This window comes from Bradyrhizobium sp. AUGA SZCCT0431, from assembly GCF_018131065.1.
Classification (GTDB): domain Bacteria; phylum Pseudomonadota; class Alphaproteobacteria; order Rhizobiales; family Xanthobacteraceae; genus Bradyrhizobium.
In genome coordinates, this window is sequence record NZ_JAFCLR010000001.1 from 57,672 (window position 1) to 286,303 (window position 228,632).

Below are 228,632 nucleotides of genomic sequence, written 5' to 3' on the forward strand. Positions count from 1 at the left end.
GTCGACAAAGACAGCAAGGCGGAATATCGCGAAGTTGCGCTCGGCATATCGATCGACGGCATGCGCGTGGTGACCGGCGGCCTGCAAGCCGGCGAGCGCATCGTGGTCAAGGGACTGCAGCGCGTGCGTCCTGGTGCGCTGGTCGCGCCCGAGGTAGTCGCGATGGGTTTTGCTTCTTCTGCGACCGAGCTGGCGCAGCGCTAGCAATCTGATCCCGGTGCTCTTACGAGGGCACCGGGCAATATCAAACAGCAACAGAAGTGAATCAGTGGGTCGATCACGGTCGGCCGCGCCGGGACCCTTGCGCTTCGCAGCGCCGATATCAGCGAGACAGTGCCATGAACTTTTCCAGATTCTTCATCGATCGACCGATTTTTGCGGGCGTGCTGTCGACCCTGATCTTTGTGGCGGGCCTGCTGTCGCTGCCGGCGTTGCCGATCTCGGAATATCCGGAAGTCGCGCCGCCGACAGTGGTGGTGCGCGCGCAATATCCGGGCGCCAACCCCAAGGTCATCGCCGAGACGGTATCGACGCCGATCGAGGAGCAGATCAACGGGGTCGAAGGCATGCTCTATATGAGCAGCCAGGCCACGACGGACGGATTGATGACGCTCAACGTCACGTTCCGGCTCGGCACCGATCCCGACAAGGCACAGCAACTGGTGCAAAACCGCGTGGCGCAGGCCGAGCCGCGACTGCCAGCCGAGGTCCGCACCCTCGGCATCACCACGATCAAGAGCGCGCCCGACCTCACCATGGTGGTACATTTGCTGTCGCCGAACGGCCGCTACGACATGACCTATTTGCGCAACTATGCCGTGCTCAACGTCAAGGATCGGCTGGCGCGCATCGAAGGTGTCGGCCAGGTACAGTTGTTCGGTTCCGGCGACTATTCGATGCGGGTCTGGCTCGATCCACAGAAGGTCGCCGAGCGCGGGCTGTCGGCTTCCGACGTGGTGCGCGAGATCCGCGCCCAGAACGTGCAGGCCGCCGCCGGCGTGGTCGGCGCGTCGCCAAGCGAAGTCGGGCTCGATCTGCAGCTTTCCATCAACGCGCAGGGACGACTGCAGACCGAGGAGGAGTTCGGCGAAATCATCGTCAAGAACGGCGCCAATGGCGAAGTCACGAGGCTGCGCGACATCGCCCGGATCGAGCTCGGTGCCGCGGACTATTCGCTGCGCTCGCTGCTGGACAACAAGTCCGCGGTCGCGGTGCCGATCTTCCAGTCGCCGGGTTCCAATGCGATCCAGATCTCCGACACCGTCCGCAAGATGATGGTCGAGCTGAAGGCGAACATGCCCGACGGCATGGATTACAGCATCGTCTACGACCCCACGCAGTTCGTTCGCGCCTCGATCGAGGCGGTGGTGCACACGCTGTTGGAAGCCGTTGCCCTCGTGGTGCTGGTGGTCATCCTATTCCTGCAGACCTGGCGTGCGTCGATCATTCCGCTGATCGCGGTGCCGGTTTCCATCATCGGCACCTTTGCCGTCATGCATGTGTTTGGTTTCTCGATCAACGCGCTGACACTGTTCGGGCTGGTGCTGGCGATCGGTATTGTCGTCGATGACGCCATCGTCGTGGTCGAGAACGTCGAGCGCAACATCGAGCAGGGGCTGACGCCAAAGGAAGCGGCGTATCAGGCGATGCAGGAAGTGACCGGACCGATCATCGCGATCGCGCTGGTGCTGATCGCGGTGTTCGTGCCGCTGGCGTTCATTACCGGATTGACCGGCCAGTTCTACAAGCAGTTCGCGCTGACGGTGGCGATCTCGACGGTGATTTCAGCGTTCAATTCGCTGACGCTGTCGCCGGCGCTGGCGGCGGTGCTGCTGAAATCGCACGACGCGCCAAAGGACGCATTGACCCGCGGCATGGACCGCGTGCTTGGCTGGTTCTTTCAACGCTTCAACCGCTTTTTCCACCGCAGTTCGGAGGCCTATGGCAGCGGCGTCAAGCGGGTGATCTCGCGGCGGGCGATCGTGATGGTCGCCTATGTCGCGCTGATCGGCGTCACTTATGGGCTGTTCAAGGCGGTGCCCGGTGGTTTCGTTCCCGGCCAGGACAAGCAGTACCTGGTCGGCTTCGCGCAACTGCCTGACGGCGCGACGCTGGACCGCACCGAAGAGGTGATCCGCCGCATGGGCGATATCGCCTTGAAGCTGCCGGGCGTTGAAAGCGCCGTGGCGTTTCCCGGCCTGTCGATCAACGGTTTTACCAACAGCTCCAATTCGGGAATCGTGTTCGTTACTTTGAAGCCATTTGAAGAGCGGAAGGCCGCCAATCTCAGCGCGGGCGCGATCGCCGGCCAGCTCAACGGCAAGTTTTCCGCGATCCAGGAAGCCTTCATTGCCATGTTCCCGCCGCCGCCGGTGGCGGGATTAGGCACCATCGGCGGCTTCAAGCTGCAGATCGAGGATCGCGCCGGGCTGGGCTATGAGGCGCTCAACGACGCCACCAAAGCGTTCATCGCCAAGGCCGGCGCGGCGCCGCAACTGGCCGGGCTGTTCTCCAGCTATCAGGTCAACGTGCCGCAGCTTTATGCCGATATCGACCGCACCCGGGCGCGGCAGCTCAGCGTGCCCGTCACCAGCGTGTTTGATACCATGCAGATCTATCTCGGCTCGCTCTACGTCAACGACTTCAACAAGTTCGGCCGCACCTATTCGGTGCGGGTGCAGGCGGACGCGAAATTCCGCGCCCGCGCCGACGATGTTGGGCTGTTGAAGGTGCGCTCCGACACCGGCGAGATGGTGCCGTTGTCGGCGCTGCTGAAAATCAAGGAGAGCGCCGGGCCGGAACGCGCCATGCGTTACAACGGCTTCCTCACCGCCGACCTCAATGGCGGTGCGGCGCCCGGGTATTCGACCGGGCAGGCTCAGGCAGCGGTGGAGAAGATCGCGGCAGAGACCTTTCCGAAGGGCATCGCGTTCGAGTGGACCGACCTGACCTATCAGGAAATCATTGCCGGCAACTCGTCGCTGGTGGTGTTTCCGGTGGCGCTATTGCTGGTATTCCTGGTGCTCGCCGCGCAATACGAGAGCCTGACCCTGCCGCTGTCGATCATCATGATCGTGCCGATGGGATTGCTGGCGGCGATGCTTGGCGTCTGGCTGACCAGGGGCGACAACAACGTATTCACGCAGATCGGTTTGATCGTGCTGGTGGGACTGTCGGCCAAGAATGCCATCCTGATCGTGGAGTTCGCGCGCGAGCTGGAGTTCGCCGGACGTACGCCGGTGCAAGCCGCGATCGAAGCCAGCCGCTTGCGGCTGCGGCCGATCCTGATGACTTCGCTGGCCTTCATCATGGGTGTGGTGCCGCTGGTGATCTCCACCGGCGCAGGTTCCGAGATGCGTCATGCCATGGGGGTGGCCGTGTTTTCAGGCATGATCGGCGTCACGGCGTTCGGCATCTTCTTTACGCCGATGTTCTACGTGCTGCTGCGCGCCTTGGCTGGCAACCGGCCGCTGACGCAACATGGCGAGGCATCGGTGGGGAATATCGCGCGTCATCCGGCCGAGTGAGACGGCGAATGTGCGGCCGTTACGGCGTTCGCACTGTGGGCGGTGGGGACGACCGTTGAACTCGTCATGGCCGGGCTTGACCCGGCCATCCTCGACTTTGGTGCGTCGACTACTGATAAGACGTGGATGCCCCGGGCATAGGCGAGCCGAAGCGACGCCGTCCTTCGGACGGCTACGCCCGGGCATGACGGTGGCTACGGCAACGTGTAGGCCGTCTTGACCGTCGTATAAAACTCCGCCGCGTAGCGGCCCTGTTCGCGGGCGCCGAAGCTGGAGCCTTTTCGGCCACCGAACGGCACGTGGTAATCGACGCCGGCGATCGGCAGATTGACCATCACCATGCCGGCTTCGGAATTGCGCTTGTAGTCGCTGGCGTATTTCAGGCTGGTGGTGCAGATGCCGGATGACAGGCCGAAGTCGGTGTCGTTCGCGGTCGCCAGCGCTTCGGCATAATCCTTGACCCTGATGACCGCGGCCACCGGCCCAAAAATTTCCTCGCGCGCGATCCGCATGGTGTTGCTCACGTCAGTGAACAAGGCCGGCTGCAGATAGAAGCCGGGCGCATCGCGGTTGAGACGCTCGCCACCGAATGCGAGTTTTGCACCCTCATCCTTGCCGATCGAGATATATTTGAGATCCTGATCAAGCTGGCTCTGATCGACGACGGGGCCGATATCGGTACCGGCCTTGACGGCATCGTCAATCTTCAGGCCGCGCATCCGCTCGGTCAGGGCCTCGACGAATTTGTCGTGGATCCCGGCGGTGACGATCAGGCGCGAAGCGGCGGTGCAGCGCTGGCCGGTGGAAAAGAACGCGCTATTGGCGGCGCATTCCACGGCGACCTTCAGGTCCGCGTCGTCGAGAACGACCAGCGGATTCTTGCCGCCCATCTCCAATTGAAACTTCTTCATCGGCCGCGAGGCGATGCAGGCCGCCGCGACTTTCTGACCGGTGGAAACGGACCCCGTGAAACTGATCGCCGCTACATCAGGATGCTCCAGCAGGACCGCACCGACTTCGGAGCCGCGCCCGAGCACGAGGTTGAGCACGCCCTTGGGCAGGCCCGCGCGGTGCAGGATATCGACCAGCGCCCACGACGAGCCCGGCACGAGGTCGGCGGGCTTGATCACCACGGTGTTGCCATAGGCCAGCGCCGGCGCGATCTTCCAGGCCGGTATCGCGATCGGGAAATTCCACGGCGTGATCAGGCCGACGACACCGAGCGCTTCGCGCGTGATCTCGATGTCGATGCCGGGGCGCACCGAGGCGAGTTTCTCGCCGGCCATCCGCAGGCATTCGCCGGCAAAGAACGCAAAGATCTGCCCGGCGCGCGCGACTTCGCCGACGCCTTCCGGCAGCGTCTTGCCTTCCTCGCGCGACAGCAGCCGGCCCAGTTCATCCTTGCGCGCGAGGATCTCGTCCGACGCCTTCTTCAGGATGTCGTAGCGCACTTGCGGCGTCGATCGCGACCAGGCCGGGAATGCGGCCTTTGCAGCTGATATCGCGGCCTCGGCCTGCGCGCGCGTGCCGCGCACCGCCTGGCCGACAATGTCCTTGGTATCGGACGGGTTGACGTTGGGCGCGCGGGCGCCATCGGACAGCCATTCGCCGTCGATCAGATTGTTGAACATCAGCATGATGTGGACTCACTGTTGGAGAAAAAAGCGTTGGTGCCAGCCGGCGGCATATTACCGCCCGTTGGCCTTGCGCCAAGCCGCAAAATCCTTCGGCGTCTGCTCGTCGGTTGCCGGATAGAGGCCCAGGATCGATCGTCCCTTGCGCACTTCCTCGGTAACAAAATCCTCGAACGCTGTCATCTCGACCGCCTCGTCGGCGATTTCGTCGGCGAGATGCGCGGGGATCACGATCACGCCGTCGCTGTCGCCGAGAATGACGTCGCCGGGGAACACCGGCGCGTCGCCGCAGCCGATCGGCACGTTAATCTCGATCGCCTGGTGCAGCGTCAGATTGGTCGGCGCGCTCGGCCGCTGGTGGTAGGCGGGAAAGCCGAGGGCTGCGATTTCAGCCGAATCGCGAAAGCCGCCGTCGGTGATGACGCCGGCCGCGCCGCGCTTCATCAGCCGCGTCACCAGGATCGCGCCAGCCGAAGCCGCGCGCGCATCCTTGCGGCTGTCCATCACAAGTACCGCGCCGGGCGGGCAGTCCTCGATTGCCTTGCGCTGCGGATGGGCACGGTCGCGGAACACCTCGATCTTGTTGAGGTCCTCGCGCGCCGGCATGTAGCGCAGCGTGAAGGCTTCGCCGACCAGCACCGGCTGATTTGGCCCGAGCGGATGCACATCCTGGATCATCTGGATACGGAAGCCGCGCTTGAACAGCGCGGTGGCGACGGTGGCGGTGGAGACGGTTTTGAGTTTGTTGCGGGTGGCGTCGCTCAGTTTTGTCATGGTCTTTCCCTGTTCGTCATTCCGGGGCGATGTGCAGCATCGAACCTCAGGTGCGCAATTGCGCACCGGGGAAACTCGAGGTTCCGGGTTCGCTTCGCGCCCCGGAACGACAACTTTAATCACACCGCCCCATGCGCTTCCACGTAAAGCGCGTACACGGAGTGGCAGCTCGTCATATAGAGCCGGTTGTTCTTCGGGCCGCCGAAACAGAGGTTGGCGCAACGCTCCGGCAGCCGGATGAAGGCGAGCGGCTTGCCGGCGGAGTTGAACACCATCACGCCATCGAGGTCTTCGGACTTGCCCTTCAGCTGGAACACTCTTCGGCCGCCGATTTCGGTCGGTTCGCCCTGCAGCGCGCCATTGCTGCCCCAGCCGCACCACAGATTGCCGTCGCGATCGACCCGGAAGCCGTCGAGCGCGCCCTGGTCGGCGGCGTCGATCAGCTTGGTCCGGCTGCCAATCGAGCCGTCGGCGTTGACGTCATAGGCCCAGATGCTGCGGTTGGGGGTGCCCTTCCACTCGACGACATAGAGCTTCTTTTCGTCGGGCGAGAACGCCAGGCCGTTCGGATTGACGATGTCGGTGATGACGGCTGATATCTTGCCGTCCTTGTCGATGCGGTAGACATTGGTGGTGGCCTGCTCGGGCTTTTCCTTGTTGCCCTCCCACTCGCCATTGATGCCGAACAAGGGATCGGTGAACCAGATGCTCTCGTCGGACTTCACCACGACGTCGTTCGGCGCGTTCAGCCGCTTGCCTTCGAACTTGTCGGCCAGCACCGTGATCTTGCCGTCCTTCTCGGTGCGGGTGACACGGCGGGTCACCGAGTGCTCGCAGGTGACGAGACGGCCCTGGCGGTCGCGCGTGTTGCCGTTGGCATAGTTGGCGGGGCTCCGGAACACGCTGGTCTGGTTGGTCTTCTCGTCGAACTTCATGATCCGGTTGTTCGGGATGTCGGAGTACAGGAGATAGCCGCCCTCCGGGAAATAGGCCGGGCCTTCGGCCCAACGCATCCCGGTAGCGACCTGTTCGATCGTAGAAGAATAGATCCGGTATTTTGCAAAGCTCGGATCGAGGATTTGCACCGACGGATCGGGATAGCGCTGGTTCATCGTGAACGGGAATGATTGCGCACCTGCGGCACGCGAGAGAAGCGTGGTGGCCGCGGTGGCGCCGGCTGCGGCGAGGATGTTGCGTCGTGTGATGCTCATGGGTGGTCCTCCTCCAGATGTTTTTTGTTTGGTAACGTCTCTCTCCTGTCATTCCGGGGCGTGCAAAGCACGAACCCGGAATCTCGAGGTTCCGGGTCTGGTCCTTCAGACCATCCCGGAACGACGACTCAATCAATAAATCGACGGCTCCCCTACCGGCTTGCCAAAGCCAGTCTCCAGAAAATCGAAATCGCAGCCTTCGTTGGCCTGCTTGATGTGCTTGGTGAACATCCAGCCATAGCCCCGCTCGAACCGGCGCTCAGGCGCCTTCCATTCCGCGCGGCGCTTTGCCAGCTCCGCCTCCGGCACATCGAGGTTGATGGTGCGGGCGTTGACGTCGAGCGTGATGCGATCGCCGTTCTTCACCAGCGCCAGCGGGCCGCCGATATAGGATTCCGGCGAGACATGCAGGATGCACGCGCCGTAGCTGGTGCCGCTCATGCGCGCATCCGACAGCCGCACCATGTCGCGCACGCCCTGCTTCACCAGCTTGGTCGGGATCGGCAACATGCCCCATTCCGGCATGCCCGGACCGCCCTGCGGCCCAGCGTTGCGCAGGATCAGGACGTGATCCGCGGTCACATCGAGATTGGGATCGTCGATCGCTTTCTTCATCGAGGGGTAATCGTCGAACACCAGCGCCGGTCCCGTGTGCTTGAGAAAGCGCGGCTCGCAGGCCGACGGCTTGATGACGCAGCCATCGGGCGCGAGGTTGCCCTTCAGCACCGCGAGCGCGCCTTCGGCATAGATCGGGTCATTCACGGTGCGGATGACGTCGTCATTATAAACTTCGGCGCGCGCGATGTTCTCGCCGAGCGTCTGGCCGGTCACGGTCATGACGTCGAGGTGCAGATGCTCCCTGATGCGGCTCATCAGGCCCGGCAAGCCGCCGGCATAGAAGAAATCCTCCATCAGATATTTGTCGCCGCTCGGGCGCACATTGGCAATCACGGGCACCTTACGGCTGGCGATCTCGAAATCGTCGAGCCCGATGTCCTGGCCGGCGCGGCGGGCCTGCGCGATTAGATGGATGATCGCATTGGTCGAGCAGCCCATCGCCATCGCCACCGTGATCGCGTTCTCGAAAGCCTTGCGGGTCTGGATCTTGTTCGGCGTCAGATCCTCCCACACCATCTCGACGATGCGGCGGCCGCATTCCGAGGCCATGCGGATGTGGCCGGCGTCGGCCGCGGGAATCGAGGAAGCGCCCGGCAAGGTCATGCCGATCGACTCGGCGATCGCGGTCATGGTCGAGGCGGTGCCCATGGTCATGCAGGTGCCGTAGCTGCGGGCAATGCCGGCCTCGACATCGACCCAATCCTTGTCGGAGATTTTCCCGGCGCGCCGCTCGTCCCAGAATTTCCAGGCGTCCGAGCCCGAGCCCAGCGTCTTGCCCTTCCAGTTGCCGCGCAGCATCGGCCCGGCCGGAAGATAGATCGTCGGCAGGCCCATGCTGGTGGCGCCAAGCAAGAGACCTGGCGTGGTCTTGTCGCAGCCGCCCATCAGTACGACGCCATCGACGGGATGGCCGCGCAATAATTCCTCCGCATCCATCGCCAGCATGTTGCGATAGAGCATCGTGGTCGGCTTCAGGAACGATTCCGACAGCGACAGCGCCGGCAGCTCCATCGGAAAGCCGCCCGCCATCAGGATGCCGCGCTTGACGTCGTCGACGCGGGACTTGAAATGCATGTGGCAGGGCTGCGCGTCCGACCAGGTGTTGAGGATCGCAATGACGGGACGGCCCTTCCACTCCTCCGGCGCGTAACCCATCTGCATCGCGCGCGAGCGATGACCGAAGGCGCGAAGATCGTCGGGCGCGAACCAGCGCGCGCTGCGAAGCTGGTCGGGGGTCTTGTTTTTGCTGCTCATGATTGAGTACCCCATTTCTGGACGGTGTTGCGCTCGATGGTGCGGAAGATCAGGTTTTCCACGATCAAGCCAATGATGATCACCGTCAACAGGCCGGCGAAGACAGCAGGTATGTCAAGCAGATTGCGGTTTTCGAAGATGAACCAGCCGAGCCCGCCCTGCCCGGATGAGACGCCGAACACGAGTTCAGCGGCGATCAGCGTACGCCAGGCGAACGCCCAGCCGATCTTCAGGCCGGTCAGGATCGAGCCGAACGCCGCCGGAATCAGGATGCGCGCCACATAAGGCAGCCCGCGCAGGCCGTAATTGCGGCCGACCATCCGCAGCGTGTTCGACACGCTCTTGAAGCCGGAATGGGTGTTGAGCGCGACCGGCCACAGCACCGAATGGATCAGCACGAAGACGAGGCTGCCATTGCCGAGCCCGAACCAGATCAGCGCCAACGGCAGCAGCGCAATCGCCGGCAACGGGTTGAACATCGCGGTCACGGTTTCGAGGAAATCCGTACCGATGCGGGTGGAGATCGCCAGAATGGTGAAGATGGCGGCGAGAATGATGCCGGCGCTGTACCCCATGAACAGCACCTTCAGCGAAGCCCAGGCGCGGAGCGGAATGGTACCGTCACGCACCTTCTCGAACATGGTCACGATGGTGTCATGAAAGGTCGGGAACAGCAGCGGATTGTCGAGGTAAGTGCCGTAGACTTCCCACACCACCGCGAGGAAGAGAATGATCACGGCTTTGCGAACGAAGCCGTCGTTCCACAGCAGTTCCGGCACCGAAAGCTTACGCTCGACCTCTACCGACGCGGCTGCGGCGGAGGTGTCGCGCATCAAAATTTTCGCTTCGCCCATCGCGCGCTCAATCCTTTTGTTTGAGCATGATCTCCGCGCAAACGCGTTCCGCGTTTGTCGCGAGGGAAAACCGGCACCCACTTTTCCGGATCATGCTCTAATGTACCGCGGCGGCTTCGTTGTCCGCGTTCGAGAACAGCAGATCGTGAATCTGCTTCTCGAGCCGAGCGGCGCTGCCGTCTTCGCTGGAGACCTGATCGACGTCGATAATTTCGGCCTTGACCCGTCCGGGATGCGGCGACAGCAGCAGGATGCGGTTGCCGATCTTGATTGCTTCGGCAATCGAATGGGTGACGAACAGCACCGTGAATTTGGTTTCCGACCAGAGCTGCAGCAATTCGTCCTGGCAGGTGCGCCGCGTCAGAGCGTCCAACGCGGCGAAAGGCTCGTCCATCAAGAGGATATCCGGCTCCATCGCCATACCGCGCGCGATCGCAACGCGCTGCTTCATGCCGCCCGAGAGCGTATGCGGATAGGAATCGACGACGCGGGTGAGGCTGACCTTCTCGATGTAGGCGCGGGCGCGGACCTCGGCCTCCTTGCGCGGCAGCCGCCGCGTCATCAGAAGCGGGAACATGACGTTTTCCAGCACGGTCTTCCAGGGCAGCAGCTGGTCGAACTCCTGGAAGATCATCATCCGATCGGCGCCGGGCTCCGTGATCTCCCGGCCCGAGATCCGCATCTTGCCTTCGCTCGGCGTCATGTAGCCACCGACCGCCTTCAAAAGCGTCGACTTGCCGCAACCGGAGGGACCGAGCAGCACGAAACGATCGGAACGATCGACCGTAAAACTGACCCGCTCGGTCGCGGTCACCACCGCGCTCGAAGTCTTGTAGCGCAGCGTTACGTCGCTGACGTCGAGAAGCGCCGTCATCGCGTCAATTGCCCTTCAGATCATGCGCCATCGGCAGGTAATACTCGGTCCACGCCTTGGGCTGGGTCTTCAGCGTGCCGACCTTGAACAGATGGTTGGCGAATTTCATGGTGCCCTGCGGCTGCAGGTTCCACTCCATCATGCCGGGCTCCTTGAGCCAGGCCAGCAGATCCTCGACGCTGGTCTTGTCGCCGGTGACTTCCTTGTAGATTTCGACGGCTGCCTTGGTATCGCTGCGGATCAGGTCCTGCGCTTCCTTGGTGGCGTCGCGCACCGCCTGGACGATCTTCGGATTGGCGTCGGCGAATTTGGTGGTCGTGAAGAACTGCGCCTGGCTCAGCGGCCCGCCCATCACGTCGGGCGACGACAGCACCACATGTGCGCCGGCCACGTTCTTCAGTTCGAGGAACGTAAACGGCGGGATCGCAAAATGGTTGCGAACCTCGTGCTGGGCGTTGGTCATCGCCACATAGGCGTCGGGATGACCGAGCTGTACGGTGTTGGGATCGAGCTTCGACCATTGATCGGCGCCAAACAGCTCGGCGGCTGCGATCTGCAGCACGATGGCCTGTGTCGAGACCTTGACGGTCGGCACCGCGATCTTGTCGTTGGGACCGATATCCCTGAGCGACTTGATATGGGCGTCGCGGCTGATCAGCGTCATCGGCTGCGCCGACGTCGCGACGATGCCCTTGACGCCGCCGCGGGTACGATCCCACAGCAACAGCAGATTGCCGGTGCCGGTGTTGAGGATATCGACGCCGCCGGCAAGCAACGCGTCGGTCTGCGCGCCGCCGCCGCTCAGATTGATCCATTTGGTTGACACGCCGGGCACGCCGAGCGCCGTGGCGTGCTTTTCGATCAGCTTCTGCTTTTCCATGATGTGCGACGGCATGTAGAAAATGCCGGGCTGCCGCGACAGCGCGATCTCGCTCTTCTGTTGCGACAGCGCGGGCGAGCCCGACAGCGCCATTCCGAGTGCCGCGATTGCGCCTGCAGCGGCGCGCCACATCATGTTCTTCATCGTTGGTTTCCTCCGGCGGTCTCTACGCATTGACGCCCTTGGGGGAGATGCACTAATGTATTAGTGTATTTGAGGCAAGCACCTTCTGAAAGGACCGTTGTTCCGATGGGTCCAACGCCAATCGCCGCCCGCCGCGCCGCGCCGCGCTCCCCCGAGCGGCTCGACCGTGACCGGCAGGCTGCACCCCAGGTGTTCGAGCGTCTGCGCGGCATGATCATTTCGCTGGAGCTGCCGCCGGGATCGCCGCTGTCGCGGGCCGCTTTGGCCGGGCAGTTCGGAATCAGTTCGACGCCGATCCGCGACGCCCTGATGCGGCTCGAAGAGGAAGGCCTGGTCGACGTGTTCCCGCAATATGCGACCGTGGTCAGCCGGGTCGATGTGCGATTGGCCCAGCAGGCGCATTTCTTGCGGCAGGCGGTCGAGCTGGAGATCGTGCGCGGGCTGGCGATCAGCCATGACGAAGCCTTCGTCGCCGAGCTGAATGGAACAATCGTGCGCCAACAGCAATTCACCAAGGCCGGCGAGTTCGAGAAATTCATGGCCGCCGACAATGAATTCCACGCCCAGCTCTACACGGCGGCCGACAAGCAGGACATCTGGACGCTGGTGCGCAGCCGCAGTGGCCATATCGACCGGCTGCGTCGGCTGCATCTGCCCTCCCCCGGCAAGGCGCAGGACATCGTGCGGCACCACAGGCTGATCGCCAAAGCGATCGACGCCGGCGATCCGGACGGGGCGCAGAAGCATCTGCGCACCCATCTGTCGGGAACGCTCAGCGAACTCGCCCAGATCAGGGCGCGGTATCCGGAATATCTGAGCGACTGAACGCCGCAGATTAACCCGCGCCATCAGGACGAATCGGTTCCGTTGCGGCGGCAATTGCGCGCTGTCTACCCGACAACAGGCTGATATGCGGTTTTTGGCAGGAACATCTGCAGCGGGGAAACCGTTGCAGGAGAACAAGGTTTCAGCGAAAATCGCAACCTGCCGTTGACCTGATTCCAGCGGGCGCCCGGAGAACCTTCTTTTGGCAAGAGTATTGATTGTAGACGACGATACCGCGGTTCAGGCCACGGTCCGCCTATTGCTCGAGCGCGCAGGCCATAGCGTGGTCACCGCCGGTGACGGCCGTAAGGGGCTTGCGCTGTTCGAAAAGGAAGATTTCGATCTGCTGTTTCTCGACATCTTCATGCCGGGAATGGACGGGTTCGAGACCATGCGGCTGGCTCACCAGCTGCGACCACTGATCCCGATCGTCGTGATCTCGGGACGGCCGATATCTTCGGAAGAAGGCGCCGCCCCCGACTTCCTGACCATGGCGACCAAGCTTGGCGCCGTCTCCAGTCTGCAGAAACCGTTCAAACCGGCGGCCCTGCTGGCGACGGTCGCGAGCTGCCTGGAGGCCGCCAAACGCCTGTCGTCAAGTTCATCCCATGCCCCCGGCGGAGTTGCTTCCTGCCCGTAATGCGAAATAGCATTGCCGGGTTCGCCCAGCCACTTGCCGGGGATGAACGGGAGGGCGAACGAATCCAAAAATGACGCTCACAACCAGGCTTGCCATCGCCATGATTGCGTTGGTCGCGCTCGCGGTTTCCGCGGTCGGCTGGCTGAGTTATCGCAACCTGGAACAGGCGCTGCTGCTGCGGGCCCGCGACCGCATCGAGACGCATTCGCGGCAGGTGGCGACCGACCTCGAATATCACACAGCCAGCGCGACCGGAGATGTCGCGAGCTTTCGTTCGGCGGCGGCGTTGCATGGATTGGTCCGCGCCCGAAGGGCGGGCGGCATCGATCCGGTGGATGGCGTCTCCGAAAAGACGTGGCGCGATCGGATAGCGACCCGCTTTGCGGCGGAGCTCGAAGCCAAGCCCACCTATGCGATGTTGCGGATCTTCAGCTTTGATGACGACGGCCGTGAGGTTGTCCGCGTCGACCGTATGGGAGCAAACGACACGGTTCGGATCGTTCCCGAAGAGGGACTGCAGAAGCGAAGCAACCGAACCTATTTCACGGAAACGCTCGCGCTCGGGCCCGGACAAATCTACGTTTCGCCGCTCGATCTTGGGCGCCGCGACGGACTGATCGAGGAGAGGCACAGGCCGACAATTCGGATCGCGACGCCGGTCTTCGCCGATGACGGCAAGCTGTTCGGCATCTTCATGATCAACGTCGATATGCGGCGGGCATTCGACCGCGTGCGGTCGTCGGTGTTGCCGGGCGAGACGATTTTCGTCGTCAACCGGCACGGCGACTATCTCATTCATCCCGATCGTTCACGCGAGTTCGGCACGCTGCTCGGTACGCCCAACGACTGGAAGGCCGACTTTCCGCAACTGGCGTCGCAGGCGGGGGCATCCCAGGGCATCGCCGATATCGTCCCGGATCATGCTGCCCGCTCGGGCGGAATAGCTCTTGCCCCTGCCCTTCTGGCTGGTACCGAATGGGTTGGCGTGATCGAAACCACCCCCAACGCCGTGATCATGGCGCCGGCCGCCAGCATCAGAAATACCTCCCTTCTGGTCGGAACGATCGCCGTGCTGTGCGCGGCAGTGCTGGCCCTGCTGATCGCGAGGTCGCTGACCCGGCCGATCATTCGCCTGACCGCCGCCGTGCAGGGCGCCGCCCGGAACGGGAAAATCGCCATTCCGGTTGACGCTCGCGGCGAGACCGGCGTGCTGGCGCGCGCATTCGCTGAAGTGATCGAGGAGGTCAACGAGAAGACCTCAGCACTGCAGCAGGAGGTTCAGGAGCATCGCCGCACCATCGCGGCGCGCGACCATCACGCCGAGCGCGAACGCCTGTTCAGCGCGGCGGTCGAATCATCCAACGACGCGATCATCACGACGTCGCTCGACGGCACGATCACCGGCTGGAACTCGGCTGCGGAACGTCTGTACGGATACAGTGCGGCGGAAGCGGCAGGCAAGAACATCGCGATCCTGATGCCCGCCGGCCGGCTGGCCGAGGCGCAGGACATCCTGCGCCGGATCGGCTGGGGCGAAAGCATCGAGCACAACGAAACCACGCGTCTTCGCAAGGACGGCACGCCGATCGAGGTTTCGCTCAGCATTTCGCCGATCAAGGCGCCCTCGGGCGCGACCATCGGCATATCGAAGGTTGCCCGCGACATTACCGACAGCAACAGGACCCGGCTGGCGCTGCGCCAGCAGGCCGAGGAGCTTCGCCGCGTCTTCGAGACTTCGCAGGACCTGATCATGGTGATGGATTCAGCGGGATCCGTGGTCCAGATCAGCCCGAGTTGCGCCGTCATCCTGGGCTATTCGCCCGGCGAGATGATCGGCCGCAGTGGAGAAGACTTCATCCATCCCGATCATCTCGAGAACTCGCGCCAGGAAATGCGCGCCCTGCGGCGCGGGCAACGCCCGACGATTGCGGACACGCGTTGCTTCCACAAGAGCGGACGCGAAGTGTGGCTGTCCTGGCTCGGGGTCTGGTCCGAACCGGTGAAACGGTTCTTCTTTGTCGGCCGCGACATGACCGAGACCCGCCGGGCGCAGGAAACCTTGCGTGAAAGCGCACAGCTGGCCCGCGGGATCATCAACACGGCGCTCGATGCCTTTGTCCAGATGGATGATCAGGGCACGATCGCGGACTGGAATTCGCAAGCCGAGAATATCTTCGGCTGGACACGGGATGAAGCGGTCGGAGCCAAACTCAGCGAACTGATCATTCCATACGTCCATCGCGACGCGCACGCGGCCGGCCTGGAACGGTTCCTGCGCACCGGTGATGGGGTGATCCTCGGCCGCCGTCTCGAGATCGACGCGATGCGCCGCGACGGCAAGGAGATCAAGGTCGAACTGAGCGTCACCGCGCTGAAGCGTCGCAACGGCTTCGTGTTCAACGGTTTCATACGCGACCTCACCGACAAGATCGCCACCGAGGACCGCATCCGGCAGTCCGAGAAGATGGAAGCCGTCGGCCAGCTCACCGGCGGCATCGCGCATGATTTCAACAATATCCTGACCGTCATCACCGGGACGATCGAAATCCTGGCCGACGCCGTCAAGGACGAGCCGCAACTCGCGGCCATCACGCGGATGATTGACGAAGCCGCGTCGCGCGGCGCCGACCTCACCCAGCATCTATTGGCGTTCGCCCGCAAGCAGCCGCTCGAGCCTCAGGAAACCGACGTCAATACGCTGATCATCGACACCGCCAAACTGCTGCAGCGTACGCTCGGCGAGCATGTCGAGATCGAATCGGTATTTGAAGACGAATCCTGCCCGGCGATCGTCGATCCCAATCAACTGGCCACCGCCATCCTCAATCTCGCCCTCAACGCCCGCGATGCGATGCCTGACGGAGGCAAGCTGATCATCGAAACCGGCATGGTCGTACTCGATGAGCATTACGCCAGGACGCACAATGACGTCCGGCCGGGCCGCTACGCGATGATCGCGGTCAGCGATACCGGAACCGGCATTCCGGCTGGTATCCTCGACAAGGTGTTCAATCCGTTCTTCACCTCGAAGGGGCCGGGCAAGGGAACCGGCCTCGGGCTCAGCATGGTCTACGGCTTCGTCAAGCAATCCGCCGGCCACATCATGATCTACAGCGAGGAAGGCCACGGCACGACGATCAAGATGTACCTGCCGCCGGCCTCAGGCACGTCGCTTGCGGCCGGGCCGAGCCACGGGCCGACGGTCGAGGGCGGCAATGAGACGATCCTGGTGGTCGAAGACGATGCGCTGGTGCGCAATTACGTGCTGACGCAACTGCATTCGCTCGGCTACGTCACGCTGGATGCGGCAAACGCGACGGAGGCACTCGCGATCGTCAACGCCGGCCACCCGTTCGACCTGCTGTTCACCGACGTGATCATGCCCGGCCTCAACGGGCGCCAGCTCGCCAACGAGATGCTGAAGATCAAACCCGGGCTGAAAGTGCTGTTCACGTCAGGCTATACCGAAAACGCGATCATCCACCACGGCCGGCTCGACGAGGGTGTGCTGCTGCTGGCCAAGCCCTATCGCAAATCGGATATGGCCATCATGATCCGCAAGGCCCTCGGCGACTAGAGCCTTTTCCGTTCCGATTAAATCGGAACGGGGTTCTAGATTCTAGATTTGACGCGTTTTCTTGACGCGAACCGGTGTCCACTTCGCTGGAAAACGCTCTAGCGGCCTACAGCTGCCGCGCATTCTCGCGAAAGCTGCGCCGTCGCCGTCCACTCACGCCTGACGCGAAGTGGTCATCACGATTCGGACCAGGTCGGCGGCGTTGCGTGCCCCGAGCTTCTTCATGATGTTGGCGCGGTGATCCTCGATGGTCCGCGGGCTGATCCCAAGGTGTCTGCCCGCTTCCTTGTTGGACGCGCCGGCGGTGAACTGTTCGAGCACCTCGCGTTCGCGGCGGGTGAGCGGTTCGCGTCCGGGAAAATGCAGCGTCGCGATCCGGGACGCGGAGTTGTTTTCCGCCTGCCGGCGCGCATAGGCCTCGATCGCCTCGTCGAGCCGTGCGACGATCTCGCTGCCACGGAACGGCTTTTCAATGAAGTCCAGCGCGCCGCTCTTGATGGCGTTGACGGCCATCGAGATGTCGCCTTGCCCGGAGATCATGAAGATCGGCGCAGGATAGTCCTCGCCGTGCAGTTCCTTCAGGATGTCGAGGCCCGATTTGCCGGGGATATGCACGTCGAGCAGGATGCAGGACGGCGTCCGGGTTCTTGCAACGGCCAGCAATGCGGCGCCGTCGGCAAAACAGATGACCTGATAACCGCCCGCCGACAGCACCATGGAAAGCGTGTCGCGAACGGCGGGGTCGTCATCGACTACAAAGATCTCCCCGCGGGAGTGGGCTTTCTCAGCCATGTTTCATCTTCCATGCATGGTGAAACGTGACGCGCACTCGATATCGGTACTCAACTCCATACCGCATCAAAACGCCCCCGTATTTGTACGGGACGTTGGCTTAACGCACAAGTAGCAACGCGCCCCTAAAAAGTAGCCTGAGGAGTGCAGCTATGCAGAACCCCCGAGGCGGCGGCATCGCGATCGAACCTGACGACCGAAATAACGCGTACCGCTCGGTGGTATCGGATGTCATATCCCTGATCGAGCATGTCCAGGCGTGCCTGAGGCTGATCGAACAGGAGATCGCCCGCGAAACCGCGTCCGGCAGCCAAGACATCTCCACCTATTTCGTTGTGCTGGATGATGTGACGCCGCCCTATGTCAGGGCGACCGTGGCGTTGAAGGCCTGTGACGCCAATCTTGCCATCGCCCTCCACTCGCTGCTAGACCCCATGACACCCTCCAATACACCGGAGCAGGGCGCCAGCGATCATGCCTGGAGTCCGCCGGCGCTTTCGGTTCTCAGCGCGTAAGCGAATGGCGGCGCCGTGCGGCAGCAGCCCGCCCAATACGGCCATCTGAAAATTGGGGACATCGAACCGGCCAGCCTGTGCCGGCGGGTCCTCGCCGTTTGCCGCCATCCTGGCCCGGACGTTGCCCCGGCTTTTCGGCAATGGGCGATTTCACCGCCTGACCGGCGGTTCGGTGCGAAAGCTAGACGCTCAGGACATCATCTCATCGGACTTCGACGTCGCGCCCGGTCGCTTCTTGGCGTGCTTGCCCCTCAGGAAATGAATATCCATGTCCGTGCCGTTGACGCGCACCAGTTCGCAGCGGCGATAGGCGAGCCCGGTCGACGACAGCAGCAGAAAGAACTCCTTGAGGTTGAGGCCTTGAATGGAGCCCTCCACGGTCAACGTGGCGTCGGTATCGGAGATCGAGTTGAGTTGGCAATCCCGGCGCCAGGTTCCGTCAATCGCCATGATGCAGACGTCGTAACCCCGGCTGAACGTGACGCGCTCGGCTGCCTTGCTCTCTTCCGCCATTCCTCAACGCCCCGCCATTGCCGCGATTTTCGGCATCGCTGCCGTTGCCGCACGCGCTGCGTTCGGCCGATAGAGCCCACGCTTGTCCGGAAATGGCTTGAAGACATCGGTCAAGCCTACCACCGTCTCCGCCGCTCCCAGCACCAGGAAGCCGTCCGCTTCCATCGACTTGGCAAGACGGCCGAAGATGTTGATCTTGGTGTCCTGGTCGAAATAGATCAGAACGTTGCGGCAGAAGATGACGTCGAACATCCCGAGCTGCGAGAAATCGTGCAGCAGATTGAGTTGCCGGTGCTGCACCATGGCGCGGATGTCGGCATTGATCTGCCAGAGCTCGCCGTTCTGCTTGAAATATTTGACCAGCATCTGGATCGGCAGGCCGCGCTGGACCTCGAACTGGCTGTAGATGCCGGCCTTGGATTTCTCGAGCACTTCCTGGGAAAGATCGGTCGCGATGATTTCGATCCGCCATCCGGCAAGTGCTGCGCTCATTTCCTTCAGCGACATGGCCAGCGAATACGGCTCCTGACCGGTCGAACCGGCGGCGCACCAGATCCGGATGCTCTTGCGGGCCGCACGTGCCTTCAGCACCTCGGGCACGATCGAATCGCGGAAATGATCGAACGGCACCTTGTCGCGGAAAAAGAAGGTCTCGTTGGTGGTCATGGCTTCGACCACCTGGGCGACAATCGTCGACGCGCCGCCCTTCATTTTCTGCACGAGTTCGCTGATGCCGGCGAGGCCGCATTTACGCGACAGCGGGAGCAGGCGGCTTTCGATCAGGTACTGCTTGTCTGCGGACAGGTCGAGACCGGAATGGTCCTTCAGGAGCTTACGCAGATACTCATAGTCTGGCGGGGTCACGGGTGGCCTCTCAAGGGCAAGCGGATAAGATTTAAACCGGAGTCGGTTCTGAAAGCTCGACCAAGCCGACTTCCTGGAACTTCGCGGCGACGATATCCTTGTCGAACGGCTTCATGATGTATTCGTTGGCGCCGGCATCCAGCGCACGCGAGATATGGTCGATGCCGTTTTCGGTGGTGCAGAACACCACCTTGGGCACATCGCCGCCGGGCAATCGGCGCAGATGGCCGAGGAATTCATAACCGTCCATCACGGGCATGTTCCAGTCGAGCAGGACGGCATTCGGCATCGCGAGTTTGCAGACCTCGAGCGCCTTCTCGCCGTCCTCAGCCTCGGTGATTTCAAAGCCCATCTCTTCCAGGATGCGGCGCGCGATTTTACGCACGACACCGGAATCGTCGACGACAAGACATGTTTTCATTTTTCGACCTCCTTATGCCGATCGTTCTATGCTGCGAGTGTGGTAGGGGCGATTTCGAGGACGCGATCGACATCGAGGACGACCATGAGCTGGCCGTCGAGGCGGTGGACGCCGCCGGCGAGCTTGGCCATGCGGGGATCGAGGTTGACGGGGTTTTCCTCGCGGCTGTCGTCGGGCAGCCGGAGCACCTCGCCGATCTGGTCGATCAGCAGGCCGTAAGATTCGCCGCGCAGGTCGACGCCAACCGCCATCGGCGGCTTGCCGTCATCGTTCCGGGGCAGCCCGAGCCGGGCTCGCATGTCGACGACCGTGACGATGCGGCCGCGCAGGTTGAGCACGCCGGCGATCTCGGCCGAGGACAGGGGAACGCGGGTCAGCCGCTCCGGCATGAACACGTCCTGGACGCGGGAGATCGGCAGGCCGAACAACTGCCCGCCGATCACGGCGGTGACGTATTCGACCACGGTGCCCTCGATGGTGTCGGTCTTGGTTGTCATGATGTCTTGCCTTTACCTATGCCGCTTGCCTTTAGCCTCATGCCGCGCGCCGGGTCTCGCCGGCGGTCTGTTCCTTCAGCGCCGCGATCAGGCCGGGACGGTCGAACTTGGCGACGTAATCGTGGAAGCCGGCCTGCCGGCCGCGCTCGATCGCCGCCGGAGAGACCATCGAGGACAGCGCGATGATCGGCATCGCGCTTAAGTGCTGGTCGGCCCGGATCGTCTCGGCAAACTCGAACCCGTTCATGTCGGGCATCTCGATGTCGGTCAGCACCACGTCGAAGATTTGGCCCGAGCGCAGCGCGGTGAGGCCTTCCTGCGCATTGGGGGCGACCCGCACCCGGTAGCCGGCGGCTTTGAGCACCGGCGCCAGCATGTTGCGGAAGAAGGCTGAGTCGTCGACCAAGAGCACCGATTGCGCGGATACCGAGGGGCGCATCTCCTTGCGGGAGAACCAGTCGGCAAACGCCATCGGCAGGAAGTGGCCGACGTCGATCACTTCGGTGGCCTGGCCCTTGATCACGGCCGACCCCAGAATGCCCTCACTGGAACCGGCGACCTCGATGTGCAGCCGCTCCTCGACGATGTCGATGATCTCGTCGACCACCAGCCCCATCGAGCGGCCGTCGTCGGCGAACACCAGGATCGGCTGGGCGCCCGAGGTCTGGACGTTGACCCCGTTCATCTGCACCAGCGGCATCAGCTGCTCGCGGTACTGCACCATGTAGCGGCCGTTGGAGAGTTCGATCTTGTCGGTGGCGATCTCCTCCAGCCGGGTGACGAGGCCGAGCGGCACCGCCTTGGGCTGGGTCGAGCCGGCGCGGAACACCAGCAGCGAGGTCAGCTGTTCGCCGGTGTTGGCATGGGCCGCCGCGTTCTCGTCCGCCATCCCCTGGGCGGAGGAGCCGGCGGCGCCGAGCGCTTTGGCAAAGCCGTTGGGGTCGATGATCATGATCACGGCGCCATCGCCCAGGATGGTGTTGCCGGAGAACATGTCGATGTGACGCAGCTTGGTGGACATCGGCTTGACCACGATCTCTTCGGTGTGGAACACGCCGTCGACCACGATGCCGAACGTCTGGCTGCCCACTTGCGTGACCACGATAAAGCCGTTCTCGGGGTCGGAGGAGGAGCCGTCGTCGATCTTGAGGAGCTTCTTCAGGTGCATCAGCGGCAGCAGCTTGTTGCGCAGCCGCAGCACCGCGGTGTCCTTGATGCGCTCGATGCGGTGTTCGGAGTTGGCGCGGGCGCGGACCAGCTCGACAACCGACAATTGGGGTATAGCAAAGCGGTCACCGCCGGCTTCCACGATCAGGGCCGAGACGATGGCGAGCGTCAGCGGGATCTTGATGGTGACGCTTGAGCCCTCGCCGGCCACCGACTTGATGTCGATGGTGCCGCCGATCTGGTCGATATTGGTGCGCACCACGTCCATGCCGACGCCGCGGCCGGAGACCGAGGTGACGGTGGCGGCGGTGGAGAAGCCCGGCGCGAAGATGAACTTGTGGATCTGGGCTTCGGTCATCTTCTCCAGTTCAGCCTCGGAGACGAGCCCGTTCTGCAGTGCCTTGGCCTTGATCCGCTCGGTGTTCAGCCCGCGGCCATTGTCGGCGATGCAGATGATGATGTGGCCGCCCTCGTGATAGGCCGACAATCGGATGGTGCCCTGCTCGGGCTTGCCGGAGGCGGCCCGCTCGGCCGGGGTCTCCAGGCCATGATCGGCGGAGTTGCGCACCATATGGGTGAGCGGGTCCTTGATCAGGTCGAGCACCTGGCGGTCGAGTTCGGTGTCGGCGCCGTGCATCTCCAGTTCAATCTGCTTGCCGAGTTCGCCGGAGAGGTCGCGGACGATCCTTGGCAGCTTCTGCCAGGCATTGCCGATCGGCTGCATCCGCGTCTTCATGACGCCTTCCTGCAGTTCGGCGGTGACGTTGGAGAGGCGCTGCAGCGGCACCTTGAACTCGGTGTCCTCGTTGCGGCGGGAGATCTCCAACAGCTGGTTGCGGGTCAGCACCAGCTCGGAGACCATGGTCATCAGGTGTTCCAGCGTGTCCACGTTGACGCGGATCGACTGGTTGGCGATCTTGTCGGCTTCCTGGACGTCGGCAACATCGGAAGCGGCGGCCGCCTTGCGGACCGGTTTTGCCTTGGGCTCCGCTTTGGCTTCAACCTTGGATTCCTTGGCAACTTCCGGCGCCGGCGCTACTGCCTTGGGAGCGGCTGCGGGCGCGGGTGCGACTTCGATTTCGGTCTCGCGGAAGGCGCGCTCGAGTTCGTCGAGCGAGACTTCGCCGGGACGCAGCGGCCGTTCCAGCACCTGATCCACCAGCGTGCCGTGAGCCACTTGCGCCTCCTTGGGAGCTTGGGGCTGAACCGGGGGTGAGGCGATCACGGGGGCGGGTTCGGCAACGGCTTCCGCCGGCGCATCGTGCGCCCCGCCTTCCGCCAACAGATGCAGCTTCTCGATCAGGTCCTCGTCGCTGCCTTCCGGCTCGTTCTCGGTGGCTTCGAGACCTGCGAGGATTTCCTTGATGCGATCGATCGAGGACAGGATCAGCGTGACGGCGCCGGCGGTGACCGGCATGCCGTCGCGGAATTTGCCCATCAGGGTCTCGCCGGCATGGGCCAGCGCTTCCAGCCTCGGCAGGCCGAGGAAGCCGCAGGTGCCCTTGATCGTGTGCACCAGGCGAAAGATGTTATCCAGAATCTTCGCGTTGTTCGGGTCCTGCTCGAACCGCACCAACTGATTGTCGACCGTATCCAGGCTCTCGCTGGTCTCTGTCAGGAATTCCCGCAAAAGATCATCCATCAGAGCGCGCCCTTCAACTATCGATGTAACGGTCGTCTGTTAGGCATAGCCTTTCTGATTTCACGACCACGTTAATTTCACTGTCCGTGTAAATACGGATAACCCAAATAAATTGTCGTAAAATGCTGCGCAGACAGCGCGATTGCACCGGCAAAACGCCGTTGGCTGGCGCCTTGAAAATCCGCCGGCGGTTAGCCACGGAATCCGGCTGATGATTTCATGGACGAGGAGCCGCTTGGCCGGCGTAGACCGGGAAAGCCGCGGCATTATCATTTCTGGTAAACAGACTCCTACCAATGCTGCAGCTGGTTCGATCACGACAGCAATGTCGGCTTTGCGTCCAAGCTGCGCCCTCTCGATCAGTTCTGCGATGGTTCTCGGATATGAGGCGAACCAGCATCCCCGACGGGGTCCAATCGACCCGGCAATGGCAGCGTAGACATCATCGCGATCGCGACCTGAAATTGCCGCATCCGAAAGCGCTATCTTGACTCGGCGGCGCCCGCATAGCGCGCTCGCGCTTCGGAGAGGCATTCGTCAATCACTGTCAGCAACGCCGCCGGCGTAAACGGCTTGCGCAGGCAGCGCGCCGCACCGAGTTCGAGCGCCATTCGCAGAAAGTCCGGCGCCGGCGATTCAAGATTTGCAAAAGCGTATCCCGACATCGCGACCAGCGGAATCGCCGGCGCGCGCTCGTGGAATATCCGGATCGATTCGAAACCGCGCATATGCGGCATGAAGATATCGACGATCATCAGGTCGAAGCTGGCGTCTTCGAGAGCGCGAAGCCCGGCTTCGCCGCCATTGGCTATCGTCACTTCGAAACCGTGACGCTCCAGATAGATTTCAATGGCCATGCAGACCATTGGATCGTCATCCACAACGAGTACCCGTGTCATTTCAGCCCCCCGAAGCAAGATATCTGCGCTCCTCAGTCGCAATACGTGTGCAACCGCCGCCCTTTTCTGGTTCGACGCAAAGTTGTTACGTCTTGCTGGCAGCTCAGCCCGTAGCGATCCTCTCTTTCGAAATATCTGATGCCGTTCCGCCTTGCTGTTCCGACGGCGCGGTTGTGACGGCGGCAAGGGTTGCGGCGTATCTTCGGTGCGGCTCGGCTTCCGACAGACATTCGTCGATCACGCTGAGCAACGTCGCCGGCCGGAAGGGTTTGTGCAGGCACCTGGTCGCACCGAGGCTGAGAGCCATTTTTAGGCAAGCAACATTGTCCGTTTCCGGGCCGGAGAACGCGTAACCGGAAATTGCGATCAACGGTACCGTCGGGGCGCGCTCGTGAAATATCCTGATCGACTCGAAACCGCGTATGTTCGGCATGAAAATATCGACGATCATCAGGTCGAACGTTGCGCTATCGAGCGCCGCGAGGCCGTTGGGCCCGCCGTCCGCGATCGCGACCCTGAAACCGCACTGCTTGAGCCAGGCGCGTATCGCAAGGCGGGTAAGAAGGTCGTCATCGACAACCAGAATACGAACCATGACGGCTCCTCCGCCGTTTCGGACGCGCTGCAAGAGACACAAAACGACAAGCCCCGCCCGACAGGACACGCCTGGCCCGGCACCCCAACAGCGCATCAAGGCATTCCCGAGCAGTTTTGCCTTGCGAATCAGCGCACTATTCGCAATTCCGTCGCAAATCGGCGAGTCTGTCTGCCCTCCACAGTGTATAGGCGAGTTCCACAACCCTTGAGCAAGCTCGGGGCCAATATCCGCCACGCCGCGGCATAGCTGATGCGAGACCGTTCAAGCTCCCGCCTTCGGCAGGATTGTAAGTGCGGGCGCAGCCCGCCTAATCGCCTGTTACAGGCTCTGCTCGCAGCAGAGTTCCAGTCCCCGGCTGTAAGTTGAGACCGTCGAACCGGCCGGGGGGGGCCAAGGCGGCGCGCCTCGGCCGCAGGGTCTACTGCTCCACAGCGGGTCGTTTCAACCGTGGTCAGCCTTTCCGAAGGTCAGCCGTTGGAGGTCGCAATGGTCGGCCGCGACAGCCTTGTCGGCGTCCGTGGCCTTCGATGCCGGGCCGGCACCGACCGACGCCACGGCCTCCATTCTCAGGGCCGAGCGCTCCGGGCGGCCACAGGCGGAGTGGCGCCAACGGATCCAAGGCAGCGGCCGAGTGCGGCTATTTGCCGATATTTCCCGCCGGCGATTCATGGCAAGATGAACGGGCATTTTTGATGGCGCATATTGCATATTTTTGGTGCCTGGCACCCTGAGACCGGCTTTGACCGTAAGGCAGGAGACTGCTTTGGATTCAGCCCCTCGTTCCCCGAATGGATTTTTGTCCTCGCTGACTGCGGACGATTTTGAACTGATCCGCCCGCATTTGCGCTCCGCCGACCTCACCCAGGATCTGGTGCTGGTGGAAGTCGACGAGACGCTCAAGCGCGCCTACCTGCCGCACCGAGGCGTGATCTCGCTCGTGGTCAAGCTCGCGCGGGGCGAGCACGTTCAGATCGCGATGGTCGGCCGCGACAGCATCTTCGGCGCATTCTCCGCCCTTGGCGATCCGATCGCGCTGAACAGCGCGCTGGTGCTGGTCCCCGGTGTGGCCTCGACGATCGACCTCGATCAGCTTCGGGCGGCTGCCGACCAGAGCGCGACGCTCCGCGCTTTGCTGGCCCGGCACGGATTGGCGGTCTACGCGCAAATCCAGCAGACTGCGGGCTGCAACGCCTCGCACACGGTAGAGTCCCGGCTGGCGCGCTGCCTGTTGCATACCCGCGACCTGTCCGGCAGCGACAAGCTCGTGCTGACCCAGGAAGCGATGGCGCAGATGATCGGCGCGCGCCGCAACAGCGTATCGCTGGTGGCCAACACGCTGCAGCAGGCGAATTTCATCCATTACAGCCGCGGGCATATCGAGATCACCAATCTGGACGGCCTGATCAGGACCTCCTGCGAGTGCTACGCGACGGTCAAGACCCAGTACGACCGCCTGCTGCATCCGCGCATCCATTGCGCGGCAGCGTGACCCTCGGCCGCTGTCCATGGGCGGGCGGGTGCCCGAACCCATTGATAGGCGCGGCCCGGCGATGAGCGTGAAGATTGCGCGCCGCGATCCGGCCAGCCGGGAACTCACCGTATAATTACGGCCATGCCTGGCATTTGCCCGGGATTTATTCGGCCGGGAGTTAACGGGCTGTTCAATGACCCCTGATACTTGTCACGGTGCTGACGGGTGCAGGTTCGGGAAAGAGCATCGAGACGATTTCGAATGCCACGCGAGTTCACCCGTGTTCGGCGGTTTGCTAGCTGCGCGGAGTAAAGACATGGCTTTTGATTTGTCGATGCCGATCCTGGTGGTCGATGACTACAGCACCATGATCCGCATCATCCGCAACCTCCTCAAGCAGCTCGGATTCGAGAACGTCGACGATGCCAGCGACGGCTCGGCGGCGCTCGCCAAGATGCAGGGCAAGCGATACGGCCTCGTGATCTCCGACTGGAACATGGAGCCGATGACGGGCTATGACCTGCTGAAGGAAGTCCGCGCGAGCCCGGAATTCTCAAACACGCCCTTCATCATGATAACAGCGGAATCGAAGACGGAGAACGTCATCGCCGCGAAGAAGGCCGGCGTCAGCAACTACATCGTCAAGCCGTTCAACGCGGCGACGCTGAAGACCAAGATGGAGGCCGTGTTCCCCAGCGCGGCCGAATAGCATCGTGCCCGGGCGCGCCGCGTCACGCTGAAGGCCGCCATCCATCGCCGCCTCGCCTTCTATCCTCGCGGCCATCAGACGCAAAGCGGGATCGGCGAACGCCGAGGCGGCATGCGACCTGTCTCGCGGTGTCCGGAGGGGACGGCCCCGCGCGCCGCACACGCGGCTTGCCGTACTACTACGGTTTACGATTTTCACAGACGGATAACGTTGAATCGCGATATTCGCGTGGACCAAGGAGCACCCTCATGTTCACGTTCGAAACGAGCGATCAGAAAGAAGTGCGGCGTTTCCGTATCGCCCAGTTCAACGGCAGAACCGCAACCTTCCGCTCGGCCGGCTCGGCCGTCACCGGCCACGTTCGATCGATCGTGGAAAACAAGTCGAGTGTTCCGGCGGCCTGGGTGATCACCATCATCCCGGAAGAGCCAAAACCGGTCATCGCGACCCGGCCTGCGCCCCGCATGCGCTCATTCGCGGAAGACCTCTGCTGAGCGCAACCTGGCGTGATCTTCTCGGAAAACCGGCTCCGCTGGCCCGGATCACGCTCTGGTCCGGCCTCGTCGGCTCTGTCGCCATTACAATCGGCCTTCGTGAACCTGCAGCATTGCGGCGCTGTCACTGCAGGCGCAGTGCGCTTCGCCTTCATTCTGAGCAAATGAAATAATCAGGCTGGCTGCAACAACGCCTTGCGGACGAGATCCGCGGTGTTGCGGGCGCCGAGCTTGCGCATGGCTTCGGCGCGATGGCTCTCGAACGTCCTCGGGCTGATGTTCATCCGCAAGGCGCCTTGCTTGTTGGAGCAGCCTTCACTGATCAGGCTCAGCACCTCGCGCTCGCGCTTGGTCAGCGGCTTCTGACCGGACTCCGAGGCGAACATCACCCCCGGCGTGCGACCGCCATCCTTGGTGCGGCCGGCCTGGCTCTCCCGCCCCTGCTTGCGATCGGATTCGGACGCAAAGGCGGGATGCTTGTCCGACATCTGCTTCACCACGACGCAGACGCGTTCGAGCTGTTGAACCGCGTTGTCCACGACCTGTTGCAGGTAAATGCGATTGCCGGGCGCCTCGGAGAACTGGTGGCTGTGCTGCTTGATCTCGTTCATGTAGAGCAGCAGCGCCGTCAGCGGCCCGTTCAACTGGCGAGCGATCGACGCTTCCGCTTCTTCCGTTGCGCGAGCACGCGCGACGGATAACTGGACGATTTCAAGATTGCTCTCGAGAGGCGTGACGGTTTCCATCCACTTCGGAAAGTGCGAGTCACCGGCTCGATGGTCTTGCTGCGACATATAACTAATTTATCGATTCGATTGCCGCCGGTGGTTAATTTTTTAACCAGTAAGAATACGGGGAACTGGCAAGCGGACCGGAAACTGGAGCAACGTGAAGGGTTATGGCCTTCAATTGAGGAAGTATGATGCCGCCAGATCAGGACTCCGTAGTTTTACGGCTCGTAGAAATGCGTTGGCCTCGCACCTGATCCCTCATAATTTCGCCTTATGACTATTTGTTTCTCTGATGCGTTCAATTTGATTCTTTATGGTCCATCCGGCGGACTATTTAAACCAGGCAGCCACGCGGCAACACAACAAGCCGCCTGTGATGGACCGGCTCACCGGCAATTCTAGGCGCGGCTTCGATGAAATAGTCGACCGGTTTCCGTTAAGCGGCGGATCGGACGTAACCTCGACGCGAGTCAGCTGCGCGGGAGCCTCAGGAACTTTTCGAGGAAGCGTCCCGAGGCAACGAGCCTGAACCACCAATATGCTATCCGCCGCGTTGTCATGCGCCGTCGTTAACGCCCGTGCCGGCGCCCGCGTGTGAATTGCTTCACAAAGAGCCGTAGAAACACTGTGATCGCAGGCGACCACGGCTTCACCGATTTGCGAGGTGCAGGTCCCGGTGGCCGCGCGATGACCGACGCGCGACATCAACAGTAACGAAATCAAGGAAAGGCAGACGGCGATGTCGACATCGCCGCGCACGACAAGGCGATGCGGGCGCGCGCCAACCGTCCAAACAACAGCCGTTCAAATAAGAATGACGGCGGATCAGCCGAGCCGGCTGATCTGCTCCTCGGTCACGACGCGCTCGACGTTCTCGGTCTTGCTCTTGATGCGGTAGCGCGGGCGGCCGTCGGCCTCGATCGGCAGGCAGGTGACGATGGTGTAGATGCTGCGTTCCTTGACGGTGGCGCGGCCCTGCGGCCCCTGCAGCTGGTGGTGCACGTCGTCATTGATTGCGTAATTGTGGGCCATCGCCTGTCTTCCCGTTGGAAAAAAGGCTTGTAGTCTCAACGGCCTCGCAAGGCAACCCGCCATTGGCGGGGAACCGGCGCGCCGGTACGCATAGCGCAGTCTTCGGGGCCCGTCAGGCCGCCAAAAGCGCCTTTCGCCGCCCTACCCGGGCGATCGACTCCCTAATCACGGAACCCGCCAGGGCCCCCTCGTGCAGGCCCTGTTCAATGGACTGGGCGATTCCGGCCATTTCCCGCTCCTGATCGAACAAATTGTTGCCGATACAGAGCATGTCGATACCGGCCCTCAGCGATTGAAGGCTGGCTTGCCTGGTCCCCAACGCCTTCTGCAGACCCTGCATTTGCATGTCATCGGTGATCAGGAGCGTATCGGGAAGCCGCCGGCGCAACCGGGCAAGGCCCGCGGCAGACAGGGTCATCGGATTTTCGCGGTCCCATTGCCGCACGATGGCGTGGCTGACCAGCACGGCATCGCCGAACATTTTTGGCGCCAGCGAATAGAACAGCTCTTCCTGCTCGGTGCGCAAACTGTCGGAAATGTCCATGAACTCCTGATGCGAGTCCACCACCGCGCCGCCGATGCCGGGGAAATGCTTCAGACAAAGCCCGATGCCCGCCTCGCGCGCGACCTCGCTCACCAGCAGCGCATTGGCCTCCACCTCGTCGATATCGGCGGAGTAGGAACGCTTGATTTTGCCGATGTTCGGATTGTCGGGATTGTAATCGACGTCGATGACGGGCGCGAAGTCGTAGTGAACGCCGAGGCGGCGCATTTCGGCAAAACTGGCGGCAAGTACTTCCCGCTTCTCGCTCAAAGCGAGATGGTTGAATTCCTTGGCGCTCGGCAGCGGCTTGAACCCCTTGCTGTCCTTTAGCCGCCGAACCAGCCCGCCCTCCTGGTCGATGAACACCATCGGGTGCGACGGCAGGCGCGAAATCTCTTCGCAGAGACGCTGCACCTGCTCCGGCGATTCGATGTTGTTGTCGTATTTTTGCGTCTGGCAGGAATAGTCGAACAGGATCACGCCGCCCAAGCCGTAATTGCCCGCAAATTCCCGCAGCCATGCCGGGATGGTTTTGCCGAAGAAGCCGAGAATAAAGAGTTCGCCGACGGGCATTGCAGGGGGCATTGCAGACAGTCCATACACCGTTCCAGTGAAACGCATCGTAACAGATGCACATCGCAACAGGCACAGATTCGCGATCCCGCGGCACGATGCGCCCGAGGTTATTCGTAACGTTCGCACCTCTCGAAAGAGAGGGCGCAGGGAATGCCGGATGCGCGCTGCACCCGCGGTCTCGTGTGCGATTGTGCAATAGAAAGCTGCACACGAGCATACAGGGCAGCGGAGAGCATCCGACATTCCCTGCGCAATGGCTTTACGGCTTACTTCGTGCTCTCCTCGGTCGGGCCGAGCTCGTTGTCACCGTCGCTTCGCGGGTGTTGCCACCTACGAAACTTGACGCCAGCATCGGGGCGTCGGGACCACACGACTTCACCGTACGCTTCAGCCACGCTCGTCAGGCGTAACTGTTGCGTCCACCGCGACCCGTCCCTCGTTGTGACGATGGCCAACGCCCCTCTGAGTGGGACGGGATGCCGATAGATGTGTCACTGATTTGTCTTCTGGAAAAGCGAAATATTTTTTATTTCGGGGCTTGACAAGACTTCCGAAAATCCGAAGTGATTTGCCCGACGGGTCAGAATGACGCAGCTGCGGAGACCTTCTTAAGCAAGAATCCGCTCAAGCCGTTGTTTCCGGCTCCGCCAATCGGGCATCAGCGTTTCCAGTAACTCATAAAAGGCTGGGCCATGGTGCGGATGAATCAGATGAATAAGTTCATGGGTGATGACGTAGTCGATGCAGGCGGTCGGTGCGCGAATAAGGTCGGGATTGAGTGATATCCTGCCGTTGCGGCTCCAGCTTCCCCAGCGACGCGGCATGGACCGGAATATCGGTGCTGGTGGTTCGCATCCCATCTTTACAAAGCGCGCCGAAATGATCGTGAAACGGTCTGCGATCCGTACCCTTCCCTTCTCGCGGTACCAGTTCTGCACGAGCCGCTTTACCGCGCGCGCGTCGCGATGCTCGGGTGACCCGACGTGAAGAAGCCCGCCCTTGAGCTTTACTTCCTCCCCGGCACGTTTGTGCAATTTCAGCCGGTACTGGCGGCCGAGATAAAGGTGAGTTTCTCCGCCGACATAGCGACGTTCCGGCGCGCGCGGCCGGAACTGCTCAAAATGCAGCATCTGGCGAATGAGCCAGCGCGCGCGCTTTCGCAAGCGCCGCTCGACTTCCGCCTGCGGCGTGGCCTCAGGGCAAAGTACCCGTATCGCGCCATCCGGAAAAACGGTGATCGCCATGGTCGCGCGAGTAGAGAACCGTGCTGTGTAATCGAACCTGTGGTCTGAATAAGCTATTGTTCCCTGCATAGGATCAATCCGGCATTCGGGTGCGGGCGATACTCAAGATGCGGTCAATGATTTCATCCATAAGATCGGGCGTGAGTGGATGCCCCTTCCCGTCCCGCATGACATCGAAAAGATAATCGTCCAGGTCGTTGCGCATTTCATTTTGGATATCGTCGCGCTGCGCCCAGTTCACCACGCGACGCCGCGCGATGATATCGAGCATCGCTTCGGTGGCTTCCGCGGCGTCCGCTCGGACGTCGCTTCCCGACGTATTGACAGACGCTAAATGCTTCTCGATTGCATGATAGAAAGCGACAGCCGTGTCATTGCCGCGCAGATGTTGGGGCACGTCATCATGTCGGGGACGAACTACTTGCTCCCTTGCTTCGCGGACGATATTGAGGAACTCCAACTGGGAAATCCGCTGCGCCCGGTGATCGTCAATGGCTTTCTGGATCAACGCGGAAATCTTCTCAAAATAGACGGGGTCTTCCTCCATGCGCTCGGTAATGGTGCGCTGGGTGAGGCTTGCGATCATATCGGCCTTAGATGCGGGCGTGGCCTGCTCGCCGACGGCCTCCTCGAACGCTTTCTCGTCAAAGATATTGACAGGGGCCGTGAGCGTGATGACTTCATTGGCGTGAATATGCTGGTCGAGGAGCTTGCGCACCCGCTCTTCGTACAGCTTAAAATCGATATCTTCCTGATAGCGCTTGCGCACCGCGGTGCGGAGCTTTTGGAACCGGCGCAAATCCTCCTTGTAAGATGCAATCGCGGACTCATTCCGCGGATCGTTGATCCAGTCCGCCGTTGAGAGCGCAATCGCGAGCGTGCGCGCAAACTGCGCCAGCCGCTCGTAGAAGTCTTCGCGGCGTTCCTCATCGCCCAGATGCCGCTCGAAGCCTTCTTCGTCGAGCTTGTTGGGGAGTTCCTTAAACAGGTCCCAAACCTGGTGCTGGCGCTGAGGAAGCTTTTCGATTTCCTCCAAGTTCTGGGTAACGACACCCTGAACATCTTCGGCCTCAAACTCAGCAAAGGCGGAATAGGTCTTGAGTGCCGGGTCCAGCTCGCCGAGGACACCCGCATAATCGATGATGTAGCCATAGTCCTTCTTGTCCTCGACGCGATTTACGCGCGCAATCGCCTGCAAGAGGCCGTGGGCCTTGAGCGGCTTGTCGAGATAGAGAACAGTGTTCTTGGGCGCATCAAAGCCCGTCAGCAGCTTATCGACGACGATGAGGATTTCAGGTTCTTCTCGGTCCTTAAAAGAGGCCACGATCGAGCGGTTATAGGTTTTCTCGTCGCCGTACCGCTCCATCATCTTTTTCCAGAAGCGCACGACCTCCTCGCGGGACTCATCGCCCACCTCGTCGTAACCTTCGCGGTCGTCGGGTGCCGAGACAATCACTTCCGAGGTGACCATGCCAATTTGGTCGAGTGCCCTCTTGTAGAGGAGCGCCGCTCGCTTGGACCGAGTAGCAAGCTGAGCCTTGAAACCTGTCCCCTTCCAATTCTTCGCGTAATGTTCAGCAACGTCATAGGCAACGCAGTAGATCGTCGGCTCGGTCTGGCCGATTTCACTGTACCGAGTGAACTTGCGCTTGAGGTCGGCACGCTGATCGGGGGTAAGGTCGCGGCTGACCCGCTCGAACCAAACATCGATGCCGTTCCGGTTGACATCCTGCTCGACGTGCCGCCCCTCGTACAGCAGCGGCACAACGGCGCCGTCCTTGACCGCTTGGTCAATGGCATAGATATCGATCAACCCGCCGAACTTGGCAGCAGTGCTCTTTTCCTTCTTCATCAGTGGCGTGCCGGTGAAGCCGAGGTAGCAGGCGCTCGGAAACATCCGCTTCATGCGGGTGTGCATTTCTCCGTATTGCCCGCGATGGCTTTCGTCGATGAGCAAGAACACATCACTCGACGGGTCTCGGTAGTCCCGAACATTCAGGGCGGTATCGAACTTGTTGATAACGGTCGCGATAATCGATGCGCGATCCTGCGAGACGAGTTTCAGCAGATGCCGGCCAGACGATGCGTTTTCCGGTTCTGCGCCGCAGGCGGCGAAGGTTGCCTTGAGCTGCTCGTCAAGGTCGATGCGGTCGGTGACGAGCACAATGCGGGGATTGACAATTTCCGGGTCGAGCGCGAGAGCCCTTGCCAGCATGACCATGGTGAGCGACTTGCCGGAGCCTTGCGTGTGCCAGATGACACCGCCCTGGCGGCGACCTTCGACGTCCCTCTGCTTGACCTTGGCAAGGATGTTCTTAACCGCGAAGAATTGCTGATAGCGGGCAACCTTCTTGATGCCGAGATCGAAGAGCGTGAAACGCCGCGCGAGATCCAAGAGGCGGTCGGGGCGGCAGAGCGCGTAAAGCACCCGGTCCTGCTCGGTGACTTCGCGCCCGTCCCCCATCATGCGCTCGAACGGAGCCTGCTCTTCCTCAAAGCCGTCGCCAAAGGTGCTTTTCGCCTCCACCGCGGTCAGCGGCGTGGTCAGCAAGGGCCCGATATCAGCATCGGCGAATTCCCGCTCCCGCCAGAGCGCCCAGAATTTGCGCGAGGTGCCGACCGTGCCATAGCGAACCTTGTTCCGGTTGGTCGCAAGCAGCAGCTGAACGGAACGGAACAGATGCGGGATTTCGTCGGGGCCTTGGTTACGGAGGTTTTGGGAAATAGCCTCGTCAAAATCCTCGTTCGGCCCCTTGCATTCGATGACGCAGAACGGAATGCCGTTGACGAACAGCACGATGTCTGGCCGCCGAGTCTTGGCTGAGCCGGAACGCTCGACATCGAACTCCTTGCAGACATGAAAGCTGTTGTTCGCGGGATTGGCCCAGTCGATGTATTTCAGGGACCGCCCGCGCGTGTCGCCCTCGATCGGTTGATCAAGCGACGTGCCAAGTTGCAAGAGATCGGTTGTCAGTTCGTTCAACCGCATGATGCCGAGCGGTTCACGGCTGCGCAGCCGCTCAATCGCGGTTTGGATGTTGGCTTCCGAGAACGGATACTGCTTTCCACGGTACTCGATGGCATTGAGGCGCATGAGCTGGGCGCGAAGAATGTCCTCCAGCAACACACTGGAAAGCTTGCCGCGCCGCTCCCGATCAACCTCCGCCTTGGACAGCATCACCCATTTGGGCGCCATGGTCTGCAACAGATGCAACGCGGGAATCTGCGAAAGGTGCTTCTCTCCGTCCCTGAATTGATGCCGCTTGTTCATTGTGCGGCCTCCTCGGTGACCCGGGCCGCCATCGCATCAACGTCGCCGTCACGCACAGGCGCACGCCACTCGCCAGTCAAAAGCTTTTGCATGAGGCCACGCTTTTGACGTTGGAGCGCAGCAAGGACCTCGCGTGACGCTTCTAGGTCTCGGTTGAACGTGCGCAGAATCGCCGCTATCTGCTCCTGTGCTGCAACTAGCGGCGCCCGCACGCGGATCGCGCTGAATTCCTCACGATCGAGTAGGCGGCGCTTGCCTTCCTTATTGTTTTGAGACGAGCGCGCCTGCAATTGAAATCGGACATAATGTGATTTGAGCAAGCCATCGATATAACTTGGATCGAATCCTTGTCGCAAATGCAGCACGCGATAGGCTGGACTAACAATGCCGGGAGATGCTCTGGTGTATCGCCCGATCGCGCCATAGTACGCAGACATGGGATCGTAGACAAAATCACCGGGCTCCAACAGCAAGTAAGAGGACAACTCTTTACTTGCGACGGAGCGGTTGAAGTGCTCATTCTGAGGTCGGATTGCATACTTTCCTACGGTGATGACGTCGCTCGCGCACAGACCCGGGTTTTTATCAAACACCTCTTCAAATATATCGCTAAAAGAGTAATCCAACCAATCTTCGGTCCCTTCACTCTTCGCCCCGGGCATCGATCCCAGATATAACAACTGAGACGCAGCTAACGCTCGCTTCTCTTTTAAAGCAATTAGCCGCTGGATTTTCTCAATCGAAGAATCCCATAAATCGAATAGTGCGACAATATCATCTTGCCAACTGAGTTCAGGCGGCATCGGAACATTAAACGAAGCAATGTCTTCAAAAATGAGCCCGGGTTGAGCGCCGACCTTAGTGTGTTGATAGACTTCAAATCGACCCAAAGGAGAGTGCAAAAATTGTAGGATGTAGCGCGGATTCGCCTGGGCAGGATTAATCGCGAGCCGAGCGTTCGTTTGGCTAATGTTTGCACCATCGAGCCAATGCGGTATTTGAGCAGCGACGCCGACCTCAGCCCCCTTAATCGTAATTACGAGATCGCCTGTTCGTAGACGACCTCGCTCGCAATGGCTGTCGATCTCCGGAGTGATGCGACGCATCTGATCCAGTGGTCGCCAACCGCGCGAAAAGTCTCCTCCACGCACTAAAGGAACCCCTTCGTCGGAATGTTCGCCGGGCTGTACCACGCCATAGGTGATTGGACGACTTGGTTCGATTAGAGCTCCAAGCGTGGAGTATCGCCAACCATCAGCGAGGGGCGGCAGTTGTCTCATCGTCGACCCCGCAGAAGTCTTCCGAATTGATTTGCTAGGCATTGACGCCGAGCTCTTTGAGGTAATGCGTCATTTTGATTTTTATCTCGACGAGTTCAGACTCAAGACTCTCGATCTCCGCCTGCACCGCTTTTATGTCGACTTCATTTTCGGCTTCGAAGCAGTCGATGTAGCGCGGAAGATTCAGGGTGAAGCCGTTTTGCGCTATTTCACTTGATAGAACAGGTCTTGAGTATCTCTCGATCTCCTTTCGAGTTTTGAAGGTACCGACGATTGTAGAGATCTGTTCTTCGAGTAGGAGATTCTGCGTCTTCGCTGGCTGGAAATCTCTGCTTGCATCGATGAACAGGACGTCCTTCCTACTCTCCAAAGCTCCTCCCGATTCGCGCCTGCGATCAAAAACCAGAACAGCGACGGGAATAGAAGTGGATTGAAACAGGTTTCCCGGTAGACCTACCACCGCATCAAGCAAGTTTTCTTCAATTACCTTTTGACGGATTTTTCCTTCGGCACCTCCCCGGAACAGAACGCCATGCGGGACAACGACGGCAACGCGCCCTGCTTTTTGCCGAGCCGTCTCAATCATATGCGTAATGAAGGCCCAGTCGCCTGCATTCTTCGGCGGAATGCCGCGGTGAAAGCGCTTGTACTTGTCGCTGGCGGCATTCTCGGCGCCCCACTTATCGAGCGAGAACGGCGGATTGGCGATCACGACATCGAAGGCAAGGAGCTTGTCGTCTTCGATGAGCTTTGGATTATTGAGCGTGTCGCCCCACTCCAGCTTTGCGCCGTCGATGTCGTGCAGGAACATGTTCATCTTGGCGAGCGCATGCGTGCCGCCGTTCACTTCCTGCCCATAAAGCATGACGTTCTTTGAGCCAACTTCTTGCGCGGCCTCGATCAACAATGAGCCCGAGCCGCAAGCCGGGTCGGCGATCTTTTCGCCTTCCTGAGGCGCAACAAGCTTTGTCAGTACGCGGGAAACCTGTCGTGGAGTATAGAACTCCCCAGCCTTCTTTCCCGCGTCGGAAGCAAAACGCTCGATCAGATAAATGTAAGCATCACCGATAATGTCGCCCTTGGCCAGCCGCTTTGGACGAAGGTCCAAGTCCTTGAAGTCGCCAAGCAGGTTACGCAGGCGGCGATTGCGGTCCTTGGTTTCACCAAGCTTGTTTGCAGAGTTGAAGCTGATGTTGCGGAACACGCCGTCGAGCTTCGTCTTGTTGGCCTCTTCAATCGCATCCAATGCGATATCTATTAGCTCGCCGAGATTGTCGGCGTCTTTGCTGTCCCACACTTCCTGAAAGCTTGCGCTCTTCGGCAGCACGAACCGTTCGCGCTCCATGCGGCGCAGCAGGCGTGCCTCGTCGCCGCCGTAACGGGCTTTGGTATCGTCATAGTGCTCACGCCATGTGTCTGAAATCGCTTTCCAGAACAGCGTAACCAGCACGTAATCCTTGTATTCGGAGGCGTCGATCAGGCCCCGGAACGTGTCACACGCCGCCCAAGCCTTCCGGAACACATCGTCCTTCGTCGTCTTTGGGCCAGCATCGTTTTCGTTGGTCATGTCGTTCCTCTCGTCACTATCTCTGGGGCGTTGCGTTATCGGCGCGGCCGGTGGCCAGGAAATGGAGTTCTTCGAGTCGCAAAGCGTTAAGTCGCTCCGCAATATCGGCCTGCCTGCGAACCAACCGACCCAACTCCACAAGCTGATGTTGATCGGACAAGCTTGGAAGAGGGACTTGAACCTCCTCGATTGCAGACCTGCGAAGATTCGGAATGGTCGAGCCCGTCGCCTTCTGACGGAGGACCCCTTGGGTTGCGGGAAGGTTCAGAAAGAACACCAGGTATTCGGCACTGATGCGGGTGGGATCAGGTCGCAGAATAAACAGCGACCCCGCAGCAACCATCGGAGCAGGGACCTGGGGGACGACCGCCGCCCGATAGCTCAAACCTCGCGTTTGAAGAATTAGCTCGCCCGCGCCGAGGATATCGGGTGGCCCCTTGCCGGGCACCTCGCTGATTCGGACCATGCCATCCAGGCTAAGCGTCCCGTTCGATCCGACATCCTTGCCTTGCACAACGCGGTAATGCCCGCCGGGCTCGTGCACGATCCGCTCCCGGAAAGGTGAGCCAATTCTGATACTTACAAGATCAGACAAACGATGCATGTAATGCAGTAATCCCTTTCATGCAAAATTTATTGCATGATTGGTTTGGTTGTGCAAGTTGTAATCGCCGGAAAGTCTTTACTGCAATATATATTATACGGAGTTTACTATGGTAGGCATTTTGTCGTTCGAACAGGCGCTCAAGAAAATCGGAGATGCGAAGCGCAAGCATCTGTTGCTGGGCAACGGCTTCAGCATTGCGTTGAGACCCGACATTTTCACGTATGGGTCTCTCTACGAGAATGCCGATTTCAGCAAAGCCCCGCACGTGACGAAACTCTTCGACGCCCTCAAAACTCAGGACTTCGAGGTCGTCATCAAGCACCTTCAGGACGCTGCAACCGTTGTGGAAGTCTATAGGCCGAGCGCCGTCAACCTCGCGCGAAGCCTAAGAAATGATGCGGCAGCGATTAAGGACGCCCTCGTGACGGCCATTGCCAAACGGCATCCGGATCGGCCGTATGACGTAAAGCCGGAGCAATACGCCGCCTGCCGCACGTTCCTCTCCCGGTTCGGACACATATTCACGCTGAACTACGATGTGCTGCTCTATTGGGCACTGATGCAGAGCGAGGTTGATAACCTTCAAATCAATCATGATGACGGATTTAGACACCCGGAAGACGACCCGGACCAGCCTTGGGTTTCATGGCAACAGGGAAATTCGGCAACTGTCTGTTATCTACATGGCGCTCTACATCTGTTCGACGCTGGTTCTGAAATTACGAAATACACTTGGTCGAAAACAGATAAGCCTATAGTTGAGCAAATTCGGTCCGCGCTTGCCGTAGAGAAATACCCGCTCTTCGTTGCCGAAGGCACTAGCGCGAGCAAAAAAGCTCGCATCCTGCACAGCGGTTATCTTCATAAGGCGCATCGCAGCTTCGAAGCCTGCTGCGGTGCTGCTGGCAACGCCATCGTAATCTACGGTCATTCACTTGCGGATAATGATGATCATGTGTTGCGCACCATTGTTAAGGGAAATGCTCGCTACCTGCTCGTTAGCCTCTATGGAGATCCGAACTCATCTACGAACAGGGTCATCGTCGATAAGGCTGAGAAACTTGTTCTGCAGCGAGGGCCTGCCAAGGGGCGGCGCCAACCTCTCACCGTGATTTATTATGATGCATCGTCGGCCAAGGTGTGGGGGTAGAGGCTGACCGGATTACGCCCAATGGCGTCGTGCAGTACAATCGGTCAATAATCCTCGGAACAGCGGCCGATTTCGCTTCGGTGGCAAATCGACAGGGAGAGCCTAGATAGGCTGCATGAAAAGCATAGGATTCCTGTCGTTCGGGCACTGGACGCCCTCTTCGCAGTCGCAGACCCGCTCGGCGGCGGACACGCTGCTGCAATCCATCGATTTGGCCATCGCGGCTGAGGAATTGGGCGCCGACGGCGCCTATTTTCGCGTTCATCACTTCGCCCGCCAACTCGCCTCGCCTTTCCCGTTGCTGGCAGCGGTCGGCGCGAAAACCAGCCGCATCGAGATCGGCACGGCGGTTATCGACATGCGCTATGAGAACCCGCTCTACATGGTCGAAGACGCCGGCGCGGCCGATCTCATCTCGGGCGGGCGCCTGCAACTTGGAATTAGCCGAGGATCGCCCGAGCAGGTCATCGATGGATGGCGGTATTTCGGCTATCAACCGGCCGAAGGCGAGACAGATGCCGACATGGGCCGGCGCCATGCCAAGGTCTTTCTCGACGTGCTGGGCGGTCATGGCTTCGCGCAGCCCAATCCACGTCCGATGTTTCCAAATCCGCCGGGGTTGCTGCGTCTTGAACCGCATTCCGCCGGATTGCGGGATCGCATCTGGTGGGGAGCCGGCTCGAACGCCACGGCAATATGGGCAGCGAAGCTGGGCATGAACCTGCAGAGTTCGACGCTCAAGAACGACGAGACCGGCGAGGCTTTCCACATCCAGCAGGCTGCCCAGATCAGGGCCTACCGCTCGGCGTGGAAGGAGGCAGGCCATGCGCGCGAGCCACGGGTGTCCGTCAGCCGCAGCATCATCGCCATCATGGATGATCGTGATCGCGCTTACTTCGGCCGCGGTGGAGACGATGATGACCAGATCGGCTTTATCTCTCCAGAGACCCAGGCGATCTTCGGCCGCAGCTATGCGGCCGAGCCGGACGTCCTGATTGAGCAGCTCAGGAAGGACGAGGCCATCAATGAGGCCGACACGTTACTGCTAACCGTCCCTAACCAGCTCGGCGTTGCCTACAATGCCCATGTCATTGAAGCGATTCTGACACACGTGGCTCCCGCCCTCGGCTGGCGCTAAGGGCTCTTGGTTTCCATGGCTGGCATCCGCTTCGCGCCAGGATCGAGCGACCTCCAGAAGAAGCGGTACCCCAAAAGAGGCAACCAGGTCATGGTTCCATCCGCTCCGCGATATGTGATACGCAAAAACCGCCGAGCGTTGTGTTACAATTCCATTTGTTGGCGTATCCCACTCGAAAGGAGGCCGAGTTGAGCGTTGCCTTCACCAAGGAAGACAGTGCCGAAACCGCATCGGAGACGCTGCTCCCCGACCGCCCGATCTCGCCTCATCCGAACCTGGTTACGGAAGCGGGATTGAAGGCGCTCGAATTTCAACTGCAACAGGCTCGCGAGGCGTACGAGACGGCGCAGAAGATCGAAGATGTGAATGAGCGGCGGCGGCAAGCGGCGACCCCCTTGCGGGATGCGCGCTACTTTGCGGCGAGAGTTCGGACGGCTCAGCTAATCACCCCTCCTGCGTCCACTGATACCGTTGCTTTCGGGAGTACGGTGACCTTCAAGCGCGAGGATGGGCGCGTGCAGAAGTATCATATCGTGGGAGAGGACGAAGCGGACCCGAAGGCCGGTTCCATTTCCTTCGTGTCCCCGGTGGCAAGGTCCCTGATGGGTAAAGCTGTCGGCGATGTCGTCGGCGTATCCGGTCACGAGCTCGAGATCATTGCGATCTCTTGAACTCCATCGCACAAGACGCAGCCGATGCGTGGACGCAGCGTCTTGCGAGCCCATGGTCGACCGCGACGGTGAGGCTGCGCAGGACGTCCCGTCGCAGCGCGAGGGCGCTCGCCGCAGCAAGTCGGCGGAATTCGACTCCTTCACGGCAAATTGACGGCCGCTTCCCGATAAGCGCCGGAATCGCGCGCGTAAAAACGTCCTTCGGCGGCAACGTGACGATGGCTCGGTATGGTGACAAGTTCCACGCGCTGGTGGCGGCATCGTCGATCGATAGGCCTGATGATTTTTCCCGCTCTGCTGCTCGCGCTGGCGGGCGGGTCGGTTGCGGATATTGGTATGGATGCCAAAATTCAGCACATCGTCACAACCTATCTGGCGCCGGAGACCGTGGGGAAGCCGGGCGGTCTCGCTGTGGCCGTCTACGCTGAGGGGCATACCGAGTTTTTCAACTACGGCGTCGCCGACGAATCGACAAGGCAGCCGATCACTTCAGATACGTTGTTCAACGTAGCGTCAGTGCGAAAACCGTTTGAAGCAATCCTGGTCGCGCTGGGTACGCTTCGCGGCGAACTCCGTCTCGATGACCCCGTGAGCAGGTATGTCCCCGAGCTGCGCGGCGACTACATCCAAAGCGTGACGATCGGTGAACTGGCAACGCATACGTCCGGACTCTTGCTGCCGACCGATCACCCGCCATGGCCGAACGATTCGTTTACGCTGCCGCAGTTCTTCAAGGCGCTCAACGCATGGACGACGCAATCAGGCGAGCAGCCGGGCAAGCAGCGCATCTACACACATGCTGGGTATGTGCTGCTACAGCTCGCGCTCGAACGTCGCTACGGTCGACCTATCGGTGAACTTATCGAGGCGCGTATCCTGAAACCGCTCGGCATGAACCAGACATTCCTCCCCGAGCGCGGGCCAGACCACCGCGCCATGATGGCTCCGGAGCTGATGAAACGTGTCGTGCAGGGCTACTCCGATACGGGCATGGCGATTGGTCCACCTGGAGATCAGCAGAGTTACTACGATTTCCCGGGAACTGGTCAGATGTTCACCTCGGCGCGCGACCTGGCCACCTTTCTGGCTGCCTTTATCGATGGCGAGGCGATCGATCCGCAGTTGCGGCAAGCATTGCAGATAACGCAGCGTGAGACATTTCACGTGACCGAGAAGTTCGGACAGGCGATGGCCTGGGAAAACATTCGCCTGGACGACGTGGTCGTCGTCGACAAGCCGGGCGGCCTCAATAACGCGACAGCCTATGTCGGCCTCGTGCCGGCACACAAGACCGGCATCGTCCTGCTCGCGAACCGCGGCGAGTTTCCGCATGAGATCGCCCGCTACCACGTGCTGCCGGAGTTGGCGCGAGAATGAGAAGAACAGCGACGATTCGTCGGTGGTGATCATAAGTCGCCGGGCCTGTCGCGCGTCCGGCCGCTTTTCAATCCTGCAATAGAAGCCATATCGATTTTTGACCTTCTTTTCGAAACGGCGGCGTACTATCCGTCAACGGGGTTCGTTCGAGCCCGAGAAAAAAAGGGGGAGCTTCTCCATGGCGGATCCGCAGAAACAAGAGCCGGCCCGAAACGAGCCGGTCGCACTGCCGACCTGGCCCGACGAAGTGTACCGCGTCCTCAAGGAGGCTGACGTGCGCCAGGTCGGAATGGTGCCGGATGCAGGCCACAGCCGCCTCATCCGCGCATTCGAGGCGGATCCTCACGCCCGCGTCATCACCCTGACCACCGAAGAGGAAGGAATCGCCATGCTGGCCGGCGCCTGGCTCGGCGGCGAACGGGGCGTCCTGCTGCTGCAATCCAGCGGGGTCGGCAACTGCATCAACATGCTGTCGCTGCCGATGATCTGCCGCATGCCGCTCCTGATGCTGGTGACGATGCGCGGCGAATGGGGTGAGTTCAACCCGTGGCAGGTCCCGATGGGCCAGGGCACCAGGGCCGCCCTCGAAGCCATGGGCGTGATCGTGACCCGGGCCGATGAGCCGCATCTGGTCGCTTCGACGGTTTCCGGCGCGGCCAACCTTGCCTTCAACACCTGGCGGCCCGCCGCCGTCCTGATCGGACAGCGCGTGCTCGGTGCCAAGAACTTCAAGGAGCTTGCCCGCAAATGAACGTTCCCAACGAACTGCTGCATCGCCGCGACGTCGTCAATGAATTGCTGCGCGATCGCAGCGATCTCCTGGTCGTTGCCGGGCTCGGCGCCCCCAACTGGGATATCTCGGCCGCGGGCGACAGCCCGAACAACTTCCCGCTCTGGGGCGCAATGGGCGCGGCCGCCATGATGGGCTTTGGTCTTGCCATCGCGCAGCCCAAGCGCCGGGTGCTCGTCATCACCGGCGACGGCGAAATGTTGATGAGCCTCGGCGCGCTTGCCACGATCGCCGTCCAGAACCCTCCTAACCTCACTATCGCCGTGCTCGACAACGAGCGCTTCGGCGAGACCGGAATGCAGAAGACGCACACCGCAGGCGGCGTCGACCTCGCCGGGATCGCCACCGCCGCCGGCTTCAGGACATCGCGCATCGTCCGAACCATGGCCGAGGTCACCGAGATCCGCGATCTCGCACACCATGGCAACGGGCCCGTGTTCGCACAGGTCAAGATCAATCCCGAAGCGCTTTACTTCGTGCTGCCGCCGGCCGACGGCGGCATCCTCACCACCCGCTTCAGGCAATCCGTGCTGGGCGAGAGCTCGCTCTATAATTGACGCAAGGAGCGAACGAGGCCCGCCAGCTTGCCACCCTCGATCAGGACATCGCGGCGATCAGATCGTCGGCGCGGGTCACCATCGCGACGTTCTGGATCGCGTAGTTCACCGCGGCAATGTGCCATTCGGCGTTCATCGTCGAGCAGCAATCCTCCGGCACGATCATGTAGAAGCCTTTGTCCGCGCCGGTGCGGGCGGTATGTTCGATCGACATATTGGTCCAGGCGCCGGTGACGATGACGAAATCGCGCCCGGCCGCCTTCAGCATGGTCTCCAGCCTCGTGCCCTCCCAGGCGCTCATCCGCATCTTCTCCACCACCTGGTCACCGGCGTGCGGCTCCAGCCCCGGCACCGGCGCAGCGCCCCATGTGCCGCGCACCAGTGCTTTTGCGTCGATCAACCCTTCGAACAGCGGCGCATTCGCGGTCACGCCGGGCGCGCCCGGCTCGACCACGAACCAGACGTGAATCACCATGACGCCGCGCGCACGCGCGGCCTCCGCGAGCCGCTTGGCGTTGGCGATGGCGTTCTGCTCGCGGCAATGCGCCGGTGAACCGGACGACTCAAAGGCGCCACCGTCCATCACGACGTCGTTTTGCATGTCCTGAATGATCAGCGCGCAGCGCGTCGGATCGACCGCATAGCCGGGCTCGGCGAGCTGGGCTGCGGACCGATTGACAGTCGCCACCGGCGCCGGTGCCGGCCGGGCTGCGGCCGGCGCGTTCTGGGTGGCGCGCATATAGGGCTCGTTGCGCGGTCCGACCTTCACCGGCACCGCATAGACCGAATGCGTCGCCGTGATGTAGAGCGTACGCCAATCCGGTCCGCCCCAGGTCAGATTGCTGACCAGTTCGGGAACGCGCAGCTTGCCGATCAATCTGCCGTCCGGCGCATAGACCCAGATTCCGCCCGGCGCCGACACCCAGACATTGCCGAGCGCGTCGCATTTCATGCCATCAGGCACGCCGGGCTCGGTCGCCGAGACGATGTTGGAGGCGAACACCCGGCCGTTGCGGAGACCGCCGTCGACATCGACGTCGAACACGCGGATCAGGTGCTTGACGGTATCGTTGACGTAGAGCCGCTGCTCATCCGGCGAAAAGCACAGCCCGTTCGGCTGATCGAACAGATAGCGGTCGACCAGCAATTGCGGCTCGCCGCCGCGGGGCGGCACACGATAGACGCCCTGGAAGCCGAGCTGACGCGGCCGTTCGACGCCGTAGACTGGCATCCGGCCGTACCACGGATCGGAAAAATAGATCGCGCCGTCGGACTTGACGCAGACGTCGTTCGGCGAATTGAGCTCCAGCCCGTCGAAATGCGACGCCAATATCTCGCGCCGGCCGTCAGGGCGTTCGCGCACCAGCGTGGAGGTGGCGTGCTCGCAGACGATCAGGTTCAGCCCGGCATCATAGGTCATGCCGTTGCATTTGTTGGATGGACGCATCGCGTCGCGAACGCCCTGCCCGTCGAGACGGCGGCGCACGTCGCCCGGCATGTCGGAGAACAGCAAGTCATGCGTCTTCGGGTGCCAGACCGGACCTTCCGTGAACTGGAATCCGGTGCCGGCCTGCCGCACCGGCGCCCACAGGTCGATCAGTTCGGCAAAGGACGGCCGCAGCGCGATATGCGTGGTCATCGCATGTCTCCGAAACCGCCGCTCACGCCGCGAACCAATTGCGTGCCGGCAGCGATTGCACGGTCGGTCCCGGCACCGCCATGTCGAGGCGCGCCACGACCTGGCCGTGCTCGATCCTGGCAGGCTTGTCATGCACCGGGAGCAGGAAGCGCGAGCCGGAAAGCAGTCGCTTGATCGCGGCCTTCTCCTCACGCTTGGTGTTGCCGTGATTGCCTGTCGTGCGCGGCTCGTTGTGATGCAGCTCGTGGAAAGGATTCACAATCTGGTCGTTGAAATCGTAGATCACGTCGCCGCATATGGTGGCGCGGCCCTCGGCGGTCTCGACATGGATGTTCATCGAGCCCTCGGTGTGGGCGCCCGCCGCATCGATGGTGACGCCGGGGCAGACCTCGATCGGGCCGGACAGTTCGAGATCCTCGAGACGCAACGCATGGCGGGTGTGCAGCCGGTCGATCAGATGCTTGATGTCAGGCGCCGGATATTGCGGATGCATCAGGCCCGAGACCGAATACTCCAGTTCGCGCCGATTCAGCAGGACCGTCGTATTCATCGGGAACAGCTCGTCCTTGCCGGCATGATCGATGTGGAGATGGGTGTGCATGACGTAGCGCACGTCGCCCATCCTCACGCCATGCCTGGCGAGCTGGTTCTCGATCATGTTCTCATGATGCTGCAGCCCGCGCATGCCGAGGCTTTCCATGATCTGGTTGTGCCGATAGCCGGTATCGACCACCATCGGCCACGGCCCTCCGAGGATCAGGAAGCCGTATGTGTATACCCGCCTGGTGCGCCCACAATCACGTCCCAGCACGAGAAAGCTGGATTCCAGCTCGATGTCGCCGTAGTCCAGGATCTTGATTTCGAGCGCCATGTGATTGTTTCCCCTCGTTGGATCGTGTTGTTCTCTAAGATCAGGCCAGCCCGTAAATCCCGGCGGCGGTGTCGTGAAAGATCGCCTGCCGGTCCGCGACGGATAGCGTCTGCGTCGCCGTGCGATAGGCATCGAACAACGCCTCGTAGCGGGTCCAGAGCTTTTCGATCGGAAAGTTCGAGCCGAACATGCAGCGTCCGGCGCCGAACAGCCGCACGGTCTCATTGACCACGAAACCGATATGCGCCGGGTCGTTGCGATGCAGGAACGTGCCGAGGCCGGACAGCTTCGCCACGACGTTGGGCCGCTGCGCCAGCAGCGCCATGCCGGCGCGCCAGCTCTCAAGGCCGGCCGGCGACAAATCCTCCAGCATGCCGGCATGCTGCAAAACGAAACTGACGCCGGCGCAGGCATCGGCAAGTTCGGCCGCACCAGCCATTTGCGGCGCGAACACCTGCAGATCGAAGGCCCAGCCATATTCGCTCAATCGCGCGATGTTGCGCCGGAGCGTCGGATCGCGTGCCAGGTCCGGAGCCGATGCGAAGCGGTATTGCGGATTGTCGTGCCAGTGCAGCTGCATCCTGACGCCGCGCACCAGCGGGAACGCCGCCAATTGCTCCAGTTGCGACCGCACATCTTCCGCGGTGAAATCCGCATAGGCGACGATGGCGTGCGGCCAGCCGGTTTCCCGCGCGGCGTCGCTGACATAGCGGACCTCATCGAGGAAGCGCGCCGGTGCCCAGTTCGCCTGCACGTAAACCGATCGCGTGATGCCGGCGGCGGAAACATCCGCCAGATATTCCGCGATGGTGTAGTCGCGGCGGATCGGCTCATAGGGCCCGAAGATCCGCGGCTGCATCGGCCCGAGCAGCCAGGGCAGATCCTGCTGCCGCCAGATGTGATGATGCGCATCGACGCAGCCGGACGCAGGCTGACTCATCGGGCGGCCCTCCGTCGTGAGAGATCGAGAACATGCCGGCACAGCCGCTCCGTCGTCGCGCCGTTGGCGACGCTGTCGAGCATCGGCAGCACCGCGCGCAGCGCGGCGGTCTCCGGGCGATAATCGGCCGCGGCGGCAAGCGGCGTCAGCCAGTCGATCCGCCAGGCGCGCGCGGCGAGATGGCCGACCGCGCGGATCATCTGGGCCGGGTCGCCGCGCTCGAGCCCGTCGGACAGCACCAGCACCAGCGCGCCGCGGGCATAGCCGGCGAAGCGCGGCACCGCGAGGAAGGCGGCCAGCGCGTCGCCGATCCGGGTGCCGCCGTCCCAGTCGGCCACGAGGTCGGCGGCGACGGCGAGCGCCTGCTCGCGGTTCTTCAGCCGCAGCGCGCGGGTCAGCCGCGTCAGCCGCGTGCCGAACGTGAACACCTCGACGCGCGGCGCTGCGTTGACCAGCGCATGGGCGAAGCGCAGATGTGCGTCGGAGCGCGCCTTCATCGAGCCCGACACGTCGATCAGCAGCAGGATGGCGCGCGGCCGCAATTGGCGTTCGCGGCGGCGCAGCCGGACGATCTCGCCATCGGTCCGGATGGCGTCCCGCAGCGAGCGCTGCAGGTCGAAGCCGCCGCCGCGCTTTGCGGAGCGCATCCGATAGCCGCGGCGGCGCGGCAGCCGGGCCGGCAGCTGCCGGCTGAAACGGGCCAGCTGCTGGCTCTCGTCGTCCGGCCGCAGCGCGCGCCGCGACAGCGCCTCGCTGGAGGTCGCCGCCTGCCCGGTTTCGTTGACGTTGTCCGATAGCGGCGCGTCATATCCGGCGCCATCGTCCTGAACTTCCAGTTCCTCGTCGCTTTCGGCGACCTGATCGGACAGCACACCGGCAAGGCCGAGAAAATGCATATCGAACAGCATGTCGAAATCGGGTTGTCGCTCGAACGGCGGCGCCAGCGTGGCGACGCCGGCGCGGCGGATGTCCTCGATATCGCGCGGGCCGAGCAGTTCGATCGCGCGCAGAAAGGCCAGGCCCTGTTCCGGCGCTACCCGAAAGCCGTTGCGGCGCAGCAGCGCAATGAAATCCAGCAGCGGCCGGGCCGCGCGCGGCAGAGCTGATACCGTCATGCCGCGATCTCCGCGATGATGGCGTCGAGCCGCGGCGCGATGAAGGCGAGATCCTCTTCGTCCTTCAGCGCCACGCCGATCGCGCGCCGGAACGCGTCCGGCCACGGCGCGCCGGTTTTCGCCAGCAGCGTCGACGCTTCCGCCCAGTCGATCGCTTCGGCGACCCCGGGCGGCTTGGTCAGCGGCTCCTGCCGCAACCGCCCGACCGCCGTCACGATCGCGCGCGCGGTGGCCTCGGCGACGGCGGACGAGCGCATCATGATGATCCGCGCCTCGCGCTCCGGATCCGGATAGGCGATGTAGTGATAGACGCAGCGCCGCCGCAGCGCCTCATGCAGATCGCGGGTACGGTTCGAAGTCAGGATCACCACCGGGCGTTCATGCGCGCGCAGCGTGCCGCGCTCCGGGATCGAGATCGAGAAATCCGACAGGAATTCGAGCAGGAACGCCTCGAACTCAGGATCGGAGCGGTCGATTTCGTCGATCAGCAGCACGGTCGATTCCGGCCGGCGCAACGCCGCCAGCATCGGCCGCTCGATCAGGAAATCGTCACGATAGATGTCGATCGGCTCGTCGCCGGCCTGGCGGATCGCCAGCATCTGGCGCGGGTAGTTCCACTCATACAGCGCGGCGGCGGAATCGATACCCTCGTAGCATTGCAACCGGATCAGCTGCCGCCCCATGATTCCGGCGATCGCCTTGGCGGCCTCGGTCTTGCCGACACCTGGCGCGCCTTCCAGCAGCAGCGGCTTGCCGAGCGCGAGCGCGAGGTAGCCGGCCGTGGCAAAGCCGTCATCGGCGAGGTAATAGGCCGCGCGCAGCGCCTCGGCCAGTTTCTGCGGCCGATCGATCCCACCAACACTTCCGCGCACCGCCATCCCGATGCCCCCTATGCGCGCCGGACTTGCGGCCGCGCGCCGCCCTGCGCCTTCAATGCGCGCAGGATCTTTTCCGGCGTGATCGGCAGTGTATCGATCCGCACACCGATGGCGTTGAAGATCGCGTTGGCGACCGCCGGCAGCACCGGATTGGCGCACATCTCGCCGGGTCCCTTGGCGCCGAACGGACCGTCCGGCGCCGGACGCTCCAGCACCGTGATGTCGTGCGGCGCGATGTCGCCGGGGCCGGGCATCAGATATTCGTTGTAGTCGCGGCCGCCATGTTCGGGGCTTGGATAATACGGCTCCGGCGTCTCGTAGAGCGCGTGGCTCATGCCCATCCAGGCGCCGCCGACCAGTTGCTGCTCGACCATTTTCGGATTGAGCGCGCGGCCGAGTTCATAGGCGCTGGTCAGCTTGTTGACCTTGACGTCACCGGTTTCGTCGCAGACCTCCAGATCGACCACGAGACAAGCATGGGCATAGGCAGTGACCGGCGACATCTCCCCGGTCTCCGGATTGACCGTCGAAAGCGGGATCAGAAAGATGCCGCGGCCGGAGATCGTCTTGCCCTGCTTGAACTGCGCCGCCTGCGACGCCGCCTTGACGGTAATCGATTTCGACGCCGCGCCGCGGACGTGGATGTTGCCCTTGCCGTCGGTGACCAGATCGTCGGCATTGACCTCGAGCTCCTCGGCGGCCGCCTCGAGCAGCACGCCGCGCGCCTCCTTTGCCGCGACGATCACCGCATTGCCGACGCGATGCGTGCCGCGCGAGGCGAACGAGCCCATGTCGTGCGGACCGGTGTCGCTGTCGGCGGTGTCGACATAGACGTCCTCGATCGGCACGCCCAGCGTCTCTGCCGCGATCTGCCGGCTGACCTGCTTCATGCCCTGCCCGAGATCGATCGCCGACAGCGCCACGGTGAACTTGCCGTCCGGATTGGCATGCACCAGCGCCTGACTGGGATCGCCGCCGAGATTCATGCCGATCGGGTAGTTGATGGACGCCATTCCGCGCCCCTGATGCCGTGCCATCTCAGCGCCTCCGTGTGAACACCGACGAGAACCGCGCCGCGCCGTGCTGGGGTGGCGCCGGCGCATTCGGAGCCGGCGGCGCCGGAGCCGGCAACGGCGCGGCATCGGCTGGCTGCGACGGATAATTCGGCAGCGCGGCCGCCGGCTGATGCGCCGGCGGCGGCTGATAGACCGGCACGGCGGGCCGAGGCTGATGGGCCGGCAGCGGTGCCGCGCCCGGCGTCAGCTGTGGCGGCGCCTGCCGTGTCTCCGGCCGGCCGATCCGGCCGCTCTCATCGGTCACCGTGGGCGGTATAGCCGCGCGCGGGCCGCCGCCACCGCTCAGCGACGAAGCGCGCCGCGCCGTCTCGCTCAAAGGCCAGTTCACCTTCTGCGCCACGACCTGCACGCATTCGATCAGCGCGGTGTTGTGGGCGACGCGCCCATGCGCCTTCATGTCGCCGTCGCGATAGGCGTTGAGGATGCGGAACTCCATCGGGTCGATACCGACCAGATGCGCCAGCTTGTCCATCTGCACCTCGATCGAGAAGTCCACCCCGGTGACGCCGAAGCCGCGCATCGCGGTGGCCGGCACGCGGTTGGTGAAGACGCAATAGGCGTCGCCGCGCACATTCGGGATCGTGTAGGGCCCCGGCATGTGCGCGACGCATTTGACCACGCCATAGCTGGTCAACCGCGTGTAGGCGCCGGCATCGAAATAGGAGGTGATCTGCCGCGCGACGATACGGCCGTCGCGCATCACGCCGTCCTTGATGACGTGCCGCTCGGCGCCGCGTGGCGAGGCGAACTGCATCTCCTCCTCGCGCCCCAGCACATAGCGGACCGGACGCCCGGTGAGGATCGCGCCGAGCACCGCCAGCGGCTCGGTCAGCGAGTCCACCTTGCCGCCAAAGCCGCCACCGACGGTGCCGCCGATGAAATGCAGCCGGTTGGATTCCAGCGCAAGGATCTTGGCGGTGGTGCCGAGCGAGAAGAACAGGCCCTGCGCGCAGGAATGCACGACGTATCGGTTGTTGGTTTCGGGCGCGGCGATGGTGCCGTTGGTCTCGGTCGAGGCGTGCTCGATCGGCGACATCTGGTAACGCTCCTCGATCACGTGATCGGCGGTGCGGAACGCCGCCTCGACATCGCCGAAGCGCAGCTTCTGATGGTCGTATTTGTCGTGATACTCGAAATAGTTTCCCGGATAGGTCTCGTTGACGACGACCGCGCCCGGCTTCAGCGCCTCCTGCACGTCGAACACCGTGGGCAGCGGATCGTAGCTGACCCGAACCAGCTTGACCGCGGCCAGGGCTTCCGCCTCGCTGTCGGCAATGATCGCGACGATCGGCTCGCCCTTGTAGCGCACCTTGTCGACGGCCAGCGTCGGCTCGTCGTCCTTGCCGAAATCGATCAGGCTGAGCAGCGTGTTCTTGTTGAGCGGAACGTCCTGTCCCCGGATCACGCGTTTCACGCCGGGCGCGCGCTCCGCGGCTGTCACGTCGATGCTCCGGATCCGGGCGTGATGGTGCGGCGAGCGCACGACCTTCAGATGCAGCAGGCCGTCAAAGCCGTGATCGTCGAAGAAGCGGGTGCGGCCGGTGACATGGCCCAGCATGTCCTGGCGCTGCTCGCCCTTGCCGATCACGTTGAGATTGTCGTCGCGCTCGTCGGCGAACAGATCCTTGCGAAACTCCAGCATCGGGACCTCCTCAGGCGCGGCGGACGCCGCGCTGGTGCGCGGCGGCCAGGATGGCGTTGATGATCGGCTCGTAGCCGGTGCAGCGGCAGACATTGCCGGCGATCGCCTCGACCACCTCGACACGTGTCGGATTCGGATTGCGGTCGAGCAGCGCCTTCGCCGCCATCAGCATGCCGGGCGTGCAGAAACCGCACTGCGCGGCGAAATGCTCCATGAAGGCGGCCTGCAGCGGATGCAGGGTCGGCCCATCCGCGAGCCCGCTCGCGGTTTCGATCGATCGCCCCTCGCAGGTCACGCTGAGCGTGAGGCAGCCGAGCCGCGGCTCGCCATCGACCAGCACGGTGCAGACGCCGCAAGTGCCCTGGCCGCAACCGAACTTCGGGGCGAAATCGCCAAGCCCGCGCCTGATGGTGCCGAGCAGCGTTTCCGCGGGCTCGACGAACACCGCGCGATCCGAGCCGTTGAGACGAAACTGTACAGGCATCCGGGCCATTCTGCGTTCCTTCAGGATGTCTCGCCGGCAAGCAGCCGGCCGAGATGCACAGGCAATACTTCGCGGCGATACCATTCCGAGGCGATCGCATCGGTCGCGGGCTGCGTGCCCTCGAGCGCCGCGGTCTTCGCTGCAGCAATGGTGGCGGCGTCCAGGCTGCGGCCTTCCAGCACACGCTCGACCGCCTTGGCGCGCAGCGGCGTCGGCCCCATCGCGCCGTAGGCGATCCGCGCGCCGCTGATCCGTCCGCCGTTCTGCGGCAGATGCGCTGCGATCGACAGCACCGAGACGCCCTTGGGCCGCACGCGGGCGACTTTGACGAAGCGAAACGCATCAGCGCCGGCCGGGCGGCTGAAGCCGACCGAAGCGACCAGTCCCACTCCTCCCCGCGCCCGGTTCGCCAGCATCTCCTCGAGCGGCATCACCCGCGCGCCGCCAAAACCGGCATGCAGCGTGACGACGGCGTCGAGCGCCAGCAGCGCGGTGGTGAAATCGCCATAGGGCGTCGCGGCGAACAGATTGCCGCCGATGGTCGCCGTGGTCCGCACCGCGGGGCCACCAATGCCGCGCGCCGCCGCGTGCAGATAGGACAGGTCCCGGCTGGCCAGCACCATCGCCATGGTGACGCCGGCGCCGAGTTCGACCCGTGCACCGCCGGTGTTCATCGCCAGCAGCGCCGGATCGACCGCGCGCAGCAACGTGCCTTCCGTCATCACGCCTTCGTTGATATCGCGCACCAGCAGCGTGCCGCCGCCGAGCAATTGCGCGCCGCGGTCGCTGGCCAGGATACCAGCGGCTTCCTGCAATCCCTGCACGATGCGCACATTGACGGGCATGGCGTTTCCTAACCTGCGAGTTCGGGCAACTGGCGGACCGCCGCGATGCCATTTGAATAGACGTCGTTGGCCACGAGGTCGGCGAGCTCCGTCTCGCGCCCGGCCGGCGTGGTGAACCGGCCTTCCCATTGCCAGAAGCTCCGATTGCCGTCGGTGACCGGCAGCAGCCGGACATGGGCGACGTAGTTGAACAGCGGAATCGGCGTCTCCAGCAGGCAGTAGCTGAAGGTCATTTCCAGATCCGACAGGGCCAGCAGTTGCTCGCGCAATTCGGCGCCGTCCTGCATCGTGAAGCGGCGGATGCAGCCGATCTTGTCGGACGGATAGCCGCGCTCGATGGTGCTCTTGGCGACGATCGGATGCCAGGACTCATGGCCGTTGAAGTCGCGCAGCACCGCCCACAGCCGCTCCACCGGGGCGTCGATGATGGTGCTGCGAACCACCCGCGGCATGACTCAGGCTCCGAAGGCGCGGTTGAGCGCGTCAAAGCCGGTCTGGAACACATTGCCGCCGACGCCGCCGACCAGGTCTGCTTCCAGCTCCGGTGCGCAGTCGAAATCGGCGCTCCATTCGATGAAGGTGCGGTCCTGATCGGTGACGGGGGTCAGCCGCAGCGTAGCGACGTAGTTGGTCAGCGGCATCGGCGAATCCAGGATCGAATAGGTGCAGACCATGTCGAAGTCCGACAGGCCGAGCAGCTTTTCGCGCAGCCGGTCGCCATTGCGCAGCGCGAACGCACGAACGCAACCGACCTTGTCGGCCGGCTCGCCGTTCTCGATCCGGCTCTCCGCGATACCGGGATGCCAATTCGGCAGGCCGTTGAAGTCGCGCACGCGCGCCCAGACCTTGGTGGCCGGCGCGTTGATGACACTGGATACGTAGACGCGGGCCATCGACTACTCCTTGCCCTTACCTTTGCCGCCGCGACCGGACGGCCTGGGCTCGTCGGGTCCAGCGCCTGCGGGGACCGATCCGTCGTCCTTTGGCCTGGGCGGCTGGGCTTCCTTGCCAACACGCTGCATGTCGCTGGCCTCGCGCATCAGCCCGCCCATCTTGGCGAGGCTGCCGCCCTCGATCCCGATTTCCTTCAGCACCTGATCGATCAGCGGCGCCTGCACCCGGTAGCGCAGCGCCGATTCGATCACCTCGTCGGTCGGCGTGCGCGAACTGCCGCCGCCATTGCCGGCCATGCCGCCGAGCCCGTCGACATGCAGGATGCGGATGCCCTCGATCTTCTCCATCGGCTTGACGCTTTCGCGAACGATGCCCTCGATCCGATCCAGCAGCCGGCGCCGGAACAGGCCGTAGCGCGCCTCGTCGGTGAGCGCATTCTCGGCCTCGTAGAGCAGCTTCTGCGCTTCCGCGTCGACCGCGGCGCGGATCGCATCGGCCTCGGCCCCAATTCGCTTCTCATCGGCGTTCTTTCTCGCCAGCATGACTTCGACCGCGGTACGCCGCTTGGCGTTCTCGCTTTCGCGCACCGTCTTGACGATCTCCTCGGCCTCCACCGCCTTGGCCTTGGCCATCTCCGCCTTCACCTGGGCGGCGGATTCCAGCAGCGACTTCTCGAAAATCGCAATCGCCTTGTCCATCACCGCGCTCTCGACCTCACGTTCGCGATCGACCTCGAGCTTGCGCAGGTCGCGATCGCGGCCAACACGGGCCTCGTCGAGACCACGCTCGGAGGCGATGCGCGCACGTTCGATCTCCTCGCGCGCCGCGATTTCGGATTCCTGCAGCGCCTGGTTGCGCGCGATATCGAGTTGTTCGAGCGCCTTGCGGCGTTCCAGCCGAGCCACCTCCAATTCGCGCTCGCGCGTGATGTCGACCTTCTCGACCTCCTGGCGCGCATTGATCTCGGCTGCGCGCACGGCACGGTCGGAATCAACCCGCTCGATCTTCCGCGCAGAGGTCGCGATGACGCGCTCCTCTTCGGCGATCTCGACGGTCTTCTTTTGATCGATCTGCAGCACCTCGCGGCTCTTCGACGCCGCGATCCGCCCCTTGTCGATCGCAAGCTCGGCCTCGATGCGGCTGACCTCGACCGCATCGCGCTTCTTGATTTCGGCGGTCTCGATCGCCTTGGCGCGATCGATATCGAGGCTGCGGATTTCGAAATCGGACGCGATCCGCGAGGCGGCAACCGCTTGTTCCTGTGCGATGCGGGCGGTCTCGGTCGCTTCGCGCGCGGCGATCTCGGCGCCTTCCAGCGTCTGCGTCCGCGCGATCTCCTGCGAACGGGTTTCCTGCTCGGCGAGAATGCGACGCGCCGCGATTTCCTTCTCGTTGGCGATCCGGGCCGCCTCGACCGCATGGAGCGCGGCGATCTCGGCTTCGTCGATCGCCTGGTTCCGAGTGATGGTCAGCGCGCGGACCCGCTCCTCCTGGACGATGCGGGCGGACTCCACCAACTCCTTCGCCGCGATGGTCTCCTGCTGGACGGTACGATCGCGGACGATCTCGCGCGCCAGCCGCTTTTCCTCCGCGGCGAGGCGACTGGCGATGATCGCGCTGTTGCGGGCGATTTCAGCGGTTTCGGTGGCGAGCCGCGCGGCGATGTCCGCCTCCTCGATCGACCGCCGCTTCGCGATGTCGAGGCTGGAAATCCGCTGCTCGTTGGCGATCCGGTCGGTGCTGACCGACGCTTCCTGCGCAATCCGGGCGCGCTCGGTGGATTCGCGCGCGGCGATTTCAGCGGCCTGCAGCGCCCGCAACTGCTCGATCTCGCGTTCGCGGATCTCGCGGTCGGCGGTGATGCGGGCCTCCTTGATCAGCTGTTCGTTGGCGATCCGCGCCTTCTCCACCGTCTCGCGCGCGGCGATCTCGGCCTGGTCGACGGTCTGGCTGCGCTCGATCTCGCGCTGGCGGACGTCGCGCTCGGATGCGATCCTTGCCTCGCTGATGGCGCGCTCATTGCCGATCCGCGACTTCTCGATTTCCTCGCGCGCGTTGATCTGGGCCTGCTCGGCCTCGGTGTCGCGCATCGCACGTTCGCGGGCGATTTCGGCGCGCTGCACGGCGCGGCGCACCTCGACGTCGCGCTGCTGCTCAAGGCGCGCCAGTTCGCTCTCGCGCTCGATCTCGAGCGACTGCTTCTCCGCCTCGAGATTGCGCGAGCGGATCCGGATCATCGAATCCTGCTCGATGTCGTTGCGCGCCTTGCGCCGGCCCTCGATCTGCTCGATCAGATGGGTCAGGCCCTCGGCATCGAAGCGGTTCGAGGCGTTGAAATATTGCAGGTCGGTCTGGTCGAGATTGGTCAGCGCAACCGATTCCAGTTCGAGCCCGTTCTTGGCCAGCGCCTCGGCGGCGGCCTCCTTGACCTTGGCGAGATAGACCCCGCGCTGCTCGTGCATGTCCTCCATCGTCATCTCGGAGGCGACCGAGCGGATCGCCGAGACGAACTTGCCGGACAACAGTTCGTGCAGCGTCTCCGGCTGCATGGTGCGCCGGCCGAGCGTCGAGGCCGCGAGCGACACCGCTTCGGCGGTGGCGCGGACGCGGACGTAGAAATCGGCGTCGATGTCGACCCGCATCCGGTCGCGGGTGATGATGGCGTCGTCCTGGCCGCGATGCACCCGCATCTGCAGCACGTTCATGTTCACCGGCGTGATGTCATGGATGAACGGCAGCACGAAGGCGCCGGAATCGATCACCACTTTCTCGCCGGCAAGACCGGTACGGACGAACGCCGCCTCCTTCGACGAGCGCCGATAGAGCCAGTTCACCAGATAGACGACGATCGCGATCACGACGATCGCGACGATCAGCCAGAGAATGAGCGCTCCGATCAGCTGGCCTGACATATCTGTTCTCCCTTCACAAAGTGCTGTCGCATGGTCCGTTCAGCTGCGGCTGATGGCCTTGAATTTCCGGGTCTGCTCGCGGATCGCGACTTCGACCGGCAACCGCTCCATCGAGGAGGCGCCGTAGAAGCCGTGGCAATGCCGCGAGCTCTTGATGACGAATTCGGCGTCCGCGGGTTCTGCCACCGGACCGCCATGCACGAGAATGATCGCATCAGGTTTCACCGCGAGCGCCGCCGCCGCCCAGGCGTCCAGCATGGCCGGAACATCCTCCAGCTTCAGTGCGGTCCGCGCGCCGATCGCGCCGCCGGCGGTCAACCCGAAATGGCAGACGATGATGTCGGCCCCCGCGCCCGCCATCGCCGCGGCATCGTCGGCCGAGAACACATAGGGCGTCGTCAACAGGCCCTTGGCTCCGGCCAGCGCGATCATTTCGACCTCGAGCGCGTAGGACATGCCGGTTTCCTCCAGCCCGATACGGAAGCTGCCGTCGATCAGCCCGACCGTCGGAAAGTTCTGTACGCCGGAAAAGCCCGCGGCTTTTACCTCGTCGAGAAAGCGGTCCATGCTGCGGAATGGATCGGTGGCGCAGACGCCGGCCAGCACCGGCGTCTTCTTGACGACCGGCAGCACCTCGGCGGCCATCTCCATCACGATCGCATTGGCGTCGCCGTACGGCATCAGGCCGGACAGCGAGCCGCGCCCGGCCATCCGGAAGCGGCCGGAATTGTAAATCACGATCAGGTCGATGCCGCCGGCTTCCTCGCATTTGGCTGATAGCCCGGTGCCGGCGCCGCCGCCGACGATGGGCTCGCCGCGCGCGATCATGTCGTGAAACCTGGAGAGAAGAGCCTGCCGATCGATCGCTGCCATGCTGTGATCCCCTACCGGCCCGCGGCGCGTGCGCGCGGCCGTGCGCCTTGCAGCGCGCGAAAATGCTGCGCCAGCGCCGCCGCAAACGCCGGGCTGTTGATATGATGCGGGACGCGGACGAGTTGGCGCGACGCCGTCTGCCGCACGCTCGCCTCCAGCGCGCCGAACAGCGCCTCGCGCGCGGCGGTGTCGAAGAACGGCTTGCCCGCCTCGTCGAGGGCCGAAACCCCACCCTCCGGCAGCAGGAAGCGCACCGGGCCTTCCATCAGATTGAGCCGTTCGCCGATCCAGCGGCCCATCGCGGCATTTTCGTCGGGCTGTGTCCGCATCAGGGTGACCTGCGGATTATGCTGATGAAGCAACCGGGTCCGGTAGCGCTCGGGGACGCTGTCGGGCGCGCCGAAATTGACCATGTCGAGCGCGCCGACCGAACCGACATAAGGAATTCGGGTGCGAATGATGGCGCCGAACCGGTCCTCGGTCGCCGGAAACACGCCGCCGAACAACAGGTCGGCGATTTCGGTGGTCGAGACGTCGATCACCGCCGGCACAAGGCCGCCATCGACCAGCTTTTCCATCGACTGGCCGCCGATGCCGGTGGCGTGGAACACCAGGCATTCGTAGTCGTCGCCGATCAGTTTCGTGACCTGCTGCACGCAGGGTGTGGTGACGCCGAACATCGTGAGGCCGACCAGCGGGCGGTCGTCACCGGCGTGGCGGCGCGGCGGCGGCGCCTTGCTCGCCTCCAGCCGCGCCCTCGCCATCCCGGCCATCGCCTGCGCGCCGTTCGCCAGCACCTGTCGCGAAATCGCATTCAGGCCCTGCACGTCGGTGACGGAATACATCATCATGATATCGGAGGGCCCGACATAGGCCCGCGTGTTGCCGGACGCGACGGTGGAGATCATCAGCTTCGGCACGCCGACCGGCAGCGCCCGCATCGCCGGCGTCGCCAACGCCGTAGCGCCGGAGCCGCCGGCGGAAATCAGGCCGAGCAGCCTGACGCCGTCGCTGCCGGACTTGCCCTTCACCCAGGTCTCGAAAGCCTCCGCCATTGCCGCCACCGCCGCGCCGCGGTCGGCATTGAACACTCCGGCGGAACCGCGCGGGTGATGCAGTGCGATTTCCAGCGGCGGCACGTCCGCGCCGGAGATCCGGCCCGTGGTCGACAGATCGATCAACTTCACCGGCAGGCCCGCCGCCTTGATGATGTCGGCGATGAAGCGCAGCTCCTCGCCCTTGGTATCGAGCGTACCGGCCACGGCGACGAACGGCTCGTTGAGACCACCTATGCTGCGCCCGACCTTGCGGTCGGATGCGGCGGTCGCGGCGACGACGGGCATGCGCGTCAGGGTGTGCGCGGACGCCTCGATCCGCGCCGCCGCAACATCAGCGCTCCAGCGGGTCGGCAGCACCGGGTTCGACAGATAGACCCTGATCGGCGCATCGGTGCGCGTCGGCGCCGGCGCGCGGCGGCCGCCGGGTGCGCTCGCGGCCGCAGGCGCTGGTTCGATCTCCTCATGGCCGTGACGGCCGACGCCGAGCAGGCGCTGCTGCAGGTCGCGATCGGCTGCCAGCCGCGCCGCCTCGATGACGCGGTTGACCCGGCCGTTGACCATGATGGCGACCGTTTCGGAGATCTCGGTTGCCACGCCGATGTTCTGCTCGATGACGAGGATGGCGACGTCGCCTTCCTCGCTCAGGCGCACCAGCATGTCCTCGACCTGAGCGACGATGACAGGTGCGAGGCCTTCGGTCGGCTCGTCCATGATCAGGAGCCGCGGATTGAGCAGCAACGCCCGCGAAATCGCCAGCATCTGCTGCTCGCCGCCGGAGAGCTGCGAACCGGCGTTGTTCTTGCGTTCGGCAAGCCGCGGAAAGGTGTCGTAGACCCGCTCCCGCGTCCAGCCGCCGCGCGGCCCGCGCTGCGCCAGCCGCAGATGCTCGTCGACACTCAGCGACCGCCACAGCCGCCGGCCCTGCGGCACGTAGCCGATGCCGAGCCGGGCGATGTCGGTGGTGGAACGGCCGACCAGTTCCTCGCCGAACGCACTGATCGAGCCGCTCGAGACCGGAACCAGGCCCATGATCGCCTTGCACAGCGAGGTCTTGCCCATGCCGTTGCGGCCGACCAGGCTGAGCACACCATCCTGCAAAGTCAGATCGACGCCCTGCAGCGCGTGCGAGCGGCCGTAATACAGGTTCAGCCCGCTGACCTGGAGCGCCGGCAGCGTGCCACGCAACTGCTGACGGCGGTCAGTGGTGGGCATGACCGCCTCCGAGATAAAGCTCCTGAACTTCCGGATCGGATTCGATCTCGTCGGACCGGCCTTCCTTGAAGATCCGGCCGTTGTGCATCATCGTCACGCTTTCGGCGACACGCAGCGCGACATCCATGTCGTGTTCGATGATGATGAAACCGATATGCGCCGGCAGCGAGGTCAAGATCGTCACCAGATCGGCGCGCTCGGTCGGCGACAGCCCTGCCGCAGGTTCGTCGAACAGCACAAAGCGCGGCGCGCCTGATAGCGCCAGCGCAACTTCAAGCTGGCGTTGCTGGCCATAGGCCAGCTCGCCGACCAAGCGGTCCTTATCGCCGGTCAGGTGCACAGCCTCGACCAGTATTTCCGCTGCTTGCACGAGTGCATCGTCGGGGCGGGGCCGGACCAGCGAGAAACGGTTTCGCGAAACACCGCAGCAGGCCAGATAGATATTGTCCATCACGCTCAGCCCGGTGAAGAGCGAGGAGATCTGGTAGGTGCGGCGCAAGCCCCGGCGGATGCGCTCATGGGGCGGGAAGACCGTCACATCCTCGCCAAAAAACCGGACCAGGCCCGCTGTGGGCAGAAAATCCCCGGTGATGCAGTTGAACAGCGTGGTCTTGCCCGCGCCATTCGAGCCGAGAACGGCCCGCCTTTCGCCCGGTTTCACCGAAAGCGTCACGTCCGAGATTGCGGCCAGCGCGCCGAACATCTTGGTGATGCCGCGCAGTTCCAGCGCATTGCCGGAGCTGGCATTGCCAGCCCCGGGCAAATTCATCCGGGAAGATACGACGGGCGCGTTCATGCCCCGCCTCCCGTCGTTTCGGCCTTGGGCGCCGCAACCCGCGCGCGCCAGCGATCCCACAGGCCCAGCACACCATCCGGTGAGAACAGCACGATCGCCAAGAAGCCGATCCCGATGATCAGCTTGAAGCGATCCGCCGAGAACCCGAAAAAACCGAGAATGTCGGTCGAGAACACTTGCAGCAACACGTAGATGAAAGCGCCGATAAACGGTCCGAGCGGACGGCGCATCCCGCCGACGACCGCGACCACGAGCACATCGATCGCGGAAGAAATACCGATCGTGCCCGGCGCGATCTGCGCATTCTGCCAGACCAGAAGAATGCCGCCCGTGGAGGCGAAAACGCTCGCCAGGGCGTAGGCCGCCACGCGATGGGCGGTCACGTTGAAACCCAGTGCCGCCATGCGGCGCGGGTTGTCGCGCACGCCCTGAAGGGCGAGCCCGAAGGGAGAGCGCGCGAGATAGACGACTGCGCCGTAACAAAGAGCGGCGCAGGCGAGGGTGAGGTAGTAGAATGGCAGGGGATCGCGCCAGTTCACGCCGAAAAGCCGCGGCGGCAACACGAGGTTGAACCCGGAATAGCCGTTGAAGACCGAGTAGTTCTGTCGTGTGAAATAGAAAAAGGCCGCCGCGATCGCGAGTGTGATCATGATCGTGTAGATGCCATCCGTGCGAACGGCGAGCGCGCCGCATATCGTCGCGAAAAGGGCCGCGATCAGGAAGGCGGCCGGAAGCACGATCCACCAGGAAAGGCCGAGACTGACATTGGCCGCGCCGGACGGCCCAAGGATGGCGACCATGTAGCCGGCCAATCCCGCAATCGACATTTGCAGCAGGCTCACCATTCCGCCATAGCCGGCGAGGAACATCAGGCTGAGTCCGATCATGCCCAGAATGAAAGTCCAGCCCATGATCTGGAACAGCCAGAAATTGTTGGCCACGATCGGCAGCAACAGCAGGATCAACCCGAAGATCCACCAGGGGGCGGGAATGCGCTCGGACCACATCCGCTGGTCGACGGGGCTGGCGAAGCGAGCGGCTTGATCGGAAACCGACATGTCCTATCGCCTCGTTCCCAGAAGGCCCTGCGGCCGAAACGCCAGCACCGCCGCCATGATGAGGAAGGTGAGAACGATCGAATAGGTCGGCGCGTAGACAAACCCCATCTGCTCGGCCACCCCGATGATCAGCGCGCCCAAAGCCGCGCCGACGATCGACCCCATGCCTCCGACGATCACCACCACGAGGCTCGCCAGCAGGAAACGCGTGTCCTCGCCTGGCGACAGCGACTGGAACGTGGCACCGATGATCCCCGCAATACCGGCAAGCCCGGCACCGAAGCCGAACACCGCCAGAAACACCATGTGGATGCGCACGCCGGACGCGGCCAGCATCTCGCGGTCGTCCACGCCCGCACGGATCAGCATGCCAAGCGCGGTGCGGTTCAAAACGAGCCACATCGCGATGCCGATCACGATGGCCGCGACCAGGATCCAGACGCGCACGGACGGGTAGCGCAGCCAGGTGACCACGCCGGTCGCGTCGTTGATGTTGCTCACGAGGGGCAGTTCCATCGGCCCCTGCAGGAATTGCGGAGCGAGGATCGAATACGATTGTCCGCCCCACCACCAGAGCATGAGGTCGGCAAACACGATCGAAAGCCCGATGCTGACCAGCGTCTGGCGGAGCTCTTCGCCTTCCATTTTCGAGAAGATGAAGAACTGCATCAAGAGCCCGATCAGGGCCACGACGATGAACACAATCGGAAATGCCAGCAGCCACGAACCCGAGGCGGTCGCGACCTCGTAGCCAACATATCCGCCGATCAGGAACAATGAGCCATGCGCGAGATTGACGACGCGCATCAGGCCGAAAATCAGCGTGAAGCCGGCTGCTACGAGGAAATAGAGCGCGCCGAGCGTGATGCCGCCCAAAAGGGCATTCAGGAAGATTTGCTTGCGGCCCCAAACCGCCACCAGTTCGGGGGGCCAGGGGGCGAACACAAGACACAGGAACGCTGCGGCCAAGAGGAAAAAAATCAGGCTCCAGAGCGGATAGCGCTTGATGAAATTGTCCATCTCAGAACGGCCCAACAGCTTCCCGTGGCGGACTTCGCCACCGTTGGAATGAAGGCTAGATGGAAGTTGCCGGCCTGTCCTTTCCCGAACGTCTTTTCTCTAGCCCGAACGTCTCTTCTTTGGAGTGCAGCACCTCTTTTCAGTGTGTGAGACCCGCAACGCTGCGCCGGTAGGCGCTCGGCGGCACGACGCCATTGGCGATGAAGAACCGCGAGAAGCTCGCCGGGGTCGCAAAGCCGAGATCAAGCCCGATTTCGGAAACCGTTTCCGTGCCCCCGGCCAATCGATCGATCGCGCGCTCCATGCGCAGCGCGTTGAGGAAGATCGTAGGGGGCAGACCCATCTGCTCGCGAAACAGCTTGAAGAAATGCGGGCGCGAAAGCCCGGCGTTCCGCGAAATCTGTGCAAGGTCGACGGGTTCGCCGAGCCTCTCGCTCAGCAGGCTGATCGCGCGCCGCAGGCGGAAATCCCGCAGTCCCGAGCAATGGGCCGCCGGCCTGTCAGCCGCGCTCGTCCACTGCCAGGTTTGATCGAAGGCCGCCTGAGTGAGGGCACTGAGCCGGTCTTCGAAAGAGCCATCGCAGCCGCCATGGTCGGCGAGAAGCCGTGCGGTTTCCAGGACGAGCCGGGTGATGTGGTCGCTCATTTCGACGGTTGAGCGGCCGAAGCGCAGGATTTCGAAGGCCGTGTGGCTCGCCTCAACAAACCAGCCCGGGCGGATGTAAAGAACGAGCGTCAGCGTTGATTCCCGGCGGTCAATCGGCGCGAAATAATGCGGTTGCCATGGGCTGATTGCCGTTGCGCTGAGGGGTGTGAGCGGCAGGGCCTTGCCATCAACAACCACGCTGGCGACCGGTCCGCTGACGTGAAAGATCAGGTGCCCCTCGCGATGGGCATGCGGCACCATCGGCCGATCCAGCTCATAGAGGCAAGCGCGCCCGAACGCACCATGTGCGACCGCGTGAGCAATACTCATCGGTTTCCTCCCCGCCCATCTTTGTGCGCGGTTATGGAAGAATGTATAAGGAGATCGCGTTGTGACAACAGGCAAATTGCCCCGGCCGCCACCCGTACAGGCCGTCTGCCTCGCGCAGGGTGCTGCTGGTTCGTGCTCACCAGGCGGCCTCGAGAATGCGGCGGCAGTCGCCTGGGGTCAGCCGTCGGGGATTGGCAAGGGCTCCGGGGTCGTTCGCTGCCATTTCCGCAAAGCGGTCGAACTGAGCCGGATTGATGCCCATCTCCCGCAAGGAGGTCGGCAGGCCGATGGCGCGGGCGAAAGCTCCGATTGCGGTGCTGAAGTGCGGCTCCCGCGTTGTTCTGGCGAAGGTTTCGGCCATGGTGGCGTATCGATCGCCGACGGCTTCGGTGTTGAAGTCGGCCATGGCCGCCATCAATGGCACATGGAGATCGCCCTGCAGAACGCCGGGTCCAAGTTCAGCCTTGATCGGATGCGCGAGCGCATCGACCCCGCCAACTGCTTTTTCCAGCGCGAGCCCGGCCGTCAATGCCGCGGCCATCAATTCGCGCTGCGCTTCCCGGTGACCGGGCGAAGCAAGCGCCACGGGTAGCCACCGGGTGAGCCGCTTTGTGGCCTCCAGCGCAAGCGCGTCTGCCGGCGGATGGTAGACGGGGCTGGCATAGGCTTCGATGGCATGGACCAGCACCTCCATGGCCGCGGCGGCGAGGCGGCGTGAGGACGCTCCCTCAAGCACCGTCGGATCGGCGATCACCCGGTCGGGGCGCGGGCAGGTGACCGGCTGGCCCTGCCCCAGGCGCACCCGCCGCGCTAATCCGAAATCGCAAAGGCCGGCAGGAACCGCGATCAGCGTGAGGCGTTCGCCGCGCCGCAATGCATGTTCCGCAGCGAGCCGCGCCTGCCCGATGGCGGCAGATCCACCCACGGCGATGAGCGTGCCTGTCCGGATGTCGCTCATGGCGCTCAGAATCCTGAGGGTTGCTTCTCCATGAGGGCTGGCACGATCGGTCCGCGCCAGGCTGATCGCCGTCTGGCCGAGTGACTCCCGCACGCGCGTGCAAACGGCCGCGCTTCCCGGCTCGTTGTCAACGAGTACCAGCGCCCGAGCGAGCGGCCCCACCTCCTCGGGAAGCGCATCCTCGATCGCAGCTTCTGCGAAATGGGTGCGCGTGAGATAGTCGATGAGAGTCATCGAAAGACGCTCCCGGCGTTTCCGCCGCATGGAGTCCGCAATGGCGGAATTCCCGAAGGAAGCGGTGGCCGGCTGAGAACGCCGGCCACCGAAGATGACATCAGGGGCAGGCGCGCTCAGCCGCCCGCGCGCAGCTTGGCGCAGTCAACCGCGTCGCGCGCAGGTAGCCCCAGGGCCTTGAACTGAGCCGTCGTCATGCCGAGCGTCTGGTTCACGTTCTCGGTCTTGGCCACCATCTTGCTGGTCAGGTTGCCGTCCGGTCCGTCGACCACTTCGTTGACGAAGACCGTTCCGGTCGCCTGCCGGTTTTCGTTCAGCGTGATCTTGCCGATCGGGCTGTCGAGCTGAAGCTTGTTGAGCGCTTCCTTGAACTTTGCTTGCCCGTTCGACAGATCGCCCCCGGCCGCTTCGAGCCCTTTGATGGCGGCCTGCGTGGCGACGTAGTAGCCCAGGCCGAATAGCGACGGCGACGGAAGGCGCTGGGCGGCGGGGAAGCTGTCCTGATAGAGCTTCACATACGAGGTCCATGCCGGGTCGGTATTGTCGGCAGCGAAGGGCCCGGAGGTCGGCGTGCCCTTCAGCACGTCTTTCGCTTTACCTTTCGCCGTCAGAACCGTCTGGTCGGCCATAATGGTGCCGCCGATCAGGCGGGTTTTTTCACCGGCCTGCTGGTATTGATTGAGGAAGTTGATCGCATCCGTGCCGCCAAGGCCCAGATAGATCGCATCCACATTATCCGGCAGCTGCGCGATGATCCCGCCGAAATCGGATTGGCCGAGCGGCTGCCAGAACCGCTGGACGATGTCGCCGCCCGACTTGCAGTAGTCCACCGCAAAACCCATGAAGTTGGTGTAGCCGAACGAGTAATCGGCTGCGATCGTTGCCACCTTCTTCCAGCCCTTCGTCTTCACGACGTAGCCGCCGAGGCCGTAACCCCATTGCGAGCCGTCGAGGTTGAAGCGGTAGAAGTTCGGGGCGGGATCGACCCATGTCGTCTCGAGCGCGCCGGAAATGCCGTTGATCACTACCTTGTCGGGGATGGTCTTGGCGAAGTCGCGCATGGCGATGCCTTCCGAGCCGGAAAGCGGGCCGATGATGAAGTCGACCTTGTCCTGCTCAATAAGCTTGCGAGCCATACGGACCGTTGTGTCGGGTTTGGTATCCGTCGGAGCGACGACGGTTTCAATCTTCTTGCCGGCAATGGTGTTGTTCACCTGTTTGAGAGCCAGTTCGACATTTCGGACGCCATCCTGGCCACCGGTCGCGAAGGCGCCTTCCAGCGCCACCAGAATGCCGATCTTGATGGTGCCGCTCTGGGCGAGAGCTGCGCCGGGCAGCATAAGGGCGGCCACCGCGACGGCGCCAAGCAAAGACTTGCGCATTGTTGTTCCTCCCTGCGACGCGGAAGAGAGAGTCCGGCAACCACGCCGGACCTTCCTCATGTGCGTCTCCTAACGCGCCCCTCGCGGGCGCCTGCAGGAAAGCTGCCGATCAAAGCCCCAGCCGCCAATATCCAAGCGTCTCATTTTCGCGGACGCTGTCATGCGCGGGCAGCGCAGCATCTCTCCGACTGCGAGCTCTCCCCTGCCCGGCGGCATTGCTGTTTGATTGGTGTGCTGGCGGGGCAGGATCAACTGATTGCGTCGCCTCTACTACTCATCACTACTCATCCGCCGAGCGGTTTGAGACGAGTCGGATAGGTACGTGCTGATTACCCAATTCCGCCTCACCGCGCTGCCGGAAGGCTAACGCACCACGCAACAGCAATGCGCGTCGGTGCGCTCACAATTCAATTGGCATCCAGACCCCTCCCGCGGCGCTCGAGCGCAATACGGTGTCCACCATCGCGACACCGGCAAAGCCATCCTCGATCGTTGGAAAGGTCACTCCCGGATCAGCAAGCGAAGCGGTACGCTTGGCCACAATAGCTGTGGCCACTTCGGCATAGATCGTCGCGAACGCTTCCAGATATCCCTCGGGATGGCCGGGTGGCGTACGACTGACGCGCTGACCGGCGGCATTCACAGACGTTGCGCCGCGGCGTACCAAGCGTGGTGCGTCACCGAGCGGCGACCAGACAAGACGGTTCGGTTCTTCCTGCCGCCAGTCCAGACCGCCCTTCTCGCCGAAGATCCGTAACCGCAGCCCGTTGTCGTTTCCGGGCGCAACCTGGCTCGCCCACAATGCGCCCCGCGCCCCGTTCTTGTAACGCAGCAGAATTTGCACATTGTCATCGACACGGCGGCCCGGCACGAAGATGGTCGTCTCGGCCAAGATCTGCTCAGGCATCATCCCGGTGACAAAGTGCGTCAGCTGATAGGCATGGGTACCGATGTCGCTGACGCAGCCGCCGGCACCCGCGCGCGCCGGATCGGTACGCCAGTCGGCCTGCTTCTGACCGGTGGCCTCAAGCGGATCGGCCAACCAATCCTGCGGGTATTCGACCTGCACGATCCGGATCGCACCGAGTTCGCCGCCCTGAACCATGGCGCGTGCATGCCGGACCAGCGGATAGCCGGAATAATTATAGGTGACGGCAAATATCCGTCCGCTCGCGCGCGCCTTGTCGCGCAAGCGGCGCGCCTCCTCGATGGTTGTCGTCAACGGCTTATCGCAAATGATGTGAATGCCCGCATCCAGGAAGGCGTCGGCGACCGGTGTGTGCATATGATTTGGGGTGACGATCGCGACCGCTTCGATGCCGTCGGCTCGCGCGGCCTCAGTCTGCGCCATGGTCCGGAAGTCCGAATAGGATCGATCGGATGGAAGTCCGATCGCCGCCGCCGATCGGATCGCTTTATCGGGCGAGGCCGAAAGCGCGCCGGCGACGAGTTCATAGCGATCGTCCAGGCGCGCGGCGATACGGTGGACGGCGCCGATGAAGGCGCCTTCCCCGCCGCCTACCATTCCCAGTCGAATGCGTGGTTCAGCCATGTCGCGCGCTCCTGTCGATCTATTCCGGCGCTCAAATGAGCCCCAATGTCCGTCGGATCTGCGCATCGTCGCTGGCGCCGCCGGCGAAGTCGTCGAAGGCCCGCTCGGTGACGCGGATGATGTGATCGCGGATAAAGCCGGCGCCTTCGCGCGCGCCGTCCTCCGCGTTCTTCAGGCAGCATTCCCACTCCAGCACCGCCCAGCGGTCGAATCCGATGGCAGCCAGCCGCGAGAAGATCGCCTTGAAGTCGACCTGTCCGTCGCCGAGCGAGCGAAAGCGGCCGGCGCGATTGATCCAGGACTGGAAGCCCGAATAGACGCCCTGCCGCCCGGTCGGATTGAACTCCGCGTCCTTGACGTGGAAGGCGCGAATGCGCTCGGCGTAAATATCGATGAAGGCCAGATAGTCCAGTTGCTGCAGGACGAAATGAGACGGATCGTAATTGATCGCGCAACGCGGGTGATTGCCGGTGCGCTCGTAGAACATCTCGAAGGTGATGCCGTCGCAGACGTCCTCGCCTGGATGTATCTCGTAGCAGAGGTCGACGCCCGCTTCCTCATAGGCATCAAGAATGGGACGCCAGCGACGGGCGAGTTCGTCGAACGCCGTCTCGATCAGGCCCGGCGACCGCTGTGGCCAGGGATAAAGGAACGGCCAGGCCAGCGCCCCGGTGAAGCTCACGCCGCCGGTGAGGCCGAGGCGGCGCGAGGCCTGCGCCGCCTTCACCATTTGATCGACCGCCCAGACCTGACGTTCGTTCGGCCTGCCCCTGACTGAAGGCGGTGCAAAAGCGTCGAAGGCTTCGTTGTAGGCCGGGTGAACCGCGACGAGCTGTCCCTGCAGGTGGGTGGACAATTCGGTGATCACCAGACCATGGCTCGCGGCTACCCCGGCAATTTCATCGCAATAGGTTTGGGAAGCCGCGGCCTTGTCGAGATCGATCAGCCGTGGATCGGAGGTCGGGACCTGCACGCCCTTGTAACCGAGCCCTGCCGCCCAGCCGCAGATCGCATCGAGGCTGTCAAACGGCGGCGCATGACCGATGAATTGCGCCAGAAAAATCGCGGGCCCCTTCATGGTGGCCGGCCGGATGGTCGCTGCGGACATGACATCTTCTCCGTTCAGACGGCTGCGCCACGCCAACAGGACGCCGCGTCATTGTCCGACAGGGATGCCGGCCGTTCAATACGCGAAACGATCTTGATCGTTCCCATCGGTGCCTGCCTGCCGGAAGCGGATTGTCAGCCATCGAGGCAAATGCCGGCGTCATCCACGCATCTGAGTGCAGGTGCTATGTTCGGGAACTGCCGTTGGCCCGCCCGGCACCTCGCGTAACGCGTCTCTCATCGGCATGCCCTGCTGCGCGCCGGGCTTCAGGCAACTCAAGGCCGCGGCCTCGCATCCCACTTGCAACGCCTTTTTGAGCGACGATTTTTCGCCAATCATGGAAGCAAAGGCGCCGACAAAGGTATCGCCGGCGCCCGTGGTGTCGAGCGGCCTGATGCTCGGCGCCGGCGCGCGGAACCGAGTATCGTCGGCCGTCACGGCCAAGGCTCCCTGGGCTCCGGCTGTCACCACGCAAGTCAACCCGCCCGATCTGGCGAGCCAGCCACAGGCGGCCTCGAAATCCGTCACGCCTGCGCCGAGCGTGGCAGCAAGGTCGAGCGCCTCGTGCTCGTTTACGATGAGGTAATCCGTCGCTTCGAGCAGATCGCGGATCATCGGGCCTGTCATCTGATCCGGGACCGGCGCCAGGTTCCAGACAACCTTGCCATTGGCAGACTTGACCTCGCGCGCAACGTGAAGGGACTCGGTGTACGGCACCTCCATCTGCAGCACCAGAACGGTGTCGGCGTTAAAGAGCGTCTCCGCGACATCGGCAGCGCAGGCCGTATTGTTAGCGCCGCTCGCCACCGTGATCGCGTTTTCTCCGCTCGGATCGACCGTGATGAACGCGCAGCCCGTCGGCTCATCGACCCTGACGATCTGGCTGGTGTCGATGCCGTTGCTAGACAGGTTCTTGAGCGACTCCTCGCCAAATACGTCCCGCCCCAGTCGGCCCGCCATGCGGACCTTTCCAGGGCCGGCGATCCGTGCGGCGGCGACCGCCTGGTTGGCTCCCTTTCCGCCGAAGTGGGTTTGATAGGATGGAGCCAGCACCGTCCGGCCGGCACCGGGAATGACCGGCACCCTGGCGACCAGATCGACATTGAGCGAACCGAACACAAGGATCATCGCCCACTCCCCGGCAAAGGCCTCAGCCTTCCGCGTCCATTTCGTGAAGCTTCTGGACGCGTCGCCGGAATTCTTCGTCCGTCGAAAACTCCGCGGCGAGAAACGAGGAGATCAGATCGTTGGCGAGCCACGGTCCGACGATCTGCGCACCAATGCACATGACATTCACATCGTCATGCTCGACGCTCTGATGGGCCGAATGAACGTCGTGACAGACCGCGGCGCGGATGCCCTTCATCTTGTTTGCGGCGATCGAAGCGCCAACGCCGGTGCCGCAAACCATGATACCGCGCGCGACTTCGCCAGACGTGACCTTTTTTGCCACGGCCCGCGCGATATCGGGAAAATCCACCGGCTTCTCGTCATAGGAGCCGACATCGACGACCTCGTGGCCGAGGCTGCGGATATGGTCGATGACGGCTTGCTTGAGCGGCCAGCCGGCGTGGTCGGATCCTATGACAAGGCGCATGTGATTTCCATTTCGTTGTTTTTGGGACCGTGACAGCCGCACCCGGCTGTCACGGTTGTGCTTCGTTCAACCACGCATGTCGGGCGGCAGCTCGACCCCGTGGAATTTCTTGTAGATGGCGTTGAGCTTGCCGTTCTTGACGTTTTCGGTGATCCACGCGTTGAGCTTCTCCAGCAGGCGCGGCTCACCCTTCTTCAGCCCGATGGCGAGTTCGAAGCTGGCGAGCGGGATCTTGGACTCGAAAATGCGCGCCGGATTCTTGACGCCGATCTGGTTGATGATCGTGGCCGACGAGCCGACGCAATCGACCTGGCCGGAGACCGCCGCCGTCACTCCGGTGGCATCGTCGTCATAGCGCGCGATCTTCAGTTCCTTGTCCTTCATGTTCGACAGCATCGTATCCTGCGTGGTGCCGCGCGAGACGCCCACGGTCTTGTCCTTCAGGTCCGGCCAGTCCTTGACGTTCAGTGACTTAAGGCAGCCGATATCCGATTGCAGCGTCGCGTATTTCTTCGAGAAATCGATCACCTTCGCCCGCTCAGGCGTCACGGACAGGGTGGATATGATGATATCCGTCTTGCCGGTCTGCACATTCGGGATCCGCGTCGCGCCGGTCGTCTGGATGAATTCCAGCTCGAGGCCCCAATCCTTGGCCAGCAACTGGGCAACCTCGACATCGGAGCCGGTCGGCTTCATGCTGCTGTCCATCATGCCGGACGGGGGAATGGCAAGGTCCGTCGAGATACGGATCTTCTTGGCCTGCGTGATGTCATCGAGCAGGTCGGCCTGCGCCGGCCGGTCAGCCAGCACGACGAGACAGCAGGCAGCGACGGCGCTGCTCCAAATCTTCCGGTTTCCGATCATTGGGTTTTCCTCTCCTGTTATGATTTTAGATTGCCCGTCCCCACGAACTGGACGAGTTCCGGCGTCGTCGGTGCCGTCAGGATCGAGGCCGGCCCGGTTTCGTGAACCTTGCCGCGATGCATGAAGACGATCCGATCGGCGATGCTCCTTGCAAAGCCCATTTCATGCGTGACCATCACCATGGTCATGCCATCGGCGGCGAGCTGTTCGATCACCTTCAGGACTTCGCCCGTCAGTTCAGGATCGAGCGCCGAAGTCACCTCGTCGAACAGCATGACCTTGGGCTGCATGGCGAGCGAACGCGCGATGGCGGCGCGTTGCTGCTGACCACCGGAAAGCTGCTCGGGATAGGCGTGAATCTTCTCTTCGAGACCCACCTGCGCCAGCACCTTGTGCGCCAGCGCCTTCGCCTCGGACAGGTCCATTCGCTTCACCGAGCAGGGCGCCAGCGTGATGTTCTGCTCGATCGTGAGGTGCGGAAACAGGTTGTAGCTCTGGAATACGATACCGACATCCTGTCGCAGAGCCCGCAGATCGACATCTGGAAGATCAACCCTGCGTCCGCAGACGGTGATCTCGCCGCCGTCGACCTTCTCGAACCGGTCGATGCAGCGTAGCGCGGTGCTCTTGCCTGAACCGGACCTGCCAATGACGGCAAGGACCTCGCCGCGCTCGACGGTAAAGCTCACGCCATCGAGCACCTTCAGCGAGCCAAAGCTCTTCTGCACGTTGCGGAGCGACACGATGGGAGTGGAAGATGCGGTTTGCTGCATGTCAGGCCAGACTGAAGTTGTTGGCACTGCCACGTCCCATCCGCCGCTCCAGCTTCTGGCTGAACAGGGACAGCGGGTAGCACATGGCGAAGTAAACGACGGCGATGATCGCGTAGACGATGAATGGCTCGAACAGCGAGTTGTTGACGATCTGTCCCGAGCGCATCAGTTCGACGAAACCGACCACCGAGGCGAGCGAGGTGTTCTTGATGATCTGCACCATGAAGCCGACGGTGGGCGGCGTCGCGATGCGGATCGCCTGCGGCAGGATCACCTTTATCATGCGCTGGGTCCGGCTCAGCGCCAGGCCTTCCGCCGCTTCCCATTGTGGCTTTGGCACCGACTGGATCGAGCCGCGCCAGATCTCGCCGAGATAGGCGGCGACATAGAGGGTGAGCGAAGCGCTGGCGGCGGCAAGCGGCGACATCTTGAGGCCAATGGCTGCCAGTCCGAAGTAGCCGAGGAACAGGATGACCAGGAGCGGCGTGCCCTGGACCAGTTGCACATAGGCGGCGCTGAGAAGTCGCACGGACCTGAGGGGAGAAATGCGCGCAAGTGCGATCGCGAAGCCGACGATACCGCCGCCAATGAGAGCGATCAGGGAAAGCCCGATCGTCCATAGCGCGCCATGGCCGAGGAAAAGCAGGTGGTTGGCGTTGAGATGTCCGCCCATGCGCTACCTCACAACGCCGTGCCGAGCCGCCGCCGGCGCGGAAACAGGACGAGGCCGAGGCACCAGAATCCCGCGCGCATGACGAGCGACAGCAGAATGTAGAGCACGGCAACGATGATGTAGGTCTCGAACGCACGATAGGTATCCGACTGGACGTAGTTGGCCACGGCAGTCAGCTCTTCGGCCGATATCTGCGAGCAAATCGAAGAGGCCAGCATCAGCAGGACGAACTGGCTTGTCAGCGCCGGATAGACCCGCTCCACCGCGGGCAGCAGGATGATGTGCCAATAAATCTGGAAGCGCGACAGCGCAAGTCCTTCGGCGGCTTCGATTTGTCCGCGCGGGATTGCCTCAAAGCCGGCGCGCATGATTTCGGCGGTGTATGCGCCGACGTTGATGGTCAGCGCCGCCACTGCGACGGTGAAAGCGGAGAGTTTCAGCCCGACGCTCGCGAGCCCGAAATAGACGAGGAATATCTGCACCAGCAGCGGTGTGTTGCGGATCGCCTCGACATAGGCCTTGCAGGCGCCGGCGATCAGCGCGCGGTGCGCTCCGCGGCCGACCGCGGCGAGCGTGCCGAGCAGTGCGCCGAACACGGTCGCGAACAACGCGAGCTCCAGCGTGAGGACGGCGCCGCTGAGAAAGCTCGGCCATCGCTCCAACACCGCAGGAAAGTCGAGTTCGATGTTCATTGGAACAGGATCATCCAGCGCTCTGATTGGTCATGCGGTCGTAGACACGGAACAGGGCCTGATTGCCGTTCGCGCCTTCGCCGTGCGCCCGCGCGTCGACATACTGGCTGGTGACGAGCGCGGTTCCGGGCAGTGGCACGTTGAGTGCCTGTGCATGCTCTTGCACCAGCCTGAGGTCCTTGAGCATCAAGTCGATCCGAAAGCCGGCGCCGACGTCGCCTGCGATCATCGCCGGACCGAGCTTGTCCAGCATCCAGGATGAGGCCGAGCCGCCCAACAGGACGTGGCGAAGCAAATCCAGGTCGACGCCGGAGGCGCGACCCAACGCGAGCGCTTCGCAGATCGCCTGGATGTTGATGCCGCAAATCAGCTGATTGCAGAGCTTGACCGTTTGTCCGGCGCCGGAAGCGCCGACATGGGTGATGGTGGTGCCCATCGCTCTGAAGAACGGTTCAGCCTTGCCGAAGGCTTCCGCTTCGCCGCCGGCCATGATCGACAGCGCCGCATTCTTGGCGCCGAGAGGGCCGCCGGACACGGGGGCATCGATGAAGCTGACGCCCGCACGTTGCAGATCCGCATGGATGCGGCGGACCGCGACCGGCGAGATCGTGCTCATGTCCACGATCAGCTTGCCCGCAGGCGGCGATTTCAGAAGGCCGTCCTCGCTGTAGATCACCGCTTCGACATGCGGCGTGTCAGGCAGCATGGTGACAACGAGGTCGCAGCCTCGCCCGGCGTCCGCGGGGTTCTTGGCGCCTACAGCGCCCTCCGACACGACGTCGGCGATTGCGGCCTCGGCAACGTCGAAAGCCCTGACGACATGCCCAGCCTTGAGCAGGTTGCGGACCATTTCCCGGCCCATGGTGCCAATGCCGATGAAGCCAACGCTTCCCTTGCCGTCCCGTCCCATCGTTTCTCTCTTCGTATCGTTGTTCTCGTCGATAGCAGTCAGCCTGATATCTGCCGGCTGTCTTTCTGGCCGACGACGGCGCGCCGTCGGTATTCATCCCCGATCGCAAAATGTCGGCGCAGCGTCGTGTCCGCCCGCTCGGGGTCGCGCGCGACGATCGCGTCGAAGATGCGCTTGTGATCGTCGATCAAGTACGTTTTCATTGACGGGAAGGCCTGCACGAGTTCGCGGCGGCTGCGGTGCGAATGCGTCAACAGGCCGGCCATCGAATTGTGCAGGACGGCGAGCGTCTCCGAATGGGACGCCAGCACGATCGACTGGTGAAACTCGAAGTCGGCCATGCCGCCCGCATCGGCTTCGTCGATCGTTTCCGAAATTCTCGCCAGCGCACGCTGCAGACGCTCGAAATCGGCGATGCTGGCGCGCTCGCAGGCCAGCCGAACGGCCTGACATTCGATCGCGATGCGCGCCTGCATCACGTCGTCCACCATGTCGGCCTGCTGGGCCAGCGCGAAGGTGAAGAAGTCGTTGAGCACGGAGACGTCCGGACGCGTCACCACGGTGCCGATGCGGTCACGAATTTCGACGATGCCAAGCATGGTCAGAGCCCGCAGGGCTTCCCGCACCAGCGGCCGGCTCACGCCGAGCTGTGTCGCGAGCTCACGTTCGGAGACCAGACGGTCGCCTGGCTTGAGCGAACCGGCGATCAACCGGTCGCGCAGGAAGGCAAAGACCTTCTGGAAACCCTTTTCTCCCTCGGCCGCTCGCTTGAGTTCCATTCCCATCGATCTTTTTTGTTATTACCTTGGTAAGACCAGTAGGATGACCAGAAAGCCGGCGTCAAGCCCCTTTTTTGGTGTTGGCACGGCATACTCGCGCGTGCACGACAGGCTCGAAACAACCGATGAAGGCCTGTCAGACGTGGAAGAGCCGATCAAGGTGAAGCGCTTGATGATGAGAAGGTCGACAAGGCTTCCGGTTCGCCGGGGACACATCAAGATGACGCCATGCCGGCTCAGCCCTTATGCCGATGAGCGGAGCGAACCGCAGCTAGAGTGGGAAGATATTAGCCGTGACCACGGACCAGCCGCGAAAAACCAAACGTGGCATCAGAATCCCCCGCGGTCACCGCGCCGTATGAATCATGCGAAACAGCTTCACGGCGCCGTTGGATACCGTGAACGCTGTTTTCGTGGTAGTGGCGGCATCAAACTAGGCACACCAGCACAATTTCCGAAGTCCCTACGTCGTGACGGCCGCGCGACCGCTTAGTCAGCATGATGGGGTTTTCCCCAATCACTACCCCTGCCTGGAGGCTAACTCTTTGATTTTCACGTCGTGGCAATTTGCGGTGTTCGTGTCTGGGGTATTCGCCCTTTATTACTGGCCATTCGCTCGCCCGTATCAGGTCTACATCTTGGTGGTTGCAAGCCTGTTCTTCTACGGATTCGGGCAGCCGGAATTGCTAGCGCTGCTCGCGATAGCGGTCTTCGGAACTTACTTCTTCCTCTTGAAGGCCATGGTTCAACGTAAGTTGTGGCTGCCGGCCGGCGTTGCATTCAATCTCGTGCTATTAGCCTTTTTCAAATACAAATTGCTATTTGTCGATCCCTCCTCACCGGCGCTCTCGGATGTTGGCGCGATCGACCTCTTGCTGAAACTCCCGCTCCCAATAGGCATTTCGTTCTTCGTCTTCCACAACATTAGCTTGCTAGTGGACATGACGAAGCGCACCGGCCCTGCTCCCTCCCAATGGGACGTGTTTCTTTACATTATATTCTTCCCGCAGCTCGTCTCCGGACCTATCACGCGCGCGGAAAACTTTCTGCCGCAAATCCAACCGAAATTTTTCAACGAGGTACCGTTCGTCGAGGCGGCGAGATGGATCGTCACCGGCTACTTCTTCAAGCTATTTGTCGCAAACAACCTCAACACGCTTACGACCAACATGGATTATCCTCTATACCATGCGCTTCGAAGCAGCGACCGTTGGCTCTGCCTATTCCTTTATAGCTATCAAATCTATGCCGACTTTTTCGGATATTCTGCTATCGCGATCGGGCTGGGGCTGCTGTTCGGCTACCGCCTGCCAATCAATTTCAACTTGCCCTATATCTCGCGTTCGTTTGCTGAATTTTGGACGCGCTGGCACATTTCGCTGTCAACTTGGCTCCGCACCTATCTCTACATCCCGTTAGGCGGCAACCGCGATGGTCAAGCGCGGACGTACCTCAATCTAATGATCGTGATGGGCCTGGGTGGCCTTTGGCACGGCGCCGGATTGAGCTACCTGGCATGGGGGCTGATGCACGGCCTCCTTCTGGTGATTGAGCGTCCGTTCCTGCCCTTGATAGAAAAACTTGCAGCGATTGCCGCTCTGCGTCGCGTGATCGTTGCGGCTCGCATGCTTGTTGTTTTTTTATGCGTCTCCTTCTTATGGGTTTTTTTCAAGCTCCCGAATTTCGAGCATGCGATGGATTATATTTCTGGTATGTTTATTGATCAGTCCGTGCCTAGCCCTGCGCGCATTTACCGAAGTCTGGCGCTGATCTATGCCCTGCCAGTTCTCATACAGCATTTTATCACCTCGGAGAGGCTCGTTGTGCTCCGGGGCAACCTGGATCCCTTTGTGTATGGCGCGATGGCAGCTCTGATGCTAATCGAGGCCGGTCCCGACACAGCGTTCATATATTTCCAGTTCTAGGTTGGACATGGACCGTACTACCTCGATGAACTGGTTCGTGAAGGCGAGCGCTGCATGTGCCGCAGTACTGGCAATGTGCTGGATAGCTCCTCAGCTCTTCAATGACATCCCGGACTTTCCCGCGACCACGACGGATGAAATACAGTCCAGGATTGCCGATCGTTATCTCAACAGTCCCGTTGCTCCGATCGCGTTAACGGGCAGTTCATTCACCGTGCGATTGCACGAAGAATTTTTTCATAAACTTTACGTTCGAAATCTGGCGCTGCCTGGTGGATCTCCGTTGACCGGGGCAGCAATGATTGAGGCGACGGCTGCTGTTCGGCCGCGGCTCATAGCTATCGAGACCAACACTCTTTCTCGCGGTATCGACCAGGCAATGGTTGAGAGGGTCCGCACGAGTAATGCGGAGCCTGCGCGCGCACCAATTAATTTCAGGCCCCTTCGCACATTAGCCGCGTTGTACCAGCAAAAGCTCGACGATTGGCGGCGCTTTGACAGAGATGACAAATCCGCGCTTCTTCAGCAATCGGCTCTAGAAGAGGCAATTCTACGAAAGCCGCCGGCCCCCGAATACAACCCACTTGCGCTCGCTGCTATCCTGGCTGAGTGGAATAATCCGGAACACGATCAGATCATCCGTCGAAACGTAGCCGAATTGAAGCACATCGTGGAAACGCTCGAGATGCAAAGCATTTCGGTGTTCTTTTACGAACTTCCTCTGGGCCCCGCATTCGCGCGGTCCCGATACATGACAACGGGCCGGTCAGCGATGGCAGAGGCCTTTGGGCACGACCACGGCAAATGGCTATCATTGGACTATCCATCCGACGAGATCCGATGGACCGATGGAGCACATCTTGACGACCGATCGGCTATCATCATGGCCCGCTCTTTGGAGAGAGCGATCGAGCGGAAAATGGGTAGCGAGGTGGTAAAGCGGACATCCTCAGACCTTGCCCGCTAGGTTGGAGTCACCATTTCGAAGCCTAACCTGGAGTTTCGAATGGCACGGCCGCGCCAGCGTGTTTGTTTGCAAGACGTCAAACGGCTGATCATCGCCGATGAACTGCGCCAGAAAAATCGCCGGCCCCTCCATGGTGGCCGGTCGGACGGTCGCTGACATGACATTCTCCCCGGTTCAGGCCGCCGCTGCGTTACGCCAGACACCGCCTTGTCCGACAAGGATGCTGGCCGTTGCAGGCAGTCCCGTATGCTTTTCAACGAAACGCATCGCAACGGAACGCAAATTCGCGTTCCCGCAGCGCGTTGCGCCCGAGGTTTGCAGGTAATCTTCGCACCTCTCGAAATGAGAGGGCGCAGGGAATGCCGGATGCGCGCTGCACCCGCGGTCTCGTGTGCGATTGTGCATAAGAATGCTGCACACGAGCATACAGGGCAGCGGAGGCAATCCGACATTCCCTGCGCAATGGCTTTACGGCTTATAACGCGCTCTCCCCGGTGAGACGGCCTCTATTGCCACCGTCACCCCTCGGAAGCGTTAGCTTCTTCAGAGCTTGACGCCGTTACGGGCGCCAGGACCACACGCTTTCGCCGTACGCCTTTGCCGCGACCGTCAATCGCGACATCAGCGTCCACCGCGACCTGCCCCTCGTTGTGACGATGGCCAACGCCCCTCTGAGTGGGACAGGACGGCTATATATGTGCAGGTGATTTGGGGTGGGAGGGAAGAGGAATATTTTTGATTTCGGGGCTTGACACGACTTCCGAAAATCGGAAGTGATTTGCCCGACGTCGCCTATACGCTTGGTACCAACTTTAGCCATTCATTCTTGATCCATGAATCGTCCGTGTTTTGCTAAAGCGGGGATAAGGACGTCGTCCGCAAAACTGCACCCTGTCGAAACGATTGGTTTCTGGCCGGCCTTCTTAGCCTCTTCTGGCGCATGACCTTCTCCGGCATCGAGGCGAGCAAGCATGGGCGCGTAACCAGGCTGCCATGCTTGGGCAGAAGGGAAATTGGCCCGCAAGCTAGAAAGGATAGCCATGCCCGCATGATCGAGGTCTCCCCAAAACGCAGCATTGACATCAATCTTGCTGTAGAGCGCAGCGTTGAATGCTTGTATCTCAGTTGCATTCGAGATCGAATCCAAACAGTAAAACACTCGCGAACCCAGTGATTTACGTATCCGCCCAGCCGCCCCCATAAATCCGCTGGAATAGATCAGCGCGGCTCCGTCATATGGCGAAGGGCGCTGCTCACGGAGTGCCGCTCCTGCGTCGCGCATCGCGCGCTCAAACGTGGTCCTATTCTCAATGAAGAGCATCCACGAAAACGTTCCCGCGAAATAGACGCTCAAGTGGATCGGCTGCGCCGGATAGGGACATTCTTCCAAATCTAACAACGCCGCAATAAGGTCAGCCCTGTTGTCGAGAACTTTCGACAGCCCCCAAAATGCCCGGCTGGAAACTTCCCGCAAGTATCGGTTTTCCCACCTATCGTGATGATCGCGAATAGAGATCAGACGCTGGAAGACCTCTTCCGCGGATCGTCCAGGTATAATGAAAGGAAGTGCCGCGATGACAGTTTTGGCTTCGCCGCTGAGGTCACTGGATTGTACCAAGCCGCGCCATGCCTCCGAATATTTCTGGCCCGGCCGCGGGCGGCCGTAAAAGACGCGAAGGCGGTCCTCGTTGGCCGGCGTGGCTGATATTTCGAACACGGGTTGACGGTCCTCGCGCGCACCGTGGCGAGCCGCCCGGCGGTATGCGAGAGTTCCAATGCCTGCATCGGCGAGCACGTCAATCACGTGCCATGCGATTTCGCGGTCGGCAATGGTCTCCGCATTGAATATCTCCGGTGCCGTGTTCACGTCGATCGGGATCCTGACGGCGTTCGTCCTATCTTCCGGCCGCGACCTATCAAGCCGATCGAGCGCGCTGCCGAGCAGTCGCTTCGCGAGCGGGTCGGCGAGGGCGGTCTCGGGAGTCATTCTGCCGCTATGCCGACGTCTGTCTTGAGTGGATTCGCGAGTTCGAACTTCGCGGTCACGTCCCGGACCGTGTTGCGGCGGTGCTCTTCGTAGATTTCTGCGATCCGCTCCTGTTCGAGGTCGACTTCGTCGATCCAGGTCTGCGACCCAGCCGTCGGCGCCTTCGAGAAGCTGATGCGCCGATTGAACACGTCCATTAGGGCGGCCATCGACTTGGTCGGCGCGGCGCAAACGAGTTGGAAGCCCATTTCCTTGGTCAAGAAGTCGATGACGCGCCGCGTCCGGGTCTCGTCCATGTTCTTGAAGACCTCGTCCAGGAACAGGGTGCGGAAATGAGAGATCTTCTGTTTCGAGAAGAGCTTGAAGCTCGCCGCGAACACTGCGGCGCGGATGATGTAGAACGGCGTCTCAGCCTCTCCGCCAGATCCCGTTCCCCACGTCGACAGGCCGCGCGGATCGCCGCCTTTCGACGACTTCTCGAAGTCGTATTTCTTGTAATTCCGGTAGTCGGCGATCCGGTTGAGCTCACGCATCGAATGTTCGATGTCGTTGGACAAGAGAAGCAATCGGAGCGCCGCAAGCGTCGCCGCCTCCGCGGGCTCGAAGCCGGCCACCGAGAACAGATCGGCCGGCCCGGCTTCGGTGCGTTCCCGCACGGCCCGGAATAGGTCGAGATACTGGCTGTACTCTTCGCGCAACGACTGCGTCATGAGGATCTTGTCGCCGGAGAAGCTGATGTCCTCCAAGCTCTTGTTGACGACGTCGATGGTCCGGTCCGGTCCCGTCACCCTCTGCAGGATGCGCAGGCAGAAGTTCGACGTGAACGACCTGGTGAACTGCTGTTCCGCCAGGACCAGCTTTTCGCGCTGCTCGACGAGGCCGGTGTCCCGCTGGCGCCTTATCTGGTCGACCACCTGCTCGAACTGGGACCGAAGCCACTCCGTCATGAGTTCGGGCGAGGGAGAGGGGGAAGGATACTGCAGAGCGTGGACAAAGATCTTCTGGTATTCGAGCGCGTCGCGATTGTAGTCGCGAAGCACGTTTTCGGCGGCGTTCTTGGCGTCCTGTGCCCCCGACCGCCGCTCGATGTTGCGGTCGTGGAATGACTTGACCGGCCGTCCGGATTCGATCTCCTGCCGGTATTGAGTTTCGTAGGGCATCTGCTTGATCGGCGGAACGCAGGAGAGCGCAACCCTCCAGTTTTTTTCTGCCCGTTCAGTGTCGGGCGTCAGCTTGTCGATCTCAATGTTTTCGTCGGTCGCTTTTTCATCGGCGATCCGGATGTCACGGTTGAGTTCGCCGACCTTGGGAAGCAAATCATTCTTGCGCTTGGTGAACTCGAAAATCTGTCCCTTGGCTTCAGCAGCCTGCTGCTCCAGATCCGCAATGCTGGAAACGTCGAGGCTTTCGAGTTCCTGAGTCGCGGCATTGAGTTCCTTCCCCGCCGACTGGAACGATCCAACGTCCAAGTCCTGCAGTTCGGCCTGCTTCGCGCGGCCCATCAGGGTGATGGCATTCCTGACGCTCTGTTCGCTGGTCGACTTGGTCTCGATTTCCTTGGTGGTCTGCTCGATCGCAAGAGCGAGAACCTCGGCCTGACGGCGACGAACTTCGATGCCGAACACCAGCTCCTCGTCGGGCTCCGACCTGTTTCGGTAGTTGTATCCCGCGACCGAGACACCGTCCTGGAGCAATCCGCTGCGGACGTCCTTCAGCGCGTCCTCGGTCGCAACACAGACGCTGCGACCGTAACGCGCGGTCAGGTAACCGAGCGCAACCCGGTCGTCGCTCCTGAGCTTGCAGACCAACGAGTCCGGTACGGCGGCGCCCGCATCCCTGAGGGCCCGGCCTATCTGGGCGACCGAGGGGCGGGCGCCGCCGGCATCGCGGTAGGAACGCAGCAACGCGATGACCCGGGTTTCATACTCCGGTTCGTAGAGGATGGCGAACCTGTCGCCGCCAATGAAGCCTTCCACCGCGTTCTGCCATGACGGGTCTTTCATCTCGACGACGTCGCAGAGTATGCGTGGCTTCGCCTCGGGCAGAACCCGAGCCAGGTGCGCGACAAATTCCGAGACGCCGCGCGGATAGTTGGTGCGGCCGGACGCCAGCGCCTGACGCTTAGTCTCGCTCTCGCTGCGCTTCGTTCTCAGCAAGTCCAGTTGCTGGCGCAACCTGTCGTGGGCGAGGAGGAACGTCTCGGCGACGGCGTCGATTTCAGTGGTCCAGCCTGAACCGACGGCGGCGTCGATCGCTACGATGGCTTCCTGGAGGCTGGCGGCGGCGCCGCCGTCGAGTCCATCCTTTACGGCGCGGAAGTGCCCTTCGATTTCAGGCGGGTGAACCCCGTCGATCTTCTCCCCGACCGCGGAAAGCCTTATCGCAGCATCGCGCAGGTCGTCGATGCCCGAGCAAGCGGATATCGATTGCCGGATCACGTTCCGGGCGGCGCTCAACGTGAGGGTGGCGCTCCGCAGCTTCTGCTCGAAGCTTCGGATCGTGTCGCCGCTTCGAGCGATCCGGTCCTGAATGCCTAGTCGGATGCGATGGACGTCGCTGTCGTTGATGCGTGTCTTCAGCCGTTCCCAGGCGTCGTTGTGGAGCGCGGCCTGGGCGTCGCAATGGACGATTTCTTTGTTAATCTCGCCGAGAACGGCGGTGGCCCTCTCTTTCGCGTCGAGAGCTTCGTTGCGGCGGTTGACGGCGTCCTGCAGCTGCCTGGCGGCTTCGAGTGCCGCAAACATCCACTCCTCGATGAAGTGTTTCGCGCCCTCGTTCAGATATCCGTTGGCCTCCTCCAGAAGGCGGACGTTGTTCTCCATCCGCTCGGCCTGGTGTCGCAGGTTCGAGACGTCGGTGATCGTGGTCTTGAGAGTCTCGATCATCCTGGCGTTGTCGTCGGGCTCCAGGATGTCCTCGCGGATCAGTGCGTCGATGTCGTCAGGCTGCCGGTAGGCGATCGAGTTGACGAAGGCGCGCATGCAGCCTTCCGCCTCGCGCCGGTCTACCGGGGAGGACTGTCCCTTGAGGGTCGCGTAGAGACGACAGACGTATTCGGTCTTTGTGCTGTAGTCGCGAACGGAATCCCTACCGAACTTCTTGCGAAGGGCGACAAGAAGCTCGTTGACCGGAATGACCTCCTCGGTCCCGTCGACGATCCTGATGAGGTCGGCCGCGCCGATCTTGGCGCCAAAGACGATGATCCGGACGTCTTCCAGCGATTTGAAGACAGGCTGGTTCGCCAACCTCTCGAGCCGCGCTTCCGTGCCCACGATGGCGGTGAACGGCTGGCCCGCTCCGTCGTCCCTCCCGTCCGGCTCGAAGTAAAGGCCGGCATAGCCGTGGGCGCCGTGCTGGCGGTGCGGCTCGGCGCTGTCGTCGGCGCCAAGGACGTAGGACGCGATCGTCCGCTTCGTCTTCTTGCTCGACGAAGTCTCGCTTTGGGCCGAATTGTATTTGGCGAACCGCAACTCGTTTCCCGTCATCACACCGATCACGGCATCGATGAACGAGGATTTTCCCGCGCCCGTTTCGCCGCCGAGTAATACGATCTCGGCAAGTTGCACGTCGCCGATCGGGAGCTGGCCCCAGTTGACGGTCGTCACCTCCTTCATGATCATCCGGCGGCATCCATTTCCATGTCGTCGATGCCCGCCGGGGACTCCGTCACGTCTTCCGAATTGTCGCTGGACTGCTGGATCGAGGCGACCGCGGCAGCTACCGCGCTGTCGTAGACCAGCGAGGCGATCTCCGGCCGGATGCTGATGACGGCATCTTCGTCCTTGAGTTCATCGATGTTGAATTCGGCGACGCCGTGCTTCTTCAGCTTCATGAAGATCGCCTTGCGATGCGAGTCTGCGGCCGGCAGGTCGACCTTGAAGTTGACCTTCATGGCCGTGACGAATTCCGTCACCCTGACGGCGACCCGGCCCCCGGGACCTATCCTGCGTTCTACGATGAGTTCGTCGTAGAGCAGTTTCAGGGTCAGCAGGGCCGCCGTGAAGTCCTTGTGAACGGCTCCCTTCAATTCACGCCGGATCTCGATCTCCTCGCCGATATCGGGCAGGCCGATATCGCGCGCGCCGAACGGCTGGAGACGAAAATGCGAGGTGCTGGGATCGTGAAACAACGACGCGCCGTAGACGAACGCGAGCACATCCTGGATCTCGTCCTGGCACCGTTGGGCGACCATATAGAGAGCACGGTGCCGTACGCCGTCATCGCGCGAAAGAAAGCCGCGGCTGATGAGGAGGGCGTTCACCGCCTGGAACTCCTCCAGCTTGACGTTCTTGGTCTTCAGTCGGTCCTGGATCGACTTCATCTCAAGCCCTCTGCGAGATCTTGTGGTCGACGGTGCGAAATACGCCGTTAGAACGGCGTTCCTCTCCCAGCGAGACCGTCAGGCCGGTCTCCGCTCCGAGGCTCCGGACAATCTCGACGGCGGACATTGCAGCGAGCAGTTGGCGGGCATCTCCGACGGGCAAATGCGTCACCGAGGTCGATCCGCCATTGGCCAGCACGGCGGCATGGACGCGGCTGACCACCTCCTTGGCCGGCACCGCGAAGGCCGCGGTCATGGCGTTGCGGATGTCCGCCGCCAGCATTTCCTCCCGCGTACGGTGCTTGCGGACGATCGCGGTCGGCGTCCGTACCCGATCGGCGCGGTCCGCTATCTTTAGGTCTGCCGGATCGATCAGATCGGCGCGCTGCGGGAACAGGTGGTGGAGCATCTCGCGGCAGATTTCGTCGCGCTCCTCGTCGCCGGCTGCCGCGAACATGCCGGCGAACCTGATCAGCGGATCGTCATTGCCGACGGCGCTCAGCTTGATCAGTCTGCCGATGAGGATCGCGTAGTTGGTCGAAAATTCACCCACGACCCGATGGAGCTCTTCGTGCTTGATGTCCCGGGTCGACTCGACGACCCTGCGGATCCTCGCCAGCATCCAAGTGTGCAGCCGCTCGCCGTTGGCTTCCTCCTCCAGCGCGGGATGCTCCTCCATCATCTTTCGGTCCGCCGCCTCCAACACCGCGGGATTCATCGACGCTATGCTTTCGGTCAGGTCGACGATGTCGGAGGCGTGGTTGTAGATGTTGTCGCTGTCGAAGTAGCGCGAGGCGCGCTTATCGAAATCGTTCACGCCCAGCATGTATCCGACGAGGGCCTCCTTCGATGTCGAGAAGGAGTGGCCCATGATGCGGCGCTGGTGCTCGGTGAAGAGATCGGAAACCTGGCAGACGTCGTCGAAGATGGTCGAGGCGTACTCGTAGGCGTCGACCAGATATTCGTGGTTGCCTTCCTCGGAGAAGGCCTTCAGCGCCCCCTTGCAGGCCCGTACGCTGCGCTGGCGCGCAACCGACGTCTTGCGCCGGGTGTCCGCGAACATCTTGGCGATCCGCTTGCCCTCCGGCGTGAAGCGCCAGAGCACCTTGAGGTAGGCGGAGTCGTTGTATTCCTCGATCATGCCGAAGCGCTTCAAGCGCTTACGAACCTTGTCGGCGTAGTCGCGATCGTCACCGGCTCCGTCGAGTTCCTCGTCACCTTCCTCGCCGGAAAAGATCAAAGACCGGTTCTTATCCAACGCGTCCACGATGATTTCTGTCAGCGCGAGCCGGTCCAGCACGATCTCATAATCGGCATTCACCCCGAGCGTGCGTTCGTAGATTTCCGTAGCCACCTCGAAAAACACGGCGCGATGCCTGCCGGTAAAAGGCCGGAAAATATCGACGCGGGCCTTGGACAGGAAATGATCCGGCATGAAACGGGTCTGAGCCTCGGTCGATTATTTTATGCACAAATGGTAATTATAAGCTGCAAATGAAGCTATCGTCCACCACCGGACGAGCCGACGAAGCCTGGAATTGCGAGACGCAGTAGTTCTGGGATTGACCTACAATCAAAGCTTCATCTGTTCGACGCCCTTGAGGGCGGCAGTCAGCTGGCCTTCAACGCGAAAAACGGCCAAATCGCACGGGCAACAACCATCTATTCCGCTCCGGCGGGCTCTGTGGCTGAGATTCGCAGACTGTATGGCGGAGAGGGAGGGATTCGAACCCCCGATAGGCTTGCACCTATGCCGCATTTCGAGTGCGGTGCATTCGACCACTCTGCCACCTCTCCAGGCGCCATTTCGGGGTGATTCCTCGAGGCCCCGCGGTCGGGGCGAGTTCTAGGCGAGGACGGCGGGCCAGACAAGGCGCGGGGGCAAGATTTTCGCTGGTCCCCAAGCGGACCCAGGACCTGAAAAAAGGAGCCAAAAAATGGAGCATTTGACGATTCGCGCCAATGGCGCCGCGTTCCATGTCGCCCGCGCCGGGAAAGGGCAACCGCTATTATTGCTGCACGGCTGGCCCGAATTCTGGCTGACCTGGGAGCCGGTCATGGCGCGGCTCGCCGATCGCTTCACGCTTTATGCGCCCGACCTGCGCGGTTTCGGCGACAGCGACAAGCCCAATGGGCCGCACGGTCCCGATCAGCACGCCACGGATATGCTGGCGCTGATGGACGCGCTCGGCCTCGAGCAGGCCGGCATTGTCGGCCACGATGTCGGCGGCGGGCTGATGCAGCCGATGGCGCGCGCCGCGCCGCAACGCATCGCCGGACTGTTCTTCTTCGACTTCGTCCATCCCGGCATCGGGCCGCGGATGGCGGAGCCGGACCGGCTGAACAACATCTGGTACCAGTCGTTCAACCAGCTGGAGATCGCACCCATGCTGATCGGCGCCAGCCGCGAAAGCTGCCGCGCCTATATCGGCTATTTCCTGAAACACTGGAGCCATCGCAGCCAAGCGTTCGACGACGTGCTCGAAGCTTTCGTCGACAACTTTCTGAAGCAAGGCAACCTCGCCGGCGGCTTTGCGTATTATCGCGGCGCGCATGCCGGGCGGATCCGCATGCTGAAGGGCGAGGCGCCCAGGCTGGCACCGATCGATCTGCCGACCTGCGTTCGCTGGGCAGAACACGACCCGCTGTTTCCCTACGCCTGGACCGATCGGCTCGGCGAGACTTTTTCAAATCTCGATCTTGCGATGTTTGAAGGCGTCGGGCACTTCGCGCATCGCGAAGATCCCGAGCGCGCGGCATCCGAGATCGCGGCGTTCTTTCAGCGCATCGGCTGGAAATGACTCTTTTTTTGACGCATTTTCTTCACGCGAACCGGTACCCACTTCGCTCGAAAACGCTATGAGTGGAAATCGAGATATAAGGTGGGGCCGCCAGACGCGACAAAACACTGGCGGCCCCGTGCCGCTACTTTGAAATTCTGGCCGGGAAGTGCGGCTTCGCCGGTCAGCTGGAGCGACGATTTGACGGTAGCGGCGCGCGCGGAAAGGGCAACGCGATCCCGGTCTTAACCTAACCAGTCAACCTTACCGCGCGCCGACGGAACTCTCATCGCGCGCAGCGCTGGAATCGGAAAGATCGCTCCGGCCCCTTGTTTTCAAGGGTTTTGCGCGATGCGCGCCGGTATTAACCGCACTCGAACGCGCCTGTTAATCTTTACCCTTCTTTGCTTTCTTGTCGTCCTTGTCGCTGTCGCCCTTGTCTTTGGCCTTTTCGCCCCTGCCGTTTTCTTTCCTGCGATTGGTGAAGCGCGCATTGCCGAGACCGGTACCGATGGTCAGCACGCCCCATCGTTCGACATCCTGCATGTAAGGGACCTCGGAAAGCCCCTGCACGACGCCGTCATTATGCATCAACACCGCCGTGTCGTGATCGCCGATCATCGGTATAGCCTCCACGAGACTTTCCGGCAGATTGAATTTGCTGCTCTGCCAATTGCCCGGCAGATTCTGTGCGCCTTTTTCGATCGAGCCATCCCCGTTGATCACACCGGGACAGGCAATGCCGATGAAAGGCGCCAGCTTGTGGCCCTCTGTTTCAGCCTCGGCGATCAGATCCTTCAGCATCTTGACCAGCCGTTTTACCGCGCCCTCGCGCGTCGGCTCGTCGTCGGCATGCCGCCACAGTTCGGACTTCCACACCTCGGCCTTCGAAAGATCGGGCGTCTTCTTCCAGCGCGTCTCGACCACGCCGCAGCGGATGTTGGTGCCGCCGATGTCGACGCTCAGGATGCTGTCATAGCCCTCGAAAATCCATGACGGCGCCAGGTGCAGCGCGCCGATCAGGCCGGCGTCATCCGGATGAAAACGGATCGGCACCAGATCGACGTCATACTCCTCGGCCTTGAGGAGAATCCCGGCGCGGGCGATCGCGAGTTCGCCGACCCGGCTTTGCCGGAATCCGCCACCGACCACGATGCGCTCGGTATCAGCCCAGGCCTTGGTCTTGAGGAAGCGCCCCGTCACATAGGCCAGTTCCTGGGCAAATTCCTCGATCGCGCCGTGCACCAAAGCCGCGGCAGCGACATCCTCACCCACCAGCACCTCATCGAGTTCGCCCTTGGGAATTTCGCCGGAAGATTTCTTGCCGAGCGGGTCGTCGCCGTTTTTCTTCAGCGGCTTGCGCAGCCCCTCCAGTATCTCGCGAAACGCGCCCTTGCTGGCGCGGTCACCGAGGAACCCGTCATCGTCCTTCAGCTCTATATTGAAGCTGTCGACCTCGACGGACGGCAGACGGCCTGCGCCGTGGCGGGCGATGCCCGTTGTTGTGACCGTGTCTTCTGCCATTTTTGCCCTAGCCCAACCGGATTTCGGTGACACAACGGGCGGGGAACCCATTGGTTTCACTTGGGTGAGTGGCCAATCGCGAATGGCGAGCAGCGAACAGGCCGCCCTGTTCGCCGTTTCCTGAACCAAATCCTTCATTTGGCCCGGTTTTTGGGCTCCTTTGCCTTGACTCGGGGCTGCCAGCGGCTATAAGTCCCGGCATCCGGCGCGGGATTTCTCGCGCCGCTTGTTTTTGCGCGAATTTGAGGGCTCACGCCCCGACCGTGCGAAAATCGTACCCATAACGACTGACCAAAAAGCCGACCCGGACATGACCCTATGGGGAGACGTCCGAGGCCGGGATCGAACACGAAGGAATAAAACGATGTTCGCAGTCATCAAAACCGGCGGCCGGCAATACCGGGTCGTTCCGAATGATGTACTCGAGATAGGCAAGATCGCCGGCGACGTCGGCACGATCGTGCAACTTGGCGAAGTTCTGGTGCTCGGCGGTGACACGCCGGTGCTGGGCGCGCCCACCGTGGCCGGCGCCTCGGTCGCGGCAGAAGTGCTGGACCACAAGCGCGGCCCCAAGGTGATCGCGTTCAAGAAGCGCCGCCGCAAGAATTCGCGCCGCAAGCGCGGCTATCGCGACGAGCTCACGGTGCTTCGCATCACCGAGATCCTGGCCGATAACGCCAAGCCTTCGATCGGCCCGCGGCCGAAGAAGGAAAAGGTCGTCGCGGCGCCCGCCGAGGGCGACGAGGCACCGGCGGCCAAGAAGGCGCCCGCCAAGAAGGCTGCGGCAAAGCCCGCCGCAAAAAAGGCTCCGGCCAAGAAGGCCGCAGCCAAGAAGTGATATCAGCGCATCAGGATTTGATGCGTGACAAAGCGTGAAATGATTCCGTCAAGGAATTGATCTAGATTACGGCGAAGTTGGAGACGGGCCATGGCTCACAAAAAAGCAGGCGGTTCATCGCGGAACGGACGTGATTCAGCGGGCAAGCGCCTTGGCATCAAGGCGTATGGCGGCGAGCACGTGATCCCCGGCAACATCATCGCGCGTCAGCGCGGCACCACCTGGCATCCCGGCCTTAATGTGGGCATGGGCACCGACCATACTCTGTTCGCCAAGATCGAAGGTCACGTCGAGTTCCGTGCAAAAGGCAATGGCCGCACTTTCGTATCGGTTGTTCCGATGGCGGAGGCGGCCGAATAGACGGTGGACAACATGAGTCCGCCGGGTCCTGTTGAACCGGCGGAGTCAAATAAGGCTCCAAGGGGAGGCGGGAAACCGGCCTCCCTTTTTGTTTGCGTATGTTTTCGCATTTCAGGAGCCCGACATGTTGCAGGACATCCCGACCCCGACATTGCGTGAAGCGAGTCCATGCGTCCTCGAGACCGAGCGGCTGACCTTGCGCCGGCCGACGCTCGCGGACGTAAAAGCGATTGCGTACCTCGCCAACGATCGCCGCATTGCGGAAAACACCCGCCGCCTGCCGCATCCGTACTCAAGGGATCACGCCGTCGAATTCGTGCGCGCGTTGGCCGGCGGTGGCCGCGCGACCGTGTTCCTGATCGAGAACAACCATTCGCCGCTCGGCATGGTCGGCATCGACTGGCGCGAGCAGGACGCACCGGAACTCGGCTATTGGCTTGGCGTCGAGCATTGGGGCCAGGGCTTTGGCACCGAAGCTGCGCGCGCGGTGATCGATTTTCACTTCGAGGAATTCGATGCCGAGCACCTGATATCAGGCGCCCGCGTCGCCAACCCCTCCTCGCGCAACATCCTGGAGAAATGCGGCTTCCAGTGGAGCGGCGTCGAGCTGCATCGCTTCGAGGCGCTGGGATCGTCGACCCCGGTCGATCGTTTTCGTCTGTCGCGCAGCGTCTGGTCGTCGCTGAAGAATTGGGGCACTTCGACGCGGCGGTAGCGGTGGCTCGTGCCACAACAACAACAAATGTCGTCCCCGCGAAAGCGGGGACCCATAATCCCGGTCGTCTGTTGTTCAGCCGGATGTCGCTCCAGCCTTCGCAAAGTTGACATCGGTGGCTATGGGTCCCGGCTCAAGGCCGGGACGACAGCAGTATTTGTTTCGCGCCTCTTACGCCGGCGGATTAACCACCGTCTCCTCACGCCCCAGCTTCTGCTCGCGCAGGAAGATGTAAAGTCCGGCGCCAATGATGATCGCGGCACCTACGATGGTCGCCGGTGACGGCACGTCCCCCCACACCACGAAGCCGAAGATCACCGCCCACACGATCATCGAATATTGATAGGGCACCACGACGCTGGCCGGCGCCAGTTTCAGTGAGCGGTTGACGCATAGCAGCGCGCACACCGAAATAATGCCCGCCGCGGCAAACAGGCCGAGGCTGCCGGGCGACGGCGTCACCCAACCAAACGGCGACATCACCGCGCCGAGCAGGAAGGTGCCGGCGAATTGCGATGACGCCAGCACGATATCCGGCGTCGCCCGCAGCGAGCGCGTGATCAGCATCAGCAACGCGAATGAAAAGCTGCCGGCGAGCGCGATCATTGCGGGCCAGCTCACGGTCTGTGCCGACGGCCGCAGCGCGATCAATACGCCGGCGAAACCGATCAGAATGGCGGTCCAGCGCCGCCAGCCGACGCGCTCGCCCAGCACCAGCCCGGACAGCGCCGTGACGAAAATCGGCGCCGCCAGATAATAGGTGATGACGTCGGCGAGCGGCAGATAGACGGTCGCGATAAAGAAGGCGGCAACTTCCAGCGTGGAGAGCGTTACCCGGAGCAATTGCAGCCAGGGCCGTTCCAGGCGCGTGAATTCGGCGCGCTGCTTCCATATGATCGGCAGCAGCACCAGGAGCGCCGCGCAGGCGCGCAGCCACAGCAATTGCCCGACCGAATAGGTCGCGACCATGAACTTGCCGAGCGCGTCGCCGAACGAGAACATGAAGATCGACAGCAGCATCAATCCGATGCCGGCCAGCCGCGCGGAACGCTCGTCATAGGTGGATGGTTTTGCGAAGAGGCTCATCGATGAATTCGGCGTTTCCCGACATGGCCGGACAAAAGTGCGAAGCGCGTCTTTACGCTAAGGCCCGGCCACCCACGTCTTTTTTGTTGCTGCGATGTTTTAAAGACGTAGACGCCGCGGATGTCCAGAGCATCAGCGCTACACCGCAGGACCCAGACGCAAAATCGCGAAAACAACCCCATGCAAAGTAGGGGCCCGACTCGCAGCAGCCGAATGAACCAATTGTCGCAGCTTGATCGCTGCGCTACCGGTATCCCCGCCAACTAAATCGGCAGGAACCCGCCATGACCGACTTCGATCCCGCATTGCACCGCATGGTCAGCGAACAGCGCTGGTTCGAGGATTTCAAGCTCGGCGAGCGCTACGTGATCCCGAGCCGAACCCAGACCTCGGCCGTGTTTGCCGCGTTCCAGACCGCGAGCGGCGATACCCACCCGATCCACTACGATGTCGAATATTGCCGCAGCCGCGGCATGCCGGACCTGCTCGCACATGGATTCCAGACCCTGGTTCACACCGCGCCGGGCGCCGGGCTGTTTCCTTACATTGTCGAGGAGTCGCTGATCGGATTTCTCGAGCAGTCGAGTCGGTTCCTCAAGCCAGTCTATGCCGGCGATACCATCTATCCCGCGCTTGAAGTAACCGAACTGGTCCCCGGCCGCACCACCGGCGTGGTGACGCTGCGCTCGAGCGTGTTCAATCAGCGCAAGGAGCTGGTGCTCGAGGGCATGCAGAAGTTTTTGATCCGCAAGCGGCCGACCTGATTGCGTCTCATTCGATCACCCCACGCCCCGATGTGAGCTGGTTGGCGCGATATCACGCCTGAGGGTCCGGAATATCGCCCAAGGCCTCAAAATGGCCCGAAAATTAAGGCTTTTCGCCAATGTTTGATGGCTTGAGGGTTGCCGCAGCGGCCCCCCTGCCTTACCTAGTACCTATTCTGCACCGATTGATCGGAACGAGGCTCCAGCGCTCGTTTGACGCGTTTACCGCAGATAAGTCGACGCAATCTGCGTAAACTTGATTGCATCGCGATCCGCTGCCCAATTCGCTCGAAAACACCATAGAAGCCATTATGAAATTCCTTGACGAAGCAAAGGTCTATATCCGCTCCGGCGACGGCGGCAACGGCTGCGTGGCGTTCCGCCGCGAGAAGTTCATCGAGTTTGGCGGCCCTTCCGGCGGCAATGGCGGCCGCGGCGGCGATGTCGTCATCGAAGTGGTCGACGGTCTGAACACGCTGATCGACTATCGCTATCAGCAGCACTTCAAGGCGCAGAAGGGCACCAATGGCATGGGCAAGGACCGCCATGGCGCCAACGGCAAGTCGATCGTGCTCAAGGTGCCGGTCGGCACGCAGATCTTCGATGAAGATCGCGAGACCCTGATCCACGACTTCACGACGCTCGGCGAAAAATTCGTGCTGGCCGAAGGCGGCAATGGCGGCTTCGGCAATGCGCATTTCAAATCCTCCACCAACCGCGCACCGCGCAACGCCAATCCCGGCCAGGAAGGCGAGGAACGCTGGATCTGGCTGCGGCTGAAGCTGATCGCGGATGCCGGTCTCGTCGGCCTGCCCAATGCCGGCAAGTCGACCTTCCTCTCGGTCGTCAGCGCCGCAAAACCAAAGATCGCGGACTATCCCTTCACCACATTGCATCCGCAGCTCGGCGTCGTGAATGCGCAGGGCCGTGAATTCGTGCTGGCGGATATTCCGGGCCTGATCGAGGGCGCGCATGAAGGCGCCGGCCTCGGCGACAGATTCTTGGGCCATGTCGAGCGCTGCCGCGTGCTGCTGCATCTGATCGATGCGACCTGCGAACATGCCGGCAAGGCCTACAAGACGGTCCGCACCGAGCTCGATGCCTATGAGGGACATCTCGCCGAGAAGATCGAGATCGTCGCGCTCAACAAGATCGATGCCGTGACGCCGGACGAGCTGAAGAAGCAAAAGGACCGGCTGAAGCGCGCGGCAAAGAAGACGCCGCTGCTGATCTCGGCGGTGACCGGCGAAGGCATGCCGGAAGCCCTGAAGGCGCTGGTCGAGGTGATCGGCGAGGCCCCGGTTTCGCTGAAGGCCAAGGGCGGCGCGGCACAGGCCGAGCCCTGGACCCCGGCGACGCCGCAGGGCTGAAGTTTGCGGCTCAAGGCGGTTTGCAATCGGTCGTTCGATATTGCAGCATCGGACGATTGGAATCGTACCCTGTGTGAAGCATGCCGCAGCCCAAGAACGTCCTCTGGATCATGTGCGATCAGCTTCGCTATGATTATTTGGGCTGTACCGGCCACCCAACGCTGACCACGCCGAACATCGATGCGATGGCGAAACGCGGCGTGCGCTTTTCAAAAGCCTATGTGCAGTCACCGATCTGCGGCCCCTCGCGCATGTCGTTCTACACCGGCCGCTACATGCGCTCGCACGGCTCGCACTGGAACGGCTGGCCGCTGCGGGTGGGCGAGCCCACGCTCGGCGATCACCTGAACAAGATCGGCGTCCGCAACGTGCTGGTCGGCAAGACCCATATGGCGCCTGACATCGAAGGCCTGAAGGCGCTCGGGATCGCACCGGATTCCATCATCGGTGTGCATGTGTCGGAATGCGGTTTTGAGCCCTATGAACGCGACGACGGTCTGCATCCCGACAACCGGCCCCGCCCGCGTTACGACAATTATCTGCGTGAGCAGGGCTATGAGGCCACCAATCCCTGGGAACATTGGGCCAATTCAGGCGCGGATGACGACGGCTCGCTGCAGAATGGCTGGCTGTTGGTGCACGCAGACAAGGCCGCGCGCGTCCCGGAAGAACATTCCGAGACACCTTACATGACGCGCCGCGCGATGGATTTCATCACGGAAGCCGAAACGGACGGACGTCCCTGGTGCCTGCATCTGTCCTATATCAAGCCGCATTGGCCATATATCGCCCCCGAGCCCTACGCCAGCATGTACAGCGCCGCCGACATCTTGCCGGCGGTTCGTTCGGAGAAGGAGCGCCAGGAAGCCCATCCGGTGTTCGCCGCCTATATGGACATGCGCTACTCCCGCAACATGGCGCGTGACGAGGCGCGGGAAAAAGTCATCCCGACCTATATGGGCCTGATCAAGCAGATCGACGACCAGATGGGCGTGCTGATGCAGTTCCTGGAGAGCCGCGGCCTGCTCGACACCACGATGATCGTGTTCACCTCGGACCATGGCGACTATCTCGGCGACCACTGGATGGGCGAGAAGGATCTGTTCCACGATCAATCCGCCAAAATTCCGCTGATCGTGATCGATCCGTCACGCGAGGCCGACGCGACGCGCGGCACTGTCAGCGACGCGCTGGTCGAGGCGATCGATCTGGCGCCGACCTTCATCGAATATTTCGGCGGCGAGGCGCCGGATCATATTCTCGAAGGCCGCTCCCTGATGCCGCTGCTGCACGGCGCAGCACCCGCCGATTGGCGCAAGGTGGTATTTTCAGAATATGACTACTGCATGCAGGACGTTCGGCTGAAGCTGAACCAGCCGATCGAGCAATGCCGCCTGTTCATGGCGTTCGACGGCCGCTGGAAATATGTTCAGGCCTCAGGCTTCCGCCCGATGCTCTACGACCTCGAAAGCGACCCGCAGGAATTCGTCGATCGCGGCGAAGACCCCTCATGCGCTGACGTGATCGCGCGGCTGCAAGCGGCGCTGTTCGACTGGGCGCTGCATCCCAAGATGCACATCACCACGCCGAACGCGAAGATCGCCGCCTACGCGGAGAACCAGCTTCAGGTCAAGAACGGCGTCCTGATCGGCATCTGGGACGAAGCGGAATTGGCCGCGATCCGCGCGCGGATCGCCGCGCGATAGCGGACGGAGCCCCTCATGCAGCATGTCCTCGCCGCTCTGCTTCTAGCGCTCGCGAGCGTCCTGCCCGCCTCTGCCCAGATTGCCCCGACCGAGACGGAAGTGCGTGCCTATAGCGGCCTGCATGCCGCAGCCGCCCGCGGCGACGTCGCCGGGATCGAACAGCGCATCGCCTCAAATGAAAACAAGGAAGCAGTCGACAGCCGGCAACGAACGCCGCTGCACGTCGCGGTCTACCTGAAAAAGCACGATGCCGCGCGCGCCCTGATCCGGCTTGGCGCCGATCCGAACAAGCTTGAAGCCGACCGTTACGACATCATCACGTTCGCGGCGGTCGCCAACGATTTGCCGATGCTCCGAATCGCGATCGAGGGCGGGGGCAACCCAAAGGCCGTCACCAGCCGCTACGACGGCACGGCCCTGATCGCGGCAGCTCATCTTGGCCATGCTGAAGTGGTGCGAATGCTGATCGACGCGAAGGCACCGCTGGATCACGTCAACAATCTGAAATGGACCGCGCTGATCGAATCCATCGTGCTCGGCGACGGCGGCAGGAACCACACCGAGACGCTGCGCGCCCTGGTCGAGGCCGGCGCCGACATCAATATTCCCGACGGCAGTGGATCGACACCGCTCAAGCTCGCGCGAGATCGCGGCTATCGCGAGATGGTGGCCATCCTGGAAAAGGCCGGAGCGAAGTGAGGGTAGGCCCCTGAACGAGTCCTCGGGCCGATATCCATACGCGTCGGTCGCAGACCTCAATTTGTGATCTTGTAGCCGGTTGCCTTCACGATCGGCTGCCAGAATGCGGTGTCGGCGGCGAGCCTTTGCGTCAATTCCTCCGGTGTCGAGCCGACCGGGATCAGCATTATCGCGAGCAGCTTCTCCTTCACGTCCGGCTTCGTCAGCACCTCCGCAACCGCGGCGCTGACCTTTTTCGCGAAGTCGGGCGGGCTGCCCGCCGGCAGCCACATGCCGTACCAGGCATCGGCCACCAGATCGACGCCGCTTTCCTTCAGTGTCGGAATGTCCGGCAAGAACGACGAGCGCGTGGCACTGGCAATCGCAACGATCTTTAGTCCCCCGTCGCGATGCTGCGCGATCGCATCTGACACTGTCGTGATACCGAACGGTAAATGGCCGCCAATCAGGTCGTTCACGATTAACGCGGAGCCGCGGTACGGCACCTTGGTCATCGAAAGGCCGAGCACCTGCTCGAGCTGCCAACCGGTGAAATGCGGGATGTTGCCGCTGCCCGGCACGCCATAGGTCGCCTTCGCAGGGTTTGCCTTCAGCCAGGCCACCAGTTCCTTGAAATCCTTGACACCAATCGCGGAGCTCGCCGCGATGGCAAACTCGAAGCGAACAAGTTGCGATACGGGCACGAAATCTTTCGCCGCATCGAAGCTTGGCGCGGTCTCGACCATCGGTAGCAGATACATGGTGGGACCGGTGGTTACGAGAATGGTGGCGCCGTCGGGGCTCGCGCCCTTCACTGCCCGGATACCGATCAACCCGTCGCCCCCCGTACGGCTCTCGACAATCACGTTGCGATCGAGCGCAGGCCCGAGATATTGCGCGACCAGGCGGCACAGCGCATCGCCGCTGCCGCCGGCGGCAAACGGGAAGATGATCTTCGTCAGCGGGCCGGACTGGCCAAATGCCTCGCCTGAGCGCACGGCCCATGACAGTCCAGCACATCCCGCCAAAAACGACCGACGATCCATTTATCTTCCCCCCGCAATATTTGCCCCATTACACCAGACTGCGGCCACCATTGAAACATAGCTCATACGGTGCCGGGTCGCTTGCACCGGCCCCCGTCCTGCTGCAAAACAGCCCCCTTCCATAGCGTTCGAAGACCTGATCCATGGCCCGCCCCGCGCTCAAGAATTTTCGCCGTATCGTCGTCAAGGTCGGCTCGTCGCTGCTGATCGATTCAGACGCCGGCGAGGTGCGCTCGTCCTGGCTATCAGCGCTGGCCGCCGATATCGCCAAGCTGCATGGCCAGGGCCGCGACGTGTTGGTGGTTTCGTCGGGCTCGATTGCGCTCGGACGCAGCCGCCTCAAGCTGCCGCGCGGGCCGTTAAAACTGGAGGAAAGCCAGGGCGCGGCGGCGGTCGGACAGATCGCGCTGGCGCGAATCTGGTCGGAAGTGCTCGGCCATCACGGCATCGGGGCCGGGCAAATTCTGGTGACGCTGCAGGACACCGAGGAGCGCCGGCGCTACCTCAATGCCCGCTCTACCATCGCCAAACTGCTGGAATGGCGCGCGGTGCCCGTGATCAACGAGAACGACACGGTTGCCACCAACGAAATCCGCTATGGCGACAATGACCGTCTCGCCGCGCGCGTCGCCACCATGGCGAGCGCCGATCTGCTGATCCTGCTGTCCGACATCGACGGCCTCTACGACGCGCCGCCCAGCGCCAATCCCAACGCCAAACTGATTCCGATCGTGGAATCCGTCACCTCGGAGATCGAGGCGATGGCGGGGGCCGCCGAATCCGAACTGTCGCGCGGCGGCATGTACACCAAGATCGAGGCCGCGAAGATCGCGACCACCGCCGGGACGCACATGCTGATCGCGTCGGGCAAGATCGAACACCCCCTCAAAGCCATCGCCGACGGCGGCCGCTGCACCTGGTTCCTGACGCCGGCCAATCCCGTCACGGCGCGAAAACGCTGGATCGCGGGATCGCTGGAGCCAAAGGGCACGCTGACCATCGACGCCGGTGCGGTCACCGCGTTGCGCGCGGGAAAAAGCCTGTTGCCGGCCGGCGTGATCCGGATCGACGGCCAGTTCGCCCGCGGCGACGCCGTGGTGGTGCGCGGCCCGGATACCCATGAGATCGGCCGCGGCCTCGTCGCCTACGACGCCGAGGACGCCGAAAAGATCAAAGGCCGCTCCTCGCCGGATGTAATGGCCATTCTGGGCATCAGCGGCCGGGCTGAGATGATCCACCGCGACGACCTGGTGGTGGGGCCTGCCGGGGCCATTCCGGCCAAATAGGCCATTGGCCGAGCGACCCCGGCCCGTACTGCGAGCCCCCATGCCGGTTCCGTACCTCGCAAATGCGGGATTTCCGTGCTACGACATGGCCTTAACCTGATACCTGACGTCTACCTGGGACCACCATGACTGCGCCGCTGAAAGCCATCGACGGCAACGCCGATTTACCCGCTTTGATGACCGAACTCGCTTCCCGCGCGCGCGCTGCTGCGCGGGTGCTGGCGCTCGCCTCGCCCGAACAGAAAAACCGGGCGCTCGACGCTATCGCATCCGCGATCCGCAGCCATGCGCCTGATATCCTCGCCGCCAATGCCGAGGACGTCGCGGAAGTGCGCAGCGGGGGCGCGACCTCGGCCTTCATCGATCGCCTGACGCTGACGCCGGCCCGGGTCGAGGCGATGGCCGAGGGTGTCGCGACCGTGCGTGGGATTGCCGATCCGATCGGCGCCGTCACCGAAAGCTGGCAGCGCCCCAACGGCATGACCATCGAGCGCGTGCGGGTGCCGCTCGGCGTCATCGCCGTGATCTTTGAAAGCCGCCCCAACGTCGCCGCCGACGCCGGCGTGCTGTGTCTGAAATCCGGCAATGCCGTGATCCTGCGCGGCGGCTCCGACAGTTTCCGTTCCTGCCGCGCCATCCATGATTGCCTGGTGCAGGGTCTTCGCGAAGCCGGTCTGCCCGAGGCCGCGATCACACTGGTGCCGACCCGTGATCGTGCGGCCGTCGGCTTGCTGCTGACCGGCTTGAACGGCGGCGTCGACGTGATCGTGCCGCGCGGCGGCAAGAGCCTGGTCGCGCGCGTCGAAGCCGAAGCGCGCGTGCCGGTGTTCGCGCATCTCGAAGGCGTCAATCACGTCTATGTCGATCACACCGCCAAGCTCGAAATGGCGAAGTCGATCGTGCTCAATGCCAAGATGCGCCGCCCCGGCGTTTGCGGGGCCGCCGAGACCTTGCTGGTCGATCGCGCCGGCGCGTCTGTCAGCCTCAAGCCGCTGGTCGAAATGCTGATCGATGCCGGCTGTGAAGTGCGCGGCGACGCCGCCGTGCAGCGCGTCGACAGCAGAGTGAAACCTGCGTCCGACGAAGACTGGGACACCGAATATGAGGACGCGATCATCGCGGCAAAGGTGGTCGATGGGCTCGATGACGCGATCGCGCATATCCGGAATCACGGCTCGCACCACACCGATGCGATCGTGACGGAGGACGCCGATGCCGCCGAGAAATTCCTCAACGAGGTCGACTCAGCGATCGTGCTGCACAACGCATCGACGCAATTCGCCGATGGCGGCGAATTCGGCTTCGGCGCCGAAATCGGCATAGCCACCGGCAAATTCCACGCCCGCGGCCCTGTCGGCGCCGAGCAACTGACCAGTTTCAAATATCGCGTCCGCGGCACCGGGCAGACGCGGCCGTGACCCCAACAACGCTTTCGAGCAAACCCCCGCGCGCGCAGTGGCGGCATTGATGCCGCCGCAATCCGCTTCGCAAGCGATCCCGTTCCACACCAACGGCATGCGCGTTGGCCTGCTCGGCGGCTCGTTCAATCCGCCGCACGCGGCGCACCGCGCCATCAGCCAGTTCGCGCTGAAGCGTCTGAAGCTCGATCGCGTCTGGTGGCTGCTGACACCGGGCAATCCGCTGAAGGATAATGGCGGGTTGCATGACCTGTCCGAACGCGCCGATGCCGCGCGCAGGGTCGCCGACGATCCGCGCATCGATATCAGCTGTCTCGAAGCTGTCATTGGCGTCAGATACACTGTCGATACGATCATCCATTTGCGGCGCCGCGTCTCCGGTGTGCATTTTGTCTGGATCATGGGCGCTGATAATCTTGCGCAGTTCCATCGCTGGAAGGATTGGCGGCGCATCGCGTCCGAGGTGCCGATCGCTGTGATCGACCGCCCCCCACAGAGTTTCCGGGCGCTTGCCGCCCCTGCCGCCCAGGCGCTGGCGCGCTACCGCCTGCCCGAGAATCAGGCCGCCCGGCTGGCGGATCAGCATACCCCCGCCTGGGCTTTCCTCACCGGCATGAAACTGAACCTGTCTTCGACCGGCCTTCGGAACTCGGACGGAAGCTGGAGGACGAAGTGAACCTTGAAAGTCGGCCTTGGGGCTCACTGGAATATTGAAACCGTTAACCCCACATGCCTAATATAGCCCGTGGGCGCCAAGGATTCGGCGTTCGCGATACAGTGAAAGGAATGGTCCCTGGCCACATCTGTATTGTCCAAGTCTGTTTTGCCCAAGGTTTCCAAGACTGCTGCAAAGGCGACTCCTGCAAAGCCTGCTGCAAAAACCGCCCGCAAAACATCGACCAAAGCTGCGGCCTTGAAGGCGCAACCCGACGCCGACAAGACGCTGAATATGATCCTCTCCCGCCTCGACGATATGAAGGCGGAAGAAACGGTCACCATCGACCTTCGCGGCAAATCTACCTTTTCCGACTACATGATCGTCACCACCGGCCGGGCCAACCGGCACGTCGGCGCGATCGCGGAAAACGTCACCAAGGCCCTGAAGGAAACCGGCATCAAAGGCATTCACGTCGAGGGCTTGCCCAATTGCGACTGGGTGCTGATCGATTCCGGCGATGTGGTCGTGCACGTATTCAGACCCGAGGTGCGTGAATTCTACAATCTGGAAAGGTTGTGGACGCAAAACCCGGCGGCGGCTGAGGCGATCTGAGTTCGTGAAGCCGATGCGAATCGGCTGCAGCGCATGTCGCGTGCGCGCGCCGTTGGCGCGCGAGTGAACGATTTGACGCTTTTTCGGCGCGGCACGCTTTGAATGAAGATCGTCGTCGTTTCAATCGGCCGGCTGAAACAGGGCCCGGAGCGGGAACTGGCCGAACGCTATCGCGAGCGCTTCGAGGACATCGGCCGCAAGCTCGGCTTTCGCGGCCTCGAGATTCATGAAATTCCGGAAAGCCGCGCGCGCGACGCCGCGACCCGGATCGCCGAAGAGGCGGCTGCGATTTCAGCGCTGATCCCGGAGAAATGCGTGCTGGTGGCGCTCGACGAACGCGGCAAGAGCATCGACAGCGCAAGCTTCGCCCAGCAGCTCGGCCGCTGGCGTGACGAAGCGGTCGCCAACACAATTTTCACAATCGGCGGCGCGGACGGACTTTCGCCCGATTTGCAGCGCAGAGCCAAACTGCGCATTGCGTTCGGCTCGGCGACATGGCCGCATCAAATGGTCCGCGTCATGCTTCTGGAACAGATTTACCGGGCCGCGACGATTCTGTCGGGCCACCCCTATCACCGCGCTTAGGCACGGTAGCGTGAATAGAGAGCGCTGAATAACTGGATGCACACAACACGGGACATTCAAATACGCCCTGACGCCATCGGCCATGATGGTCCGTTGGCGTCGCGTGTTCCGCTTTGCGTCGTGCTGTTGTCTGCAAGCCTGATGGGTCTTTCGATTTCACCGGCGGCCGCGCAGGTGACGGCGCCCGCACAGCCGGCACCATCCCAACAATCGCCTGCCCAACAATTGCCTGCCCAACAAGCCGCCGCGCCTTCTCCCGAAGCGATCAAGGAACGCGAGCAGGAACTGGAAGCCGCGCGCGAGCAGCAGAAGAAGGCCGCCGAGCTGCAGCAGAAGCTTAAAGCCGATATCGCAGCGATCGGGCAGGATCGCAGCAAGCTCAACGCCCAACTGATCGACATCGCCGCCCAGGTGCGCGGCGTGGAAACGCGCATCGGCGACGCCGAAGCGCGGCTGCGTCCGCTCGACAGCCGTGAGCAGCAGATTCGCGGCTCCCTCGACTCGCGCCGCGCCGAGATCATCGAGGTGCTGGCGGCGCTGCAGCGTGCCGGACGGCGCACTCCGCCGGCGCTGCTGGTCCGCCCGGAAGACGCGCTGCAATCGCTCCGCACCGCCATGCTGCTCGGATCTGTTGTGCCCGAGCTCCGCGGTCGCGCGGAAAGATTGGCCAACGATCTCGGCGAACTCGTCGCGCTCCGCAAGACCATCGCCACCGAGCGCGATGCGCTGGCGCTCGACCGTGACAAGTTGAAAGACGATCAGGTCCGGCTCGCGGCGCTGGTCGAGGAGCGCCAGCGCAAGCAGAGCGCGATCGAAAAGGACATGGAAGCGGAAGGCGCCCGCGCCATCACGCTGTCCAAACAGGTCGACAGTTTGCAGGGCCTGATCGCCAAACTGGAGCAGGACCTGAAAAGCGCCGCCAAGGCGGCCGCCACCGCCAGCCTGAAGGGGGCCCCGGTGACCCCCGGCGGCAAGCCCAATCTGGGGGCACTGAAGGATCCTGCCCGGCTCAGCCCGGCGATCGCCTTTGCCTCCGCCAAGGGATTATTCGCCCTGCCGGTCAATGGCCGCAAGATTCGCGATTTTGGCGGTTCCGACGGCGCGGGTGGCGTGGAAAAAGGCATTTCCTTGGCAGCCCGGGCCGGCGCCCAGGTCACAACCCCGTGTGACGGCTGGGTTGTCTACGCCGGGCCCTTCCGCAGCTACGGACAACTCTTGATCCTCAATGCCGGTGGCGGGTATCATGTCCTGATCGCCGGGATGGAGCGCATTTCGGTTAACATCGGCCAGTTTGTACTTACGGGGGAGCCGGTCGCGACCATGGGATCGACATCCCAGGTTGCATCGATTCTCGCCACCACCGCGAGTCAGCCCGTGCTCTATGTTGAGTTCCGTAAGGACGGCACTCCAATCGATCCAGGCCCATGGTGGGCCGCAAGTGAAGGCGAAAAGGTTCGCGGATGATGCGCAAGACTTCAGTAATTCTCCTCAGCGCCGCCACCGGCGCAGCATTGACGCTCTTCGTGACGCAGCCTCGTTCTGTGCTGATGGGATCGGTCGCGCGTGCGGCGACCTCGGACACCTATCGCCAGCTCAATCTGTTCGGCGATGTGTTCGAGCGCGTGCGCAGCGACTACGTCGAGAAGCCAGACGATTCCAAGCTGGTCGAGTCCGCCATCTCGGGCATGCTGGCCGGTCTCGATCCGCATTCCAGCTACATGGACGCCAAGAGCTTCCGCGACATGCAGGTGCAGACCCGCGGTGAGTTCGGCGGCCTCGGCATCGAAGTCACGATGGAAGACGGCCTGATCAAGGTCGTGTCCCCGATCGACGACACGCCGGCGTCGAAGGCCGGCATCATGGCCAACGACATCATCACCAATCTCGACGACGAAGCCGTGCAGGGTCTCACCCTCAACCAGGCCGTCGAGAAGATGCGCGGGCCGGTCAACACCAAGATCCGGCTCAAGATCATCCGCAAGGGCCAGGACAATCCGATCGAAGTCACGCTGGTGCGCGACAATATCCGCGTCCGTTCGGTGCGCGCCCGCGTCGAAAGCGAAGATATCGCCTATATCCGCATCACGACCTTCAACGAACAGACCACCGAGGGCCTCAAGCGCGAGATCGGCAATCTGACGAATCAGATCGGCGCCGACAAGCTGAAGGGCTTCATCATCGACATGCGCAACAATCCCGGCGGCTTGCTGGAGGAAGCGGTGACGGTTTCCGACACCTTCCTCGAGCGCGGCGAGATCGTCTCGACCCGCGGCCGCAATGCCGAGGAAACCCAGCGCCGCGCTGCGCATGTCGGCGACCTGACAAAGGGCAAGCCGGTGATCGTGCTGATCAACGGTGGCTCCGCCTCCGCTTCCGAAATCGTGGCGGGCGCGCTGCAGGACCACAAGCGCGCGACGCTGATCGGTACCCGCTCGTTCGGCAAGGGCTCGGTCCAGACCATCATCCCGCTCGGCAGCGGCAACGGCGCGCTGCGTCTGACCACCGCGCGCTATTACACGCCGTCGGGCAAATCGATCCAGGCCAAAGGCATCGTTCCCGATATCGAGGTGCTGCAGGACGTCCCCGACGAGCTGAAGTCGCGTACCGACACCAAGGGCGAAGCCTCGCTCCGCGGCCATCTGAAGAACGACGGCGACGAGAAGACCGGCTCGCAATCCTACGTGCCGCCGGACGCCAAGGACGACAAGGCGCTGAAGACCGCGGCCGACCTGCTGCACGGCATCAAGTCCACCGCCACCGCGGCGCCCGCGACCGGCGACAAGGCGGCGATCGACAAGCCCGCCACCAAGGCTGCTAACTGATCGAACCCAAGTCTGATCGAACCTAAGTCAATTCCCGTGAAAAGGGCGGCCTTCGGGCCGCCCTTTTTGTTGCCGGTCCCAACTCCCCCCGCGCCATCCCGGGGTGGACGGCTTTTGAGCGGGTCGCGAGCGCTCGAATCCGGTCCATCGTGGTATCGTCGGCGTGGTTGATTCGGGGAGGTTCATGACGGAAACGGCCGACGAGCTGAGCACGCCGCTCGGACAGGAAACCAAGCGCAAGAAGCGCCGGTTCCGGCTGCCGTTCACCGCGATGCAGGCGCTGGCCGTGCTGCTCGGCCTGTTCCTGGTCGGCTTTGCCACCATCGCCCTGTTTACGGACAATCCCTTTGGCGGCGAGCCGGTCGCGCACGTCGCCATGCGCAAGACGCCCGTGGCTGACGAGAAAGCCATCGCGGCCGCGTCCGGTCCCGCCGAGCAGGCTGCGAAATCCGCGCCCAAACAGGCTGCGGCCGGCGAGAACAAGACCGTCACCATCATCGACGGATCCAGCGGCAAGCGGCAGGACGTCGTGATCGGCGGCGATGCCGGCAACAAGAACGATGCGGAGACAGCGCCCGCAACCGCGATGGCCGGCATCGATCCGCGCCTGCTGGAGAAGTCGCGCTACGGCATGATCCCGGTGGTTGCCGACGGCCTGAAGCCGTTTACGGTCTATGCCGCCGACGCCGACCGCGCCAAGGCCGCCAAAATGCCCGTTGTCGCCATCGTCGTTGGAGGCCTCGGCGTCGGCGCCGCCAAGACGGTTGATGCCATCATGAAGTTGCCGCCCGCCGTGACGCTGGCGTTCACGCCCTATGGAGCAGACCCGACGAAACTCGCCGAGCGCGCGCGGGCGCAACGCCACGAGATCCTGCTGCAGGTCCCGATGGAGCCGTTCGATTATCCCGACAACGATCCCGGCCCGCAGACCCTGCTGACGACGCTGGCGCCCGAGCAGAATATCGACCGTCTGTATTGGCATATGAGCCGGATCCAGGGCTATGCGGGGATCGCCAACTTCATGGGCGCGCGCTTCGTGGCGACGGACGCCGTGATGCAGCCGATCATCCGCGAGGCGGCCAAGCGCGGCCTCGGCTATCTCGATGACGGCTCCACCCCGCGCAGCGCCGCCCCCGCATTGGCGGCGGGGCAGGCGATGCCCTTCACCAAGGCCGATTTCACCATCGACGCCGTGCCGACCTCGGCCGAGATCGACCGGACGCTGCTCAAGCTCGAAACCCTGGCCAAGGAACGCGGCTTGGCCGTCGGCGTCGCCTCTGCCCTGCCGATTTCGATCGAGCGGATCGCCGCCTGGATCAAGACGCTCGAGAACCGCGGCATCCTGCTTGTGCCATTGACAACGGCGATGCTGAAATCAAAATCAGGCTAGGGATCAACCTGATGGCACCGATCCGGCATTGCCGGATTGTGCCCGTCTGATCGCTCGAATTGTGTGTGTTAGGAAACCTGACGGAATGGCGCGCTACGAAGACCTGCCTTACCGGACATGCGTCGGCATGATGCTGATCAACGCGGCGGGGCTGGTCTTCATCGGTCGCCGCGCCGGAGGTATTGAGCACGTCGACGAAACGCACGTCTGGCAGATGCCGCAAGGCGGCGTCGATCCCGGCGAGGACACCTGGGCGGCGGCAAAGCGCGAGCTCTATGAGGAGACCAGCGTTCGATCGGTGGAGAAACTCGGCGAGGTCGCCGACTGGCTGATCTACGACATTCCGCGCACCGTGGCCGGCCGTACCTGGAAGGGCCGCTACCGCGGGCAGCGCCAGAAATGGTTTGCGGTCCGCTTCACCGGCAAGGATAGCGAGATCAATGTCGCGAGCCCCGGCGGCGGCCACAAGGCCGAATTCATCAGTTGGCGCTGGGAGCCGATGAAGAATCTTCCGAACCTGATCGTGCCGTTCAAGCGGCCGGTCTATGAACGCGTGGTGAAGGAATTTTCCGGCCTCGCGGGCGGTTAGTATGGTGCCGTACGAATCTCATCGTCCATGCAACGACACGTCATTCCGCGGCATGCGAAGCATGAAATACGAGGTGCAAGTGCACATCGGAGAATCTCGAGATTGCCCGATGCGCATTGCGCATCTGAGGTTCGCGCGAGCGCGCGCCCCGGAATGACAGCCGCCATGTCAGACAAACCCTACCGTCCCAATGTCGGGATCGCCTTGTTCAACGCCGCCGGTCAGGTGCTGATCGGCCGGCGCTTTCGCGACGATGGACCCGAGATCATCCTGCCCGGTCTCGAATGGCAGATGCCGCAGGGTGGCATCGACGCTGACGAGAACCCGCGTGATGCCGTGATGCGCGAACTCTGGGAGGAGACCAGCGCAGTCAGCGCCGAGCATCTCGGTGAAACCGACTGGATGAGTTACGAGTTTCCGCCCTATGACGGTCCGCCCTCGCATCGCCTCGCCAAGTTCCGCGGCCAGCGGCAGAAATGGTTCGCGCTGCGCTACACCGGGCGCGACGACGAGATCGACCCGTTGACGCCGCGCAACGGGCAGCCCGCCGAATTCGACCAATGGCGCTGGGAACGGCTCGACCGTGTTGCCGATCTCGTGGTGCCGTTCCGGCGCGAGGTGTACATGGCCGTCGCCACGGCGTTCGCACGATTTGCAACCACGCCTACTTAAGAAAATGCCGATGCCGATCCGCGCAGTATTTTTCGACGTTGGCGAGACGCTGATCGACGAAACGCGCCTGCTGCACGGCTGGGCCGACACCATGGGCGTCGATAGGGCCGAGTTTCTGGCCGTGCTCGACGATATCATTGCCAAAGGCGAAAATTACCGCCTGGTCTTCGAGCGGCTGCGGCCGGGTTTTGACGTCCGTGCCGCCGCCGCCGAGCGCAAGCGAAGCGGAACTGATTTCAGGATTGAAGCACGCGATCTCTATGCCGACGCCAGGCCCTGCCTGTCCGAACTGACGTATGACGGCTGGTTTGTCGGTATCGCCGGCAATCAACCGCCCACGGCCAAGGCGGCGCTCGAATCGTTCGGGCTGGAGGCCAGATTGATCACGACCTCGGCGGAGCTCGGCGTCGACAAGCCTTCGCTCGATTTCTATCGCAAGACGCTCGCCAAGACCTGCGCAATGTCCGAGTTCGATCCAGCCGAAGTGCTCTATGTCGGTGACCGTCTCGATAACGACGTCATTCCGGCACGGAATTTTGGCATGAAGACCGCCTTACTTGAACGCGGGCCTTGGGGTCGCAACCATGTTCGCTGGCCCGATGCCGCGCTCGCCGATTTCATCCTGAAAGATCTGGCCGGATTGCCGGCCTTGCTGCGCGGGATGAAACGCCAGAGCTGAGATCCGATGCAAGATCGGGATGACGTTAGATCGGGTTGGAGCGCTCGCGTTATCAGAGAGAAATGCGTCAGAAGTGCGCAACTGAGCGGTTCCGGGCACGGCCGGGGCAGCTCGCGAAAGAAATACTGCTGCAAAAAGCTCAGCGCCCGTCACGGTGTGACGAGTGCTGGTGTTATCAGGGGCCTTCATTGCGCCCCGGCGCCGTGCCCCGGGGCTTAGTGCATCGCCGTGGAGCTGAGCTGATGCTCGATGCTCTTGAAGTGATCGAGCCGCTCGATGGCGTGGTCGAGCTCGGAGCCTTCCTTCTCGGCGAGCTTGGCTTCCATTTCGGCAATCGTCTCGGCGAACTGCGTCCTGTCGAGCTCCTGCGTCGAGATGGCGACGTCGGCGAGCACGGTGAGGCCCTTCTCCGACACTTCGGCAAGGCCACCGAGCACGATGATCTTCTGATGCGTGCCGCCGGAAGTGATGGTCAGGATGCCCGGACGGACCGCGGCCACAACCGGCGCATGGCCGGCCAACACGCCGAAATCGCCTTCGACGCCGGGCACGTCAACCTGATCGACTTCGCCAGAGAAGGCGAGTTTTTCGGGGGAGACCAGATCGAAGTGGAAGGTGGCCATGGATCTTTCCGTTCTTTCCGCTGTCACCCGCGGGCTTGACCCGCGGGTCCATCAGCAAAAACTTTGTAGAGATGGATTGCCGGTCATTGGTACGAAGACGCGCTTCGCGCTTTTGCCCGGCAATGACACATCAAAGCTTAAGCTGCTTCAGCCGCGAGCTTCTTGCCCTTCTCGACAGCTTCTTCGATGTTGCCGACCATGTAGAACGCCGCTTCCGGCAGATGGTCGTACTTGCCTTCACACAGGCCGCGGAAGCCCTTGATGGTGTCGGCGAGGTCGACGAACTTGCCGGGCGAACCGGTGAACACTTCGGCGACATGGAACGGCTGCGACAGGAAGCGCTCGATCTTGCGGGCGCGGGCAACCGCGATCTTGTCCTCTTCGGACAATTCGTCCATGCCGAGAATGGCGATGATGTCCTGCAGCGACTTGTAGCGCTGCAACACCTGCTGAACCATGCGCGCGGTTTCGTAGTGCTCCTGGCCGACGACCAGCGGGGACAACATGCGCGAGGTCGAGTCGAGCGGATCCACGGCGGGGTAGATGCCCTTTTCCGAGATCGCGCGGTTCAACACCGTGGTCGCGTCCAAATGGGCGAACGAGGTCGCGGGCGCCGGGTCGGTCAAGTCGTCGGCCGGCACGTAGATCGCCTGCACCGAAGTGATCGAGCCCTTGTGCGTGGTGGTGATGCGCTCCTGCAGCGCGCCCATGTCGGTGGCGAGCGTCGGCTGATAACCCACCGCCGAAGGAATACGGCCCAAGAGCGCCGACACTTCGGAGCCTGCCTGGGTGAAGCGGAAGATGTTGTCGACGAAGAACAGCACGTCCTGGCCCTGGTCGCGGAAATGCTCGGCGACGGTCAGACCGGTGAGGCCGACGCGGGCACGGGCGCCCGGGGGTTCGTTCATCTGACCGAACACCAGCGCGCATTTCGACTTCACGTTCGGATCGGGATTGTGCGGATCGGCGTTGACCTTGGACTCGATGAACTCGTGATAGAGGTCGTTGCCTTCGCGGGTACGCTCGCCGACGCCGGCGAACACCGAGTAGCCGCCGTGCGCCTTCGCGACGTTGTTGATCAGTTCCTGAATCAGCACGGTCTTGCCGACGCCGGCGCCGCCGAACAGGCCGATCTTGCCGCCCTTGGCGTAAGGCGCGAGCAGGTCGACGACCTTGATGCCGGTAACGAGAATTTCAGCTTCGGTGGACTGGTCGGTATAGCTCGGCGCTTCGGCATGGATCGGGCGCAGGCCTTCCGACACCATCGGGCCGGCTTCATCGATCGGCTCGCCGATCACGTTCATGATGCGGCCGAGCGTGCCGGCGCCGACGGGAACGCGGATCGGCGCCCCGGTGTCGGTGACTTCCTGGCCGCGGACCAGACCTTCGGTGGTGTCCATCGCGATGGTACGCACCGTGGATTCACCGAGATGCTGCGCCACTTCGAGCACCAGGCGGTTGCCGGCGTTCTTGGTTTCGATTGCGTTCAGAATGGCGGGCAGATGCCCTTCGAACTGCACGTCGACGACGGCGCCGATGACCTGGGTGATGTGTCCGGTCTGGTTTGCTGGTGCTGCGGCCATAAAACTCTCTCCTTCGAATTCTGTCTCTGGAAGTCCGTCAGGGTGTCGCGCGAATGGCTAGAGTGCCTCGGCGCCGGAGATGATTTCGATCAGCTCCTTGGTGATCTGGGCCTGACGGGTGCGGTTGTAGATAAGGGTCTGCTTGCGGATCATGTCGCCGGCGTTGCGCGTGGCGTTGTCCATCGCGCTCATCTGCGCGCCGTAGAACGAAGCATTGTTTTCCAGCAGCGCACGGAAAATCTGCACCGCGAGATTGCGCGGCAACAGGCGCGTCAGGATCTCGTCTTCTTCCGGCTCATATTCGTAGGACGTCGACGGACCGGCATTCGCGGCCGGCGCTTCCACCACCACCAGCGGAATGATCTGCTGGGCGGTCGGGATCTGCGAGATGACGGACTTGAAGCGCGAATAGAACAGCGTGCAGACGTCGAATTCGCCGGCATCGAAGCGCGCCAGGACCTTCTTGGCGATATCTTCGGCATTGATGAAGCCGAGCTGACGCACCGATTTCAGGTCGAGATGTTCGACGATCTGCTTGTCGAACTGGCGGCGGAGCTGCTCGTAGCCCTTGCGGCCGACGCAGAAGATCTTGACCTCTTTGCCCTGGCCGGTCAGCGACAGCGCGCGTTCGCGCGCCAGGCGCACGATCGAGGAATTGAACGCGCCCGACAGACCACGCTCGCCGGTGCAAACCAGCAGCAGGTGAACCTGATCGTTACCGGTACCGGCCAGCAGCGCCGGCGCGCCGGGTGAACCCGCCGCTGCGGTCGCGATGTTGGAGATCACCGCATCCATTTTTTCCGCGTAGGGCCGCGCCGCTTCGGCGGCGGTCTGCGCGCGGCGCAGCTTGGAGGCTGCGACCATCTGCATGGCCTTGGTGATCTTCTGCGTCGCCTTGGTGGAGGCGATGCGGACCCGCATGTCTTTCAGTGAAGCCATTCTTAGTTCACCCCGGCGATCCGGTCTCTAAGGACCCGACCGCAAGCCCCTCTTTCATCAAACCCGGCCAAAAGCGCGAAGCGTGTCTTCGCGCTCAAAGCGCCGGGCCAGAACTTTAATTAGCCGACCGGCAAATCAAGCAAGCGTCTTGGAGAAACCTTCGACAACCGCCTTCAGCTTGCCCGCGGTATCGTCGCTGAGATCGCGGCTTTCGCGGATGCTGTTGAGGATCTCGACGTTCTTGCCGCGCAGCAGCGACAGCAGGCCGTCTTCGAAGGGGCGCACCTTGTTGAGCGGGAGCGCATCGAGATAGCCGTTGGTGCCGGCCCAGATCACACAGACCTGTTCTTCCATCTTCAGCGGCGAGAACTGCGGCTGCTTGAGGAGTTCGGTCAGGCGCGAACCGCGGTTCAGCAGGCGCTGGGTCGAGGCGTCGAGGTCGGAACCGAACTGCGCGAACGCCGCCATTTCGCGGTACTGCGCCAGCTCACCTTTGATCTTGCCGGCGACCTTTTTCATCGCCTTGGTCTGCGCCGACGATCCGACGCGCGACACCGACAGACCGACGTTCACAGCGGGACGGATGCCCTGGAAGAACAAATCGGTTTCCAGGAAGATCTGGCCGTCGGTAATCGAAATCACGTTGGTCGGAATGTAGGCCGACACGTCGTTGGCCTGGGTTTCAATGACCGGTAGCGCGGTCAGCGAACCAGAGCCCTGATCCTTGTTGAGCTTGGCGGCGCGCTCGAGCAGGCGGGAATGCAAATAGAACACGTCGCCCGGATAGGCTTCGCGGCCCGGCGGACGGCGCAGCAGCAGCGACATCTGGCGATAGGCGACGGCCTGCTTGGACAAATCGTCATAGATGATGACGGCGTGCATGCCGTTGTCGCGGAAATATTCACCCATCGTGCAGCCGGTGAACGGTGCGATGTACTGCATCGGCGCCGGATCGGAAGCGGTGGCCGCAACGATGATCGAGTATTCCAGTGCGCCCTGCTCTTCGAGCACTTTCACGAACTGGGCAACGGTCGAACGCTTCTGGCCGATCGCGACATAGACGCAATACAGCTTGAGGTTCTCGTCCGGCTGCGCGTTGAGCGGCTTCTGGTTCAGAATGGTGTCGAGCGCGATCGCGGTCTTGCCGGTCTGACGGTCGCCGATGATCAGCTCGCGCTGGCCGCGGCCGACCGGGATCAATGCGTCGATCGCCTTGAGGCCGGTCGCCATCGGCTCGTTGACCGATTTGCGCGGAATGATGCCGGGCGCCTTGACGTCGACGCGCATACGCTTGTCGGCCTGGATCGGACCCTTGCCGTCGATCGGATTGCCGAGCGCGTCGACGACGCGGCCGAGCAGGCCTTTGCCGACGGGCGTATCGACGATGGCGCGGGTGCGCTTGACGGTCTGGCCTTCCTTGATCTCGCGGTCGGCGCCGAAGATCACGATACCGACGTTGTCGGTTTCGAGGTTGAGCGCCATGCCGCGGGTGCCGTTCTCGAACTCGACCATCTCACCGGCCTGGACGTTGTCGAGGCCGTAGACGCGGGCAATGCCGTCGCCGACGGACAACACCTGTCCGACTTCGGTAACTTCAGCCTCCTGGCCGAAATTCTTGATCTGGTCCTTGAGGATCGCGGAAATTTCCGCGGCGCGGATGTCCATCAGCCTGCCTCTTTCATCGCGTGCTTGATCGAATTGAGTTTGGTGCGAAGCGAACTATCCACCATGCGGCTGCCGAGCTTGACCACCAGGCCGCCGATAATGGAGGGATCGACTTTCACGTTGAGCGCGACGTCCTTGCCCGTCACTGATTTCAGTGCGGTCTTGAGAGCGTCGAGATTCTTGTCGCTGAGCGCTTCGGCGACGGTGACGTCTGCCGTAGCTTCGCCCTTGAACTTCGCCACCAGCGCGCGGAAGGCGCGGATCACGTCGCCGACGGCGAACAGCCGGCGATTGGCGGTCAGGACTTTGAGGAATTTGGCAGAAGTGCCTGAAATTCCGGCCTTGTCGAGAATCGCGGTGAGCGCCTTCGACTGCGCATCTGCCGAGAATACCGGACTGCGGACCAGGCGCTTCAAATCAGCGCTGTCGGCCAGCATGGCCTCGAATCTACCGAGATCGGCTTTTACTGCGTCGATCGATTTCTCGTCGCGCGCCAACTCGAACAAGGCCGTTGCATAACGGCCTGACACTCCCGAAACGGACGGATCTTCAGCAGCCACAGAGACGCTCTTTTTTGCTGTCAAACTCGCAAGGGAAAAACCGTCGCCACGGAAGCGGCGCCTAGCGATCCAAGCCCTTGGAATTCAAGCGGGACTTCGATTTTCGACCGGCACGAGAGGTGCCGGGATCGTTAAAATCGCGGCTTTGCTAACATAGCAAGCGCGCAGGTGCAACATGACGGCGCGCGCGGGCGATGCCTTGTCGCACGACTATTTTAGTTGGCCTCTAATCGAATTTTCCAAGGCCAGTTTTCAGCGCCAGTTCGCAGCGCAACAGCCGTCACGATTTTGCCGTACGGACCCGGGCCGGAACGGCGCGTCAGCGACAAGCTCAAACGTTCCGCCCGTATTTGCATGGGCGCCATGTATCTCCGGAACAACCCGAATCCGGTTCCCCACCGTTTACTTGCCGTAACGTTGCGAACACTAACGAACACTTAACTCATCAGTAATTCCAAGTATTGGAATGGTTAAAAATTCGTTAAAGCAATGTATTAATAACTACCATTCGATTAGTTGATCTACGTAACAAGATATGTCAGCGGGAGACAAACAGGGATTACTGCCAAATTCATGCCTCATTGCCTAATCAAACGGCCATCTCACACACGGGAACGGGGGTTCCACTTGTCACATATGTGGCAATACTGTCTGAGGGATTATTTAAATGTTGAATACGAAGAACCTGCTGCCGGGAACTATCATCCGGTCGCGTACAGCGTTCGCTTTGATTGCCGCAACTCTCCTGGCCGGTGGCAGCATTACCGAAGCTTCGGCCAAATCCAGGCACCACCGTCATCACCATCACCATTCCCACCACGCCCAAAAGGCCAAGAGCAACTGGCAGGACGCCAACGCCTCGATCGGCTCGAGCTCCGGGCGCAGCTTCTCGGGCATGGCTTCCTTTTACGGCAATGAATCCGGCAGCAAGACCGCGTCCGGCCAGCGCTTCAACCAGAGCGCCATGACCGCCGCCCACCGCAGCCTGCCGTTCGGCACCAAGCTCAGGGTGACCCATGGCGGCCGCAGCGTCATCGTCACCATCAACGACCGCGGCCCGTTCATTAAGGGGCGTGTGCTCGACCTTTCGACCGGCGCTGCCAGCGCCGTCGGACTGACCCGCGCCAAGGGCGTCGGCCGCGTCACGGCCGAGGTCGTCTCCTAAAGCGCGCATCACGCGCCGTTGCCGGTTCACCAAATCTGGTAAGCGTTGCGTAGCGTAACGGTCGCGGAATCTTTCGCGCACCGATAAGGGCCTGCCGTCGCAAATGACGGCAGGCTTTTTATTTGGCCGTGCTCGAGCCGGCAGAGCCACGCGCTTGCTACCTCGCCCGCACGGCGCGGAGCCGCTCTGGCCACAACGGTGGCAGGAGGATCGTGCTAGGTTTCCGAAGGCAACAGGCGCACGGCCTTCCAGCCTTGAACCAGCACTGACGAGATCGATCATGAGCCAGATCAAAACCGTCGAACAACTGAGAAATGTTCTTCCCGAACCCCGGGCGACCACCAAGGCCAAGATAGCCCCCTATCTCGACGAACAGGCGATCGACTTCCTGCAAACGTGCCCGTTTGGGCTGATGGCCACGGCCGGCCGCGACGGGCCGATCGAGGTCTCGCCGAAGGGCGACGAGCCCGGGTTTGTCCGCGTCGAAAATGAAACAACGGTTCTGCTTCCGGAACGGGCGGGCAACAACCTTGCGTTCGGCCTGCAGAACATCATCGAGACCGGCCGGATCGGGATGATTTTCCTGCGCCCCCGGACCGGCGAGACGCTGCGGCTCTCGGGCCGGGCCGAGATCTTTGACGATGCCGAACTGCTGGCGACACTTGGCAAGGAAGGCCGCCCGGCGCTGCTGGCGATCCGGATCCACATCGAACGCTGCTATTTCCACTGCGCCCGCTCGGTGCTCCGGTCAAAGCTCTGGCAACCCGAGCATTGGCCGGAACCCAAGCGCATCTCGTTCGGAAAAGTCTTCGCGGCGAGGGCCGGCGCCGACGAGGATCAGGCGGCGAAAATCGATGCCTTTGTCGAGCAGGGATACACGACCAATCTGTGGTCGAACGGCTGACGTTGATCTACCGCGGTAGGCTGTCGCTCATCAATTGCGGCGCGCTTTTTCATCCGTCATTGCGAGCGAAGCGAAGCAATCCATAGCGCCGCACAGGGAAAGATGGATTGCTTCGTCGCGGAGCCTGTCATCGGGCGCGCATTCGCGCGACCCGTTGGCTCCTCGCAATGACGGAGAGGGACCCTGCTTCATCTCACAAGAAGCTCTGCGGATCGACGTCGACCTCGAGCTTGAGATTGCCTTTTGTCTTCGGACCCGCCGCAAGCCATTCGCGCAAATAGTCCGACAGATCGACATTGCGCAGCGATTTCACCAATAGCCGAAAGCGATAGCGGCCCTTGATCACTGCCAGCGGCGCTTCGGCAGGCCCCAGCACCTGGATGCGCTCGTCGATCGGCGCGATGGCAGCCAACTTGCGCGCAAAACCTTCGGCGGTCGGCCGGTCGCCGGCGGAAATGATCAGGCTGGCGAGCCGGCCGAACGGCGGATAACCCGATCGTTCGCGCGCATCGATTTCAGTCGCATAGAACGCCTCGCGATCGCTTGCGACCAGCGCCTTCATCACGGGATGATCGGGCTGATGGGTCTGCAGGTAACCGATGCCGCGACCCTGGTCGCGCCCGGCGCGGCCGATCACCTGGTTGAGCAATTGAAACGTTCGCTCGGCGGCGCGCGGATCGCCATTGCTCAGACCCAAATCTGCATCGACGACACCGACCAGATTGAGCCGCGGGAAATTATGTCCCTTCGCCACCAATTGCGTGCCGATGATGATGTCGACGCGGCCCTCGGCGATTTCGTTCAGCTCGCTGCGCATGGTTTCGATCGAGGTGATCAGGTCGCTCGACAGCACCATGGTGCGCGCGTTCGGGAACAACTGCGCGGCCTCCTCCTGCAGACGTTCGACACCGGGCCCGACGGCGGCCAGAGATTCCTCGGCCGCGCAGTGCGGACAGATATTCGGGCGCGGTATCGAGAAGCCGCAATGGTGACAGACCAGCCGCTGGCGAAAGCGATGATCGACCAGCCAGGCGTCGCAGATCGTGCAGGAGAAACGGTGCCCGCAGGCGCGGCACAATGTCAGCGGTGCGTAGCCGCGGCGATTGAGGAACAACAGCGCCTGCTCGCGCTTCTCGATCGCCTGCCCGATGTAATCGGCAAGCCGCGGCGAGACGAAGCGGCCGCGCGGCGGCGGCTCGCGGCGCAAATCGATCGCCTCTATATGCGGCATATGCTGGCCGCCGAAACGCGACGGCAGCGCGACGCGCTGATAGCGCCCCTTGCGCGCGTTGACTTCGGTCTCGATCGACGGCGTTGCGGAGGCCAGGATGATCGGAATTTTCGCGATATGCGCGCGCACCACCGCCATGTCGCGGGCGTGATAATGCGCGCCGTCATCCTGCTTGTAGGCCTGGTCGTGCTCCTCATCGACGATGATCAGGCCCAAATCCGCATAGGGCAGGAACAACGCCGAACGCGCGCCGACCACGACCGGCGCTTCGCCGGCCGCGATCGCCGCCCAGTTGCGGGCGCGGGTGCGCGGCGTCAGTTCGGAATGCCATTCCAGAGGACGCACCCCAAAGCGCTGTGCGAAGCGATCGAGGAATTGTCCTGTCAGCGCGATCTCCGGCATCAGGATCAGCGTCTGCTTGCCGCGGCGGATGATTTCGGCGATCGCCTCGAAATAGACTTCGGTCTTGCCCGAACCGGTGACGCCGTCGAGCAAAGCGACGTGAAAGCTGCCATTCGCCGCCAGCGCCCGCATCGCGTCCACGGCGGTGCGCTGCTGCCGGGAGAATTCAGGCTGGGCAAACGACGGATCGGGCGCCGGCGGCGCCAGCGGCGGCGGCATCGCTTCGACCTGCAGCGTGCCCTCATCGACCAGCCCGTCGATCACGCCCGAGCTGACGCCGGCTTCCCGGGCGGCTTCGGACTTGCCGTGCAGCAGGCCGTCCGACAGCACGTCAATCGCCCGCCGCCGCGCCGGCGTCAGGCGCCGCGGCGGCTCACCGACCAGCCGCACGCCAAGGCGCATCCGTTCGGGGCCGAGATTTTCGCCCATCCGCAAGCTCATGCGCAGCACCATGCCGCGCGCGGAGAGCGTGTAATTGGCGACCCAATCGACGAGCGAGCGCAGCTCCTGCTTCAGCGGTGGCACGTCGAGCTTTTCGCCGACATCCTTTAAGCGGTTATGCAGGCGCGGATCGGGATTGGCGTTTTCCGCCCACACCACCGCCACCACCTCGCGCGGCCCCAGCGGCACGCAGACGACGTCGCCGGGCTTCAGCTCCATGCCGCGCGGCACGCGATACGAATAGGCCTGATTGAGCGCAACCGGCACCAGCACATCGACGACGCGTGTCGATGAGGCGGAGGAACTGCTGCTGCGCGTCGAATGGTCCATCGGGAATCAGGCGTAAGGGGTGCAGGGACTTAAGTTAAGAGGCGCCCAAGTTAAGGGCGCGCGGCCGCGAGGACCAGTGGCACCCGGTCGCGTGGGGCGCAAGTTAGCGAACGGTAAACGAAAGAGGTGCGATATAATCAGGAGAATCAGGGCGCCCATAGTCCATGACCAAGCCTGTTCCATCATTTCAACCGATCGAACTCGATTGCGCCGACGCGACGCTGGCGCTGGAGATGACGCGCTGGCTGTCGCATTTGCGCGCCGAACGGCGGCTGTCGCCCAAGACGCTGGAGGCCTACGCCCGCGACCTCCGGCAATGCCTGATCTTTCTCAGCCAACACTGGGGCCGAAAAGTTACGCTCAAGGGATTTGCGGCATTGGAAGCCAGCGATATCAGGGCCTTCATGGCGATGCGCCGCGCCGACGACATCGGCGGGCGCTCGCTGATGCGGGCGCTGGCGGGGCTGCGCTCGTTCGGACGTTTCCTGGAGCGCGAAGGCAAGGGCAAGGTCGGCGCGCTCTCGGCGATCCGTGCGCCGAAAATCGGCAAGAGCCTGCCGAAGCCGATCCAGATGGCGGCCGCCAAACGTTTTGCCGATGCCGACGAACGCGCCGGAGAGGATCGCGATCCCTGGATCTGGGCGCGCGACGCCGCCGTGATGGCGCTGCTCTACGGTTCGGGCCTGCGCATTTCCGAGGCGCTCGGGCTGAAAAAGCGCGACGTGCCGCTACCCGGCGAAGGCGACGTCATCATCGTGACCGGCAAGGGCAACAAGACCCGCATGGTGCCGGTGCTGCAAAACGTGCTGGCGCTGATCGCCGATTACACCGCCGTCTGCCCGCATCAGCTTAACCCGGAGGGACCGATTTTCGTCGGCGCACGCGGCGGGCCGCTCAGCCCGCGAATCATCCAGCTGACCATGGAGCGGCTGCGCGGCGTGCTCGGCCTACCCGACAGCGCGACGCCGCATGCCCTGCGCCATTCATTTGCTACCCACCTGCTGTCGCGCGGCGGCGACCTGCGCGCGATCCAGGAATTGCTCGGCCACGCCTCGCTCTCGACCACGCAGATCTACACCGGTATCGACAGCGAGCGGCTGCTGGAAGTGTACAAGACGGCGCATCCGCGCGGCTGAACGCCCGCGCGCGCACCGACATACTATCGTCACATCGTGCACTTCCCCTGCCCGCCCCTTGCGCTGGCCGAATGGTTCCGGCAATCGTAAGCAGGTCACCTGGCAGGAGGGAATCATGGGCGCACATGAAAGTATGGAGCATGCGGAGCACGCCGAGCACGCTTCCAGCTCCAACAAGAGAATCGCATTGCTGATCGCCGTCATTGCGCTGTTTCTTGCGCTGTCGGAGACCCTCGGCAAGGGCGCGCAGACCGAATCGATCAGCAAGAATGTCGAGGCGTCGAACCTCTGGGCGTTCTTCCAGGCCAAGAGCATCCGCCGCACCACGGTTCAGGCCACCGCCGAGCACGCCAAGCTGAGCCTCGGGGTCACCACTGATCCGGCCGCAAAGGCGGCGCTGCAAAAGCAGATCGATGACTGGACCAAGACGGCGGCGCGCTATCGCTCGGAGCCGGAAACCGGCGAGGGCTCGGAAGAGCTCATGAAGCGCGCCAAGCATGCCGAACATTTGCGCGACGAGGCCATGGCCAAGTACCATCACTACGAAGTCGCCTCGGCCGCGTTCCAGATCGGCATCGTGCTGGCATCGGCGACCATCATCACCGGCATGATCGTGCTGGCCTGGGGTTCCGGCCTGCTCGCCTTGATCGGAATTGGATTCACCTTGATCGGCCTGTTCGCGCCGCATGCCGTGCATTTGATGTAGCTTGTTTCACCTCTCCCATCGGGAGAGGTGAACCTGAACTCGCTGTGAGAGTGAGTTCGACGATATTGGCCGGCGCTAGAGCCCTTTCCGTTCCGATTAAATCGGAGCGGGGCTCTGGATTCCTTATTTGGCGCGTTTTCTTGACGCGAACCGGTGTCCACTTCGCTGGAAAATGCTTTACCGCGCTTCGTGCACGCGCTTGCGAAAGCGCTGGATCAGTCTCAGCATCCGACCTGACCAGCCCTCGCCGTCGCCGCGCAGCATCTCGGCGATCCGGCGCTTGACCGGCTCGACCAATGCAGCTGCCCTGGCACGCAAAGCCATGATGAACTCATAAATCTTTTTGAACCACTGCATCTTCAGCAGCTTCGGCCGCGTCACATCGAAGATAAAGGCAGTGACGCCGACGCCGACGAATTTTCCGAGAACGATGACGACGATCGCGCTGATCCAATATTCATTCGCCAGCAGCCACAGCCCGACCAATTTGAGCGGAAACAGCGGAATCACCGGCACCGCAAACACGATCAACGTCATGGCGGGCGACAGTGTATCGACACGCTCGGACAGCCATCGCTTGAACGCGCGGAACGGAATCCACGCGACGATGCGCTCGACGATCGGCTCAAGATGATCCCACAGCCATGCTTCGATCAGGAAGATGACCGCAAGCAGAATCCATAACGGCTTAAGTAGGCGGCGCATCATCGGGTCATCTCGACCCGACGTGTGCCGGGTATCGATCACATATGGATGGCCCGTTTGCCGACCGCAAGCGCGGCTTCCTTGATGGCCTCCGAGCGGGTCGGATGCGCGTGGCAGGTCCGGGCCAGATCCTCTGCGGAACCGCCAAATTCCATCAGAACGGCGGCTTCATGGATCATTTCGCCGGCTTCACGGCCGACGATGTGCACGCCGAGCACGCGATCGGTCTTCGCATCTGCGAGAATCTTCACAAAGCCGTCCGTGGTCTGGTTGACCTTGGAACGGCCGTTGGCAGTGAAGGGGAATTTGCCCGACGTGTAAGCGACGCCCGCCTGCTTCAGCTCTTCCTCGGTCTTGCCGACCGACGACACTTCCGGCGTGGTATACACAACGCCCGGGATGACGTCGTAATTCACATGCCCGGCTTTCCCTGCGATGATCTCGGCACACGCCACGCCTTCGTCCTCGGCCTTGTGCGCGAGCATCGGACCCGCCACCACGTCGCCGATGGCATAGACGCCCTTCACGCTGGTCGAGAAATGCGCGTCGATCTCGACGCGGCCGCGATTGTCGAGCGCGATACCGGCCTCCTTCAGGCCGAGGCCTTCGGTGTAGGGCACGCGGCCGATACAGACCAGCACCACATCGGCTTCGATGGCCTCTGCCGCACCGCCCGCCGCCGGCTCGACCTTGGCTGACAGCGTCTTGCCCGACGTGTCGACACCCGTAACCTTGGCGCCGAGCTTGAACGCAAAGCCCTGCTTTTCGAGGATGCGCTGGAATTGTTTTGCCACTTCGCCGTCCATGCCGGGCAGGATGCGATCGAGGAATTCCACCACGGTGACTTTTGCACCTAACCGGTGCCACACCGAACCGAGTTCGAGTCCGATCACGCCGGCGCCAACAATCAGCAGGCTCGACGGCACCTTTTCGAGCGACAGCGCGCCGGTCGACGACACGATCCGCTTCTCGTCGATCTCGATGCCCTTCAGCCGCGCGATGTCGGAGCCGGTAGCGATCACGATGTTTTTGGTCTCGACGGTCTGCGCCTTGCCGTCACTGCCTGACACTTCGACCTTGCCGGCACCGAGAACCTTGCCCGTGCCGCTGATGACGTCGATCTTGTTCTTCTTCATCAGGAACTCGACGCCCTTGACGTTGCCGTCGATGCCCTGTTGCTTGAAATTCATCATCGAAGGTAGATCAAGCTTCGGCGCGGAAATGCTGACGCCCATTTTTGCAAATGAGTGCCCGGCTTCCTCGAACATCTCGGACGCATGCAGCAGCGCCTTCGACGGCATGCAGCCGACGTTGAGGCAGGTCCCGCCGAGCGTCGCATTCTTCTCAACCACCGCGACCTTCATGCCGAGTTGCGCGGCGCGCACCGCGCAGACATATCCGCCCGGACCGGTGCCGATGACGACGAGATCGTAAGAAGCCATGATTGAAGTCCCGTAACTGAATTCTATGACAGGGTATTACCGGCCGCCCGATACATCGAGGATGGCGCTGGTGACGTACGAAGCGTCGTCCGACATCAGCCAGACGATGGCATTGGCGATTTCTTCCGCGGTACCGACGCGCTGCATCGGCACCATGTGAGCCAACCGGTGCGCGCGATCCGGTTCGCCGCCGCTCGCGTGAATTTCGGTATCGATGAGCCCGGGCCGGATCGCGGCGACGCGAATACCCTCGCCGGCGACTTCGTGGCCGAGGCCGACCGTGAACGAATCCACGGCGCCCTTCGACGCCGCATAATCGACATAGGTATTGGGCGCGCCGAGTTTCGCCGCGACCGAGGAAAGATTGACGATGACGCCGCCCGCGCCGCCGTTGCGGGTCGACATCCGCTTCACCGCTTCGCGCGCGCACAGGATGCTGCCGGTGACGTTGACCGCCATCATGCGCTGGATACGCTCGGCCGACATGTCCTCGACTCGCGCCGAAGGTCCGACGATGCCGGCATTGTTGACCAGCGCGCCCAGCGTTCCGAAATCATCCGACGCCTTGAACAGCGCCAGAATGTCCGTCTCGCTGGCGACGTCGCATTTCACCGCGACAGCCTTGCCGTTCTTGCGCTCGATTTCGGTGACGACTTGTTTCGCCGCCGCCTCGTTGCTGGCGTAACCGACGACGACCCGAAAGCCGCGGGCCGCCGCGGCAATCGCGGTGGCGCGGCCGATGCCGCGGCTACCACCGGTAATGACAACAACACGATCCGTCACATCCGCCCCCATCCATCGACGCGCTCAATACGCCGCTCATAACACCCGCCCAGGAGCGGGTATCCGAACGCCCCTTGCCTCAGAGATCCAGCACCAGGCGCGCCGGATCTTCCAGGCTCTCCTTGACGCGGACCAGGAACGTGACCGCTTCCTTGCCGTCGATGACGCGGTGATCGTAGGAAAGCGCCAGATACATCATCGGGCGGATTTCGATCTTGCCGCCGATCGCCATCGGCCGCTCCTGGATCTTGTGCATGCCCAGAATGGCGGACTGCGGCGCGTTCAGGATCGGCGTCGACATCAGCGAACCGTAGATGCCGCCATTGGTGATGGTGAAGGTGCCGCCCTGCATCTCGTCGATCTTGAGCTGGCCATCGCGGGCGCGGCGGCCGAAATCGGCGATGCTCTTTTCGATGTCGGAGATCGACTTGTGGTCGCAGTCGCGCACCACGGGCACGACGAGGCCCTTGTCGGTGCCGACGGCGACGCCGACATGATAGTAGTTCTTGTAGATCAGATCGGAGCCGTCGATCTCGGCATTGACGGCCGGAATGTCCTTGAGCGCCTGCACGCAGGCCTTGGTGAAGAAGCCCATGAAGCCGAGCTTGGTGCCGTGCTTCTTCTCGAACACGTCCTTGTACTGCGTCCGCATCGCCATGATGTGGCTCATGTCGACCTCGTTGAAGGTCGTGAGCATCGCCGCGGTGTTCTGCACGTCCTTCAGGCGGCGCGCGATGGTCTGGCGCAGCCGCGTCATCTTCACGCGCTCTTCGCGCGCGGCATCGTCAGCGGGCGACGGTGCGCGCACCTGCACGGCTGCGGCGGGCTGATTGACCGGAGTCGGCGCCGAAGCCGCCTTCTCGATCGCAGCCAGCATGTCGCCCTTGGTGACGCGGCCATCCTTGCCGGAGCCGGGCACGGTCGCGGCATCGACGCCGCTCTCGACGGAGAGCTTGCGCACCGACGGCGCCAGCGGCGCATCCGCGGGCGCAGCCTTCGGAGCCGGTGCGGCGGCGGCGGCGGCGGGCGGCGGTGCAGCCGGCGCAGCTGCCTTTGCGGGAGCGGCCGCCGGCTTGGCGCCTGCCGCGCCGTCATTGATCTGTCCGAGCAGCGCGCCGACGGCGACGGTTTCGCCGTCCTTGGCGGCGATCTCACCCAGCACGCCCGCTGAAGGCGCCGGGACTTCGATGGTGACCTTGTCGGTCTCGAGCTCCACCAAAGGCTCGTCCACCGCCACGGCATCGCCGGCCTTCTTGAACCAGCGGCCAATGGTGGCCTCCGTCACGGACTCGCCGAGCGTCGGAACGCGAATGTCAGTCATGGTCTGTTTTCCTCAATACCCTTAAGCAGTCATCTATTCCAAATTGTCATCGCCCGCGAAGGCGGGCGATCCAGTACGCCGGGACGGTCGTGATCGAACTCAACGGCGCCGGGTACTGGATGCCCCGCCCGAGTGCGCAATTGCGCACAAGGCGGGGCATGACCGATTGCTAGTTCAGCGCGTCATCCAGCAGCGCCTTGAGCTGCGCCAGATGCTTCGACATCAAACCGGTGGCCGTGGCCGCCGCCGCCGCGCGGCCGGCGTAACGCGGACGCCTGTTCGGCGCGTGGATCTGGTTCAGCACCCATTCGAGATAGGGCTCGATGAAGTGCCAGGCACCCATGTTGCGCGGTTCTTCCTGGCACCAGACGACTTCCGCATTCTTGAAGCGGGCGAGCTCGTGCACCAGCGCCTTCAACGGCACCGGATAGAGCTGCTCGACGCGCATCAGGTAGATGTCGTCGATGCCGCGCTTCTCGCGCTCCTCGTAGAGATCGTAATAGACCTTGCCCGAGCACAGCACGATGCGGCGGATCTTGTCGTCGTCCACCAGCTTGATCTTCTCGTCCGGCAGCATCTGGGCGTCATCGTAGAGGATACGGTGGAACGTGGCGTCCTTGCCGAGTTCGTCGAGCAGCGACACCGCCCGCTTGTGGCGCAGCAGCGATTTCGGCGTCATCAGGATCAAAGGCTTGCGGATTTCGCGATGCAGCTGACGCCGCAGCACGTGGAAGTAATTCGCCGGCGTGGTGGGATAGACCACCTGCATGTTGTCCTCGGCGCACATCTGCAGGAAGCGCTCGAGACGCGCCGAGGAATGCTCCGGTCCCTGCCCCTCATAGCCATGCGGCAGCAGGCAGACGAGACCCGACATGCGCAGCCATTTGCGTTCGCCCGAGGAGATGAACTGGTCGAACAGCACCTGCGCCCCGTTGGCGAAGTCGCCGAACTGGGCTTCCCACATCGCCAGCGCATTCGGCTCGGCCAGTGAATAGCCGTACTCGAAGCCAAGCACCGCCTCTTCCGAAAGCAGCGAGTTGATCACCTCGTAGTGGCCCTGATCGGGGCCAAGGTGATTGAACGGCGTGTAACGGCTCTCATCCTCCTGGTCGATCAGCACCGAATGGCGCTGCGAGAAGGTGCCGCGCTCGGAGTCCTGCCCTGACAGGCGGACGTGCCGGCCTTCCTGCATCAGCGTGCAGAACGCCAGCGCCTCGCCGGTTGCCCAGTCGATGCCGACGCCATTGTCGATCGCCTTGGCGCGATTTTCCAGGAAGCGCTGGATGGTGCGGTGAACGCGGAAGCCGTCGGGCACCTTGGTGATCTTGCGGCCGATATCCTTCAGGATAGCCGTATCGACGCCGGTAACGCCGCGGCGCGCATCCTCTTCCTGATCGGCGGACTTGAAGCCGGCCCATTTGCCGTCGAGCCAGTCGGCCTTGTTGGGCTTGTAGCCCGAGCCAGCCTCGAGTTCGGCATCGAGCCGCGCACGCCAGTCGGCCTTGGCCTTTTCGACCTCGCCCTCGGTCAGCACGCCGTCAGCGATCAGCCGCTTGGAATAAAGCTCGACCGTGCCGGGATGCGTTGCGATCTTCTTGTACATCACCGGCTGGGTGAACATCGGCTCGTCGCCTTCGTTGTGGCCATGCCTGCGGTAGCAGAACATGTCGATCACGACGGGCTTGTGGAACTTCTGCCGGAATTCGATCGCGACCTTGGCCGCGAACACCACGGCTTCCGGATCGTCGCCGTTCACATGGAAGATCGGCGCGTCGATCATCTTCGCCACATCGGACGGATAGGGCGAGGAGCGCGAGTAGCGCGGATAGGTGGTGAAGCCGATCTGGTTGTTGACGATGAAGTGCAGCGAACCGCCGGTGCGGTAGCCCTTCAGGTCGGACAGGCCGAAGCATTCGGCGACCACGCCCTGGCCGGCGAACGCGGCGTCGCCATGCATCAGCACCGGCAGCACCGAAATCCGCATGTCCGGCGGATCGCCATGCTGGTCCTGCTTGGCGCGCACCTTGCCGAGCACGACCGGATCGACGATTTCCAGATGCGACGGGTTGGCGGTCAGCGACAGATGGATCTTGTTGTTGTCGAACTCGCGGTCCGACGAGGCGCCGAGGTGATATTTGACGTCGCCGGAGCCTTCGACTGCGTCGGGGTTGGCGGAGCCGCCCTTGAATTCATGGAACAGCGCGCGGTGCGGCTTGCCCATCACCTGGGTCAGCACGTTGAGGCGGCCGCGATGCGGCATGCCGAGCACGATCTCTTTTACGCCGAGATTGCCGCCGCGCTTGATGATCTGCTCCAGCGCCGGGATCAGCGATTCAGCTCCGTCGAGGCCGAAGCGCTTGGTGCCGGTGAATTTGATGTCGCAGAATTTCTCGAAGCCTTCGGCTTCGATCAGCTTGTTAAGGATCGCGCGCCGGCCTTCGGGGGTGAAGCTGATTTCCTTGTCCGGCCCTTCGATGCGTTCCTGGATCCAGGCCTTCTGCGCCGCGTTGCTGATGTGCATGAACTCGACGCCGAGCGTCTGGCAGTAGGTGCGCTCGCAGATCGCGACGATTTCGCGAAGCGTGCCGTATTCCAGACTGAGCACGTGATCGAGGAAAATCTTGCGGTCGAAATCGGCCTCGGCAAAACCGTAGGTGCGCGGATCAAGCTCCTCGCGGTCGCGCTGGGCCTCGATACCGAGCGGATCAAGCTTGGCGTGGAAATGACCGCGCATCCGGTAGGCGCGGATCAGCATCAAAGCGCGCACCGAATCGCGCGTCGCCTGGTTGATGTCGGCCGACGCCACTTCGGCGCCCTTGGCCTGCGCCTTGGCCGCCAGCTTGGTGCCCACAGCCTTTTCGACCTGCGCCCAGTTGCCGTCCAGCGCCGAGGTCAGTTCGTCGCGCGGCGTCAAAGGCCAGTTGTCGCGGCCCCAGGAGGCGCCGCCGGCGTTCTTCTGGACGTCGGCCGAGGTGTCTTTCAGGCTCTTGAAGAATTCCTGCCAGTCGGCATCGACCGAAGCGGGGTCCTGCTCGTAGCGGGCGTAGAGGTCGTCGATGTAGGTGGCGTTGGTGCCCTGCAAAAAGGAGGAAAGGGCAAATGCTGCATTCGCGTCCTGGCGAGACATGATGGCGTCCTGGTAATTTTTGGCTTCGCGCGTGGAAAACGGCGCTTTGGCCGGTCCGGCGGCCCGGACCAGCGAGGTAAAGCACCTTTACCCTATTTAGCGCGAAACTTCCCGCCCAAAAGAACCAAGAATTGAATTAAGACTTCAATTTTTCGGCAAGGGTGTGTCCGAGCCTTGCCGGCGACGGAGAGACCGTGATTCCGGCCGATTCCATCGCTGCGGTCTTGGAACCGGCGTCGCCCTTGCCGCCGGAGATGATCGCGCCGGCATGGCCCATACGGCGGCCGGGAGGGGCGGTGACGCCGGCGATGAAGCCGACCATCGGCTTCATGCGGCCCCGCTTGGCCTCGTCCTTGATGAACTGGGCGGCGTCTTCCTCGGCGGAACCGCCGATCTCACCGATCATGATGATCGACGTGGTCTTGGGGTCGGCAAGGAACATTTCCAGCACGTCAATGAATTCGGTGCCCTTGACCGGGTCGCCGCCGATGCCCACGGCGGTGGTCTGGCCGAGGCCTTCCTGGGTGGTCTGGAACACGGCTTCATAGGTCAGCGTGCCCGAGCGCGACACGATGCCAACGCTGCCGGGCTTGAAGATATTGGCCGGCATGATGCCGATTTTGCATTCGCCCGCGGTCATGACACCCGGGCAGTTCGGTCCGATCAGGCGGGACTTCGACCCCGACAGCGAACGCTTGACGCGAACCATGTCGAGCACCGGAATGCCCTCGGTGATGCATACGATCAGCGGGATCTCCGCAGCGATCGCCTCGCAGATCGCATCCGCAGCCCCCGGCGGCGGCACGTAGATGACGCTCGCGTCCGCTCCGGTTTTCTCACGCGCTTCGGCAACGGTGTCGAACACCGGCAGACCCAGATGCGTCGCACCGCCTTTGCCCGGCGAGGTGCCGCCGACCATCTTGGTGCCGTACGCGATCGCGGCTTCGGAATGGAACGTGCCGTTCTTGCCGGTAAAACCCTGGCAGATGACTTTGGTGTTTTGATCGATCAGAACGGACATGATGGATGTTACTTCCCTGGGTGATCGGAAACGGGATCAGTGGATTCGCCGATACGTGCCGGTGAGCACGTCGGCCCATCCTTCGGCATCAGGCGAGAACTGGATTTTCATGGTGTAGTTGTTGTCGTCGACGACTTCGTAGACATGGCGCGCATTGCCGCGCAGCGAGCCGCGCACGAGGATCAGCGTCTTGCCGGTCCAGCCGCCGGAGGCCGGCGCCGGCGAGTAGTAGCCGAGCGAATCGTGCCAGAACAATTTGTAGTGCCGGTCCTCGCGGTCGTAGGTGAACACGCCATGGGTGGCGAAGGTTTCCTTGCCGTCGCGCATCTGGACCGCGTCCTGGATCAGATAGAAACCGTTGAGATCCATGCGCGCCTTGACGTGCGCGGTCGCCGGGCCGCCCGCGTTCCAGCGCGAGGGATAAACCATCTCTTCGCCGCTCCACTCGCCGGCAAACACGGCGAGCTTGCGGTGTTCCTCCAGGGCAGTCGGTGCGGCGAGACGGTCAGCCATCGCTAGCCTCCCTTGACGGCATTCACGATTTTCTGCGCGGCATCGTCGAGATCATCGGCGGGCAGCACGTTGAGCCCGGATTGGCTGATGATCTTCTTGCCGGCGTCGACATTGGTGCCCTCGAGGCGAACCACCAGCGGCACCTTCAGGCCGACTTCCTTGACGGCCGCGACCACGCCCTCGGCGATGATGTCGCATTTCATGATGCCGCCGAAGATGTTGACGAGGATGCCCTTCACGTTCGGATCGGCGGTGATGATCTTGAAGGCGGCCGCAACCTTTTCCTTGCTCGCGCCGCCGCCGACGTCGAGGAAGTTCGCGGGCTCCATGCCGTAGAGCTTGATGATGTCCATCGTCGCCATCGCGAGACCGGCGCCGTTGACCATGCAGCCGATGGTGCCGTCGAGCGTGACGTAGTTGAGATCGTATTTCGACGCCTCGATTTCCTTGGCGTCCTCTTCGGTCTCGTCGCGCAGGGCCGCGACTTCCGGATGGCGGTACATCGCGTTGTCGTCGAATGCGACCTTGGCGTCGAGTACGCGCAAATCGCCCTGCTTGGTGACGACGAGCGGATTGATCTCCAGCATCGCCATGTCCTTGGCGATGAAGGCTGTGTAGAGCTGCGCGACCAGCTTCTCGGCCTGCTTGGCAAGATCGCCGGTCAGCTTCAGCGCCTTCGCCACCGTACGACCGTGATGGGCCATGATGCCGGTCGCCGGATCGACCGAGAAGGTGATGATCTTCTCAGGCGTGTTGTGCGCAACGTCCTCGATATTGACGCCGCCTTCGGTCGAGACCACGAACGAGACTTCTGAAGTTTCGCGATCGACCAGGATCGAGAGATAAAACTCCTTGTCGATGTCGGAGCCTTCCTCGATGTAGAGGCGGTTGACCTGCTTGCCGTGGGTGCCGGTCTGGATCGTGACGAGGGTCGCGCCCAGCATCTGCTTGGCGAACTCGTTGACCTCGGCGACCGACTTGGCGATGCGGACACCGCCTTTGTCGCCGGCGGAAGCTTCCTTGAACTTGCCCTTGCCGCGGCCGCCGGCGTGGATCTGGCTCTTCACCACCCAGATCGGGCCGGGAAGCGCCTTGGCCGCCGCCTCCGAATCCGAGGCCTTCAACACAGGCACGCCGCGCGAAATCGGCACCCCGAATTCATGCAGCAACGCCTTGGCCTGGTATTCATGGATATTCATCTGGACGCTCCCCAAACCTTCTTACGGCAAGTTCTACAGCCCGCCGATATTGGTAGTTGGCATACCATATACCAAAGGAACTGCAACCCCGAAAATGCTTTCGCCCCGTTTTCAGGGCGAAAGCTCAATAAAATCAACGGCCGAGCAGATCGGGCGCGATTTTCTTGCAGGCATCCACCAGGCCCTGCACGGCGCCGACCGACTTGTCGAAGGCTTCGCGATCCTTGCCGGCCAGCTCGATCTCGACGATGCGCTCGACACCCTTGGAGCCGATCACAACGGGCACGCCGACATACATGTCCTTCACGCCATATTCGCCGTTGAGGTAGGCGGCGCAGGGCAGCACGCGCTTCTTGTCCTTCAGATAGCTCTCGGCCATCGCAATCGCGGAAGCCGCCGGAGCGTAGAAGGCAGAACCGGTCTTCAGCAGGTTGACGATCTCGGCGCCGCCATTGCGGGTGCGATCGACGATCTCGTCGATCCGCGCCTGCGAGGTCCAGCCCATCTTGACGAGGTCGGGCAGCGGAATGCCGGCGACGGTGGAGTAGCGCGTCAGCGGCACCATGGTGTCGCCATGGCCGCCGAGCACGAAGGCGGTGACGTCTTCGACCGAGACGTTGAACTCATCGGCGAGGAAATAGCGGAAGCGCGAAGAATCCAGCACGCCGGCCATGCCGACCACTTTCTTGTGCGGCATGCCGGAAGCCTTCTGCAGCGCCCACACCATCGCGTCCAGCGGGTTGGTGATGCAGATGACGAAGGCGTCGGGGGCGTATTTCTTGATGCCGGCGCCGACCTGCTCCATGACCTTGAGGTTGATGCTGAGGAGATCGTCGCGGCTCATGCCGGGCTTGCGCGGCACGCCGGCGGTGACGATGCAGACCTTGGCATTGTCGAGCGCCTCATAGGAATTGGCGCCGGTGAGATGCGCGTCGAAACCGTCGACCGGCGACGACTGCGCAATGTCGAGCGCCTTGCCCTGCGGCACGCCCTCGGCGATGTCGAACATGACGACGTCGCCGAGCTCCTTCAGGCCAATGAGGTGAGCCAGCGTTCCGCCGATCTGCCCGGAGCCAATCAAAGCAATCTTGTCGCGCGCCATGGGAAATTTGTCCTTCTGAGACGTAGATGGAGAGGGTGGAAAGTGAACTGGGAGGCTGGTTATCCCTTTCGAATGATACGTTCAAGTCGCGGCGTGCCCAATTGTAGGCCTCCTGCCGGACTTGCCTTGATTTCAATCAGGCATGCCAGTACGCCCACCGTCATTCCGGGATGATCCGAAGGATCAGACCCGGAATCTCGAGATTCCGGGTTCGCACTTCGTGCGCCCCGGAATGACGGCCAGCCAGATTGAATCCTACGTTTCCACCAACCCCGTGCTGGAGCCGCTCGCGGCTGAATCTTTCCGCCCGTGCGGGAGCGCCAGGTAGGATTCGGAACTCATTTCGATCAGCCGCGACGAGGTGCGCTTGAACTCGTTGGCCTCGTTGCCATCGGTTGCCAGATACAGCGACACCGGATCGGCGTCCGCCGACGCCATCAGCTTCACGGCATTGTCATAGAGCGTATCGATCAGCGAGATGAATCGCTTGGCGGCGTTGCGCTCGGCATAGTCCATGACTGGAATGCGGTCGACGAGGATGGTGTGATAGTCGTGCGCCAGCCTCAGATAATCGGATGCCGCCAGCGGCTGCTCACAGAGTTCGGCGAAGGTAAAGCGGGCGACGCCGTGCGACGAACAGGGCACCCGCAGGATGCGGCCCTTGATCGCGATATCGCGCGCCTTGCAGGGCGCGTTGCCGGTCATCTTGCGCCAGGCCTTGTCGAGCGCGTCACCGGCGGCGTCATCCGCCGGCACCAGCCACATCTTCACGCCGGCGAGTTTTTCCAGCCGGAAATCGGTGCGCGCATCGAGCCGCAGCACGTCCATGTGATCGGCGATCTGCGCGATGAAAGGCAAAAACAGCGCGCGGTTCAGGCCACCCTTGTAAAGGTCGTCGGGCGCCACGTTCGAGGTCGCCACCACGACGGTGCCGAGTTCGAACAGCTTTGTGAACAGCCGGCCCAGGATCATAGCGTCAGCAATATCGGTGACGTGGAATTCGTCGAAGCACAGCAGCCAGGCCTGATCGAAGATCGCATTCGCGGTCAGCGCGATCACATCGCCGTCGGCGATCTCGCCGCGCGCGATGTCCTGCCGGTAGCCGTAAATCCGTTCATGCACCTCGGCCATGAATTCGTGGAAATGCGCGCGGCGCTTGTGCTCGATGGCGCTCTGCTGAAAAAACAGATCCATCAGCATGGTCTTGCCGCGGCCGACCTCGCCATGGACGTAAAGCCCGCGCGGCGGCGGCTCGTCCTTGTCGGCGAACAGCCGGCCGAGCAGGCTCTGCTTGCGCAGCGGCTTGTAGCTGGACAGCCGGTCTTCCAGCGCCGCAAAGGCGTCCGCAGCGCGGGCCTGCGCCGGGTCGGCCTCGATCGCTCCGGAGGTGACCAGGCCCTGATAATGGGCGCGGAACGAGGTGGGTGGGGTGGTCGACAGCATGGCCCCCCTTACGGCCCCAAGCGTGCGAAAATTGCAAGCCGTGAATTGGTGGTGGGGGTATGCGCGGCTGTCCAGACCCGTAGCCCGGATGGAGCGCAGCGCAATCCGGGATTCCACCCGTTGGCGAAACTTTCCCGGATTTCGCTTCGCTCCATCCGGGCTACCGGCCACCCTCACGCACTCAGCGCGTAGGAATCCTCGACCACGTACGGGCCGCCGCCGGTGGAGGCGCGCGACGAGAACAGCACGAAGCGCGAGGCCATGAAGGTGCGGCTCGGGAAATAGCCGCGCACCGACAGATAGTCGGCGACATCCTGGCTCGAAGCGTCGTGCAGCCGCGCCAGCGTCACATGGGGGGTGAATTTGCGTCCCTCGGGATCGAGCCCCATGCGTTGCATCATCCGCTCGAGTTCGGCCTGCAATTCGATCAGCGGCCGGCTCGGCTCGACGGAGGCCACCACCGCCCGTGGCTTGCGCCCACCGAAACTTTGCAGGCCCTGTACCTTGACCTCGAACGGTTTGCGGTTGACCCGAAACAACATCGAGGCGATTTCATTCGCCGACATGCCGTCGATGTCGCCGATGAAACGCAAAGTGACGTGATAATTTTCGGGATCGATCCAGCGTGCGCCCGGAAGGCCGCCACGCAAATTGGAAAGGGTCTGGCCAATCTCGGCCGGAATTTCCAGTCCAGCAAACAAACGCGGCATCGCTCGACTCCCGATGCTGAAACCCGATGACGAATCACCGATCACCAATTTCTACCTGAGTTATATGACTCTGCGAAGCAGCCGGTGCCAGTGGACCGGAAAGCTACGGGGAAAACTATCGGGTAGGGTTATTCACTGCTGTATTTTCAGCTGCGTTGCGCAGATATCGCGCCGAGAAATGCCTCGACACTGGGCAGAATATTTTTCACGATGATGTCGACGCCCTCAGCGGTCGGATGCAATCCGTCCGGCTGGTTGAGCTTGGCCTCGGCGGCGACGCCTTCCAGGAAAAACGGATAGAGCGGCACGCCGAAGGATTTCGAAAGCTCCGGGTAGATCGCGTTGAAGCGGGCCGCATACTCGCTGCCATAATTCGGCGGCGCCAGCATCCCGCACAGCAGGACGGCGATCTTGCGGGCTCTCAGCCGGGTCAGCATATCGGTGAGCGCGGCGCGGGTGACGGCCGGGTCAGTACCGCGCAGGGCATCATTGGCGCCAAGTTCGAGGATCACGGCCTCGGTTCCTTCCGGCACCGACCAGTCGAGCCGGTCGCGGCCGCCCGAGGTGGTGTCGCCGGACACCCCGGCGTTGATCATATCGACCTTTATCCCTTTGGCTTCCAACGCCTTTTGCAGGCGGACGGGGAACGCCCCGGTCGCCGCCAGGCCATAGCCGGCACTCAGGGAATCGCCGAGCACGACCATCTTGATAGGCTTTCCCGGGGGTGTGACCGGGGTCTGCGCAAAAACCGTCTGTGTCGTCATCAAGGCCATAATCAACACGAGTATGTGCACGAACATGCCTATCCGGCCCTCGACCCCGGCGGCGGAATTGCCATATGACCGATCCATGGACAGTCTCATCGAACCCTCTTCACTGACCGGCCTGGAGCCGGACACCATTTCCATTTCCAACGTAAACCTCTCGCTCGGCACGGGCGCGGCACGCGTTCATATCCTGAAAGATATCAGCCTTCGTGTGGCACCGGGCGAAGCGATCGGCCTGATTGGACCGTCAGGCTCGGGAAAGTCGACCTTGCTGATGGTGATGGCGGGGCTGGAGCGGCCTGACAGCGGAGAGGTGGTGGTCAACGGCACCCCGTTCAATGCCCTCGACGAGGACGCCCTCGCCCGCTTCCGCGGCCGCCAGGTCGGCATCGTGTTCCAGTCGTTCCATCTGATCCCGACCATGACGGCGCTGGAAAACGTCGCGGTGCCGCTGGAGCTCGCCGGCAATCCCGATGCGGCCAAACGAGCCGAGCAAGAGCTGACCTCGGTCGGCCTCGGCGATCGCCTGCACCATTATCCGACGCAACTCTCCGGCGGCGAGCAGCAACGCGTCGCGCTGGCCCGCGCGCTGGCGCCGGATCCTGCGATCCTCGTCGCGGACGAACCGACCGGCAATCTCGACGAGGCGACCGGCAAGCAGATCGTCGACCTGCTCTTCACCAAGCATTCCGAGCGCGGCATGACGCTGGTGCTGGTGACGCACGACACCTCGCTGGCGCAACGCTGCGACCGCGTGGTGCGGCTGCGTTCAGGCCGCATCGACGGACAGTCCACTTCATGACCATGGCGCCGGAAGCCGCTGGCGGCAGCCGCGCGTCATCGCTGGCGCTGCGCTACGCGCTTCGCGAATTGCGCAGCGGCCTGCGCGGCTTTTACGTGTTCATCGCCTGCATCGCGCTCGGCGTGATGGCGATCGCCGGCGTCGGCTCGGTCGCGGCCAGCCTCAGCGACGGCCTGAGCCGGGAGGGCCGCACCTTGTTGGGCGGCGACGTCGCATTCTCGCTGATCCAGCGCGAAGCCAACCCTGAGGAAATCGCCTTCCTGCGCGCCCGCGGCGAGGTTTCGGTCGCGGCCGCCTTGCGCGTCATGGCCCGCAGCGGCGATGGCAGGCTGGCGCTGGTCGAACTCAAGGCGGTGGACGGCAAATACCCGATGCTCGGGGAGTTGTCGCTTGATCCCAAGATGCCGGTTGCGGACTTGTTGGCCGAGCGCGACGGCGTATTCGGCGCGGCGGTGGATTCCGTGCTGCTGGCGCGGCTCGATCTCAAGATCGGCGACCGCATCAGCATCGGCAACGCCAACTACCAGATCCGCAGCGTGGTCGGCGCCGAACCGGACAAGCTAGCCGGCAATGTCGGGCTCGGCCCGCGCGTCCTGGTCAGCGAGACCAGTCTGCGCGCGACCGGATTGCTGCAGCCCGGCAGCCTGGTGCGCTGGATCTACCGGCTGAAATTGCCTGATAATGCGGCCGACGAGCGCGCAGCGACCCAACTGATCGACAGCGTGCGGGCCGCGTTGCCGGAGGCCGGCTGGTGGATCCGCAGCCGCGCCAACGCCTCGCCGCAACTCGAGCGCACCATCAGCCGTTTCACCCAGTTCCTGACGCTGGTCGGCCTCGCCGCGCTCCTGGTCGGCGGCGTCGGTGTCGCCAACGCCGTCAAGAGCCATATCGACCGCCGCCGCGACGTCATCGCCTCGTTCAAGGCGCTCGGCGCCACCGGCCGCGACGTCTTCACGATCTATCTGACCCAGGTGGTCGTGCTCGCCGGGATCGGCTCCATCATCGGGCTCGCCGCCGGGGCGGCGCTGCCGTTCGTCATCGTCGGCCTGTTCGGCAAGCTGCTGCCGCTGCCCGTGATCCCCGCGCTGCATCTCGACGAACTCGCACTGTCCTTCGTCTACGGCCTGCTGACCGCGCTCGCGTTCGGGCTGTGGCCGCTCGGACGGGTTCACGACGTGCCGGTGGCGGCGTTGTTCCGCGAGGAAGTCGCCCGCGAATGGCACCGTCCGCGCTGGCGATACCTCGTCTTGATGGCCGTCGTGATCGCGCTGCTGATCGCGGTCGCCATAGGCCTTGCCTACGACAAGCGCATCGCGGCCGTGTTCGTCGCCTCGTCGGTTGCGGTGTTCGCGCTGCTGCGCGGCGTCGCCGCCGGCCTGATGGCGCTGGCGCGCCGGCTGCCGCGATCTGATATCACCATGCTGCGGCTGGCGATTGCCAACATCTACCGTCCCGGCGCGCTGACGCCCTCGGTCGTGATGTCGCTGGGCCTTGGCCTCGCCGTCCTCGTCACCATCACCCAGATCGACGGCAATCTGCGCCGGCAGTTCCTGGCGGCGTTGCCGGACCGCGCGCCCTCGTTCTACTTCATCGACATCCCGACCTCGGAAGCCGATCGCTTCGGCGCGTTTCTCAAGCAGACTGCGCCGCAGTCGACCGTAGAGGATGTCCCGATGCTGCGCGGACGCATCGTCGCGGCACGCGGCATCAAGGCCGACGAGCTCAAGCCAACGCGGGATACCGAATGGGTGCTGCAAAGCGACCGCGGCCTGACCTATACGGCCGACATTCCCAAGGGCTCAAAAGTCGTCGAGGGCGATTGGTGGAGCGCGGACTATCGCGGGCCGCCGCTGGTCTCGATGGAGAAAAAGATCGCCGACGGAATGAAGCTCAAGATCGGCGACGAGATCGTCGTCAATGTGCTGGGCCGCGACATCCCGGCGAAGATCGCCAATCTGCGCAACGTCGACTGGCAGGGCCTCGGCATTAATTTCGTGCTGGTGTTCTCGCCCAACGCCTTCAAGGGCGCGCCGCACACCCATGTCGCGACCCTGTCCGAGGCCCACCCGGATCCGGCCAGCGACGCCCGGATCATCAAGCAGGTGGCCGACGCGTTCCCGATGGTGACCAGTGTGCGGGTCCGCGAGGCGCTGGACACGATCGGCACCGTCGTCACCAATCTCACGCTCGCGATTCGCGGCGCCAGCGCCGTGACGCTGATTTCGGCCATCCTGGTGCTGGGCGGCGCGCTCGCCGCCGGCCATCGCCACCGGGTTTACGACGCGGTGATCCTGAAGACCCTGGGCGCGACGCGGGTGCGGCTGCTCGGCGCCTACGCACTGGAATATCTGATGATCGGCCTGGCCACGGCGGTGTTCGGCGTGATTGCAGGCTCGGTTGCGGCCTGGCTGATCGTGACCCGGTTAATGACGCTGAGCTTCATATGGCAGGCCGGCAGCGCCGCCGGCGTTGTCGCCGCGGCCCTGATCGTCACGGTAGGCCTCGGACTCGCCGGCACGTTGCTGGCCCTGAACCAGAAGCCGGCCAGCGTGCTGCGAAATTTGTGACAATTTGTAGCGGGCGGCAAGGCCGCGTTAACGCTGCTTTTGCTGGAAAATAGCTATCTAGAGCGACATTCAGCCGCGCGTGGAAGCTTGCAGCGAATGTGTTAGTTTCCCACATACCAGCCTGGGACAGAGGCCGGTTTGATGACACCGAATTAATGTCAGCAAATCGCGGCCTTTGGGCTAGATATTCTAACCGGCGACGCAAACCCCTTGCGATCCGCCGGGCAACCAACGGGAATTCGACCATGTCGGACCTAGACCGTAACTACGCTTCTCCTTTCGGCCGGGCCGCCGGACGCGTCGATGCCGCGGCCGTCGATGCCGGTCTGCGCGCGTACATGCTGCGCATCTACAATTACATGTCGATCGGGCTGGCCATCACCGGTCTGGCTGCGCTCGGCGTCTATATGTTGGCGGTGACCCCGGATCAGTCGGCCGGCGTCGCCAAGTTCGGCAAGGAGTTCCTGACGCCGTTCGGCTACGCGATGTATGTCAGCCCGCTGAAGTGGCTGTTTATCCTCGCGCCGCTGGTCATGGTGTTCGCGATCTCGTTTGGCATCAACCGGCTGAGGCCCGCGACGGCCCAACTGCTGTTCTGGGCGTTCGCGGCGCTGATGGGCGTCTCGCTGTCGTCGATCTTCCTGGTGTACACGCACACCTCGATCGTGCGCGTGTTCTTCATCACGGCGGCGACCTTCGGCGCGCTGAGCCTCTACGGCTACACCACCAAACGTGACATGAGCGGCATGGGCTCGTTCCTGTTCATGGGCCTGATCGGCATCATCATCGCGAGCGTGGTCAACATCTTCCTCGCCAGCTCGATGCTGCAGTTCATCGTCTCGGTGGTGGGCGTGCTGGTGTTCGCGGGCCTCACCGCCTATGACACCCAGCGGCTGAAGAACGACTACATCTACGGCTATGCCTCGCAGGGCGGTGACATTGCGGAAAAGGCGGCGATTACCGGCGCACTTTCGCTCTACCTGAACTTCATCAACCTGTTCACGCTGCTGCTGCAGCTGCTTGGCCAGCGCGACTAGCGCTCCAGCCCAGCCAAAGAATTGAAGCCCCGGCCTCGCGGCCGGGGCTTTTCTTTTGCGGCCAGCAAAAATAATCTGTCACCATGCCTACGCCCGATATCAGGCCCGCCACCGAGGCCGACCTCCCCTTTGTCACCGAAATCTACGAGCACGCGGTGCGCTACGGCACCGCGACATTCGAGCTGGTCCCGCCCGATCTCGCCGAGATGACCCGGCGGTTCCGCGCGCTGATGGAAGGGGGGTTCCCGTATTTCGTCGCCGCGGTGGAAGGCCGGGTGATCGGATATGCCTATGCAGGCCCCTACCGGCCGCGGCCGGCCTATCGCTTCACGGTGGAAAACTCGGTCTATCTGCAGCCGGCGACCCACCGCCGCGGCATCGGTCTGTTGCTGCTGCAGCGGCTGATCGCCGAATGCGAAGCGCGGGGCTACCGGCAAATGATCGCCGTCATCGGCGATTCCGCCAACGCCGGCTCGATCGGCGTCCACACCAAGACCGGCTTCCAGATGATCGGGACGCACCCCTGCGTCGGTCTCAAATTCGGACGCTGGCTGGACACGGTGATGATGCAGCGCGCGCTTGGCGAAGGCGCCACGACGGTACCTGCTTCGTAGCCCATCGCCGGGGCCGGACACAAAATCGCGAAAACAACCCCATGCAAAGTAGAATGGGCTCGGATGAGTAGCTTCGTAGCCCGCATGGAGCGCGGCGCAATCCGGGAATAAGAGGCGAAACCGGCCCCCGGATTTCGCGGAGCCTGTCATCGGGCGCGCATTCGCGCGACCCGTTGGCTTCATCCGGGCTACAGGACCGCGCTAAACCACCGCCAGCTTGCGATCGATCACCAGCAGCACGCGCTCCAGCTCATGGCCGCGGCGCAGGATCAGCCCGGTCGCTGAGATCACGCTGTACATGCCCTGCTTGCGCGCCAGCCGCGGATCCTTCTCGATGCGATAGATCGGGACTTCGGAGGCGCGGCGGAACACCGAGAACACCGCACGGTCCTTCAGGAAGTCGATGGCATAGTCGCGCCACTCGCCATCGGCGACCATGCGGCCGTACAGATTGAGGATGCGATTGAGCTCCAGGCGATTGAACGTAACGCTATTCGGCAGCGGACTTGCAGTGGCGGTGCGCGCCACTGCGCGACTCCCGCTTGGATCAGTGTCCTCCGACATCGAACTCATCGAGCGCCTCCTGTCGTCTCCGGCATGATCGTGTTCCGAAAAACCGGTCCCCACTTTTCGGGATCATGACAATGACATGATCGCGCTAACCGCCGGACACCGCAAGGCCCTTTGAAATTGCGACGGAAACCGCGACGGGCCGTCCGGCAACACCGGAAATACCGAGTCACGGGAACGTTAGAGGAATCATATTGCTGCCCCACTTCCGCCCATCGCCCGCCCCGCTGGCTTGCGACAAGTAAATCCTGCGTTGACCCGGTCCTTTCGGTTCCGGATTCCTCAGCCCCCAGCCCCCCGGGGCCGTCGGGATCGGGTCTGTTCGCAGGGGAGCTTTCTCCCGCACTGGGCCAACGAGAGTTGGTCCTTTTTCTTTTGGGGATGCGACTCAAGCAAATGCCGCGCGGGACTCTGGCTTCGCCGGCTGCAACGCTGCCCTCAGCTTAGAATCTTCAGCATCGTAGCCCGGATGAAGCGAAGCGTAATCCGGGGATGGCGCGAGCGGAGATAGTTGCCCCGGATTGCGCTTCGCTTCATCCGGGCTACGAACGCCAGCGCTAACTAGCGCAGCGGCGTGTAGGCCGCGCCCAGCATCGGGCCGGGCTTTTCGCGATTGCCGTCCTGGACATAGACGACCGCGGCATCGACGCCATCGCGGGAGATGTTTTCGAGCGGAACGGTCCAGCTTCCGGAATTGCCGTTCCAGTCCCCGACCTTCAGGATGTTGCGCACCACATTGTAGTAGGTGACCTGGCGGCCGCGGTTTTCGCCGCGCCCGATCGAGATCGGCACCGCCTTCGAGACCGAGCAAATCCAGACTTCGCCCTGCGATGAAGTCGGCGCGTTGCTCGCCGCCACCGAGACGTTGATGTGCTTGCCGGACAACGTCATCGTCACCGGCACCGACATCACGCCGGCGGCCTTCTGGGTGTGCTGGATTGCGCTGTCGATGCCTGCACGATCGCTGCCGACCACCTTCGCCGAACCGTTGACGATGACCTGCGGCGTGTAGACGTCGCGATCGCCACGCATTTGCGAATAGGCTTTCTGGCGCGCGCTGAAGCGCGAGTCCGCCAGCGTATCCTTCCAGCCCAGATAATCCCAATATTCGATCGGCATGCTGAGCGCGATCACGTTGGGGTCCTTGGCAAGCTCGCCAATGATCTCGTCGGCCGGCGGGCACGACGAGCAGCCTTGCGAGGTGAATAGCTCGACGACCGCGCGCGGATCGGCATGAGCGGGACGGATAATCGCGACAATGGCACAGACGCCAAGCGCACCCGACCATCGCGAAATCGAACTATTGGCCATCATCGCTGTCATACTGCGAACCGGTACTGGCGATTTCTATCCGTATTTGTACGGGGCATGATTTTCTATCCCTAAGCGCGCACCCCAGACGCAAGAAAGCGGCCTTTTCATAGGCCGCCTTCTCCCCGGTCGCTACTCACTTCGCAGTGAGCCACCGATCACAAATCCGCGTTTCAAAGCGTTTTCAAGCGAAGTGGATACCGGTTCGCGTGAAGAAAACGCGTCAAAACAGAACTCAAGCCGCAAGCTTGCGCAGCACATAGTGCAGAATGCCGCCGTTGCGGTAGTAGTCGAGCTCGTCGAGCGTATCGATGCGGCAGAGCAGCGAAACGCGCTGCAGCGAACCGTCGCCGGACACGATTTCCGCGGTCAGCTTCTGGCGCGGCTTCAAATCGCCCTGCAGGCCGCGAATCGTCACCTTCTCGTCGCCCTTCAGCCCGATCGACGTCCAGGACTGGCCGTCCTCGAAGGTCAGCGGCAGCACGCCCATGCCGACCAGGTTGGAGCGATGGATGCGCTCGAAGCTCTGGCAGATCACCGCGCGGACGCCGAGCAGCCTGGTGCCCTTCGCCGCCCAGTCGCGCGACGAGCCGTTGCCGTATTCGGCGCCGGCGAACACCACCAGCGGCACCTGCTCGGCCTGGTACTTCATCGCCGCGTCGTAGATCGACATCTGCTCGCCGTCGGGCCAATGTTTTGTCAATCCGCCTTCCGGAATGTTTCCATCAGCGCCTTTGAGCATGAAGTTCTTGATGCGGATATTCGCAAAAGTGCCGCGCATCATGATCTCATGGTTGCCGCGCCGCGTGCCGTACTGGTTGAAGTCGGCCGGACGCACCTGATGCTCCGACAGATATTTTCCGGCCGGAGAGGTCAGCTTGATCGAACCGGCCGGCGAAATGTGGTCGGTGGTGATCTTGTCGCCGAACATCGCCAGAATCCGCGCATCGACCACGTCGACGATCGGTTCCGGTTCTTTCTTCATGCCTTCGAAGTAGGGCGGGTTCTGCACATAGGTCGAGCTCATGTTCCAGCGATAGGTCTCGCTCTCGACCGTCTTGATCTTGCGCCAGTTGGTGTCACCCTTGAACACGTCGGCGTAGCGCTTCTTGAAGATCGTCGCGGTGACGAACTTCTTCATGTAGGCGTTGATTTCCTTGGAGGTCGGCCAGATGTCCTTCAGGAACACCGGCTTGCCGTCCTTGCCTTCACCGATCGGCTCGACCGAAAGGTCCTTGGTCACGGTGCCGGCCAGCGCATAGGCGACGACCAGCGGCGGCGACGCGAGATAATTCGCCTGCACGTCCGGCGAGACGCGGCCTTCGAAATTGCGGTTACCCGACAACACGGCGGCGGCGACGATGCCATTGTCGTTGATCGACTTCGAAATATCCTCCGGCAGCGGGCCGGAATTGCCGATGCAGGTGGTGCAGCCGAAGCCGACCAGGTTGAAGCCGACCTTGTCGAGATCGAGCTGCAGACCGGAGTTGGAAAGGTACTCCGCGACCACCTGGCTGCCCGGCGCCAGCGAGGTCTTGACCCAGGGCTTGGCCTTCAGGCCCTTGGCGGCGGCGTTGCGCGCCAGCAGGCCTGCGCCGATCAGCACGCTCGGGTTCGACGTGTTGGTGCAGGAGGTGATCGCGGCGATCACGACGTCGCCATGGCCGAGATCGAACTTGCGGCTCTCGACGGCGAAGCGATGCGAGGCATCCGCCGCCTTCTTGTATTCGGTGGTCATCGCCGCGGCGAAGCCCGAGGCGACCGCCGGCAGTGCGACGCGGCCTTCGGGACGCTTCGGACCGGCCATCGAGGGCACCACATCGGCAAGATCGAGCGTCAGCGTTTCCGTGAACACCGGATCGGCCGATTTGGCGGTGCGGAACAGGCCCTGCGCCTTGGCGTAGGCCGCGACCAGCTTGACGCGATCGGCCTTCCGGCCCGAGGTTTTCAGATAATCGATGGTCGCGGCATCGACCGGGAAGAAGCCGCAGGTCGCGCCATATTCCGGCGCCATGTTGCCGATCGTCGCCTTGTCAGCGACCGACAGGTAATCGAGGCCGGGGCCGTAGAATTCGACGAACTTTCCGACCACGCCCTGCTTGCGCAGCATCTGCGTCACGGTCAGCACCAGGTCGGTGGCGGTGACGCCTTCCTTCATCTGACCCTTGAGCTTGAAGCCGATCACCTCGGGCAGCAGCATCGACTGGGGCTGGCCGAGCATCGCAGCTTCCGCCTCGATGCCGCCAACGCCCCAGCCCAGCACGGCGAGACCATTGACCATCGTGGTGTGCGAATCGGTGCCGACCAGCGTGTCGGGATAGGCGACTTCGAAAGTGCCGGTCTTCCTGCCGACCGTCATCTTCTCCTTGCGGGTCCACACCGTCTGGGCGAGGTATTCGAGATTGACCTGGTGACAGATGCCGGTGCCGGGCGGCACCACCGAGAAATTCGTGAACGCCTTCTGGCCCCACTTCAGGAACTCGTAGCGCTCCTGGTTCTGCTTGTATTCCTCGACCACGTTCTTGCCGAACGCCTTGTTGTCACCGAAGAAGTTGACGATCACGCTGTGGTCGATGACGAGGTCGACCGGCACCAGCGGGTTGATCTTTTCGGCGTCGCCGCCGAGCGCCTGCATCGCGTTGCGCATCGCGGCAAGATCGACCACCGCCGGCACGCCGGTGAAATCCTGCATCAGCACGCGTGCGGGGCGAAACGAGATTTCATGCTCGAGCTTGCGGGTCTTCAGCCATTTCGACACCGCGATGATGTCGGCCTTCTTGACCGTGCGATCGTCTTCAAAGCGCAACAGGTTTTCCAGCAGCACCTTCATCGAATAGGGAAGCTTGGAAATTCCCTTCAGACCGTTCTTCTCGGCGGCGGGCAGGCTGTAATACACGTAGGTCTTGCCACCGACCTTGAGGGTCTTGCGGCATTTGAAGCTGTCGAGCGAGGTCATGTCAGGAAATCCCAATTCTCAGTTATACCCGGCAAAGGGTATTTAAACACCGTCAGCGCGGTCGGCTTACCGGCTTGCGGCCGCCGGTTGTGTGCTGCATCAAGTTCCGGGCTTATAGAATCTTTCTAGATGCGCCGCCACAACCACGATCGTGCTGCAGCATTGCGCGACCCAAAAATTCTGATGCGGTACCCCAAGCTTTTCAGAGGGCCGTAACGAGGCAAGATGCGGCTCAGAGGACGCCAGATCGATTGTGTGCGGGGTGGGCGCGCGGTGTTTTCCGGGCTCGATTTCGAGGCCGCATCTAGCCAAGCGCTCGCCGTCGTCGGCCCCAACGGGTCCGGCAAGACGTCGCTGCTGCGGCTGATCGCGGGCTTGCTGGTGCCGGCAGGCGGATCGGTCGCGCTGGAAGGCGGTGCGGGCGAACTGACGCTGCCCGAACAGGCCCATTATCTCGGCCATCGCGACGCACTAAAACCCGCGCTCAGCGTGCTTGAAAACCTGTCGTTCTGGCGGGATTTTCTGGGCGGGGACGCCAGCGATCCCAATGAAAGCCTCGCCAGAGTGGGGCTCGCGCACGCCACGCATTTGCCGGCGGCGTATCTGTCGGCCGGCCAACGGCGGCGGTTGTCGATCGGCCGGCTGCTCGCGGTGCGGCGGCCGGTCTGGCTGCTGGACGAGCCGACCTCGGCGCTCGATGCCGCAGGGCAGGATCTGTTCGCTGGCCTGATGCGCGATCACCTCGCGCGCGGCGGCATCATCGTCGCGGCGACCCATGCGCCGCTCGGGATCGAGGCTGGCGAATTGCGGATGGGAGGGCCGGCGTGACCGCCCTTGCCGCGCTGATTCGACGCGATATCAGGATCGCGCTGCGCGTCGGCGGCGGCGCGCTGATCGGCGTGCTGTTCTTCCTCACCGTCACCGTGCTGATGCCGTTTGCACTCGGGCCTGACCTGGCGCTGCTGACGCGGCTCGGGCCCTCCATTCTCTGGCTCGGCGCGCTGCTGGCCAGTCTGCTCACGCTCGACCGCCTGTTTACATCAGACCACGAGGACGGCTCGCTCGATCTGATCGTGATGGGCCGGACACCACTGGAACTGGCCTGTGCCGCCAAGGCGCTGGCGCACTGGCTCGCCGCCGGCCTGCCGCTGATCATCGCGACCCCCGTGCTTGGGCTGATGCTCAATCTCGACGCCACCGCGACCTCGGCCGTGGCGCTGACGCTGCTGGTGGGAACGCCGGCACTGACTTTTATCGGCATGATCGGCGCCGCGCTGGCGGTGACGCTGCATCGCGGCGGGTTGTTGCTCGCGGTGCTGGTGCTGCCGCTGTCGATCCCGGTGCTGATTTTTGGCGTCGCGGCGTCGCAGGCCGCCATATCGGGACCGCTGCCGTTTGGAACACCGTTTTCGATCCTGTGCGCGATCTCGCTGGTGAGTTTCGTGATCGGACCGTTTGCCGCAGCCGCCAGCCTGCGGCACGGGCTGGACTAGATAACCTGATGAACGCCGATCAACACTTGATGGAACAGAACAAGCCGCATTGCCTGCTCCGCCGCCGCCGACTATCAGGATGCCCATGACGCTGATCGACCTCGCCAACCCCACCAAGTTCCTGTCGCTGACGGCGCGCATATTGCCGTGGCTGGCGGGCGCGACCGCGATCCTGCTGCTCATCGGCTTGTACCAGGCAGCAATGGCGCCCGACGACTATCAGCAGGGCGCCACCGTCAAGATCATGTTCATCCACGTACCCAACGCGTGGCTGTCGATGTTCGTGTGGGGCGTCATGAGCCTGGCGGCGCTGGGCACGCTGGTGTGGCGGCATCCACTTGCCGACGTCGCTGCGAAAGCGGCCGCCCCGATCGGCGCCGCCTTCACATTTCTCGCGCTGGTCACCGGCTCGCTGTGGGGCCGGCCGATGTGGGGCACCTATTGGCAATGGGATGCGCGGCTCACCTCGGTGCTGATCCTGTTTCTGATGTATCTCGGCCTGATCGCGCTGTGGCGCGCGGTGGACGATCCCTCGCGCGCGGCGCGGGCGGCGGCGATCCTCACACTGGTCGGCGCGCTCAATCTGCCGATCATCAAATTCTCGGTCGACTGGTGGAACACGCTGCATCAGCCGGCCTCGGTGCTGCGGATGGGAGGCTCCACGCTCGACCGCGCCTTCCTGATTCCGTTGCTGGTGATGGCGGTTGGATTTTCGCTGCTGTTCGTCACGCTGCATCTGGCGGCGATGCGCAACGAGATCCTGCGCCGCCGCGTGCGCAGCTTGCAGATCATGCAAGCCAGCCAACAGGCCGCGTGACGCGATGGCGCTCGGTCCCTATGCCTCCTTCATCGTGACGTCCTACGCGCTGGTCGCCGCGGTGGTCGCTATCCTGATTGCCTGGATCGCCATCGATTTTCGCCGCCAGACGCAGCGCCTGCGCGAGCTCGAGGCCAGCGGCATCACCAGGCGCTCCGGCCGCAGTGCGGCGGATATAAGATGAGCGGGCCGGCGGCATCTGACGCACCGCGGCAAAGCCGGCGCTGGCTGGTGATGCTGCCACTGATCGGTTTCATGGCGGTGGCCGGGTTGTTCCTGCTGCGGCTGCACGGCGGCGATCCCTCTAAAATTCCATCCGCCCTGATCGGCCGCCCGGCGCCGCAAACCGCGCTGCCGGCGCTGGCAGGCCTGGTCGACAACGGCATCGCTATTCCCGGGCTCGACCCGGCGGCCTTCAAGGGCAAGGTCAGCGTCGTCAACGTCTGGGCGTCCTGGTGCGTGCCATGCCATGACGAGATGCCGCTACTGACCGCCCTGGCCAAGGACAAGCGGCTGCAGATCGTCGGCATCAACTACAAGGATTCGCCCGACAACGCCCGCCGCTTCCTCGGCCGCTACGGCAACCCGTTCAGCATGGTCGGCGCCGACAGCAATGGTCGCGGCTCGATCGAATGGGGCGTCTATGGCGTGCCCGAGACCTTTGTGGTCGGCCGCGAAGGCACCATCGTCTACAAACTGGTCGGGCCGGTGACGCCGGCCAATGTCGACACCGTGCTGAAGGCAGAGATCGAGAAGGCGTTGCGGTGACGACGTAGTCGTCATTCCGGGGCGCGTCGAAGACGCGAACCTCAGATGTGCAATTGCACATCGGGGAAGCTCGAGATTCCGGGTTCATCGCTGCGCGATGCCCCGGAATGACGGTGGGGAAATTTCGCGCCAAATAATTTCCAGCTTTTATCTGCCGTTCATTTGCCGGCCATGGCGCCGCCACGAATTCGAAGCTAGCTTGATAGCGTTACTTAAACCGTCCTTGGAGGGACACTTCTATGCGTCATTTCACGCTCGCTTCTCTTCTCGCAACTGCGCTCACGATCGGCCTGATGACGGCAACCCCGTCGATGGCCCAGACCGCACAGCCGGCGACCAAATCCGACAGCAAGATGGCTCCCGCGCCGAAGGCTCCGGAGTCGAAGATGGCGCCGGCTCCGAAGGCCGATCTGCTCGACATCAATTCGGCGACCGTCGACCAGCTCGAAGCGCTGCCGGGGATCGGCAAGGCCTATTCCGCCAAGATCGTCGCCGGCCGTCCCTACAAGGGCAAGGACGATCTGGTGCACAAGAACATCGTCCCGCAGGCGACCTACGACAAGATCAAGGACCAGGTGATCGCCAAGCAGAAGAGCTGATTTGGTTTCGTGCTGACCTCTCCCGCACTTGCGGGGGAGGTCGGATCGCATCGTGAGATGCGATCCGGGTGGGGGAAACCCTCTCCCCACGAACAGTGCGAATCGCGGAGAGACCCCCACCCCGGCCCTCCCCCGCAAGCGGGAGAGGGAGAAGAGCTAACCCTTCCGCACGTCGCCCGCGTCCGCTTCGCTGGCTTCCAGCGAGGCCGGCTCCAGATGGTAGCGCTTGGTCAGCGGCATCTGGGCGATCGCAAAGATCATCGTCAGCGGAATCACGCCAAACACCTTGAAGCCGACCCAGAAATCGGTCGACTGGGTGCGCCAGATGAATTCGTTCAGAAGCGCCATTGCAAAGAAGAACAGCGTCCAGCGCATGGTGAGGATGCGCCAGCCCTGCGGCGTCAGGTTGAACACCTGATCGAACATGACGGCGATGAAGGAACGGCCGAACAACAGGCCACCGCCGAGGATCGCGGCGAACAGGCCGTAGATGATGGTCGGCTTGACCTTAATGAAGGTCTCATCATGCAGCACCAGGGTCAGCGTGCCGAACACGATGACGATGACGGCGGTGACGATCGCCATGACAGGTACGTGCCTGGTCACCACATAGGACGCGATCATCGCCGCGATGATCGCCACCATGAAGGCGCCGGTGGCGACGAACAGACCGAATTTGGCGTTGGCGACAAAGAACACGATCAGCGGACCGAGTTCGGTCGCAAGCTTGAACAGCGGATGCGGCTGGGTCTTGTCCATTAATTCACGCTCTTCTTTTGAGGCACGACCTTATCCGAAAACCGGTTCCCACTTTGCGCTAACGCGGCCCTTCGGGTCGGGGTCATGCCTCTATCCCTGCAATCGCGTTCGCAAAATCCCGCGCGGTGAACGGCGCCAGATCGTCGACGCCTTCGCCGACGCCGATGAAGTGCACCGGCAGTTTGAATTTCTCCGACAGCGCCACCAGGATGCCGCCCCGCGCGGTGCCGTCGAGCTTGGTCATCACAAGGCCGGTGACGCCTGCGGTACGATGAAAAGCCTCGACCTGCGACAGCGCATTTTGTCCCACCGTGGCGTCGAGCACCAGCAGCACCGCATGTGGGGCCGAGGCATCGACTTTCTTGATGACGCGAACGACTTTTTCGAGCTCTTTCATCAGCTCGGCCTTGTTCTGCAATCGCCCGGCGGTGTCGACCAGCAGCACGTCGGTCTTCTGCTCCTGCGCCGCCGTCAGCGCATTGAAGGCGAGGCTCGCCGAATCCGATCCCTGCGCGCCCGCAATCACCGGCGATTTGGTCCGCTCGCCCCAGACCTTCAACTGCTCGATCGCGGCGGCACGGAACGTGTCGCCCGCCGCCAGCATCACCTTGCGGCCCTCGGCGCTGAGCTTCGCCGCCAGCTTGCCGATCGTCGTGGTCTTGCCGGAACCGTTGACGCCGACCACGAGAATGACGAAAGGCTTTTGGGCGGCGTCGATCACCAGCGGCTTGGCCACCGGCGCCAGCACCTTCTCGACCTCGGTTGCGACCACCGCCTTGACGTCATCCGCCGAGATCGCCTTGTCGTAGCGGCCGGCGCCGACGGCGTCCGCGATCCGCACCGCCACTTCGGTGCCGAGATCGGCGCGCAGCAGCACATCCTCGATATCATCGAGCATGGCGCGGTCGAGCTTGCGCTTGGTGACGAGATCGGCAACGGCTGCGCCGAGCGAACTCGAGGTCCGCTTCAGGCCGCTCGAAAGCCGCCGCCACCAGCTCAGTTTGGGAGTTCCGGGAGTGGTATCGCTCATGTCGGACGTGTGTTAGCGGTTTCGCGCCATGAACGAAAGCCACAACCAACCCATTGATATTGCGGACCTGACCGCGGAAGAAATTCAGGCCCGCGTGCTCCACCGCGACGGGCTGATGCTGGTCATCGACAAGCCCTGCGGCCTGCCGGTGCATCGCGGCCCCAAGGGCGGCGCCAATCTGGAAACCTCGTTCGACGGGTTGCGATTCGGCCTGCCGCGGCCGCCGGTGCTTGCGCACCGCCTCGACAAGGACACCTCCGGCTGTCTCGTGCTGGGACGCCATCGCAAGGCCACGGCCTCGCTCGGCCTGTTGTTCAAGCACGGCAAGATCGGCAAGACCTATTGGGCCGTCGTGGAAGGCGGACCTGCCGAAGATGAAGGCACCATCGACATGGCGCTCGGCCGGCTCAACGTCGAACGCGGCTGGTGGCAGAAGCCGGATCCGGACGGTCAAAAAGCCGTCACAAACTGGAAGGTGCGCGGCCGCGGCAATGGCCTCGCCTGGTTAGAGCTGGAACCGGTCACCGGCCGCACCCATCAATTGCGCGTGCACACATCGGCCACGGGCTGGCCAATCGTCGGCGACAACATCTACGGCAGCGGCCCCCGCTTCGGCGAGCCTCGCCTGCATTTGCATTCCCGCGAGATCGTGATTCCGATTTCAAGGAACAAGGAACCGGTGCGCGTGGTGGCGCCGGCGCCGGAGCATATGCGCGAGCGGCTCAGGGCCTGCGGGTGGAACGGGGAGTAAGGGGCGCGCGTAGCTCCCACCATACCCTCCATTGTCGTCACCCGCGCAGGCGGGTGACCCAGTATTCCAGAGACGCCTGTGATTGAATCGAGAGGCCTCGGCGTACTGGGTCGCCCGGTCAAGCCGGGCGATGACAGCTGGGGATTAATCGCGCACCGTCATGTCCGATCATCGTTAGCGCCTGCACCGCGCCCGGCGTTTCACCACTGATCGCCACCGGCAGAAAATGCTCCGTCCGCCCCTGCTTACCGCTCTCGATCAGCACCTGACGGGTTGTGCCGATCTCCGACGCCAGCCTCTTCCGCAACGCCGCCTCGCCCGTCGCGCGTAACCGCTTCGCCCGTTCCTTGATCGCCTCGCCCGCGACCTGCGGCATCCGCGAGGCCGGCGTGCCCGGACGCTTTGAATAGGGAAACACGTGCAGGAAGGTGAGATCGCATTCCTCGACCAGATCCTGCGAGCGCGCGAACATCTCTTCCGTCTCGGTCGGAAAGCCCGAGATGATGTCGGCGCCGAGCGCGATGTCCGGCCGCAGCCGGCGCACCTGCGCGCAGAATTCGATGGCATCTGCGCGTGAATGCCGCCGCTTCATCCGCTTCAAGATCAGATCGTCGCCGGACTGCAGCGACAGATGCAAATGCGGCATCAGGCGTTCGTCGTCGCCAATGACGTCGAGCAGGTCGCGGTCGGCTTCGATGGAATCGATCGATGAAATCCGCAAACGCTTCAGTTCCGGCACATGCCGCAAGATCTGTTTTGTCAGTTGCCCAAGCTTTGGCGTACCCGGCAAATCAGCCCCGTAGCTCGTGAGATCAACGCCGGTCAGCACGATTTCGGCATGACCGCGCTCGACCAGCGCGCGGACCTGCTCGACCACAGCGCCCATCGGCACCGAGCGCGAATTGCCACGGCCGTAAGGAATGATGCAGAAGGTGCAGCGATGGTCGCAGCCGTTCTGCACCTGCACGAACACCCGCGGCAGGCCGCTCTGAAAACCTTCCAGCAAATGCGGCGCCATCTCGGTGACCGCCATGATGTCGGCGACCGCGATCTTCTCGCTGGCGGCGATGCCGAAGCCTGAATCGAACGCCGCACGCGCGCTGCGCCAGGCCTCGCTCCGCATTTTCTCGTCATTGCCGACGACGCGATCGACCTCAATCATGCCGGCAAACATTTCAGGCTGCGTCTGCGCCGCGCAGCCTGTCACGACGATGCGCGCATCGGGCCGCTCGCGCTTCAACCGCCGGATCGATTGCCGCGCCTGCGCCACCGCCTCGTTGGTGACCGCGCAGCTGTTGATGACGACGGTATCGGAAAGGCCCGCGCTCTCCGCCTCGTGCCGGATCACTTCGGATTCGAACGCGTTGAGGCGGCAGCCAAAGGTGAGAACGTCGACGCTCATCGAATTATTTTTCGTTTGAGCATGATCTCTTCAGAAAACCGCTTCACACTTTTCCGGATCATGCTCTAGGCGACGCTGGCGAACAACGCCGGATCGAAGCGGCCTTCATATTCGAAATCGGCCGTGCCGGTCATCAGCACGTGGTCGTCGCGCTCGCGCCATTCGATCGAGAGCTTGCCGCCGGGCAGCGACAATTCGACGATGCGGTTGGTGCGCTTCAACCGCGCCGCCGCGACCGCGGTGGCGCAGGCAGCCGAGCCGCAGGCCCTGGTCAGGCCGGCGCCGCGCTCCCAGGTGCGCATCGTGATATGATCGCGATCGACGATATGGGCGAGCGTGATGTTGGCGCGGTCGGGAAAGATGGGGTGATTTTCCAACAGCGGCCCGAAACGCTCGAGGTCGTAGGCGTCGACGTCGTCGACCCAGAAGATCGCGTGCGGATTGCCCATGCTGACGACCGACGGCGAATGCAGGATTGGCGCATCGATCGGGCCGACCTGCAGTTCGATGTAACGCGTGTCGCGAAACTCCTCGGCGAGTGGAATTTCCTGCCAGCCGAACTTCGGTGCGCCCATGTCGACCGTGTAGAGATCGGGCTGCGGCCCCTGCCAGCAATTCAGCAGACCCGAGCGGGTCTCGAAGGTCACCGCGGTCTGGCCGGTCTTCTCGAACAGCCGCCGCACCACGCAGCGCATGCCGTTACCACAGGCGCCGGCCTCGGAGCCGTCATTGTTGTAGATGCGGATGAAAGCCTCGGTGCCCTCCAGCCGCGGCGGCTGCAATACCATCAACTGGTCATAGGGCACGCCGGCGGGCGAGGCGACGGCGCGCGCCTCCTCCGCCGTCACCTTGGCCGGCTTGTCGCGCAGATCGACCACGACGATTTCGTTGCCGATACCGTTCATCTTGGCGAATGCGTGATTGGCCAGCGCGCTCATGGAATTTCCCAATTTCTGCCTGTCTTATATGGCGAATGATGGCCGATTGCCTAGTACGCAGGGGTCCATGACGCATCTGTCATGGGACGAAGGCGGACCTTGCGTGTTAGGGATGGCGGCGCTTTGTGGTCGTGAGCGGGGACATGCCGCGACCGCCTGGGGATGGATGGAGAATGCCTAAAATGAACCGTATCAGCCGTTTCCGCTCGGCCATGGCCGCGCTGATCCCGATGGTAGCAATCGCGTTGGGCGGCCCTGCGTTGGCGCAATCGCCGGCACCAGCCGTCTCGCCAGCTGCCAGCCCCTCCGCGGCACCGGCGCCCGCCGCTTCTGCTTCTCCTGCCCCGGCGGAGACGCCTTCACCCGCGGCATCCGCGACCCCGGCACCGGGAACTTCACCCGCACCGGTGGCAAGCCCGTCCGTTGCCCCCTCGCCGCCACCCGCGGCCGCCCAGACGCCGGCCACGCCCCCTGCGGCCGTTCAGACCGCCGATCCCTTCGGTGAGCAGTTCACGCTGGAGCCCAAAAAAGTGGTGGTCATGAAGGGCACCGCCAATTGGGACTCGGCGTTCGACACGCTGATCGATTCGTTCAAGGCGCTGAACGCGCTGCTCGACAAGCAGGGCATCAAGGCAGCGGGCAATTCGATGATCGTCTACACCTCGACCGACGACACCGGCTTTACGTTCCTGGCCGAAATTCCAGTCGACCAGGAGCCGAAGAACCTGACCAAGGACATGAGCATCGGCAAATCGCCCGAGGGCAAAGCCCTGAAGTTTGTCCATCGCGGCTCCTACGACAACATGGACAACACCTATGAGGCGATCACCAATCACCTCGACGACAAGAAACTTGAAGCAAAGGACACCTTCGTCGAGGAATACATCACCGATCCCTTGAAGACCGCGGAGGACAAGCTGGTGATCAACGTCTATGTGCCGCTGAAGTGAGACGCATGAAGCATCCGCTCGCATTTGTTATCACCGCGGCCGTGCTGGTGGCCACGCCCGCGCTGGCGCAGACAGCGCCGCCGCCCGCCATCTCCGTGACCGGCGAAGCCAACGTCTCCGTGGCGCCCGATCAAGCGCAGATCGATGGCGGTGTTGCCACTGACGCCAAGACCGCGCGCGAGGCGTCCGACGCCAATAACGCGGCGATGGGCAAGGTGCTGCTGGCGCTGAAGGGCGCCGGGATCGACGAAAAGGATTACCAGACCTCACGGCTGTCGTTGCAGCCGCAGTATGCAACCTCGTCCAAAACCGCCGAGCGTCCTGGCGTCGTCGGCTTCCGCGCCAGCAACCGCGTTACGATCAAGATCCGCGACGTCACCAAGGTCGCAAGCGTGATCGACGTGCTGGTCGGCGCCGGCGCCAACGAGATCGGCGGCATCAATTTCATCGTGACGCAGCCGTCCAAGCACCTGGACGAGGCCCGCGAGAAGGCGATCGCGGACGCGCGCCGCAAGGCCGATATCTATGCCAAAGCCGCGGGCGTTACGCTCGGCGAGCCGATCAGCATCTCCGAGGAAGGCGGACCCAGCCCGATGTTCCGCAGCAAAGTCGCCGGCGGCATGGCCGCATCCGCGCCGGTGGCGCAAGGCGAAGAGACGCTTTCGGTTTCGGTGAGCGTGTCCTGGGCGATCAAGCCGAAGGAATAACTACTGTCGTCCCGGCCTTGAGCCGGGACCCATAACCACAGGGCTCTGTTGTTACGGGAAGCTGGAGCTCCAGCCTTTTTCAATACTCAGATCGGTGGTTATGGGTCCCGGCTCGCGCTTCGCTTGGCCGGGACGACGGAGAACTAAACCTCGAAAACCTGCCCGGGCTTCAGCGCGGCAAACCGCTCGCGCGGAATCTTCGCTTCATCCAGCGCTTCGCCCAGTGCAGTCACCGGCGCGTCGATCGCCTCGTCGGTAAGCTGGAACGTGCCGTGATGATGCGCCAGTGCCGTTTGCGCCCCGCAATCGGCCAGCGCCTTCACGGCGTCCGACGGGTTCATGTGCTGGTCACGCATGAACCAGCGTGGCTCATAGGCGCCGATGGGCAGAATCGCCAGCCGCAGCGGGCCATGTGCTTCGGCAACCCGGCGAAAGTGCTTGCCGTCGCCGTAGCCGGAATCGCAGACGATGTAGAGTTTGCCGGCCGGCGTCTCCAGCACAAAGCTCGCCCACAGCGCCTTGTTGCGGTCGAACAGCCCGCGCGCCGACCAATGCCGCGTCGGCACCAGCGTCACGGCGATGCCGTTGCCGAGTTCGACGCGATCCTTCCAGTCGAACGCTTCGGCTTTGATCGCTTCATCCGCGTCGCGCATGGTGACGTCATTGCCGAGCGGCGTGATCACGCGCGGCGAAAACACTTTCGCGAGCCTCGACAGCGTCGCCAGATCGAGATGATCGTAATGGCCGTGCGACACCAGCACGACATCGATCTTGGGCAAGGCGTCGAAGGCGATGCCGGGATCGTTGTGCCGCTTCGGCCCGGCCCAGCTGAACGGCGAAGCCCGCATCGACCACACCGGATCGACGAGAATGTTGAGGCCTCCAGTCTGGATCAGCCAGCTCGCATGGCCGACGAACGACAACCGCACTTTGTTGCCATCAACACGGGGCGGCGGTGTATCGGCGTGCGCACTTGGCACCCAATCCGGCCAGCTCGCGCGCTGCCGGCCGCCGCCGAACTGCCAGCGCAGCACCTCGGCCAATGATTTCGGCGGCGAACCATCCGGATCGAAGAAGGTCAGGCCGTCGAAATGATCGGAAGCAGGGCCGTCATAGGTTTTCATGCGGGACATCCAGACAGACGGCGCGCCGACGGCCAGACCGAGACCGGCGAGCACTGCAAAGACACGGCGGCGGGTGATGGACACGGGCGCGATCACATAGGGCGGCAAGGGACAAAGGGCACGGGGCGTTATATGGCGTGCGCGGACGAAGTTGGAACCCGCGGCGGAGAGAACGCTCCCCGGCGAGCAGTCGAATCGGAAGAAAATTGATTTATTTCAATGGCTTAACTCGACGTTCGAGGCCCTTTTGGCCTAGTTTCCCCTTGACTTTGATGGCTTCCGGGCGTTTAACCCCGGCACTTCTCGGAAAGACGTTCTTTTCGACCCGCCGCCCGGCCCTTGAGACCGGAGGCCAACGCCCGACAGCGCGATGCGCCCTCGGGCGTAATCGTGTTTGGAAATTCGTCCTGAGGCAGGACAGAGGATAACGGCATTGTTCGACAATCTGTCGGAAAAGCTTGGTGGGATACTCGATCGGCTGACGGGCCGCGGTGCGCTGTCCGAAAAGGACGTCGATGCCGCGATGCGCGAGGTGCGCCGCGCGCTGCTCGAGGCCGACGTCTCGCTCGACGTCGTCAGAAGCTTCATCGACCGCGTACGCGAGCAGGCAATCGGCGCCACCGTCGTCAAGTCGGTCACACCCGGCCAGATGGTGGTCAAGATCGTTCATGACGAACTGATCGCCACGCTTGGCGCCGACGGCCAGACCATCGACCTCAATGCCGTGCCGCCGGTCGCGATCATGATGGTCGGTCTGCAAGGCTCCGGCAAAACCACGACCACCGCAAAACTCGCCCGCCGCATGACCCAGCGCGACAAGCGCAAGGTGCTGATGGCCTCGCTCGACATCTATCGCCCCGCGGCGATGGAGCAGCTCGCCGTGCTCGGGCGCGATCTCGACATTCCGACACTGCCCATTGTCGCCGGCCAGAAGCCGGCGCAAATTGCAAAACGCGCGCTGGAAGCCGCCAAGCTCGGCGGCTACGACGTGGTGCTGCTCGACACCGCCGGCCGCACCACGCTCGACGAAGAGATGATGTCGGAAGCGGCTGAAATCAAAACCGTCGCCAGCCCGCATGAAGTGCTGCTGGTCGCGGATTCCCTGACCGGCCAGGACGCGGTCAACCTCGCGCGCGCCTTCGACCAACGCGTCGGCCTGACCGGCATCGTGCTGACAAGGGTTGATGGCGATGGCCGCGGCGGCGCCGCGCTGTCGATGCGCGCGGTCACGGGAAAGCCGATCAAGCTGATCGGCACCGGTGAAAAGACCGACGCGCTGGAAGATTTTCATCCCAGCCGTATCGCCGGCCGCATCCTCGGCATGGGCGACGTGGTGTCGCTGGTCGAAAAGGCGGCGGCGAATATCGACGCTGAGAAGGCGGCGCGCGTCGCCGAGAAAATGCGCAAGGGCCAGTTCGATCTGGCCGACATGCGCGAGCAATTGCTGCAGATGGCGAATATGGGGGGCATCAGCGGCCTGATGGGCATGATGCCCGGCATTGCCAAGATGAAGAACCAGATCGCCAACGCCGGGATCGACGACAAGATCATCAAGCGCCAGGTCGCGGTGATCGATTCGATGACGCGGCAGGAGCGCAAGAGCCCCGACCTCCTGAAAGCCAGCCGCAAGAAGCGCATCGCGGCGGGCGCCGGCGTCAAGGTCGAGGAAGTCAACAAGCTCCTGAAGATGCACCGGAACATGGCCGACATGATGAAGGCGATGGGTTCGGGCAAGCGCGGCCCGATGGCCGGCATCGCGCAGGCGATGGGATTTGGCGGCGGCGGCATGCCGTCGGCCGAACAGATGAAGGCGCTGGCGGAGAAAATGCCGGGTGGCGCTGGCCCCGGCGGCATGCCCGCGCTGCCGAAGGATATTCCGGTGGGCTTGCGTCAGGGCCTGCCGAATTTGCCGGGGCTGACAGGCCTCAGCGGCAAACCGACGCTGCCGGGCCTCGGCGGCTTCCCCGGCAAGAAGAAATAATCGCGATCAATTCACTCTCATCACATCAAACCAAACTTACGGAGAATACAATGTCAGTCGTTATCCGCCTCGCTCGCGCAGGCACCAAGAAGCGCCCGGTCTATCACGTCGTCGTCGCCGACTCGCGCTTTCCCCGCGACGGCCGCTTCATCGAGCGTCTCGGTCATTTCAATCCGCTGCTGCCGAAGGACAACGAAGCCCGGCTGAAGCTCGACATGGACAAGGTCAAGTCCTGGCTCGCCAAGGGCGCGCAGCCGTCCGACCGCGTCACCCGCTTCCTCGATGCCGCCGGTGTCGTGAAGCGTGCCGCACGCAACAACCCGGAAAAGGCCGTGCCGCGCAAGGAGCGCAAGGCCGCTGCCGAAGCCGCCGCGAAGTCATAAGCGTTAGCGGCGCGGGGCGGTGGCAGCACCGATTTGTGTCGCCCGGATCGGCGCCGCGCATGGCGTGCGCGGCGCGGTGAAACTGTGGACGTTTACCGAAGACCCGCTGGCCGTAAGGGATTACGGCCCGCTGACGACCAAGGACGGCGCGCGCCAGTTCGAGGTGACGCATGCCCGTGAGGCCAAGGATCATCTGGTCGCCACGTTCAAAGGCGTCGCCACCCGCGAGGACGCCGAACGCCTCAACGGCATCGAGCTCTATATCGCGCGCGACAAACTGCCTGAGACCGACGACGACGAATATTACCACGCCGATCTGATCGGGCTGGCCGCGGTCAATGCCGCGAACGAACCGCTCGGCCGCATCACCGCGATCCATAATTTCGGCGCCGGCGACATCATCGAGATCGCACCACCGCAGGGCCCGACGATGCTGCTGCCGTTCACCAATGCCGTGGTGCCGACGGTCGACCTTGCGGCCGGCCGCGTCGTGATAGAACTGCCCAAGGAAATTGAAGGCGACGACGTTCCGACGCTTACGTGATCGGTTATTGTATGACCTGTTTGAAATGACCTATTTCAAATGACCTGGCGCGCCACCATCCTCACGCTATTCCCGGACATGTTTCCGGGCCCGCTCGGCGTCAGCCTGGCGGGCAAGGCGCTGGCCTCCGGGCTGTGGTCGCTGGAAGCGCGCGATATCAGGGATTCGGCCTTCGACCGCCACCGCAGCGTTGACGACACGCCGGCTGGCGGCGGGCCCGGCATGGTGCTGCGCGCCGACGTGCTGGCGGCGGCGATCGACGCCGCCGATACCGGCCAGTCCGGTCCAAACGATCGACCAAGGCTCCTGATGAGCCCCCGAGGTCGGCCATTGACCCAGTCCCGGGTCATGGAGCTCGCCGCTGGCCCAGGGCCGCTGATCGTCTGCGGCCGGTTCGAGGGCATCGACGAGCGGGTGATTGCGGCCCGAGGGCTCGAGGAGGTCTCGATCGGCGATTACGTGCTGTCCGGCGGCGAAGTCGCCGCGATGGTGCTGGTCGACGCCTGCGTCCGCCTCTTGCCGGGGGTAATGGGAAAACAGGCCTCGGGGACCGAGGAGAGCTTTTCCGAGGGACTACTGGAATACCCTCAATATACCCGCCCGCAGGAGTTCGAGGGCCGGACGATCCCGGAAATCCTCACTTCCGGCGACCACGCCAAGGTCGCCGCCTGGCGTCAGGCCGAGGCTGAAGCCCTGACCAGGGCGCGGCGGCCGGATTTGTGGGCGATTAAGGCGCGCCAAAAACGCCCAAAAAGCACGACAGACGGGTGACAAGCGCGCTTTGATGCCTTATACGGGCGCCAAATCCGCAGCATACAGCAGGATAGATGGACGTTCGCGCAGCCCGCGCTGGACTGGCTGGGCGCGCCGCCGATGGAGATTTCAATGAACATCATTCAACAGCTCGAAAAAGAGCAATTCGACAAATTGGCCGCGACCAAGTCGATCCCCGAGTTCGGCCCCGGCGACACCGTGATCGTCAACGTCAAGGTGGTCGAAGGCGAGCGCACCCGCGTGCAGGCCTATGAAGGCGTTTGCATCGGCCGTTCCGGCGGCGGGCTCAATGAGAGCTTCACCGTTCGCAAGATTTCCTATGGCGAAGGCGTGGAACGCGTCTTCCCGGTGATGTCGCCGATGATCGACTCGATCAAGGTGGTGCGCCGCGGCAAGGTGCGTCGCGCCAAGCTGTATTACCTGCGCCAACTGCGCGGCAAGTCGGCCCGCATCGTCGAGAAGACCGAGCGCGCGGTCGCCGTCGGCGAGTAATTCGTCTCCTGCAGGGGGATGTGACCAAAAGCGCGGGGTTTTGTCCCGCGCTTTTTCTTTGGGCCATGCCTATGTAAGCGAGGCCCCCCTGCGCATCGATTGATTGTCGCGGGCGCAGACCCTGTGTTAGAAATTTAAAATGGTTCCAGATCAGACCAGCTTGGCAGGCCGGCGCATCGATCCCTTCGTGATCGACGACCGCTCGCGCCTGCCCGGCCGTTTCTTCGGACGCTTTGCGACCTCGGCAACGTCTGAGCTTAGCCGCGGCCTTTGATGCCGCGCTGACTGTCCGTTGCTTGCGCGCCTAACCGCGCTGACCGCTCACACAGAATCATTTTTGGAGCTTACGCTCATGTCCCAACCCACCACGCTGTACGACAAAATCTGGAACGACCATCTGGTGCACGAAGCCGACGACGGCACCTGCCTGCTCTATATCGACCGCCATCTGGTGCACGAGGTGACCTCGCCGCAGGCGTTCGAAGGCCTGCGCATGACCGGCCGCAAGGTTCGCGCGCCGGAGAAGACGCTGGCCGTGGTCGACCACAACATCCCGACCACCGATCGTTCGAAGCCGAATCCCGACCCTGAGAGCATCGAGCAGATGCGGGTGATGGCGGATAACGCCAAGGAATTCGGCATCACGTATTTCAACGAATTCGACAAGCGCCAGGGCATCGTGCACGTGATCGGCCCCGAGCAAGGCTTTACGCTGCCCGGCACCACCATCGTCTGCGGCGACAGCCACACCTCGACGCATGGCGCGTTCGGCGCGCTGGCGCACGGCATCGGCACGTCGGAGGTGGAACACGTGCTCGCGACGCAAACGCTGATCCAGAAAAAAGCAAAGAACATGCGCGCGGTGGTCGACGGCAAATTGCCCGACGGCGTCACCGGCAAGGACATCATCCTGGCCATCATCGGCGAGATCGGCACCGCCGGCGGCACCGGCTACGTGCTGGAATATGCCGGCGATGCGATCCGCGCGCTGACGATGGAAGGCCGCATGACGGTCTGCAACATGTCGATCGAAGGCGGCGCCCGCGCCGGCCTGATCGCGCCGGATGAAAAGGCGTTCGAATTCCTCAAGGGCCGTCCGATGTCGCCGAAGGGCGAGTCGTGGGACGCCGCGATGCGCTATTGGGAAACCCTGCGCTCCGACCAAGGCGCGCATTTCGACCACGAGATCCGGCTGGATGCGGCCAAGCTGCCGCCAATCGTGACCTGGGGCACCTCGCCCGAGGACGTGGTGTCGATCACGGGCATGGTGCCGGACCCCGACCAGATCGCCGATGAAGCCAAGCGGCTCTCAAAACATCGCGCGCTGAAATACATGGGCCTGACCGCGGGGACAAAGATCACCGACATCAAGCTCGACCGCGTGTTCATCGGCTCCTGCACCAACGGCCGTATCGAGGATTTGCGCGCGGCCGCGAAAGTCGCCGAAGGCAAGACCGTCAACGGCCACGTCAGTGCGATGATCGTGCCGGGCTCGGGCATCGTGAAGGAGCAGGCAGAAGCCGAAGGCCTCGACAAGATTTTCATCAAGGCCGGCTTCGAATGGCGCGAGCCGGGCTGCTCGATGTGTCTGGCCATGAACCCCGACAAGCTGTCGCCGGAAGAGCGCTGCGCCTCGACCTCGAACCGCAATTTCGAGGGCCGCCAGGGTTTCAAGGGCCGCACGCATCTGGTGTCGCCGGCGATGGCCGCCGCGGCTGCGATCGCCGGGCATTTTGTCGATATCCGGGAGTGGCATTAAGGCTCGTTGCCTCAACCTCGATCCATTCTGGCAACGCCCCGTTAAGGCGCGGGGCGCAGACTGGCTGCTTGCGGGAATGATCATCGCGAGGAGCCGGACGTGGCCGATAAACCAGAATATGTCGATATGATCAGCGAGGCGACGCGCCAGAGCCGGCGCAACGTTTCGCGCATCGTCGATCTCGTCCCGGTCGCGCCCAAGGACACAAGGCGCCTCAGTAACTGGCCGCCGGAGCACTGGCGGGAATGGCGGATGGAGGCGCTCACCCCGTGGAAGATCAAGCCGTGGAAGGGCAAGGACTGGGATTGAGCCCTTTGCGCTCATCACGCTATTCAAAAAACGGGCGCCCCAGCGGGCGCCTGTTTTGTTTCAACTCAACCTCACCAGTATCGGAAGTGGTGCACGCGGTAGTAGGGACGCAACCACGGGCGATAGCGGCAGATCTTGCGCGGGCCGTAATGGGTCCAGATCACCCTGCAGTAACGCGGATAGGCGTAGTAGCGCGGGTAGGCGTAATAGGCCGGTGCATAGAAGCGCCGGTGAAAGTGATGCCTGTGATGAACGTGATGATGATGCCGGAAATGCGCTACACGATATCCGCCGTGACGGATGCCGCTGTAGCCCAAGCCACCACCGCGGAAAACCGGCGCGGCTCGAAATCCGCCGCGGTGGATGGCGACGCCACCGCCTCTAAGGCCGCCGCCGTGAAACGCCGCGCCGCCGCCCCGGAAGCCACCGCCATGAAAGCCACCACCTCCGCGAAAACCGCCGCCAATGGCGCCGCCGCGAAAACCTCCGCCACCATGGCCGTGTCCGCCACGAACCTGGATGGTCGCGCCGTCGGTTGCGTATTTTGCTGATGGCGCCGTGCCGGGGCTGGCGAGTGACAGCGCCTCGGCGCGCTGCTGCGATGTTGCCGTAAGCGCGATGATGGCCGCAGCCGCAAGACCCAGACCGCGGACAATGCCGCGTCCGGGACAGCGGACAAGCCCGCGTCCGGGATCGGATATCGTCATGGCTTAACCTCCCTCAGACCGGCAACGAGGTTTCGCGCCGCACGGCGGCCGGCCCTCGTTGCGTTCATTTGCGGTCGCTCCCGACATGACGTTAAAAATAAGGCAGGTGAATGCGCCATGAATGCGCTGGCCGAAGATGAACGGGCGACGCAGGAGCTGGATTTGACCGTCTATGTGATCGTGCAATTGAAGATGATCGACCGCGCCGCCTATGACCGCTATCAGGCGCGCTTCTTCGACGTGTTCAAAAAATTCCAGGGCCGGCTGTTGTCGGCGGATGAAAAGCCCGCCGTGCTGGAGGGCGTGTGGGATCGCGACAAGCTGGTGCTGATGTCGTTTCCCGACGAGGCCGCGTTCCGGGCCTTTGCAGACTCGCCGGAATATCTGGAAATCTCCAAGGACCGCAAAGCCGGCGCAGACGGCATCGCTTTGCTGGCGAAGGGATTTGAACAGCGTTTGAAGCAGGGCTGAGCTGCCCCGGGCCTGGCCGGGACCTCGTTCAAGGGACTCGTTCCTGACAGCGTCAACACTTTGCTAACGGCCGGCTGGTAAACTGACCCTTAACCAATCAGAAAATCGATAGCTGGCCTCGGATCCCCTCATATCGAGGGCTTGATCCGGCGTGGCGCCGTGCCGGCACGGGCGCGGTTCTCAGGCCGTCGCAGTGAGCGCGGCAGCAGCAAATTTCACTCCAGAGAGATCCAGAAATGATCGCCAGATTTCAAAACCTGTCCATTATTGCCAAGATCGCGGTGCCTGCCGCGATCGTCGCCCTTGTGGCAGTCGGGATCGTCGTGCAGGCCTCGATGGCCCTCAGCAACCTGTCCGCGACGGCGGCGAGCCTCGTCGACGGCAACGCGATGCGGGTGCAATACAGCCTGCAGGCCGAGAGCCATTTCAACAGCGCCGCGGTGAGCGAAAAGAACGTCATCCTCTCGGGCACCGACGCCAAGGCGATCAGCCAGAACGTCGAGTCCTATGCCAAGGCCACCGATGCGACGCTGGAAGCAATCGATCGTCTGGCGGCCGTCACCACCGCTCCCGAGCAGCGCCAGTTGATCGACACAATGCGAACCGCGGTCAAGGACCGCCGGGTCGCCAGTGCCAAGGTGTTCGAACTGGCGGCCGCGGGCAAGATGGAAGAAGCCTTCGCCTATTCGCGCAATGTCGCGGCCAAGCATCGCCAGACCGCGATCGCGGCAGTGGGACAACTCATCACCATCAATACGGACGCCATGCGCGCCGCGCGCGACGCGAGCTTCGCCAGCGCCGATTACACCCGTCTCTTGCTCGTGGTCGGGGCGATTGTCGGCCTGCTGCTGGCCTTTGCCATCCTCGGCTGGATCGCGTTCGGCCAGATTGCTCAACCATTGCGGCGCATGACGCTTGAAATGACCAAGCTTGCCGGTGGCGATCTCGATATTTCGATCGTTGGCGCCAACCGGACAGACGAAGTCGGTGGTCTCGCCAAGTCGCTCACCGTCTTCAAGGAGAACGCGATGACGGCGCGCCGGCTCGAAGCCGAACAGCGCGAGGAGCAGATCCGCAAGGAAGCCCGGCAGCGCGCCATCGAAGGCTACATCGCAACCTTCGATGTCCAGGTCTCGGAAGCCCTGCAAACGCTGACCGCGGCGTCGGCCGAGATGCACGCCACCGCCGGCAGCATGACGGCAACGGCCGAGGAAACCAGCCGGCAGGCCACCGCCGTCGCCAACGCCTCCGACGTCGCCTCCGCGAACGTGCAGACGGTTGCCGTGGCGACCGAGGAACTGCATGCGTCGATCAGCGAAATCTCGCGCCAGGTGGCGCAGGCATCGGAGACGGCCAATCTCGCCGTCGACGAGACCAATCGCACCAACAAGACAGTCGAAGGGCTGGCCGAAGCGGCACAGAAGATCGGCGAAGTCATTTCGCTGATCCAGAACATCGCATCGCAGACCAACCTGCTGGCGCTCAATGCCACGATCGAAGCGGCGCGCGCCGGCGAGTCCGGCAAGGGCTTTGCCGTCGTCGCCACCGAGGTGAAGGCGCTTGCCACCCAGACCGCCAAGGCGACGGAAGATATTTCAGCCCAGATCGCCGCGATCCAGCAGGAGACCGGCAACGCCGTGACGGCCATCAAGACGATCGGGACGACGATCGCCCAGATGAACGAAATCGCCACGGCGATCGCTGCCGCGGTCGAGCAGCAGAGCGCTGCCACCCGCGACATTGCGCAGAACATCCAGGAAGTTTCGAAGGGGACGACCGAGGTATCTTCGAACGTCGGCAGCGTCAACGACGCCGCCAACGAGACCGGCGCCGCGGCGTCGGAAGTGCTGACGGCGGCTGACGACCTCAGCCATCAGTCGGAGAAGCTGCGCGCCGACGTCAACACGTTCCTCGATCTCATTCGCGCCGCCTGATCCGCTTCTCGTTGCCCGAGAACGGGATCAACGCCATCGCGCTCGTCTCCTGAGCGCGATGGCCGCGCCCGTTACCAATACGGCCCGAACCCGAAGCCGAATGTGAACGGCGCCGGTGCGTAATAGGGGTATGGCCGGTAGTAAGAGGGCCGCGCGTAGTAGCGGGGTCCGTAATACGGCCGGTAGTACGAGCGATAATACGGCCGATAATAGCCGTAACCATAATGGCGCCCGTAATAGCGTTGCGCGCTGAAGTCGGTCGCACCGGACGTGCCGGCGGTTTGTTGCTTCATTTGCGGCGATGCCGCGGCCGCCGAATTGACCGCCGCCGGGCCGGCAAACACCAGAGCGCCCGCGACAGCAGCTGCTCCGATCAAGGTCTTCATGACAATCTCCCTCTCTCCTGATCAAGACCATCAAATAACAAGCAGCAATCGCGCCCGTTTCGTGGCAGTAAACTTGAAGTGAAAACAGACCCGCGATGAACGGGCCTGCTCACTTCACATACGCAAAGCCGCGATCACCAGCGGCGATAATGATGATGATGCCGACGGTGGTGATGATGACGATGCCAACGATGATGGCGATGCCGCCATCCCGCCTCTGTCGTCTCAGGCCTGACATCCTCCTGGACGGCCGCGGCAGCGCCGGGATTGCTGAGCGACAACGCGTTAGCGCGCTCGGTCGGAGCGGCTATAACGAGCATGGCGCCAACGGCGGCAAGCCCTAGAACTTTCGTCACCTGCATATGTAGTCTCCTTGGTCCTCCAGCGATGAGCTTACGCTCACGCGGGGATGTCACGTCCGTGGCCGACGGTTTTTCGACAAGCATGCCGCATCGCCGCGACGCAGTTCACAGCTTGAAGCTGATGACGTGAATGCGAACTGAATGACTCCGCCACGAAAATGACTCCGCGATGAAGATGCGGCGTGCACGCCATCGTTCCCGTCATTTTCATCGGCGCGCGCGCAAAAACCGGCGCAGACGATCGTCGTACCGCCTTCAGTCGTTTCTCTGATGGGAGAGTGTCATGCCGCCATCACGCATGAGCGCTTCGCCGGGGCCGGGCGACGGCATGGGACGGCAAGCCATTTCCAGGCAAACGGCGATGACCGTCCTCGTGTCTATGGCGTGTCGGCGATTGCGGCCTGCGTGAGCTTGATCGGCGCAGTGCGCCGCAGCTAGCCGGGCCGCCAGTAGCAGTTCATGCGCGGCGTGATAACGGTGCCGCTCGGCCGGTATTCCTGCACATAGGTCGCGGTGCAGCTGCGTACCGCATTCGGCCCCGGATTGTAGCGCGGGTAGACATCGGGTTCCCACTGCTCCTGCCGGTAGATCGGCACGCGGCGGAGCGGCCGCCGGCGTTGTGCGGACGCGTCGGTGGCCGCCGGCTTCGGCATCTGTGCGGTGCGTATCCCTGACGGTGCCGTCTGAGCCCGTGCACCGCCATCCGGTAACAAGAATCCGGTCAAAATCGCCACTACCGCCGCCGTCACAATCCGCTTCATTCCGCCCACCCAAAGCCTGTTATCGGGCGGTACGGTCTCCGATTGCCGCGCCAAGGTCAACCGGGCGATGTTATTCAAAATCAATAGGCGCGCAAAATGAGTAGGCGCGTCGTTGGAACACGCGCTAAACAGGCACGATGTGGAAGGAAGCAAAAGCACCGTCGCTCGCCGAAATGGAAGCCATGGCGCATGAGGTTTTCGAGCGCCTGCCAAAGGGCTTTCGAACCCTTTGCGAGGGCGTGATCATCCGCGTCGACGATTTCCCCACCGACGAGGTCCTCGACGAGATGCAGGCGCAAAGCGAGTTCGACCTGCTCGGCCTGTTCCAGGGCGTCGGCCTGCCGCACCAAAGCAATAACGACGTCGCCCGCCTGCCCAATATGATCTGGCTCTACCGGCGGCCGATCCTGGACTACTGGGCCGAGCATGAGGAAACGCTCGGCCACATCGTCCGCCACGTGCTGATCCACGAAATCGGCCACCATTTCGGCCTGTCGGACGCCGATATGGAGGCGATCGAGGCCCAGGCAGGCTAGAGCGTTTACAGCCGAAAGCCGGCCCCGTATTTGATGCGAGGTGGCGGGCTGCTCGGGCCCGGAAAACGCGCCAAACAAGGGCCCCATGCGCAAATTGGCCTTTTGCCGGGGGCGATTTCGCGATAAATCAGCGAGCCTATCCCCTCATTTCAGCCGGGAAGTACGTTCGATGGACAAGTTCACCACACTGGAAGGCGTTGCCGCGCCCCTGAAGATCATCAATGTCGACACCGACATGATCATTCCGAAGCAGTATCTGAAGACCATCAAGCGTACCGGCCTTGGCAAGGGCCTGTTCTCCGAACAGCGCTACAAGGATGACGGCAGCGAGAATCCGGACTTCATCCTCAACAAGCCGGCCTACCGCAATTCCAAGGTGCTGGTCGCCGGCGACAATTTCGGCTGCGGCTCGAGCCGCGAGCACGCTCCGTGGGCGCTCTTGGATTTCGGCATCCGCTGCGTGATCTCGACCTCGTTCGGCGACATCTTCTACAACAACTGCTTCAAGAACGGCATTCTGCCGATCCGCGTCACCCAGGACGACCTCGACAAACTGTTCGACGACGCCGAGCGCGGCGCCAACGCGACGCTGACCATCGATCTCGCGGCCCAGGAAATCCGCGGCCCCGACGGTGGCAAGGTGAAGTTCGAGATCGACCCGTTCCGCAAGCATTGCCTGCTCAACGGTCTGGACGACATTGGCCTGACGATGGAGAAGAAGACTTCCATCGACACCTACGAAGCCAAGGCCAAAAAAGAGCGCGCCTGGGCCTGATCGCAAAAGCGGGCCTCGCTCGACACTAGTGAGGCGACGCCGATGCGGCCTGACGTCGTCACCTTCTGGCATGGCCCGCTCGATGCGCTCCGGCGGACATGCCTGCGATCGCAGGTCGCAGCGGGCCACAAGGTCACCGTCTACAGTTTCGACCCGCTTGCCGGCCTGCCCGATGGCGTCGGCAACGCCGAGGCCGAAGCGATCCTGCCGCATTCCTTTTCCGAGCGACTTCGCCCGCCGCAGCCGGACGGCAGCTGGCGCGACTGGACCATTCTGCAGTTCAGCGATTTCTTCCGCATGCGGCTGATGGCGGAGAAGGCCGGCCTGTGGCTCGACGCCGATGTCCTGTTGCTGAAGCCGGTCGAGATCGATCCTGCAAAACCCTATTTCGCCTGGGAGCGGCCGCGCCAGCTCGGCAATTCGGTTTTGTATCTGCCCCCTAGCGACCCGATCGTGACGGCGTTCGAAAATCTGATCAAGCAGGACGAGCTGACGCCGGACTGGCTGGCGCTACGCCATCACCTGACCTTCATGCTGCGGCAGCTGCGCGGCGGATCGAACCGCCTCTCGGATATTCGCGTGGCGATCTTCGGTCCGGCCGCGCTCACCGCACTGGCGCGCCGTTCGAACGAATTGCAGCACGCATTGCCGAAGCAATCGTTCTATGCGGTCCACGCCGAACCGAAACTGTTTTTCGAGCAGACCGATTTTTCGGCGCTGCTCGCCGATCCCCAAATCATCGGGCTGCACATCTCGCCGAAAGGCCGCGGCGGCCAGCAGCCGATTCCTGGCAGCCTCTATGCTTGGGCGACGGAGAAGTTTGGGGGCTAAACTCGGCTTCGCCTTTCTTCCTTCTCCCCTTGTGGGAGAAGGTGGCGCGGACGAAGTCCGTGCCGGATGAGGGGTCTGCATCCGCGGAGAGAACCCCTCACCCGTCTTCGCTTCGCGAAGCCACCCTCTCCCACAAGGGGAGAGGGAAGCAATCAATGCCCCATCGCGGCGATCGCGTCCGCAATGGCGATGGTGCGCTTGGCCATGTCGGCGTGCAGCCGTTCCACCATGCGGCCGTCGAGCTGGATGGCGCCGCGGGAGGCGTTTTCGGGCTGCTGGAACGCCGCGATGATCTTGCGGGCTTCCACGACTTCCTCCGCCGGCGGCGTGAAGATCGCGTTGCAGGCCTCGATATGGCTCGGATGGATCAGCGTCTTGCCGTCGAACCCGAGATCGCGCCCCTGCGCGCATTCAACCGCAAAGCCATCGACGTTGGCGATATCGCTATAGGGCCCGTCGAGGATTTCGAGGCCATGCGCGCGTGCCGCCAGGATGCAGTGGGTGATCATCGGGATCATCGCAGCGCGGCCCGGCTGCATCCGGATGCGTGTTTCGCGCGAAATGTCGTTCGGCCCGAATACAAAGCCCGCGAGACGCGTTTCCGAATCCTTCGACGCCGCGGCGAGCTTGTCCGCATCCAGCACCGCGCGCGAAGTCTCGATCATGGCCCAGACCCGGATCGAGGTATCCGCGCCGATGTCGCTGAGGCGATTGGCGATGGCGTTGAGATCCGCGACGCTGGAAATTTTGGGAACCAGGATGCCGTCGGGCCGCGCCTTGCCGGCCATGGTGACGTCGTCGATCCACCACGGCGTATCCAGGCTGTTGACCCGGATCAGCACCTCGCGCTTGCCGAACCCGCCGGCCGCGACCGCCTTGGCGATCTGGTCACGGGCCAGCGCCTTGGCGTCCGGCGCCACCGAATCCTCGAGGTCGAGGATGATGCCGTCGGCGGCAAGGTTGCGCGCCTTTTCCAGCGCCCGGGCGTTCGATCCCGGCATGAACAACAGGCTGCGGCGTGGACGGATCATGGGCTGGTTTCCTAAGGGGCTTTTTGCACCCCACGCGATATCATTTCAAACAGCCGGCCGAAAGCCTTGTTCCTGTCATCGGTCTATGGTTAGGCAAGGGCCATGACTGCATTTCCGCAACATCTGCTCGACGGCTACCGGACCTTCACCTCGCAGCGGCTGCCTACAGAACAGTCACGCTACCGGGAACTGTCCGAGCGTGGCCAGTCGCCCGCGGTGATGGTGATCGGCTGCTGCGATTCCCGAGTCTCGCCGGAGGTGATCTTCGACGCCGGCCCAGGCGAACTGTTCGTGGTGCGCAACGTGGCCAATCTGGTGCCGGTCTATCAGCCCGACGGCGGCGCCCACGGCGTATCCGCGGCGCTCGAATATGCGGTCAATGCTTTGCGCATCAAGCACGTCGTGGTGCTCGGCCATGCGCAATGTGGCGGCATCCGCGCCTTCATCGACAAAATCGAACCCCTGTCGCCCGGTGATTTCATCGGGCGATGGATGCAGATGTTCATCAAGCCGGGCGAAGTCGTCGAGCAGCGTGACCGTGAGTCGATGCAGGAATTTACGGTGCGGATCGAGAAGGCGGCGGTGTTTCGCAGCCTCGAGAATCTAATGACGTTTCCGTTCGTCCGCACCTTGGTCGAACGCGGCGAGATGAGTTTGCACGGCGCCTATTTCGGCGTCGCGGAAGGCTCCCTGTTCGTACTCGATCCGGCGGCGAAGGAATTCCACGCCGTCAGCGAGATGCAGGGCAGCGTCTAAAGGCTACGCCGCCTTCTAAGCCGCCTTCTTCTTGGCGCTGATCAGCTTGCGGTTGATCAGGCATTCGGCGATCTGCACCGCGTTCAGCGCCGCGCCCTTGCGCAGATTGTCGGAGACGCACCACAGCGACAGCCCGTTCTCGACGGTGGCGTCCTCGCGGATGCGGCTGATATAGGTGGCGTCTTCGCCAGCCGCCTCGTACGGCGTGACGTAGCCGCCGGGCTCATGCTTGTCGATCACGAGGCATCCCGGCGCATTGCGCAGGATGTTGCGCGCTTCATCGGCGGTGATCGGATTCTCGAACTCGATGTTGACGGCTTCCGAGTGGCCGACAAACACCGGCACGCGCACGCAGGTCGCGGTCAGCCTGATTTTGGGATCAAGAATCTTCTTGGTCTCCATCATCATCTTCCACTCTTCCTTGGTGTAGCCGTCCTCCATGAACACGTCGATCTCGGGGATGACGTTGAAGGCGATACGCTTGGGGAATTTCTTGTTGACCAGTTCGCTGTTGGTGTAGACGGCCTTGGTCTGCGAAAACAATTCGTCCATCGCATCCTTGCCGGCGCCCGACACCGACTGATAGGTCGCGACCACGACGCGCTTGATCGTGGCCTTGTCGTGCAGCGGCTTCAGCGCCACCACGAGCTGGGCGGTCGAGCAGTTCGGATTGGCGATGATGTTCTTCTTGGTGAAGCCGGTCACGGCGTCGGCGTTCACTTCGGGCACGATCAGCGGCACGTCCGGATCCATCCGCCAGGCCGACGAATTGTCGATCACGACGGCGCCGGCGGCGCCGATCTTCGGCGACCATTCCTTCGACACCGCACCACCCGCCGACATCAGGCAGATGTCGATATCGGAGAAATCGTAGTGCTCGAGCGCTTTGCACTTCAGGGTGCGGTCGCCATACGAAACTTCCACGCCGAGGCTGCGGCGTGACGCCAGCGCCACCACCTCGTCCGCGGGGAATTTGCGTTCGTCGAGAATGTTGAGCATTTCCCGCCCGACATTGCCGGTCGCTCCGACCAGCGCGACTTTGTAACCCATCGTTCACTCTCCGACGAAAAATGCCGTCCCCCCCGCCTGCGGCGGAAAGGGAAGAGGCAGCGCTTCTATGCGAGAAACACCCTCAAGACAACGTTTGCAAGAACGTTTGACCGTTGCGTTTGGGCGTTTGATGCAGTCCTTTTCGGCCGAACCGGCCCATTCCCATTATACAACGAGGATCCATCCGGCGCTGGCCAGCTTTGCGGACGAGCTCTGCGGTACGCTGGTTCGCCTGGTTGCGTATGTAATGACCCTGGCCCTGCTCGCCATGGGCGGCATGGCACTGTGGGAACAATTGCCCGATGCCGCGGCGATGGACCCCTCGTCCAGGGACGCCTCATCATTGAAGGACGCCTCATTGAAGGACGCCTGGAGCCTGGTCGACCGCTCGTCGCGCGCTTTTGCCGTCAGCCAGTTTGATCCGCACGATAAAACAGAGGCTTACGAGATTTTTCGGCACCCGAAGGGCGGCCGCCGGGATGTCTTCCAGTGGCGCGGCGCCGACAAAAAGCCGGTCGCCGAACTCGAGATCTATCGGCCGGGCGGCGAACTCGGCCATGCCGGCCCCGCGATCGCGGAGATCGCCGCCCGAATGGACCCGGGCGATCTGGAAGCCGCGGGCCTGATCGACAGCAAGTTCGGCGCCGTGACCTTGCTGCGCCTGATCAGCGGCGCTGAGGCGGCCCGCGGCTGCCTCGGATTCATGAAGCGCGTCAGCGACTCCAATTTCCGTATCTCCGGCTGGTCGTGCCAGGGCGACAGTCTGCCGGCCCGCCGCGCCGCGATCTCCTGCATGCTGAACCGGCTGACCCTGCTGAGCACCGGAAACGACCCGAAACTGGCGGAAATATTCGCCCGCGCCGAACTCAGGCGCGCGGACTGCGCGACATCAGCCGCGCCGGCCCTGTCGGCGGATTGGCTGACCGGCGGAGACAACCCGCAATTGCGCGGCGCCTTCTAATTGCCATACCGCGCCAAGATACTGGTTTTCATGAAACTTTTTCGCCAGTGCCGGCATTATTGTGGTCCGGTGTGGCGCAATTGACCTAGTGACGCCCACCCTGCCGCGGCTACAATGAGCGCCAACCCGATTTGGTGATCGGCCCCAAGGGCTGACAATGACGAGGATGCGATGACCCCCAAATTCCCTGCTGCGAGCAAGCTCGTGGTGATGCTTGCTGCAGCCGCCCTCGTTGCGGTCGCCGCGACGGAAGCCAGCGCCCAGTCCAGGGCCCAATACGACAAGGACGGGCGTCCTTATTACGGACGCAGTGGCCCCAACCGGGTCTACCAGCAAGGTCCGAATACCCGCGTTTACGTCACGACGCGCTCCTGGCTCGACGCCGGCACCGAAGTCTTGCCGGGCGACCGCAAATTCCAGGATTACGCGTTTCCGCCGGATCTCGGCTACCCGTCATTCGCGCGCGAAAATCTCAATCGCCCGATCGACCGTCAACCGCTCAACCCGCCGTCGGACATGGGCGGCTATCCGCAGCGCTTCCCGCTGTATTGATTTATTGAGCTAAACTAACGGTGTCGTCCCGGCCTTGAGCCGGGACCCATACGCTGCGGCCCGTCGATCTAAGCAAGCTGCTCGACGACTTTCTTCGCCATCATAACCGACTGTGGTTATGGGTCCCCCGATGCGCAATCGCGCATCTGAGCTCAAGGCCGGGACGACGATGCGGAGAGGTTCTGCCGTTACGCGTGCAGCTTCTGCAATTCCTTCAAAATCGCATCGCCCATCTGCGTGGTGCTGGCCGCCGTCGTCCCCTCGGACTTGATATCAGCGGTGCGCAGGCCGCTGGCGAGCACGGCGGCGATCGCCGCGTCGACCTTGTCGGCAAGTGCGCCCATGTCGAACGAATAGCGCAGCGCCATGCCGAACGAGGAAATCATCGCGATCGGATTGGCGAGGCCTTTTCCGGCAATATCGGGCGCCGAGCCATGCACCGGCTCGAACAGCGAGCGGCGCTTCTTCGTCTTGGCGTCGATCTCGCCGAGCGAGGCCGAGGGCAGCATGCCGAGCGACCCCGTCAACATCGCCGCGATATCGGAGAGCATGTCGCCGAACAGATTGTCCGTCACGATGACGTCGAACGCCTTCGGCGCCTTCACCAGATTCATGCCGCCGGAATCGGCGAGCTGATGCTCCAGTGTCACGTCCTTGTATTCGCGGGCGTGCACCTGCGTCACCACCTCGTTCCAGAGCACGCCTGACTTCATGACGTTGCGCTTTTCCATCGAGGTCAGCTTGTTGCGGCGTTTCCGCGCGAGATCGAAGGCGACCCGGGCGATGCGCTCGATCTCGTAGGTGTCATAGACCTGGGTGTCCACGGCACGCTTCTGGCCGTTGCCGAGATCGGTGATGGTCTTCGGCTCGCCGAAATAGACGCCGCCGGTCAGCTCGCGGACGATCATGATGTCGAGACCTTCGACGATCTCGCGCTTCAGGCTGGAGGCGTCCGCCAGCGCCGGATAGCACACCGCCGGGCGCAGATTGGCGAACAGGCCGAGATCCTTGCGCAGCCGCAACAGGCCGGCCTCGGGCCGCACGTCATAGGGCACCGCGTCCCATTTCGGACCGCCGACCGCGCCGAAGATCACGGCATCGGCCGCCGTGGCTTTGGCCATGTCGCCTTCGCTGATCGAGACCTTGTGGGCATCATAGGCGGAGCCACCGACCAGCCCCTGCTCGGTCTCGAAACGGGCGATGCCCTGCGCATTCAGCCAGTCGATCAGGCGTTTCACCTCCCCCATCACTTCGGGGCCGATGCCGTCGCCGGGGAGAAGCAGCAGTTTATGGGTCGCCATGATCAGTTACCTCGGAGCTTGTTTGGTTGTCATTGCCGGGCGTAGCCGTCTGAAGGACGGCGTCGCTTCCGCTCGCCTCTGACCCGGCAATCCATCTTTTTTGAAGACGATGGATGCCCGGGTCGAGCCCGGGCATGACAGGCGGAGGAATTCCGCGGGAGTGCTAAAGCGCCCGGGGCGGATTGGCAAGGCGGCTTGGACAGGCCACAAAGGCTGGCAAGCCCGCCCCAAGACGGACATCACGCCCTCATGACCGCAGCCATCCTGTTTGCCTTTGCCTCGGCCGGCTTCCTGGGCGCGGGCGTCGTAACGGCACAATTCGGGCTGCGCACGGTCGAGCCGCTGTCGGGAGCGGCGATCAGCGTCCCCTCGTTCACGCTATTGTTCCTGCTGGTCTCGCCGCTGCTGCTGGCGGGCGAGCCCGTGGTCTGGCGGGCCCTGCCGATCTTCGCCGCGATCGGGCTGGTGTTCCCGGCGATGCTGACCCTGCTGACTTTTGCCTCCAACAGCGCGCTGGGACCGGTCGTCACCTCGACGCTCGGCAATCTGGCGCCGCTGTTCGCGGTCGCGCTCGCCGTCGTCCTTCTGCATGAGCCGCTCCACCCGCCCCAATTCGCTGGCCTCGTCATCGCAGTCGCCGGCGCCGTGATCATCACCGTCACCCGGCCGCGCGATCTCGGCGACTGGCGAAGCTGGGCCCTGCTGCTGCCGCTCGCGAGCGCCTTGCTGCGCGGCGTGGTGCCGCCGATCGTCAAACTTGGATTGGAGATCTGGCCGAGCCCGCTCTGGGCCTGCCTGATCGGCTATGTCGTATCGTCCTTCGTGGTGCTGACCGTGCAGCGCATCCGCAAGGGGAGCTTCGTCGTGACAGCGCCATGGCCGGGCCGGTTCTGGTTCGCCATGACCGGCATCTGCAACGGCCTCAGCCTGCTGTCGCTGTTCGCCGCCCTGCGCACCGGCCCGATCACGCTGGTCGCACCTGTCGCCGCCATCTATCCGCTCATCACCCTGCTGCTCAGCGCGATGGTGCTGCACCATGTACGGATCACGCCGCGCATCGTCGCCGGCGCGGTGCTGACGGTTGCCGGCGTGGCGCTGGTGCTGATCGGCTGATGTTGCGCAAACGGCACGACACCATTGCTCCCTGCGCGGCTGTGCAAGCCGGCAGCCGCCTGCCACAATCGCCGCCTTGCCGGAGTATCCTGTGAAGGCCGCCGTTCAACCACCCTCCACCGCGCACCCCGCGTGGCTGATCCTTGTTCTATCGCTGGCGCCGACGATCGGTCTTGGAATCGGCCGCTTCGCCTATGCCCTGGTGCTGCCGGACATGCGCGACGCGCTGGGCTGGTCCTATTCCGCGGCCGGCTTCATGAACACCATCAACGCCGTCGGCTATCTCGCGGGCGCGCTGCTCGCCTCGCGCATGATCCGGCGGTTTGGGCTGACGCGAACGGTGCGCTGGGGAACGCTGGCTGCCGTCACCTCGCTGGCGCTCTGCGCCGTCTCCGGCAATTTTTTCGTGCTGAGCTTTGCCCGGCTGCTGGCGGGCATCGGAGCCGCGGGCGGATTCGTCGGCGGCGCGGCGCTGGCCGCCACGATCGCGCAGACGCGCCCCGATCGCGCCAATTTCCTGCTCAGCCTGTTTTACGCCGGGCCCGGGCTCGGCATCCTCTCGTCGGGGCTGATCGCGCCGTTCGTGCTGCAAGGTTTTGGGCCGGGATCGTGGTGGATCGTGTGGTGGGCGATGACGCTGCTCTCGGTCGCCCTGATCGTGCCGTTGCTGCTGGCGCCGCTCGGTGGTGGCGCTGATATCGACAGCGCGGCACCGGCCAGATTCTCGGTCGGGCCGGTGCTGGCCTATCTGCTCGGCTACTTCCTGTTCGGCGCCGGCTACATCGCCTACATGACCTTCTTGATCGCCTATGTCCGCGATGGCGGCGGCGGCGCGGCGGCGCAGAGCCTGTTCTGGAGCCTGATCGGGATGAGTGCGTTCGCAACGCCCTGGGTATGGCGGCGGGTGCTGGCGCTTGATCGCGGCGGCCTCACCACCACAATCATCCTCGGCGTCAACGCGATCGGCGCGGCGCTGCCGATCTTCGGGCACTCGCCGCTGTTGCTGGCGGTCTCGGCGCTGGTATTCGGCGTCGCGTTCTTCGCGGTGGTGGGATCGACCACCGCCTTCGTGCGCTTCAACTATCCGCCCTCGGCCTGGCCTATGGGGATCGCGGCGATGACGATCGCGTTCGGGATCGGCCAGACGCTGGGGCCGATCGTGGTCGGCGCGATCACCGACGCGGTGGGCAGTCTTTCGTTTGCGCTCAACGTTTCCGCGGCGATGCTGGCGACCGGCGCGGTTTTGTGCGCGTTTCAGAGGAGATTGAAGACGACTGCGTAGGGTGGGTTAGGCGAAGCCGTAACCCACCCTTGATGTGGAGAAAAAGATGGTGGGTATCGCTTCGCTCCACCCACCCTACGAAGCTAAATCCCGCTGAACGAATTATATCCCTGGTCTTCCCAGAAACCGCCCTTGTAGTCGTTGGTGACTTCCATCGAGAGCACGTATTTCGGATGCTTGAAGCCGAGTTTTGTCGGCACGCGAATCCTCATCGGAAAGCCATAGGCGCGCGGCAGGATTTCATCTGCGAATTTGAACGTCATCTGGGTCTGCGCATGCAGCGCGCTGCGCATGTCGAGCGGCGAATTGTAGCCGTCCTTGTCGGCACACTGGAACCAGACATATTTGGCGCGCGTGTCGGCGCCGACGATTTTCAGAAAATCGCGCAGCGGCGTGCCGGTCCAGCTGCCGATCGCGCTCCAGCCCTCGACGCAGATGTGGCGCGTGACCTGCTTGACCTGCGGCAGCTTGTACAATTCCTCCAGCGTCCACGACTTCTTGTTCTCGACCAGGCCCCGCACTTCGAGCTTCCAGTCCTTGGCCTCGATCTCGGGGGCCTCGTCGAGGCTGTAATAGGCGTTGAACGGGAACGGCTTGGTGATCGCGCTTTCCGGGAAGGTCGGTGCCATCGCATCGGGATTGAACATCCAGGCCTGCACGCCGTCATTGAATTTCGAAACCTGCTTCAGCATTTCCTCGGCCGAAAAACTGTCCGTCACGTCGCAGCCGGTGAGCAGCGTCAACGCGCCGAGGCTGGCGCCGCCGGAGATGAAGCGCCGGCGCGTCAGGTCCGGCATCGTCTTGACGGCGTCCCGGACCAGGAGCGTCTTGTCGACGCCGGGGATCAGAAGGTTGCGCAAGCGGCCCATAATATCCTCCCAGTATGCTCAGCGACCGATAATCATCGCGCGAAGACTCTTCGGCACCAAAAGTGCAAGCACGACATGAACCACCATGAAGGCGACGATCGCGGCCATGCAGAAGAAGTGGACGTAACGGGCGGCTTCGTAGCCGCCGAACATTGCCGTCAGATATTGCAGCTGCACCGGCTTCCAGATCGCCAGCCCCGACAGCACGATCAGGATGCCGACCACGATGATGCCGGCATAGAGCAGCTTCTGCACGTAATTGTATTTGGTCAGATCCTCGTGGGACAGCTTGCCGGTCAGCGCCGCCTTGGTATCGGCAAGCACGCCCTCCGGCGTGATCGGCAGCAGCTTCTTGCGGAAGCGGCCGGTGGCGAGCCCCAAAGCGAGGTAGATCAGGCCGTTGACCATCAACAGCCACATCGCGGCAAAGTGCCAGAGCAGCGCGCCGCCGAGCCAGCCGCCCAGCGTGATGCTGCTCGAGAAGGTGAAATCGAACAGCGGCGAGGCGTTGTAGATCTGCCACCCCGACATGATCATCAGGACCATCGCAAAGGCGTTGGTCCAGTGCAGGGCCCGCACCCAGGCCGGCTGAATGACCTTGGCCTTGGTGCCTGCTTTGGCGCTGGCTTGGTCGCTGGCGGTGATGCTCGACATGGCCTGATCCGTCGTTGCAATGGGTTACCGGTTTATACGCCGGGAACCGGGTTTTCGTTACTGCCCAGATGCTATCAGATCGATGCAGGGGGCGTATCGAGGTCACAAAAAAGCGAGCCGGGTCGCCCCGGCTCGCCCATCCACGCATCCTGTTGGGACTAATCAGGAGAGCGCGGAGATCACGAAGCCGGCATCAGCACGGTATCGATCACATGGATCACGCCGTTGGACTGGTTGACGTTCGAGATCGTGACCATCGAGGTTCCGCCCTTGGCGTCGACGATCCAGACCTTGCTGCCGTCGAGCTTCACCGTCAGCTGCTCGCCTTCGGCGGTCTTGAGCTTCATGCCGTCCTTGAGGTCGGCTGCGGCGAGCCTGCCGGGCACGACATGGTAGGTCAGGATCTTGGTCAGGGTCGCCTTGTTCTCAGGCTTCACCAGCGTGTCGACGGTGCCGGCCGGCAGCTTGCCGAAGGCGGCGTTGGTCGGCGCGAACACCGTGAACGGGCCCTTGCTTTCCAGCGTGGCAACCAGACCGGCGGCCTTCACGGCGGCGACCAGCGTGGTGTGGTCCTTGGAGTTGACGGCGTTCTGGACGATGTTCTTCGAGGGGAACATCGCGGCGCCGCCGACCATCACGGTCTTTTCCTCGGCGCTGACCGGTGCAGTGACGGTGGCGGTGAGCGCAAGCACGCCAAGGGCGGCGGCGGTCAGATAGGCGATACGGTTCGACATGGATCTTCTCCCGATGATTGAGGTCTCCGGCGGGGGGCCGCCGGTGCTGAGAACAACGACGCTGGTCGGTTGACCGGGATTTCGTCGTCGTTGGCCCGAGCTACGGGAGGTTTTTGGGGCGGTTTCGGCGGATAATTTATCGTGATGGCTGAAACTTTTGGGAGGGCTGTCCGTGGGGGGTGATTCTCGCGATCCTGTGGTCGCGCCACACATGTAACTGTCATCACCCGCGAAAGCGGGTGATCCAGTACGCTGCGGCTTCTCGGTTCAATCACTGGCGTCTCTGGAATACTGGGTCACCCGCCCCCCGTGCGCAATTGCGCACTCGGGCGGGTGACGACAACTGAATATGTCGCTGCGATCTCGCGACACATTGCGCCCGAGTTGCTGAAAATTCTTCGCCCCCCCAATCCAGAGGGCGCAGGGAATGCCGGATGCGCGCTGCACCCGCGGTCTCGTGTGCGAATAGTGCAAAGAAAGCTGCACACGAGCATACAGGGCAGCGGAGGCAATCCGACATTCCCTGCGCAATGGCTTTACGGCTTATAACGCGATCTCCCCGGTCGGGCCGTGCTCGTTGTCACCGTCGCCCCTCGGAAGCGTTAGCTTCTTCGGAACTTGACGCCAGCATACGGGGCATCAGGACCACGCGTCTTTACCGTACGCCTTTGCTGCGCGCGTCAAGCGCAACATCAGCGTCCACCGCAACCCGCCCCTCGTTGTGACGATGGCCAACGCCCCTCTGAGTGGGACGGGATCGCTATTGATGTGCAGGTGATTTGGGGTGGAAGGGAAGAGAAATATTTTTGATTTTCGGAAATTTAGGACTTGACACGATTTCCGGAAAACAGAACTGATTTGCCCGTCGGGTCAGTTTGTCGCGCGCACCCCTCTCCACATCGTCATTGCGAGCCACCGGGTCGCGCGAATGCGCGCCCGATGACAGGCTCCGCGAAGCAATCCACCTCTCCGTGCGAGCTGAAAACAAGAGTGGATTGCTTCGTCGCTTCGCTCCCTTGCGCAAACGCTACGCGTTTGTCGCAGGCAATGACGGTCTCTGATGCATAATGGAGAGTCAACGAGCCGCGCGAATGCAGGCCGCGCTAACGCAGTCATCTAGACCAGCGCTTCCAGTGCCCCCTCTACCGGCCGATCCGCCAGATCGGATCGGGCCAGACGCACCGCGATCCCGACCTTGCTGAGCGTATGCGGGATCGGAGGACTGAACTTGGCGACGCCAACGGTGATGCTGTCAATCAAGGCGAAGCGCCGCAGCAGGCCGATCGCAACCGCTTCCCCGAGCGCTTCCAGCGTTTGATATTTCATCGCGCCGGCGAGGCTGACGGCAGCGTCCACCACGGCATCATAGCGGATCGAGGCATCCAGCCTGTCATCCCGGTGCGTCGGCGCCGCCTTCAGCGTCGCCTCGATGTCGAAGGTGAATTTCTGGCCGAGGCGGCGTTCTTCCTCGAACAGGCCGTGGTACCCGAAGGTCTGCAATCCTGATATCTGGATGGTCGTCAACATGGGCCGCTCCTTCTCAAGGAGGTGGATCGGATTTTTTCCGATTGCCCAGGCGCGCGGCTGAATATCTCGCGCTTCCCGATGGTGCCCCATCTGCGATCGCCAGTCGCGCGAGAGTGCGAGTATACGGGCAAGGTTGACGTGGCTCAAGACCCGTAGCCCGGATGAAGCGAAGCGAAATCCGGGCTGTCGCGTCAGCTGACCGATTTGTCCCGGATTGCGCTTCGCTCCATCCGGGCTACAGGGAACGCAATCAATCATTGCTCGCCGGCGTCTGAATGAAGCCGCGATTGTGTGTCGGGCTGATCAGAATCTCGTTGACGCAGACGCGCGGCGGCAGGCTGGCGACGAACGCGATGGTGCGGCCGCAATCCTCCGGCTGCAGCATCTTCGCCAATTGGGTTTCGTTCGGCGGCACCGGGCGCGATTTCAGGATCGGGGTTGCGACCTCGCCGGGCGACAGGCAGCAGGCGCGCAGCCCATTGACGCATTCGTCCATGTTGAAGGAATGGGTCAGCGCCAGCACCGCATGCTTGGTCGTGGTGTAGGCCGGGCCCGTCATCTTGGAGACATGACGACCGGCCCAGGACGCGACGTTGATGATGCAGCCATCCTGCTGCTTGCGCATCGCCGGCAGCACAGCGTGCATGCAGAACATGACGCCGTTGAGGTTGATATTGACGACCTTGTCCCAGCCCTCCGGTTCCACATCCGCCCAGCTCCGCTTCGGTACGTTGACGCCGGCACTGTTGACCAGCAGGTCGATCCGGCCGTGCTTGGCGAGGATCTGTTCCGCCGCCTTGTTGACATCGGCCCTGTTGCTGACATCGAGTGCGATCGCCTCGGCCTTGCCGCCCTTTTTGGTGATGTTGGCCACGACCCGGTCCAGCTCGGCCTGGCGGCGTCCCGATACCACGACGATCCAGCCGTCCGCCGCGAGATGCTCCGCGCCGGATTCACCGATTCCCGTGCCACCGCCCGTCACCCAGGCCACGCGTTTCCCATTATTTGACATGCAAACTGTCTCCGTTGCTTTTTGAGGGGCGTTTTTGCTAATCCAGCCACCTGATGCCCCTCAGGGAATGTTGCATGAACACCATCGCCAGCGCCAACCTGTTTTCCCGGCTGTTCGACAATCTCGACGATCCCGCCCGGCTCGCGATCGAGACGCATGACGGACACCGCTTCAGCTATGCGCGTCTGATCGTCCGTACGGCGCAGATGGCAAATGTACTGGTCGAGCGGGGCGTTAAGCCCGGTGATCGCGTTGCAGCGCAAACCGAGAAGTCAGTGCAGAGCCTTGTCCTCTATCTCGCAACCGTGCGCGCAGGCGCGGTGTATCTGCCGCTCAACACCGCCTATACGCTGAATGAACTGGAATATTTTATCACCGACGCCGAGCCGTCGCTGGTGGTGTGCGACCCTTCCAAGGCCGACGGCATCGCGGCGATCGCGGCGAAGGTGAAGGCCAAGGTCGAGACGCTGGGGGCGGACGGCAAGGGATCGCTGACAGAGGCAACCGACTGGGCAGGGCCGGAATTCACCACCGTTCCCCGCGCCAGCGACGATCTCGCCGCGATCCTCTACACGTCGGGCACCACGGGCCGTTCCAAGGGCGCGATGCTGACGCACGACAATCTCGCCTCGAACTCGCTCTCGCTGGTCGACTATTGGCGCTTCAGCAAGGACGATGTGCTGATCCACGCGCTGCCGATCTATCACACCCATGGCCTGTTCGTGGCGAGCAACGTCACGCTGTTCGCGCGCGCTTCGATGATCTTCCTGCCGAAGCTCGATCCCGAACTGATCATCAAGCTGATGGCGCGCTCGACCGTGCTGATGGGCGTGCCGACGTTCTACACGCGGCTGCTGCAGAGCCCGGCGCTGACCAAAGACTCCGCCAGGCACATGCGGCTGTTCATTTCCGGCTCCGCGCCGCTGCTCGCCGACACCCACCGCGAATGGGCCGCGCGCACCGGTTTTGCCATTCTCGAACGCTACGGCATGACCGAAACCAACATGAACACGTCGAACCCCTATGATGGCGACCGCGTGGCCGGCGCCGTCGGCCTTCCATTGCCCGGCGTTTCCGTGCGCGTCACCGATCCCGAAACCGGCAAGGAGATCGCGCGCGACAGCATCGGCATGATCGAGGTCAAGGGCCCCAACGTCTTCAAGGGCTATTGGCGGATGCCGGAGAAGACAAAAGCCGAATTCCGCGATGACGGCTTCTTCATCACCGGCGATCTCGGCAAGATCGACGACAAGGGCTATGTGCACATTCTCGGCCGCGGCAAGGATCTGGTGATCTCCGGCGGCTTCAACGTCTACCCGAAGGAAATCGAGAGCGAGATCGACGCCATGCCGGGCGTAATCGAATCCGCCGTGATCGGCGTGCCGCATGCGGACTTTGGCGAAGGTGTCACCGCCGTGGTGGTCTGCAACAAGGGCGCCGACATCAGCGAAGCCTCGGTGCTGCAAGCGCTCGACGGGCGTCTTGCAAAGTTCAAGATGCCGAAGCGCGTCTTCGTCGTCGACGAATTGCCGCGCAACGCGATGGGCAAGGTGCAGAAGAATATTCTGCGGGATACTTACGCAAAGATTTACGCAAAGTAGCGCCATCCCCTGTCCGGGTGATGCGACGCCCGTGCCTGCGCCCACGAAGCGCGAAGCCAAGTTCCGCGATGGCGAGTTCCATGGCGCGCGGCGTATGTGAACGATTTTTGGGCATTGCCATTTAACCGAAAAATTCCGTTTCGCGGATAGCGTGACGAAATGGCTCGTTGTAACTCCCGTGATATTACGGTCGTTCTGAAACGGCGAGCCGGTTTGGTTTTCGGAAGCGATGGCGATCAGGCCAAACCGTCTTCCAGGTAATGTTATCGATGTTGTTGCATGCGGCATCTCGGCGGAAATCCTGCACGCGGTCCGGCACCACCATGAATATCTCGACGGCAGCGGATATCCCGATGCGCTTTGCGCCGAAAGCATCTCCGACCTGGTCCGGATCCTGACCATCGCCGATATTTTTGCGGCGCTGATCGAATTTCGCCAGTACCGGCCCGCGATGCCGCGTGCGCAAGCCTATGAAATTCTCGGCAAGATGCACGGCAAGCTGGAAAGCCCCGCTCGTCAAGGTGTTCAGGGAAGTCGCGTTGAATCGTTAAGGCGAGCGCTTCACTCGATCACTTCATCGGCGCGGGCAAGCAGCGTGGGCGGCAGTTCGAGGCCGAGCGCCTTAGCGGTCTTAAGATTGACGATTAGATCGAATTTGGTCGGCTGCTGCACCGGAAGATCGCTGGCATTAGCGCCACGCAGGATCTTGTCGACATAATCGCCGGCGCGCCGGAACAGGTCGGTGAAGTTTGCGCCGTAGGACATCAGGCTTCCGGCTTCAACATATTCACGCGTACCGGATATCGTCGGCAGCCTGGCATCCAGCGCGAGCGCACTGATACGGGAACGGTTGGTATTGAAGAGCGGGTCGGTCTGAACGTACAGGGCATCGGCGCCAAGCTTGAGACCCCCTATCGCGGGCGCAATGTCTTCCGCGCGCTTGATCTCCAGCACCGTGACCTCGAAATCGAATTTTGGGTTCGCGGCCTTGACCTCACTGACTTCGAGCGCCGCATTGGGGCTGGCAGCATTGATCAGGATCGCCAACCGGCGACGACCCGGAATGATCTCGCGCAACAGTTCCAGACGCTTGCCTGCAAGGTCGGCAGATTGCAGCGAAAGGCCCGTGACATTGCCACCCGGTCGCGCCAGGCTCGCGACGACACCAATGCCGACGGGGTCTCCCACCGCTGCAAATACGATGGGAATCACCGACGTCACGCGTCTTGCGGCGATCACGTTCAAGGGGGCGTGCGTCACAATGATTTCGGCCTTCAGAGCGAGCAATTCGGCGATCATCTCGGGAGAACGATCGAAGCGTCCTTCGGCCCAGCGATATTCGATCTGGAGATTGCGACCCTCGATCCAGCCGAGTTCACGCAGCCGCTGCACCAGGGCGGCGGTCGATTCCTGTTGGGCCGACGGCGTATTTGCGCCAAGAAATCCGATGATCGGCAGCTTCGCCGGCTGGGCGGACGCCGCTAGCGGCCACGCCGCAGCACCTCCAACCAGTGCGATGAACTCGCGTCGCTTCATCAAAGCCCCAACTGAAATGCTTTTGGTTATCTTGGTGCCACCCTTACAGCAGGCTTATCACAAACCGGCTGCCGACAATGAAGAGATAGCAGCCGAACGCGATCTCCAGCCTGCGCTTTGACATCGCATGCGCCGCGCGCACGCCGAGCGGCGCGGTGAGAAGGCTGGTCGGCATCACAAGCAGGGCGCCGATCAGCGAGACGAAGCCGATCGCGAATGGCAGCTGCAGCGCGGTGACGTCCGGATAGCGTGCCGCCGCGGGCCAGCCGGCATAGATGTAGCCGAGCGCGCCGGGGATCGAGATCAGCACCGCCAGCGCCGAGGAGGTCGCGACCGCCTGATGAATGGGACGGCCACAGAACGTCATCAGAAGATTGGCGAACAGGCCGCCGCCGACCCCCATCAGGGTCGACAGCAGACCGATGAAGAAACCATAGAGCCGCATCAGCGGGCCCTTGGGGATGTCGTCGCCGAATTTCCAGTTGTCGCGCGCCAGCAGCAGCCGCGCGGCGGCCGACCATGCCACGCCGACGAAGACGATCTTGAACAGCCGCTCGGGCGCGTAACGCGCGGTGATGCTGCCGGCAATGACGCCGATGATGATCGGCAGCCACCACAATTTGAGCACGCCCAGATCAACCGCGCCGCGGGCGTGATGGGCGCGGAACGAACGGATCGAGGTGGGGATGATGATCGCGAGCGAAGTGCCGATGCAGAGCGGCATGCGCACATCCAGCGGCACGCCCGCAAGGCGGAAGCACTCATAGAACACCGGCACCAGGATCGCGCCGCCGCCGATCCCGAAGATGCCGGCGAAAAACCCCGACACCGCGCCGACCGCAACCAGCATCAGCGCCAGTTCGACAAGCTCGACGAGATTAAGTCCGGCCATCCCAATCCCACCTGCGCGTTGAGGAACACCGCAGCGTTACCGGACGAATCGGGGCGGGACCACTGCCGCGCTGGCGGCGGCTCTCGCGATCAAATGCAGGGCTTGAAATGCAGGGTCGGGACGGGACGCGCGGCCAGGGCGTGCGCTGGATTCGCATATCCGGTCGGCTCTGCGGGAATAGCCAGAACGCGCCCGCGAACGGCCGCGAAGGGACGCCGCCTGCTCCACGATGTGGGCCGCCGGCCGCCCCACCGCCGACCCTTTATACGCGCAGGCGGCGACAGCTCATCACAACAAGCGAACAACGATTCGTTCTTTCAATGAGCCAGTGCAAGCGTGGTATACCAAGCCGCTGATCGCCCTCGTTTCATCCTCGATCTAGTAATGAACGACCGTTCGATTTCGTGGCATTTGATCGTTGCGCTCGCTGGTTCGACTACGTAAATAGAATTGCTTTAACGCGATCCCCGATGGGCCGCACCACGTCCCGCCAACTTCAAAGCCGCCGATGACCGCCAGGATCGAACGACCGCTTTCTCCCCATCTGCAGACCTACCGCTGGACGCTGACGATGGCGCTGTCCATCGTCCACCGCGCCACCGGCGTGGCGCTGTATTTCGGAACCCTGCTGTTGGCCTGGTGGCTGATCGCGGCCGCTTCCGGCCCCGGCGCCTACGCCAATGTGCAGGCTTTTACCGGCAGCTTCATCGGACGCCTGATCGTGTTCGGTTACACCTGGGCGCTGATGCATCATCTGCTGTCGGGCCTGCGGCATCTGGTCTGGGACCTCGGCTACGGCTTCAAGGCCAATGAGCGCGAGGCCATGACCTGGGGCGCGCTGATCGGCGGCATTTCGCTTACCATCCTGGTCTGGATCGTCGCCTACATGACCATCGGAGGCGGACGATGAACGCGCCCAAATCGCCTTCGATGCGCACGCCTCTCGCGCGCGTCCGCGCCCTCGGCTCCTCGCATTCCGGCACTTCCGATTTCTGGCGGCAGCGCCTCACCGCTGTGGCGATGACGGTGCTGATCGTGCCTGTCATCGTGGTGGTGCTGATGCTGCTCGGCAGCAACCAGGCGGGTGCCAAGCAAATCTTCAGCTCGGTGCCAATCGCGATCATCATGCTGCTCTTCATCCTCGCCAGTGCCTGGCACATGAAGATCGGCATGCAGGTCGTGATCGAAGACTACGTGCACAATGAGAAGATCAAGCTCGCCAGCGTGATGGCCAATAATTTCTTCTGTATCGCGGTGGCGCTCGCCTCGATTTACGCGATCCTCAAAATGTCATCGGGAGTGTAACCCATGGCCGCTGAAGGTAACGGCAAGGCCACCAACGGCAGTGGCGGTCCAGGAAGTGGTCCTGCCACCAACGGAAAAGCCTATCCGATCGAAGACCATACCTACGACGTCGTCGTGGTCGGCGCCGGCGGCGCGGGCCTGCGCGCCGTGGTCGGCTGCTCCGAAGCGGGTCTGCGCACCGCCTGCATCACCAAAGTGTTTCCGACCCGCTCGCACACGGTCGCGGCGCAAGGCGGCATTTCGGCTGCACTCGGCAACATGCACAAGGACGACTGGCGCTGGCACATGTACGACACCGTCAAGGGGTCGGACTGGCTCGGCGACCAGGACGCCATCGAATACATGGTGCGCAACGCGCCCGAAGCGGTCTACGAGCTCGAACATTGGGGCGTGCCGTTCTCGCGCACCGAAGACGGCAAGATCTACCAGCGTCCGTTCGGCGGCATGACCATGGATTTCGGCAAGGGCCAGGCGCAGCGCACCTGCGCCGCCGCCGACCGCACCGGTCACGCCATGCTGCACACGATGTACGGCCAGGCGCTGCGCCACGCCGCCGAATTCTACATCGAGTTCTTCGCCATCGACCTCATCATGGACGACCAGGGCGTCTGCCGCGGCGTGATCGCGCTCAAGCTCGACGACGGCACGCTGCATCGGTTCCGCGCCCAGACCACGATCCTCGCCACCGGCGGCTACGGCCGCGCCTACGCCTCCTGCACCTCGGCGCATACCTGCACCGGTGACGGCGGCGCGATGGCGCTGCGCGCCGGCCTGCCGCTGCAGGACATGGAATTCATCCAGTTCCACCCGACCGGGATCTATGGTTCGGGCTGCCTCGTCACCGAAGGCGCGCGCGGCGAAGGCGGCTATCTCGTAAATTCCGAGGGCGAGCGCTTCATGGAACGCTATGCGCCCTCCGCCAAGGACCTTGCCTCGCGCGACGTGGTCTCGCGCGCGATGACCATCGAAATGCGCGAAGGCCGCGGTGTCGGCAAGAAAAAGGACCATATCTATCTGCACCTCGATCATCTCGATCCCAAGGTGCTGCAGGAAAGACTGCCGGGCATTTCCGAATCGGCGAAGATCTTCGCCAATGTCGACGTCACCCGCGAGCCGATCCCGATCACGCCGACCGTGCACTACAATATGGGCGGCATCCCCACCAATTATCATGGCGAAGTGCTGACCAAGCGGGACGGCGACGACAACGCCACCGTGCCCGGCCTGATGGCGCTCGGTGAAGCCGCCTGCGTCTCCGTGCACGGCGCCAACCGGCTCGGCTCCAACTCGCTGATCGACCTCGTCGTGTTCGGCCGCTCCGCGGCGCTGCGTTGCGCCGAGAAACTGACCGCGAACGGCAAGCAGCCGGAACTGCCGGCGGACTCGGCCGAACTGGCACTCGGCCGGCTCGATCATTATCGCTACGCCTCCGGCGGCACGCCGACCGCAAAACTGCGCGACAGCATGCAGCATGTGATGCAGAGCAATTGCGCTGTGTTCCGCACCGGCGAAGTCCTGAGCGAAGGCCAGAACCTGATCCACAAGGTGCATGGCGGAATCGGCGACGTCGCGACTACCGACCGCTCGCTGGTCTGGAATTCCGACCTGATCGAAACCCTCGAATTCGACAATCTGATCGTGCAGGCGGTGGTGACGATGGACTCGGCGGCCAACCGCACCGAGAGCCGCGGCGCCCACGCCCGCGAGGATTTCGCCGAACGTGACGACAAGAACTGGATGAAGCACACGCTGGCGTGGATCGACGGGCGTGGCAAAACCACGATCGATTACCGCCCGGTGCACGACTACACGATGACCAACGACGTGCAGTACATTCCGCCAAAGGCGCGGGTGTATTGATCGAACAAAAGCAGCCGTCATTCCGGGGCGATGCGTTAGCATCGAACCCGGAATCTCGAGATTCCCCGGTGCGCAATTGCGCACCTGCGGTCTGGTCCTTCGGACAGGAATGACGAAAGGTTAGAGGAATGGTTGAATTCGCGCTTCCGAAGAACTCAAAGATCACCGGCGGCAAGACCTGGCCGAAGCCGGCGGGCGCGACCGAGACGCGCGAGTTTCGGGTGTATCGCTGGAATCCGGACGACGGCAAGAATCCGAGCGTCGACACCTATCACATCGATACCAGCGAATGCGGTCCGATGGTGCTGGACGGCCTGATCTGGATCAAGAACCACATCGATCCGACGCTGACCTTCCGCCGCTCCTGCCGCGAAGGCGTCTGCGGTTCCTGCGCCATGAACATTGACGGCCAGAACACGCTGGCCTGCACCAAGTCGATGCACGACGTCAAAGACGGCGCGGTCAAGGTCAACCCGCTGCCGCACCAGCCCGTCGTGAAGGACCTGGTGCCTGACCTGACCAATTTCTATGCGCAATATGCCTCGATCGAGCCGTGGCTGAAGACGACCACGCCGACGCCGCAGAAGGAATGGAAGCAGAGCCACGAGGACCGCGAAAAACTCGACGGCCTCTACGAATGCATCCTGTGCGCCTGCTGCTCGACCTCGTGCCCGAGCTACTGGTGGAACAGCGACCGCTTCCTGGGACCCGCCGCGCTGCTGCAGGCGACGCGCTGGGTCACCGATTCCCGCGATGAAGCCACCGGCGAGCGGCTCGACAATCTCGAAGACCCGTTCCGGCTCTACCGCTGCCACACCATCATGAACTGCGCCAAGGCCTGCCCGAAGGGTCTCAACCCGTCGGAAGCCATCGCCGAGCTCAAGCTGAAGCTGGTCGAGCGGCAAATTTAGCTAATTTGTGCCGAGTATCCCGGTAAACGGCCGCGCCCGGCACCGGGCAAAGTTTCAGCTTCCGCACCGCTTTGTTCCGATACAGGTTTGACGTAAGATTCGCTCCGGAGCAGGAGCGCCCGTGCAGACCGCACAACGCAATTCGCTGAGATTGCTGCAATGGATGATGGCGGCTTCGCTGGCCCTCCCGCTGGCGCTCTTCATCTTTGCATCCGCGGTTTCCTGGATCTCGATCAACGAGACCGCCGACCGGGAAATCGAACGCTCGCTCGATGTCGTGCACGAGCACGCGCTGAAAGTGTTCGAGACCATCGACCGCAGCCTGTCTGAAATCGCCGAGGTGATCCGCGGCATTCCGGACGCCGGCATTACTTCCCGCGAGGAAGCGCTGCATCAGCGGCTGAAGCAGCTTGTCGGGTCGCTGCCGCAGGTAAAATCGGCCTGGATCTTCGACGCCAGGGGCCGCGCGCTTGTCAACAGCCTCGTCATGCCCCCGCCCGAGATCGACTTCTCGGACCGGGATTATTTCAAGGTCCATGTCGCCGGCGACATCGGAACCTATATTGGCGAGGCGCTGACGCCACGGCCGCCCTATCAGGGTGCGCCGTTTTTCGGCTTCAGCCGGCGCCGGCAAACCGAGGACGGCAGCTTTGCCGGCGTGATCCAGGCGTCGGTACTCCCGGAATATTTCGAGAAATTCTACGCCCGGATCGGCCGCGAGCCGGGCAGCTTCTTTGCGCTTGCCCTGACTAACGGCGCAGTGCTGGCGCGCTTTCCGACCGGAGATCAGGAAGCGCGGCTCGACCTCTCAGGACCGGTCGGACAACAGATCGCGGCGAACCCCAAGGCCGGCCTTATCACCGTGACGTCACCGACCGACGGCATCGAGCGCCGCCTCGGCTACCAGCGGCTCGCCGAATATCCGATCTATATCAGCGCCGGCCTTGAGACGTCGGCAATCCGGGCGCGCTGGTTCTCCACCATCAGCCAGCATCTAATCTTCGGTGCTCCGGCCACCGCCCTGCTGTTTTCCCTGCTCGCGCTGGCGTTGCGGCGGACGCGGCACCTCTATCTCGAAGCCGCCAAGCGGCAGGAGGCCGAGGAAGCGCTGAAGCATGGCCAGCGGCTCGAGGCGCTGGGGCAACTCACCGGCGGCGTCGCGCATGACTTCAACAATCTGCTCACCGTGATCCGCGCCTCCGTCGATCTGTTGCGGCGGCCGGACCTGCCGGAGCCGCGCCGGCTGCGCTACATCGACGCGATCTCGGACACGGTCACGCGCGCGGCACGACTGACGAGCCAGCTGCTGGCATTCGCACGTCGCCAGACACTCAAGCCGGAACTGTTCGACGTCGGCCAAAACGTGCAGATGCTGAGCGAGATGATCAAGACGCTGATCGGATCGCGGATCGAGATCGAGATCCATGGGCCGACCGAACCGTGCGTCGTCAATGCCGATGCCGGGCAGTTCGAAACCGCGATGATCAACATGGCGGTCAACGCCCGCGACGCCATGGACGGCCGCGGCAGGCTGACCATCACGGTGCACACGGCAACCGAATTGCCCAGCGCCGCCGTAGGTTCGCCAAATCCCCGCAACCAGGACTCCATCGGCCAGAATCGCGCTGGCCAAAAACCCACCGGCTATGTCGCGGTCTCCGTCGAGGATACCGGCGTCGGCATTCCCCAGGAGCAGTACGGTCGCATCTTCGAACCCTTCTTCACCACCAAGGAGGTCGGCCAGGGCACCGGGCTCGGCCTGTCCCAGGTGTTCGGTTTCGCCAGGCAATCCGGCGGCGAAGTGGTGGTGGCCAGCGAAGTGGGAAATGGCAGCGTTTTCACGCTGTACCTGCCGCGCGCCACCGGTGACGGCAAGCCGCAGCAGGTAACGGTGGAAGATGCTCCGCCGCTCGACGGCAGGGGCATGTCGGTGCTCGTGGTCGAAGACAATATCGAGGTCGGGAAATTCGCCACCGACGCGCTGGCCGAACTCGGCTACGGCACGACCCTGGTCGACAACGCCACGCACGCGCTGGAAGAACTGGCTGAAGGCGCCGACCGCTACGACGTGGTATTCACCGACGTCGTGATGCCGGGCATGACCGGCATCGAGCTGGCGCAGGAAATCCGCCGTTACCATGCCGATCTGCCGGTCGTGCTGACCAGCGGCTACAGCCACGGCCTGTCCGAAAGCGGCAGCGACGGTCTGGAGCTGCTGCAAAAGCCCTACTCGATCGAGCAGCTTTCGCGCGTGCTGCACGCGGTCGCCCGCTGGCGCATGATGAAACGCGCCACCGCGACGCGGGCGTCCTGAGGTCAGCACGTCAGCGGTGTCATTCACACTTCGTCATGGCCGGGCCAAGCCGTCTGAAGGACGGCTTCGCTTGCGCTCGCCTATGACGTGGGAAGCAACCATCAGGGAACCTTCTGATTTTCTTCGCGTTATCGGGCCATGGCTGATAGTAACTCCGATACGAAGTCCGCCGTAAAGTCCGAGCCTTCCTCGAAGAAATCCGATTCCTCGAAGAAATCTGCTGCCACGAAAGAACCCCCTTCCGAGAAACCGTCGGCAGAAAAGTCCGAGATTGTCGACGTCGTCGCGGAAGGCGGCGATCACGTTGAACCGCCGCCGCCAGAGGTGGTCGAGCCCGATCCGGAGTGGTCGCCGGAAGAGGCCGAGCAGGCGCGCAAAGACTATCTCTTGACGCGGTTCTGGATCAGCGCGCGCGGATTTTGGAGCAAGAACGGCGGCCAGCTGGCGTGGCTATTCTCGATCGGGCTCCTGATCCTGATCGTCGTCAATGTCGGTTTTCAGTACGGCATCAATGTCTGGAATCGCGCGATCTTCGACGCCATCGAGAAGCGCGATTCCGCGACCGTCTTCTATCTCACCGCGGTGTTTTTCCCGCTCGCGATCGGCAGCGTGTTACTCGGCGTCGCGCAAGTGTTCACGCGGATGGGCATCCAGCGCCGCTGGCGGGCCTGGCTGACCAGCTCTGTCATGACGCGCTGGCTGACCAGCGGCCGCTACTACCAGCTCAATCTCGTCGGCGGCGATCACAAGAATCCGGAACACCGCATCGCCGAGGATTTGCGGATCGCCACCGACGCGCCGGTGGATTTCGTCGCCGGCGTCACCTCGGCCTTCCTGTCGGCCGCGACTTTCATCGTGGTGCTCTGGACCATCGGTGGCGCGCTGACGGTAACGGTCGCCGGATCTGTTGTGACGATCCCCGGTTTTCTCGTGATCGCCGCGGTCGTCTACGCCGCGATCGCCTCCGGCTCGATCATGACCATCGGCCGCAGTTTCGTGCAGGTGTCCGAAGACAAGAACCAGGCCGAGGCTGAATTTCGCTACACGCTGACCCGCATCCGCGAGAACGGCGAGAGCATCGCGCTGCTCGGCGGCGAGGAGGAAGAGCGCGACGGCCTCGACAAGAACTTCTCCAATGTGCTGCGGCAATGGTCGCAGCTCGCCCGCCAGCACATGCGCACCACGCTGGTCTCGCAGGGGTCCAGCCTGATTGCGCCGGTCGTTCCGCTATTGCTGTGCGCGCCGAAATACCTCGACGGCAGCATGTCGCTCGGACAGGTGATGCAGGCGGCCTCCGCCTTCACCATCGTGCAGTCCGCGTTCGGCTGGCTGGTGGATAATTATCCGCGCCTCGCCGACTGGAACGCCTGCGCGCGCCGCATCGCCTCGCTGATGATGTCGCTCGACGCCCTGGAGCGCGCCGAGCGCGGCGAAGGGTTCGGCCGCATCAAGCGCGGCGAGACCGAGGGCGAGGCCATGCTCAGCCTCAACGATTTTTCGGTAACGCTCGACGACGGCACCGCTGTCGTCGGCGAGACCGAAGTCGTGATCGAAGCGGGCGAACGGCTATTGGTGGCCGGCGAATCCGGCACCGGCAAAAGCACCTTGGTGCGCGCGATTGCGGGCCTGTGGCCATGGGGCGGCGGCAGCGTCAATTTCCATCCCGACCGCCGGCTCTTCATGCTGCCGCAGAAGCCGTACATCCCCACCGGCACGCTGCGCCGCGCGATTGCCTATCCCGGCGCCGCGGAAGACTGGAACCCCGAACAGATCGGCGACGCCCTGCACAAGGTCGGCCTCGATCATCTCAAGGAGAAGATCGAGGAAGAGGCGCCGTGGGACCAGACCTTGTCGGGCGGCGAAAAGCAGCGGCTGGCGTTCGCGCGGCTGTTGCTGCACAACCCCGACATCGTGGTGCTGGACGAGGCGACCTCCGCGCTCGACGAGAAGAGCCAGGACAAGATGATGGAGATGGTCACGCGCGAACTGCCCAAGGCCACCATCGTCAGCGTGGCCCATCGCGTCGAGCTGGAAGCCTTCCATAGCCGCAAGATCGTGCTGGAACGGCGCAAGGGCGGTGCCAAACTCGTCAGCGACGTCGACCTGATCCCGCGCAAGAGCAAACGCCGCCTGCTCGGCCGCTTCCTGCGCCAGCGCAAGCCGCCGAAAAAGGCGGCGTGACGTTAGCTGTCGTCCCGGCCTTGAGCTCAGATGCGCAATTGCGCATCTGAGCTCAAGGCCGGGACGACGAGAGTTGGAGTCCTCGCTAAAAGTCGCTATGCATGCGCCGCTTTCCACCGAGGATATCAGTTTGACGCCCGACAACGACCCCACGCCCGCGCCGTTTGGCGCGTTCGCACCGAATGCTGCACAAGCCGCGATCATTGCGCTGGCGCACCGCTCGCGGCTGAAGCGCGGCGCGTTCCGGCCGATGTTGTCGCGGCTGGTCAATTTGCTGCGCGCGGGACCGGTGGACGTGCGCTATCAGGGCGCATCGTTTCGTTTCTATCACCAGGCCAGCGCCACCGAGCGCGGTGCGCTGTTCAATCCGGACTACAACATCGAGGAGCTCGATTTCTTGCGCGCGCATACGCCATCCGGCGGCGTGTTCGTCGATGTCGGCGCCAATGTCGGCACCTATGCGCTTGCGCTGGCGCGCCATGTCGGCGCCAGCGGCAAGGTGATCGCGATCGAGCCGCATCCGGTCACCCATGCCCGGCTCGCCTTCAACAACGCCGCATCGGGCTTTGCCCAAACCAGACTGGTGGCCGCCGCCGCCGGTCCCGCCGATGGCGAGCTGATGATCGAGACCGATGGCGACAATCTCGGCGCCAGCCATATCGTGTCGGGGCAGACCTCAAGCAAGGCGATCAAGGTCCCGTCGCTGCGGCTGCAGCGCATCCTCGATGAAGCAGGCGCCTCGCATGCCGATGCGCTCAAGATCGACGTCGAAGGCTTTGAAGACCGCGTGTTGACCGGCTTCTTCGCCAATGCCCCCCAGACGCTCTGGCCTCGCGCGGTCGTGATCGAACATCTGTCATCGAATGAATGGCAGAATGACTGCATCTCCGACATGCGCGCCCGCGGCTATGCCGAGACCGGCAAGACCCGCAGCAACACGCTGCTGGTGCGCGGCTGAACCGACCATCTTCAAACCACGGGAGAGTTCGATGATCGACCATATCGGTTTTCCGGTTTCGGATTATCAACGCGCCAAGGCGTTCTATGTGAAGGCGCTGGCGCCGCTCGACTACGTCCTCGTCATGGAAGTGACGCAGGAGCAGACCGGCCATGATCCCGCCGCCGGCTTTGGCGCCAACGGCAAGCCGGATTTCTGGATCGGCGGCGAAGGCGGCCTGAACAAGCCGCTGCATGTCGCGATCCTCGCCAAGGACCGCGCCACCGTCGATGCCTTCTACAGCGCCGCCTTGGCGGCCGGCGGGCGCGACAACGGCCCGCCCGGAATTCGCGCGCATTATCACCCGAACTACTACGGCGCCTTCGTGCTCGACCCCGACGGCCACAACATCGAGGCGGTCTGCCACACGCCGGGATAATTGGGTTTCCCTGCAGGTTTCCTTGGGGAACTTCCGGGCATTAGTTCCGTTGCCGTGGATGCCAATCGAACCTCCCGAAATCCCGCCGCCGACGCCGGGAAAACCAACCGAGCCACCGCGCGAAGATCCTCCGGGCAATCCCCGTCCGGAGGTGCCGCCACCGATGCGCGAGCCCGGCGCGCCGCCGCCACAGGAATTGCCGGGCAAGACGCCGGATGAACTGCCGGTGCGCGGGCCGAATGGTCCCGCTACGCCCAATCCGGCCACAGATCGGCCACAGGGAGCAATTTGACTTTGATTTGAAAGCGCCGCCTGAATACACAATGAACAATTGCGCATGTAACCTATTGCGTCCGCGAAATAAAAAGCATCCGCGCTCTCCAGCCCGCCACAATCCGGTCTAACGATTAGCCGTTGATCGACTCGCCCACGCAATCGGCAACAACGATTCCTTCGCTGCCAGAACCTTTCCAGGGACCCAGAACATCATGACAAACCTTCGCATCGTGCTGCTTGCCACGACCGCTCTGACGGTGACGCAGATCGCGACATCCGCATCGCACGCGCAAACCGCGCCACTGGTCGTCGCACAGGCCAGGGAAGAACTCGGTCCCGACGGAAAGCCCAAGGCGCCGCCAAAGGGCGCGCCGCCGCCGGCCGCGAAGCCACCGACACCGCCCGCGCCGCCACCGGCCGCGGCTCCGCCTCCGCGCCCGGCACCTCCGCCGGCTCCGCCGCCTGCTGCGGCTCCTCCGCCGCGTCCCGCACCGCCGCCGGCACCACCCGCTGCCGCGCCGCCGCCACGGCCGACACCTCCTCCCGCGCCGCCACCGGCGGCTGCGCCGAAGCCACCAGCACCGCCGGCACCGCCCGCCGCTGCACCGCCTCCGCGTCCGACGCCGCCGCCCGCCGCTGCGCCGCCCCCGCGTCCGACACCAACGCCGCCGCCTGCTGCGGCTCCGCCCGCGCGTACGCCGCCTCCGCCGGCGGCAACCCCCACGCCTGCGCCGACCGCATCGCCGCCCGCTGCAGGCAGCACCACGACGACACCTCCGGGCGCGCCACCGCGCCCGGGCCAGCCTCCGGGTACGCCGCCGGCTGGTACCAAGCGGGTGCCGGGAGCGCCGAGCGCAGCCCCCACGGCAGCGCCGACCGCGACACCATCGCCGACCGCGCCGCCGGCCGCTGCAGCGCCTTCGACGCCTCCTGCCGGCGCAGCACCGACGACGCCTCCGCCGCGTCCCGGCGCAACAACGCCGCCCGCCGCGGGTGGCGCGCCGACGACAGCTCCGGGTGGTCAGCCACCGCGCCCGGGCCAGCCTCCTGGTACGCCGCCTGCTGCCGGAACGACGCCGCCCGCTGGCGCACCGCCGGCCGCCGGAACGACGCCGCCTGCCGGCGCACCTCCGTCAGCCGGAGCGCCAGCAGCTGGCGCGCCGACGCCTGCGACGCCGGGCCAGCAGGGACGCCCGGCCGTTCCGCCCGCGCCTCCCGCCGGCGCCCCGGCCCCAAGTACCGTCCCCGGCTCGGCAGCCGCAACACCACCGCCCGGCAGATCGCAAAACGCTGCGCCGACGGTTGCACCGGCCTTCCGGGCTGCACCCACCATCACAACGCAACTGCCACCAGCGCCACCGCCGCGGCGGGAAAACATGACGCCACTCGCGATCGGCGCAGGCGTCGTGGCCGGCGCCGTGGTCGGCGCGACCATCGCCAACATACACAGCCAGCGGCGCGAAACCATCGAAGGCGGCCGCACCATCTACACCGAGCCGGACCGCATCATCATCCGCGACCCGAGCGGCCAGCAATACGTCCGCGGCAACGATCTCTATCGCTTCCGTTATGGTGCGCGTGACATCCAGACCGAGACCGTCGGCGGCGAAACCCGCACCGTCGTAATTCGGCCGGACGGCAGCCGGATCATCACCGTGGTCGGCAGTGACGGGCGACTGCTGCGCCGGATCCGGCGCGACGAGCGGGGCCGCGAGGTCATCATCATCGACAACAGCTACCGCGATCCGCGTGCGGTCGGCGGCTTCTATGTCGACCTGCCGCCGCCGGTAGTCAGCATGCCCTACGACCGCTACATCGTCAGCGCCGACGAGGCGTCCCCGGAAGTGATCTATGAAACCCTGAGGGCACCACCGGTGCAACGGATCGACCGGCGCTACTCGCTCGACGAAATCCGCTACAGCCCCAATGTCCGGATGCAGATGCCGAGCATCGACATCAACACCATCAACTTCGCGACCGGTTCGTGGGAGATCCCGCCGGACCAGGCGGCGAAGCTGCAGGCGATCGCCGACGGCCTCAACCGGGCGATCCAGGCCAACCCGCGCGAGGTGTTCCTGATCGAAGGGCACACCGACAGGGTGGGCTCCGACGTCGACAATCTCTCGCTGTCGGACCGCCGCGCGGAATCCGCCGCAACGCTGCTGACGCAGCAGTTCAGCGTGCCCGCGGAGAACCTGACCTCGCAGGGTTATGGCGAGCAGTATCCGAAGGAGCCGACGGACGGACCGAGCGAGATCAATCGGCGCGTTACCATCCGCAACATCACGCCGCTGCTCAACGGTGGGCAGGCCTCGCTGCCGCCGCCCCCGCCCGGCACCGCGCCGCCGCGGCGCTGAGGTTGGTCGCTTTGAAATGAAAATGGCCGGGAGCAATCCCGGCCATTTTTTTGTGTCAGGCGCTGAGTGCCCGCGGCGGCAGGCAGGTCTCGCAGATCGCCGCCACGTGACGATGGTCGGTGCCGCAACAGCCGCCCAGAATGCGCATCGCCGGAAACGAGCGCCTGAGATCCAGATAGCGCCGGCCGAGATCCTGCGGATCGCCGGCATCGAGCGTTGCAGACTCGTCCAGTTCGGCATGGCTCTTGGTCGATGCATTGGCTCTGACGCCATGGATGCGCTTGACCCAGGCCTCGTCGGCCTTCAGCGCATGTTCGAAATGCGTCGGATGCGCGCAATTGACGAGGAAGTATTCGACCGAATCCTGGGTCGCGCGATCCACCACCTCGATCGCTTCGCGCAACGTCTCGCCGTTGACCAGGCGGCCGTCGGTTTCCACCGTGAACGAAATCACCGCCGGAATCTGCTGCGCCCTGGCCGCACGCGCGATGCCGATCGCTTCGTTGATGTTCGTGAGCGTATAGGCCGTCACCATGTCGGCGCCGCCTTCGACGAAGGCCGCAATCTGCGCACCGTGATAGGCCTCGGCTTCGGCTGCATCCATGTTGCCGGCCTTGTACCCGTCGCCGCGCGGGCCGATCGCGCCGCTGACGACGCAGGGCGTCATCGGCTTTTCCCATTCGGCGCGCAGCTCCTCGAGCAACCCGATCCCGCGAATGTTGATCGCCCTGAGTGCGGCCGCATCGTACCCAAGCATGGCGCCCCAATCGGGGTTGGCCCGCCATGTCGGGCTGTCCAGCACAAAGCCAACGCCATGGTCGCGCGCGACCGCCATATAGGCTTGGTAGTATCGCTTCAGGCTGCCCCGGCCTTCCGGGCTGTCGAGCAGCACGAAGGCGGCGAAATGGGGCAGATCAATCCCCTCATGGAAGATCAGCGTCGTTTCCATGCCGCCATCGGTGAGGAAAATGCCGCCGCGGCGTTGCGGCAGATCGTATCGATATTTTGTCATTGCAATATCTCCGTGATCGGCAAATGGCGCTGTTGGTAGGTCTGGCGCGGCGCGCCTTGGTCTGGCGGAACTGGTGCCGCATAGTGTCGCGGTTTCCTAGGCGGCTCGTGGTGCGGCTGAATGTCGGGCTGTAAGATGCTGGGAAATCAGACGGTTGCGCGGCGCACCCGAAACCGCGGCGCTGGTCCACGCCGTCAAAACCGTACCGCAAGTACAGTTTCTGGAGACACCCGATGGGAAAAGGCGAAGCGACGCGCGAGCGAATTCTCGAGATCGCGGAAGCGGCCGTGCTCGCGAAGGGATTTGGCGCCACGTCGATCGACGAAGTGATCGCGGAGGCCGGCCTCACCAAGAGCGGCTTCTTTTATCACTTCAAGGACAAGAATGCGCTCGCGCGCGAAATGCTGCGCCGCTACGTCAAGACCAACGACCAGCTGTTCGACGACATCTTCGCGCGCGGCCGGCAGCTCTCGGACGATCCGCTGCAGGCGTTCCTGATCTCGCTGAAGCTGCTCGCCGAAGTGATGGCCGATCTGCCGAACGGGCATCCCGGCTGCCTGATTGCCAGCGTCTGCTATCAGGAGCGGCTGTTCGACCGCGAGGTGCGCGAACTTACCGCACAGTCGGTGCGCGACTGGAACGCGCGCTTCCGCCACATCCTCGACGGCATCGCCGCCGTCCATTCACCGCGGGAGCCGATCGATCTCGACGATCTCGCCGACATGATGTCCTGCATCGTCGATGGTGCGATCATCATGTCGAAAACGCTGAACGATCCGAGCCGTCTGGAACGGCAGATCCTGATCTTTCGAAGCTGCGTGAAACTGATCTTCTCAGCTCCATCGCTGTCCTGACGCGCGCTCCGATCGTCTATTTCGCCGCGGCGAGCCCCAGCGCGTCGACCATCACGCGGAAGACTTCCGTATTGTCCATCGAACCCTTGACCCGTTCGCTGCCGGGCCCGGTCGCGGTCAGGATGACGTCTTCGCCGGAATGCACGCTGGCGTTCATCATCGCCGGCAGATTGCCGGGCCGCAGCACGGCGCCGGGAACGCCCTTGTACTTTTCGTTGGCCTTGAAGGTTCCGTCATCGTCTCCCTTCATGGTCGGGTCGTTCGGGCCGTCGAGTTTGGGGCGGAAGGTCTCGTAATGGTCGGGCAGGCTGGCCGAGAAGATGGCGAGCCGCCGGCTGACGTCGACGCGCGAGGGATAGCCGTCGGCATCGGGCGCCGGGTAATTCGGGAAGCCGGCCTTGTCATAGACGCCGACGCGCTCGCGCATCGGCGCGTCCGACGTCGTGCTCATGTCGTGATTGATGGTGCCGACCAGTGCGTTGGGGTGGTTATGGTCCGGCGTCACCAGGATCAGGGTGTCGTCGCCGCGCTTGCTCGCCCAGTCGCGGGCGAGGCGCACCGCATTGTCGAGCATGATGGTGTCGTAGACGGCGCGGTCAAAGTCGAGGGCATGCGCGTATTTGTCGATCAATCCGGATTCCACCATCAGGAAGAAGCCGGCCTCGTTTTTCGACAGCACGTTCAGCGCGGCCTGGAGCTGCTCGGTCAGGTCGGGCTGCTCGGGAAATTTCTTGACGCCGCCACCCTTTAGGAATTTGCGATCCAGCGCCCCGTCCATATTTCCCGTGGCGAACAGCCCGAGCAATTGGCGCGTCTCGGGTTTGGCCGCCAGCGCATTGAGTTCACCTGCGGTCGTCGCCAGGGCATAGCCGGCCTCGCGGAACCGGGCGATATAATCGACCTCGTCCTTGCGCTTGGATCCGGCCGCCGACTTCGGCAGGAAGTTCGCGCTGCCGCCGCCCAGCAACACGTCGGGCCTCGCCGCGAAAAGCTGCTCGGTAATCTCATCATAGGCAGCCCGGCGGCGCGTATGCGCCACCATCGCCGCCGGCGTGGCGTCCTCGACTTCGGTGGTGGTCACGATGCCGATGCTCATCTTGAGCCGGCGCTTGGCAAGGCTCGTGATGGTTTCGACCTTGGGATCGTCGAACGCGTCTCTGGTGCGGTCCGCATAGACGCCCATCGCGTTGACCGCGCTCTTGTGGCCGGTGGAATAGGCGCTGGCCGAGTTTGCCGAATCGGTGATGATCGAATCCGAGCCGGCGGTCGCCACCAGCGCCGTATGCGGCATGTCGTCCATCGCAAGCTTGCCGAGGCTCTTGCCCTCCGCAATGCCCTTGGAAAGCAGCCGCGCCCCGACGCGATGGGCGGGCGACATCCCGTCGCCGATGAACAGGATCACGTTCTTCGCCTTGCGCGGCCCGGTGTCGTAGACCGTCCACGTCACCTTGCGGCTCTTCGTGCCGTCACTGACTTCGACGAGGAACGGGCCGGGCTTTGCCAGCTCGACATCGCGGAGCATCAGCGCGGATTGGTCCCTGCCGTCCTCGCGCTCGATGAACGTTGCCGCCCGGCCGAACACGGCGGCATGGTCCTGGCCGTTGACCGTTACCTTCAGTTTCGACTGGTCGACCCGGTCAGGGAATTCAACCTTGAAGTCGAACCGCGCGCCGGAGAGAATTTCGGCGCGGTCGATCGGATAGACTGTTTGGGCAACAACCGGCGATGCCGAGAGCAGGGCGGCGAGGGTGATGATGGTGACTGGCTTGATCAAAATCTCGGGCTCCGCGCGTGCTTGCCTGCGGGACAGCGACAGCCATTGCTCAGCAAGAAGTGAAGGTGACCAAGTTCTATCGACCCCGGATGACATCTATGTAACGGCGGCCCGCAGCGGTGCAGAGGTGCCGAAAAAGTCCGGCCTCGCAGATTCAGTCCTTGTCGTTCCCAAGCTTGAAGATCTCGGAACCGTCCCCGCTCGATAGCAGGCCGGTGTCCGAATAAAGCTTCAGCTTGGCGCGGGTATCCGTGATGTCGAGGTTGCGCATGGTCAGCTGGCCGATACGGTCCGCCGGCGTGAACGCCGCATCTTCCACCTTCTCCATGCTCAGCCGCTCCGGCTGATAGGTCAGGTTCGGGCTTTCGGTGTTGAGCAGCGAGTAGTCGTTGCCACGGCGCAGCTCAAGCGTGACCTCGCCGGTGACGGCGCGCGCCACCCAGCGCTGGGCGGTTTCGCGCAGCATCAGGGCCTGGGAATCGAACCACCGCCCCTGGTACAGCAACCGGCCAAGGCGCATGCCGCTGATCCGGTATTGCTCGATGGTGTCTTCGTTGTGGATGCCCGTGACCAGGCGCTCATAGGCGATGTGCAGCAGCGCCATGCCGGGCGCCTCATAGATGCCGCGGCTCTTGGCCTCGATGATCCGGTTCTCGATCTGGTCGCTCATGCCAAGGCCATGCCGGCCGCCGATGGCGTTGGCCTCGAGGAACAGCGCCAGCGGATCGGCGAACGTCTGGCCGTTCAGCGCGACGGGCTGGCCTTCCGCAAAACGCACGACGACCTTTTCGGCCTTGACGGCACAGTCGTCGCGCCAGAACGGCACGCCCATGATCGGATTGACGATCTTGATGCCGCTGTCGAGGCTCTCGAGATCCTTGGCCTCGTGGGTGGCGCCCAAAATATTGCTGTCGGTCGAGTAAGCCTTTTCGGCACTCATCTTGTAGGCAAAGCCGTTGGCGGTCATGAACGCGGACATTTCCGCGCGGCCGCCGAGTTCGTCGATGAACTGCTGGTCGAGCCAGGGCTTGTAGATCCGCAAGCTCGGATTGGTCAAAAGGCCGTAGCGGTAGAACCGCTCGATATCATTGCCCTTGTAGGTGGAGCCATCGCCCCAGATGTTGACGCCGTCCTCCTTCATGGCCGCAACCAGCATCGTGCCGGTCACCGCGCGACCAAGCGGCGTGGTGTTGAAATAGGTGTTGCCGCCGGTCGAGACGTGGAAGGCGCCGGACTGGATGGCGGCGATCCCTTCGTGCACCAGTTGCGTGCGGCAATCCACCAGGCGGGCTTTTTCGGCGCCGAATTCGAGCGCCTTGCGCGGAATCTCCTCGTAGTCGGCCTCGTCAGGCTGGGCGAGGTTGGCGGTATAGGCAAAGACGCGCGCGCCCTTTTGCTTCATCCACACCAGCGCCGCTGAGGTGTCGAGGCCGCCCGAAAAAGCGATGCCGACTTTTTCCCCTTTGGGCAGGCTCTTCAGGATCGTGCTCATCGTGCTTCCAATCGGTCGAAATGGCGGAGGTCGTTTGCGGCTTTGGGTGCGCGAATATCAAACTTTGCGCTTGTCGGCACGTGTTTAATAGCACCAGACAGCAGCTGGCCGGGATGGCTCAGCCCGGCTGGCGTGAGCCGTTGGTCAGACGGTTCCAGGGCCGGGCCAGGCGCGCCAGCGCGGTCTCGACGGCTGCATCCGAGACCCGGGTCGACGGCCAGCGATATAGCCAGCCATGGGCCAGCCAGATCACCAGAAAGCTCACCAGGCCGGCGGCCGCCACATCGGTGAAAAAATGCCCGCCAAACGCCATCCGCAGCACGCTGGTCGTGATCCCGAACAGGGTCGCCGCCGCATAGGCCAACGGCCGCCATGCCGGCGGCGTCAGCGCCGCGGGCGCGTAGGCCCAGAACGCGGTGGCGCCTTCGCCGGAGAAGAACGAGCAGTTGCGTCCGCACGTGCCGCGCGGATCCCAGTACGGCACAAACTCCTGCGGCCCATTGAACTGCGTCACCACCACCGGCCGCGGCCGGCCCCAATAGCTCTTGAAGGTGAGGTTGGTGAGAACGACCGCAGATAGCAAAATGGTGCTCAGCAGGAATACGGCGGTACGCGCGCGAATGAACATCGGCACATCCGGCCGCACCAGCTTCACCACGATGGCCGCGAGCGACGGCAATGCGAGCGCCCATGCGATCCACATCGCGGCGTCGCGGGCGATGGCGGCGATCCAGCTCTGCTTCAACGGAAACGAATTGGTCGCGGGATCGTAGAACAACGCCGCCAGTTTGAGGTCGAGTTCGGGAAAAATCCCGAACAGCAGTCCGATGACGAGCGCCAGCCCCAGCGCGATGAAAAGTCCGGTCCGGTTCATGGCGCGGTGTTTAGCCGAGGGGATGGGTCTTGAAAAGGCTCACGGATACGGCCGTGAATGCGCCGGCAGCGGCGGTGGCGGCCGCAAAGGTTTCGGCGGCTCGCGCCATGCACCCGCGGTCCGGCCCGCGATCATCCAGTAGACCAGGCCCGCGACGATGCCCGCCCCGGTCATGATTTCGAGATGGCGGCGGACGATGCCGTCAAAGCGCATCGTTTCGGGATCGAACGGGACCAGACCGAGATAGCAGGCGCAGCCGACGAGCGCGCCGCCGATCGCATAGGTCAGCACGCCCCGGACATAAAACGCTTCCGTGATCAGAACCACGATCAGCGCCGGCAACAGTGCAAAGCCTGAGATGAAGATGAAGCCGAACCCGAGCACGACATTGATCGCGCCCTGATCGATCGGCCCTGCGCCGAGATCGCTGAACTCGGGATACAGCACCGCGCCGACCACGATCATCCCCGCCGCCAGGCAGGCGAACAGGAATCCGAACAGGACGACGAAGAAGCGGCCGATCAGCGCCATTGGTCACACCGTCATTGCGAGGAGCGAAGCGACGAAGCAATCCATCTCTCGGCATGCGGAAGGGTGGATTGCTTCGCTTCGCTCGCAATGACGCGTTGAGGCATGTTCTTCACCCCAGTCAATCCGTCATCGCCATCGCGCGCAGCGCCTGACGCTCGCGGGCGGACAATTTTTCGGTTTCCGATTTCAACTGGCCGCAGGCGGCGAGGATGTCGCGGCCGCGCGGCGTGCGCACCGGCGAGGAATAGCCGGCGTTGAAAATATACTCGGAGAATTTCTCGATCTGGTCCCAGTCCGAGCATTCGTATTTGGTGCCCGGCCACGGATTGAACGGAATGAGATTGATTTTGGCCGGAATGCCCTTGAGCATTTTCACCAGCAGTTTGGCGTCGTCCATGGAATCGTTGACGCCCTTGAGCATCACATATTCGAAAGTGATGCGCCGTGCGTTGGACGATCCCGGATAATCGCGGCAGGCCTGCAGCAATTCGGCAATCGGGTATTTGCGGTTGAGCGGCACCAGCTCGTTGCGCAATTCGTCGCGCACCGCATGCAGCGAGATCGCCAGCATGACGCCCATTTCGTCGCCGGCGCGGACGATGTTGGGCACCACGCCCGAAGTCGACAGCGTGATGCGGCGGCGCGAGATGCCGATGCCTTCATTGTCTGACGCGATCAGCAGCGCATCGCGCACCGCGTCGAAATTATACAAGGGCTCGCCCATGCCCATCATCACCACATTGGTGACGAGGCGGCTGCCGGTCGGGGTCTCGCGATCGGCCCAGTCGTTGAGGCGGTCGCGCGCCACCATGATCTGGCCGACGATCTCGCCGGCGGTGAGATTGCGCACCAGCCGCTGCGTGCCGGTGTGGCAGAACGAACAGGTCAGCGTGCAGCCGACCTGCGAAGAAACACACAGCGTGCCGCGATCGGTCTCGGGGATATAGACGCATTCGACTTCATGCGCCTTCTCGAGGGAATTGCCGCTCGGCAGCCGCAGCAGCCATTTGCGGGTACCGTCGTTGGAGACCTGCTCGGCGACCACTTCCGGACGGTCGACGGTAAAATGCTGCACCAGTTGGGCGCGCATTTCCTTGGAAATGCTGGTCATCGCGTCAAAGTCTTTGGCGCCGCGGACATACATCCAGTGCCAGAGCTGCTGGGTGCGCATCTTGCGCTGCGCGGGCAGAACGCCGATCTCGCCGAGCCGGTCGGCGATCTCGGCGCGCGACAGCCCGATCAGCGACGGCTTTGCAGGCGGCACGTAGGTTTCGAGCGGAATCTTCTCCAAAGGGCCATTAGCCCCGGAAGTGGCCGCGGTCGCGCTGGTCATGGTGTCGGTCATGGGCCATCAAATAGGCCTTCCAGCGTCCGCTGGAAAGCCACGAAATGCGTTAGTTTCGGGCTAAAAGCTAGGTTAACGCCGGCAATCCTGCGCCAATTTGTCGAGCGCCTGCGACAGCCCCTTCAGCGAGAAGGTGTCGGTGGTCTCGGTGCCCTTGGCCGAGACACCCTTGACGGTGACGTCGGCGGCCTTGCGCATGGCATCGACCATCCGCTCTTCCTCGGCGGCGTTCTTGATCCAGAGCCCGTCGCCCTGCGTGTACATCGCATATGACGCGCCGCCGACCTCGAGCGAGGATTCCGAGCCCGGCTTCAGCGCGTAGCCGATCATGACCGAGACTTCGTTGATGACTTTTTCCGCCGGTCGCGTCGAGACGAAGGCATAGGCCGGATCGCGCGGACGGTTGGGCGGATTGGTCTTCGACGAGGATGGCTTGGCCAGCGCAAAGCACACCTTCTTACCGTTCGGCGTCGCAGTGTAGGCGCCCCAGGTTCCGAACTGGCCGATCAGGGTCGGCTCCGCGCCACCGGCCGCGGCGGCTGCCGCCGACTCAGGCTTGGCGGCAGACTTCGCAGCCGCCGCGGGCTTTTCCGTTGCCGCGGGCTTGGCCGCGTCCTTGGCGCCCTTCGGCGCAGCACTCTGCGCCTGCGCAAGGCTGGAAGCCCCGCACAGCAAGGCACTCAGAACAAGGGATGTCAGTATCTGCCGCACGGACAACTGGTTCCCTCATCATTGTGACTGGAAGATGGCCCGGCGACGGGTCGGGCCGTCAACCATGGATAACCGGGAAATGCCTTTTTGGGAAGGCACTTACGCGCTATCAGCCGGTGTATCCACGGTCATGTTGGAGGTATCGCGCGCCTCTCGCGGAGTTAGCCTTTGGTACGGCCTTCGCGCTGCTTCTGCCACTGCGCGTCGGTCCATTGCAGCAGGTCCTCGGCGCCGGAACTGCGCAAATGCGAGCCGCCATCCTGCACCACCATCTCGCCATTGATGTAGCCGGCCTGGTCCGAAATCAGGAAGCTCGCCAAATTGGCGAGTTCGCTGTGCTCGCCGGCGCGGCCGAGCGGATTGCGGTGCGCCCAGCTCTCGTCGCGGCCCTCGGGGCGAAGCTGGCCCGACGCACCCGGCGTCGGAAACGCACCGGGCGCGATCGCGACCGTGCGAACGCCCTTCGGCCCCCACTCCACCGCCAGACTCTTCGTCATCGCCAGGATGGCGGACTTCGCCATCGCCGACGGCACCGTGAAGGCGCGGCCGGTGATGGTCGAGGTCGAGAGGATGCTCAGCACCACGCCGTTATGACGGCCCTCGATCCAGCGCTTGCCGGCCGCGAGCGTGCAATACATCGTGCCATGCAGCGTCGGCCCCAGGATCGCATCCGCCGCGCGAAACGACAGATGTTCGGTCTGCGCGAGGAAAGTCGCGGCAGCATTGTTGACCAGCACGTCAATCGGCGCCTCGCGCCAGACCTGATCCATCATCGCATCGACCGCCGCGCCGTCGCGGATATCACAGCGCGCCACGGAAACCTTGCCGTCGAACTCATTGCGCATCTGGGTTGCCGTGGCCTCCAGCAATTCGAGCCGGCGGCCACAGATGATGAGTTCCGCCCCGAGCTCGATAAAGCGCCGCCCCATCGCGGCGCCAAGCCCGGAGCCGCCACCGGTGACCAGAATGCGCTTTCCCGACAGCAGGCCTTTTTCAAACATTGTTTCACTCCCAGTTTTCCCGTCATTGCCTGCGACAAACGCTACGCGTTTGCGCAAGGGAGCGTAAGCGACGACTTGTCCGCCGTAGCTCCTGAGCGAAGGCGGAAGCAATCCATTTTCTTTTTTGCGGCGCGATGGATTGCTTCGCGGAGTTTATCATCGGGCGGCGCTACGCGCCGACCCGTTGGCTCGCAATGACGGCAGATAGCTATGCGCGTCCTAAGCACCGAATCGGATTGTAGCCCGGCGTCAAATCCGGCAAGAAGCATTCAGCCTTTCCTTGTGCGTCCGAAAATCAGGTGTGTCCATGAAAGCCATTCTCTGCTCGCAATATTGCCAGCCCGACGACCTTGTGCTGGCCGATGTGCCCGATCCCGTCGCCGGACCGGGCGAGGCTGTGATCGCGATCAAATCCGCGGCGCTGAATTTCTTCGACATCCTGATGATCCAGGGCAAGTACCAGATCAAGCCGCCGTTCCCGTTCTCGCCGGCCGCCGAAGTCGCGGGCGTGATCGAAAGCGTAGGCAGTGGCGTCACTGATCTGAAGGTCGGCGACCGCGTGGCTGCCTCCTGCGGCCACAATGGCGCGCGCGAAAAGATCGCGCTGCCGGCCAATTCGATCGTAAAGATTCCCGACAATCTGGACTTCGATCGCGCCGCCGGAATCTTCATCATCTACGGCACCGCGCTGCATGCGCTGGAAGATCGCGCCAGCCTCAAGCCCGGCGAAACCATGGCCGTGCTCGGTGCCGCCGGCGGCACTGGCCTCGCCGCCTGCGAGCTCGGCAAGCTGATGGGCCTGAAGGTGATCGCCTGCGCCTCGTCGGATGAAAAACTCGAATTTGCCAAAGCGCACGGCGCCGAGCTTGGCCTGAACTACAGCAAGGAAGATCTCAAGGAGGGCTTGCGGCGCCTCACCGGCGGCAAGGGCGTCGACATCATCTTCGATCCGGTCGGCGGCACCTACGCCGAGGCCTCGCTGCGCTCGATCGCCTGGGAAGGCCGCTTCCTGGTGATCGGATTCGCCGCCGGCGACATTCCGAAAATGCCGCTCAATCTGGCGCTGCTCAAGGGCTGCGATATCCGCGGCGTGTTCTGGGGCGCCTGGGCCCGGCTCAACCCGGAGAAGAACCGCGCCAATCTGGAGAAGCTCGTGAAGTGGACCGCGGAAGGCAAGATCTCCTCGCATGTCGACCGCACCTTCCCGCTGGCGCAAACCGCCGAAGCGCTGAAAGTGCTCGCCGGCCGCAAGGCGATGGGCAAGGTGATTCTGCATCCGTGATGCTGCGCGGGACAGCGGTCGCGCTTCATTCAACGTCTCTTCTGTTTTGAACGATCATCGTTCGGCAAAACATCGAACGGGCCGCGCGCAACGTGGCCCGTTTTGGCAATTGGTGCGCCTGCGCCTTGCTCGGCGCGATGCTGAAAATGCCTTCATCCAAGGCGATTGTGCGTTAACGATATGCAATTTTAAATCTCTGCATTACGCCCGTTCGCCGCAATCAAAACAAAATGTCTCCCGATTCGAGCGGTCCGGCGTCGTTTTTTCAACCCATTCGGCATGCGAATTGCCCGCCCAGTAAACGGGTTCCCGGACACCGATAACAACAAGAAACAGATGCCGGCCTCCCGTCGTTGCGTTTTGGTAGCGGGGAAGCATCACCATGGTGGAGAGTACAAGGCAGGTTCAATCTGGAGATCCGTTCGCAAGATTAGGCGAAGCGATCGATAATCCCGGATTGTATGAGACGCATCAATTTCTGCGGTCAGAAGCACGCAAGCCCGACCCGTTGGTCCAGAAAGATCATCTGGCAGACGACCCGGTGCCGCTTTTTCTCGCCAGCCAGCAGGATGCGCGCCACCGACAGGATGAACGCTATCAACCGGAAGAGCGCTATCAGGATCTGCCCTTCTATCAAGAACCGCCCGAATACTCCTTCGCTGGCGGCAAGAAACGAAGAGCGCGCGCATCGCGCATCGTGACCGGTGCGCTTGCGTTGTCCACCGTGGCCGCCGTTCTTGCGCTGCTTTCCTTCGATTCGACACGCGCGGTCATCGTCAACGCCAAGGCTTCATTGGCCAGCGCAGCGCCCGCCCCGTCAGGCGCCGCACAACAGGACGCCGCGCCGCCGGCAACGCTCGTCGCGGCCCAGCCTGCGAATCCCGAAGCGCCGCCGGCAACGCCGGAAGCGGCAACCGCGCACCGTATCCAGCCCGTTGCGCTGGCGTCCGCTTCACCGTCACGCGACGAAATCACCGCGGCCTACCAGAGCGCCATCAAGACCAAGGTTGTGGCGATCGAGCCGGCGGCCCCCGAACCTGCACCAGCGGCACGGCGCATCGATCCGGATGAACTGGCGGCGCTGTTGAAGCGGGCGAAGGGCCTGCTCGCGATCGGCGACATCACCTCCGCCCGGTTGCTGCTCGAGCGTGCGGCGGACGCGCAGGAAGCCGACGCCGCACTGATGCTGGCCGGGACCTATGATCCGCAGGTGCTGGGCAAGCAGGACATGCGCAGCATCACGCCCGATCCGGCGATGGCGCGGCTTTGGTACCAGAAGGCCGCCCAGCTCGGCTCGGCCGACGCCAAGCGGCGTCTCAGCCAGGTTCAAAACTAGGCAGCTTCAGAACCGGTCGTCACCGGCACGCATCACTCACGACCGCGCATCACGCGACATCGGATATCACGCAGGGGAACACCAAATGCGACGTCTGTTTGGAATGGCAGTTTTTGCCATCACGATGGCTTGCGGCCTGACGGCCCAGGCCCAGCAAACCGAATACGATCCGGCCAAGGTCAGCGAGAGCCTGAAGGCTATTTTCCAGTTCGGCTCGGTTTCCACCAAGCAGAGCCTGAACTCGAACACGGTGACGCTGATGTCGGGGACGATCGGCGGCACCTATGTGCAGTTCGGCGCCGACCTTGCTTCCGTGCTCGACGATGGCAACAAGTTGCGCGTACTGCCCATCGTCGGGCGCGGTTCCGTGCAGAGCGTGGCGGACATCCTGTTCCTGCAGGGTGTCGATCTCGGCATCGTCCGCTCCGACACGCTCGATTATCTCGAACGCAAGGGCTTTGCGAAGGATATCAAGAAGCAGTTCACCTACGTGACCAAGCTCTACAATGAAGAGATGCACGTGATCGCGTCGAAGTCGGTCCGCAGCTTGAGGGACCTCGAAGGCAAGACCGTCAGCGTCGATCTTCCCAATGGCGGCACGTTCGTGACTGCGCTGACCGTGTTCGAACGGCTCGGGATGAAGCCGAAGGTGGTCTATGTCGAGCAACGCATCGCGCTGGAGAAATTGAAGGCCGGCGAAATCGACGCCGTGATCGTGTGCGGCGGCAAACCGTACAAGTCCGTCAGCACGTTCAAAGACGACCGCTTCCATCTGGTGACGGTGAATTACGAGAAGCCGCTGCAGAAGGATTATCTGCCCGCCAGCCTGTCGTCGAAAGACTATCCCAACCTGATTTCGGGCGATGATCGCGTCGACACCATCGCGGTGCCGGCGGTGCTCGCGGCCTATAATTGGGCGCCGAACACCGAGCGCTATCGCAAGCTGTCGCAGTTCGTGGATGCGTTCTTCACAAAATTCCCGACCTTCCAGAACCCGCCCTTCCATCCGAAGTGGAGGGAAGTCTCGCTGTCGGCGCCGCTGCCCGATTGGCAGCGGCTGCCGGTCGCCGAGCAATGGCTCAAATCCCACAACGTCGAAGCGGTCGCGCGTACCCGGTTCGATGAATTCCTGAAGCAGAGCCCGACAACCGCGGCGAACATCAAGACCGATGCCGACCGCGAGACGCTGTTCAAGCAGTTCCAGGCCTGGGAAACCGAACGGAACGCGCGCGCGCAAGTTCGTTCCGGATCGCAGAAGTAGGAAACCTCAGACGTCATCGGGATCGCCGCAAGCGATGCCCGGTGGCGGACGTCGACGCGGGACTATTCCGCGTCGTCGTCCTTCCCGACGCCTCGCTTCAGCGCAGCGCGCGCGGCGTCGCGGTGCTCCGACGTGATATAATTGGCAACCATGCGGATGGCGGTGGCCAGGACAGCGGCGTCGTCGGTGAAGCCGAGCACCGGTAGCACGTCGGAAACGAAATCGAACGGCAGGACGAAATAGGCGATGGCGCCGAGCAGCGCCGCCTGCACATGGCGCGGCGTCTGCTTGTCGAACGCGCAATAGTAAGCCGCGAGCAGGTCCTCGGCGAAGGGAAGCTTCGCCACGACCCGCTTCAGCTTGCTCCAGAAGCGCCGGCGCACGCTTTCGCGGTCCTGCGCCAGCCGATCGGCCGGTTCAAAACCCACGCTGTGTTCGGACGTTGCCATGACGGCGCTCCCTCAAGACAGGCGCGGCGGATCGCCGCGGCTGGCTGTCTAGGAATTGGGGATGTCTGGCCGCCGCCGCAAGATCGCTGCTGCAAGATCACTTCAAGACCGGCGCTCAGAAGACGGTGCTCAGGAGACGCTGCCGCGCTCAGGAGAAGCCGAAGACAGCTTGAGGAGACGCCGAAGACGGCGCTCAGGAGACGCCGAGCTGTTTGGCGATGGCGTTCATGGCGGCCGCAAGCTCGATGTCCAGCTTGGTGACGCCATTGGCGTCATGGGTGGCCAGCACCACCTCGACCGTCTTGTAGACGTTGCGCCATTCCGGGTGATGGTCGTTCTTTTCGGCCACCAAAGCCGCGCGGGACATGAACCCGAACGCCTCGTTGAAATCCTTGAAGGTAAAAGTACGCGCGAGCGCCTCGCGGCCGGGCGTCTCCGACCAGCCCGAAAGTTCCGCCAGCGCCGATTTCCGCGCTTCTGCCGACAGCCGTTCCGCCATGCTCGCCTCCCGCGTTTGACACCAGCTTTACCCTAACACCGATGGGCCCCCGCGGGATCCCCGCCCAAAATAAGGCCGCAAAGAGGACAAAGGCGCGTCCAATGGCCGCTCGGGTGCCGGTAACCATGACGGAGATGTAACCACGGTCCGGCGAGGAATTTGCTAGAATGGCCGGTGTAAGCACGTTGGCAACCGAAGATCGAACCGCAAACGATTGTTCAGGAATTGATGACCGACGGCCCTCATCCCGCCGAAGCAGCACTGCCTCCCCCCTCGCCCCGTTCGGCGCGACGGCGGCTGGCATTCGTGATGCTGGCCGGCGTTCTGGCGATCATCGGCGTGGCGGCGGCCGGCTATCACATTGCGACGCGGCCGGTGACGTTGCGGATTGCGGTCGGTCCGGCCAACAGCGACGACCTCAAGGTGGTTCAGGCACTGACGCAAGCCCTCAACAACCAGCCGCACGGTCAAATTCGGCTGCGTCCGACACAGACCGACGGCGCCGTGGCGAGCGCCAAGCTGCTCGGCGACGGCAAGGCCGATCTCGCCATTATCCGGGGCGACCTCGATGTGCCGAAGAACGCGCAGGCGGTGGCGACGCTGCGCAAGAATGTCGTGGTCCTCTGGGTGCCACCCGCCAGTAAAGCCAAGGCCAAGGGCAAGAAGGCCGCGCCCGCGATCACCAAAATCACGCAGCTCGCCGGACATCGCGTCGGCGTCGTCGGCCGTACCGAGGCCAATGTCAATTTGCTCAAGGTGATCCTGGAGCAATACGGCGTCGATCCGGCGAAGGTCGAGATCGTCCAGTTTCCGGTCACTGAGGCGGTCGACGCCATCCGCAACCAGAAGGCGGATATCTATCTCGCGGCGGGCCCGCTCAACAGCAAGATCACGTCCGATGCGATCGCAGCTTCGATGCGCGACGGCGGCACGCCGACCTTCCTGGCGATCGATTCGGCGGAAGCGATCGCGCAAAACCATCCGGCCTACGAGTCTTCCGAGATTCCCGCCGGGACCTTTGGCGGCGCGCCGGCCAAGCCGGAAGAGGAAGTCAAGACCATCAGCTTCTCGCATCACATCGTGGCGCGGAAGGGCGTATCCGACTCCACCATCGCGATCTTTACCCGGCAGCTGTTTGCGATAAGGCAAACGCTGAAGAACGATTTTCCGCTCGCCGCCAAGATCGAGACGCCGGACACCGACAAGGATGCCAATATCCCGGCGCATCCCGGCGCGGCCGCCTTTGTCGATGGCGAGGAAAAAACCTTCTTCGAGCGCTACAGCGATTTCATCTGGTGGGGCCTGATGGGGCTCTCGGCGATGGGCTCTGCCGGCGCCTGGTTCGCGGGCTACCTGAAGAAGGACGAGCGCATTGCCAGCAATTCGCAGCGCGACCGGCTGCTCGATTTGCTCGCCACGGCACGCAACTGCGATTCAGCGGAAGAGCTTGACCAGATGCAGACGGAGGCCGACGGCATCCTGCGCCATATGCTGGAGTGTTTCGAACACGGCGCCGTCGAGGAGGGCGCGTTGACCACCTTCAACATTGCGCTCGAACAGTTCCACAACGCGGTCGCCGACCGCAAGGCGCTCTTGATGAGCATGCCGCAGAACCTGCAACGGGCCAGCGCGCAGTTCCGGGCCGCCGGCGCCTGAGCCGGCATTCCTGTAATTCGGCCGTCATGGAATTTTTCTAAAGCCAGCTCACGCGACGCGGGTAGCGAGGATCGGCTCCGGAAACCATCCAGAGCCGTCATTCCGGGGCGATGCAAAGCATCGAACCTCAGATGTGCAATTGCACATCGGGGAATCTCGAGAATCCGGGTCTGGTGCTGGCGCACCATCCCGGAATGACGAATTCCTCGATACGCGTAATCTCAGACCCGCAAAGAGGTTCGTATGACCGTTAGAATTTCCCGCCGAAGGTTTCTCTCCTCCACCGCGACAACGGGCTTGGGCGTCGTCGCGATGCCCTATCTCAGCCGCGCCGGCGACCGGCCGGTCGTCAGCCATGGCGTGCAATCCGGCGACGTCGGCGCCGATGGCGGCGTGGTCTGGGCGCGCGCCGACCGTCCTTCGCAAATGATGGTCGAGGTTGCGACCACGGAGTCGTTTGCCAATGCGCGGGCGCTGCCGCCGATTGCAGCGCTGCCCGAGAGCGATTTCACCGCCAAGATGCTGCTGGAAAACCTGCCCGCGGGACAGGAGATCTTCTACCGCGTGCGGTTTCGCGATCTGTCGCATATCGACATCGCGAGCGAGGCCGTTGTCGGCCGCTTCCGCACCGCGCCGGCCGATCGCCGCGATGTCAGCTTCGTCTGGGGCGGCGATGTCGCGGGACAGGGCTGGGGCATCAACCCCGACGACGGCGGCATGTTCACCTTCGCCACCATGCGCAAGCACCGCCCGGATTTCCTGCTGCATTCCGGCGACACCGTCTATGCCGACGGCCCGATCAGGTCCGAGGTGAAGCTTCCCGACGGCAAGGTGTGGAAGAACGTCACCATCGAAGAAAAGGCCAAGGTGGCCGAGACGCTCGACGAGTTCCGTGCCGCCCATAAATACAATTTCATGGACGAGCATGTGCGCGCCTTCAATGCCGAGGTGCCGATCTTCGTGCAATGGGACGACCACGAGGTCACCAACAACTGGTCGCTGTCGAAGCAGTTGCCGGCCTCTTACAAGGAACGCGACATCAGCCTGCTCGCCGCCCGCGCCGGCCGCGCGTTCCACGAAATGTATCCGATGCGGGAAAGCATTGTGGAGCCGGGCCGGCTCTATCGCACGCTCCATTACGGCCCGCATCTCGACGTCTTCATGCTGGACGAGCGCAGCTATCGCGGCCCCAATGGTCCCAACCTGCAAGACCGCTACGGCCCCGAAAGCCATTTCCTCGGACCGGACCAACTCGCCTGGCTGAAGCGCGGACTGTTGAACTCGCGCGCGACCTGGAAGGTGATCGCCTCCGACATGCCGCTCAGCATCATCGTCTATGACGATGCCACCAACAAAAAAGGCTCCGAGGCGTTCGCGCAAGGGGACGGCCCGCCGCGCGGCCGTGAACTCGAGATTGCCGATATCCTGCGCTTCATCAAGACATCAGGCGTCGTCAACACGGTGTGGCTGACGGCTGACGTGCACTACGCCGCCGCGCATTACTACAACCCCGACAAAGCCCAATTCCAGGATTTCGATCCGTTCTGGGAATTCGTCGCCGGCCCGCTGCATGCCGGCACGTTCGGGCCGAACGAACTCGACAACACGTTTGGTCCCGAGGTGAAGTTCATCAAGGCGCCGGGGCCGGACAAGCAGAACCTGCCGCCGTCGGCCGGCATGCAGTTCTTCGGCCACGTCAAGATCGACGGCGCCACCGGACAGATGATCGTGACCTTGCGCGATCGCGCCGACGTCGCGCTGTGGTCGACGACGCTCGATCCGAAGCGTACGTAGCGTTTTCGAGCGAAATGGGAATCGGTTCGCATAGCAATCAAGCTTTGCGCAGATTGCGTAGACTTTTCTGCGGTAGAAAACGCGTCAAAACAAAAAGCCGGAGCCGGTTCTGATCCAGTCAGAACCGGCTCCGGGGTGAACCATTCAGGCGGCCCGGAAGCGGACGCATCCGCCGCCGATAGATCAGACGCGCTGGTTGGCGTCTCAGCGCCTGACGTTCAGCAGCGCGAGCAACGCCTCGGTCGAATAGGGCTTCGCCAGCCGCGGCGTGTTTGCGAAAGCTGCCGGAAGCCTGACTTCGGCGCCATAACCGGTGACGAAGGCATAGGGAATTTTCAGCGCGTCCAGCCGTTCGGCAATCGCAAAGCTCTTTTCACGGACGAGGCTGACGTCGAGCAGCGCAAAATCGGGCGGCCGTTCGGCGATCATGGCGAGCGCTTTGGCCACGCTTTGGGCCGTACGAACCGTTTTCACCCCAAAGCCGAGAATCGTGTCCTCGAAATCGAGCGCGATGATCGGGTCGTCCTCGACGATCAGGACGTCATTGGGCATGCCGTCGGCGACGGGTTGCATTGTGCGCGTCAGTCCCAGGTTCACTGTTTTTGTCCGGTTGCCCGGGCCGAAGCCCCGGAAGGGGGGCCCGACGCCCTTGAAGCGCGGCTATCGGTTCCGGAACTGAAACCACCACACCGTAGTTATGCTGTCTGTTCACTAGTGCACATAAAAACACGCACAGCTTCGTTATTGTGCGCTTGGGGAACAGAGGAACCTTGGATGCAGACGCGACGCGGGGAGCAGGCCGGCGTACGGCCGTTCAACAATTTGCTGCGTCGTCTGAACGCCGCCGATTTCGCCCTGGTCGCGTCGAACCTTGCCGAGGTCGATGCCAATGCCGGCGAGGTGTTCTACAGCCCCGGCGACAACGTCGAGATCGTGCATTTCCCCTGCGGGCCGAGCCTCGTCTCTTACCTGGTCCCCAATGAGGATGGCCGCGATGTCGAGACCATTCTGATCGGCCGCGAAGGCGCGGTCGGCGGCATCGTCAGCCAGGGTTTTTTGCCGGCCTATACGCGCATCATGGTCAAGTTCGCCGGGCCGTTCGTGCGGCTCCCGGTCTCGAAGCTGGACGCCGCCAAGAAGCAATCAGCGACACTCAGCAACATCTTCGCCCGTTATGCCGACTGCATGCTGGCGCAAATATTCCAGTCCACGGCCTGCAACGCGATCCATTCGATCGAACAGCGCACGGCAAAATGGATCATGGCAGCGATGGAACGCACCGACGGCGACGAAATCGTGCCGCTGACCCATGAGCAATTGGCGACCCTGCTCGGGGTCGGCCGCAGCTACACCAGCCGGGTGATCCAGACCTTCAAGGCCGAGGGCATTGTGGAGACCCGTCGCGGCTCGATCCTGGTCCGCAACGCCGATGCGTTGCGAATCCGGTCCTGCCTCTGCAATGAGGCGGTGAAGGGCCATTTCGAGGAGGTTTTGCGGGGGGTCTATCCGGACCCCGAAAAGGGCAATTAAGCGGGCAATGGGGCGAAAATCGGCTAACCAAATGCCAAACAAATCATTGTTTTTTGGCGTTTTCTGACTATATTGCGCCGCAACGCGTAAGGTGTGCCCGGTCCTTTAGGCCGGGCTTCCTTTTTGGGGCCAAGGTCGAGGCCGTTGCCCCTTTCGCATTTCAGGTTTTGAGCACGATCCGGAAAAGTGGGTCCCGGTTTTCCGGCGAGATCGCGCTCCAGCCATTGCACGACCAGAAGAAGAGCCATGAACCTTCGTAACGTCGCCATCATCGCCCACGTCGACCACGGCAAAACCACGCTGGTCGACAAGCTGCTGCAGCAATCCGGTACCTACCGTGACAACCAGCGCGTGGTCGAACGCGCGATGGATTCAAACGACCTGGAGCGCGAGCGCGGCATCACCATTCTGGCCAAAGCGGCCTCGGTGCAGTGGAAAGACACCCGCATCAACATCGTCGACACCCCAGGCCACGCCGATTTCGGCGGCGAGGTCGAGCGCATCCTGAACATGGTGGACGGCGCGCTGGTGCTGGTCGACGCCGCCGAGGGCCCGCTGCCGCAGACCAAGTTCGTGGTCTCCAAGGCGCTGAAAGTCGGCCTGAAGCCGATCGTCGTCATCAACAAGGTCGACCGTCCCGACGCTCGGCCGACCGAAGTCATCAACGAAGTGTTCGACCTGTTCGCCGCACTCGACGCCTCCGAAGAGCAGCTCGATTTCCCGATTCTTTATGGATCGGCCAAGCAGGGCTGGATGGGCGACAGCCCGGAAGCCTCGCACGAAGCCGGCATGCAGCCGCTGTTCGACCTGATCCTGCGCCATGTCGCGCCGCCGACGGTCGAAGAGGGCCCGTTCCGGATGATCGGCACCATCCTCGAAGCCAACCCCTATCTCGGCCGCATCATCACCGGCCGTATCACCTCGGGCTCGATCAAGCCGAACCAGGCCGTGAAGGTGCTCGGCGCCGACGGCAAGCAGATCGAAAGCGGACGTATCACGAAAATCCTCGCCTTCCGCGGCATCGAGCGGACGCCGCTCGAGGAAGCCGAAGCGGGCGACATCGTCGCCATCGCCGGCCTCACCAAGGGCACCGTCGCCGATACTTTCTGCGATCCGTCCGTTGAAACCCCGCTGGTGGCGCAGCCGATCGATCCGCCGACCGTGTCGATGTCGTTCATCGTCAACAACTCACCGCTCGCCGGCACTGAAGGCGACAAGGTGACCAGCCGCATGATCCGCGACCGCCTGCTGCGCGAAGCCGAAGGCAATGTCGCGCTGCGCGTGGTGGAAGCCACCGACAAGGATGCGATGGAGGTTTCCGGCCGCGGCGAATTGCAGCTCGCGATCCTGATCGAGACCATGCGCCGCGAAGGTTTTGAACTCTCGGTGTCGCGTCCCCGCGTCGTGCTGAAGAAGGACGAGGCCACCGGTGACTGGCAGGAGCCGATCGAGGAAGTCGTGATCGACGTCGACGAGGAGCATTCCGGCGTCGTCGTGCAGAAGATGAGCGAGCGCAAGTCCGAGATGATCGAGATGCGTCCCTCCGGCGGCAACCGCCTGCGGCTGGTGTTCTACGCGCCGACCCGTGGCCTGATCGGCTACCAGGGCGAACTGCTCACCGACACCCGCGGCACCGCGATCATGAACCGCCTGTTCCATGGCTATGCCAACTACAAGGGCGACATCCAGGGCCGCCGCAACGGCGTCTTGATCTCCAACGACCAGGGAGAAGCGGTGGCTTACGCGATGTTCAAGCTGGAAGACCGCGGCCCGATGATGATCGAGCCGGGCTGGAAGGTCTACAAGGGCATGATCGTCGGCGAGCACACCCGCGACAATGACCTCGAGATCAACGTGCTCAAGGGCAAGCAGCTCACCAACATCCGCACCACCTCAAAGGATGAAGCGGTGCGCTTGACCCCGCCGATCCGCATGACGCTGGAAAAGGCGCTGGCCTATATCGAGGACGATGAGCTGGTGGAAGTGACCCCGAAGTCGATCCGCCTGCGCAAGAAGTTCCTCGACGCCAACGACCGCAAGCGCGCGGAAAAGGCCAAGGAGGCGGTGGCTTAAGCACCGCTCGCGTCAGCGACTGGAGCCTTTTCCGTTCCGATGGAATCGGAACGGGGCTCCAGATTCTTGTTTTGACGCGTTTTCTTCACGCGAACCGGTGTCCACTTCGCTGGAAAACGCTCTAGCGTCAATTCCCGTCGTGCGCGCTCGGATCGTCGCCCTCGTCGACCAGGTCGATGGCGACGCCGATATCGGCCAGATCGATGGCCTTGCGCAGCGTGACGATATGCGGCGCCTGACAGGTGTCGGGCGCACGACGCACGTCCCAATAGGCAGTGTGGGTGAAGAAGTCGTCACCCCCCGCCTTTCTGGTCGAGACCGCGAGATCGACGATGTGATAGCCGAAGATCGGCGATAGCGCGCCGCCGATGGCGTCTCCCCAGAACAGCTGACGCCGGGGAAAATAGATGTTGCTCCACCGGGTCAATCCGAACAACGCGCCGTTGTGAATTTGCTTCCTGTGCGTCTTCGGATTGGTGAAGGCCAGCAAGCCGTCTCGATCGAGCCGTTTCGGCGGGCAGGTCGGAAACTCTCTTTCCCCGACGCGCCGTGCGAAATCATCCTTCAGATCCTGCTCGGTGTTCAGCCTTCCCTCGGCTTTCAGATCCGCCGCGGTCTTGCCCAGGCACATCAGAAAGTAGGCGTGGGTCAGCGCGCTTCCCAGCGTAACGAAGTCGGTAACCAGCCAGCTCTTGGGTTGCAAGGGATTGGGCTTTTGCTGCTGGGGCGTGGGTTTCGCCGCGGCAGCGGCGATGCTGGCGATCGTGGCGCGCGCCTTGATCCGCAACGCCTTCTTGTCCTCGATCGTTGCCTTGGCGTCTTCCGGCTGCCATGTGGCGCTATCGATGGCGTCAAAATCCGTGCCCAGTTCTTCGACAGGCGGCAGCTCGTTGCAGACCCGGCTGAAATAGGCGCGCAGCATGTCGTAGGCGACGACGGTACCCAGACTGTGCGCGACGACGACGATGCGATCGTACTGGCCGGATGCGTGGAGGTTTGCGAGCCGATCCACGGCCTCCTTCCGGATCGCCCGCCGCACCGCCACATTGGCCGGCGAATTGCGGAAGTAGCGCGCGGCATCGCCGAGATACGGCTGCAGGAATGCGGCATTGACGATCAAATAGAGCCCGATCACGGCCGACGCCGCCGCGACGCTCCACGGCGAGTTCAGTCCCCATACCCAGGCCTTGACCATGGTTACGGCAAAGGAGGTGTCCGGGTGCCAGTATCGATCGGTGCAGACAAAGATGCCAAACACGACCACTGAAATCACAAGCGCGCGGCAAAAAGCGCGCAAGCCCTGACGGCGCATGAGCATAAAGCTCGCCAGCAACGCAATCAGCGTTGGCAGTGCGACCAGCGTAAAGAGTTCAGCCCCGTCAGGAACGTTGCGATCGCCCGGCGCAAACTTCTCGACGATGAAGTAAGCCGCAATGACGATAATTCCGATGACGCAAAAAAGTGCGAGCAACTTGATGAGGCGGAAGGCCTTCCATTTCACCGCGACAACGAGACCCACTATCAGGCTGGCGAACAGCAGCAGGAACGGCGCGACCAGCATGATTTGCGCAACGTTTCCCGAAAACAGCAGAATGCCCTGCAACACCAGCACCGCGAAGGAGAGATTCATCAGGCACAGGAAAATAGCCGCGGCCCACCAAAGCCCGTTCATGCCGAGCTTCATGATCGGCCCCTTCCGGACCAGCTCGTACAGCCAGAGCAGCACCGCAACGGCCTTGGTCTCACTCATCAGGTGAGCCCAGTACAATTCGTGGAAATCGACAAGGCGGCCATCCGGCGAATCTGGCACCGTGTTCGTCGTCATCACCGCCAGGTCGATGTCGGAGCCGTCCCTTTCCGGATGCGTCCAGATCCGCTTGCCTTTGTCGGCCGGGTTTTTCTCGTCCAGCCAGACGCCCCGTATCACGCCGCGCACCGTTTCCAGCGCGCGCTGGCTGCCGATGCCGTGAACGACAAGGATCGCGGTTCTCTTCCGCGCGGTGGCGGGATCGAATTCGGCCATGGCTGAAATCCGGACCTGAAATGACGTTAGGGAGAATGATCTATTCAATACAACTACAAGGGGAGAAACAAGCCGCTCTTTTTCGCAAAGATGTCGCACCGCCAGCCGGCAATGGCCGGGACCGGCCGATCGATGCGAAAACCGCATCCCTCCCCTGCCCGCCGTGGACCGGGAGCCGTCTGCGGACCGGCTTCAGGCCCCCTGGCGAACGTGCTAGAGGCTCGGACATGACGACCCTCCCCTCCGAAGTCGATGTTGCCATCATCGGCGCCGGCGCTGCTGGCCTCGGCGCCGCGCATGCGCTGAAACAATCCGGTCTCTCCTATGTCGTGCTGGAAGCGCGCGACCGCACAGGCGGCCGCGCTCATACGATAGCGGCCTCGCCCGAAATCACCTTCGACCTCGGATGCGGCTGGCTGCATTCGGCGAATGAAAATTCATTCGTCCCGATTGGCGAACAACTGAAGTTTGAAATCGACAAGACCCGGCCGCCCTGGCGCGAGCAAGCGCACAACAAGGCGTTTCCGGTTGAGGAGCGGGCGGAGTTCCTGGAAGCGCTCGACGCCTTCTATGACCGCGCGGAGGAAGCCGCACAACTGGCCGGGCAGAGCGGCCGCGACAGCGCCGCCGACCTCTGTCTCGAGCCCGGCAATCGCTGGAACCCGATGATCGACGCCATCTCGACCTACGTCAACGGCTGCGAACTGGATCAGGTCTCGATCCTGGACATGGAGGCCTATCAGGATACCGAGATCAACTGGCGCGTCCGCCGCGGCTATGGCGCGCTGGTCGCGGCCTACGGTGCCTCGATGCCGCTCGCGCTCAACTGCGCGGTGACGCTGATCGACCATTCGGCAAAACGGATTCGCATCGAGACATCGCAGGGCACGCTGATCGCCGGCAGAGTAATCGTCACCGTTCCGACCAACCTGATCGCGGATGAAGCCCTCCGCTTTCATCCGCCATTGCCGGCAAAGCTCGACGCCGCGCGCGGCCTGCCGCTTGGTCTCGCCGACAAGGTGATGCTGGCACTTAGCGACGGCGACGCGCTGCCGAAGGACGGCAGCCTGCGCGGCGCCACCATGCGCACCGCGATGGGTACCTATCATCTGCGCCCGTTCGGCCAGCCCTGCATCGAAGGCTTTTTCGGCGGCCGCTTTGCGCGATCGCTGGAAGACGCCGGCCCCGGCGCACTGGCCGCCGAAAGCATCAACGAGATTGCAGGCTTTCTCGGCAACGACTTCCGCCACAAGCTGAAGCCGCTCGCGGAATCGCGTTGGGCCCACGACCCTTTCGCCCGCGGCTCGTATTCCCACGCGCTGCCCGGCCACGCCGGCGACCGCGCGGTGCTGGCAGCGCCTGTGGATGGACGCTTGTTCTTTGCAGGAGAGGCAACCTCGCCGGGGTTTTTCTCGACCGCGCATGGGGCAAGGGATTCGGGGGAGCGGGCGGCGCAGGAAGTCTTAGCTACGAGCATCAAGCGATAAAGCGCGATTCGTAGGGTGGGCAAAGGCGCACTTCGCGCCGTGCCCACCATTTCGTTCAAACCGTACCTTGGTGGGCACGCTTCGCTTTGCTCACCCTACGCACGACATCACCCGCACGCCACCAGCACCGCATCCTTGAACAGATGCTGCTCGGCCTTGAGATCAACACTGTAGCTCGCCGCATAAGGCGGCTGCGGCTGGCACGACAGCGTGACGATCACGACCCCCGCTTTCCGGTTGACGTAGAGCGCCTGGCCAGCAAAGCCGAGGGCGACCATCGAACCGTCGGGATCGATCCACCAGCTGTAGCCGTATCCGCGCGCGCCATAGCGATTGGTTTCGGGGTCGAGGACGAAGGCGGGATGGGCGGCGCTTTCGATCCAGTCGGATGGCAGCACGGCCGTGCCGTCGATCACGCCGCCACGCAGGAGGAACACGCCGAAGCGGCCAAAATCGCGTAGCGCTATTCCGGCGCGGCTGCCGCCGATTTCCTGGCCGCCGTCGGACTCCAGCGTATAGAACGCATCGAACTCCATGCCGAGGGGCGACCAGATTGTCTCCGACATGTAATCGGCCAGCGTTTTCCCTGTCGCGGCCGACAGCAGGCTGCCGAGCAAATAGGTATCGCCGCTGTTGTAGTTGAAGTGACTGCCGGGCCGGTGTTCGGCCTTCAGGCTGCGCATCAGCGCCAGCACGCCGCCGGGGACCTTGTCGCCGAGCGATTTGCTGTAGCGGTTCACGTCGGAATTCCGGTCGGTGTAATCCTCATTCCAGCGCACGCCCGAGGACATCGTGATCAGGTGGCGAATGCTGACGGCGTCATAGGCGCAGCCGCGCAATGCCGGGATATATTTCGAGACAGCATCATCGAGACTGCCGATAGCGCCCTGCTGCAAGGCGGCGCCGATCAGCGTCGATGTCAGGGACTTGATCATCGACATCGAGGACCAGCGCACGTTCTCCTCCAGCCCGAGCGCGTAGCGTTCCAGAACGATTTTTTCGCCCTTGATGACAAGCAACCCGGCAACATTGGCACGGCCGAAATACGCATCGACGCCGTGCGTTTTCCCATCGGCCTGATAATGCGGTGAGATCTCTTCGCCGCGCTGCAGTGGAAGAACCGTCGTGCCGCGGCGGATCGCCCGCGTCACGAACATGCGATCGACATTGCGATAGGCGTAGGCCTGCTCGGTCGGCGACAACAGCAGAAAATCCTCACCTGCCGGGACGTGATGTCTTGGTATGGCAATGGCGCCAGTCATGATCTACTCCATCACCCGCGCGCGCATATCCGCATCGGGCACAAAACATTGCTCATATTTGCCGAAAATCCGGTAGCGGTTACGCGCGACGACGCTGTAGACGCCGTCGCGCAACGGCTTCGGTACCCAAAACAGCGCGCGCGTCCAGCCCCAGCCGGGCAACGTGCGGAGCACCGTCAGCGCCGCGTCGGATTTGAAATATGCGACGCCGCCATGGATGACGGCGTTGGTGTCGGGATCATCGGGATTGATGCCGAAGGCCTGCGCCAGCCGCGTGCCGTAGCCGGACTGGATTTGCGTGAAGCGAAAGCGGCGTTCAACGTCTCGGGTGGCGACGAAGCGGACCCAGCGCGAGCAGAAGATGCAAACGCCGTCGTAGAGGATCACGTCATCGTCCGGCCATCTGTTCATCGTATGCTCTTTTGACGCGTTTTCTTCACGCGAACCGGTTCCCACTTCGCTTGAAAACGCTACCTGCTATCCAGCGTCAGCAGCGCTACGAACATCAGCACGATCGCCGGCCCCGTCTTGACCAGCGCACCGAGCGGCTCGATCCAGAGATCCGGCGTCAGGATCGCAGCGCCCACCATGTAGCCCATCGCGACGACGATGCCGGCGATCAGTCCGACCGCGGCGGTGCGGCGGAAGGCGATCAACACCCCGATGCTCATATCCATCAGGCTGGTAATCGCCGTCATCGGCGCGACCAGCCATTGCGGGAAACCGTGCGCCCGCAAAATATCGGCGGCGACGGCAAACGAGATCACCAGCGAAATGAAGCCCGACACGATCCAGAACACCGCAAGGCTGGCGATCACGAGCGCCTTGACCAGGAACAACCGCGCGAACCATTTGTCCTGGATGGTGGCGGCATGCCCGCCCACCGCCTGCGCCAATGTCTTCGGCACGATGCCGGTCGCTGCCATCCAGCTCGCGGGATCGCCGGTGACGCCGCGGCGCAGTTCGGCAATCGCCGTGGAGCGCATCGGCGGCATCCAGCCCAGCCTGTTGGCGAGATCGCCGGACTTGGCACCGAGATTGAGCAGGAACCCAGGAAGCGTGATCCGCGGCATGTGGGAAGTGCCGAGCGACCAGCGGAATTGATCGATGACATTGCCAAGCGTGATCGGCTGCGGCTGCATCAGGTCCCAGGTCACGGCGTTTGCCGCGGGATCGCCGATGTCGCGCGTGGCAAGCCAGGCGATGGTTGCAGAAACATCCTCGACCGCCACCGGCTGGAACGGCGTCGCCGATTCATCGCCGGGTAATTGCAGCGGAAATGCCGCCAGCGCCCGCAGCATCGCGCTGCCGCCATAGGCCGAAGGCGCCACGACAAAGCCCGGCCGCAGGATCGCATAGGGAATGCCAGACGCGGCAATCAGCCGTTCGGCCTCACGCTTGGTCGTGCTGAAGGCGGTGCGGTCGTCATCGGCCGTCCCGGGGATGGAAATATGAATGAACCGCACCGCGCGGCCGCTGTCGCGGATCGCCGCCAGTAGCCGTTCGACGAAATCGCGATGCACCGCGCGGGTGTCGCTGCCCGGCCCGTCCTGCAGCACGCCGAGGCAATTGACCACGACATCGATCTCGCGCTCGCGGATCAGCCGTGCCAGCGAGGCTGCATCCATCGACATGATCGGAAGCTCAAGGTCGGAAGCGCCAGTCTTTTGTGACGGTTCGAAATGCCGCGCGACCCCGACCGCCTGAAAGCCCTGCAATCGCAGATCATCGGTGATGTACCTGCCGATCAGGCCGGAGGCGCCGAGGACGAGAATTTTGCGCGATGAAATTTCCGCAGTCATATGCCCACCTAAACCGGCTTCGCGATCATCAGCCACAGGATCGCCATGACCGAACCAAAGCCTGGAATACCGAACAGAAACCAGCGCCGGAATAGCGCGAAATAGCGCGGCGGCAGGGCCGCATTCGCAGCCGCGGCGACGCGCGCCAGATCGCGCATCTCGATCTGCATGAAGATCACGGGCACCCAGAACAGCCCCGCCACCGCATACAGCCCGAGCGAGGCCGAAATCCAGAGTTCGCCAAATCCCGTCGATGACAGCATCATCAAAAGGCCGCCGGTGACGGGCTGCAGCAGCACCGCCGTCAGCGTGAACAGCATGTCGGCAATCACCACCGTCGACCCGGTGCGGGCGATGAAGGAAGCATCACCGCTGCGATGCGCCATCAGCATGAAAAACGCGATGCCGCTGCCGGTGCCGAGAATGACGATGGCGCCTAGCACGTGCAGATATTTGATCGCGAAATACAGCGTCATCGTAGCGTCATCGTTTTTTGGCCGGGTTCGGCGCGCGCAGCTTCAAGGCGCGATCGAGTTCATTGGCAGCGCTTGTTACACCACCTTCGGTTTCCGGCAGCCAGTGCCCTTCACTGCCATAGGCCCCGAGCACGCGGAAATCGACCTTGCCGCCGGCGTTGCGGAACGCGTCCGCCAGTTGCCGCGACAGAACAGGCGAAAAATAGCTGTCATTGGCGGCCACCAGCCATGTGACGGGCACACGCGCGGTTTTGCCGAATTCGCCTGCGGCGGCAATCAGCGTGTGCGGCGCGCAGACCTGACCCGGAAAATCATTGGCACGGCCGCCGCGGCCGGGCGCAAAGGCGATGATCGCGGCAACGTCCTTCGGATCTTCACTGGCCAGCGCCAGCGCGCCCCAGCCGCCGGCCGAGTGCCCGATCACGATCATTCCGTCTGACCGGATGAACGGTTGCTTGCGCACAAAGCCCATTGCCGCTGCGATCACATCAGCCGTGGCGCGGCCTGACCTGGCGTAATCAGCCTCGTCGCAGCCGCCCTGATCTTCAAGGTATTTGCCGCCCGTGGCGCCATGGCCTGGACGCTCCGGCACCAGAACGGCAAAGCCGCGCGCCACCAGCCAAGCCGCCAGCGCACGGTATTCCGGCTGCGGCATTTGCGCGCGACGCAATACGTTTTGGGTGGTGGCATGCGCAATCAGCGCGAGCGGAAACGGGCCGGCGCCCGGCGGACGAAACAACAGCGCATGCGACGGGGGGCCCAGATCGGGCGACGGCACCAGCCATTGCTGCCGGCGATTGGGCTCGCCCTCGGTGCCTTGCGCGCCAAGGTTTTGTTGCGCAGCGCCGGTCTCGATGCCGAGCGCGGCGAGGACAACCGCAGCGATTAACACTTTAGCCGGATTCATGAATTGGCCTGACGCAGGCTTGGGGAAGGCAGTTGGGAAGGTAGTCTTTGGGAAGGAAATCCGTATTCGCCAACAGAATACCGGCGAATCAGATTCAGCGCATTTTTCCGTGATCCGGATTTCTGGAAGCGTCCTCGGCCATCGCTTTCAGGCTGGTTTTGCCCTGCTCCGTATCAGCCAAGTGCCGGTAAACTCAGCTTCCTGTCCTCTTTCGGTACAGCCGGGCGGTAAACTGATGCAGAAAATCCACAGGTTAACCGATAATTAACGATGGACCTTGAAGACAACGCGCTGACTTGCTTTGATTGGGGTCATGAGCACAACCCTGATCGAGGTTCGACCGGCCAAAGCTGCGGATGCAGCCGCGGTGGCGTCCACCCATGACGAAGCCTGGCGCTCGGCCTATCAGGGCATCATTCCCGGCGCCGAACTTGAAAAGCTGATCAACCGTCGCGGCCCGCAATGGTGGGACAGCGCGATCCGCAAGGGCAGCCGCGTCAGCGTGCTGGTGTTCGGCGACAAGGTCGCGGGCTATGCCAATTACGGCCGCAACCGCGCCCGCAGCCTGCATTTCGAAGGCGAGATCTACGAGCTCTATCTGCGTCCGGAATTCCAGGGTCTCGGCTTCGGCCGCCGCCTCTTCACCTCCGCCCGCCGCGATCTCTTGCAGAGCGGCCTCAAGAGCATGGTGATCTGGGCGCTGTCCGATAACGATCCCGCGACGGAGTTCTATCGCGCGCTCGGCGGCCGCATGGTCGCCCGCTCGTCGGAGAAGTTCGGGCCCAAATCGCTCGACAAGGTCGCCTTCGCCTGGACCAACTGAACCAAGCCTGAAACGCCCATTTTCGACCTGATCGTCATATCAGACGAAAGCGCGACTCGCGCCTTCAGTATGGCTTGACCTAGCCTCCCATCATTTCTAATAGCCGCCTGCATGCGATGGATACGCCGGGGATCCAGCGCGAAACACGCGCTTGGCGCATTTGCCAGGCATGACCATTCAGCCAGTCGAAACACGACTGCGCCAAGCAACCACGGAGCCCTCCATGCGCATTGACGCCATTTCAATCGGTAAGAATCCGCCGCATGACGTCAACGTCATCATCGAAGTGCCGGTCGGAGGCGAGCCGATCAAATATGAAATGGACAAGGAGGCCGGCACGCTGGTCGTCGACCGCTTCCTCTATACGGCGATGCGCTATCCCGGCAATTAC

Annotated in this window: 212 protein-coding genes, 1 tRNA gene, 1 pseudogene and 1 riboswitch (2 of these 215 cut by a window edge); of the genes and pseudogenes, 93 read left to right on the plus strand and 121 right to left on the minus strand. The window is 62.9% G+C overall.

What is annotated here, in order from left to right:
• Both JQ567_RS00225 and JQ567_RS00230 read left to right on the plus strand, forming a co-directional pair.
• Positions 1–204 carry the final stretch of an efflux RND transporter periplasmic adaptor subunit gene (locus JQ567_RS00225; protein ID WP_212436948.1) on the plus strand. 1,005 nt of this gene lie to the left of the window's left edge, so 204 of the gene's 1,209 nt are visible here — the last part of the coding sequence; its start codon lies beyond the left edge, outside the window; it ends in the stop codon at positions 202–204.
• 134 nt (positions 205–338) lie between these two features.
• The gene (locus JQ567_RS00230) at positions 339–3,527 is read left to right on the plus strand and encodes an efflux RND transporter permease subunit (RefSeq protein WP_212436949.1); all 3,189 of its coding nucleotides are present in this window, start codon (positions 339–341) and stop codon (positions 3,525–3,527) included.
• Positions 3,528–3,721: 194 nt separating this feature from the next.
• Here JQ567_RS00230 and JQ567_RS00235 read toward each other — a convergent pair whose 3' ends face one another.
• The 7 genes from JQ567_RS00235 to JQ567_RS00265 form a co-directional block, all read right to left on the minus strand.
• On the minus strand, positions 3,722–5,164 hold the full coding sequence (locus JQ567_RS00235; RefSeq protein ID WP_212436950.1) for an aldehyde dehydrogenase family protein: 1,443 nt from the start codon (positions 5,162–5,164) through the stop codon (positions 3,722–3,724).
• A gap of 51 nt (positions 5,165–5,215) precedes the next feature.
• Positions 5,216–5,935: a ribonuclease activity regulator RraA gene (locus JQ567_RS00240; RefSeq protein WP_212037453.1), complete on the minus strand. Its 720-nt coding sequence runs from the start codon at positions 5,933–5,935 to the stop codon at positions 5,216–5,218.
• A gap of 119 nt (positions 5,936–6,054) precedes the next feature.
• Positions 6,055–7,146, minus strand: coding sequence for an SMP-30/gluconolactonase/LRE family protein (locus tag JQ567_RS00245; RefSeq protein WP_212436951.1), 1,092 nt, complete (start codon positions 7,144–7,146; stop codon positions 6,055–6,057).
• Positions 7,147–7,278: 132 nt separating this feature from the next.
• Entirely contained in the window at positions 7,279–9,018 is a 1,740-nt protein-coding gene (gene araD, locus JQ567_RS00250; protein WP_212269048.1) for an L-arabinonate dehydratase, read from the minus strand.
• Positions 9,015–9,872 carry an ABC transporter permease gene (locus JQ567_RS00255; protein WP_212436952.1) on the minus strand — a complete coding sequence of 286 codons (858 nt, stop codon included), beginning with the start codon at positions 9,870–9,872 and terminating at the stop codon, positions 9,015–9,017. Before JQ567_RS00255 ends, araD begins: the two co-directional genes overlap by 4 nt.
• Before the next feature lie 97 nt (positions 9,873–9,969).
• Positions 9,970–10,746, minus strand: coding sequence for an ABC transporter ATP-binding protein (locus tag JQ567_RS00260; RefSeq protein WP_212436953.1), 777 nt, complete (start codon positions 10,744–10,746; stop codon positions 9,970–9,972).
• Between the two features lie 4 nt (positions 10,747–10,750).
• Positions 10,751–11,758: an ABC transporter substrate-binding protein gene (locus JQ567_RS00265; protein WP_409363569.1), complete on the minus strand. Its 1,008-nt coding sequence runs from the start codon at positions 11,756–11,758 to the stop codon at positions 10,751–10,753.
• Between the two features lie 117 nt (positions 11,759–11,875).
• Here JQ567_RS00265 and JQ567_RS00270 point away from each other — a divergent pair, with 117 nt between their 5' ends.
• The 3 genes from JQ567_RS00270 to JQ567_RS00280 all read left to right on the plus strand — a co-directional run bounded on the left by JQ567_RS00270 (position 11,876) and on the right by JQ567_RS00280 (position 16,812).
• Positions 11,876–12,595, plus strand: a complete 720-nt coding sequence (locus JQ567_RS00270) for a GntR family transcriptional regulator (RefSeq protein WP_212436955.1) — start codon at positions 11,876–11,878, stop codon at positions 12,593–12,595.
• Positions 12,596–12,797: 202 nt separating this feature from the next.
• A complete protein-coding gene (locus JQ567_RS00275) occupies positions 12,798–13,235 on the plus strand; it encodes a response regulator (protein WP_212436956.1) in 438 nt (145 codons plus the stop codon).
• A gap of 70 nt (positions 13,236–13,305) precedes the next feature.
• The gene (locus JQ567_RS00280) at positions 13,306–16,812 is read left to right on the plus strand and encodes a PAS domain S-box protein (protein ID WP_212436957.1); all 3,507 of its coding nucleotides are present in this window, start codon (positions 13,306–13,308) and stop codon (positions 16,810–16,812) included.
• A gap of 153 nt (positions 16,813–16,965) precedes the next feature.
• Here JQ567_RS00280 and JQ567_RS00285 read toward each other — a convergent pair whose 3' ends face one another.
• Positions 16,966–17,604: a response regulator transcription factor gene (locus JQ567_RS00285; RefSeq protein WP_212001077.1), complete on the minus strand. Its 639-nt coding sequence runs from the start codon at positions 17,602–17,604 to the stop codon at positions 16,966–16,968.
• Positions 17,605–17,756: 152 nt separating this feature from the next.
• On the opposite strand from JQ567_RS00285, the gene JQ567_RS00290 reads away from it, so the two are divergent.
• Positions 17,757–18,119 (plus strand): hypothetical protein, encoded by a 363-nt coding sequence (locus JQ567_RS00290; protein WP_212436958.1) that lies wholly within the window; start codon positions 17,757–17,759, stop codon positions 18,117–18,119.
• A 189-nt stretch (positions 18,120–18,308) separates the two neighbouring features.
• Here JQ567_RS00290 and JQ567_RS00295 read toward each other — a convergent pair whose 3' ends face one another.
• The 7 genes from JQ567_RS00295 to JQ567_RS38790 all read right to left on the minus strand — a co-directional run bounded on the left by JQ567_RS00295 (position 18,309) and on the right by JQ567_RS38790 (position 24,954).
• Entirely contained in the window at positions 18,309–18,632 is a 324-nt protein-coding gene (locus JQ567_RS00295) for a PilZ domain-containing protein (RefSeq protein WP_212436959.1), read from the minus strand.
• A gap of 3 nt (positions 18,633–18,635) precedes the next feature.
• Entirely contained in the window at positions 18,636–19,496 is an 861-nt protein-coding gene (locus tag JQ567_RS00300; RefSeq protein WP_212436960.1) for a protein-glutamate O-methyltransferase CheR, read from the minus strand.
• 31 nt (positions 19,497–19,527) lie between these two features.
• The gene (locus JQ567_RS00305; RefSeq protein WP_212436961.1) at positions 19,528–19,917 is read right to left on the minus strand and encodes a PleD family two-component system response regulator; all 390 of its coding nucleotides are present in this window, start codon (positions 19,915–19,917) and stop codon (positions 19,528–19,530) included.
• A 26-nt stretch (positions 19,918–19,943) separates the two neighbouring features.
• Positions 19,944–20,414, minus strand: a complete 471-nt coding sequence (locus tag JQ567_RS00310) for a chemotaxis protein CheW (RefSeq protein ID WP_212436962.1) — start codon at positions 20,412–20,414, stop codon at positions 19,944–19,946.
• A 37-nt stretch (positions 20,415–20,451) separates the two neighbouring features.
• A complete protein-coding gene (locus JQ567_RS00315; RefSeq protein WP_212436963.1) occupies positions 20,452–23,223 on the minus strand; it encodes a hybrid sensor histidine kinase/response regulator in 2,772 nt (923 codons plus the stop codon).
• Between the two features lie 482 nt (positions 23,224–23,705).
• A complete protein-coding gene (locus JQ567_RS00320; RefSeq protein ID WP_212436964.1) occupies positions 23,706–24,122 on the minus strand; it encodes a response regulator in 417 nt (138 codons plus the stop codon).
• A gap of 103 nt (positions 24,123–24,225) precedes the next feature.
• On the minus strand, positions 24,226–24,954 hold the full coding sequence (locus JQ567_RS38790; protein WP_312017325.1) for a response regulator: 729 nt from the start codon (positions 24,952–24,954) through the stop codon (positions 24,226–24,228).
• 529 nt (positions 24,955–25,483) lie between these two features.
• On the opposite strand from JQ567_RS38790, the gene JQ567_RS00330 reads away from it, so the two are divergent.
• From JQ567_RS00330 to JQ567_RS00340, 3 genes are all read left to right on the plus strand, one after another.
• Complete coding sequence (locus tag JQ567_RS00330; RefSeq protein ID WP_212436965.1) at positions 25,484–26,209, plus strand: Crp/Fnr family transcriptional regulator; 726 nt, start codon at positions 25,484–25,486, stop codon at positions 26,207–26,209.
• A 298-nt stretch (positions 26,210–26,507) separates the two neighbouring features.
• A complete protein-coding gene (locus JQ567_RS00335) occupies positions 26,508–26,900 on the plus strand; it encodes a response regulator (protein ID WP_192740568.1) in 393 nt (130 codons plus the stop codon).
• Positions 26,901–27,148: 248 nt separating this feature from the next.
• Positions 27,149–27,394 carry a hypothetical protein gene (locus JQ567_RS00340; RefSeq protein WP_192740567.1) on the plus strand — a complete coding sequence of 82 codons (246 nt, stop codon included), beginning with the start codon at positions 27,149–27,151 and terminating at the stop codon, positions 27,392–27,394.
• A 173-nt stretch (positions 27,395–27,567) separates the two neighbouring features.
• Here the strand turns inward: JQ567_RS00340 and JQ567_RS00345 are convergent, their stop codons facing one another.
• The 8 genes from JQ567_RS00345 to JQ567_RS38795 form a co-directional block, all read right to left on the minus strand.
• The gene (locus tag JQ567_RS00345; protein ID WP_212436966.1) at positions 27,568–28,188 is read right to left on the minus strand and encodes a helix-turn-helix transcriptional regulator; all 621 of its coding nucleotides are present in this window, start codon (positions 28,186–28,188) and stop codon (positions 27,568–27,570) included.
• A 762-nt stretch (positions 28,189–28,950) separates the two neighbouring features.
• Positions 28,951–29,157 (minus strand): hypothetical protein, encoded by a 207-nt coding sequence (locus JQ567_RS00350; RefSeq protein WP_192740564.1) that lies wholly within the window; start codon positions 29,155–29,157, stop codon positions 28,951–28,953.
• A gap of 112 nt (positions 29,158–29,269) precedes the next feature.
• The gene (locus tag JQ567_RS00355) at positions 29,270–30,286 is read right to left on the minus strand and encodes a glycoside hydrolase family 3 N-terminal domain-containing protein (protein ID WP_249165135.1); all 1,017 of its coding nucleotides are present in this window, start codon (positions 30,284–30,286) and stop codon (positions 29,270–29,272) included.
• 599 nt (positions 30,287–30,885) lie between these two features.
• The gene (locus JQ567_RS00360) at positions 30,886–31,521 is read right to left on the minus strand and encodes a M48 family metallopeptidase (protein WP_212436967.1); all 636 of its coding nucleotides are present in this window, start codon (positions 31,519–31,521) and stop codon (positions 30,886–30,888) included.
• 73 nt (positions 31,522–31,594) lie between these two features.
• Complete coding sequence (locus tag JQ567_RS00365; protein ID WP_212436968.1) at positions 31,595–34,792, minus strand: type I restriction endonuclease subunit R; 3,198 nt, start codon at positions 34,790–34,792, stop codon at positions 31,595–31,597.
• Positions 34,789–36,072, minus strand: a complete 1,284-nt coding sequence (locus JQ567_RS00370; RefSeq protein WP_212436969.1) for a hypothetical protein — start codon at positions 36,070–36,072, stop codon at positions 34,789–34,791. The genes JQ567_RS00365 and JQ567_RS00370 overlap by 4 nt, the downstream gene beginning before the upstream one ends.
• A 34-nt stretch (positions 36,073–36,106) precedes the next feature.
• Positions 36,107–37,639, minus strand: a complete 1,533-nt coding sequence (locus JQ567_RS00375; RefSeq protein WP_212436970.1) for a type I restriction-modification system subunit M — start codon at positions 37,637–37,639, stop codon at positions 36,107–36,109.
• A gap of 16 nt (positions 37,640–37,655) precedes the next feature.
• A complete protein-coding gene (locus JQ567_RS38795) occupies positions 37,656–38,183 on the minus strand; it encodes a restriction endonuclease subunit S (RefSeq protein ID WP_212436971.1) in 528 nt (175 codons plus the stop codon).
• 169 nt (positions 38,184–38,352) lie between these two features.
• On the opposite strand from JQ567_RS38795, the gene JQ567_RS00385 reads away from it, so the two are divergent.
• The 6 genes from JQ567_RS00385 (at position 38,353) to JQ567_RS00410 (ending at position 43,929) form a co-directional block, all read left to right on the plus strand.
• On the plus strand, positions 38,353–39,396 hold the full coding sequence (locus JQ567_RS00385; RefSeq protein WP_212436972.1) for a DUF4917 family protein: 1,044 nt from the start codon (positions 38,353–38,355) through the stop codon (positions 39,394–39,396).
• A 115-nt stretch (positions 39,397–39,511) separates the two neighbouring features.
• On the plus strand, positions 39,512–40,534 hold the full coding sequence (locus tag JQ567_RS00390) for an LLM class flavin-dependent oxidoreductase (protein WP_212436973.1): 1,023 nt from the start codon (positions 39,512–39,514) through the stop codon (positions 40,532–40,534).
• Positions 40,535–40,722: 188 nt separating this feature from the next.
• Positions 40,723–41,205, plus strand: a complete 483-nt coding sequence (greA, locus tag JQ567_RS00395) for a transcription elongation factor GreA (protein WP_212436974.1) — start codon at positions 40,723–40,725, stop codon at positions 41,203–41,205.
• 279 nt (positions 41,206–41,484) lie between these two features.
• Entirely contained in the window at positions 41,485–42,582 is a 1,098-nt protein-coding gene (locus tag JQ567_RS00400) for a serine hydrolase (RefSeq protein ID WP_249165136.1), read from the plus strand.
• A gap of 178 nt (positions 42,583–42,760) precedes the next feature.
• Entirely contained in the window at positions 42,761–43,333 is a 573-nt protein-coding gene (locus JQ567_RS00405; RefSeq protein WP_212436975.1) for a thiamine pyrophosphate-binding protein, read from the plus strand.
• Entirely contained in the window at positions 43,330–43,929 is a 600-nt protein-coding gene (locus JQ567_RS00410) for a thiamine pyrophosphate-dependent enzyme (RefSeq protein ID WP_212436976.1), read from the plus strand. The genes JQ567_RS00405 and JQ567_RS00410 overlap by 4 nt, the downstream gene beginning before the upstream one ends.
• A 40-nt stretch (positions 43,930–43,969) precedes the next feature.
• Here the strand turns inward: JQ567_RS00410 and JQ567_RS00415 are convergent, their stop codons facing one another.
• The 30 genes from JQ567_RS00415 to JQ567_RS00560 all read right to left on the minus strand — a co-directional run bounded on the left by JQ567_RS00415 (position 43,970) and on the right by JQ567_RS00560 (position 75,740).
• Positions 43,970–45,568, minus strand: coding sequence for an isochorismatase family protein (locus tag JQ567_RS00415; protein WP_212436977.1), 1,599 nt, complete (start codon positions 45,566–45,568; stop codon positions 43,970–43,972).
• Positions 45,569–45,590: 22 nt separating this feature from the next.
• Positions 45,591–46,439: an MBL fold metallo-hydrolase gene (locus JQ567_RS00420; protein ID WP_212436978.1), complete on the minus strand. Its 849-nt coding sequence runs from the start codon at positions 46,437–46,439 to the stop codon at positions 45,591–45,593.
• A gap of 40 nt (positions 46,440–46,479) precedes the next feature.
• Complete coding sequence (locus JQ567_RS00425; RefSeq protein WP_212436979.1) at positions 46,480–47,379, minus strand: amidohydrolase; 900 nt, start codon at positions 47,377–47,379, stop codon at positions 46,480–46,482.
• Positions 47,376–48,494 carry a VWA domain-containing protein gene (locus JQ567_RS00430; protein WP_212436980.1) on the minus strand — a complete coding sequence of 373 codons (1,119 nt, stop codon included), beginning with the start codon at positions 48,492–48,494 and terminating at the stop codon, positions 47,376–47,378. Before JQ567_RS00430 ends, JQ567_RS00425 begins: the two co-directional genes overlap by 4 nt.
• Positions 48,491–49,372 (minus strand): MoxR family ATPase, encoded by an 882-nt coding sequence (locus JQ567_RS00435; protein WP_212436981.1) that lies wholly within the window; start codon positions 49,370–49,372, stop codon positions 48,491–48,493. The genes JQ567_RS00430 and JQ567_RS00435 overlap by 4 nt, the downstream gene beginning before the upstream one ends.
• 11 nt (positions 49,373–49,383) lie before the next feature.
• Positions 49,384–50,409, minus strand: coding sequence for a xanthine dehydrogenase family protein molybdopterin-binding subunit (locus JQ567_RS00440; RefSeq protein WP_249165137.1), 1,026 nt, complete (start codon positions 50,407–50,409; stop codon positions 49,384–49,386).
• 1 nt (position 50,410) lies between these two features.
• Positions 50,411–52,090 carry a xanthine dehydrogenase family protein molybdopterin-binding subunit gene (locus JQ567_RS00445; RefSeq protein ID WP_212436983.1) on the minus strand — a complete coding sequence of 560 codons (1,680 nt, stop codon included), beginning with the start codon at positions 52,088–52,090 and terminating at the stop codon, positions 50,411–50,413.
• Positions 52,091–52,100: 10 nt separating this feature from the next.
• The gene (locus JQ567_RS00450) at positions 52,101–52,583 is read right to left on the minus strand and encodes a (2Fe-2S)-binding protein (RefSeq protein ID WP_212436984.1); all 483 of its coding nucleotides are present in this window, start codon (positions 52,581–52,583) and stop codon (positions 52,101–52,103) included.
• Between the two features lie 11 nt (positions 52,584–52,594).
• Complete coding sequence (locus tag JQ567_RS00455; RefSeq protein ID WP_212436985.1) at positions 52,595–53,419, minus strand: xanthine dehydrogenase family protein subunit M; 825 nt, start codon at positions 53,417–53,419, stop codon at positions 52,595–52,597.
• Positions 53,420–53,427: 8 nt separating this feature from the next.
• A complete protein-coding gene (locus JQ567_RS00460) occupies positions 53,428–53,871 on the minus strand; it encodes an SRPBCC family protein (RefSeq protein ID WP_212436986.1) in 444 nt (147 codons plus the stop codon).
• A gap of 3 nt (positions 53,872–53,874) precedes the next feature.
• Positions 53,875–54,312 carry an SRPBCC family protein gene (locus tag JQ567_RS00465; protein ID WP_211995586.1) on the minus strand — a complete coding sequence of 146 codons (438 nt, stop codon included), beginning with the start codon at positions 54,310–54,312 and terminating at the stop codon, positions 53,875–53,877.
• A 3-nt stretch (positions 54,313–54,315) separates the two neighbouring features.
• Entirely contained in the window at positions 54,316–57,225 is a 2,910-nt protein-coding gene (locus JQ567_RS00470) for a flotillin family protein (RefSeq protein WP_212436987.1), read from the minus strand.
• Between the two features lie 39 nt (positions 57,226–57,264).
• The gene (locus tag JQ567_RS00475; protein ID WP_212436988.1) at positions 57,265–58,098 is read right to left on the minus strand and encodes a phosphoenolpyruvate hydrolase family protein; all 834 of its coding nucleotides are present in this window, start codon (positions 58,096–58,098) and stop codon (positions 57,265–57,267) included.
• 11 nt (positions 58,099–58,109) lie between these two features.
• On the minus strand, positions 58,110–60,368 hold the full coding sequence (locus JQ567_RS00480) for an ABC transporter permease (RefSeq protein WP_212436989.1): 2,259 nt from the start codon (positions 60,366–60,368) through the stop codon (positions 58,110–58,112).
• Entirely contained in the window at positions 60,355–61,137 is a 783-nt protein-coding gene (locus JQ567_RS00485; RefSeq protein WP_212437181.1) for an ABC transporter ATP-binding protein, read from the minus strand. Before JQ567_RS00485 ends, JQ567_RS00480 begins: the two co-directional genes overlap by 14 nt.
• Before the next feature lie 23 nt (positions 61,138–61,160).
• A complete protein-coding gene (locus tag JQ567_RS00490) occupies positions 61,161–62,222 on the minus strand; it encodes a branched-chain amino acid ABC transporter permease (RefSeq protein ID WP_212436990.1) in 1,062 nt (353 codons plus the stop codon).
• A gap of 3 nt (positions 62,223–62,225) precedes the next feature.
• A complete protein-coding gene (locus JQ567_RS00495) occupies positions 62,226–63,242 on the minus strand; it encodes a branched-chain amino acid ABC transporter permease (RefSeq protein WP_212436991.1) in 1,017 nt (338 codons plus the stop codon).
• A 139-nt stretch (positions 63,243–63,381) separates the two neighbouring features.
• Positions 63,382–64,149 (minus strand): AraC family transcriptional regulator, encoded by a 768-nt coding sequence (locus tag JQ567_RS00500; protein WP_212436992.1) that lies wholly within the window; start codon positions 64,147–64,149, stop codon positions 63,382–63,384.
• Positions 64,150–64,354: 205 nt separating this feature from the next.
• Entirely contained in the window at positions 64,355–65,410 is a 1,056-nt protein-coding gene (locus JQ567_RS00505; RefSeq protein WP_212436993.1) for an iron-containing alcohol dehydrogenase, read from the minus strand.
• A gap of 116 nt (positions 65,411–65,526) precedes the next feature.
• Complete coding sequence (locus JQ567_RS00510) at positions 65,527–66,792, minus strand: ABC transporter substrate-binding protein (protein ID WP_212437182.1); 1,266 nt, start codon at positions 66,790–66,792, stop codon at positions 65,527–65,529.
• 400 nt (positions 66,793–67,192) lie between these two features.
• Positions 67,193–68,344: a Gfo/Idh/MocA family protein gene (locus tag JQ567_RS00515; RefSeq protein WP_212436994.1), complete on the minus strand. Its 1,152-nt coding sequence runs from the start codon at positions 68,342–68,344 to the stop codon at positions 67,193–67,195.
• Between the two features lie 31 nt (positions 68,345–68,375).
• On the minus strand, positions 68,376–69,452 hold the full coding sequence (locus tag JQ567_RS00520) for a sugar phosphate isomerase/epimerase (RefSeq protein WP_249165138.1): 1,077 nt from the start codon (positions 69,450–69,452) through the stop codon (positions 68,376–68,378).
• 159 nt (positions 69,453–69,611) lie between these two features.
• Positions 69,612–70,580 carry a ribokinase gene (locus JQ567_RS00525; RefSeq protein WP_212436995.1) on the minus strand — a complete coding sequence of 323 codons (969 nt, stop codon included), beginning with the start codon at positions 70,578–70,580 and terminating at the stop codon, positions 69,612–69,614.
• A gap of 22 nt (positions 70,581–70,602) precedes the next feature.
• The gene (gene rpiB, locus JQ567_RS00530) at positions 70,603–71,049 is read right to left on the minus strand and encodes a ribose 5-phosphate isomerase B (RefSeq protein ID WP_212436996.1); all 447 of its coding nucleotides are present in this window, start codon (positions 71,047–71,049) and stop codon (positions 70,603–70,605) included.
• Positions 71,050–71,115: 66 nt separating this feature from the next.
• A complete protein-coding gene (locus tag JQ567_RS00535; RefSeq protein ID WP_212436997.1) occupies positions 71,116–71,913 on the minus strand; it encodes a transporter substrate-binding domain-containing protein in 798 nt (265 codons plus the stop codon).
• A 17-nt stretch (positions 71,914–71,930) separates the two neighbouring features.
• Positions 71,931–72,686 (minus strand): amino acid ABC transporter ATP-binding protein, encoded by a 756-nt coding sequence (locus JQ567_RS00540; protein ID WP_212437184.1) that lies wholly within the window; start codon positions 72,684–72,686, stop codon positions 71,931–71,933.
• 1 nt (position 72,687) lies between these two features.
• Positions 72,688–73,359, minus strand: a complete 672-nt coding sequence (locus tag JQ567_RS00545) for an amino acid ABC transporter permease (protein WP_212436998.1) — start codon at positions 73,357–73,359, stop codon at positions 72,688–72,690.
• Between the two features lie 8 nt (positions 73,360–73,367).
• Entirely contained in the window at positions 73,368–74,051 is a 684-nt protein-coding gene (locus tag JQ567_RS00550) for an amino acid ABC transporter permease (RefSeq protein ID WP_212436999.1), read from the minus strand.
• A gap of 10 nt (positions 74,052–74,061) precedes the next feature.
• Complete coding sequence (locus tag JQ567_RS00555) at positions 74,062–74,961, minus strand: NAD(P)-dependent oxidoreductase (RefSeq protein WP_212437000.1); 900 nt, start codon at positions 74,959–74,961, stop codon at positions 74,062–74,064.
• Between the two features lie 38 nt (positions 74,962–74,999).
• On the minus strand, positions 75,000–75,740 hold the full coding sequence (locus JQ567_RS00560) for a FadR/GntR family transcriptional regulator (RefSeq protein ID WP_212437001.1): 741 nt from the start codon (positions 75,738–75,740) through the stop codon (positions 75,000–75,002).
• A gap of 545 nt (positions 75,741–76,285) precedes the next feature.
• On the opposite strand from JQ567_RS00560, the gene JQ567_RS00565 reads away from it, so the two are divergent.
• Together JQ567_RS00565 and JQ567_RS00570 are read left to right on the plus strand one after the other, a co-directional pair.
• Positions 76,286–77,665, plus strand: a complete 1,380-nt coding sequence (locus JQ567_RS00565) for an MBOAT family protein (RefSeq protein WP_212437002.1) — start codon at positions 76,286–76,288, stop codon at positions 77,663–77,665.
• A gap of 25 nt (positions 77,666–77,690) precedes the next feature.
• The gene (locus JQ567_RS00570) at positions 77,691–78,632 is read left to right on the plus strand and encodes a hypothetical protein (protein ID WP_212437003.1); all 942 of its coding nucleotides are present in this window, start codon (positions 77,691–77,693) and stop codon (positions 78,630–78,632) included.
• Here JQ567_RS00570 and JQ567_RS00575 read toward each other — a convergent pair.
• The 6 genes from JQ567_RS00575 to JQ567_RS00600 all read right to left on the minus strand — a co-directional run bounded on the left by JQ567_RS00575 (position 78,615) and on the right by JQ567_RS00600 (position 86,737).
• A complete protein-coding gene (locus JQ567_RS00575) occupies positions 78,615–78,791 on the minus strand; it encodes a hypothetical protein (RefSeq protein WP_212437004.1) in 177 nt (58 codons plus the stop codon). The two genes, JQ567_RS00570 and JQ567_RS00575, sit on opposite strands and share 18 nt — an antisense overlap.
• Positions 78,792–79,452: 661 nt before the next feature.
• Positions 79,453–80,619, minus strand: a complete 1,167-nt coding sequence (locus JQ567_RS00580) for a Wadjet anti-phage system protein JetD domain-containing protein (RefSeq protein WP_212437005.1) — start codon at positions 80,617–80,619, stop codon at positions 79,453–79,455.
• The gene (locus tag JQ567_RS00585) at positions 80,616–84,239 is read right to left on the minus strand and encodes an SbcC/MukB-like Walker B domain-containing protein (RefSeq protein WP_212437006.1); all 3,624 of its coding nucleotides are present in this window, start codon (positions 84,237–84,239) and stop codon (positions 80,616–80,618) included. The genes JQ567_RS00580 and JQ567_RS00585 overlap by 4 nt, the downstream gene beginning before the upstream one ends.
• Positions 84,236–84,940, minus strand: a complete 705-nt coding sequence (locus JQ567_RS00590; protein WP_212437007.1) for a DUF4194 domain-containing protein — start codon at positions 84,938–84,940, stop codon at positions 84,236–84,238. Before JQ567_RS00590 ends, JQ567_RS00585 begins: the two co-directional genes overlap by 4 nt.
• A gap of 1 nt (position 84,941) precedes the next feature.
• Positions 84,942–86,240 carry a Wadjet anti-phage system protein JetA family protein gene (locus JQ567_RS00595; protein WP_212437008.1) on the minus strand — a complete coding sequence of 433 codons (1,299 nt, stop codon included), beginning with the start codon at positions 86,238–86,240 and terminating at the stop codon, positions 84,942–84,944.
• 407 nt (positions 86,241–86,647) lie between these two features.
• Positions 86,648–86,737, minus strand: a tRNA-Ser gene (locus tag JQ567_RS00600).
• Between the two features lie 140 nt (positions 86,738–86,877).
• Here JQ567_RS00600 and JQ567_RS00605 point away from each other — a divergent pair.
• Positions 86,878–87,741: an alpha/beta fold hydrolase gene (locus tag JQ567_RS00605; RefSeq protein WP_212437009.1), complete on the plus strand. Its 864-nt coding sequence runs from the start codon at positions 86,878–86,880 to the stop codon at positions 87,739–87,741.
• 366 nt (positions 87,742–88,107) lie between these two features.
• On the opposite strand, the gene JQ567_RS00610 is transcribed toward JQ567_RS00605, so the two are convergent.
• Positions 88,108–89,244, minus strand: coding sequence for an ROK family protein (locus JQ567_RS00610; protein WP_212437010.1), 1,137 nt, complete (start codon positions 89,242–89,244; stop codon positions 88,108–88,110).
• Between the two features lie 364 nt (positions 89,245–89,608).
• On the opposite strand from JQ567_RS00610, the gene rplU reads away from it, so the two are divergent.
• The 3 genes from rplU (at position 89,609) to JQ567_RS00625 (ending at position 91,157) form a co-directional block, all read left to right on the plus strand.
• A complete protein-coding gene (rplU, locus tag JQ567_RS00615; protein ID WP_212204208.1) occupies positions 89,609–90,082 on the plus strand; it encodes a 50S ribosomal protein L21 in 474 nt (157 codons plus the stop codon).
• A gap of 90 nt (positions 90,083–90,172) precedes the next feature.
• Positions 90,173–90,442: a 50S ribosomal protein L27 gene (gene rpmA, locus JQ567_RS00620; protein WP_192739055.1), complete on the plus strand. Its 270-nt coding sequence runs from the start codon at positions 90,173–90,175 to the stop codon at positions 90,440–90,442.
• Between the two features lie 124 nt (positions 90,443–90,566).
• A complete protein-coding gene (locus tag JQ567_RS00625) occupies positions 90,567–91,157 on the plus strand; it encodes a GNAT family N-acetyltransferase (RefSeq protein WP_212437011.1) in 591 nt (196 codons plus the stop codon).
• 171 nt (positions 91,158–91,328) lie between these two features.
• Here the strand turns inward: JQ567_RS00625 and JQ567_RS00630 are convergent, their stop codons facing one another.
• Positions 91,329–92,243, minus strand: coding sequence for a DMT family transporter (locus tag JQ567_RS00630; RefSeq protein ID WP_212437012.1), 915 nt, complete (start codon positions 92,241–92,243; stop codon positions 91,329–91,331).
• Between the two features lie 284 nt (positions 92,244–92,527).
• Between JQ567_RS00630 and JQ567_RS00635 the strand changes: the two genes are divergently transcribed.
• The 4 genes from JQ567_RS00635 (at position 92,528) to JQ567_RS00650 (ending at position 96,782) form a co-directional block, all read left to right on the plus strand.
• A complete protein-coding gene (locus tag JQ567_RS00635; RefSeq protein ID WP_212437013.1) occupies positions 92,528–93,007 on the plus strand; it encodes a MaoC family dehydratase in 480 nt (159 codons plus the stop codon).
• A 311-nt stretch (positions 93,008–93,318) separates the two neighbouring features.
• On the plus strand, positions 93,319–94,377 hold the full coding sequence (gene obgE, locus JQ567_RS00640) for a GTPase ObgE (RefSeq protein WP_212204199.1): 1,059 nt from the start codon (positions 93,319–93,321) through the stop codon (positions 94,375–94,377).
• A gap of 80 nt (positions 94,378–94,457) precedes the next feature.
• Positions 94,458–96,083 (plus strand): alkaline phosphatase family protein, encoded by a 1,626-nt coding sequence (locus tag JQ567_RS00645; protein ID WP_212437014.1) that lies wholly within the window; start codon positions 94,458–94,460, stop codon positions 96,081–96,083.
• A gap of 15 nt (positions 96,084–96,098) precedes the next feature.
• Positions 96,099–96,782 carry an ankyrin repeat domain-containing protein gene (locus JQ567_RS00650; protein WP_212437015.1) on the plus strand — a complete coding sequence of 228 codons (684 nt, stop codon included), beginning with the start codon at positions 96,099–96,101 and terminating at the stop codon, positions 96,780–96,782.
• 56 nt (positions 96,783–96,838) lie between these two features.
• Here the strand turns inward: JQ567_RS00650 and JQ567_RS00655 are convergent, their stop codons facing one another.
• Positions 96,839–97,807, minus strand: coding sequence for a Bug family tripartite tricarboxylate transporter substrate binding protein (locus JQ567_RS00655; protein ID WP_212437016.1), 969 nt, complete (start codon positions 97,805–97,807; stop codon positions 96,839–96,841).
• 143 nt (positions 97,808–97,950) lie between these two features.
• Between JQ567_RS00655 and proB the strand changes: the two genes are divergently transcribed.
• From proB to JQ567_RS00710, 11 genes are all read left to right on the plus strand, one after another.
• On the plus strand, positions 97,951–99,093 hold the full coding sequence (proB, locus tag JQ567_RS00660) for a glutamate 5-kinase (RefSeq protein WP_212437017.1): 1,143 nt from the start codon (positions 97,951–97,953) through the stop codon (positions 99,091–99,093).
• Between the two features lie 125 nt (positions 99,094–99,218).
• A complete protein-coding gene (locus JQ567_RS00665; protein WP_212437018.1) occupies positions 99,219–100,511 on the plus strand; it encodes a glutamate-5-semialdehyde dehydrogenase in 1,293 nt (430 codons plus the stop codon).
• A gap of 49 nt (positions 100,512–100,560) precedes the next feature.
• Complete coding sequence (locus JQ567_RS00670; RefSeq protein WP_212437019.1) at positions 100,561–101,187, plus strand: nicotinate-nucleotide adenylyltransferase; 627 nt, start codon at positions 100,561–100,563, stop codon at positions 101,185–101,187.
• 237 nt (positions 101,188–101,424) lie between these two features.
• Positions 101,425–101,781 (plus strand): ribosome silencing factor, encoded by a 357-nt coding sequence (rsfS, locus tag JQ567_RS00675; RefSeq protein WP_212437020.1) that lies wholly within the window; start codon positions 101,425–101,427, stop codon positions 101,779–101,781.
• Between the two features lie 102 nt (positions 101,782–101,883).
• Positions 101,884–102,366, plus strand: a complete 483-nt coding sequence (gene rlmH, locus JQ567_RS00680; RefSeq protein ID WP_212437021.1) for a 23S rRNA (pseudouridine(1915)-N(3))-methyltransferase RlmH — start codon at positions 101,884–101,886, stop codon at positions 102,364–102,366.
• A 141-nt stretch (positions 102,367–102,507) separates the two neighbouring features.
• On the plus strand, positions 102,508–103,830 hold the full coding sequence (locus JQ567_RS00685; protein ID WP_212437185.1) for a murein hydrolase activator EnvC: 1,323 nt from the start codon (positions 102,508–102,510) through the stop codon (positions 103,828–103,830).
• Positions 103,827–105,188 (plus strand): S41 family peptidase, encoded by a 1,362-nt coding sequence (locus tag JQ567_RS00690; protein ID WP_212267728.1) that lies wholly within the window; start codon positions 103,827–103,829, stop codon positions 105,186–105,188. Before JQ567_RS00685 ends, JQ567_RS00690 begins: the two co-directional genes overlap by 4 nt.
• A 184-nt stretch (positions 105,189–105,372) precedes the next feature.
• Positions 105,373–106,578 carry a divergent polysaccharide deacetylase family protein gene (locus tag JQ567_RS00695; protein ID WP_212437022.1) on the plus strand — a complete coding sequence of 402 codons (1,206 nt, stop codon included), beginning with the start codon at positions 105,373–105,375 and terminating at the stop codon, positions 106,576–106,578.
• An 85-nt stretch (positions 106,579–106,663) separates the two neighbouring features.
• Positions 106,664–107,167: an RNA pyrophosphohydrolase gene (locus tag JQ567_RS00700; RefSeq protein WP_212437023.1), complete on the plus strand. Its 504-nt coding sequence runs from the start codon at positions 106,664–106,666 to the stop codon at positions 107,165–107,167.
• Positions 107,168–107,332: 165 nt separating this feature from the next.
• Positions 107,333–107,839 carry an RNA pyrophosphohydrolase gene (locus JQ567_RS00705; protein WP_212437024.1) on the plus strand — a complete coding sequence of 169 codons (507 nt, stop codon included), beginning with the start codon at positions 107,333–107,335 and terminating at the stop codon, positions 107,837–107,839.
• Between the two features lie 10 nt (positions 107,840–107,849).
• Positions 107,850–108,518: an HAD family hydrolase gene (locus JQ567_RS00710; protein ID WP_212437025.1), complete on the plus strand. Its 669-nt coding sequence runs from the start codon at positions 107,850–107,852 to the stop codon at positions 108,516–108,518.
• 215 nt (positions 108,519–108,733) lie between these two features.
• On the opposite strand, the gene JQ567_RS00715 is transcribed toward JQ567_RS00710, so the two are convergent.
• The 5 genes from JQ567_RS00715 to JQ567_RS00735 all read right to left on the minus strand — a co-directional run bounded on the left by JQ567_RS00715 (position 108,734) and on the right by JQ567_RS00735 (position 113,888).
• Complete coding sequence (locus JQ567_RS00715; protein WP_212437026.1) at positions 108,734–109,141, minus strand: F0F1 ATP synthase subunit epsilon; 408 nt, start codon at positions 109,139–109,141, stop codon at positions 108,734–108,736.
• Between the two features lie 137 nt (positions 109,142–109,278).
• Positions 109,279–110,724: a F0F1 ATP synthase subunit beta gene (gene atpD, locus JQ567_RS00720; protein ID WP_212204177.1), complete on the minus strand. Its 1,446-nt coding sequence runs from the start codon at positions 110,722–110,724 to the stop codon at positions 109,279–109,281.
• 57 nt (positions 110,725–110,781) lie between these two features.
• On the minus strand, positions 110,782–111,663 hold the full coding sequence (locus JQ567_RS00725) for a F0F1 ATP synthase subunit gamma (RefSeq protein WP_212437027.1): 882 nt from the start codon (positions 111,661–111,663) through the stop codon (positions 110,782–110,784).
• Positions 111,664–111,798: 135 nt separating this feature from the next.
• Entirely contained in the window at positions 111,799–113,328 is a 1,530-nt protein-coding gene (gene atpA / locus JQ567_RS00730) for a F0F1 ATP synthase subunit alpha (RefSeq protein WP_212437028.1), read from the minus strand.
• Complete coding sequence (locus JQ567_RS00735) at positions 113,328–113,888, minus strand: F0F1 ATP synthase subunit delta (RefSeq protein WP_212437029.1); 561 nt, start codon at positions 113,886–113,888, stop codon at positions 113,328–113,330. Before JQ567_RS00735 ends, atpA begins: the two co-directional genes overlap by 1 nt.
• A 667-nt stretch (positions 113,889–114,555) precedes the next feature.
• Here JQ567_RS00735 and JQ567_RS00740 point away from each other — a divergent pair.
• Positions 114,556–115,053, plus strand: a complete 498-nt coding sequence (locus JQ567_RS00740) for a septal ring lytic transglycosylase RlpA family protein (protein WP_212437030.1) — start codon at positions 114,556–114,558, stop codon at positions 115,051–115,053.
• Between the two features lie 280 nt (positions 115,054–115,333).
• Positions 115,334–115,957 (plus strand): MSMEG_1061 family FMN-dependent PPOX-type flavoprotein, encoded by a 624-nt coding sequence (locus JQ567_RS00745; RefSeq protein ID WP_212437031.1) that lies wholly within the window; start codon positions 115,334–115,336, stop codon positions 115,955–115,957.
• Between the two features lie 193 nt (positions 115,958–116,150).
• On the opposite strand, the gene JQ567_RS00750 is transcribed toward JQ567_RS00745, so the two are convergent.
• A complete protein-coding gene (locus tag JQ567_RS00750; protein WP_212437032.1) occupies positions 116,151–118,361 on the minus strand; it encodes a primosomal protein N' in 2,211 nt (736 codons plus the stop codon).
• Positions 118,362–118,525: 164 nt separating this feature from the next.
• Here JQ567_RS00750 and JQ567_RS00755 point away from each other — a divergent pair, with 164 nt between their 5' ends.
• Together JQ567_RS00755 and JQ567_RS00760 are read left to right on the plus strand one after the other, a co-directional pair.
• Positions 118,526–119,497, plus strand: coding sequence for a tyrosine recombinase XerC (locus JQ567_RS00755; protein WP_212437033.1), 972 nt, complete (start codon positions 118,526–118,528; stop codon positions 119,495–119,497).
• Between the two features lie 115 nt (positions 119,498–119,612).
• Complete coding sequence (locus JQ567_RS00760; protein ID WP_212437034.1) at positions 119,613–120,203, plus strand: DUF4337 domain-containing protein; 591 nt, start codon at positions 119,613–119,615, stop codon at positions 120,201–120,203.
• 177 nt (positions 120,204–120,380) lie between these two features.
• On the opposite strand, the gene JQ567_RS00765 is transcribed toward JQ567_RS00760, so the two are convergent.
• From JQ567_RS00765 to JQ567_RS00820, 12 genes are all read right to left on the minus strand, one after another.
• Complete coding sequence (locus JQ567_RS00765; RefSeq protein WP_212437035.1) at positions 120,381–120,911, minus strand: hypothetical protein; 531 nt, start codon at positions 120,909–120,911, stop codon at positions 120,381–120,383.
• Positions 120,912–120,946: 35 nt separating this feature from the next.
• Positions 120,947–122,350, minus strand: a complete 1,404-nt coding sequence (lpdA, locus tag JQ567_RS00770; RefSeq protein ID WP_212437036.1) for a dihydrolipoyl dehydrogenase — start codon at positions 122,348–122,350, stop codon at positions 120,947–120,949.
• Between the two features lie 36 nt (positions 122,351–122,386).
• A complete protein-coding gene (locus JQ567_RS00775) occupies positions 122,387–123,133 on the minus strand; it encodes an SDR family oxidoreductase (protein ID WP_212437037.1) in 747 nt (248 codons plus the stop codon).
• Positions 123,134–123,212: 79 nt separating this feature from the next.
• Positions 123,213–124,454, minus strand: a complete 1,242-nt coding sequence (odhB, locus tag JQ567_RS00780; RefSeq protein ID WP_212437038.1) for a 2-oxoglutarate dehydrogenase complex dihydrolipoyllysine-residue succinyltransferase — start codon at positions 124,452–124,454, stop codon at positions 123,213–123,215.
• A 169-nt stretch (positions 124,455–124,623) separates the two neighbouring features.
• A complete protein-coding gene (locus tag JQ567_RS00785; protein ID WP_212437039.1) occupies positions 124,624–127,581 on the minus strand; it encodes a 2-oxoglutarate dehydrogenase E1 component in 2,958 nt (985 codons plus the stop codon).
• Between the two features lie 136 nt (positions 127,582–127,717).
• Positions 127,718–128,602 (minus strand): succinate--CoA ligase subunit alpha, encoded by an 885-nt coding sequence (gene sucD, locus JQ567_RS00790; protein WP_212437040.1) that lies wholly within the window; start codon positions 128,600–128,602, stop codon positions 127,718–127,720.
• 36 nt (positions 128,603–128,638) lie between these two features.
• Positions 128,639–129,115, minus strand: a complete 477-nt coding sequence (locus JQ567_RS00795) for a DUF1579 family protein (RefSeq protein ID WP_192739021.1) — start codon at positions 129,113–129,115, stop codon at positions 128,639–128,641.
• 2 nt (positions 129,116–129,117) lie between these two features.
• Positions 129,118–130,314: an ADP-forming succinate--CoA ligase subunit beta gene (gene sucC / locus JQ567_RS00800; RefSeq protein WP_212437041.1), complete on the minus strand. Its 1,197-nt coding sequence runs from the start codon at positions 130,312–130,314 to the stop codon at positions 129,118–129,120.
• Positions 130,315–130,447: 133 nt separating this feature from the next.
• Positions 130,448–131,416: a malate dehydrogenase gene (gene mdh, locus JQ567_RS00805; RefSeq protein ID WP_192739019.1), complete on the minus strand. Its 969-nt coding sequence runs from the start codon at positions 131,414–131,416 to the stop codon at positions 130,448–130,450.
• A 255-nt stretch (positions 131,417–131,671) separates the two neighbouring features.
• Entirely contained in the window at positions 131,672–132,859 is a 1,188-nt protein-coding gene (gene zapE / locus JQ567_RS00810) for a cell division protein ZapE (RefSeq protein ID WP_212437042.1), read from the minus strand.
• 173 nt (positions 132,860–133,032) lie between these two features.
• Positions 133,033–133,569: an RNA 2',3'-cyclic phosphodiesterase gene (thpR, locus tag JQ567_RS00815; RefSeq protein WP_192739017.1), complete on the minus strand. Its 537-nt coding sequence runs from the start codon at positions 133,567–133,569 to the stop codon at positions 133,033–133,035.
• 146 nt (positions 133,570–133,715) lie between these two features.
• Positions 133,716–134,363, minus strand: coding sequence for an arylesterase (locus tag JQ567_RS00820; RefSeq protein ID WP_409363570.1), 648 nt, complete (start codon positions 134,361–134,363; stop codon positions 133,716–133,718).
• 55 nt (positions 134,364–134,418) lie between these two features.
• Between JQ567_RS00820 and JQ567_RS00825 the strand changes: the two genes are divergently transcribed.
• From JQ567_RS00825 to JQ567_RS00840, 4 genes are all read left to right on the plus strand, one after another.
• On the plus strand, positions 134,419–135,138 hold the full coding sequence (locus JQ567_RS00825) for an ABC transporter ATP-binding protein (RefSeq protein ID WP_212273355.1): 720 nt from the start codon (positions 134,419–134,421) through the stop codon (positions 135,136–135,138).
• Positions 135,135–137,705: an ABC transporter permease gene (locus JQ567_RS00830; protein WP_212437043.1), complete on the plus strand. Its 2,571-nt coding sequence runs from the start codon at positions 135,135–135,137 to the stop codon at positions 137,703–137,705. The genes JQ567_RS00825 and JQ567_RS00830 overlap by 4 nt, the downstream gene beginning before the upstream one ends.
• 245 nt (positions 137,706–137,950) lie before the next feature.
• Positions 137,951–138,742, plus strand: coding sequence for a Bax inhibitor-1/YccA family protein (locus JQ567_RS00835; protein WP_212437044.1), 792 nt, complete (start codon positions 137,951–137,953; stop codon positions 138,740–138,742).
• An 83-nt stretch (positions 138,743–138,825) separates the two neighbouring features.
• A complete protein-coding gene (locus tag JQ567_RS00840; RefSeq protein WP_212437045.1) occupies positions 138,826–139,356 on the plus strand; it encodes a GNAT family N-acetyltransferase in 531 nt (176 codons plus the stop codon).
• Positions 139,357–139,557: 201 nt separating this feature from the next.
• On the opposite strand, the gene JQ567_RS00845 is transcribed toward JQ567_RS00840, so the two are convergent.
• The 3 genes from JQ567_RS00845 to acnA form a co-directional block, all read right to left on the minus strand.
• The gene (locus tag JQ567_RS00845; protein WP_211999183.1) at positions 139,558–139,929 is read right to left on the minus strand and encodes a DUF2794 domain-containing protein; all 372 of its coding nucleotides are present in this window, start codon (positions 139,927–139,929) and stop codon (positions 139,558–139,560) included.
• A gap of 558 nt (positions 139,930–140,487) precedes the next feature.
• Positions 140,488–141,249 carry a thioredoxin family protein gene (locus JQ567_RS00850; protein ID WP_212437046.1) on the minus strand — a complete coding sequence of 254 codons (762 nt, stop codon included), beginning with the start codon at positions 141,247–141,249 and terminating at the stop codon, positions 140,488–140,490.
• Positions 141,250–141,472: 223 nt separating this feature from the next.
• On the minus strand, positions 141,473–144,193 hold the full coding sequence (gene acnA / locus JQ567_RS00855; RefSeq protein WP_212437047.1) for an aconitate hydratase AcnA: 2,721 nt from the start codon (positions 144,191–144,193) through the stop codon (positions 141,473–141,475).
• Positions 144,194–144,418: 225 nt separating this feature from the next.
• Here acnA and ccmA point away from each other — a divergent pair, with 225 nt between their 5' ends.
• From ccmA to JQ567_RS00885, 6 genes are all read left to right on the plus strand, one after another.
• Entirely contained in the window at positions 144,419–145,021 is a 603-nt protein-coding gene (gene ccmA, locus JQ567_RS00860) for a heme ABC exporter ATP-binding protein CcmA (RefSeq protein ID WP_212437048.1), read from the plus strand.
• Positions 145,018–145,686: a heme exporter protein CcmB gene (ccmB, locus tag JQ567_RS00865; protein ID WP_212389400.1), complete on the plus strand. Its 669-nt coding sequence runs from the start codon at positions 145,018–145,020 to the stop codon at positions 145,684–145,686. The genes ccmA and ccmB overlap by 4 nt, the downstream gene beginning before the upstream one ends.
• Before the next feature lie 85 nt (positions 145,687–145,771).
• Positions 145,772–146,503: a heme ABC transporter permease gene (locus JQ567_RS00870; RefSeq protein WP_212389401.1), complete on the plus strand. Its 732-nt coding sequence runs from the start codon at positions 145,772–145,774 to the stop codon at positions 146,501–146,503.
• Positions 146,504–146,507: 4 nt separating this feature from the next.
• Positions 146,508–146,687 (plus strand): heme exporter protein CcmD, encoded by a 180-nt coding sequence (ccmD, locus tag JQ567_RS00875; RefSeq protein WP_212437049.1) that lies wholly within the window; start codon positions 146,508–146,510, stop codon positions 146,685–146,687.
• Positions 146,684–147,271: a DsbE family thiol:disulfide interchange protein gene (locus tag JQ567_RS00880; protein WP_212437050.1), complete on the plus strand. Its 588-nt coding sequence runs from the start codon at positions 146,684–146,686 to the stop codon at positions 147,269–147,271. The genes ccmD and JQ567_RS00880 overlap by 4 nt, the downstream gene beginning before the upstream one ends.
• Positions 147,272–147,510: 239 nt before the next feature.
• Positions 147,511–147,870: a helix-hairpin-helix domain-containing protein gene (locus JQ567_RS00885; RefSeq protein WP_212437051.1), complete on the plus strand. Its 360-nt coding sequence runs from the start codon at positions 147,511–147,513 to the stop codon at positions 147,868–147,870.
• Between the two features lie 156 nt (positions 147,871–148,026).
• On the opposite strand, the gene JQ567_RS00890 is transcribed toward JQ567_RS00885, so the two are convergent.
• Together JQ567_RS00890 and ftsY are read right to left on the minus strand one after the other, a co-directional pair.
• Positions 148,027–148,629, minus strand: coding sequence for a septation protein A (locus JQ567_RS00890; protein ID WP_212437052.1), 603 nt, complete (start codon positions 148,627–148,629; stop codon positions 148,027–148,029).
• An 82-nt stretch (positions 148,630–148,711) separates the two neighbouring features.
• Positions 148,712–149,659, minus strand: a complete 948-nt coding sequence (gene ftsY / locus JQ567_RS00895; protein ID WP_212437053.1) for a signal recognition particle-docking protein FtsY — start codon at positions 149,657–149,659, stop codon at positions 148,712–148,714.
• 28 nt (positions 149,660–149,687) lie between these two features.
• Between ftsY and JQ567_RS00900 the strand changes: the two genes are divergently transcribed.
• A complete protein-coding gene (locus JQ567_RS00900) occupies positions 149,688–150,410 on the plus strand; it encodes an RluA family pseudouridine synthase (RefSeq protein WP_212437054.1) in 723 nt (240 codons plus the stop codon).
• Between the two features lie 118 nt (positions 150,411–150,528).
• On the opposite strand, the gene mtaB is transcribed toward JQ567_RS00900, so the two are convergent.
• Both mtaB and dapF read right to left on the minus strand, forming a co-directional pair.
• A complete protein-coding gene (gene mtaB, locus JQ567_RS00905) occupies positions 150,529–151,812 on the minus strand; it encodes a tRNA (N(6)-L-threonylcarbamoyladenosine(37)-C(2))-methylthiotransferase MtaB (protein ID WP_212437055.1) in 1,284 nt (427 codons plus the stop codon).
• Between the two features lie 65 nt (positions 151,813–151,877).
• Positions 151,878–152,750 carry a diaminopimelate epimerase gene (dapF, locus tag JQ567_RS00910; RefSeq protein ID WP_212437056.1) on the minus strand — a complete coding sequence of 291 codons (873 nt, stop codon included), beginning with the start codon at positions 152,748–152,750 and terminating at the stop codon, positions 151,878–151,880.
• A 182-nt stretch (positions 152,751–152,932) separates the two neighbouring features.
• Here dapF and JQ567_RS00915 point away from each other — a divergent pair, with 182 nt between their 5' ends.
• Together JQ567_RS00915 and JQ567_RS00920 are read left to right on the plus strand one after the other, a co-directional pair.
• On the plus strand, positions 152,933–153,700 hold the full coding sequence (locus JQ567_RS00915) for a GyrI-like domain-containing protein (protein WP_212437057.1): 768 nt from the start codon (positions 152,933–152,935) through the stop codon (positions 153,698–153,700).
• A 5-nt stretch (positions 153,701–153,705) separates the two neighbouring features.
• Positions 153,706–154,407: an SIMPL domain-containing protein gene (locus JQ567_RS00920; RefSeq protein WP_212437058.1), complete on the plus strand. Its 702-nt coding sequence runs from the start codon at positions 153,706–153,708 to the stop codon at positions 154,405–154,407.
• Between the two features lie 143 nt (positions 154,408–154,550).
• On the opposite strand, the gene JQ567_RS00925 is transcribed toward JQ567_RS00920, so the two are convergent.
• Entirely contained in the window at positions 154,551–155,615 is a 1,065-nt protein-coding gene (locus JQ567_RS00925) for an MBL fold metallo-hydrolase (RefSeq protein ID WP_212437059.1), read from the minus strand.
• A 349-nt stretch (positions 155,616–155,964) separates the two neighbouring features.
• On the opposite strand from JQ567_RS00925, the gene ffh reads away from it, so the two are divergent.
• The 7 genes from ffh (at position 155,965) to JQ567_RS00960 (ending at position 161,773) form a co-directional block, all read left to right on the plus strand.
• Entirely contained in the window at positions 155,965–157,512 is a 1,548-nt protein-coding gene (gene ffh / locus JQ567_RS00930; RefSeq protein ID WP_212437060.1) for a signal recognition particle protein, read from the plus strand.
• A 50-nt stretch (positions 157,513–157,562) separates the two neighbouring features.
• The gene (gene rpsP / locus JQ567_RS00935) at positions 157,563–157,895 is read left to right on the plus strand and encodes a 30S ribosomal protein S16 (protein ID WP_192739327.1); all 333 of its coding nucleotides are present in this window, start codon (positions 157,563–157,565) and stop codon (positions 157,893–157,895) included.
• 19 nt (positions 157,896–157,914) lie between these two features.
• A complete protein-coding gene (rimM, locus tag JQ567_RS00940) occupies positions 157,915–158,439 on the plus strand; it encodes a ribosome maturation factor RimM (protein WP_212437061.1) in 525 nt (174 codons plus the stop codon).
• A gap of 39 nt (positions 158,440–158,478) precedes the next feature.
• A complete protein-coding gene (gene trmD / locus JQ567_RS00945; protein WP_212437062.1) occupies positions 158,479–159,210 on the plus strand; it encodes a tRNA (guanosine(37)-N1)-methyltransferase TrmD in 732 nt (243 codons plus the stop codon).
• Between the two features lie 114 nt (positions 159,211–159,324).
• Positions 159,325–159,705 (plus strand): 50S ribosomal protein L19, encoded by a 381-nt coding sequence (gene rplS / locus JQ567_RS00950; protein WP_212437063.1) that lies wholly within the window; start codon positions 159,325–159,327, stop codon positions 159,703–159,705.
• A 352-nt stretch (positions 159,706–160,057) separates the two neighbouring features.
• Entirely contained in the window at positions 160,058–161,464 is a 1,407-nt protein-coding gene (leuC, locus tag JQ567_RS00955; protein WP_212437064.1) for a 3-isopropylmalate dehydratase large subunit, read from the plus strand.
• A 99-nt stretch (positions 161,465–161,563) separates the two neighbouring features.
• Positions 161,564–161,773 (plus strand): hypothetical protein, encoded by a 210-nt coding sequence (locus JQ567_RS00960; RefSeq protein ID WP_212437065.1) that lies wholly within the window; start codon positions 161,564–161,566, stop codon positions 161,771–161,773.
• Between the two features lie 71 nt (positions 161,774–161,844).
• Here JQ567_RS00960 and JQ567_RS00965 read toward each other — a convergent pair whose 3' ends face one another.
• Positions 161,845–162,480 carry a hypothetical protein gene (locus JQ567_RS00965; RefSeq protein WP_212437066.1) on the minus strand — a complete coding sequence of 212 codons (636 nt, stop codon included), beginning with the start codon at positions 162,478–162,480 and terminating at the stop codon, positions 161,845–161,847.
• Between the two features lie 162 nt (positions 162,481–162,642).
• Here JQ567_RS00965 and JQ567_RS00970 point away from each other — a divergent pair, with 162 nt between their 5' ends.
• Positions 162,643–162,951 carry a DUF1330 domain-containing protein gene (locus JQ567_RS00970; protein WP_212437187.1) on the plus strand — a complete coding sequence of 103 codons (309 nt, stop codon included), beginning with the start codon at positions 162,643–162,645 and terminating at the stop codon, positions 162,949–162,951.
• A 236-nt stretch (positions 162,952–163,187) separates the two neighbouring features.
• Positions 163,188–164,885: a methyl-accepting chemotaxis protein gene (locus JQ567_RS00975; RefSeq protein ID WP_212437067.1), complete on the plus strand. Its 1,698-nt coding sequence runs from the start codon at positions 163,188–163,190 to the stop codon at positions 164,883–164,885.
• 71 nt (positions 164,886–164,956) lie between these two features.
• Here JQ567_RS00975 and JQ567_RS00980 read toward each other — a convergent pair whose 3' ends face one another.
• The 3 genes from JQ567_RS00980 to JQ567_RS00985 all read right to left on the minus strand — a co-directional run bounded on the left by JQ567_RS00980 (position 164,957) and on the right by JQ567_RS00985 (position 166,394).
• Entirely contained in the window at positions 164,957–165,271 is a 315-nt protein-coding gene (locus JQ567_RS00980; protein WP_212437068.1) for a hypothetical protein, read from the minus strand.
• A gap of 109 nt (positions 165,272–165,380) precedes the next feature.
• The gene (locus JQ567_RS38800) at positions 165,381–165,509 is read right to left on the minus strand and encodes a hypothetical protein (protein ID WP_312017326.1); all 129 of its coding nucleotides are present in this window, start codon (positions 165,507–165,509) and stop codon (positions 165,381–165,383) included.
• A gap of 558 nt (positions 165,510–166,067) precedes the next feature.
• Positions 166,068–166,394 (minus strand): hypothetical protein, encoded by a 327-nt coding sequence (locus JQ567_RS00985; RefSeq protein ID WP_212437069.1) that lies wholly within the window; start codon positions 166,392–166,394, stop codon positions 166,068–166,070.
• Between the two features lie 137 nt (positions 166,395–166,531).
• Between JQ567_RS00985 and JQ567_RS00990 the strand changes: the two genes are divergently transcribed.
• The 3 genes from JQ567_RS00990 to JQ567_RS01000 all read left to right on the plus strand — a co-directional run bounded on the left by JQ567_RS00990 (position 166,532) and on the right by JQ567_RS01000 (position 168,536).
• Entirely contained in the window at positions 166,532–166,930 is a 399-nt protein-coding gene (locus JQ567_RS00990; protein ID WP_212437070.1) for a metallopeptidase family protein, read from the plus strand.
• A 169-nt stretch (positions 166,931–167,099) separates the two neighbouring features.
• Positions 167,100–167,705 (plus strand): 3-isopropylmalate dehydratase small subunit, encoded by a 606-nt coding sequence (leuD, locus tag JQ567_RS00995; protein WP_212437071.1) that lies wholly within the window; start codon positions 167,100–167,102, stop codon positions 167,703–167,705.
• 42 nt (positions 167,706–167,747) lie between these two features.
• The gene (locus JQ567_RS01000; protein ID WP_212437072.1) at positions 167,748–168,536 is read left to right on the plus strand and encodes a hypothetical protein; all 789 of its coding nucleotides are present in this window, start codon (positions 167,748–167,750) and stop codon (positions 168,534–168,536) included.
• A gap of 152 nt (positions 168,537–168,688) precedes the next feature.
• On the opposite strand, the gene JQ567_RS01005 is transcribed toward JQ567_RS01000, so the two are convergent.
• Positions 168,689–169,567 carry a CoA ester lyase gene (locus tag JQ567_RS01005; protein ID WP_212437073.1) on the minus strand — a complete coding sequence of 293 codons (879 nt, stop codon included), beginning with the start codon at positions 169,565–169,567 and terminating at the stop codon, positions 168,689–168,691.
• Positions 169,568–169,669: 102 nt separating this feature from the next.
• Between JQ567_RS01005 and JQ567_RS01010 the strand changes: the two genes are divergently transcribed.
• Positions 169,670–170,323: a carbonic anhydrase gene (locus JQ567_RS01010; protein ID WP_212437074.1), complete on the plus strand. Its 654-nt coding sequence runs from the start codon at positions 169,670–169,672 to the stop codon at positions 170,321–170,323.
• Between the two features lie 15 nt (positions 170,324–170,338).
• On the opposite strand, the gene JQ567_RS01015 is transcribed toward JQ567_RS01010, so the two are convergent.
• A complete protein-coding gene (locus JQ567_RS01015) occupies positions 170,339–171,373 on the minus strand; it encodes an aspartate-semialdehyde dehydrogenase (RefSeq protein ID WP_212437075.1) in 1,035 nt (344 codons plus the stop codon).
• A 130-nt stretch (positions 171,374–171,503) separates the two neighbouring features.
• Here JQ567_RS01015 and JQ567_RS01020 point away from each other — a divergent pair, with 130 nt between their 5' ends.
• Together JQ567_RS01020 and JQ567_RS01025 are read left to right on the plus strand one after the other, a co-directional pair.
• Positions 171,504–172,334 carry a hypothetical protein gene (locus JQ567_RS01020; protein ID WP_212437076.1) on the plus strand — a complete coding sequence of 277 codons (831 nt, stop codon included), beginning with the start codon at positions 171,504–171,506 and terminating at the stop codon, positions 172,332–172,334.
• Between the two features lie 171 nt (positions 172,335–172,505).
• A complete protein-coding gene (locus JQ567_RS01025) occupies positions 172,506–172,886 on the plus strand; it encodes a hypothetical protein (protein ID WP_192739344.1) in 381 nt (126 codons plus the stop codon).
• A 188-nt stretch (positions 172,887–173,074) separates the two neighbouring features.
• Here JQ567_RS01025 and leuB read toward each other — a convergent pair whose 3' ends face one another.
• Entirely contained in the window at positions 173,075–174,187 is a 1,113-nt protein-coding gene (gene leuB, locus JQ567_RS01030) for a 3-isopropylmalate dehydrogenase (RefSeq protein WP_212437077.1), read from the minus strand.
• 249 nt (positions 174,188–174,436) lie between these two features.
• On the opposite strand from leuB, the gene JQ567_RS01035 reads away from it, so the two are divergent.
• Both JQ567_RS01035 and JQ567_RS01040 read left to right on the plus strand, forming a co-directional pair.
• Positions 174,437–175,300 (plus strand): DMT family transporter, encoded by an 864-nt coding sequence (locus tag JQ567_RS01035; RefSeq protein WP_212437078.1) that lies wholly within the window; start codon positions 174,437–174,439, stop codon positions 175,298–175,300.
• A gap of 91 nt (positions 175,301–175,391) precedes the next feature.
• Positions 175,392–176,582 (plus strand): YbfB/YjiJ family MFS transporter, encoded by a 1,191-nt coding sequence (locus JQ567_RS01040; RefSeq protein WP_212437079.1) that lies wholly within the window; start codon positions 175,392–175,394, stop codon positions 176,580–176,582.
• Positions 176,583–176,665: 83 nt separating this feature from the next.
• Here the strand turns inward: JQ567_RS01040 and JQ567_RS01045 are convergent, their stop codons facing one another.
• From JQ567_RS01045 to JQ567_RS01065, 5 genes are all read right to left on the minus strand, one after another.
• Positions 176,666–177,451: a molybdopterin-dependent oxidoreductase gene (locus tag JQ567_RS01045; protein ID WP_212437080.1), complete on the minus strand. Its 786-nt coding sequence runs from the start codon at positions 177,449–177,451 to the stop codon at positions 176,666–176,668.
• An 18-nt stretch (positions 177,452–177,469) separates the two neighbouring features.
• Positions 177,470–178,105, minus strand: coding sequence for a cytochrome b/b6 domain-containing protein (locus JQ567_RS01050; RefSeq protein WP_212437081.1), 636 nt, complete (start codon positions 178,103–178,105; stop codon positions 177,470–177,472).
• 179 nt (positions 178,106–178,284) lie between these two features.
• Positions 178,285–178,839, minus strand: coding sequence for a fasciclin domain-containing protein (locus tag JQ567_RS01055; protein ID WP_212437082.1), 555 nt, complete (start codon positions 178,837–178,839; stop codon positions 178,285–178,287).
• A 1,116-nt stretch (positions 178,840–179,955) separates the two neighbouring features.
• Positions 179,956–180,366, minus strand: a complete 411-nt coding sequence (gene folB / locus JQ567_RS01060) for a dihydroneopterin aldolase (protein ID WP_212437083.1) — start codon at positions 180,364–180,366, stop codon at positions 179,956–179,958.
• Positions 180,367–180,402: 36 nt separating this feature from the next.
• Positions 180,403–180,483: riboswitch (ZMP/ZTP riboswitch) on the minus strand.
• A 133-nt stretch (positions 180,484–180,616) separates the two neighbouring features.
• Positions 180,617–181,378, minus strand: a complete 762-nt coding sequence (locus JQ567_RS01065; protein ID WP_212437084.1) for an SDR family oxidoreductase — start codon at positions 181,376–181,378, stop codon at positions 180,617–180,619.
• 74 nt (positions 181,379–181,452) lie between these two features.
• Here JQ567_RS01065 and JQ567_RS01070 point away from each other — a divergent pair, with 74 nt between their 5' ends.
• On the plus strand, positions 181,453–182,979 hold the full coding sequence (locus tag JQ567_RS01070; protein ID WP_212437085.1) for a malonyl-CoA synthase: 1,527 nt from the start codon (positions 181,453–181,455) through the stop codon (positions 182,977–182,979).
• A gap of 286 nt (positions 182,980–183,265) precedes the next feature.
• Positions 183,266–183,530, plus strand: a pseudogene (locus JQ567_RS01075) (HD-GYP domain-containing protein); the annotation flags it as partial.
• 10 nt (positions 183,531–183,540) lie between these two features.
• Here the strand turns inward: JQ567_RS01075 and JQ567_RS01080 are convergent.
• Positions 183,541–184,371 (minus strand): ABC transporter substrate-binding protein, encoded by an 831-nt coding sequence (locus tag JQ567_RS01080; RefSeq protein ID WP_212437086.1) that lies wholly within the window; start codon positions 184,369–184,371, stop codon positions 183,541–183,543.
• A gap of 187 nt (positions 184,372–184,558) precedes the next feature.
• Positions 184,559–185,407 carry a sulfite exporter TauE/SafE family protein gene (locus tag JQ567_RS01085; protein WP_212437087.1) on the minus strand — a complete coding sequence of 283 codons (849 nt, stop codon included), beginning with the start codon at positions 185,405–185,407 and terminating at the stop codon, positions 184,559–184,561.
• Between the two features lie 508 nt (positions 185,408–185,915).
• Between JQ567_RS01085 and sdhC the strand changes: the two genes are divergently transcribed.
• The 9 genes from sdhC (at position 185,916) to JQ567_RS37970 (ending at position 195,646) form a co-directional block, all read left to right on the plus strand.
• Positions 185,916–186,317, plus strand: a complete 402-nt coding sequence (gene sdhC, locus JQ567_RS01090) for a succinate dehydrogenase, cytochrome b556 subunit (RefSeq protein ID WP_212437088.1) — start codon at positions 185,916–185,918, stop codon at positions 186,315–186,317.
• A 20-nt stretch (positions 186,318–186,337) separates the two neighbouring features.
• Positions 186,338–186,712, plus strand: a complete 375-nt coding sequence (gene sdhD / locus JQ567_RS01095; protein WP_212437188.1) for a succinate dehydrogenase, hydrophobic membrane anchor protein — start codon at positions 186,338–186,340, stop codon at positions 186,710–186,712.
• A 3-nt stretch (positions 186,713–186,715) separates the two neighbouring features.
• Positions 186,716–188,572: a succinate dehydrogenase flavoprotein subunit gene (gene sdhA, locus JQ567_RS01100; RefSeq protein WP_212437089.1), complete on the plus strand. Its 1,857-nt coding sequence runs from the start codon at positions 186,716–186,718 to the stop codon at positions 188,570–188,572.
• A gap of 128 nt (positions 188,573–188,700) precedes the next feature.
• Entirely contained in the window at positions 188,701–189,483 is a 783-nt protein-coding gene (locus JQ567_RS01105) for a succinate dehydrogenase iron-sulfur subunit (protein WP_192739357.1), read from the plus strand.
• A gap of 121 nt (positions 189,484–189,604) precedes the next feature.
• Entirely contained in the window at positions 189,605–191,797 is a 2,193-nt protein-coding gene (locus JQ567_RS01110; RefSeq protein ID WP_212437090.1) for a hybrid sensor histidine kinase/response regulator, read from the plus strand.
• Between the two features lie 138 nt (positions 191,798–191,935).
• On the plus strand, positions 191,936–193,978 hold the full coding sequence (locus JQ567_RS01115; RefSeq protein WP_212437091.1) for an ABC transporter ATP-binding protein/permease: 2,043 nt from the start codon (positions 191,936–191,938) through the stop codon (positions 193,976–193,978).
• Positions 193,979–194,108: 130 nt separating this feature from the next.
• Positions 194,109–194,936, plus strand: coding sequence for an FkbM family methyltransferase (locus tag JQ567_RS01120; protein ID WP_212437092.1), 828 nt, complete (start codon positions 194,109–194,111; stop codon positions 194,934–194,936).
• Between the two features lie 31 nt (positions 194,937–194,967).
• A complete protein-coding gene (locus JQ567_RS01125; RefSeq protein ID WP_212437093.1) occupies positions 194,968–195,354 on the plus strand; it encodes a VOC family protein in 387 nt (128 codons plus the stop codon).
• Positions 195,355–195,412: 58 nt separating this feature from the next.
• A complete protein-coding gene (locus JQ567_RS37970; protein ID WP_249165145.1) occupies positions 195,413–195,646 on the plus strand; it encodes a hypothetical protein in 234 nt (77 codons plus the stop codon).
• Between the two features lie 194 nt (positions 195,647–195,840).
• Here JQ567_RS37970 and JQ567_RS38990 read toward each other — a convergent pair whose 3' ends face one another.
• Positions 195,841–196,938, minus strand: a complete 1,098-nt coding sequence (locus JQ567_RS38990; RefSeq protein ID WP_409363567.1) for a hypothetical protein — start codon at positions 196,936–196,938, stop codon at positions 195,841–195,843.
• A 68-nt stretch (positions 196,939–197,006) separates the two neighbouring features.
• Here JQ567_RS38990 and JQ567_RS38995 point away from each other — a divergent pair, with 68 nt between their 5' ends.
• Positions 197,007–197,987 (plus strand): OmpA family protein, encoded by a 981-nt coding sequence (locus JQ567_RS38995; RefSeq protein WP_409363568.1) that lies wholly within the window; start codon positions 197,007–197,009, stop codon positions 197,985–197,987.
• Between the two features lie 55 nt (positions 197,988–198,042).
• Here JQ567_RS38995 and JQ567_RS01135 read toward each other — a convergent pair whose 3' ends face one another.
• Positions 198,043–198,999, minus strand: a complete 957-nt coding sequence (locus JQ567_RS01135) for a homocysteine S-methyltransferase family protein (protein ID WP_212437095.1) — start codon at positions 198,997–198,999, stop codon at positions 198,043–198,045.
• A 233-nt stretch (positions 199,000–199,232) separates the two neighbouring features.
• On the opposite strand from JQ567_RS01135, the gene JQ567_RS01140 reads away from it, so the two are divergent.
• Positions 199,233–199,853, plus strand: a complete 621-nt coding sequence (locus tag JQ567_RS01140) for a TetR/AcrR family transcriptional regulator (RefSeq protein ID WP_212437096.1) — start codon at positions 199,233–199,235, stop codon at positions 199,851–199,853.
• Between the two features lie 16 nt (positions 199,854–199,869).
• Here JQ567_RS01140 and JQ567_RS01145 read toward each other — a convergent pair whose 3' ends face one another.
• The 7 genes from JQ567_RS01145 to JQ567_RS01175 form a co-directional block, all read right to left on the minus strand.
• Positions 199,870–201,630 (minus strand): alkaline phosphatase, encoded by a 1,761-nt coding sequence (locus JQ567_RS01145; RefSeq protein WP_409363571.1) that lies wholly within the window; start codon positions 201,628–201,630, stop codon positions 199,870–199,872.
• 151 nt (positions 201,631–201,781) lie between these two features.
• Positions 201,782–203,119, minus strand: coding sequence for an argininosuccinate synthase (gene argG / locus JQ567_RS01150; RefSeq protein ID WP_212437098.1), 1,338 nt, complete (start codon positions 203,117–203,119; stop codon positions 201,782–201,784).
• A 118-nt stretch (positions 203,120–203,237) separates the two neighbouring features.
• A complete protein-coding gene (locus JQ567_RS01155) occupies positions 203,238–203,993 on the minus strand; it encodes a phosphatase PAP2 family protein (RefSeq protein ID WP_212437099.1) in 756 nt (251 codons plus the stop codon).
• A 39-nt stretch (positions 203,994–204,032) separates the two neighbouring features.
• A complete protein-coding gene (locus JQ567_RS01160) occupies positions 204,033–204,524 on the minus strand; it encodes a hypothetical protein (RefSeq protein ID WP_212437100.1) in 492 nt (163 codons plus the stop codon).
• Between the two features lie 118 nt (positions 204,525–204,642).
• Complete coding sequence (gene rlmN / locus JQ567_RS01165) at positions 204,643–205,857, minus strand: 23S rRNA (adenine(2503)-C(2))-methyltransferase RlmN (protein WP_212437189.1); 1,215 nt, start codon at positions 205,855–205,857, stop codon at positions 204,643–204,645.
• Between the two features lie 84 nt (positions 205,858–205,941).
• A complete protein-coding gene (locus JQ567_RS01170; RefSeq protein ID WP_312017327.1) occupies positions 205,942–206,580 on the minus strand; it encodes an invasion associated locus B family protein in 639 nt (212 codons plus the stop codon).
• A 161-nt stretch (positions 206,581–206,741) separates the two neighbouring features.
• Positions 206,742–207,581, minus strand: coding sequence for an SDR family oxidoreductase (locus tag JQ567_RS01175; RefSeq protein WP_212437101.1), 840 nt, complete (start codon positions 207,579–207,581; stop codon positions 206,742–206,744).
• A 307-nt stretch (positions 207,582–207,888) separates the two neighbouring features.
• Here JQ567_RS01175 and JQ567_RS01180 point away from each other — a divergent pair, with 307 nt between their 5' ends.
• The 3 genes from JQ567_RS01180 (at position 207,889) to JQ567_RS01190 (ending at position 211,460) form a co-directional block, all read left to right on the plus strand.
• Positions 207,889–208,863 (plus strand): NADPH:quinone oxidoreductase family protein, encoded by a 975-nt coding sequence (locus JQ567_RS01180; protein WP_192739371.1) that lies wholly within the window; start codon positions 207,889–207,891, stop codon positions 208,861–208,863.
• A gap of 541 nt (positions 208,864–209,404) precedes the next feature.
• Positions 209,405–210,199: a hypothetical protein gene (locus JQ567_RS01185; protein WP_212437102.1), complete on the plus strand. Its 795-nt coding sequence runs from the start codon at positions 209,405–209,407 to the stop codon at positions 210,197–210,199.
• An 85-nt stretch (positions 210,200–210,284) separates the two neighbouring features.
• A complete protein-coding gene (locus JQ567_RS01190; RefSeq protein WP_212437103.1) occupies positions 210,285–211,460 on the plus strand; it encodes a TAXI family TRAP transporter solute-binding subunit in 1,176 nt (391 codons plus the stop codon).
• Between the two features lie 62 nt (positions 211,461–211,522).
• On the opposite strand, the gene JQ567_RS01195 is transcribed toward JQ567_RS01190, so the two are convergent.
• Positions 211,523–211,909 (minus strand): YkvA family protein, encoded by a 387-nt coding sequence (locus JQ567_RS01195; protein ID WP_212437104.1) that lies wholly within the window; start codon positions 211,907–211,909, stop codon positions 211,523–211,525.
• 193 nt (positions 211,910–212,102) lie between these two features.
• Positions 212,103–212,408: a 4a-hydroxytetrahydrobiopterin dehydratase gene (locus JQ567_RS01200; RefSeq protein ID WP_212437105.1), complete on the minus strand. Its 306-nt coding sequence runs from the start codon at positions 212,406–212,408 to the stop codon at positions 212,103–212,105.
• 228 nt (positions 212,409–212,636) lie between these two features.
• Here JQ567_RS01200 and JQ567_RS01205 point away from each other — a divergent pair, with 228 nt between their 5' ends.
• Both JQ567_RS01205 and JQ567_RS01210 read left to right on the plus strand, forming a co-directional pair.
• Positions 212,637–214,064, plus strand: a complete 1,428-nt coding sequence (locus tag JQ567_RS01205) for a TAXI family TRAP transporter solute-binding subunit (RefSeq protein WP_212437106.1) — start codon at positions 212,637–212,639, stop codon at positions 214,062–214,064.
• Between the two features lie 243 nt (positions 214,065–214,307).
• Complete coding sequence (locus JQ567_RS01210) at positions 214,308–215,858, plus strand: alkaline phosphatase (protein ID WP_212437107.1); 1,551 nt, start codon at positions 214,308–214,310, stop codon at positions 215,856–215,858.
• A gap of 204 nt (positions 215,859–216,062) precedes the next feature.
• Here the strand turns inward: JQ567_RS01210 and JQ567_RS01215 are convergent, their stop codons facing one another.
• Positions 216,063–216,431, minus strand: coding sequence for a response regulator (locus tag JQ567_RS01215; RefSeq protein ID WP_212437108.1), 369 nt, complete (start codon positions 216,429–216,431; stop codon positions 216,063–216,065).
• 201 nt (positions 216,432–216,632) lie between these two features.
• Between JQ567_RS01215 and JQ567_RS01220 the strand changes: the two genes are divergently transcribed.
• A complete protein-coding gene (locus JQ567_RS01220) occupies positions 216,633–217,388 on the plus strand; it encodes a Crp/Fnr family transcriptional regulator (protein WP_212437109.1) in 756 nt (251 codons plus the stop codon).
• 23 nt (positions 217,389–217,411) lie between these two features.
• Here the strand turns inward: JQ567_RS01220 and JQ567_RS01225 are convergent, their stop codons facing one another.
• Entirely contained in the window at positions 217,412–217,636 is a 225-nt protein-coding gene (locus tag JQ567_RS01225; protein WP_192739380.1) for a hypothetical protein, read from the minus strand.
• Between JQ567_RS01225 and typA the strand changes: the two genes are divergently transcribed.
• Entirely contained in the window at positions 217,635–219,461 is a 1,827-nt protein-coding gene (typA, locus tag JQ567_RS01230) for a translational GTPase TypA (protein ID WP_212437110.1), read from the plus strand. The two genes, JQ567_RS01225 and typA, sit on opposite strands and share 2 nt — an antisense overlap.
• Positions 219,462–219,588: 127 nt before the next feature.
• Here the strand turns inward: typA and JQ567_RS01235 are convergent, their stop codons facing one another.
• Positions 219,589–221,484 (minus strand): hypothetical protein, encoded by a 1,896-nt coding sequence (locus JQ567_RS01235; protein WP_212437111.1) that lies wholly within the window; start codon positions 221,482–221,484, stop codon positions 219,589–219,591.
• 227 nt (positions 221,485–221,711) lie between these two features.
• On the opposite strand from JQ567_RS01235, the gene JQ567_RS01240 reads away from it, so the two are divergent.
• Positions 221,712–222,971 carry an NAD(P)/FAD-dependent oxidoreductase gene (locus JQ567_RS01240; protein WP_212437112.1) on the plus strand — a complete coding sequence of 420 codons (1,260 nt, stop codon included), beginning with the start codon at positions 221,712–221,714 and terminating at the stop codon, positions 222,969–222,971.
• A gap of 107 nt (positions 222,972–223,078) precedes the next feature.
• Here JQ567_RS01240 and JQ567_RS01245 read toward each other — a convergent pair whose 3' ends face one another.
• Genes JQ567_RS01245 through JQ567_RS01265 form a run of 5 tightly spaced genes read right to left on the minus strand, consistent with a single transcriptional unit; the run spans position 223,079 to position 227,418 of the window.
• A complete protein-coding gene (locus tag JQ567_RS01245; RefSeq protein WP_212437113.1) occupies positions 223,079–224,233 on the minus strand; it encodes a serine hydrolase in 1,155 nt (384 codons plus the stop codon).
• Positions 224,234–224,236: 3 nt separating this feature from the next.
• On the minus strand, positions 224,237–224,644 hold the full coding sequence (locus JQ567_RS01250) for a thiol-disulfide oxidoreductase DCC family protein (protein WP_212437114.1): 408 nt from the start codon (positions 224,642–224,644) through the stop codon (positions 224,237–224,239).
• Positions 224,645–224,703: 59 nt separating this feature from the next.
• Positions 224,704–226,035, minus strand: a complete 1,332-nt coding sequence (locus JQ567_RS01255; protein WP_212437115.1) for an SDR family oxidoreductase — start codon at positions 226,033–226,035, stop codon at positions 224,704–224,706.
• Between the two features lie 8 nt (positions 226,036–226,043).
• Positions 226,044–226,511 (minus strand): DUF2269 domain-containing protein, encoded by a 468-nt coding sequence (locus JQ567_RS01260; protein ID WP_212437116.1) that lies wholly within the window; start codon positions 226,509–226,511, stop codon positions 226,044–226,046.
• Between the two features lie 7 nt (positions 226,512–226,518).
• Positions 226,519–227,418, minus strand: a complete 900-nt coding sequence (locus tag JQ567_RS01265) for a serine aminopeptidase domain-containing protein (protein WP_212437117.1) — start codon at positions 227,416–227,418, stop codon at positions 226,519–226,521.
• 313 nt (positions 227,419–227,731) lie between these two features.
• On the opposite strand from JQ567_RS01265, the gene JQ567_RS01270 reads away from it, so the two are divergent.
• Positions 227,732–228,241 carry a GNAT family N-acetyltransferase gene (locus JQ567_RS01270; protein ID WP_192739389.1) on the plus strand — a complete coding sequence of 170 codons (510 nt, stop codon included), beginning with the start codon at positions 227,732–227,734 and terminating at the stop codon, positions 228,239–228,241.
• 223 nt (positions 228,242–228,464) lie between these two features.
• On the plus strand, positions 228,465–228,632 hold the 5' portion of the coding sequence (gene ppa / locus JQ567_RS01275; RefSeq protein WP_212035740.1) for an inorganic diphosphatase. Its footprint extends 366 nt past the window's final position; only the first 168 of its 534 coding nucleotides appear in the window; the start codon lies at positions 228,465–228,467; its stop codon lies off the right edge, out of view.

What these genes read in the sequence shown, in the direction of transcription:
- JQ567_RS00230 (WP_212436949.1), top strand. Translation starts at nt 339, where the DNA reads ATGAACTTTTCCAGATTCTTCATCGATCGACCGATTTTTGCGGGCGTG.
- JQ567_RS00235 (WP_212436950.1), bottom strand. Translation starts at nt 5,164, where the DNA reads ATGCTGATGTTCAACAATCTGATCGACGGCGAATGGCTGTCCGATGGC.
- JQ567_RS00240 (WP_212037453.1), bottom strand. Translation starts at nt 5,935, where the DNA reads ATGACAAAACTGAGCGACGCCACCCGCAACAAACTCAAAACCGTCTCC.
- JQ567_RS00245 (WP_212436951.1), bottom strand. Translation starts at nt 7,146, where the DNA reads ATGAGCATCACACGACGCAACATCCTCGCCGCAGCCGGCGCCACCGCG.
- araD (WP_212269048.1), bottom strand. Translation starts at nt 9,018, where the DNA reads ATGAGCAGCAAAAACAAGACCCCCGACCAGCTTCGCAGCGCGCGCTGG.
- JQ567_RS00255 (WP_212436952.1), bottom strand. Translation starts at nt 9,872, where the DNA reads ATGGGCGAAGCGAAAATTTTGATGCGCGACACCTCCGCCGCAGCCGCG.
- JQ567_RS00260 (WP_212436953.1), bottom strand. Translation starts at nt 10,746, where the DNA reads ATGACGGCGCTTCTCGACGTCAGCGACGTAACGCTGCGCTACAAGACT.
- JQ567_RS00265 (WP_409363569.1), bottom strand. Translation starts at nt 11,758, where the DNA reads ATGTGGCGCGCCGCTGCAGGCGCAATCGCGGCACTCGGAATGGCGCTG.
- JQ567_RS00270 (WP_212436955.1), top strand. Translation starts at nt 11,876, where the DNA reads ATGGGTCCAACGCCAATCGCCGCCCGCCGCGCCGCGCCGCGCTCCCCC.
- JQ567_RS00280 (WP_212436957.1), top strand. Translation starts at nt 13,306, where the DNA reads ATGACGCTCACAACCAGGCTTGCCATCGCCATGATTGCGTTGGTCGCG.
- JQ567_RS00285 (WP_212001077.1), bottom strand. Translation starts at nt 17,604, where the DNA reads ATGGCTGAGAAAGCCCACTCCCGCGGGGAGATCTTTGTAGTCGATGAC.
- JQ567_RS00290 (WP_212436958.1), top strand. Translation starts at nt 17,757, where the DNA reads ATGCAGAACCCCCGAGGCGGCGGCATCGCGATCGAACCTGACGACCGA.
- JQ567_RS00295 (WP_212436959.1), bottom strand. Translation starts at nt 18,632, where the DNA reads ATGGCGGAAGAGAGCAAGGCAGCCGAGCGCGTCACGTTCAGCCGGGGT.
- JQ567_RS00305 (WP_212436961.1), bottom strand. Translation starts at nt 19,917, where the DNA reads ATGAAAACATGTCTTGTCGTCGACGATTCCGGTGTCGTGCGTAAAATC.
- JQ567_RS00310 (WP_212436962.1), bottom strand. Translation starts at nt 20,414, where the DNA reads ATGACAACCAAGACCGACACCATCGAGGGCACCGTGGTCGAATACGTC.
- JQ567_RS00315 (WP_212436963.1), bottom strand. Translation starts at nt 23,223, where the DNA reads ATGGATGATCTTTTGCGGGAATTCCTGACAGAGACCAGCGAGAGCCTG.
- JQ567_RS00320 (WP_212436964.1), bottom strand. Translation starts at nt 24,122, where the DNA reads ATGACACGGGTACTCGTTGTGGATGACGATCCAATGGTCTGCATGGCC.
- JQ567_RS00335 (WP_192740568.1), top strand. Translation starts at nt 26,508, where the DNA reads ATGGCTTTTGATTTGTCGATGCCGATCCTGGTGGTCGATGACTACAGC.
- JQ567_RS00340 (WP_192740567.1), top strand. Translation starts at nt 27,149, where the DNA reads ATGTTCACGTTCGAAACGAGCGATCAGAAAGAAGTGCGGCGTTTCCGT.
- JQ567_RS00345 (WP_212436966.1), bottom strand. Translation starts at nt 28,188, where the DNA reads ATGTCGCAGCAAGACCATCGAGCCGGTGACTCGCACTTTCCGAAGTGG.
- JQ567_RS00350 (WP_192740564.1), bottom strand. Translation starts at nt 29,157, where the DNA reads ATGGCCCACAATTACGCAATCAATGACGACGTGCACCACCAGCTGCAG.
- JQ567_RS00355 (WP_249165135.1), bottom strand. Translation starts at nt 30,286, where the DNA reads ATGCCCCCTGCAATGCCCGTCGGCGAACTCTTTATTCTCGGCTTCTTC.
- JQ567_RS00360 (WP_212436967.1), bottom strand. Translation starts at nt 31,521, where the DNA reads ATGGCGATCACCGTTTTTCCGGATGGCGCGATACGGGTACTTTGCCCT.
- JQ567_RS00365 (WP_212436968.1), bottom strand. Translation starts at nt 34,792, where the DNA reads ATGAACAAGCGGCATCAATTCAGGGACGGAGAGAAGCACCTTTCGCAG.
- JQ567_RS00370 (WP_212436969.1), bottom strand. Translation starts at nt 36,072, where the DNA reads ATGAGACAACTGCCGCCCCTCGCTGATGGTTGGCGATACTCCACGCTT.
- JQ567_RS00375 (WP_212436970.1), bottom strand. Translation starts at nt 37,639, where the DNA reads ATGACCAACGAAAACGATGCTGGCCCAAAGACGACGAAGGACGATGTG.
- JQ567_RS00385 (WP_212436972.1), top strand. Translation starts at nt 38,353, where the DNA reads ATGGTAGGCATTTTGTCGTTCGAACAGGCGCTCAAGAAAATCGGAGAT.
- JQ567_RS00390 (WP_212436973.1), top strand. Translation starts at nt 39,512, where the DNA reads ATGAAAAGCATAGGATTCCTGTCGTTCGGGCACTGGACGCCCTCTTCG.
- JQ567_RS00400 (WP_249165136.1), top strand. Translation starts at nt 41,485, where the DNA reads ATGATTTTTCCCGCTCTGCTGCTCGCGCTGGCGGGCGGGTCGGTTGCG.
- JQ567_RS00405 (WP_212436975.1), top strand. Translation starts at nt 42,761, where the DNA reads ATGGCGGATCCGCAGAAACAAGAGCCGGCCCGAAACGAGCCGGTCGCA.
- JQ567_RS00410 (WP_212436976.1), top strand. Translation starts at nt 43,330, where the DNA reads ATGAACGTTCCCAACGAACTGCTGCATCGCCGCGACGTCGTCAATGAA.
- JQ567_RS00415 (WP_212436977.1), bottom strand. Translation starts at nt 45,568, where the DNA reads ATGACCACGCATATCGCGCTGCGGCCGTCCTTTGCCGAACTGATCGAC.
- JQ567_RS00420 (WP_212436978.1), bottom strand. Translation starts at nt 46,439, where the DNA reads ATGGCGCTCGAAATCAAGATCCTGGACTACGGCGACATCGAGCTGGAA.
- JQ567_RS00425 (WP_212436979.1), bottom strand. Translation starts at nt 47,379, where the DNA reads ATGAGTCAGCCTGCGTCCGGCTGCGTCGATGCGCATCATCACATCTGG.
- JQ567_RS00430 (WP_212436980.1), bottom strand. Translation starts at nt 48,494, where the DNA reads ATGACGGTATCAGCTCTGCCGCGCGCGGCCCGGCCGCTGCTGGATTTC.
- JQ567_RS00435 (WP_212436981.1), bottom strand. Translation starts at nt 49,372, where the DNA reads ATGGCGGTGCGCGGAAGTGTTGGTGGGATCGATCGGCCGCAGAAACTG.
- JQ567_RS00440 (WP_249165137.1), bottom strand. Translation starts at nt 50,409, where the DNA reads ATGGCACGGCATCAGGGGCGCGGAATGGCGTCCATCAACTACCCGATC.
- JQ567_RS00445 (WP_212436983.1), bottom strand. Translation starts at nt 52,090, where the DNA reads ATGCTGGAGTTTCGCAAGGATCTGTTCGCCGACGAGCGCGACGACAAT.
- JQ567_RS00450 (WP_212436984.1), bottom strand. Translation starts at nt 52,583, where the DNA reads ATGGCCCGGATGCCTGTACAGTTTCGTCTCAACGGCTCGGATCGCGCG.
- JQ567_RS00455 (WP_212436985.1), bottom strand. Translation starts at nt 53,419, where the DNA reads ATGCCCGTCAATGTGCGCATCGTGCAGGGATTGCAGGAAGCCGCTGGT.
- JQ567_RS00460 (WP_212436986.1), bottom strand. Translation starts at nt 53,871, where the DNA reads ATGCCGCGGGTGGTTCGCAGCACCATCATCGACGCCCCGGTGGAGCGG.
- JQ567_RS00465 (WP_211995586.1), bottom strand. Translation starts at nt 54,312, where the DNA reads ATGGCCCGCGTCTACGTATCCAGTGTCATCAACGCGCCGGCCACCAAG.
- JQ567_RS00470 (WP_212436987.1), bottom strand. Translation starts at nt 57,225, where the DNA reads ATGTCAGGCCAGCTGATCGGAGCGCTCATTCTCTGGCTGATCGTCGCG.
- JQ567_RS00475 (WP_212436988.1), bottom strand. Translation starts at nt 58,098, where the DNA reads ATGGCAGCGATCGATCGGCAGGCTCTTCTCTCCAGGTTTCACGACATG.
- JQ567_RS00480 (WP_212436989.1), bottom strand. Translation starts at nt 60,368, where the DNA reads ATGCCCACCACTGACCGCCGTCAGCAGTTGCGTGGCACGCTGCCGGCG.
- JQ567_RS00485 (WP_212437181.1), bottom strand. Translation starts at nt 61,137, where the DNA reads ATGAATTTGCCCGGGGCTGGCAATGCCAGCTCCGGCAATGCGCTGGAA.
- JQ567_RS00490 (WP_212436990.1), bottom strand. Translation starts at nt 62,222, where the DNA reads ATGTCGGTTTCCGATCAAGCCGCTCGCTTCGCCAGCCCCGTCGACCAG.
- JQ567_RS00495 (WP_212436991.1), bottom strand. Translation starts at nt 63,242, where the DNA reads ATGGACAATTTCATCAAGCGCTATCCGCTCTGGAGCCTGATTTTTTTC.
- JQ567_RS00500 (WP_212436992.1), bottom strand. Translation starts at nt 64,149, where the DNA reads ATGGTGCCGCATGCCCATCGCGAGGGGCACCTGATCTTTCACGTCAGC.
- JQ567_RS00505 (WP_212436993.1), bottom strand. Translation starts at nt 65,410, where the DNA reads ATGACTCTCATCGACTATCTCACGCGCACCCATTTCGCAGAAGCTGCG.
- JQ567_RS00510 (WP_212437182.1), bottom strand. Translation starts at nt 66,792, where the DNA reads ATGCGCAAGTCTTTGCTTGGCGCCGTCGCGGTGGCCGCCCTTATGCTG.
- JQ567_RS00515 (WP_212436994.1), bottom strand. Translation starts at nt 68,344, where the DNA reads ATGGCTGAACCACGCATTCGACTGGGAATGGTAGGCGGCGGGGAAGGC.
- JQ567_RS00520 (WP_249165138.1), bottom strand. Translation starts at nt 69,452, where the DNA reads ATGTCCGCAGCGACCATCCGGCCGGCCACCATGAAGGGGCCCGCGATT.
- JQ567_RS00525 (WP_212436995.1), bottom strand. Translation starts at nt 70,580, where the DNA reads ATGATCCTTGTGTTCGGTTCGCTCAATGTCGATCTGGTCGCCAGGGTG.
- rpiB (WP_212436996.1), bottom strand. Translation starts at nt 71,049, where the DNA reads ATGCGCCTTGTCATAGGATCCGACCACGCCGGCTGGCCGCTCAAGCAA.
- JQ567_RS00535 (WP_212436997.1), bottom strand. Translation starts at nt 71,913, where the DNA reads ATGATCGGAAACCGGAAGATTTGGAGCAGCGCCGTCGCTGCCTGCTGT.
- JQ567_RS00540 (WP_212437184.1), bottom strand. Translation starts at nt 72,686, where the DNA reads ATGCAGCAAACCGCATCTTCCACTCCCATCGTGTCGCTCCGCAACGTG.
- JQ567_RS00545 (WP_212436998.1), bottom strand. Translation starts at nt 73,359, where the DNA reads ATGGGCGGACATCTCAACGCCAACCACCTGCTTTTCCTCGGCCATGGC.
- JQ567_RS00550 (WP_212436999.1), bottom strand. Translation starts at nt 74,051, where the DNA reads ATGAACATCGAACTCGACTTTCCTGCGGTGTTGGAGCGATGGCCGAGC.
- JQ567_RS00555 (WP_212437000.1), bottom strand. Translation starts at nt 74,961, where the DNA reads ATGGGACGGGACGGCAAGGGAAGCGTTGGCTTCATCGGCATTGGCACC.
- JQ567_RS00560 (WP_212437001.1), bottom strand. Translation starts at nt 75,740, where the DNA reads ATGGAACTCAAGCGAGCGGCCGAGGGAGAAAAGGGTTTCCAGAAGGTC.
- JQ567_RS00570 (WP_212437003.1), top strand. Translation starts at nt 77,691, where the DNA reads ATGAACTGGTTCGTGAAGGCGAGCGCTGCATGTGCCGCAGTACTGGCA.
- JQ567_RS00575 (WP_212437004.1), bottom strand. Translation starts at nt 78,791, where the DNA reads ATGTCAGCGACCGTCCGACCGGCCACCATGGAGGGGCCGGCGATTTTT.
- JQ567_RS00580 (WP_212437005.1), bottom strand. Translation starts at nt 80,619, where the DNA reads ATGACTCCCGAGACCGCCCTCGCCGACCCGCTCGCGAAGCGACTGCTC.
- JQ567_RS00585 (WP_212437006.1), bottom strand. Translation starts at nt 84,239, where the DNA reads ATGATCATGAAGGAGGTGACGACCGTCAACTGGGGCCAGCTCCCGATC.
- JQ567_RS00590 (WP_212437007.1), bottom strand. Translation starts at nt 84,940, where the DNA reads ATGAAGTCGATCCAGGACCGACTGAAGACCAAGAACGTCAAGCTGGAG.
- JQ567_RS00605 (WP_212437009.1), top strand. Translation starts at nt 86,878, where the DNA reads ATGGAGCATTTGACGATTCGCGCCAATGGCGCCGCGTTCCATGTCGCC.
- JQ567_RS00610 (WP_212437010.1), bottom strand. Translation starts at nt 89,244, where the DNA reads ATGGCAGAAGACACGGTCACAACAACGGGCATCGCCCGCCACGGCGCA.
- rplU (WP_212204208.1), top strand. Translation starts at nt 89,609, where the DNA reads ATGTTCGCAGTCATCAAAACCGGCGGCCGGCAATACCGGGTCGTTCCG.
- rpmA (WP_192739055.1), top strand. Translation starts at nt 90,173, where the DNA reads ATGGCTCACAAAAAAGCAGGCGGTTCATCGCGGAACGGACGTGATTCA.
- JQ567_RS00625 (WP_212437011.1), top strand. Translation starts at nt 90,567, where the DNA reads ATGTTGCAGGACATCCCGACCCCGACATTGCGTGAAGCGAGTCCATGC.
- JQ567_RS00630 (WP_212437012.1), bottom strand. Translation starts at nt 92,243, where the DNA reads ATGAGCCTCTTCGCAAAACCATCCACCTATGACGAGCGTTCCGCGCGG.
- JQ567_RS00635 (WP_212437013.1), top strand. Translation starts at nt 92,528, where the DNA reads ATGACCGACTTCGATCCCGCATTGCACCGCATGGTCAGCGAACAGCGC.
- obgE (WP_212204199.1), top strand. Translation starts at nt 93,319, where the DNA reads ATGAAATTCCTTGACGAAGCAAAGGTCTATATCCGCTCCGGCGACGGC.
- JQ567_RS00645 (WP_212437014.1), top strand. Translation starts at nt 94,458, where the DNA reads ATGCCGCAGCCCAAGAACGTCCTCTGGATCATGTGCGATCAGCTTCGC.
- JQ567_RS00650 (WP_212437015.1), top strand. Translation starts at nt 96,099, where the DNA reads ATGCAGCATGTCCTCGCCGCTCTGCTTCTAGCGCTCGCGAGCGTCCTG.
- JQ567_RS00655 (WP_212437016.1), bottom strand. Translation starts at nt 97,807, where the DNA reads ATGGATCGTCGGTCGTTTTTGGCGGGATGTGCTGGACTGTCATGGGCC.
- proB (WP_212437017.1), top strand. Translation starts at nt 97,951, where the DNA reads ATGGCCCGCCCCGCGCTCAAGAATTTTCGCCGTATCGTCGTCAAGGTC.
- JQ567_RS00665 (WP_212437018.1), top strand. Translation starts at nt 99,219, where the DNA reads ATGACTGCGCCGCTGAAAGCCATCGACGGCAACGCCGATTTACCCGCT.
- JQ567_RS00670 (WP_212437019.1), top strand. Translation starts at nt 100,561, where the DNA reads ATGCCGCCGCAATCCGCTTCGCAAGCGATCCCGTTCCACACCAACGGC.
- rlmH (WP_212437021.1), top strand. Translation starts at nt 101,884, where the DNA reads ATGAAGATCGTCGTCGTTTCAATCGGCCGGCTGAAACAGGGCCCGGAG.
- JQ567_RS00685 (WP_212437185.1), top strand. Translation starts at nt 102,508, where the DNA reads ATGGGTCTTTCGATTTCACCGGCGGCCGCGCAGGTGACGGCGCCCGCA.
- JQ567_RS00690 (WP_212267728.1), top strand. Translation starts at nt 103,827, where the DNA reads ATGATGCGCAAGACTTCAGTAATTCTCCTCAGCGCCGCCACCGGCGCA.
- JQ567_RS00695 (WP_212437022.1), top strand. Translation starts at nt 105,373, where the DNA reads ATGACGGAAACGGCCGACGAGCTGAGCACGCCGCTCGGACAGGAAACC.
- JQ567_RS00700 (WP_212437023.1), top strand. Translation starts at nt 106,664, where the DNA reads ATGGCGCGCTACGAAGACCTGCCTTACCGGACATGCGTCGGCATGATG.
- JQ567_RS00705 (WP_212437024.1), top strand. Translation starts at nt 107,333, where the DNA reads ATGTCAGACAAACCCTACCGTCCCAATGTCGGGATCGCCTTGTTCAAC.
- JQ567_RS00710 (WP_212437025.1), top strand. Translation starts at nt 107,850, where the DNA reads ATGCCGATCCGCGCAGTATTTTTCGACGTTGGCGAGACGCTGATCGAC.
- JQ567_RS00715 (WP_212437026.1), bottom strand. Translation starts at nt 109,141, where the DNA reads ATGGCCACCTTCCACTTCGATCTGGTCTCCCCCGAAAAACTCGCCTTC.
- atpD (WP_212204177.1), bottom strand. Translation starts at nt 110,724, where the DNA reads ATGGCCGCAGCACCAGCAAACCAGACCGGACACATCACCCAGGTCATC.
- JQ567_RS00725 (WP_212437027.1), bottom strand. Translation starts at nt 111,663, where the DNA reads ATGGCTTCACTGAAAGACATGCGGGTCCGCATCGCCTCCACCAAGGCG.
- atpA (WP_212437028.1), bottom strand. Translation starts at nt 113,328, where the DNA reads ATGGACATCCGCGCCGCGGAAATTTCCGCGATCCTCAAGGACCAGATC.
- JQ567_RS00740 (WP_212437030.1), top strand. Translation starts at nt 114,556, where the DNA reads ATGTTGAATACGAAGAACCTGCTGCCGGGAACTATCATCCGGTCGCGT.
- JQ567_RS00745 (WP_212437031.1), top strand. Translation starts at nt 115,334, where the DNA reads ATGAGCCAGATCAAAACCGTCGAACAACTGAGAAATGTTCTTCCCGAA.
- JQ567_RS00750 (WP_212437032.1), bottom strand. Translation starts at nt 118,361, where the DNA reads ATGGACCATTCGACGCGCAGCAGCAGTTCCTCCGCCTCATCGACACGC.
- JQ567_RS00755 (WP_212437033.1), top strand. Translation starts at nt 118,526, where the DNA reads ATGACCAAGCCTGTTCCATCATTTCAACCGATCGAACTCGATTGCGCC.
- JQ567_RS00760 (WP_212437034.1), top strand. Translation starts at nt 119,613, where the DNA reads ATGGGCGCACATGAAAGTATGGAGCATGCGGAGCACGCCGAGCACGCT.
- JQ567_RS00765 (WP_212437035.1), bottom strand. Translation starts at nt 120,911, where the DNA reads ATGATGCGCCGCCTACTTAAGCCGTTATGGATTCTGCTTGCGGTCATC.
- lpdA (WP_212437036.1), bottom strand. Translation starts at nt 122,350, where the DNA reads ATGGCTTCTTACGATCTCGTCGTCATCGGCACCGGTCCGGGCGGATAT.
- odhB (WP_212437038.1), bottom strand. Translation starts at nt 124,454, where the DNA reads ATGACTGACATTCGCGTTCCGACGCTCGGCGAGTCCGTGACGGAGGCC.
- JQ567_RS00785 (WP_212437039.1), bottom strand. Translation starts at nt 127,581, where the DNA reads ATGTCTCGCCAGGACGCGAATGCAGCATTTGCCCTTTCCTCCTTTTTG.
- sucD (WP_212437040.1), bottom strand. Translation starts at nt 128,602, where the DNA reads ATGTCCGTTCTGATCGATCAAAACACCAAAGTCATCTGCCAGGGTTTT.
- JQ567_RS00795 (WP_192739021.1), bottom strand. Translation starts at nt 129,115, where the DNA reads ATGGCTGACCGTCTCGCCGCACCGACTGCCCTGGAGGAACACCGCAAG.
- sucC (WP_212437041.1), bottom strand. Translation starts at nt 130,314, where the DNA reads ATGAATATCCATGAATACCAGGCCAAGGCGTTGCTGCATGAATTCGGG.
- mdh (WP_192739019.1), bottom strand. Translation starts at nt 131,416, where the DNA reads ATGGCGCGCGACAAGATTGCTTTGATTGGCTCCGGGCAGATCGGCGGA.
- zapE (WP_212437042.1), bottom strand. Translation starts at nt 132,859, where the DNA reads ATGCTGTCGACCACCCCACCCACCTCGTTCCGCGCCCATTATCAGGGC.
- thpR (WP_192739017.1), bottom strand. Translation starts at nt 133,569, where the DNA reads ATGCCGCGTTTGTTTGCTGGACTGGAAATTCCGGCCGAGATTGGCCAG.
- JQ567_RS00825 (WP_212273355.1), top strand. Translation starts at nt 134,419, where the DNA reads ATGGACAGTCTCATCGAACCCTCTTCACTGACCGGCCTGGAGCCGGAC.
- JQ567_RS00830 (WP_212437043.1), top strand. Translation starts at nt 135,135, where the DNA reads ATGACCATGGCGCCGGAAGCCGCTGGCGGCAGCCGCGCGTCATCGCTG.
- JQ567_RS00835 (WP_212437044.1), top strand. Translation starts at nt 137,951, where the DNA reads ATGTCGGACCTAGACCGTAACTACGCTTCTCCTTTCGGCCGGGCCGCC.
- JQ567_RS00840 (WP_212437045.1), top strand. Translation starts at nt 138,826, where the DNA reads ATGCCTACGCCCGATATCAGGCCCGCCACCGAGGCCGACCTCCCCTTT.
- JQ567_RS00845 (WP_211999183.1), bottom strand. Translation starts at nt 139,929, where the DNA reads ATGAGTTCGATGTCGGAGGACACTGATCCAAGCGGGAGTCGCGCAGTG.
- JQ567_RS00850 (WP_212437046.1), bottom strand. Translation starts at nt 141,249, where the DNA reads ATGACAGCGATGATGGCCAATAGTTCGATTTCGCGATGGTCGGGTGCG.
- acnA (WP_212437047.1), bottom strand. Translation starts at nt 144,193, where the DNA reads ATGACCTCGCTCGACAGCTTCAAATGCCGCAAGACCCTCAAGGTCGGT.
- ccmA (WP_212437048.1), top strand. Translation starts at nt 144,419, where the DNA reads ATGCGGCTCAGAGGACGCCAGATCGATTGTGTGCGGGGTGGGCGCGCG.
- JQ567_RS00870 (WP_212389401.1), top strand. Translation starts at nt 145,772, where the DNA reads ATGACGCTGATCGACCTCGCCAACCCCACCAAGTTCCTGTCGCTGACG.
- ccmD (WP_212437049.1), top strand. Translation starts at nt 146,508, where the DNA reads ATGGCGCTCGGTCCCTATGCCTCCTTCATCGTGACGTCCTACGCGCTG.
- JQ567_RS00880 (WP_212437050.1), top strand. Translation starts at nt 146,684, where the DNA reads ATGAGCGGGCCGGCGGCATCTGACGCACCGCGGCAAAGCCGGCGCTGG.
- JQ567_RS00885 (WP_212437051.1), top strand. Translation starts at nt 147,511, where the DNA reads ATGCGTCATTTCACGCTCGCTTCTCTTCTCGCAACTGCGCTCACGATC.
- JQ567_RS00890 (WP_212437052.1), bottom strand. Translation starts at nt 148,629, where the DNA reads ATGGACAAGACCCAGCCGCATCCGCTGTTCAAGCTTGCGACCGAACTC.
- ftsY (WP_212437053.1), bottom strand. Translation starts at nt 149,659, where the DNA reads ATGAGCGATACCACTCCCGGAACTCCCAAACTGAGCTGGTGGCGGCGG.
- JQ567_RS00900 (WP_212437054.1), top strand. Translation starts at nt 149,688, where the DNA reads ATGAACGAAAGCCACAACCAACCCATTGATATTGCGGACCTGACCGCG.
- mtaB (WP_212437055.1), bottom strand. Translation starts at nt 151,812, where the DNA reads ATGAGCGTCGACGTTCTCACCTTTGGCTGCCGCCTCAACGCGTTCGAA.
- dapF (WP_212437056.1), bottom strand. Translation starts at nt 152,750, where the DNA reads ATGAGCGCGCTGGCCAATCACGCATTCGCCAAGATGAACGGTATCGGC.
- JQ567_RS00915 (WP_212437057.1), top strand. Translation starts at nt 152,933, where the DNA reads ATGAACCGTATCAGCCGTTTCCGCTCGGCCATGGCCGCGCTGATCCCG.
- JQ567_RS00920 (WP_212437058.1), top strand. Translation starts at nt 153,706, where the DNA reads ATGAAGCATCCGCTCGCATTTGTTATCACCGCGGCCGTGCTGGTGGCC.
- rpsP (WP_192739327.1), top strand. Translation starts at nt 157,563, where the DNA reads ATGTCAGTCGTTATCCGCCTCGCTCGCGCAGGCACCAAGAAGCGCCCG.
- trmD (WP_212437062.1), top strand. Translation starts at nt 158,479, where the DNA reads ATGACCTGGCGCGCCACCATCCTCACGCTATTCCCGGACATGTTTCCG.
- rplS (WP_212437063.1), top strand. Translation starts at nt 159,325, where the DNA reads ATGAACATCATTCAACAGCTCGAAAAAGAGCAATTCGACAAATTGGCC.
- leuC (WP_212437064.1), top strand. Translation starts at nt 160,058, where the DNA reads ATGTCCCAACCCACCACGCTGTACGACAAAATCTGGAACGACCATCTG.
- JQ567_RS00965 (WP_212437066.1), bottom strand. Translation starts at nt 162,480, where the DNA reads ATGACGATATCCGATCCCGGACGCGGGCTTGTCCGCTGTCCCGGACGC.
- JQ567_RS00975 (WP_212437067.1), top strand. Translation starts at nt 163,188, where the DNA reads ATGATCGCCAGATTTCAAAACCTGTCCATTATTGCCAAGATCGCGGTG.
- JQ567_RS00980 (WP_212437068.1), bottom strand. Translation starts at nt 165,271, where the DNA reads ATGAAGACCTTGATCGGAGCAGCTGCTGTCGCGGGCGCTCTGGTGTTT.
- JQ567_RS38800 (WP_312017326.1), bottom strand. Translation starts at nt 165,509, where the DNA reads ATGTCAGGCCTGAGACGACAGAGGCGGGATGGCGGCATCGCCATCATC.
- JQ567_RS00985 (WP_212437069.1), bottom strand. Translation starts at nt 166,394, where the DNA reads ATGAAGCGGATTGTGACGGCGGCGGTAGTGGCGATTTTGACCGGATTC.
- JQ567_RS00990 (WP_212437070.1), top strand. Translation starts at nt 166,532, where the DNA reads ATGTGGAAGGAAGCAAAAGCACCGTCGCTCGCCGAAATGGAAGCCATG.
- leuD (WP_212437071.1), top strand. Translation starts at nt 167,100, where the DNA reads ATGGACAAGTTCACCACACTGGAAGGCGTTGCCGCGCCCCTGAAGATC.
- JQ567_RS01000 (WP_212437072.1), top strand. Translation starts at nt 167,748, where the DNA reads ATGCGGCCTGACGTCGTCACCTTCTGGCATGGCCCGCTCGATGCGCTC.
- JQ567_RS01005 (WP_212437073.1), bottom strand. Translation starts at nt 169,567, where the DNA reads ATGATCCGTCCACGCCGCAGCCTGTTGTTCATGCCGGGATCGAACGCC.
- JQ567_RS01010 (WP_212437074.1), top strand. Translation starts at nt 169,670, where the DNA reads ATGACTGCATTTCCGCAACATCTGCTCGACGGCTACCGGACCTTCACC.
- JQ567_RS01015 (WP_212437075.1), bottom strand. Translation starts at nt 171,373, where the DNA reads ATGGGTTACAAAGTCGCGCTGGTCGGAGCGACCGGCAATGTCGGGCGG.
- JQ567_RS01020 (WP_212437076.1), top strand. Translation starts at nt 171,504, where the DNA reads ATGCAGTCCTTTTCGGCCGAACCGGCCCATTCCCATTATACAACGAGG.
- JQ567_RS01025 (WP_192739344.1), top strand. Translation starts at nt 172,506, where the DNA reads ATGACCCCCAAATTCCCTGCTGCGAGCAAGCTCGTGGTGATGCTTGCT.
- leuB (WP_212437077.1), bottom strand. Translation starts at nt 174,187, where the DNA reads ATGGCGACCCATAAACTGCTGCTTCTCCCCGGCGACGGCATCGGCCCC.
- JQ567_RS01035 (WP_212437078.1), top strand. Translation starts at nt 174,437, where the DNA reads ATGACCGCAGCCATCCTGTTTGCCTTTGCCTCGGCCGGCTTCCTGGGC.
- JQ567_RS01045 (WP_212437080.1), bottom strand. Translation starts at nt 177,451, where the DNA reads ATGGGCCGCTTGCGCAACCTTCTGATCCCCGGCGTCGACAAGACGCTC.
- JQ567_RS01050 (WP_212437081.1), bottom strand. Translation starts at nt 178,105, where the DNA reads ATGTCGAGCATCACCGCCAGCGACCAAGCCAGCGCCAAAGCAGGCACC.
- JQ567_RS01055 (WP_212437082.1), bottom strand. Translation starts at nt 178,839, where the DNA reads ATGTCGAACCGTATCGCCTATCTGACCGCCGCCGCCCTTGGCGTGCTT.
- folB (WP_212437083.1), bottom strand. Translation starts at nt 180,366, where the DNA reads ATGTTGACGACCATCCAGATATCAGGATTGCAGACCTTCGGGTACCAC.
- JQ567_RS01065 (WP_212437084.1), bottom strand. Translation starts at nt 181,378, where the DNA reads ATGTCAAATAATGGGAAACGCGTGGCCTGGGTGACGGGCGGTGGCACG.
- JQ567_RS01070 (WP_212437085.1), top strand. Translation starts at nt 181,453, where the DNA reads ATGAACACCATCGCCAGCGCCAACCTGTTTTCCCGGCTGTTCGACAAT.
- JQ567_RS01085 (WP_212437087.1), bottom strand. Translation starts at nt 185,407, where the DNA reads ATGGCCGGACTTAATCTCGTCGAGCTTGTCGAACTGGCGCTGATGCTG.
- sdhC (WP_212437088.1), top strand. Translation starts at nt 185,916, where the DNA reads ATGACCGCCAGGATCGAACGACCGCTTTCTCCCCATCTGCAGACCTAC.
- sdhD (WP_212437188.1), top strand. Translation starts at nt 186,338, where the DNA reads ATGCGCACGCCTCTCGCGCGCGTCCGCGCCCTCGGCTCCTCGCATTCC.
- sdhA (WP_212437089.1), top strand. Translation starts at nt 186,716, where the DNA reads ATGGCCGCTGAAGGTAACGGCAAGGCCACCAACGGCAGTGGCGGTCCA.
- JQ567_RS01105 (WP_192739357.1), top strand. Translation starts at nt 188,701, where the DNA reads ATGGTTGAATTCGCGCTTCCGAAGAACTCAAAGATCACCGGCGGCAAG.
- JQ567_RS01115 (WP_212437091.1), top strand. Translation starts at nt 191,936, where the DNA reads ATGGCTGATAGTAACTCCGATACGAAGTCCGCCGTAAAGTCCGAGCCT.
- JQ567_RS01125 (WP_212437093.1), top strand. Translation starts at nt 194,968, where the DNA reads ATGATCGACCATATCGGTTTTCCGGTTTCGGATTATCAACGCGCCAAG.
- JQ567_RS37970 (WP_249165145.1), top strand. Translation starts at nt 195,413, where the DNA reads ATGCCAATCGAACCTCCCGAAATCCCGCCGCCGACGCCGGGAAAACCA.
- JQ567_RS38995 (WP_409363568.1), top strand. Translation starts at nt 197,007, where the DNA reads ATGACGCCACTCGCGATCGGCGCAGGCGTCGTGGCCGGCGCCGTGGTC.
- JQ567_RS01135 (WP_212437095.1), bottom strand. Translation starts at nt 198,999, where the DNA reads ATGACAAAATATCGATACGATCTGCCGCAACGCCGCGGCGGCATTTTC.
- JQ567_RS01140 (WP_212437096.1), top strand. Translation starts at nt 199,233, where the DNA reads ATGGGAAAAGGCGAAGCGACGCGCGAGCGAATTCTCGAGATCGCGGAA.
- argG (WP_212437098.1), bottom strand. Translation starts at nt 203,119, where the DNA reads ATGAGCACGATCCTGAAGAGCCTGCCCAAAGGGGAAAAAGTCGGCATC.
- JQ567_RS01155 (WP_212437099.1), bottom strand. Translation starts at nt 203,993, where the DNA reads ATGAACCGGACCGGACTTTTCATCGCGCTGGGGCTGGCGCTCGTCATC.
- JQ567_RS01160 (WP_212437100.1), bottom strand. Translation starts at nt 204,524, where the DNA reads ATGGCGCTGATCGGCCGCTTCTTCGTCGTCCTGTTCGGATTCCTGTTC.
- rlmN (WP_212437189.1), bottom strand. Translation starts at nt 205,857, where the DNA reads ATGACCAGCGCGACCGCGGCCACTTCCGGGGCTAATGGCCCTTTGGAG.
- JQ567_RS01175 (WP_212437101.1), bottom strand. Translation starts at nt 207,581, where the DNA reads ATGTTTGAAAAAGGCCTGCTGTCGGGAAAGCGCATTCTGGTCACCGGT.
- JQ567_RS01180 (WP_192739371.1), top strand. Translation starts at nt 207,889, where the DNA reads ATGAAAGCCATTCTCTGCTCGCAATATTGCCAGCCCGACGACCTTGTG.
- JQ567_RS01190 (WP_212437103.1), top strand. Translation starts at nt 210,285, where the DNA reads ATGCGACGTCTGTTTGGAATGGCAGTTTTTGCCATCACGATGGCTTGC.
- JQ567_RS01195 (WP_212437104.1), bottom strand. Translation starts at nt 211,909, where the DNA reads ATGGCAACGTCCGAACACAGCGTGGGTTTTGAACCGGCCGATCGGCTG.
- JQ567_RS01200 (WP_212437105.1), bottom strand. Translation starts at nt 212,408, where the DNA reads ATGGCGGAACGGCTGTCGGCAGAAGCGCGGAAATCGGCGCTGGCGGAA.
- JQ567_RS01205 (WP_212437106.1), top strand. Translation starts at nt 212,637, where the DNA reads ATGACCGACGGCCCTCATCCCGCCGAAGCAGCACTGCCTCCCCCCTCG.
- JQ567_RS01210 (WP_212437107.1), top strand. Translation starts at nt 214,308, where the DNA reads ATGACCGTTAGAATTTCCCGCCGAAGGTTTCTCTCCTCCACCGCGACA.
- JQ567_RS01215 (WP_212437108.1), bottom strand. Translation starts at nt 216,431, where the DNA reads ATGCAACCCGTCGCCGACGGCATGCCCAATGACGTCCTGATCGTCGAG.
- JQ567_RS01220 (WP_212437109.1), top strand. Translation starts at nt 216,633, where the DNA reads ATGCAGACGCGACGCGGGGAGCAGGCCGGCGTACGGCCGTTCAACAAT.
- typA (WP_212437110.1), top strand. Translation starts at nt 217,635, where the DNA reads ATGAACCTTCGTAACGTCGCCATCATCGCCCACGTCGACCACGGCAAA.
- JQ567_RS01225 (WP_192739380.1), bottom strand. Translation starts at nt 217,636, where the DNA reads ATGGCTCTTCTTCTGGTCGTGCAATGGCTGGAGCGCGATCTCGCCGGA.
- JQ567_RS01235 (WP_212437111.1), bottom strand. Translation starts at nt 221,484, where the DNA reads ATGGCCGAATTCGATCCCGCCACCGCGCGGAAGAGAACCGCGATCCTT.
- JQ567_RS01240 (WP_212437112.1), top strand. Translation starts at nt 221,712, where the DNA reads ATGACGACCCTCCCCTCCGAAGTCGATGTTGCCATCATCGGCGCCGGC.
- JQ567_RS01245 (WP_212437113.1), bottom strand. Translation starts at nt 224,233, where the DNA reads ATGACTGGCGCCATTGCCATACCAAGACATCACGTCCCGGCAGGTGAG.
- JQ567_RS01250 (WP_212437114.1), bottom strand. Translation starts at nt 224,644, where the DNA reads ATGAACAGATGGCCGGACGATGACGTGATCCTCTACGACGGCGTTTGC.
- JQ567_RS01255 (WP_212437115.1), bottom strand. Translation starts at nt 226,035, where the DNA reads ATGACTGCGGAAATTTCATCGCGCAAAATTCTCGTCCTCGGCGCCTCC.
- JQ567_RS01260 (WP_212437116.1), bottom strand. Translation starts at nt 226,511, where the DNA reads ATGACGCTGTATTTCGCGATCAAATATCTGCACGTGCTAGGCGCCATC.
- JQ567_RS01265 (WP_212437117.1), bottom strand. Translation starts at nt 227,418, where the DNA reads ATGAATCCGGCTAAAGTGTTAATCGCTGCGGTTGTCCTCGCCGCGCTC.
- JQ567_RS01270 (WP_192739389.1), top strand. Translation starts at nt 227,732, where the DNA reads ATGAGCACAACCCTGATCGAGGTTCGACCGGCCAAAGCTGCGGATGCA.